Below are 227774 nucleotides of genomic sequence, written 5' to 3'. Positions count from 1 at the left end.
GTTCTCAAATTTCTTCTCGAGAGACGATGCCTTGGTGCTCATTCTTCCTCTCCGTCTCGGCCGGGCGGGGTGTCCGACTTCGCTCGTTTTCCAAGCGACACCACGGTTTTACGCCGAGGTAGAGCCTCCGTGACTCGACCGCTTAATTTCTGAAGCTCGTCCTCGTAGTGCCTTTTTTGACGGACTTGCAGGGCTCGCGTTTCTTTCAGCTCTTCGTTGGCAACCCGTGCTTGTTCCCGGTATTTCACAATCTCTCGTTCCAGCGCGTCGATGTAGCTCTGCTTCTGGTCTCCGTCTGCTTGTGCGTCCGCGAGGTCCTGTTTCGACTTAGTCTTGCGCAGCTGAGCGGACGCAGCTTGCTCGAGTGCATCAAACAGCGAGCGTATGTCGTCCTTCAACGTACTGTTGTGCGGCGCGTCTAACGTGCCACGACTAAAAGACCGAAAAGTTAGGATGGCGGGGTACTTTTGAAGGGTGTAGCGGCATTGAGATTCGTGCATCCATTGCGAAAGACCCTGCATATCTTTCGGGAAGTAGTCTAGTTGGAGCTCATCCTTTTCGTCGCAGACGCAACGGCCCTCATCATTTCTGACCCACGGAATGCCGGTCTCAATCCATAGCCTCAGGACGGCGAGCTTCGCTTCGATGGCTTCACGGGCCTGCAACGCAAGTGGTGACTTGGTTTCCTTACGCTCGGTCATGTCTTGAGCTCCTCTCGAATCGTGTTCCAGGTGTTGGCGAAATTCTGGAACCGGACACGAGTGCCTTCGGCCAGCTCCTTCTCGGACGCAATCACTTGCTTGAGCGTCTCAATCAGTGCTTGCGCCTCTTTGCGTAGCGCAAGCGGCAGGCGCTTGTCGTTCGCAGTCTTCATGGCGGATTCCATTTCTTCTTCGTAGATGGAAAGGTTGTTCTCGGTCGGAATGGCGTGGACACACCCAGAGCACATACTCGGGGAAGCCTGGTCGACCCTCAGGTGCTCGCCGTCAAAGCAGTTGGAGTTCTCCTTGGTCTTGCCGGCGCTTCCAGCCATGCAGGGAGTGTTGCCTTCGACCATTCGATACCCGCGTTGCTCAAGCTCGTCTGCAACCCACTCAGCTTTCTCGGAGAGGGGCGCGTCCTTGAAGTTCTCCGGCAGAGACAATCGCTTCAGGAGCGCGTGTACCACCCGAGGGAACGCTCCTCCGAAGCGGCGTTGGCCGGAGAGAAGGTCGGTGAGAATTTCGATTAGATAATTCTTCCGTGCCTCTTGCAGCATGCTTGCGATGTTGAGGGCTTCCCTTTCAAACTTGTCAAAGTGTGCCTGGATGCTGTCCTCGGGAAGGCAATTCGCTTTGTCTCGATAGTAAGCGAGCAGACTTTCGATGGAGAAATCGCGCATATACTGCTGCAACGCTAGCAGTTCAGGACAGTCGTATCGGTGTACATAGAGCGTCATGAACGTGCGCCTGAAAGGCATCTGCCGCCCAAAAAACATTTTGGGGTCGATGCCGGCCAGCCGAAAGAAAATGTTCGAGGCTTGTCGAGCATCGAAAATGGGGCGCTCTGACTTGAACCCCCGCTCAGTGAAGTGAGGAAAACCAAAGAGCTTTTCTGTACGAGCGACCTCTAAATTGGCTTCGGCAGGCAATTGAGATGTGAACAGCGGTCGAGCAATCTGAAAAATTTCTTCGAGAAAGCTTACTGCATCAGCAACCAACTGATTGCACCAAGAAGTGGCGTAATCCCCAATGGATTTTTGGATGTACGTTTCAATTCGATAAAATGGAATCTTGTCCGAGACCCTAACGCAGCAACCTCGATAGAGTCCGTAGGATTTCTTGGAATTCCCCCCTCCATGAATTTCTGCTGGCCGACGGCCGAGATTCGTCGCAATGTTGAAGAACAGAGCGAACAGTGTGGTATTGATTAGTGCGGCGGCAGTGTTGTCGTTGTCGGGGTCGTCGCCAAACCTGCTCGCTCGATTAACCTGAATGGGAACGCCAGCCGCAGCCAGAATGCCGTTAACTTGGTTGACTACTTTTTCGGTAAAAGGCCTAGGGAGAACTCTCCCGTTAGTAATTTCTGTCTCCAAAGAATCGCGTAGAATTCCGAGTACCTCAAGGATTGCAGCCTTGTAATCATATTGCCAGCGCAACGCTTCTTTGAAGCCAGCGACTGCGACGCTAAGGGGCATGTTCGGCGTTGCATGTTGACTAGGTGCTTCCGCGTTCTGTTGTAAATTCTCTTCCACCGTTAACGCATCAACTTCCAATCCCAGAGCTTCCAGTGGAGAGAGCTCGTCGTTCTGTTGGGTAGTGGCAGCGGGCCGCTGTTGTGAAGAGTTTTGGGGGGCGGCTTCGGCAACCTCAGCTTGATGGCCGGAGGAGGCGGAAAGGTGGCTCTTCAATGTATTCGCGCGACGCTTGTCACCAGCGCTTAGTTCTCCGCCAAAGCGTCGAAACGGGTTGAAGCGAATGCGGTCGAATCCTTCCCCCAGCGATGCAAGCCTGTTAATGGCCGTTAGCGTCGACTGATGCTCTCCTCTGGAAGGGCCAGCTTTTTCAGGCCTGTCGAAGGATTCGAGGGGCGGGATTTCCTTTGTGACGGTGGCCGTTCGAAACCAATTTGGAATATCGTTCCCGTTAATTGGTAAGCCTATTTTGAAAGATAGCGCCTCGGGACTGAACACCCATCTTCCGTCGCGTTTGGTGGCAATATGAAAAAGACGTTCGGAATCTTTCAGGATATTTTTCGCCTCCTGAAGAAGTGCCTTCTGATACTGTAACAAGTCCCACCACCCAAGTTCGGATACTTCCGCAGATAGCTGGTTGATGTCCTCGCGCTTGAGTTCTGCCAGGTGGGTGAATCCTTGTCGAAAAATATAGGAGTAGATTCGCGTTGTGAGTCTTATGCTGTTGGAGAAAGCTTGTGCGGGCGCTCTGTCGCTACTTCTTAGAGCGGAGTTCAGTGCATTTAACATCGGGGCGCGCAAATGGTCATATTGCGATAATTTGTAGATGCCCGGCCCGAGGCCCTCTCTGTCGGTGCCCGGCTCAATAGCCTCTCTGTCGTTGCCCGGGTTAAGGCCCTTTCCGCCGCATGTGTTTATTAGAACTGAGTCTGTATCAAATTCGCGAATTCGGGAGCCCCTAACCTTGATGCTTTCAGATATGTCAATATCTATAGTTGAATTATTGAAGTCGCTGAGAATCCGCCAGCTTTTTCCTTCGGATAGCAGTTTTGTCGTCAGATTGGTTGCGGCGTGCTTAGCTGTATTTTGCATATTCTTCCTCGAATCGCTTAAGTTCTTGAGAGAAGGGGCCGGCGGCAACGGTTTGATATAGGGCGCAGCAGAACACAATGCGAGGTAGGTGTATCGAGACAAATCGCTCGTGTCCCGCGTGCATGAGGGTCGTCAGGTTTTTGGTGTAAAGTCGATATTGCAATGCGATGTGTGCTATCTCTGGCTTTCCGATGCGGAAGGGCATCTTGCCGAAGGAATCTACCCATCGGTCTGCAATACAATCGACTCCCTTGTCCTCAAGGGTACTTGGTGGGAAAAGGAGGAGATTATTTTTCTCCACTCTTGCCAGTTGTTTCTCATCTAGCTTGTTTTTACGGCCCGTTGCATAAAGCACGCAGTCGGAGAGCAATGTCACGTACTTCAGCAAGTTAGCTTCGCCGAGCATACGGATGATTGTGCTATTTAGGTAGACTGTAGTTACGTCTGAAGCGGCATGCCCCAAGAAGAGCTGTGTCTGAATAATGTCTCTGCCAGTTGCTAAATACCGGATGTGCGCAGCGCGACGCCGCAAATCTTGAAATGTGAATTCTTCAAGTCCAGTTAACTGGCAAAGTATTTTTAAATTTCCGGGGAGATTGCCGATAGAAAACTTGAAGGTTCCCGAGTCGCGTCGATTGAATCTCATCGATACAAAAATAGACTTCGACTTGGGTTTGAAGTGCTTGTCGATGTTGTCTCGGTGTTGCATCAAGAGGTCGAGGGCGTGTATGCACAACCGGTCTGTAATCTTCTTCGATGGTAGTTCTGGGATTTCTTCATCCAGTTCAACGTCATCAAAATCGGTATCATCGGCTTCTGGTAAATCAGTTAATTTGGTTTTTTGAATTTGGCCAGTCTTGTGTTTGATGCCCTGAATTATGTATCCCGAGTCGCCCTTTATTATGTTTTCTGGGCTAACTGTCATTAAGGTTGGCCAATTCCATCCGATGTTATCTAGGAGTAGGATGATGCAAGCGATTACGACTGTCCTAGGTAGGTAATGCCTGGAAAGCAGCATTGGGAAGGTTTCAAGCGGGAGGCAGTTCTGCAGGGACAAAAACTGAGAGAGTTTTTCGGGGAAATATATCCATACTCGAGTTCCTTTGTGAGCTTCGGCTTTGTCGATGGCATGTGTGTAGAGGTGCAGCAAATCCTCCGGAGAATTTTTTCCCAAATAATTTCTGTAGAGCTGGCGTCCTCCTTCAACCGAGTTTCGAATGCCCTTGGAGATGGACTCGGATAATTTCGTGTTGCTGAGTCGATGGAGATGCTCGACCAGGGCGTCGTGTCGTGTGATTATTTGTTCGCAAACGGCTCGTGTTTCGGCTGCTGATTTATATAAAATTTCTTTTGCTTTCTCATCGCGCTCGGCCAAGTCTTCGAAATCAATCGAACTTATTTCTTTTGCTAGGAAATTCTCGTCGAAAATGTCGTTGGCGTAGACATTATGTTCCGGGGTCTTCGTTCTGTGACGGTTTTTGTGTCTGCTTGTGAGTTTGACCCGTTCTATAAGCTCGCCGTCCGCGAGTGGCGTACGACACTGCACGAGGAAGTGCCGCATGCAGAAAATATAGTGCGCTTGAGAAGTGCCGCCGTAGCCGGCTACAACATCGTCGAGATGAGAGATGAGCGCTGAAATGTCATGTGGGTACAGTTCGGCGACCGAGGTGTTAAAGATTCGTTTTACCTCTGGTGTACCGGCGGCGCTCTTAAATATACGTATCAGTGCCTCAGCCCGGGTGTCCATTATCGGGCACTCTGCACTGTCAATCATTGCTTCAAGTAGCCCACCTTGTCGGTAACCGGTGCTCACCAAATCTAAGGTTTTGACTACTGCTGTCTCGCCATCGACATTCCTCCGGACGCATAACAGCTTCAGCGTTCGTTTGGACCAGACATGTGTGGTCTGTTCGACAGCTTCCACGGCGCGGCCTCTCCTTGAATTGAGGTGTGGCGGGCGTAGGAGGGCGATGGTCGCGGACTTGCCTCGTCGTTCTGTGCCCTACCTGCAAGATGCAGCGTAGGAAACGAAGAAGCTTTATTAAATAAGGGTTTACGAATGGTCGGTCAGTCAGTCGGGGTCCGGGCCCGACATAAGAAGGCATATTCGCCGTACGAGTGGCCTTTCAGATAAACCGGCGCGGCCGCCGCGAGCTTGTCCGTGCGCGGATCGGTCAGCGTGACAAATTGCGGCGCCCAGCCGGTATCGGCGACCGCGCAGCGGGTCGCATGCAGCGCGCTCAGGAACTCGTGCCGCAAAAATGGCGTGGGCTGCGGCTGCTGAGCGAGAAGGGCGTTCCATTCGGCCGCGTCCACCTCCGAGGGCGACGCCAGAATGCCCGTGCGATAATCAAAGCGTTCCTGATTCAATCTGTGACTGTTCTCAATGAGCGGCGCGGTGCGTGTTTTACAGCAATCGGCACTGCGTCGTTCGTTTATCCAAACTGCCCGTTTTGTCGAGCCAATAACAAGCCGCGTGACTCGCAAGTCCATTGCTTGCCTGTCGATCCTGCCATGAAGACACGAATCGCTCTTGCTCAAATCAATGTCACCGTCGGCGATTTCGCCGGCAACGTCGCGAAGATCGTTGCTGCCGCGCGTGACGCGCACAGCGCCGGCGCGAAGCTGCTGATCGCGCCCGAACTCGCGCTGTCCGGCTATCCGCCCGAAGATCTGCTGCTGCGTCCCGCGTTCTACACCGCGAGCGCCGCGGCGTTGGCGGACCTCGCGGCGCAACTCAAGGCGTTTGCCGGCTTGCATGTGATCGTCGGCCATCCGCAGCGGGACGCAGCGAACGGTCATGGTAATGCAAACGCGCCGATCGAGCGCGGCGTGCCGCCCATCGACACGTTCAATGCGGCTTCGCTGCTGGTCGACGGCAAGGTGGCCGGCGCGTATCGCAAGCAGGATCTGCCCAATACCGAGGTGTTCGACGAAAAGCGCTACTTCGCGTCCGACCCGCAGCCGTTCGTCTTCGAACTCGATGGCGTGAAGTACGGCGTGGTGATCTGCGAAGACGCGTGGCATGCGTCGGCGGCGCAAATGGCGAAGGCGGCGGGCGCGCAAGTGCTGCTGATACCGAACGGTTCGCCGTTCCATCTGAACAAGGAAGCGGTGCGCTTTGACATTCTGCGCGCGCGGATTCGCGAAACCGGGCTGCCCATGGTCTACGTGAACATGGTCGGCGCGCAAGACGAGCTGGTGTTCGACGGCGGCTCGTTCGTGCTCGATGGAAAGGGCGAGCTGATCGCGAAGATGCCGCAATTCGAGGAAGCGACCGCGATCGTCGAATTCGAAAACGGCGTGCCGTCGGCCGAACAGGCAAAGCGCGGCGTCGCGCCGGAACTTTCGCTCGAAGGGCAGGTTTATGCCGCGCTCGTGATGGGCGTGCGCGACTACGTGAACAAGAACGGCTTTCCGGGCGCGCTGATCGGCCTGTCCGGCGGCGTGGATTCGGCGCTGGTGCTGGCGGTGGCGTGCGACGCGCTCGGCGCGGACCGCGTGCGCGCGGTCATGATGCCGTCGCGCTACACGGCGGATATTTCGACGACCGACGCCGCCGACATGGCGCGCCGCGTCGGCGTGCGTTACGACGAGATCGCGATTGCGCCGATGTTCGACGCGTTCCGCGGCTCGCTCGCGCTGGAGTTTGCGGGCCGCGCGGAAGACGCCACCGAGGAGAACATCCAGGCCCGCATTCGCGGCACATTGTTGATGGCGCTCTCCAACAAGTTTGGTTCGATCGTGCTGACCACCGGCAACAAGAGCGAGATGGCCGTGGGGTACTGCACGCTGTACGGCGACATGGCCGGCGGCTTCGCGGTGATCAAGGACATCGCCAAGACGCTTGTTTACCGGCTGTGTCATTACCGCAATCAGTCCACGGCATTCAGCAGGCAGGACGTGATTCCCGAGCGGATTCTCACGCGCGCGCCGTCGGCGGAATTGCGCGAGAACCAGACCGACCAGGACAGCTTGCCGCCGTACGACGTGCTCGACGCGATCATGCGCATGTACATGGAAGAGGACCGCTCGCTCGCGGAAATCATCGCCGCGGGCTATGCGGCCGAAGACGTGAAGCGCGTCACGCGGCTCATCAAGATCAACGAGTACAAACGCCGCCAGGCGCCGATCGGCATTCGCGTCACGCATCGCGCGTTCGGCCGCGACTGGCGCTATCCGATCACCTCGCGCTACACCGAGCCGGTGGAGTAAGCGGCGCCGTTCGACTCGCCATTATCGAAGCACGCGCGTAGCGCAAATCGCAGCAGGCGCCGGAGTGCCGCAATGCATCCGGCGCAGCGTAGAATAAAAATCATCCATTTTCCTTTCACTCTTCCGATCACGAGACGAGGTTCGCCATGAAGCGCATCACCGCAGTCATCAAACCGTTCAAACTCGACGAAGTGCGCGAGGCGCTCGCAGAAGTCGGCCTCACGGGCCTGACCGTTACTGAAGTCAAGGGCTTCGGCCGGCAGAAAGGCCATACCGAGCTTTATCGTGGTGCGGAGTATGTGGTCGACTTCCTGCCGAAGGTGAAGATCGAAGTCGTGGTGGCGGACGCGCAGTGCGATCAGGTGATCGACGCGATCATCGGCGCGGCGCGCACGGGGAAGATTGGCGACGGCAAGATTTTCGTGGCTGACGTGGAGCGCGTCATTCGCATTCGCACCGGCGAGGAAAACGAAGCGGCAGTCTGAAGCCGCTCGCGCACCGAAGCAGTGCGCCAGTCACAATAAAAAACGGTGCGATACCCTTTCGGACATCGCACCGATACGCGCCTCTCGCAGCAGCGTGAAAAAGATTCTCTTGAAGAACTTCGAACTCACCCCGAAGGGAAGTCCCTTCGGGGTGCACCGTTCGATTAGAACGTGTGCTGAATACCTGCGTACACGCCGGTCTGGCTGTGGCCCGGCAGCGGGTTCTCGTTGTACGAGACCGTACCGTCCGAAGCGGTGATATTGCCGCCATTGCCTGCGTTATTGGCATCGAGGCCGAAGTTGGCCGTCTTGCTGTTGCGCACGGTTGCGATCTGGATGTCGAGCAGCGTGCGCTTGGACAGGTTGTACGAACCGCCAACCGTGTAGATCGTTGCGTTGCCGCCGCCCTTGTTCGCGTTGACGTGGTACACCGCAGCGATCAATGCGGCAGCCGGCGTGGCTTGCCACGTCACACCACCCCATTCGTGATCGAGCGAGGTCGGCGAGGTGCCTGCCGCGCTAGCCGCCGACGACGTGCGAACTGCCTGGTACGCGCCCTGAACCTTGAACTGGCCGAGGAACACATTGACTGCCGCCGTGTATTCACGCGATGCGGTGAACGGGTTCGTGAAGTTGCCGTTTGCGCTGTTGCGGATTTCGTCGTAGAGACCGCGCACCTGGAACAGCGACGAGGTGTACGTGAGCTGCAGACCCGCTTCGCGGCCTTGCGGCGTCGTGCCGTTACCGTTCCAGTTCGTCGCGTTCGACAGCGCGTACTGGCCGTACACGTCAAAGCCGGCGAACTTGGGCGACTGATAAGCGATGTTGTTGCTCGATTGCGGCCAGTTGCGGCCACGCACCAGCGATGCCGACGACCAGTTCGACTGACCGAACGGGTCGAAGTCCCACACGCCGTTCGAGATGAAGAGCATGCGGCCCATGGTCAGCGTACCGTACGCGCTGTTCGACAGACCGACCGTTGCCCAACGATTGAAGAGGCCGCCGTTGCCAGGACCCGTGCCGTTCATCGTATTGAACGAGCCTTCCAACTGGAACAGAACCTTGTTGCCGCCGCCGATGTCTTCGACGCCCTTCATACCCCACAGGCTCGTGCCCCAGTCACCGCTTTCCGCGCGCCAGCGCGAGGTTGAACCGGTATAGTTGGCGTTCGGCAGACCGCTGATGTATTCGAGACCCGCATCCAGACGGCCATACAGTGTCACGCTGCTTTGAGCATGCGCAACAACGCCGGCCGACATCAGCGCAGCGGCGAGCAAAGCTTTCTTCATCTTCTCCTCCATACCCTGTCAAAAAGTGAAACCCAGTACTGCGAATGGTGTTCGGACGCAAGCCGTGCCGAACAGAAATCGGTACCAGGGAGATTAGCGGGCGGATTAGGTCTCCTGTCCTGACGTGCAGTCTTGGGACTGTCTCGTCGTCACGCCGATCCCACGCCGACCGGTTCTCCTCTGTGCTTTGAAGTCAAACTACTTTTAATGAACTTTGTTTTGCTACTTTGGTTACTAATTTATCAAAAATAGACTTGAGTGGGAGAAGAAATTAGTACCGGCGTTGAGCTGTGTCGCCAAATTGCAATACGGAGGTGTGAGAGGCCTCCTTGAAATGGTGTAAAAAAGGATGAAAACCCTTACGTGATAAGGGAATCACGGATTGGTGAGAAGGAGATCAAGGATTGCCACTATTGACGCTTACAAAACGGCAGGGTAGGGCGAAAAGGCTCGGCGACAGGACAGGCGACGAGGTTTTCGCTGCCGAAAAGGTAAGAATAGGCAGGTGACCGAAACAAAAAAGGCGCTCGTAAGCGCCTTGTAAAACTACATTGACTACAGCCGCGATTAACAACCTGGCTTAAATCTCAAATACCAGGTTGTGCGACATGTTCGCTATTTGAGACTGCCGGAAAGGAATTGCTTCAGGCGCTCGCTGCGCGTGTTTTTGAACACCTCGTCGGGATGGCCTTCTTCTTCGACGCGGCCCTGGTGCAGAAACATCACGTGGTTCGATACGTTGCGCGCGAACGCCATTTCATGCGTGACGACGATCATCGTGCGGCCTTCCTCGGCGAGCGTCTGCATGACTTTCAACACTTCGCCGACCAGTTCGGGATCGAGCGCGGAAGTCGGTTCATCGAACAGCATCACGTCCGGATGCATGGCGAGCGCACGCGCGATCGCGACACGTTGCTGCTGGCCGCCCGACAAATGCGACGGATATTGCTTTTCGAGGCGCGGCGCGAGGCCGACCTTTTCCAGATATTCGCGCGCGCGGTCTTCCGCTTCCTTGCGCTTCAGGCCGAGCACATTGATCGGCGCCTCGACGATGTTCTCGAGCACGTTCATGTGCGACCACAGGTTGAAGTGCTGGAACACCATCGAGAGCTTGGTGCGCACGCGCTGCAACTGCTTCGGGTCGGACACGCGCAGCGCGCCGTTCTTGGCGACCTGCGTGCGGACTTCTTCGCCATCCACGAAGATGCGCCCGGCGTTCGGCTGTTCGAGGAAGTTGATGCAGCGGAGCATCGTGCTCTTGCCCGAACCGGACGAGCCGATCACGCTGATCACGTCGCCGGCATTGGCTTTCAGCGACACGCCCTTCAGGACTTCGTTATCGCCGTACTGTTTGTGAAGCTCATCGACGAAGAGCTTTTGCTTCCTGGTGTTCATCAGAATCCTTGAGCTTGCTTGCATGCTCGGGCGCGGTGCCCCGGTTTATTTGCCTTGCGGCCGCAGGTAAGCGAGCCAGCGGCGCTCGGCGCGGCGGAACAGCCACACGAGCGCGAAAGAAATGCACAAATAGAGCAGTGCGGCGATGCCGAACGCATTGAACGATTGATACGTCGCCGAGTTCACGTCGCGCGCGATCTTGAGAATGTCCGGCACGGTCGCGGTGAAAGCGACGGTCGTGGCGTGCAGCATCAGGATCACTTCGTTGCTGTAGTAGGGCAGCGCGCGGCGCAGCGCCGACGGCAGAATCACGCGCCGGTACAGCGTGAACGACGACATGCCGTACGCGCGCGCCGCTTCGATCTCGCCATACGGCGTGGCCTTGATCGCGCCGGCGAAAATTTCGGTGGTGTATGCACAGGTGTTCAGCGTGAAGGCGAGCAGCGTGCAGTGCATGCCGTCGCGGAAAAACGCATTGGTCAGCTCGTGATTGCGCACGATCTCGAGGCTGTACAGGCCCGTATAGCACAGCAGCAACTGCACATACAGCGGCGTGCCGCGGAAGATGTACGTATAGAGCCACACGAGACCGGCGAGCCATTTCTTCTTCGACACGCGCGCCACCGCGAGCGGAATCGACAGGCAAAAGCCGAGTCCGATCGACACCACCAGCAGCCACAGCGTGATCGCGAGGCCCGTGAAGCGGTAGCCGTCGGTAAAAAGATAGTTGCGCCAGTATTCCTGAATGATCTCGATCATAGATCCGCCTTTCGCACGCCGGTCGAGTAACGCTTTTCGAGGTACATCAGCACGAAGTTGGACACAGTGGTGATGACGAGATAGATGGCGCCCGCGAACAGCGTGAAGAAGAAGAACCGCAGCGTGCCTTTGCCCGCGTCCTGCGACGCCTTGACGACATCCGCGAGACCGATGATCGACACCAGCGCCGTGGCCTTGACCATCACCTGCCAGTTATTGCCGATGCCCGGCAGCGCAAAGCGCATCATTTGCGGAAACATGATGCGCGTGAACACCTGCCAGTTCGTCATGCCGTAGGCCGCGCCGGCTTCGAGCTGGCCGCGCGGCACCGCGAGAAACGCGCCGCGGAAAGTCTCGGTGAAGTACGCGCCGTAAATGAAGCCGAGCACCGCGACACCGGCCACGAACGGGTCGATGTCGATCTGGTCCCAGCCGAGCATATCGGTCAGGTTGTTCAGCCAGATCTGGATGCTGTAGAAGAGCAGCAGCATCAGCACGAGATCGGGCACGCCGCGCACGAGCGTGGTGTAGACCGTGCCCGCGCCGTATGAGAGGCGGTTCTTCGACAGTTTCGCCGCCGCGCCGAGAAGGCCCAGCAAGAAAGCGAGCACCAGCGACAACACCGCCAGCTTGACGGTTTGCCAGGTGCCGCTGAGAAGCAGCGGGCCGTAGCCTTGAAGGAACATATGGGGTCCTTGACGATGCGTTTCTCGACGCACCGCGAAAGACGCGGCCGGCTCTGCGCGGTGGATCGCCGCGAGCGTGGCTCGCCGTGATCCGCCGCGCACAGCGCACCGCTGTGCAAATCATGACTGCATGACCGTTGCCAGCCTTGCAGCGCGCTTTTCGACTCTCTTTGAAACTAGACCGACTGTATTACGAAGCCCGGGGGAAGCCCATGCGGGCGAGCCCCGAGTTTCGCGGATGCTGCTTTTGACGAGGCAAGCCGGATGTCAGTGACAGCGTGTCCGGGCACGCTGCGCCCGGCGCGCTGCCCGGTGTCTTGCCTAGTGCCCCGGATAAATCTCGAAGTCGAAGTACTGCTTCTCGAGCTTCGCGAACGTGCCGTCCTGATGAATCTGCGCGAGCGCCCGATCGAACATGACTTTGAGATCGGCGTCGTCCTTGCGCAGACCGATGGCCGTGCCTTCGCCAATGGTCTTCGGGTCTTTCACTTCCGGACCGGCCCACGCGAAGCCTTTGCCGCGCGGCGTCTTCAGAAAACCGGCGTCGGCCTGGATCTCGTCCTGCAGCGCCGAGTCGAGGCGGCCGGAGGTGAGGTCCGCATAGACCTGATCCTGATTCTGATAGGGCACCACGGTCACGCCCTTCGGCTCCCAATAGGCCTTGGCATAGGCTTCTTGGGTCGTGCCCTGCTCGACGCCGACGCGCTTGCCCTTCAACGATTCAGCGGTAGGCAAAAGCGGCGAGCCCGCTTTGGCGATCATGCGCGCCGGGGCGTCGAACAGCTTGTCGGAGAAGCCGATCTGCTCGCGGCGCTTGTCCGTGACGGTCAGCGACGAGACGATCGCGTCGAATTTCTTGCCCTTCAGTGCCGGGATGATGCCGTCGAAATCCTGCTCGATCCACACGCACTTGACGTTCATTCTCGCGCAGAGCGCCTTCGTCAGATCGACGTCGAACCCGACGATCTGGCCGCTGGCCGCCTTCGATTCGAACGGCGGGTAGCTGGCGTCCACCCCGATGCGGACGGTTTTCCATTCTTTTGCCATGGCGCCGGTGGCCATGACGGCGAGCGCTACGCACAGTGCGAGCTTCTTCATGTTTCTCCTGGGTCAAACGGATCGTCGTGGTGTCCGATCTCGACGAGCGCCGGCTTATGGCCGGCCGCCGCTATTCTAGGCGGTCAAAATTGCTGCGCCGATACGGCGCGCCTTTGACCACCTGTGCGCTGAAAAGCGCGGTATTTTACCCGAACAGGGCCAGGGCGCCAGTGCGCGATGCCCGCGGCGGCGGTGCCGGCGCGTGGGCGTTGCGTATGCGCGACGGGTGCGGCCGATTCGCCCGATTGCTCCCTTTTCGCGTGGGAGCCGCCCGCCGCCTGTTCGATTAAGCGGATTTGCGAAACGATCCGGTGCGTTTCCACCCGATTGTCCAGCGCGCGCCGAGCCCATACATTCTGAACATCGCCACTTACCGGGAGTACCTCATGATCGAACTTCGCCGCTCCGACGAACGCGGCCATGCCAACCACGGCTGGCTCGACTCGTATCACAGCTTCTCGTTTGCGGACTATCGCGACCCGGCGCATGTCCATTTCGGGCCGCTGCGCGTGATCAACGAAGACCGTATCGCGGGCGGCCAGGGCTTCGGCACGCACGGGCACCGCGACATGGAAATCGTCACGTATGTGCTGGAAGGCGCGCTCGCGCATCGCGACAGCATGGGCAACGGCTCGACCATCCGACCGGGTGACGTGCAGCGCATGAGCGCCGGCACGGGCGTGATGCACAGCGAGTTCAACGCATCCGAGAACGAAGAGGCGCATCTGCTGCAAATCTGGGTGATTCCGCGACGCGCCGGCGACCAGCCGGGCTACGAGGAAAAGCGCTTCGACGCCGCCGACAAGCGCGGCCGGCTGCGCGTGGTTGCGTCGCCCGACGGCCGCGACGGCTCGGTGACGATTCACGCGGACGCGTCTATCTACGCATCGCTGATCGACGGCACGGAAGAAGCGACCCTCGCGTTGCCCAAGGGCCGGCTCGCCTATGTGCACGTGGCGCGCGGCGCGCTGACGGTGAACGGCGAGGCGCTTCGCGCGGGCGACGCAATCAAGCTGAGCGACGAGGATACCGTCACGCTGACACAGGGCGATCAGGCTGAAGTGCTGCTGTTCGACCTCGGCCGTCTGGATGGCTAAGCTGCACTTTTAGCGCGTGGCCCGCCAGCCGTTGGTTGAAGATGCAACGATCTCACCGCTTTGAATGGCCGAGGCAATAGCGAGCGCGCAAGGAAAAAACGCCACGGAGAAATCTCCGTGGCGTTTTTGCTTTTGCATCTGCTTCGGCGTCAGGACGGCGGCCGCTCGGACCGCCGTTGTTCAAGATGCGTCGCTTACTGAGTCGCTGCCGGCGCCGAGGCTGCGCCCTGATGATGCTGCCAGCGCTCGCGCATCTTCTCGTGACGCGACTCCATCTTCGCGAAGCGCTGCTTGAGCGCGGTGCTGACGGTGGTCTTCTGCTGATCGTTCAGGCCGTTATAGAACTTGAGCCAGGCGTCGGTGGTCTGCTGGCGCAACTGCGCGTCTTTCTGTTCGATCTGCTGATGCGCCGAGGCCATGGCGTTCAGATCCAGGATCGGCTGTTGCTGCGCGGCCTTGAACTGGTCTTTCATCTGTTCGTGATTCGCGCGCATCGCCTCATGGCTTTGCTTCATGGTGTCGAGCGCGGCTTGCCACTGCTTTTCCTGATCGGCGTTCAGCTTCAACTGGTCGTGCAGTTGCGTCAGCTCTTTCATGAAGTGGCCGTGCCATCCGCCGGGGCCGCCGTGGGCCTCGTGAGCGGGTTGGGCGGCATAGGTTGCGCCCGCGCCGATGGCGAGGGCGGTGGCGGCAACGGCGAGAGCGCGCGAGATTTTTCTGGTGGACATGTAAGGCTCCTTGTAATGGAATAGCCGACGATACGACCGCTCAGCTTGACGGCCTGCATTCGGTAAGGCACAGCGTAGAGAACTGCATCCGGCGCTGTGTTACGCGCCTTCGCGCCGTCGTTACGGGCCATTACGCGGAGCTTTCACCGTAACACCCGGTAACCCTTGAGGCCGCTCTGAAATTCAAAACCGTTCCTGCCCCGCGTTAAACTTCATTCCATGGCTACTCAAATACTTGTCGTCGACGACGACGTCGAATTGCGCGATCTTCTGCGCGACTATCTGGCCCGCCAGGGCATCGAAGTTTCGGTGCTGCACGACGCGGGTTCGCTCGAGCGCAGGCTCGAACGCGAGCGCCCCGATCTGATCGTGCTCGACCTGATGATGCCGGGCGTGGACGGGCTCACTGCATTGCGCAAGCTGCGCGCGTCGGGCGACGACATTCCGGTCATCATGCTGACCGCGCGCGCGGACGACGTCGACCGGATCGTCGGGCTCGAACTCGGCGCAGACGACTATCTCGGCAAGCCGTTCAATCCGCGCGAGTTGCTGGCGCGAGTCCAGGCGGTCTTGCGGCGCCGCCGCACGCTGCCTTCGGCAGCCGCACCCGAGCAGCGCGAGCCGTTCAACTTCGGCCGCTTCACGCTCGATTTCCAGGCGCGCACGCTGCACCTCGAAGACAAGCCGCTCACGCTGTCGGGCAGCGAATTTGCGCTACTCAAGATCTTCGTCAATCACCCGATGCGCACGCTGACACGCGAGCGTCTGCTGGAGTTGCTGCACGGTCCGGAATACGACGGCACCGACCGCGGCATCGACGTTCAGGTGTGGCGTCTGCGGCGCATTCTCGAAACGGACCCGTCCACGCCGCGCTTCATTCAGACCGTGCGCGGGCGCGGCTACGTGTTCGTGCCGGACGGCGAGCAGCATGCGCCGGCCCATTGATTCGCTCTTCGGGCGGCTCGCGCTGCTGGTCGTCGCGGTATTGCTGCTGTCGCATTTCGCGTGGTATGCGCTCATGCGGCTCGAGCGCAGCCAGCTGCAAACGCGTTACGCGGTAGAAGAAGCCACGTTCCTCGTCGACGCGGTGCGTCAGCACGTGGTGCGCAATCCGGATCAGCCGTTGCCGTCGCGCGTGAAACTCATCGATCCGGCGAGCCCCGAGGTGCCGCAGGAAGCGCCGAAGTTGCCGCCGCCGCTTCAACGGTTTATCGAAGACGTGCGCGATCGCATGCCGGCCGGCACGCAGGTACGCGTCGGCGTGCCGGGCCGGCCGCCCATGCTGTGGGTGCGCGGCCCGGCGGACCCCAGCTGGATCGTCGTGCCGGTGCAGCCGCTGCGGCCGCCGCACTCGCTCGACCGCACGCTCATGTGGCTCGCCACCATTTTTACGTTCGCGGTCATGGCCGCGCTGTTTGCCGCGTGGGCGCTGCAGCGGCCGTTGCGCTCGCTCGCCCAGGCGGTCGCGCGGTTCGGCCGCGGCTTGCCGGTGCCGCCGGTGCCGGAGCGCGGACCGCGTGAGCTGAGGCAACTCACACACGGTTTCAATCAGATGGTGCAGGAAGTCGCGCGCACGGAAAACGACCGCGCGGTGATGCTCGCGGGCGTTGCGCACGATCTGAAAACGCCGCTCGCGCGTTTGCGGCTGCGCGCCGAAATGATGGAAGAAGTGAAGATGCGCGACGGCGTCGTGCGCGACGTCGATTCCATGACGCACATCGTCGAACAGTTTCTGGTGTTCGCGCACGACGGCGCGGATCGCAGCGAAGCCGTCGAAGTCGACGCGCAATGCGAGCGCGTCGTGCGCAGCTATCGCGCGGTGGCCTCGGGCGCGCCCGCCGTGCAAACCGACCTGCGCGCGGGCCCGGCATTCCGGCTGCCTGCCGCCACCCTCGACCGGGTTCTGTCGAATCTGCTCGACAACGCGCACGCGTACGGCGCGCCGCCCATCGTCGTCGCGACCGCGCGCACCGTGGAAGGCTTCACGCTGTCTGTGAGCGACAGTGGCAAGGGCATCGCCGCCCAGGATCTCGTCAACGCCAGCCGGCCGTTCGTGCGGCTCGATCCGGCGCGCGGTGGCAATGGGCATAGCGGCCTCGGGCTCGCCATCGTCGAGCGGTTGGTGCGGCGCGCGGGCGGAGAATGGGAAATCGGCAACCACGGCGGCCGTGGCTTGCGGGTTTCGATGAGCTTTTCGCTCTCCTCGATGCCCCAAATCAGAGCGGCGTCGGAAAGCGTCTGGTGATCGGCTGAGCGCGGGTTGGGCCGCGCCTGCTCGATATGCTTGATCTACCTATTCGCTTTGTCGGCCGGTTCGGCGCCTCGATGCACGCCGGGGCCAACACCGGGGCCAACACCGGGGCCAAAGAATGAGCCGACCAAAACGCGCGGTGGAACGCATCGGTCTAGTCGGAAAACAGCGTGTTCAGCGCATTCGCCGCTTCGCTATCCACGGTATTCCACGTCACGGTCTCGGCCTCGAAAATATAGTGCGTCGTGTATTTGCCAAGACGCGCGAGTATCTCTTCCTGAATCACCTCGGGCGCGACATCCAGCTTCAGATACCACGCGGTGGACGACAGGCGCGTCTGGAACGCGCCGTATTCAGCCAGCAGATGGTCGAATGCGTCAGCATCCTGATCGCGACAAACAATAAGCAGATTTCCCTTCATGCGAATCTCCCGTGAAAGCGCTAGCGACAACTCGACAGCAATGTCGATCATACCTGCTTGCTTGCGGGAAACCCGACGCGCCGGCCTGCGTTGCGTGAGGTAGCGCGCGCGCCGTCACCAGACATTCGCGACGGCGCGCGCGGGCGGCGCGGTGTCGTCGGGCGGCAGCGCTTCGGTGCGATCGCGGCCGCCGCTCTTGGCCGCATAGAGGGCGGTGTCGGCGCGGCTCATGATGCGCTCGGGCAGGTCGTCCAGCGAGAGTTCCGTAATGCCGATGCTGACGCTCAGCGTGACGGAGGCGGGCAGTTTCGGCGACGGTATCGCCTTCAGGCGCAGGCGTAATCGCTCGACGACTTCGCGGCCGCCGGCCAGATCGGTGGCGGGCAGCAGCAGCCCGAATTCCTCGCCGCCCAGACGGCCGATCGCATCGCCGCCGCGCAGTTCGGCGCGGCACGTCTCCACGAAATGTTCGAGCGCGCGGTCGCCGGTGGCGTGGCCGAAGCGGTCGTTGATCTGCTTGAAATGATCGAGGTCGGCAATCGCCATGCAAAGCGGCTGGTTGCCCAAGTGCGCGCGGTCGATTTCGTGACGCAGCAGATCGAGGAAATAGCGGCGCGACAGGGCGCCCGTCAGCACGTCGTGGCGCGCCTCCGCCGACAGCAGCGTATTGGCCGATTGCAGTTGTTCGGCGAGATCGCGCGTGGCCCGATGGTGACGCCGTTCCCGCACATAAGACACGGTGATCACCCACGCGAGCGCGACGGTGCCGGCCAGCGTCAGAAACACCAGCATGTGATCGCGCTTATGGTTGCGCAGCAACTCGGGCCACGCGGAGAGCGGATCGACGAGATGCGCCGACAGTCCCGAGTTCAGGCCGCCGCGCGTCTGGTACACCGACGGCCCGGCGCCGCCGGCCATGCCGAAGAGCTGACCCGCGACGGCTGCGGGCACCCACGGCGCCTGCTCGCGCACCTGGGCGTCGACGTCAATCTGGATGGTCGGGAACGTCGCGCGGAAATAGGTCAGCTTGCGCTCTGCCACGCTCATCCGCGCGATTCCCGCGTTCGGCAGCGCGCGGCCTTCCAGCTTGCTGTCGTGCGCCATGATGATGACGCCGTTCCCGTCGGCCACGAAGGTGCCGGCATGCGCGACCCAGTGGCGCAACCGCGCAATGCCCACTTTGGCGACGACCGCGCCCGCAAGCTGGCCGTCCGAGTAGACCGGCGCCGCGATATAAATGCCGGGTTCGCCGCTCCTGCGGCCCACGCCATAGGCTTCCGAGAACGCGCCGAGCAGCGTGTTCGTCAGATACGCGCGCACGCGCATGTCCACGCCGACGAAGGAGTCGCGCTGCTTCCGCGCACCGTTGATGACGTCGCTCGAGGCCACGCAGACGCCGTTCGCATTGACGAGCCACACCTTGTCCAGCCCGGAGAAGCCCTGTGCGCGTTGCAGGAAGGTGGTCACCGCGGCCATCCGCGGGTCTTTTAGCAGCGCGGCGCGCAAGGCGGGTTCCGTCGATTCGCCGTTCGCGGCATAATTCCGGGATTGCACCAGCGCGCTCTGGACCACGTCCAGTTCGGCCATGGTTGCGGGGATGGCCCGAGACATTGCGAGGTCGCTGGCGATCACCTCCGCCATGTTGTCGGCGATCGACGCGGACATCTGCCGCTGCGCGTGCAAGGCCGCGTCGAGTTCTTGCTGTACCATCCGGTCCGCGACCATGCCGGCCACGAACCAGCAAGCCAGCACGATCAGCATGAAGCCGATCGGGCCGGTTGCCTGGCGCAAGGTTGTCCTGTTCATCGACCCTCTGATCCGTCTGGCTGAGTCATGCAACTAGCTTGTTCGTGGCCGCGCCGCGGCGCTCGTTCGCTCCGCGTCTCGGCCAGCGTTATGCCCCGTGTTTGGCCCCGTGTCATGCGCCGCGTCAGTGGCCCGGGATAAATCCACTCGAGCGGCGCATCCTTAAGGATTCTAACCGTCGCGGGCCGTGACGCCACCGTTATTACGGCACTGAACACGGCATGCAACACGAGGTGCGATGCACCCATCAGGTTTTTAACGGCAGCGTCGCCGGATTCTTGATACCCGCGCGGCACGACATGACGTTCACCGGAAGGTCTCTGTCAGGTCAATGCCACGTTGTTGTCAGGCGAGTGCTGCAAGTTGTCGTGAATTGCCGTCAGAGGTTGTGCCTGAAACATAGGATGGTGTAGTGTCGTGCCGTCCAAAACATAGGAAAGCTCGCCAGCCTACGGGCGGCGCCTGCGGCGACAGGATTCTGGCTTGATGGTTGAGGTTCCGGGGCAGCTTGTCCGTGACACTTCCGTCGCCGGTTCACGTGTCTCCAACGCTAACGATTTACCGCGCACACGCGTTTTGCCATGCCTGATTTCCGCTTTCCGGACCGATCGTCAGACCGCCGCGCAGAAGTCGCGGCCTCGTTCGCTCGTTTCTTCGCCTGTATGAATGAGGAGTGGGTCTGATGGATTTCAGCTTTGACCTGAAGCGAACCGCCAATGCTTCGGCATGGCGCGTGCTGCCCAACCGCTGGGACTTTGTCGCGTTCCCGCTGATCATCTGCGTCATCGCGATGGCGGCGATCGGCTTTCACGAGACGCTCGCGCCGATGTCCACGTTGAAGACCCAGGCCATCTCGCTTGATCCGGCGAATCTGCCCGAGTACGCGATGCGCACGACCTTGCGCATGCTCGCGGCGATGGTCGCGTCGCTGATTTTCACGCTGGTCTACGGCACGCTGGCCGCCAAGAGCCGGCGGGCCGGCCTCGTGCTGGTGCCGATTCTGGACATTCTGCAGTCGGTGCCGGTGCTCGGCTACATCTCGTTCACGGTCACGTTCTTCCTGGCAATGTTTCCGGGCCGCGTGCTCGGCGCCGAGCTTGCGGCGATCTTCGCCATCTTCACGAGCCAGGCGTGGAACATGACGTTCAGCTTCTATCAGTCGCTGCGCACGGTGCCGCGCGACCTCGACGAGGTGTCGCGCGGCTTCCACCTCACTTCGTGGCAGCGTTTCTGGAAGCTCGAAGTGCCGTTTTCGATGCCTGGTCTCATCTGGAACATGATGATGTCGATGTCGGGCGGCTGGTTCTTCGTGGTGGCTTCGGAGGCGATCACCGTCGGCAACAACACGATCACGCTGCCGGGCATCGGCGCGTATCTGGCCCAGGCGATCTCCGATAAGAACCTGCACGCGATCGGCTGGGTCATTCTGGCCATGACCGTCGTGATTCTCGCGTACGACCAGTTGCTGTTCCGTCCGCTTGTCGCGTGGGCCGACAAGTTCCGCATGGAAAACACGAGTTCCGGCGACGCGCCGGAATCGTGGCTGCTCGACCTGATCCGTCGCACGCGCCTGATTCACCGCCTGCTGGTGCCGCTTGGCTGGATGTTCGCGAAGGCCGCGCGGGTGCCGTTGCGCATGCCGGTGTTGCAGGGGCCGCGCTTCCAGATTCCGCAGATGCAGAAAAGCTCGCGCCTCGGCGACATCGTGTGGGCCGCGCTGGTGCTGATCGGCACCGTCTACGTGGTGTACCGCGTGTTCGTCTATGTGCGCACGGGCGTGTCGCTCGACGAAGTCGGCCACGTGTTCGTGCTCGGCCTGATCACGCTGCTGCGCGTGGTGCTGCTGATCGCGATCGCATCGGTGATCTGGGTGCCGGTCGGCGTGCTGATCGGCTTGCGCCCGGCGCTCTCCGAAAAGATCCAGCCGCTCGCGCAGTTTCTGGCCGCGTTCCCGGCCAATCTGCTGTTCCCGGTGTTCGTGATCGTGATCGTGCGCTTTCACCTGAACCCGGACGTCTGGCTGTCGCCGCTGATCGTGCTCGGCACCCAGTGGTATATCCTGTTCAACGTGATTGCCGGCGCGACGTCGTATCCGAACGACTATCGCGAGGCGGCCAAGAATTTCCACATCCGTGGCTGGCAATGGTGGCGTCAGGCGATGCTGCCGGGCATTTTCCCCTACTACGTGACGGGCGCGATCACCGCGTCAGGCGGCGCGTGGAACGCGAGCATCGTCGCCGAGTTCGTGCAGTGGGGCGACACGAAGGTCGCCGCGCACGGGCTGGGCGCGTACATCGCCCAGTCCACTGCCGCGGGCGACTATCCCAAGATCATTGTGGGCATCGCCGTGATGTCCCTGTTTGTGACGCTGTTCAACCGCCTGCTGTGGCGTCCGATGTACGCCTACGCCGAAGCCAAGCTTCGGCTGGACTAAGCGCTAGAGCCCTGTCGCCTCACGCCACGCGCTTCCTTGGGGCACGAAGACTTGAGGCGGCCCGGCGTTTTCCTGAGAATTGAAGGCTTAACGCGATGCAAAATCCTAAAGCTGCTATGACCGCCGCGCCGATCCAGACGCCGCCGAAGCCGCCGCGCCTCGGCGAAGAGATCCTGCGCGTCAAGGACGTGTGCCGCGGTTTCAACAAGACGCAGGGCGAACTGCTTGTCCTCGACGACGCCAATCTCTCGCTTCGCGAAGGCGAGATCGTCGGTCTGCTCGGCCGCTCGGGCTCGGGCAAGTCGACATTGCTGCGCATCATCGCCGGTCTGATCGAGCCGACCGACGGCGAAGTCACCTACATGGGCAAGCCGCTCGACGGCCCCGCGAAGGGCGTCGCGATGGTGTTCCAGACGTTCGCGCTGTTCCCGTGGCTCACCGTGTTGCAAAACGTGGAAGCCGGCCTCGAAGCGCAAGGTGTCGGCGCAACCGAGCGGCGCACGCGCGCGCTCGCCGCGATCGACCTGATCGGTCTGGACGGTTTTGAAAACGCGTATCCGCGCGAGCTGTCGGGCGGCATGCGCCAGCGCGTCGGCTTTGCGCGCGCGCTGGTGGTCGATCCGACGCTCCTGCTCATGGACGAGCCGTTCTCCGCGCTCGACGTGCTGACCGCCGAAACGCTGCGTACCGACCTGCTCGATCTGTGGACGCAAGGCCGCATGCCGATCAAGGCGGTGCTGATCGTCACGCACAACATCGAGGAAGCCGTGTTCATGTGCGACCGGATTCTCGTGCTGTCGTCGAATCCGGGCCGCGTGATCGCCGAAATCAAGGTGCCGTTCAAGCATCCGCGCAATCGTCTGGACCCGGCGTTCCGGCGTCTCGTCGACGAAATTTACGCGAAGATGACCGCGCGTCAGACCGACGAGAAGACCAAGAAGGGGCTCGAGCTGCATAGCTGGCTGCCGCATGTGTCGACCAACCTGATGGCCGGTCTCATCGAAACGCTGGCCGCCGCGCCGTACCACGGCCGCGCGGACATGCCGGAAATCGCGCGCTCGCTGCATCTGGAAGTGGACGATCTGTTCCCGGTGGCGGAAGTGCTTCAGCACCTCGGTTTTGCCGACGTGCGCGAAGGCGACATTTTCCTGACGCCGCCCGCGCGCGTGTTCGCCGAGTTCGGCACCCAGGAACGCAAGATGATGTTCGCCGAGCATCTGCTGCGGCACGTGCCGCTCGCCGCGCGAATCAAGAAGGTGCTGAACGAGCGGCCGGGACACCGCGCGCCGCGCGTTCGCTTCGAGCAGGAACTGGAGGACTTTCTGTCCGACAGCGCCGCGGAAGAAACGCTCGACGCGGTCATCAACTGGGGACGTTACGGCGAGATTTTCTCCTACAACGACCAGACCGAAATCTTCAGCCTGGAAGACGTGGAAGCCTGAGCGCGCCGGCGTTGCCGCACACCATGCAATAAAAAACGGCAGGGGAGACCCTGCCGTTTCTGTTTTGCGCCGCGTGGTTTTCACGGCGATTTTCGCGACGTTTATTGCAGGTTGCCCCAGCGTTCCACCGCCGGTTCCGCCGACGCCCACTTCCAGCCTTTGTCCTGCTGACACGCGCTCGCGGTGTACCAGGTTTCGTGCGCGTTCTGGCCGTCGCCTTCTTGCACTGAGAACACGAACTCCTTGCACAGCGCAAGCGCCGAGCCGAACGCGCGGGTCACGCGCACCACGCCGCGGCCATTCTCAATGGGCAGCGTATGTTTGATGGACCAGGGCCGCGTTTCGCCGACCGGCATCGCGCCGGCCAATGCCGCGATCAGATTTTGCTGGTCGCTGTGCATGCTGCGCATGTAGCGGGCAACGGCTTCGTCTGTTGCAGCCTGCACGGCGATGCCGACGCCGATGCCGACCGCGGGGTTGGACGTGACGAGGCCGGACGCGACGCCGGCAGCCGCGCCGCTCGCCGCGCCGACCGAGGCGCAGCCGCTCGTCAGCAGAGTCGCGCTGATGCACAGCGCGCCGGCGAGCGCACTCAAACTCGCGCGATGAAGCGGCTTGCCGGCGGGTAGCGCACGCGCGGTCATTGCAGGGCACCCCAGCGTTCGGTGGCGGGTTCAGCCGAAGCCCATTTCCAGTTGTCGCCGTCACGGCAGATGGACGCGACGTAAAAGGCGCTGCTCGCGGGCACGTTCTGCGTGGCGATGTGGTCGACGGAGAACACGATTTCCTTGCAGTCGAGCGCGCCGGTGCTGATTGTGCGGCTCACGGTGACGCGGCCGTGTTCGTCGTCTTCGATCGGGACGGAGTGCGTCACGCTCCACGGCGCGACCGCGCCGACTTCGAGCGGCCCGGCAATTTTCGCGATGCCGTCCTGCGTGTTCGTGTGGACCACGCGCTCGGAGTACTGCACGCCGGCTCGCGCCGCGGCTACCGCGCCGAGACCGATGCCGGTGGCGACGGCGGCATTGCTCGTGACCTTGGCCGCGACCGCCGCGCCGGCGATACCCGCGCCGGCAGTGGCGCCTTCCGTGTAGAGCGAGCTGCAGCCGCTCAGCGCGGACGACACCGCCACGGTCAATGCAGCGAGCGCCGTTGCATGCGGACGTCCATACGCGGCAGTTTGTTTCAGCCAGCCGGCCCACACTGTTTTCTTTTGCATTCCCTGTCTCTGCTCTTGCAAGTGCTGCCGCTCGCGTGCGCAATGCAGCCGGCGAACGAGCGGCACGTGTTCCTATCGTTACAAAATAGGCTGCTGCATTTTGCAGGATGCGTTTTGTAATTGGCAGTGGGAAAGTGCAAGAAATTGCAAAAGATGATGCGCATCAAACCGGTTTCTGTTGGACGGAAGACCGGTTTTGCCTGGTGGTACGAAACGATTGGAGAGGAATCGGCAGGAAATTTCTGCGGGCGCGAACTTATGATTCGGTATCTTCTTCCGCGCCTTCGTCGCCGTACGCGCTCAAGCGGTTGTAGAGCGTTTTCAGGCTCACCCCGAGCGCTTTGGCCGCGCGCCGTTTGTCGCCGCCGCAGTATTTCAGCGTGCCGAGAATGATCTGCTTTTGCGCGTCCGCGAGCGGCGTGCCGATCCACACGCTCATCGCGTCGCCTTGCGTCACGGGCCGCTTCACCTTCGACGCGAGATGCGGATGCGGCAACTCCACCGTTTTTTCCGCGAGGATAAACGCGCGGTACACCGCGTTCTTCAGCTCGCGCACGTTGCCCGGCCACGACCAGGTGCGCAGCGTTTCGAGGGACCGTTTGCTGAAACTCTTGTGCGTGCCTTCCTGCTGGTTGAGTTGCGCGAGGAAGTGCTGCGCGAGCAGTTCGCGATCGTTCTCGCGCTCGCGCAGCGGCGGCGCGCGCAACGGAAACACCGCGAGCCGGTACATCAGGTCTTCGCGCAAGCCGTTTTCCTTCACCGCGACCGCGGGGTCGCGATTGGTCGCGGCGATCACGCGGACATTGCCGCTGATCAGTTCGTTGCCGCCGACGCGGTAAAACGCGCCGGTTTCGAGCGCGCGCAGCAGTTTCACCTGACGCACGGGCGCCATTTCGGTGACTTCGTCGAGGAACAGCGTGCCGCCGTTCGCGTGCTCGAAATAACCGATGCGCCCTTGAACCGCGCCGGTGAAGCTGCCTTTTTCATGACCGAAGAGTTCGGCCTCGATGAGTTCGTCGGGGATCGCGCCGCAATTCACGGCGACAAAAGGCGCCTCCTTGCGGCTGCTCTGGTCGTGGATCGTGCGGGCGATCAGCTCCTTGCCGGTGCCCGATTCGCCGATGATCAGCGCGGTCGCATCGGTATTCGCGACGCGCTCGATCTGCTCGTACAGATCGAGCATCACCGGCGACGAACCGTACAGCAGCCCGTACGATTTCAGTCCCGCGATGCCGTCCGCGACGCGCTGCTTCGCCTGAGCGGAAGTGCTGCCGCCGGCTGACACAGTGGGCGAGTCCAGATCGATTGACGCCATAAACGGGGAAGTCCTGTGCAAATGGGGTTCGTTGGTGCGGCGCGTGAGGCCTGGGAACGAGACAGGTCGTGAAGTTCTATCTCACAAAAGACAATTTAACCACTTCGACGGCGCTTCCTGCAATCTATGTGACAGCGCCAGATCAGCTCGCGCGGAAAACCGGTCGAAAGCGCGAGCGCAAAGCGCGAAGCCAAGCGGCAAACGACGAAAACTTACCGGGCATGTGGCTTGCGCCTCCTACCCGACACGCGCGCTTCGGCTGCGAATGCCGCCGCCCGCGCGTGCGCTGAACCCAGACGAGGAGCTAATGATGACTGACACGACGCAACAGCTTGCACTCGGCGGCCAGAAGATCGTCGAGGATTTGCGGGTGCTGTTGAGGGATTCGGAAGAAATGCTGCGGCTCGCCGCAAACGTACCGGGCGAGGGCGTCGGCGCCCTGCGCCAGAAATTGGGCACGCACGTGGAGACGCTGCAATCGGCGCTCGGCGATGCGCAGGAAAGCGCGCAGCGGCGCTATCGATCAGCGACGCTCAACACCGAGCGCTATGTGCGGCACAACCCGTGGAGCTCGGTCGCTATTGCGGCGGGCGTCGGCTTCGTGCTCGGCGTGCTGACCGCGCGTTGATCGCGGGTTGGCCGCGCGTCGAACGCGCGTTGCTTGCATGTTGCCGGTGCGTTGATCGCGCGGCCTGTTCGACTTTCCGTTTTCACGACCACAAGGAGTTCACGATGGCTCGACCCAACATTGGCATCTTCGGTGCGCTCATGGCGCTCGGCGGTTTTCTCGCGGTGCGCTACGTGCAGCGCAACCGCGCCACTCAATTGACGACTGGGCGCGAGTTGAATCGCTGGGAAGACGAGGGCGGCGCGGTGGCGCCGGCGGCGTCTTCGACGGCCGCCACGCAACCGGGCGCGGCGTCGGCGGCGAGCGCCGGTGCGGGTGCGCAGCGCGCCAACGGTTCTGCGCATCCCGATGCGTGGCCGTTCCCGCACAGCAGGTAAAGCAGCCAAGCCGGCTCGTCGGCGGAGCGCCGCGAACCAGGCTGCCGGGCGTGCAGCGTTCCGCCAGGACTGTTAAATTGTCTCAGTAAAGCCTTATAATAGGTAAATACACAACAATAGTGCCGGCCACGTCGCGGTTTTTGCGTGGATTGTTGCAATATTGACCGGAATCGACGGTCGCGTGCCTTGCGGAAGTTGGCGTGCGCTCACATTGAGACGCACATGCCGGCCGCTGGCGCGAGGTCGTCGCCGCTTTTTTCAGCATGCGCCGCCGCATGCTGCTCCTCCCACGCTTGCAGGCTTTCGAAACGCGATGCCACATGTACTGATTGTCGATGACGACGCAGGTACCCGCGAGGCGCTTTCCGCCATCATCGGGGAAGACGGCCTGACCACCGCCACCGCGGGCGATTTGCGCGAAGCGCGTATCCAGCTGGTCCGGCAGATGCCGGACGTTGTGTTCACCGACCTGAAGCTGCCGGACGGCAGCGGGGTCGAACTGTTCGAAGATCTCGATCCGCGCTCCGGCGTGGAAGTGATCGTGATTACCGGCCATGCCACGGTCGAGTCGGCGGTCAACGCGCTCAAAATGGGCGCCACCGACTATCTGGTGAAGCCGATCAACATGCAGCGCGTGAAGGCGATTCTGTCGCGCCTGCCGCGCGCCGGCGACCTGAAGGCCGAAATCGGCACCTTGCGGGGCGAACTGCGCCGCATGGGCCGCTTCGGTCTGATGCTCGGCAATTCGCCGGCCATGCAGGAGGTCTACGACCAGATCGGCCGCGTCGCGCCGACGGCGGCCTCGGTGATGCTGGTCGGCGAATCGGGCACCGGCAAGGAAGTCGCCGCCCAGACGCTGCACGAACTCAGTTTGCGTCGCAAGCACGCGTTTCTCGCGGTGAACTGCGGCGCGATTTCGCCGAATCTGATCGAGTCCGAAATGTTCGGCCACGAGCGCGGTTCGTTCACCGGCGCGGACCGTCAGCACAAGGGCTATTTCGAGCGCGCGAACGGCGGCACGCTGTTCCTCGACGAAATTACCGAAATGCCGATCGAGTTGCAGGTCAAGCTGCTGCGCGTGCTGGAAACCGGCATGTTCATGCGCGTCGGCACGACGAAGGAAATCGAAACCGACGTGCGCCTGATCGCGGCGACCAACCGCGATCCGGAGCAGGCCGTGCTGGAAGGCAAGCTGCGGCTCGACCTTTACCATCGGCTGAACGTGTTTCCGATCAGCCTGCCGCCGCTGCGCGAGCGCGGCAAGGACGTCGAACTGCTCGCCCAGGCGTTTCTCGACGAACTCAACGAGCGCCACGGCACGAAAAAACATTTCCCCGCCGCCGTGAAGGAAATGCTGCTGTCGTACCCGTGGCCGGGCAACGTGCGTGAACTGAAGAACTACGTGCAGCGCGCGCACATCATGTCGGGCACGGATTCGGACAGCACGGCGACGGTGCCGCTGCAGATCACGCTGTCGAAGCCGGCGGCCGGCACCGCGATCACGATTGCGTTCGGCACGTCGCTCGCCGAGGCGGATCGTCAGCTGATTCTGGCGACGCTCGAACAATGCGGCGGCGTGAAGACGCGCGCCGCCGAGATTCTCGGCATCAGTCTGAAAACGCTGTACAACCGCCTCGTGGAATACGGCAACGACGCGCGCGAAGACGGCGACCCCGCCGACGAATCGCGCGCGCTGGGCGGCGCGGACGCCTGAGGGCGGCGCCGCTGCGCTTGGCTACCGCGTGTTGTGCCACGCCGCTGTGCTTGGCAGCGGCGCTGCGCTTTGCTGTCGTGCGCGGTGTGGCCGCCGCACTTTGCCGCTCCGCTCCGACCGGAAGCGCGCCAATAACGGCACAGGCCTTGCTGTGTTCCGACTGAACGCATAACGAGGATCACTGACATGCCGGAATACGCTGCCGCTCCCGCGTCGCCCCTTCCGAAGCACGCTCATCGCCCCGAGCCGATCGAGCCGCCCACGCCCGGCGAGCCGGATACGGTGCCCGATCCGAGTCCTCAACCGGTCGAACCCGTCGAGCCGCCGATCGGCGATCCGCCGCCGCAGCCGACTCAGACGCCGCAGGCCAGTCAGCGCCCGCCAATCTCTCTGCGCCTCTGACATCGGCGGGGTGCCGCGCCCTAGGCGGGCGAAGCAAATTTGTGTACATGTTACAAATCCGGCGCACCTTTTACCGGCAATTTACCGTCGCCGCTTTGGTTTCGTGTCGACGCGGCATATGCACGGCGGCGCGGCTTTGGCTCGGAGGGATCGATCATGAGACACCCAGCACTGCGGCGTTCGGCGCGCCACGCGAAGCGCGATTCCCGGCCCGCCGCAAACAAGAACAGCCCGCCGCCACTTTCGCCGGATGCGGCCGCCACGCCGGCCGCTCCCGAACATCACGATCCGTCCGCGCAGAATCGCGTCGCGCCCGATGCGCCGCCTGACGGGGAATACAACCAGGGCGGCGCGCGTTCCGAAGGCATCGAGTATCAGCGCGACCTGGGCTCCGAACAGGACGCATGAGGCGGCCCTTCAGCCGGCGAGCAAAACGTTCGCCGGTTGATCATATGAAACAGCATGAACTTCTTCGCTGCGCCTTCGCACGGCGGGTTTTTGCTCGCTCGTCACATTTGCATACATTTTTATTTTCAGCCTCCGCCGAAAACGGCACGCGACTTGCATGCACCTTTCTGGCACTTGTCCGTATGCAACGAAACAACTGAACTTAGGTGGAGCGCCAATGAGCAGACTGATCGTGGTATCGAATCGTGTTGCGCCGACCCAGGAAGGCCGGCCCGCAGCGGGTGGCCTGGCGATCGGCGTGCTGGACGCGTTGAAGGAAACCGGCGGGGTGTGGTTCGGCTGGAGCGGCGAGACCGTGAGCGAGCCGTCCGCGCCGCTGATCGAGAAGCAGGGCAACGTGACCTACGCGACCGTCGGCCTCACCAAGCGCGACTACGACCAGTATTACCGCGGCTTTTCGAACGCGACCTTGTGGCCCACGTTCCACTATCGCAATGACCTGTCGCGCTACGACCGGCAGGAATACGCGGGCTATCAGCGCGTCAATGCGACGCTTGCCAGGCAGCTCAAGGAGCTGCTGCGGCCCGACGACATCATCTGGGTGCACGACTATCATCTGCTGCCGTTTGCGCGCTGCCTGCGCGAGCTGGGCGTGAAAAATCCGATCGGCTTCTTCCTGCACATTCCGTTTCCGGTGCCCGAAGTGCTGCGAACCATTCCGCCGCACGAGGAACTGGTGAAGGCAATGTGCAGCTACGACGTGATCGGTTTCCAGACGGAAGCGGATCGCCAGTCGTTCGTCGATTTCATCGAACGCGGTCATCACGGCACGTCGAGCGAAGACGGCATGGTGCACGCGTATAACCGCTTCCTCAAAGTGGCCGCGTATCCGATCGGCATCTATCCGGACGCGATCGCGAAGGCCGCCGAGCAGTTCACCGACCGCAAGCCGGTGCGCAGCCTGCGCGACGGCATGCGCGGCCGCAAGCTGATCATGAGCGTGGATCGGCTGGACTATTCGAAAGGTCTGGTGGAGCGCTTCCAGGCGTTCGAGCGCCTGCTGCTGAACGCGCCCGGATGGCACGGACGTGTGTCGCTCGTGCAGATCGCGCCGCCGACGCGCGCCGACGTGCAGACCTATCAGCGGATTCGTCAGACGCTCGAAGGCGAGGCCGGGCGCATCAACGGCCGCTTCGCCCAGCTCGACTGGACGCCAATCCAGTATCTGAACCGCAAATACGAGCGCAATCTGCTGATGGCGCTGTTCCGTCAATCGCAGGTGGGTTATGTGACGCCGCTGCGTGACGGCATGAATCTGGTGGCGAAGGAATATGTCGCGTCGCAGGACCCCGCCGATCCGGGCGTGCTGGTGCTGTCGCAATTCGCCGGCGCGGCCGAGCAACTGCCGGGCGCGCTGGTTGTCAATCCGTTCGACCTTTCGCAGATGGCCGAGGCGCTCGAACGCGCGCTGTCCATGCCGCTCGCCGAGCGCCAGGCGCGTCACGCCGACATGATGGCGCCGATGCGCGAGAACAACCTGTCCGTGTGGCGCGATACCTTCCTCGGCGACCTGCGCAACGTCGCGACGGCTTCTTCCGTGACGGCCAAAGCGGTAAAGCTCGCTGACGTGACGGCATCGTCGTAGGCGGGATCTACGGCCGCGCGGTTTTGCCGAGGCTGCGCGCGCTCGTCACGTCTGACTCGTATCGATTGCAGTGAAGAAGTAGGAAGGGCGCGGATCGCACGATGCGATCCGCGCTTTTTTATATGCGTTGTCGCTGCGGCCCTGCGCGGGTCTCAGGCCGGCCGCGCGTTTGCCCGCTGCGTCACGCGCATCATGCTGACCACTGCGGCCAGCGCGGAAAATCCGGCGGCCACATAGAGCGCAATGACCGGTCCGTTCTGCGGTGCGATCCCGAAGATCAATGCGACGAGCGCCGCGCCGAGCGTCTGCCCGCTCAGACGCGCGGTGCCCAGCATGCCGCTCGCGCCGCCGCTACGCTCGCGCGGCGCCGAGGACAGCATCGTGCGATTGTTCGGCGACTGAAAGATGCCGAAGCCCGCGCCGCACAACGCCATGCGCCACGCGATCTGCACCGCGTCGGGATGCGCGCCGAGCGTGGCGAGCAGCAGCAGGCCGGCGGTCATCGCGGCGAGGCCGATGCCGCCGAGCCAGCCCGACGACACCTTGTCCGCCAGCACGCCGGCAACCGGCGCGGCAATGATGATGATCGCCGGCCACGGCGTCATCAGCAGGCCGGTTTCGACCTGGCTCAAACCGAGCGTGTCCTGCAACATGAAGGGCAATGACACGAAGGCGAGCATCTGCGCGCAGAACGAACAGACCGAGGTTCCGATCGACAGCGCGAAGATCGGAATGCTCAACAAGTCCACCGGCAGCAGCGGCGCAGGGCGGCTCAACTGACGGCGCACGAAGAAGTAGCCGATCACCACCGCGCCGAACACTTCGGCGGCGATATAGGGGAGATGTTCGCCCTGGCCGAGTCCGTCGACTGCGAAAATCAGCAGGCCGAACACGAACGCGTTCATCACCGCGCTCAACAGGTCGTACGGCGAATCGTGGCCGCGGTTCATGGGCAACGCCTTGATGGCGCCGACAATCGCCGCGATGCCGATCGGCACATTGATCGCGAAGAGCCACGGCCACGAAGCGACGGCGAGCACGCCCGAGGCGACCGTGGGTCCGACCGCCGACGACACCGCGACGACCATCGCGTTGATGGCGACGCCGCGTCCCAGTTGCGTGGGCGGATAGATCATGCGAACCAGCGCCGTGTTCACGCTCATCACGCCCGCCGCGCCGAAACCCTGCGCCACACGCGCAAGGGCGAGCGTCGGCAGCGAGTTGGACAGCGCGCAACCGAACGATGCCAGCGTGAACAGGATCAGCCCGGCGAGATAGATGCGCCGGTAGCCGATGCGATCGCCAAGCGATGCGAGCGGCAGCAGCGAAATGGTAATGGCGAGCTGATAGGCGTTGATGACCCAGATCGAGCCGGCCGCGCTCGCATGAAGATTTCGCGCGATGGTCGGCAGCGCTACGTTGGCAATCGCGCTGTCGAGCACCGCTAGCGTGAGGGCGAGCGCGATGACGAGCATCGCCCAATAGCGTTGCGGCGTCGGCAGCCCGAGTTCGGGGTTGGGCGCGCTGCGGGGACTGGGCGTGCCGGCGGCTTCGGCCGCTTCGCTCAGTGAGGCGCCGCCATTGCGCGATGGTTGTGCGTGCATCGATTATTCGATTGTGCTTTCGACGGCTCGCTGGCCGCGCGGCGAGCGAGCCGCCGGTGGCGACCGCCGTTCGACAAAGGTCTGCGCGAGCCGCGCCGATGCCGGCGTTCGCGCCGCAGACCGGGTGCGACGCGACGCGGTATCGCGGGTTCGGCGTTACTTGAGTTCGTACAGGCCGGTATGCGTGGTCGAGTCGATCTCGTTCATATGCGTCATGAAACGCGCGACCGCATTGGTGGTTTCCGCATTGATCGGCAGATGCGGCACGCGCAGCGCATGCAGGCGAAAGATGTAGCGATGCGTCTTGTCGCCGCGCGGCGGCGCCGCGCCGCCGAAGCCGACCGTGCCGTAATCGTTGCGCACCTGCAGCGCGCCTTGCGGCAGCAGCGAGCCGTCCGGCTTGCCCGCGTTGCGCGGCAGCGAACGCGCGTCGGCGGGAATGTTCACCACCACCCAGTGCCAGAAGCCGCTGCCGGTCGGGGCGTCGGGATCGTGCACGGTCAGCGCGAAGCTTTGTGTGTCGGCCGGCGCACCTTCCCACTGCAGCACGGGCGAGATGTTTTCGCCATCGACGCCGAAGGCTTTGTCGTCGTATTCGTGGGCTTTCGGCATGAAGCCGTTGGTGGGGAAATCGTCGGACCAGAGACGGAAATCAGCCATAGTGTGCCTCCCTTCTTGGTGGGTTTTCGAGGGCGCGAAGCGTGCGGTTGCGGCGCTGCGCCGGCGTGATGCACGACGCGCCGGCGCGCTTCGGATCAGCCAGTCGAGTGTATCACCGCGAGCTTGCGGTTCGCTCGCGGCGCGCCAGGCTTCGCACAGCTTTCACGCGCGCTCCTCGAAACCCGGCGCCTCGCTTTGCAACCATTCGACGAGCCGCGCGAGCACACCTTCGATATCGCGATTCGCGCCCCGCAAAGCGCATTCCCACACGATGCCGACGCGCCAGCCGCTGGCGAGCAACGCGGCGCGGACCTTCTCATCATTGCTGCGATTGCGGCCTATCTTCTCGCGCCAGAATTCGGGGCGCGTCTGCGGCCACTTGAACAGATGACAGTCGTGGCCATGCCAGAAACAGCCGTGCACGAACACGACGGCGCGGTAGCGGGGCAGCACGATATCGGGACGTCCCGGCAGATCGCGCGCATCGAGACGAAAGCGGAATCCCCGCCGATGCAGCAGGCTGCGGATCAACACTTCCGGCTTCGTGTTGCGTCCCCGGATGCCGGACATCATCCGGCTGCGCGTGGCGCTGTCGACGATATCGACCATGTCTAGCGCGGGTTGCGTCGCGCGCCCGGCTTGAGCGCGCGGCGATGGGACGTGTTGCGAATCATGCGATGGCTCCTCGGTATGGCAACGCGGCAAGCAGCGATTGCATACGCGGGAGCACGATGCGCGCCACTTCGACATAAGCGAGTTTACGCAAAAGTCTGTCTGGCGCGCTGACCGGAAAAAGACCGGGCCTCGGGTCAGGATCGACGTACGAGCATGCAAAGAGTCTGGATTTTGCGCAATTCCGAGTCGTAACCTTCGAGCGTGTGGCTAAGCGGCTTGCCGCGGTCGCGCCGTGTGCGCCCGAGTTCGCTTTTCTCTTCCTGTGTGGGAATCCAGTAGATGCCGGTGCGCGACTCCTGCACGTAACGAATCACGCCGGTGTCCACGAGCAGGGTCAATGAGGCGCGAACTTGCCGCTTGTTGCTGTTCAGCCGGTTCGCGAGCGCGACGCATGTGTATCGCACGCCGGGTGTCATGAAAGTGCCGATGTTCGACGCGGTCAGCCTCTTGCGCTTGTCCGAGGTTGTTTTATTCGAAGCCACGACTGCGCGCCCGACGGCGTTTGCGTTTTCATTGTGCGACTTCGCCTGCGATGTGTGATCCGTTTTCATGTTCGACGCCTCTTTGCTTGCTGTGGTTTTCAGTGCGGATTCGTCTTCACATCACGGGCCGGAAAGGAGTGGTCCGGCCGCGCCTACGTGATCGTTATTGCGTTTCAGCCGAGGGAACACCGTCGCGCGCGGCCGCGACCGAGGCGTCGCGCTCTTTCGCCGCGGCTGCCTTTTGTCGCTGATAGACCCGCTTCGCAGCAGCGACCTTTGCGTCGTAAGTGTGATTCGCCGCGGAAATCCGCTGATGCATCTGCACGATCTGGTCATTGCTCGCCGTCGAGGTTTTGTCGGCCTCCGTCTGCGCCCAACATGCGGATGCCGCGGCACCCATGCAGAGCACCAGAGTGGAAACGATTTTCTTCATGGACCTTCCTGTTGAGAAAAAAAAGGCGGCCGCGTCAAGCGGCCGCAAAGTCCACCACTGAGACCTTACAAGTGGCGGCTCCGGGGTTCGTTACTCGCTGCAACGTGGATAAAAGTTAATCCACGTCACGCCGTCCGGGAAGACCAGCAATGCCATACACGTAAAGCAAAACCGAACGCGAGGCATCGTGAAATCACAGCGCGGCTGCCGACGTCATGCACCGATCCCGTGCATTCCGCGCGACTGTTCGCCGGCGATTAACGCGTTCACAAGCGCATTGCTTCACAAGCGCCAATGGCTCGCGATACGTTTGCGCCTGACATAGGCCCGCAAGTTTCATGAAGTGCTGTCGTCCACATCAATCAACTTCAATCACACACGAAGAGAGAGTCATATGCGTGCACTTACGCTGCGATCGTCGAATTTGCTGAAACTCGCTTTTGCCGGAGCAATATTGCTGGGTCATCCGCCATTCGTTCATGCTGCAAAGGCGCGCGCGCCTTCATCCGCGAGTGCGCCAGGCGGAGAAGTTATCGCGCGACTCACGAGCCGCATCGTCAATGTCGATACGCAAACGAGCCGCGTGACGGTTCAAGGATCGCGTGGAGAGACAGTGATTATCGCGGTGGACCCCGAAGTGGCCGACGTGCGAAAGCTCAAGGTAGGCGACGAAGTTCACGTCGAATACAAAGGGGCGCTGCTGTTGTCGGCGGAAAAGGTGCAGGCGAAGGGCATCCGCTCGCGCATCGAAAACGAAGCCACCACGCCGGTCAATCACGGTCTGTCCGTCACGCTTCGCAACGTCGATATTGTGGCAACCGTACAGAGCCTCGACCGCAAGAGGCATCAGATCGTCTTGCGCGGGCCCGAGCGCAGCGTGCTGTTGCAAATTGCACCGGACGTCCCGCTCGATAATGTTGCAGTGGGCGACAGCGTGCACGCGAAGTACCGCGCCGAAACAGCAGTGCTGATTACTCGCGACGGCGAACCGATTCGCTGACCGATTCGCTGACACCACGCCGGCGCGCACATGCCGCCGGCGCGACATGTTGTGCGTGCAACTAGAAGAGCAATTCCGTTGATTGCAGAACGCGCTTCGCTTCCGCCGTTCCCGCCTGGTCGCTGTTGCGGATCGTCTCCAGAAGTATGTCGATGAGGCAATTCGCCGCCGCGCTCAAAGGATGTCCGCTGCGTGAGACGATACCCGCCGAGGTCTCGGCAAGTTCTTCTCTTAGAGGAAAGGCGCAGAACTTGTAGCGCGACACGCAAAGCTCTGCCAATGGCCACGGAAAGATACTGACTGCATCGGTTCTTTGCAGTACCGACGCGGCCATCATCAAAGAGTGAGTGAAATGAACATTACGTGGTTCGGTCAGGCCATTGCGATAGAACATTTTCTTGGAGAACCGGCATTCCATGTCGGAATCTAGAGAAACGAGCCAGTCCGCGTCCATCAGATCCGCGAGCGAGCGGGATTGCGCGAGCGGATGTCCCTGCCGGGCGACCACGGTCACGCCGGAAGAAAAAAGCGGGCGGAAATTGAACTCCGTGGTGGCGGCATCGGGGGCTTCCTGGCCAATGAATATTTCGACGCTGCCATCACGCAAGCGCGGATTCGCAATGGACAGGGTGCCCTCGAACATCTCAAGCTGCACATTCGGCATTCTCTTGCGAAACTGAACGAATATTTCCGGCAAAAAACACAGGGCGATCCACGGCGTAATGGCCACCGACAGCTTGCCGCCGGGCTGTCCGCGCATTTCGTTCAGCGCGCCATGAGCGCGTTCCACCTGGGACACGATAAGTCTGGCATGCGTGAGAAGCGTATTGCCGGAATCCGTCAACGTCGCGCCAGACGAGGTACGCTGCATCAGGGAAATATTCAGGGAGTCTTCGAGATCTTTGAGCGCCTGTGTGATCGCCGATGGCGACAAGCCCAGGACCCGGGCTGCTCCGCGGACACTCCCGGCGTCCGCAATGGCGACGAGCGCGCGAAGTTGATGATTCTTCATCGTGTCCTCACCGTGTGAAGATATGCGTTTCTGCTGGAAATAGCCTTGTTTCGATTGACGCGTCTTTTGAATAAGGTCTTCCAGTTTGTCTGCCGCTGGCGAGGGCATGAACCGGAATATCGACCACGCGTAAATACGATGCAATTATGAGGATCGCCCGATGGCGGCGCCATGGTCCCAGAAATAACTCTGAATTAACCTGTCGTTATTGTTCCGCGGGTGTGCGCCGAGCGACTTCAATGGCCGCATCCAGTACGACCGACTTGCTGTTCTGAGCACGCCAGAATGCGACCAGCCTACGTGGCGGGATGTCCGCCAGAATTACGCGCTTCAGTTCACAGCTTTCTATCAGATCCCGCGGCACATGTTCGGGCAATATCGCAATCGCGCCACTAATAGCGGACATTCGCAACGACAGTTCGAGCGAATTGCATTCGATAAACGGCTGTATCTGAGAGCCCAGCACGCGTTCTACATAACGACGCACGCCGAAGTGACGGGGCGGCAGGATCAGTTTCAGATCGGATAAGCGCGATATCGCCGCGCGGTTCACATCGCTTCTTGTGTGGTGATAAAGCGCGAGGTGTTCGCTGTAAAGATCGACGCATTCCAGTTCGGCGGCATTGACATCCGTGGAATAGGTCAGCCCGAGATCGGCTATGCCGCGCAAAACTGTTTCCACCACCTGACTCGAACTCTCGCATTGCAACGACAGGCGAACTTGCGGATAGAGTCGCAGCAGTTCCTTGCTGAGCGTCGGCACGAAATGGCCGACCAGTGTCTGCACCGTGGCGATGCGCAGCGAAAGCCCCCAACCCGGACCATTCACGCACGCATGCGAGACGGATTCATCGAGTGCATCGAAGAGCGGTTCGATCGTGCGAAAGAGCGCTTCGCCGTCGGGCGTGAGCTGCATGCCGCGTCCATGCCGCCTGAAGAGCGGATGGCCCAGCTTCAGTTCGAGCGACTGAATGTGTTTGCTCAGGGCAGGCTGCGTGATGCCGACGCTGTCCGCCGCCGCCCGCAGCGAACGCGATTTCGCAACTGCGACGAACATCCGCAGTTGCGTGTCATGACTTGCGCTGAATGTCATCTGGCGTGCTTCGAGCTACGCACAATGTTCAATGCAGAATCTTGGCGAGGAATTCTCTTGCACGCTCGCTGCTCGGCGCGCCGAAGAAATCTTCCTTGCGCGCATCTTCGACAATGCGTCCGCGATCCATGAACACGACCCGGTGCGCGACTTTTTTCGCGAAGCCCATCTCGTGAGTGACACACATCATCGTCATGCCTTCTTGCGCCAGTTCGACCATCACTTCGAGCACTTCGTTGATCATCTCCGGATCGAGCGCGGAGGTCGGCTCGTCGAAGAGCATCGCGATGGGGTCCATGGAGAGAGCGCGCGCTATCGCCACGCGCTGCTGCTGACCTCCGGATAGCTGGCCAGGGAATTTGTCGGCGTGCGCGCGAAGGCCGACGCGATCGAGTAGCGTGAGTCCTCGCGCCGCGGCTTCGTCGCGGCTTCGACCCAGCACCTTGATCTGCGCGAGCGCGAGGTTATGGGTGATCGACAGGTGCGGAAACAGTTCGAAGTGCTGAAAGACCATGCCGACCTTCGCGCGCAACTTCGAGAGATTGGTGCCGCGGCCATTGAGCGAGACGCCGTCGATGGCGATCTCGCCTTGCTGGATCGGCTCAAGCCCGTTGACCGTCTTGATCAAGGTCGATTTGCCGGAACCGGACGGTCCGCAGATGACCACGACTTCGGCTTTTCGCACGCCGATCGAACAGCTGTCCAGCACGCGAAACTGCCCGTACCACTTCGAAACGTCTTTCAGTTCAATCATTTTGCTAACCTCATCCGAACGCAATTAGTGACCGCGATCAGCGTGGTGGTGACCGCCCAGTAAGCCGCGCCCGCAACGAGCAGCATGGGCACGATGGTGCCGTCGCGTTCGCCGATTGCAGTGACGCGCCGAAAGAAGTCGCCCAGTGCAATGACGTACACGAGCGACGTGTCCTGAAAGATGACGATGCACTGCGTGAGAGCGAGTGGCACCATCGCGCGAAATGCCTGTGGCAGGATCACATAGCGCAGCGTCTGGGCTGATGTCATGCCGAGCGCGTGTCCCGCGTGAAGCTGTCCGCGCGGCAGGCTCGCGATGCCCGCGCGAATGATCTCGCAGAAGAACGCGGCTTCGAGCAGCGAGTACGCCGTGAGCGCCGAGGCGAGCCGCAAGTCGACCGTCGAAGGAAGATTGAAGAGTGTCTTGAGTAGCTGCGGCACGATCAGAAAGAACCACAACAGCAGCATGACGAGCGGAATGGAGCGGAACAGCGATACGTAGGCATGCGTAAAAACACGCAGTGCGCAATACGAAGACAAACTCAGTACCGCGAGAACCGTGCCCCACGCGAGACCGCACAGAATGGCCACAACGGTGATCTCAAACGTGATTCGCATGCCCGAGAGCAGAACATCTCGTGAGTCGATCAGTGCTTGCCAGTCGAATTCGAACATGCTCAGGCTCCCATCATGCCGGGCAGCGCGGTGCGCCGGCGAATCCAGCCCATGCCGCGCAGAATCACGAAGTTCAGCGCCATATAGGCCAGCGTCACGCAGACAAAGGATTCATACGGCTGAGCCGTGTAATCGACGAGTTGCCGCGCCTGGCCCGACAGTTCGAGCAGGCCGATGGTGGAAGCCACGGCCGAGTTCTTGGAGATGATAAGGAACTCCGAAGTCAATGGCCCGAGGATCGTGCGAAACGTGACGGGAAGCAGTACATGACGATAGGCCTGCGCACGCGTGAGCCCGAGTGCGAACGCCGCGTTGATCTGTCCGGCCGGCCGCGCCATGATGCCCGCGCGTACCTGCTCGCAGATTCGCGAGCCCGTGTAGACGCCGAGCGAGAGCACCGATGCAATCAGAAACTGCGGATGCGAAGGCAGACTCTTGAGCCAGTCGCCCATCGGCGTGGGCAACAGTTCGGGCACGACGAAGAACCAGATGAAGAACTGCACGATCAGCGGGACGCCGCGAAAAATCGACACATAGACCGCGCCTGCGGTACTCGCTGCGCGGTTCGGCAATGTGCGCATCACGCCGAAAACGGTGCCGATTGCAAGCGCGAGCGCGAAAGCCAGTAGCGTTAGTTCAACCGTGTTGCCGAGTCCGGACACGAGCCAGCCGATATACGTATGCGGCTCGCCGGTTGCAACGGGCTGCAGCAGCACGCCCCAATGCCACGTGTAATCCATGGAATACCTCTAGCCTGCGCGTGCCGCCGCGTTTTTTTGCGCATGCGGGCACGCTGGTCCAATGTGATTAGGAGAGCGGCTTATCGCCGGGATTCGCGAAGAGCGTCTGCATACGCGGCGACAGCGGCAAATCGAGGTTCACGCGTTTCGGTGGGATCGGCTGCTGGAACCAGTGCCGGTACAGGGTTGCCGCGAGCCCCGATTTCTGGGCGTCGGCGATGGCTGCGTCCATGACGGCTTTCATCGGCGCATCGTTCTTGCGCAGCATGCAGCCGTAAGCCTCGAAGGTTTGCGGCGTGCCGACTATTTCATAGTCGTCGGCATTGCGTGCCTTCGCGCGTTCCCCGGCGAGCAGCGCGTCGTCCATCATCATGGCTTTCGCGCGGCCCGTGGAGAGCATGAGGAACGATTCCGTGTGATCCTTCGCGCTGATGATGTCCATGCCCATCGAATTCTCGACGTTCATCTTGCGCAGGATTTTCTCCGAGGTCGTGCCGGCGCCGACCACCAGGGTCTTGCCCTTCAGATCCGCGAAATCCTTGATGCCCGATTTTTTGTTGACGAGCAGCCGGGTGCCGATCACAAAGAAGCTGTTGGAGAACGACACTTGCTGCGCGCGCTCGGCGTTATTCGTCGTGCTCGTGCATTCGAAGTCGATCGTGCCGTTTTGCAGCAGCGAAATGCGGTTCTGCGAAGTGATCGGAATCATGCGCACCTTCAGATCAGGAAGCTTGAGGTTCGTCCTGATGCGCTCGACGATGAGATTCGCGACGTCGATTGAATAGCCGATCGGCTTCTGGTCCGCATCGTAATAGGAGAACGGCACCGACGCGTCGCGATAGCCGATGGTGATCACGCGTTCGTCGTGTACTTTGAGAAGCGTGCCGGTGAGTGTGGGCTCGGCCGCGCCCGCGTCGCTCAGCGCGCTGAAGGCCAGCAACGTGGCAGCGGCAATCGCGCCGCGCAAGCCATGGTGTCGTTTCATGGTTGTCTCCGGAAGATCAGTCTTGTATGCGCGCCAACGTTCAGTGCGCGCCGGTGATGGGCGAAACGTCGATCACATACATCTGCCGCGCGCCCTCGTGTATGGAATCGATGCAGACGGCGAGGCCATCGCGCCGCCAGCGTGGATGCAGATCGCAGCGGTTCTCTTTCTTCAGGTCGGACGGTGTATAGAATTCGCCTATGTCGTAACGCACGCCTTCCTGCATGTCGTAGAGAAACAGAATGCGTGTGTTGGTGCGCGAGTCCGGATACGTGTCGGACAACATCCAGCGCGTCGAGACCGGCGAAAAGCTCATATGTCCATTTTCGGTGAGCACGTCGGGGCCGATCGCTTCCACGCGGCCGCGATCGCTGTCTTCATACAGGTGATAGTGAATGCTGCCGGCGTGCGGGCCCCACACCACAATGTGCGAATCGTCTTGCCATAACGGGTGCGAGATCTGGTACTCGGACTTTTCATAGTCGAACGTGCCGACCGCGGACGGATCGAAATCGTCGGCCAATTGCGGCAGGGGATGATCCGAACATTCGAGCAGGCGCAGGTCCGAGCCATCCGGGTTCATCGTGATGAGCCGGTGCAGGAAACACGTTTCGTCGGCCGTGCGCTCTGTCCAGCGATGCAGGAACAGCACGCGCGAAGAGACGGGATTGATCTCGATGTGGCTCACCCAGTGAATCGCGCGCTTCATCGACGCCGTGTAATGGAAGCGGCGCAGATCGTCGTAGCTGAGAAGCAGGCTCGCCTGGCCGGTGACGAGATCGAGTCGATGTATGCCGTCGTCGGACGGTGCCAGCGGCAGCGCGAACGGACCGCCGTGTTCGCTATAGCCGATGGTCTCGTGCGTCACGTAAAGACGCCGGTAATCCACGCAAAGCGCGTAGCGGCTATTGGGCGCGGTGACATAAACCGGCATGCCAAGCGCTGTCTTTTCTCCACTGTCGATGTCGAGAATGACGGCGCCGAAACCCGGATAGCGCGCGGACAGATCGTTCGTGCGCGTGTTGTAGATCACCTTGCGGCCGGGTTCGCCGTCGAGCCATTGCAACTGACATCCCATTTGCCAGTTCCATGCGGTGGTCGTATCGAGAGTGCGAAAAGATTCGCCATCCTGATTATCGAAGTAGCCGACCTCTGCCTGAAGTTCCGGTGTCAGAGGCGCATCCATCATCGCCACCTGGTTGCCGAGCACGTAGCGTCCGGTGCAGTCCCAGGCGCTCTTGTTGTAATACCCGAAGAAATGATGCCGCTCGCCGGTGCCGAGGCGCCGGACAGGGCACGGCCGGTTGACGGATTGCGCATTGCGCGGGAAGTCAGCGGTGCAACTGGACGAAACAGTCATGAGCGGACAAAGGTCGGATTGGAAAAAGTGCCGTCGAAGGGCACGTCGGCGAAAACGTTGAGGAAAGCATAAGCGCCGGAAGTCCATGCGGGATAATTCATTTTTGTCGCATCGCTATTCATGATTGATATACTCGCGCCGTCATAGCCGTTCTCGTCGTTGTGCTTCTCTGGCTTATCCCGATCGGACTTTCCGCCATGACCCGGCCACTCAATTTCCAGCAGATCCAGGCATTTCGCGCCGTCATGCAAATGGGCACGACGACTGGCGCGGCAGCCGCGCTGAACACGACACAGCCATCCATTAGCCGGCGGCTCGCGGAGTTGCAAAGCTCTTCCGGGCTGACGCTCTTCGAGATGCACCATGGGCGGCTGCGGCCGACGAGCGAAGGCAAGCTGCTATACAAGACCGTGCAGCAGCATTTCAACGGGCTGGAAAATATCGAGTCGGTGGTTTCGATCCTGCGCAAGTCGGGCACGGGTGCATTGCGCATCGGCTGCACGCCCACGCTCGGCATCGGCTTGTTGCCCGAGGTCATCCGGGAATTCCGCAGCCGTTTCCCGCAGACGTATCTGAACGTGCAGACGGGCGGCACACCGCAGTTGACCGATCTGCTGCGCCAGGATCTCTTCGACCTGATACTGACCACCGGCAAGCTCGACGAACTCGACTTCGAGACCGAGATCGTCAAGACCTTGCCGGCGGTGTGCGTGTTGCCGTTCGGCCATCGGCTGGAGAATGAATCCGCGGTCCGGGTGCAGTCTCTTCGCGACGAATGTCTGCTCTCGCTCGGCGAGATGGACGACCTGACCATCGCGATCAAGGCCGTGCTCGACGCGCACGACATGTCCGCGGACTTTGCGATCCAGACCACGTCGTCCATCACGATCTGCGCGCTGGTGAGCGCGGGCAATGGCGTCGGCATCGTCAATCCGTATGTGGCGAGTACCTTTGCCGGGCAGTTGCTGGTGAAGCCGCTCGAACCGGCGATCGACGTGCCGGTCCGCATGGCGATGCCGGCGCACACCGCGCCGTCGCTGCTCGCGCGGCACTTCATTGAGATTCTCCGGTCGCATCTGGATGCCATCCGTCTGTCCTCGACAAAAGCGGCCGGTGCGGCATAGGCATTCGCCGACATACGACTGCCGGCGCGCGGCTAGGCAATGATCCGGTAAATCGCCGGCGGTACTATGCCCATAGCGTCCGACAGTCGATAAGCCTGTTGAACGGCATGGATGGCGCGCTGCGCGTGTGCTTCGTTGCGCGCGTGCACCAGTCCAAGCGGCTGGTGGTTGCCGACTGGCTGGCCAATTTCAGCCAGGCCGGAAAGACCCACGGAATAGTCGATCTTGTCATCGGCCTGCAAGCGGCCGCCACCCAGGCCGATGATCGCGATGCCGAGCGCGCGCGCGTCGATGCTCGACACGAAGCCTTCGGACGGAGCAGGAATGGGCGCCACGATGGCCGCGCGCGCCAGATACTCGTGGGGCCGCTCAAGAAGATCCACTGGGCCGCCGAGTTCGCTAACCATCCGCGCGAAGCGGACCGCGGCCTCGCCGGAATCGAGCGCCTTCGTGAGCATCGCGTGCGCGGCATTCTCAGTGTCGGCAAGCTTGACGAGCATCAATAGCTGGCTTGCGAGCGTCATGACCACTTCGTGCAGCCGGTCGGGGCGATGCTTGCCGGTCAGATAATCGATCGCCCACGCGATTTCGAGCGCATTCCCGGCGCACGAGACGAGAGGCTGGCTCATATCCGTCAACACGGTGGTGGTTTGCAGGCCCGCACCGTTGCCGATGTGGGCAATGCTTTTGGCGAGCGCGACGGAGTCCTCGTAAGTGGGCATGAACGCGCCCGAACCGACCTTCACATCCATGACAAAGCCGCTCGCGCCGGCCGCGAGCTTCTTCGACACAATGGCCGCCGTGATGAGCGGGATGGACTCCACTGTCGCGGTGATGTCGCGGATCTCATAGAACTTCTTTTCGACCGGCGTCAGTTTTGCCGTCTGGCCGACGATCGCGACGCCGGCGTTCTTGACGACGCGGCGCAACGCCTGCGGCTCCTGAGAAATGTTGTAGCCGGGAATCGACTCGAGCTTGTCGAGCGTGCCGCCCGTGTGGCCGAGTCCGCGTCCGGAGATCATCGGGACGTAGGCGCCGCAGGCGGCCACCATCGGCCCGAGGAGCAGGGACGTTAGATCGCCGATGCCGCCCGTGGAATGCTTGTCGGCGGTAGGGCCGTCGAGATTCGCCGCGCTCCAGTCGAGCACGTCGCCCGAGTCGCGAAACGCCTTGGTCAGCGCAACGCATTCATCGACGGACAAACCGTTGAAATAGACCGCCATGGCGAAAGCGGCGACCTGACTGTCGGCCACTTTACCGGCACGAATGCCTTGCGCGAATTCCTGCACCTCTTCGTCGCGAAGAGCAATGCGATCACGAACCTTGCGGATGATTTCCTGAGGCAAAAACATAACGCGATTCCTTAGTTTTACTAACCGGCTGCTGCCGTGAGCTTTCGAAGTCGGCCCTGCGCCGGGCACCCTCGGCCCTGCGTCGCCGCGCTTTGATAGAAACGTATCATGAAATGTGAAATATAAGACAGATTTTTTCATGCGGCTATGCTGAGATTCAGCTGTTTATTCCTGCTACCCCTTCACTGACAGCGATCTGTGCGTCGAGCCGGAATTTGGCTCGTTTGCGAGAATGTTGCAAAACTAACATCTACTGTTACCATTCGTTCAACGCTCGTTTAACGTTCGTTCAACACCAGACCGCGTGGCGCGCCCGGCGCGGGCGGTCGAAATGAATAACGGCACGGAAGACAGCAGACGCCGCGCAACAGCGGCGACTACAGGGGAGGAGACACCATGAAATCGAATCACACGGACAGGCGGACGAGGCCTCGCGGCACCGGTCGCCGCCGCCATTGCCTTGCGATGAAAATCGGCCTCACGTTCATATTCGGCGCGACGTGCATGTCGGCCGCGCAGGCCGATGCCGCGGATCCCGCAGCGGACCTGCCAGGCAAGCCGGCGCACAGATCGCCGTATCTGTCCGACTGGTTCAATCAGTCCATTGGCGTCGTCGGGTCGGCGGACATCCGCTTCGGCCCATATAAGACCAGCGATCTATATGCGGAGTACGAGTTCTACGGCAGAAAAGGGCCGTTCGATCTGTATGGGTACGTCGACATCCCGCGCACCTTCGGCGTCGGCAGCAGTCATGACACGGGCCTCACCAACAAGGGCTCTCCGCTTTTCACCGAGCAGGAACCGCGCATTTCCATCGACGATGTACTGGGCCGGCGGCTCGGCTTCGGCCCGTTCAAGGCGTGGTATCTCGCCTTCGACTGGATTTACGACCAGGGGCACAACACGGCGAGCCGCTCGAACACCCTCTACATGGGGATCGGCACGGACATCGAGGCACCGGGCCCAGGGCTTCTCTCGGCGAATCTGTATGTGCGCAGGCAGTGGGAGAACTATGGCGCGCCCAACGCCAATTCATGGGACGGCTATCGCGCGCAGATGAAGTACGTGTATCCGATCGGCACGTTCGGTGGCGGATTCCTCACGTATGTCGGCTATTTCAACTACGACTTCGGCTCGCGCCTCGCGGAACAGACCGGCGGCAATGCGCGCACCGACAACGCATTCGTCGCGACCAACGTGTTGATCTATTCCTACCAGCACTGGCGCTTCTGGACGGCGGCGCGCTATTTCCACAACGGCGGGCAGTGGGCGGGCGGCGAACTCAACTTCGGAGATGGACCGTTCCAGAATCGTTCGACCGGTTGGGGCTACTACGCCAGCGTCGGATATCGCTTCTGAATTTTCTCATTAGGAATTGCCATGAATATCGTGCGTGGCCTCTTGGGCATGCTCCTGTTGTTGCTGGTCGGTTACTGTCTGTCGATGAACCGGCGCGAGATCAAACCGCGCACCGTGTTGGCGGCGCTTGCGGCGCAGGTCGGGATCGGCGCGCTCGTGCTGTTCGTGCCCGCGGGGCGCATGTTGCTCGCTGCGGTTGCGCGAGGCGCCAACGCGGTGCTGGAAATGGGCCAGCAAGGTCTGATGTTTCTGTTCGGCGGCCTGGTTGGCGACAAGATGTTCGTGCTGTTCGGCGCGCAAGGTTTTGCGTTCGGCTTGCGCGTCTTGCCCATGATCATCTTCGTCACGTCGCTGATCGCGGTGCTGTACTACTTCGGCATCATGACGTGGCTGATCCGAGGCGTGGGCACGGTGTTTTCGAAGTGCCTCGGCGTGAGCCGCATCGAGGGATGCGCGGCGAGCGCAACCGTCTTCATCGGTCACACCGAGTTGCCCGCGTTCACGAGGCCTTTCATCCGGCAGCTCAGCAAGACCGAGCTCTTCGCGGTCATGTCGAGCGGCATGGCGTCGGTGTCCGGTGCGGCCGTGGCCGGCTATGCGGGGCTCGGCGTGAATCTCCAGTATCTGCTTGCAGCCTCTTTCATGGCGATTCCCGGCGGGCTGGTGTTCGGCAAGCTGATCTGCCCTTCGTCGCAGGCTCAGGAATTCGACATGAAGAAATTCACCTTCGACGACAAACCCGCGGCGAATGTGATCGAGGCGGCGGCTTCCGGTGCGGCGGTCGGCCTGAAGATCGCCGTCAGTATCGGCGCGATGCTGGTCGCTTTCATCGGGTTGATCGCGCTCGCCAACATGCTCGTCGGTGTGGTGGCCGGCTGGTTCGGCTTCGAACACCTGACGCTGCAGTCGATGCTCGGCACGGCATTCGCACCGCTCGCGTGGGCGATCGGCGTGCCGTGGCAAGACGCGGCGGTCGCCGGGAATTTCATCGGCGAAAAGCTGATTCTCAATGAGTTCATCGCATACGGAAATCTCGCGCCTTATCTCCAGGACGCGCACAAGGTCGCCGCAGCCGGGCTGCAGGTGCTCGATCCGACCACCATCGCGATCCTCTCGTTTGCGTTGTGCGGCTTCGCGAACTTCTCGTCGATTGCGATGCTGACGGGCGGTTTCGGCGCCGTCGTTCCGGAGCTTCGTGGCGACGTCGCCCGTTTCGGCTTGCGTGCGCTCGCTGCGGGCACGCTGTCGAACCTGATGAGCGCGACGATCGCCGGCATCTTTTTGTCAATGACCTGAGCTTGCGTCACCTATGAAACACAAACCTACGCGTAACGAGACCGCTGAAGCCGCGCTGACGGCGCTTCATCTGATCGACCTGACTTCGCTGAACGACAGCGATACGGACGAGACCATCGAAGCGCTCGTGAGATCGGCGGATACCCCGGTCGGCACGCCGGCCGCCTTGTGCATCTATCCGCGCTTCATCGGGCTCGCGCGGGAAGCCATGGAAGCGCGCAGCCTGAATCTGCCGATCGCGACAGTGGTCAACTTTCCGGATGGCGCGGCCGACCCCGAGGCTGCTGCACGCGAGACCGCCGACGCGGTCGCGCTCGGCGCGCAGGAGATCGACGTCGTGTTTCCGTACCGCGCGCTGATGGCGGGCGACGCCGTGGCCGGCTTCGAGCTCGTCGAGCAATGCCGCGCGGCGGCCCGCTCCAAATGCCTGAAGGTCATTCTCGAAACAGGCGAGCTGAAGGATGGCTCCTTGATCCGTCGCGCGAGCGAGATCGCGATTCACGCGGGCGCCGATTTCATCAAGACCTCGACGGGCAAAGTGCCGGTGAACGCGACCCTCGCGGCCACCGTGGATATTCTCGCCACGATCCGCGAGGCCGGCCGCACCGTCGGGTTCAAGGCGGCGGGCGGCGTGCGCACCGTGGAAGACGCCGCCGCCTATCTCAATCTCGTGCGATGGCACATGGGCGCGAGCTATGCAGTTCCCGCGACGTGCAGATTCGGCGCGTCGGGCCTGCTCGCCAATCTGCTCGGCGTGCTCGGACATGGCGCGAGCGAGACCCGCTCCGGCGGCTACTGACCCCATCGCAACCCCTGAAGGAGGTGTGGAATGCGCGCGATCGTACTGGTTCTCGACTCGCTGGGTATTGGCGCGACACCGGATGCGCAGCGCTTCGGCGACGCGGGCGCCAACACGCTCGGACATATCGCCGCTGCGTGCGCGGCCGGAGCCTGCGATACGGAGCGGCGCCGCGGTCCCTTGCGCATACCGCATCTGGAGAGGCTCGGGCTGGGGCTCGCATGCGAGAGCGCGAGCGGAGCGTTGCCGCTCGGGATGGCTGCCGCGCCAGCGCTGATCGGCGCTTACGCGGCGGCGCGCGAGTCGTCGTCAGGTAAGGACACGCCCTCGGGGCATTGGGAGCTGGCGGGCGTGCCCGTGCTCGAAGATTGGGGCTATTTTCCCGAGCCGGCCGGCTCGTTCCCGCCGGAACTTCTCGACAGGCTGGTCGAACGCGCCGCGCTGCCCGGATACCTCGGCAATTGTCACGCTTCGGGCACGACGATTCTCGCCGGTCATGGGGGCGAACACATCGCTTCTGGCAAACCGATTTTCTACACGTCGGCCGACTCGGTTTTTCAGATTGCCTGTCACGAAACGACGTTCGGCCTGGAGAGGCTGTACCGTTTGTGCGAGATCGCGCGCGAGGAGGTCGATCGCTACAGAATCTGCCGCGTGATAGCGCGGCCCTTTACCGGTTCGACGCCGGACAATTTCCGTAGAACGGGCAACCGGCGCGACCTCGCCGTGCCTCCTCCGGCGCCCACCGTTCTGGAGAAGCTGGCGAAAGCCAATGGAAACGTCGTGGCGATCGGCAAGATATCGGACATTTACGCAGGCGTCGGCGTGACACGCAAGATCAAGGCCGACGGGCTCGATGACCTGTGGGCGGCGACGCTCGACGCTGTCCGTGAAGCGCCCGACCACAGCCTCGTGATGACCAATTTTGTCGACTTCGATCAGCTTTACGGGCATCGGCGCAATGTGGCCGGTTACGCGGAAGAACTCGAACGCTTCGATGCGCGGCTACCCGAACTCGATTCGCTCATGAAGCGCGACGATCTTCTCGTCATCACGGCGGATCACGGTTGCGATCCGACCTGGCCGGGCTCGGATCACACCAGGGAACATGTGCCCATGTTGATCCACGGCGCGCGACTGGCAAGCGGCAGTCTCGGCGTGCGTGAGACCTTCGCTGACCTTGGACAGAGTCTCGCCACGTGGTTTGAACTCGAACCGTTTCCCGACGGGACGTCGTTTATCCGGTGATCACGCGAGCGCCGCTCGCTTCGTTGCCGAAGGCTTGCGGTCCTTCGCGAGCAGCGCCTCGATATGCGGCGTCATGATCCGCGCCACTTCCTGCATGACCGGCGCCACGACGCTGTTGCCGAACTGGCGATAAGCCTGAGTGTCGCTGACGGGAATCACGAAGTCGTCGGGAAAACCCATCAGACGCGCGCATTCGCGCGGCGTCAAACGGCGCGGGCGCTCGCCGCCGCCTTGCGCAAGCAGGATCTCCGAGCCGTCCTTGTGATAGCGCGCCGACAGCGTGCGCGTGACGCTCTCCGGCGTCACGAGCCCGAAGCCGAAGCCGTTGCCGGCCGCGCGATGTTTCTCGGCATAGGCCTGCAAGTATGCCCACAGGTTCGGCGTGAGCGTGTATTTGGGCTGCACCTTGCGGCGGACGTGGTCGAAGAAACGCTCGCCGTCGTGCGGCAGCATCGGCTCCGTGCCGTCGGTCCTGTGCAGAATCGATGCGAGGCGCGGCCCTTTTGCGGGCAGGCGCAGATCGTCGAATGAAAACCCGGTCGGCTCGCGAAACCCGACAATCACGATCCGCTCGCGATGCTGCGGCGTGAAGTGCTGACCGTCGATCACCTTGTAGTGCACGTCGTATTGGAGTTCATCGCGCAGCACGTCGAGAATGGTCTTGAACGTGTTGCCCCGATCGTGCGACACGAGATTCTTCACGTTCTCGAGCAGGAACGCGACCGGCCGCTGTGCATCGATAATGCGTGCGACGTCGTAAAAGAGCGTGCCTTGCGTCGTGCATTCGAAACCATGCGGACGGCCGAGCGAATTTTTCTTGCTCACGCCCGCGATGCTGAAGGGCTGGCAGGGAAAGCCCGCGAGCAGCACGTCGTGCGGCGGAACGTCATCTTCCGCGAAGGAAACGATGTCCCCGACAAACTGGTGCGTGTCGTCCGCGTCCCGATGATTCTGCTGATAGGTCTTCTTCGAAAACTCGTTCCATTCGCTCGTGAACACGCACTGTCCGCCGTGCGCTTCAAAGCCGCGGCGAATGCCGCCAATGCCGGCAAAGAGATCGATGAAACGGAAAGCGGGGCGGCTTCCCGCGAACGCTCGACGGGTGTTGGACTGCAACATCTCGCGCAAGGCCGCTTCGGCAATCCGCGGACAACTTTGATCGGTCTTCCAGCGGCGAATGGTTCTGACATTTTTTCCGCAGCGTGCCGCGATTTCCCCTTGGCTATAGACCTGCAAGGCTTGCATGAGCAGGTCGTGGCGGGGCGCTGGTGTCGTGTCGCGTGTCATGTCGCTTTTTTCGCTGGGAATTTTGGCGGACATTTTGACCGTTGGGCGCACACCTGTCCAGGAATTTTGGGGAGCGATGCAGGCGAAATGCGGGTGAGAACGCGGCGCGATGATGCCGCGCAGGCTCCGCGCGCCGCGAAATGCCTCTGTCACGGTTGCACGCGTACGCTTGCAGCGTGACGCGACCTCCCTGCGTTGCGACGTGTTCAAGCCGCGAAGCTCCGCGGCTTTTTTTGGCGCTGGTGATGGCGCGAGCGCGCGCGGATTGCCGCTTTGCGCGCTTTCGTTCTGGTTTTCGTTGTGCCGCGCTATCCGCGACGCGCCTTGCCTCGCCCTACGCGCGATGTTCCGCGCCCGCCTCGTGCGTCGGCGGCAAGAGTGCGGCGGTGGCGGGCGCGAGTTCATCCCACGCGAGCGGCGGTTGCGCCTCGAACTGGTCGAGCTGCAACAGCAGACTGTCCACCGCGCACAGTTGCGGATGCGTCAGGCTGTCCGTGTCGAGTAGTTTGTACAGACGCTCGCGCCAGTAGGCCGGAGGCAGAATGGGTCCGGCCAGATCGCCTTGCAGGGACAACCGCATCGCGCGCGCAATGTGCGTGATGTCGCGGTCGATCAAGGCCGTTTTCGATGATGCCGACAAAATGGTGAATGTGCGGTCCATGGCGCCTCCATGGGCCGCTATTACGGCAGGCTCGAAGGAAACTTTAGGCTTCCCACGAAAATATTTTCGACGATGTGCGGCAGGTCGCGTAAGCGAATTGAAATGTCAGGCATGCCCGTTGCTGGGTCTTGTTACGGCGCAATGTCGCGCCGGCATTCCACATAAGCGGAGCCGAACATGAACAAGGACCAGGTAAAAGGTGTGGGCGAGCAGGTGAAAGGGAAGGTCAACGAAGCCGTGGGCAAGGCCACCGACAACCCCGGCAAGGAACTGAAGGGCGATCTCCAGCAGGGCGCGGGCAAAGCGCAGAAAGCCTACGGCGACGCCAAGGAAGACGCGAAGGACAACGCTAAACGCAACACGCCGTAATCTGGCTTGATAGGTGCAAGGAAAAAGGCGCTGCGGCGCCTTTTTCTATTGACGTTGCCAATGCGGAGCGCAATCGCAAAAAAACGCGGGCGCTGCCTGGGAGTAACCCGCGTTCGGCGCGCCGAAACCGCCGCGTGCGGTCCGGCACCTTTAGACTGAGACATCCAGCAAGGAGACCGCGCCAATGACACCGGAAAAAGTGCTTTCGATGTTCGAACGTCAGTATCTGGAGGGCAAAGCGCCCGTCGATCTCGACGAGGCCTGCGCGAATTTCGCGGCCTGGTTGGCGTCGACGTGGGAACAGCTCGACGGCGAGCATCGGGCGCTTCTGTTGACGGTCGGCGCCGCCTTGTGGCGCGAAGGCTATGACGTGCGCGCCGGCAGCGCGACCAAAGACTTATGGTGAGCCTCGGCTGAGTGCGGACGCGCGGCGCCGCACGCGCTGCGCAAACTCGGTTTATATTTGGCGGTCCGACCGGCGGCTCGCGCTTTCCGACGCCGTTGCTGTCCGCTAATTCCTAACCTCCATTCCGCACAGGGCTACACCATCACATGACAGAACTGTCCGCTTTCCCGATCACGAACAAATGGCCTGCCGCGCATCCCGACCGGATTCAGCTTTATTCGCTGCCCACACCGAACGGCGTGAAAGTGTCGATCATGCTCGAGGAAACAGGCTTGCCGTATGAGCCGCATCTGGTGCGCTTCGACACGAACGATCAGATGACACCCGAGTTCCTGTCGCTCAATCCGAACAACAAGATTCCGGCGATCGTCGATCCGAACGGTCCTGACGGCAAACCGCTGCCGCTGTTCGAATCCGGCGCGATTCTGATCTATCTCGCGGAGAAGACCGGCCAGTTGATGCCGCGGGACGCGGCCGGCCGCTACGAAGCGATTCAGTGGGTGATGTTCCAGATGGGCGGCATCGGCCCGATGTTCGGCCAGGTGGGCTTTTTCCATAAATTCGCGGGCAAGGAGTATGAGGACAAGCGCCCGCGCGATCGCTACGTCGCCGAATCGAAACGGCTGCTCGGCGTGCTGGAAGAGCGGCTCGAAGGACGCGAGTGGATTCTCGGCGACCAGTATTCGATCGTGGACATCGCGACGTTTCCGTGGGTGAGAAATCTGGTCGGCTTTTATGAAGCCGGCGAGCTTGTCGGCATTCAGGACTTTCCGAATGTGAGACGGGCGCTCGCGGCGTTTCTTGCGCGTCCGGCGGTGATTCGGGGACTCGATAGCCCGAAGCGGGGGTAAGGGCGGCGGGCGGTGCGCGGTGGCTTCGCACGCGTGCGATGCGTTGAACGGCTTTGGAGCCTCGCATCGCATTGCATCGTTTTTTGAAGGTTCGGCGAACGCCGGCAAACTGGCTGGTCCCCCTGGCAGGAATCGAACCTGCATCTAGCGCTTAGGAGGCACTTGTTCTATCCATTGAACTACAGGGAGAGGATAGGTTTAACGGGGCGGACCGGACCCCTGATCTCTGATCGCCGCGCCGCGATTCCGGCGCAGCCGCTCACAAATCGCGCCATGCGCGAGCCATGCGAGCGAGGGCAAGAGTATAGCAAAAACGTTCGACGCGAAACGTCATGCTACCTCGGCGCGGCAGAGGAAGCGCCGCGATGCGGCGTCAGGCGGGAGGAATAAAAAAGCCAGCGCGAAGGCTGGCTTTTTTATGTCGCTATCCGTGCTCGGCGCAACGATGGCCGCGCGTCATTCCGGCCTCAGCCGACGCCCCTCGCGCCAGCCGTGCAAACGGTAATGCAGAACCGGATCTTCGCCGGCTTCAAATACATCGGGATTGGCGAGCAGATACTGCTGGGGATCGAAGTCGGCCGGGACAATCGCTCGCTGGGCGCTACAGTTGTTATACGACGATTCGATAAAGCTTTTAGGTATATCAAACCCGGAGTATTGATGTTCGACCGCCGCGCCCGTGATCATGTCGTTCATCTTCGAAAAATAAATTGCGCCGTAGAACGGATCGGATCTGAAGGGGCGATAGTAAGCACAGCCTTCGAAATAATAATGAGTGACCTGCGACCAGCGGGTTTTCTGTTTATTCACGTGTTCGAGGCCGCCGTGCAGCAGATTGGCCAGCCAGATGACGGCTTCGCCTTTCTTCGGCGTGAAGATGGCGGGCTTGGCGTCGTGTACCTCGATCAGCGCGTCCCACATCGTCTCGTAGTCCATGCGGTTGGTGTCCGAGACGGGTTCCGTCGCGCAATAGCCAATATGTTCATTGGTGTACACCGGCCATTTGTGCGAGCCGGGATAGTACATAAGCGGGCCGGCGTCCTCGCTAATATCCTCGAGGGCTGTCCACACGCCGCACATGAAACGTTCGGGGACCGAGCTGAAGTGAATCGAATCCGAGTGCACGTGCTGTTGCGTGCCGACCGGGAAGTTCAAAGTCTGGAAGGGCCACGCCTGGCGTCCGAAGAGCTTCGAGAGCAATTCGATCACCTTTGCGTTAGTGGCGATCCGGCGGACGTTTTCGTCTGTTTGCCACGCATCCAGAATTCTCAGCCCGACCTTGGCGTCGTACCACTTGTTGCGCCAGGTATCCCAGTCATACTGATCGTGCAGGCTCGCCTTAATGCCCGCGGCAATCGAGTCAAAGTCTTCGTCTGGAAACTTGATAACCGCGTACCCGTCCCGATTGAGATCGGTGGCGACCCTGCGCGTTTCATCGTCAATGGATGGGTCGGAGAAGATCTGCTTGAAAAAAGGATTCTCGATGCTAGGTACACCGGGAAGCAAGTTATTGAATTTGCCAGACATTTTTAGACCTTAATGGACTCCGGGCACGGCGTGGGATAAATTTTGGCGATTTTACAATAAAGGCAATCGCCCGATTCAAGGAAAAGAAGAGGCGGTGAAACCGAAGCAGAGCAGGATGCGAGAACCCGGCCTCACAACGCAAACGGCCCAACAGGTTTGACCTGCCGGGCCGCACAAAACACCCCCGCGCGGTTCCTCTCGCGCGCCAAGGCTCGTCACGTTGAATGCCGAAGCGTCAGAACTCGACCACCGCGAATTCCGCTTTGCCGACGTCGCACAGCGGGCAGCGCCACTCTTCGGGAATGGCGGCGAAGCGCGTGCCCGGCGCGATGCCTTCTTCCGGCAGGCCTTCTTCCTCGTTATAGATCCAGCCGCAAATCAGGCAGACCCAGCTTTTGTATTCAGTGACTTCCGTTACTTCGCTCACGACGCACTCTTCTCTCTTCATTGCAATGATCCGCGCAGTCTGCCCCTTTTTTGGGCGCGCGGCGACTCGCAATATTACCGGAATTCCCGATCCGCGCCCGGGATCGTCGTGCGACCGGCACGCCAGTTCTGTCACGCATAGCGTGTATGCTTGAATGCTCAACGGCGTTGCGTTTCGTGCGTGGTTCGCGTTTCTAACCCGGAGAAAAACGATGGTCAAAACGAAATGGTTGGCCGGCGCGGCACTGGCTGGATGTCTGGCGGTATCGGGCGCGGCGCAAGCGGCGAGCGTCTCTTTCGTGCAACCGAAAGACGGCGCGACCGTCAGCAATCCTGTTCACGTCGTATTCGGTCTCGACGGCATGAAGGTCGCGCCCGCCGGCACGACCACGGAAGGCACGGGGCATCATCATTTGCTGGTCGACGGCAAGCCGCTTCCGAAAGGCGAGGTGATTCCCGCCAACGACAAGTCCCTGCACTTCGGCAAAGGCCAGACCGAAACGGACGTGACGCTGCCGCCGGGCGACCACACGCTGACGCTGCAATTCGGCGACGGCGCGCATCGTTCGTATGGTCCCGAACTCAGCAAAACGATTACGGTGCACGTGAAGTAAGCGCGCCGCGCGCGAGCAGGGCGGCCGGGCGCGCATCGCCGGCGCCCGGCTGTGCGTCCTATATCTTCGGGCTTACAGGCAGCGCAACGCGCGCCCGGTACAATGGGCAGTTCCGACTCATCGCTGCCTTCTCCAATTTTCCATGTCGCTTTACACCATTACCGGGGCGCAACTGGCGTTCGGTCACGTCGCGTTGCTCGATCACGCGGATTTCTCTCTCGAAACGGGCGAGCGCGTCGGGCTGATCGGCCGTAACGGCGCGGGCAAGTCGTCGCTGCTGAAAATCGTCGCCGATCTGGCGAAGCCCGACGACGGCCTCGTCACGCGCCAGCAAAATCTGACCACGGTGTACGTGCCGCAGGAGCCGGAGTTCGATGCCGACGACACGGTGTTCGACGCCGTCGCCGCCGGCCTCACGCACGCACGCGCGCTGCTGGAGGAATACGACGCGGTCGCCAACCAGCTCGCGGACGAACCGGACGGCGCGCAGCACGACGCGCTAATGGCGCGCATGAACACGCTGCAATCGTCACTGGACGCGGCGGACGCGTGGAACTGGAGCACCCGCGTGGCCACCACGTTGCAGCAGATCGGTCTGAACGGCGAGGCGCGCGTCGGTTCGCTGTCGGGCGGCATGCAAAAGCGCGTCGCGCTGGCTCGCGCTCTGGTCGTGCAACCCGACATCCTGCTGCTCGACGAGCCGACCAACCACCTGGATTTCGACGGCATCCGCTGGCTCGAAGACCTGCTGGTGTCGCAGCGCGCGGCGCTCTTTTTCATCACGCACGACCGGGCGTTTCTCGACCGTGTCGCCACGCGCATTGTCGAACTGGATCGCGGGCGTCTCCTGTCGTATCCCGGCAATTTCTCGGCTTACCAGACGCGCAAGGCACAGCAACTGGAAATCGAGCGGGTGGAAAACGAGAAGGCCGACAAGCTGCTCGCGCAGGAAGAAGTGTGGATTCGCAAGGGCGTCGAAGCGCGCCGCACGCGCAGCGTCGGCCGGATCGCGCGGCTCGTGGACATGCGCAAACAGCGCGAGGAACGCCGCAATGTGCAGGGCAACGTCAAGCTCGACGTGGGTCAGGGCGAGAAGTCGGGCAAGATCGTCGCCGAACTGACGGACGTCACGAAGCGCTACGGCTCGCGCACGGTGGTCGACCGCTTCACGGCGACCGTCATGCGCGGCGACAAGATCGGCTTCGTCGGTCCGAATGGCGCGGGCAAGACCACGCTGCTCAAGATGATCCTCGGTGAGTTGAAGCCGGACGAAGGCACGGTGCGCGTCGGCACCAATCTGCAGGTTGCGTATTTCGACCAGATGCGCGCGCAGCTCGACCTCGACAAGAGTCTCGCCGACACCATCAGTCCGGGCAGCGAGTGGGTCGAGGTGAACGGCCAGAAGAAGCACGTCATGAGCTATCTCGGCGACTTCCTGTTCGCGCCGGAGCGCGCCCGTTCGCCGGTCAAGTCGCTGTCCGGCGGCGAGCGCAACCGTCTGCTGCTCGCCCGTCTGTTCGCGCGGCCGGCCAACGTGCTGGTGCTCGACGAGCCCACCAACGACCTCGACATTCCCACGCTGGAACTGCTGGAGGAATTGCTCACCGACTACGACGGCACCGTGCTGCTCGTGAGCCACGACCGCGCGTTTCTGGACAATGTCGCGACATCCGTGATCGCGTCGGAAGGCGCGGGCAAATGGCGCGAGTACGTCGGCGGCTTCACCGACTGGCAGATTCAGAGCGAGCGCTCGCAGCAACTGGCCCAGGAAGCGCAAAAAGAGGCCAGCCGGGACGCGGTGAAAGAAGCCGCGTCGGCCAAGGACGGTTCGGCGGCCCGCAACACGCAGCGCGCCGCCAAACTGTCGTTCAAGGAGCAGCGCGAACTGGACGCCTTGCCCGAGCGGATCGCCGCTCTCGAGGCCGAGCAGAAGGCCATTGGCGCGCAACTGGAAGACGGCTCGGTCTTCGCCAGAGATCCGGCTGAAGGCACGCGTCTTTCCGGACGCTACGCCGCCATCGACGAAGAACTGCTGGTCGCGCTCGAGCGCTGGGACGAACTGGAACAACGTCGCAAATGAAGCGGCGTGCGCCGGCGGTTCGTCTCGTGGCGTTCAGTGGCGTCGCGCCGGCGCATTCGCTCGCGCGCCGGGCGCACGCTGTCCGTGCCTTGTCCGCGCCTTGTCCAGATGGCCCATCGCGCGCATCGTGAATTGCCGCCAGGTTCGAAATCAGTAAAATACCCCGCGAACAGGCTTCGCCGGCGTGACGCCGTCGAGCGCGAAGAACAGGCACTGCGCCATGAGCACGTGTGGGCCGCGCGCGAGCCATGCGGCAAAACAGCTTGCCCGCCTTGCGGGCACCCCACCTAACCACGTTGTTTCGTTTCGCTTTTTTTGAAAACTCAACGCATTGTCCACGGACTTATGAACAGGACCTGTGGACAACGATGAACCGACGCACCCGAGTCAACCATGTCCACGAAAAAGCCAAACGCCGCGTATAGCGAAGCGTCGATCAAGGTGTTGAAGGGTCTCGAGCCGGTCAAGCAACGGCCCGGCATGTACACCCGCACCGAGAATCCGCTGCACATCATTCAGGAAGTTATCGACAACGCGTCGGACGAGGCCCTCGGCGGCCACGGCCGGCAGATCACGGTCACGCTGCACGCGGACCATTCGGTGTCGGTCGAAGACGACGGCCGCGGCATCCCGTTCGGCTTGCATCCGGAAGAAGGCGTGCCGGTCGTCGAAATCGTGTTCACGCGTCTGCACGCGGGCGGCAAATTCGATAAAGCCGCCGGCGGCGCCTACACGTTTTCGGGCGGCCTGCACGGCGTCGGCGTGTCGGTCACCAACGCGCTGTCCACGCGGCTTGACGTCACCGTGTGGCGCGACGGCAAGATCGCCGCACTGAGTTTCGCCAACGGCGACGTGGCCAAACCGCTCGAAGTGCGGGCCGCCGCGAAAGGCGAAAAGAAGTCCGGCACGCGCGTGACCGCATGGGCCGATCCCAGGTATTTCGATTCGCCGAATCTGCCGCTCGGCGAACTGCAACGTCTGTTGCGCTCGAAAGCAGTGTTGCTGCCGGGCGTCGAAGTCACGCTCGTCAACGAGAAAACCGGCGAGCAGCAAAGCTGGAAATACGAAGACGGTCTGCGTGGCTATCTGCTCGAAGGCATGAACGGCAGCGACCTGCTGATCCCGCTCTTCGAAGGCCAGCGTTACGCCGAAAACTCGCGCGCGAGCGAAGAGACGTTTGCCGAAGGCGAGGGCGCGGCGTGGGTCGTCGCGTGGAGCGAGGAAGGTCCGCTCACGCGCGAGTCGTACGTCAATCTGATTCCCACGCCCGCGGGCGGCACGCACGAATCGGGCTTGCGCGACGGCTTGTACCAGGCGGTCAAGAGCTTTGTCGAGTTGCACAATCTGCAGCCGAAGGGCGTGAAGCTCCTCGCCGAAGACGTGTTCGCGCGCGTGTCGTTCGTGCTCTCGGCGAAGGTGCTCGATCCGCAGTTTCAAGGGCAGATCAAGGAGCGTCTGAATAGCCGCGACGCGGTCAAGCTGGTGTCGTCGTTCGCGCGGCCGGCGCTGGAACTGTGGCTCAATCAGCACGTCGAGCACGGCAAGAAACTCGCGGACCTCGTCATCAAGCAGGCACAGGCGCGCACGCGCGCCGGGCAAAAAGTCGAGAAGCGCAAAAGCTCGGGCGTGGCCGTGCTGCCAGGCAAGCTGACCGATTGCGAATCGACGGAAATCGGACGCAACGAATTGTTCCTCGTGGAGGGCGATTCGGCCGGCGGCTCCGCGAAAATGGGCCGCGACAAGGAATATCAGGCGATTCTGCCGCTGCGCGGCAAGGTGCTGAACACGTGGGAAACCGAGCGCGATCGCCTCTTTGCCAATAACGAGGTGCACGACATTTCGGTGGCGATCGGCGTCGATCCGCATAGCCCGGACGACAAGGTCGATCTGTCGAATCTGCGCTACGGCAAGATCTGCATTTTGTCTGACGCGGACGTGGACGGCTCGCACATTCAGGTATTGCTGCTCACGCTGTTCTTCAAGCATTTCCCGCAACTGATCGAGCGCGGGCATGTGTGCGTCGCGCGTCCGCCGCTCTTTCGCGTCGATGCGCCCGCACGCGGCAAAAAGCCGGCGCAGAAACTTTACGCGCTCGACGAAGGCGAACTCGAAGCCATCCTCGACAAGCTGCGCAAGGACGGCGTGCGCGAAACGCAATGGTCGATCAGCCGCTTCAAAGGCCTGGGCGAAATGAGCGCCGAGCAGTTATGGGACACCACGATGAACCCGGACACGCGGCGTCTGACGCCGGTGGCGCTCGGCGAACTCGACTACGACGCCACGGTCGCGCGCATGACCATGCTGATGGGCAAGGGCGAGGCAGCCTCGCGGCGCAGCTGGCTGGAAGAAAAGGGCAACGAAGTGGAAGCGGATATCTGAGCGAAGCCGATGCCCGCGCTTTCGTGACGAAAGCACCGAACTTCACGCCAAACACGATACGGAATCTAGATGGACGACGATAACACTCTCGACCTTTTCACCGAGCCGCCGCCGCCCGAAGGCGATTTTCTGACGCTCGGCAATTACGCGGAACGCGCGTATCTCGACTATGCGGTGAGCGTGGTGAAGGGCCGCGCGCTGCCGGATGTGTGCGACGGCCAGAAGCCGGTGCAGCGCCGCATCCTGTTCGCGATGAACGACATGGGGCTGTCCGACAACGCGAAGCCGGTCAAGTCGGCACGCGTGGTCGGCGACGTGCTGGGTAAATATCACCCGCACGGCGACCAGTCGGCGTACGACGCGCTGGTGCGTCTCGCGCAAGACTTTTCGATGCGCTACCCGCTGATCGACGGCCAGGGCAACTTCGGCTCGCGCGACGGCGACGGCGCGGCGGCCATGCGGTACACCGAAGCGCGCCTCACGCCGATCGCAAAGCTGCTGCTCGACGAGATCGACCAGGGCACGGTTGACTTCATGAAGAACTACGACGGCGAATTCGACGAGCCGCGCCTTCTGCCCGCGCGTCTGCCGTTCGTCTTGCTGAACGGCGCGTCGGGCATCGCGGTCGGCCTCGCCACCGAAATCCCGTCGCACAATCTGCGTGAAGTGGCTGCCGCCACGGTCGCCATGATCCGCAATCCGAAGATCACGCACGCGGAGTTGATGCAGCACATTCCGGGGCCGGACTTCCCGGGCGGCGGCCAGATCATTTCGAGCGAAGCGGAAATCTCGGCGGCGTACGAGACCGGCCGAGGCAGCCTGAAGGTGCGCGCGCGCTGGAAGATCGAAGACCTCGCGCGCGGCCAGTGGCAACTGGTCATCACCGAATTGCCGCCGAACACGGCCGCGCAGAAGGTGCTCGAAGAGATCGAGGAGCAAACCAACCCGAAGATCAAGCTCGGCAAGAAGGCGCTCACGCCGGAACAGATGCAGAGCAAGCAGACCATGCTCGGGCTGCTCGACGCCGTGCGCGACGAGTCCGGCAAGGACGCGCCGGTGCGTCTCGTGTTCGAACCCAAGTCGAGCCGCATCGACCAGACGGAGTTCGTCACCACGCTGCTCGCGCATACGAGCCTCGAATCGAATGCGTCGCTGAATCTGGTGATGGTGGGCGGCGACGGCCGGCCGCGTCAGAAGGGCGTGAGCGAAATCCTGCACGAGTGGATCGCGTTCCGCTTCGCCACGGTCACGCGGCGCACGCGTCATCGTTTGTCGAAGGTCGACGACCGGATTCATATCCTCGAAGGCCGGATGATCGTCTTTTTGAATATCGACGAAGTCATCCGCATCATTCGCGAGTCCGACGAACCGAAGGTCGCGCTGATGGCTGCGTTCGGCTTGTCGGATCGTCAGGCCGAAGACATCCTGGAAATCCGGCTGCGTCAGTTGGCGCGGCTCGAAAAGATCAAGATCGAGAAGGAACTCGCGGAACTGCGCGACGAAAAGGCCAAACTCGAAGAGCTGCTTGGCAGCGAATCGGCGATGAAGCGCCTGCTCATCAAGGAAATCGAAGGCGATGCGAAGCAATACGGCGACGAGCGCCGCACGCTGATCCAGCAGGAAAAGCGCGCGACGTACGAAGCGCGCGTGATTGACGAACCGGTCACGGTGGTCGTGTCGCAGAAGGGCTGGGTGCGCGCGCTGAAGGGCCACGGTCTGGATGCGGCCGGCTTCACGTTCAAGGCCGGCGACAGTCTCTACGCCGCGTTCCAGTGCCGCACGCCGGACACGCTCGTCGCGTGGGGCAGCAATGGGCGCGTCTACTCGGTCGCGGTGGCGTCGTTGCCGGGTGGCCGTGGCGACGGCGTGCCGGTCACGTCGCTGATCGAACTGGAATCGGGCAGCCATCTGATGCATTACTACGCGGCTTCCGCGGACCAGGCGTTGTTGCTCGCGTCGAGCAACGGCTTCGGCTTCATCGCGAAGGTCGGCGACATGGTGAGCCGCGTGAAGGCGGGCAAGTCGTTCATGACGATCGACGCCGGCGCCGCGCCGCTCGCGCCCATGCCCATGCTGCCGGATGCGGCGCAGGTCGCGTGCCTGTCGTCGGGCGGGCGCGTGCTGGTCTTCGGCCTCGACGAAATGAAGACGCTCTCGGGCGGCGGACGCGGCGTCACGCTGATGGCGCTCGACGACAAGGAAACGCTGGTGCAGGCGCTCGCGATCAACGCGGCGGGTGTCATGCTGATCGGCTCGCGTCGCGGCGGCCGTCTGGACGAAGAGAAGCTGAGCGGCGCGGCGCTGGGCGCGCATGTCGGCAAACGGGCACGCAAAGGCCGCGCGCCCGAAAGCAAGCTTAAGCTCGAAGGGATGCGTCCGGTGCTGGCCGTCTGACAAAGATTGACGCTGAAGCACGGCACGCGTCTGCTAGCATTCGAGGCGCAGGCCGTGCGCAGTAGTCGCAGTAGTGCGTGGTCGGTTGCAGCAACAGTGCGGAAAATTCGGGGGCGGCGTTGCCGGATCAAAGCAGGATCAAGCCGGATCAAGCAAGAGTACCGAGGCATGGTATCCGGCAGAGGCACGAGGCACGCTGCAATAACAACTAGAAAAACGACGGGAAAGCCACGGGCGTTTCGGAACTGCCTGCATAGTGTGCGGTCGAATGCGCTCAATAGCCGCTGTTCTTATTGTTCGTCATTAGCGGTGTGGTGTCGTCGAGAGAGGAATACAACATGAACAAGGCTATCGAAGTCGCGCTCTTTCTTCATCTGCTCGCGGTCGCGGTGTGGGTGGGCGGCATGGTCTTCGCGCATTTCTGCTTGCGTCCGGCCATGGCCGATCTTTCGCCGCAATTGCGTTTGCCGTTGTGGGAATCGGTGTTCGGGCGCTTCTTCAATTGGGTCGCCGCCTCGGTGCTGGTGATTCTGCTGACCGGCGGCTTCCTGCTCATGCAATTCGGCGGCGGTCACGCCACCTGGCCGCTGCATGCAATGGCCGGCCTCGGCATCGTCATGATGCTGATCTTTGGGCATATCCGCTTTGCCGTTTTTCCGCGCATTCGCCGCGCGGTGCAAGCGCAGAAATGGCCCGACGGCGCGCAGGCGGTCGGCACGATCCGGCGTCTGGTGCTGGTCAATATCGTGCTCGGCGTGGTGACGGTCGGCGTCGCGGCGCTTTCGCGCGGGTTCTGATCGCGGATTGAGTTCAAGATCGCGCGCGTGATTGTGTGCGCGCGACGAGTGCGCGGGTGTGCGTGCGCGAATCGCCACGCGTGGCTAGGGCAACGCGCCATACGCAAGCCACAGTCCGCACACTAGCGCCACTGTGCCGTACACCGCGTACACCGGCACTTTGAGCTTCGCGAAACACATCGCGGAAAAGAGCGCGGTAATCAGATAAACCGGCTGCAGCGGCACACGTCCGGCCACACGCAGCACGGCCACCGCGAGAAACGCGGTCGTGACCGCGCGCAGAATGCGCATGCCGTGTTCGAACCGCGGATTCATCTTCAACTGATGCAGATGCCGTTGCGCGAGCACGACGAGGCAGCCCGACGGCACGAACAGCGCGAGTGTGGCGATCAGCGCGCCGGACCAGCCGTCGATCAGATAACCGAAGAACGGCACCACGTTCAGAAGCGGTCCGGGCGATAACGGCGACAACGAAAAAGCCAGCGTGAAGTCGTTGTCCGATACGCCTATCGTCGGCGTGACGAAGAGTGTCTTGAGCACCGGCAACGCGGAGAAGCCGCCGCCGAACAGCGTCATGCCCGCGCCCGCGAGCCGCGGCCACAGCAGCGCGAGATCGTAGCGATGCGGCAGCGGCAGCGCGAACAGCAGCAGGAATAGGCACAACATCGCGAGTATCTGCCAGTCGCCGCGCCCGAACGACACGACAACGCGCGTGTTGCGCACGGGGCTGATCGCCCATCCCGCGCCGAAGGCCGCGCTCAGCATCAGCACATAGGCAGCGGGGCTGTGCGCGAAGAAGAGCGCGATGCAACCCATTGCCGCCGCGGTCCATTCGAGCTTGCCGCGCACGAGCGCGCGGGTCTGCTTATACCAGGTGATGCCGATCAGCGTGGCGAGCACGACGCTGAAGTGATTGAGCAGCGCGGGCGACGCGGCGGCGCGCACGATCGGCGTGCGATAGAAGATCGCGAAGAGCGTCATCAGCATGAAGAAGGGCAGCACACTCGCAATGCCCGCCACCCATGCGCCGGCGCGTCCGCGCAGCGCGTGCCCGAGCTGCACGGCGACATTGCAGCCGACCGGCCCCGGCACCATCCACGCAAGCGCGATCAGATCCGAGAACGCAACGCGCGAAAGCCTTTCTTCACGTTCGACGTAGTGATTTTCGAGCTGCGCCATTAACGCGAGGCCGCCCCATGACAACGCCGAGAGGCCGAACACGACCCGAAACAGCGTCCAGAGCGGCTCCCGTTCTCCTCGTCTTGCAGCATCGTGCTTTGTTATCGTCTGCATGGTGCCACGGGCGTCCGGTCAAGGGGGCGCCCGTCCTGTGGATCATCGTGGTGTCGCGCGCGGCCGACCGGCCTGCCGCGTCGCGCGGTATGCGATACAGCGAGAATGTAGCCTCTTTTGGCGGGCTGCGGTTTTGAGCGGCTTCACTAAGCGGCGTCACTAAGCGGCTTCATTGAGCGGCTTCATTGAGCCGCGGCAATGACCGGAAGACCTCGGCGGCGGCAGCCCTCAGCCATTCGTGCTGGTGCTCGCGCTCGTGTTGTCCGCTTCATGCGCGGCGTGCCGGACCTTCATCCCGCATACGCCGAAGCGTTCGAGCAGTGCCGGAATCGCGTCGACCGGAACCGGACGCGAGAACAGGAAGCCTTGCGCCTCGATATGGCCGAGCGCGGCGAGCCACGCAATCTGCTCCTCGGTTTCCGTGCCTTCGACCACGACGGTCAGCCCGAGCGAGCGCGCCAGATTGACGATCGCCGTGACCATCACGCAGACGCTGCGGTCGCCCGGAATGGCCTGCACGAACGAGCGATCCACCTTCAGCGTATCGACGGAAAAACGGTTCAGGTAGGACAACGACGAATAGCCGGTGCCGAAATCGTCCAGCGCGATCCGCACGCCGAGGCGCTTGAGCGCAAAGATCTTTTCGGAGACGAGTTCGGGATACTCCATCATCGCCGTTTCGGTGATTTCGAGTTCGAGGCGCCGTGCGGAAATGCCGCTTTCCTCGATGGCGTGCGAAATCGTTTCGTACAGGTCGCCGCGCCAGAACTGCACGGCCGAAATGTTCACCGCGAGCGACAGCGTGTCGTAACCCTGCTGCTGCCACAGCGCCAGTTGACGGCAGGCGGTCTCGATCACGAAGTCGCCGATCGGTACGATGAGCCCCGTGGATTCCGCGACCGGAATGAATTCGTTGGCCGGAATCAGACCGTGCTGCGGATGGTTCCAGCGCACCAGCGCCTCGAAACCGGTGATGCAGCGGCGCGTGAGATCGATCTTCGGCTGATAGGCGAGAAAGAGTTGACCTTCGGCGAGCGCCACGCGCAACTGCTGCTCCCACTTCATCAGATGGTCCGCGCGATGCGACAGTTGCGGCGAATAGAACTGGTAGCAGTTCTTGCCCGCGTCTTTCGCGCTGTACATCGCGAGGTCGGCCTTTTTCAGCAGGTCGATTTCGCTTTCGTTGGCCACCGAGTAAAGCGCGATGCCGATGCTCGCGTGCAGCACGAACGAACTGCCGCGCACCTCGAACGGTTTCGAGAACGCCTCGGCGGCCGCTTCGGCGAGCGCCACCGCGCGCTTCTCGACGTCGTCGCCCTTGATGACGACCACGAACTCGTCGCCGCCGATGCGGCTCAACGCGCCGCCGTCGGCGATTGCGGTGGCCAGCCGCGAAGCCGTCATTTGCAGCACGATGTCGCCCGCGTTGTGACCGAGCGTGTCGTTGACCGTCTTGAAGTTGTCGAGGTCGATAAAGAGAATCGCGAGCCGGCCGAGGTTCGCCTGCTGCGCCACGTCGTGCCGCAGCGTTCGCAGCGTCGCGTAACGGTTGCGCAGTCCGGTCAGCAGATCGTATTCGACCAGATGCGTCATTTCACGCTCGCGGCCGAGCAGCTTGCCGATCAGACCCGTCGCCACCGCGAAGAAGCTCAGCATGGCGAGCGAGATGAAACCCGCCATCAGCAGATAGACATTGCGCGTATGGTTGTAGTCGGCGAATTCCTCGGCTTGCGAGAGACCCACCAGCACGCCGAGCGGATAGCCGTCGATATGCCGGTACGACACGATGCGCGTGACGCTGTCGATCGAATCGACATAGGTGCCCGACACGTGCTCGGAAGTCGGATAGGTGCCGCTTGCCGAAAACGCGCCGTCGGCGTTGACCGTGTTGCCGGTGCGCCGCGCGAGCACCGCGCCGTTGTCGGAGATGACCGCGATCACGCCTTCCCGGCCGATGGCCGCGTTGTTGTAGAAGTCGCTCGTGAAATAGCTCGGGTCTTCCGAGACCACCACGACGCCCGCGAACGAGCCGTCCGGATGGTTCAGGCGCCGCGTCATCTGCAGCGTCCAGTGACCTGACACGCGGCCGAGCACCGGCTTGCTGATATACAACTGGTCGTCGTTTTCGTGCTCGTGAACCTTGAAGTGCTCGCGATCCGACAGGTCGATGCGTTTCGGATTGAGTTCGGCCGTGTTGGCGATCAAGGTGCCGTGCTCGTCGATCAACGACACCTGCACGAGCGTCTCGCTTTGCACGACGCCTTTTTCAACCGTGCTGGCAAGATCGAAATGCCCTGGCGTTTTCTCGAACTCATATTTAACAAACCGGGTGATCTGATCGACCTGGTGAATCGCCTTGATCGTGTGCTGTTCGAGCGCCGCGGAGAGAATCGCGGAAGACGCCATGGCTTCGCGATAGGTCGCTTCTCTTTCGACCGAAAGACGCGCGAAGATCACAGTCCACAGCAGAATCAGAACGAGTACGCCGAGTGCCGGAATGGCGAGCAGCGCGCGCCGCCTTGACGCGGCGGGGTCGCGGCGGCTCCTGCCTTCGCGCTGATCGGAAAAGCGGGTTAGGCTCATCAGGCGGCCCGTACCCAGCGGCGGGCCGGTTGCGAACGCGCGAGCGTCGACTGCGCTGTTTTCATGAGTGGATGCATGGTGACCAAGTTGCCGGAACTGCTGCGCAAGAAGAGAGGGCGTGGCTTGGCGCCTGATCGTTCGCACTTTGGGTACGTTTCGATATTACTTAATGCCACCGGATTAAGGAAGAGTCCGGGCATCGGGTATACGCGGGCGCGTGCGACGGCCGTATCGGCACGGCTTTGTCGCGTGCCGGGCGGCATGTGCGGCGGCGCGCTGTCCTGCGAGTCGGCATGGCAGGCGTGGGATCGTGCGCGGGCAGTCATCGTTTTCGAACATTTCATCGGGCGTCGGCGCTCCGGCATGACGGCTTTAACGTGCGTGATCTTGAACGGGCTGTTCGTTATGCAAAATGCATGGCGTCCGCTAACGAAGCGGCATTGGGCGGCGAGGCATGGCTCTAGCTGACAATCTGCGTCGGGCTTTTACCATGACCGCCTTCCAACGGCCTTGCTGCCGCTTTCTCGTCAACGCCGCTTCGGGGCAAGCAAATGGCGGGCCTTAAGGCATTCTGAAGCTGCCGTCGACAACCGTCACCGACGCTCCGCCGATCCACGTCTTGCCGCGCGCGTCGTCGTAATGCACGGCGACCTGGCCGGCGCGCCCCAAGGCCGTGCCCTGGCGCGCGGTATAGCGGGCAGCGGGACGCCGCTGCTGCGCGCTCAACAGGCCCGCGAGCGCCGCATTGGCGCTGCCCGTGACGGGATCTTCGCCGACGCCGAATTTGCCGCCCATCATCAGGCAGCGCACTTCGAAGGTGGCGGGGCCGCCGGCGTCGTGCGGACCGTAGACGGCGACGCCGTGCGTGCCGGTCGCCTGCACGATTTCCGTGAGCGCCGGGGCGTCGGGTTCGAGCGACAGACAGTCGCGCGCCGAATTGACCCGCACGACGAGCCACGGCGCGCCATTGTCGACGGCACACGGCTCGGCGCTAAAGTCGATCGCGTCGCTGCGCAAGGCACTGGACAGTGCCGCGTAGTGCTGTTGCGGCAGCGGCGTGAACCGCGCGGGCGGCGCGGCAAAAGCCCACGCGCCGCGCGCATCGCCGGAGTCTTCGTGAAGGGATTGCAATTCGACGAGCCCGACGCCGCACTGCTGCACAAGCTTGCCCACGTGCTTCGGCTGATAGCCGCTTTCAAGCAGCGCGTGCGCGGTGCCGAGCGTCGGATGACCCGCAAACGGCAATTCGCCGTGAGTCGTGAAAATGCGCACGCGATAGTCGGCGGCCGGGTCGGTCGGTTTCAACAGGAAGGTGGTTTCTGACAGATTGGTCCAGTGCGCGATCGCCTGCATCTGATCGGCGCTGAGCGCGTCGGCGTCGAATACGACGGCGAGCGGATTGCCTTTGAACGGCACCGACGTGAACACGTCGACCTGTTTGAAACGAACTGTGTTGGCGGGCATCGGGCGTGGTCCGGCGATTCCTGCGGTTGAGAGGGTTGGCGGATTCTATCCGCTGCCGCCGGAACGATCCACCTCGCCACAAATGCAAAACGCGCCGCGGGTGGCTGGCACCTCGCGACGCGTTCCGTCGGGCCGCCCGGACGAGCCGGGCTTGCTGTCGTGATGGCTTGTTTTGCGTTACTCGACTTCCGCGATCATTTCGATTTCGACGCAGGCGCCCAGCGGAATCTGCGCGACGCCGAACGCTGAGCGCGCATGTTTGCCGCGCTCGCCGAAGACGTCGGCGATCAGCTCGGACGCGCCGTTCGTGACCAGATGCTGTTCGGTGAATTCGAGCGTGGAGTTGACGAGGCTCATCAGCTTCACGATGCGCTTGACGCGGTTCAGGTCGCCCACGTGCGCGTGCAGGGTGGCGAGCAGGTCGACGGCGATGGAGCGCGCCGCGGCCTTGCCTTCCTCGGTGCCGAGGTTGGCGCCCAGCTTGCCTGCCCACACCTTGCCGTCTTTCTTCGCGATGTGGCCCGACAGGTACACCGTATTGCCGCTTTGCGCGCTCATCACATACGCGGCCGCGGGCGCGCTGGCGCTCGGCAATTCGATGCCCAGTTCCTTGAGCTTGTCGTAAACATTCGTTTGAGACATGGTGTGTCCTCGGTCAGTAGTGGAGTTGGGTAGCGGCGAGCGCGCCGGTTGCGTTTAAAGCTTCGCGCGGATCAGTGCTGCGAGACGCGACACGCCTTCGTCGATTTTGGCCGGCGGCACCGTGACGAACGACAGACGCAGCGTGTTGTGCTGCGCCTCGTTCGCGAAGAACGGCCCGCCCGGCACGAAGGCGACATTCTGCGCGACCGCTTCTTCGAGCAGCTTCATGCTGTCGATCTGCGCGGGCAGATTCACCCAGATGAACATGCCGCCTTCCGGACGATTCCACTTCACGCCTTCCGGCATGTAGCGCCCGAGCGCGGCCAGCATGGCCTCGCACTGGTCGCGATACAGCTCGCGGATGGTCGGCACGTGCGTGTCCAGAAAGCCGTCCTTGATCACTTCATGCACGATGCGCTGCGTGAAGCTCGGCGTGTGAAGATCGGTGGCCTGCTTGGCCTGCACGAGTTTGAAGATCAGTTCCTCGGGCGCGATGATGTAGCCGACCCGCAGGCCCGGAGCCAGTACCTTCGAGAACGAACCGAGGTGCACGATGTGATCGGGCGCCATCGACAGCATGGTGGGCAGCGGCTCGCCCGCGTAATCGAGCGCGCCGTAGGGGTCGTCTTCGATCACGGGGAACGGCGCGGTTTTCGCGAACTCGGCGAGCGCGCGGCGGCGCTCGATCGGCAGGCGGCGGCCCGTCGGATTCTGGAAATTCGGTTGCGCGTACAACAGGCGCGCGCCGGCGGTCAGCTCCGGCGTGAGTCCTTCGGGAATCAGGCCGTGCTCGTCGGTCGGCACCTGGATGTAATGCGGCTCGTACATCGAGAACGATTGCAGCGCGCCGAGGTAGGTCGGCGTCTCGACCAGCACGGGGCTTTGCGGGCAGACCAGCACTTTGCCGAGCAGATCGAGCGCCTGCTGCGAGCCGGTCGTGATCAGAACCTGCGTGGGACGAATCTGCACGCCATTCACCGAATAGCGCCGCGCGACCCATTCACGCAACGGCAAATAACCTTCGGTCGCGCTGTATTGGAGCGCCGCGGCGGGCGTGTCGCGCAGAATGCGGTCGGCGGCTTCGCGCATGCGCTCGGCCGGGAAGGTCGCGGGCGAAGGCAGGCCGCCCGCAAACGAAATGACTTCGGGCCGTTCCGTGACCTTCAGGATCTCGCGGATCGCCGAGCTGGTGAGCTTGCGTGCGCGTTCGGACAATTGCCACGTGGGGGCTTTCAGGTCGCTTTGGTCCATGGTCTCCTCTGCTGGTGTTTCTGGAACCGGTCAAAACTTCGATTATCGCGCGAGTCGGCGACCCGCGCGCGCTGCTTATTTAAGGGTCCGTAGACCGTTGGGTGTTTCAAGCTCGGCGACGAGCGCCGCGGGGCCGTCCGTCGACTGCAATTCGATCAGATGCGCGGCGCCGAGCCACTGCAATTGCGCTGCCACCGTATCCACTCGCGGATGCGCGGCTTTCAAGGCTTTCAGCGCAATGCCCGTGTCCGGCAATACCGTCGACGGATGCCGCGCCGTGTCCCACTGGATCAGCGAGGGCAGCACGCCTTCGCCGGCGCCTTCCCAGGCGGGGAACGCGCCGTTTTCCGTCACCGACAGGCTCCATGTGAAGTCGCCGCGCGTCATCGGCACGATCGGCGCAATGCGCTGCGGATACTGTGCCTGCCACGTCGGCAGATGGGTCGGCCGCTCGACCCGCACGACCCAGTGCGACAGATACGGTCCGTTTTCGAGCCGCGCGTGCGTGGCCGGGTCGTCGAGCGCGAAAAGGCGCGGGCGCGGGCGCGGCGCGGCTTCGGCGCACGCGTGGGCGGGCCCGGCGCGCGGGTCGAGCGCGATCACTTCCAGATAGGCGCCGCCCCACAGGTTCAGCAGCCGGTTGTGCGTGCGCATCAGCGGATGCGCGCCGCCGCCGGCCGGCGCGACGCCCAGCGTGTCGGCGACGTACTGGGTGCCCTCGTCGAGCGTGCGGGCGGAAATCACGAGGTGATCGAGACGAAGCGGATGTGCGGTCATGGCGAATCGGGAAACGGTTGCTGCGCTAAGCCGGATCTGGCGCCACGTGCCAGATTGCGGGCGCCGGGGCCGTAAGCATAACCGCTCGCGAAGCGGTTCGCGCCGCCGGGCCGCCCACACCGCGACCGGCGCGCTTTTTCTGTCTCAAATGTAGCGGCGGCGACCAGCACAGTAACGGTACAATCGACTCGATACCGTTCGGTACAGTTGGAGTCCGTCCATGTCCATCCCGCTTACGCAGATTCCCGCCCCGCACGACACCGCGTCGCTGACGCTGGTCGAGCAGCTCGTGCAGTGGGCGCGCCGCCGCATCGAGGAACGCGTGTTCCGTCCCGGCATGCGCATGCCGTCGATCCGCAAGCTCGCTCTCGACAAAGGCGTGTCGCGTTTCACCGTGGTCGAGGCGTACGAGCGCCTGGTCGCGCAGGGTTATCTCGAATCGCGGCGCGGCTCGGGTTTCTTCGTGCGCGAGCGGCTGGCGGGCGCGGCGGTCGCGGAAATCCGTCCGCTCGCGCAGTCGGCGCCCGCGCCGACCACCATCGACGTGGTCTGGCTGCTGCGCAATATGCTGCACACCGGCGCGCGCCCGGAGCGCAGCCCGGGGCTCGGCTATCTGCCGGCGCGCTGGCTCGACGGCGAACTGATCACCAACGCGTTGCGCACGCTCGGCCGGCAAAGCGGCGCGCAGCTGCTCGGCATCGGCACGCCGCTGGGTTTTCTGCCGCTGCGTCAGCAACTGCAGACGCGGCTGGAGGAACTGGAGATCGGCGCGTCGCCCGATCAGATCGTGATGGTCTCCGGCATCACGCAGGCAATCGACCTGATTTCCCGCATTTACGTGAAACCGGGCGATGCGGTGATCGTCGGCGATCCGGCATGGTTCCAGATGTTCGGGCGCTTCGCGTCGCAGGGCGCGCGGCTCGTCGGCATGCCGTACACGCCGGACGGCCCCGACCTCGACGCACTCGAATCCCTCGTGCAAACGTGGCGGCCGAGGATGCTCGTGATCAACTCGGTCCTGCAGAATCCGACCGGCACGTCGCTCACGCCCGCGCAGGCATTCCGCATTCTGCGGCTTGCCGAGGCGTACGACTTCATCGTCGTGGAAGACGACATTTACGGCGACCTGTGCCCGCCGGGCTATGCCGGCACGCGGCTCGCGAGCTTGGATCAGCTCAGGCGCGTAATCTACCTCGGCAGCTTTTCGAAGACGCTCGCGCCGAATCTGCGCGTCGGTTTTATCGCGTGCGCGCTGGAGGTCGCGAAGGCGGTCAGCGATCAGAAAATGCTGGTCGGCATGACGAGCCCCGAGCTGAACGAGCGCGTGTTGTACAAGATTCTGACCGAAGGCCATTACCGGCGGCATGTCGAGCGGCTGCGCGCGCGGCTCGACGGCGTGCGCGAAAAGGCCGCGCGGATGCTGGAAAAGACCGGTATGAAGCTGTTTCTGACGCCCACGGCCGGCATGTTCGTGTGGGCCGACACCGGAGTCGACGCCGACGCGCTGGCCGCGGCCGGTCACGAAGACGGCTTTCTGCTGACGCCCGGCAGCCTTTTTTCGCCGCAGCAGTCGTCCACCACGTGGATGCGCTTTAACGTGGCCAATTGCGGCGATCCCGAACTGGCCACGTTTTTGTGCCGCTATCTCGACGGCGTTGCGCGCCGCGCCTCTTGAAACCGCGCCGCCGCGACCTCATTTACACGCACAATCCCGAACCCCGGTTCTGAACGCGGTATTGAACCCCGGTATTGACCCCGATTCGCAACAGAGAGGAAGTCCGACCATGGCACAAGAAACCATGAGCTTTCAGGCAGAAGTGAAACAGCTTCTGCACCTGATGATCCATTCGCTGTACAGCAACAAGGAAATCTTTTTGCGCGAGCTGATTTCCAATGCGTCCGACGCGGCCGACAAGCTGCGCTTCGAAGCCATTGAAAACAGCGGGTTGTACGAAAACGACCCGAATCTGCGCATTCGCGTGTCGTACGACCAAGCCGCGCGCACCGTCACGATCGAGGACAACGGCATCGGCATGAGCCGCGACGAAGCGATCGCGAACCTCGGCACGATCGCGCGCTCGGGCACGAAGGAATTCTTCGGCAAGCTCTCGGGCGATCAGCAGAAAGACGCGGCATTGATCGGCCAGTTCGGCGTAGGCTTTTATTCGGGCTTTATCGTCGCGGACAAGATCACGGTGGAAACGCGCCGCGCCGGTGTGCCGGCGTCGGAAGGCGTGCGCTGGCAAAGCGCGGGCGAGGGCGACTTCGCCGTCGAGCAGATCGAGCGCGCCGCGCGCGGCACCTCCATCACGCTGCATCTGCGCGCCGATGAAGACGAGCTGCTGTCGTCGCACCGTCTGAAGTCGATCATTCAGCGGTACTCGGATCACGTCGCGTTGCCGATCCTGATGCAAAAGGAAGAGTGGGACGCGGAAAAGAGCGAGATGATCGCGAAAGACGAAGACGAGACCGTCAATCAGGCCAGCGCGCTGTGGACCCGCGCGAAGAACGACATCACCGAAGAACAGTACAAGCAGTTCTATCAGCACCTGTCGCACGATCATCAGGACCCGCTCACGTGGACGCATAACCGCGTCGAGGGCCGCAGCGAGTACACGCAACTGCTGTACGTGCCGGCCCATGCGCCGTTCGACCTGTGGAACCGCGATCATCGCGGCGGGCTGAAGCTGTACGTGAAGCGCGTGTTCATCATGGACGACGCCGAGCAACTGCTGCCCACGTATCTGCGTTTCGTGAAGGGCGTGGTCGATTCGAGCGATCTGCCGCTTAACGTGTCGCGCGAAATTCTGCAGGAAAGCCGCGACGTCAAGGCGATTCGCGAGGGTGTGACGAAGCGCGCGCTGTCGATGCTGGAAGAGCTGGCCAACTCGGATAACGAGGCCGACCGCGAAAAGTACGCCGGTTTCTGGAAGGAATTTGGCCAGGTGCTGAAGGAAGGCATGGGCGAAGACTTCGGCAACCGCGAGCGGATCGCGAAGCTCGTGCGCTTTGCTTCCTCGCACACGGAAACGCCGGAACAGACGGTGTCGCTCGCCGACTACGTCGCGCGCATGAAGCCCGAGCAATCCAGAATTTACTATGTGACCGCCGACACCTGGCAGGCCGCGACCCACAGCCCGCACCTCGAAGTGTTCCGCAAGAAGGGCGTGGAAGTGCTGCTGCTGACCGATCGCGTGGATGAGTGGATGCTGTCGTTCCTGAACGAATTCGACGGCAAGCCGCTGCAAAGCGTAGCGCGCGGCGACCTCGATCTCGGCGCGTTGAACGACGAGGAAAAAGAGGCGCAGGACAAGGTTGGCGAAGAGTTCAAGCCGCTGGTCGAGAAGATGAAGGAAGCGCTGAAGGACAAGGCGAAGGACGTGCGTCTCACGTTCCGCCTGACCGATTCGCCGTCGTGCCTCGTTGCCGACGACGGTGAAATGAGCGGCTATCTGCAACGCATGCTGAAGGCCGCGGGTCAGCAGGCGCCGTCGTTCCATCCGATTCTCGAAGTGAATCCGGAACACGCGCTGGTGAAGGGCTTGCACCCCGACAGCACCAGTTTTGACGACTGGTGCCACCTGTTGTTCGACCAGGCGTTGCTGGCCGAAGGCGGCGCGCTGGAAGATCCGGCGAGCTTCGTGAAGCGCACCAACGCGTTGTTGCTCGCGAGGGCGAATCAGGCTTGACCGCCTAGCGTCGTCATGACGCTTGCCATGCTGTGAATGGAAATGCGCTGCTTCGGCAGCGCATTTTTTTTGCTTCTTTTGTCTCGCGTCAGGTCATGCCCATGCGAAAGAAAGCAGTACGCCGCGCATCAACGCTCGCAGGTCTGCCCATGCAAACGACGCACCTGCGCCAGCACGCTGCCGGCCAGTTCCTTGGCCTCAAAACTTGACGCGTGATCGCCAAGCACTTTCGCCGCGACACTGCCGGTTGCCGCGCTGGTTTGTTTTGAAGTGTGATGCTGCGCGAGTGCGGAGCCGGCGAGTTCTTTCTCCAGATGCGTGGCGCTCTGGCGATGCAAAACGACCGATGCCAGATGTGCGATGCGGTCAGACGTTTCCTTCACGTTTGTAGTATTCAATCGTGACTCCCTGTCGCTAGTTGTCAATGGACTCAGCGCGTACGAGGGTTCGAGCGCCGAGAGAAATTAATTATGGGTAACTAACTAAAACTAATCAACGACCATAAATTGAGATTGGTTTATGAGACGAAAAGCACGGCATTATCCTAGTTCTCGCGCTTCAAACCTTGAGCTTAAAGAAGCAAGCCGGTTCGGCGGGTTCTTTGAGCCGTTTCCCGAATAAGCCGTCGGCGTCGAAATTTTTTGAGCGAAGCGCTAGCGCGTTGCGGCAATTTTCCAATTTTCATGTCTGATTTCGCTTTGGCCGATCCGGCCGTCCTGGTGACTGGCGCAACACCCGTCGAGTTAGTTCGCCTTCTGTGGTCCGTGCTGCGAGAGGAGGGCTTTGAAGCCGCCATGCTGCGTGCCGCCGAGTTCGCCGCCGCGGGCGTCACGCCGCAGTTGCAAGCTGACCTGCTGGCGAGCGCTGGGCGCTTTGAAGAGGCCTATCACAGCGCATCGCAGGCGCACGCGCATGCGGAGGCCAACGGCGCGCGCCATGCCCGCGTTGCTCTGTTCGCGGACGCGCTCGGCCGCAGCGAAGACGCGCGCCATCACAGTGAAATGGCGGCGGCCGCGCAGCCGCCCGTCGCCACGCTCGAATGGACCGCGTGGCTGATCAATGAGTGCGGCGCGCATTCCGCGGCAGCTCACATGCTGCGCGCGTATCAGCAACATGTGCCGCACGACGCACGCGCGCCATGGTGGCTGGCCATTTCGCTCGGCGCGCAGACCGGTCCCGGCACGCAAGAGGAACGGCGCGCGGCGCTGACGCGCGCGTATGCGCTCGATCCGGCCGTCGATCCGGCGTTGCCCTTGCAACTTGCGTTGGCGTTACGTGAGATTGGCGACTGGTCCGCCGTGGAGCATGTGTGCCGCGAAGCGCTTGCGCGCAATCCCGCCGACGCCGAAATGGCCTGGCAGCTCAGTCATGCGCAATGGCAGTGCAATGACGCGGCGGCCGCCGAGGCGACCATGCGTGCCGCGAACGCGGCGTCGCCGGGTAACGCGGACGTGCTGGCCGCCATCGGACTGTATCTGTGCGAGCAGGCGCGCTACGAGGAAAGCGCTGCGATGCTGGGTGCCGCGCTCGCGGTCAATCCCAGCGCGGTGACGCCCGCAGTAGATCTTGCCGATCTGGATTTGCGGCGTGGCGCCTGGTCGAGCGGCTGGAAGCGCTTCGAGGCACGGCTTGCGCGCGACGACCGCGACACGAACAACATCGTCTGTGTCATGGCTCGCCTGTGTCCCCGCTGGCAAGGCGAGCCGCTTGCCGGCAAGACGCTTGCCGTGCATAGCGAGTTGGGTAACGGCGACGACATCCACATGGCGCGCTACGTGCCGCAACTCGCCGCGCGGGTGCGCGAGGAAGGCGGCCGGCTCGTGCTCTGTGTGCGCAAATCGCTGCAACCGCTGCTGGCGCGCCTTTACGCGGACTGCGTTTCGATCGAAGACGGGCCGCTCGGCGGGCCGGATTACAGCCTGCCCATGATGAGCCTGCCGCTTGTGCTCCATCTGCAGCCGGTGCAGGTGCGAGGCAATGCGTATCTTCACGCCAACGCAAACAAAGTGGCCGTCTGGCACGAACGCTTGCGCAAAGAGGCGCCGCACACAAAGCTGCATGTCGGCCTGGTGTGGTCGGGAAGTCCCACGCATCGCCGCGACGAGAAGCGCTCCATTGCCCGTGCCGAGCTTGCGCCGTTGCTGTCGCTGGCGGGCGTCGCGTTTTATTCGCTCACGCCAGGACGCTCCGCCGATGTCGCGGTGCTGAACGCACAGGGCTATCGCGTGTACGACATGACGGCTGACTATCACGCCGGTTTTGACGACGTCGCGGCCCATCTCGGCGCGCTCGATGCGCTCGTCACGATCGACAGCGCGCCGCTGCATCTTGGCGGCGCACTCGGGCGGCCGGTTTTCGCGATGCTCGATCATGTGTCTCATTGGGCGTGGGGCAATGAGGAGGCGCAGCCTTGGTACGACTCGCTCGAACTCTTCAGGCAACCACAGCCGGGGCAATGGGCGCCGGTGGTCGAGCGCGTCACGGCGCGTCTGAACGCCATGATGCGGGCTGACGCGAGCGCCGTGATCCCCGCGGCGAAGACTTGAGTGCGGCGTCATGCGCGATACGGATGTGTTGCCCGGCCAGCTTTCGTCGAACGATGCGAACACGCTGCATCAACTCGGCCTCGCTTATTTTCGCAATGGAGAGGTCGATCAGGCGTGTGAACAGCTCGATCGCGCGTTGAATCTCGCGCCCGGTCGCGCAGACATCTGGGAGCATCGCGGGCTGCTGGCCGCGTTGCGCGGCGAACGGATCGCGGCTGAGGCGTTTTACTATCGGGCGCTGAACCTGAGCGGCGGCAGCGCCAGCCTGCATCGAAATCTGGCGGATTGTCTAAAGCTTTCCGCCCGACTCACTGAAGCGCGGCAGCACTATATAGAAGCGCTTCACATCGAGCCGACGCTGCATCATGCGGCTCGCGCGCTCGCGCAGATCAGCGCGGAGCTGGGGCACGACAGCGACGCCGCGGACTATTGGCTGCGCGCCTGGTCGCTCGACTCCACCAATGTGGCGGACGCGTTCATGCTGATCGCGGCTTTATCGAAAGCTCGGCGCGAGGAGGAGATCGGCAGCTTGTTGCCGTCTTTGCGCACGCGCTGCGCTGCCGACACTGCCGCGCTCCAGCAACTTGCGTTTGCTCTGAACGGCGCCCAGCGCTTCGCCGACGCGCTCAGCGTCGCGAAACAGGGAATCGCCATCAACCCGCATAACCCGGATAACGCCTGGCTACATCACAACGCGTCGTTCGCGTTCAACATGCTCGGCGACTTCGAGCACATGCACGCCCACACCGCAGAAGCCGCGAGGCTAATGCCCGGGCACGCGCTCATGCAGTTCAACCTTGCCGCGGCGCAGCTTCGTTCGGGCGATTTCGAGCGCGGCTGGAAGCAATACCGCTGGCATGACGCATTGCCTGAGAATCACGATCTCGTTCGCCCGAGTTTTCCGGAGTGGCAAGGCGAGAGCGTGCAAGGTCGCCGGTTCCTGCTGATCGGAGAACAGGGACTCGGCGATCAGATCCAGTTTTTGCGCATGGCCGATTGGCTGCATCGGCAGGGCGCGCAAGTCGACGTCTGGGTCGAGGAACCGCTTGGCGAGGTGGCGCGCCAGGCAGCGGGCGTGCACGCGGCGTGGACCACCGTGCCGCCCGATCCCTACGACTACTGGTGTCGCATGCTTCGCATGCCGGCGCAAATGAACCTCGACATGTCGATGTTGCCGCTAGCCACGTCGTATCTCAATGCAGATTCCGCCAGGGTGCAGCGTTGGCGCAACCGCGTGGAGGCGCTCGGCACGGCGGGTGCGCGCGGCCCGTTCCGAAAGCGCGCCGGCATTCACGGCGGCATTCGGGTCGGCATCGTATGGGCCGGCAATCCGGCTTACGGGCTCGACCGTTACCGGTCCATTGCGCTTCAGCAATGGCAGCCGCTTTTCGAGCAGCCGGGCGTGCGGTGGTTTTCGCTGCAGAAGGGCGATGCCGGGAGCGAAGCGGCAGCGTGGTCAGAGCGCATCGACATGCATGTTCTCGGACCGGAGATTCAGAGCTTTTCCGATACACTTGCGATCATTCAATCGCTCGATCTCGTGATTACCGTGGACACGGCGGTCGCGCATCTGGCAGGTGCATGCGGTACGCCTGTGTGGGTGCTGGTGCCCACGTTCACCGACTGGCGCTGGATGATCGCGCGCGCCGACAGTCCGTGGTATCCGTCAATGCGTCTCTTCAGGCAGCGCGAACTGAACCGGTGGGAAGCCGTGCTGGCTGACGTTGCAGAAGCGCTGCGGCAATACGTGGACGGGTGAGCCGGATGCGCGCTGCGCACCCGGTCACTTTGAGCAGAGCCTCAGGCGGTCTGAAGAGGCCGCCGCTTACTTCTTGCCCATCAACGTTTCCATGGTCTCGCCGCGCACCACGATCTCGGTGCGGCGATTGAGCGCGCGTCCTTCCGGCGTGTCGTTGCTTGCCACCGGATTGTTGTAGGCATTGCCCTTCGTGCGAATGCGGTCCGTCGCCACGCCGCGTGCCACGAGCGCGTAACCCACGGCGGTCGCGCGTGCTTCGGAAAGTTGCTGGTTGTATTCAAGCGTGCCGATATTGTCCGTATATCCCTCGACGATGATCGGCTTCTGGGTGCGCTTGAGCAGCACGGCGGAACGATCGACAACCGCGCTCGCGTCGGTGCGCACGTCGGATTTATTGAAATCGAACAGCGCTTTTTCGGGTAGCTTGACGGCGACGCCGCCCGCGACCGGGGCGACCTCGATACCCACCGCCTTGTTCAACGAAGTCTCGGTGTCGCGGTTCAGCGGGGCCGCGCAGCCCGCTACCAGCAGCACCGCGATGGCACAGGCGCTTGCGCGCATCAGCTTGTTCATGTTCGTTCTCCCATTCGTTTGCAGATCAGATGGCGCGTCCATCGACAACGGACGAATCGCCGGTTCGTAAAGCACGGAGGTTTTATCGTGCGTCGCGACCGACGGAGAATCGGACCTTTCCGAAATGAAGGGCTTCTTGAAGGTTTAGCCACTGATTAAGGCGGTCACGCGAAGCTCGCGGAAAAGGCGTCTGCGGGCTGAGAAATAGTCCGACATTCGCGCCGTTATAATCCGAACCCATGTCCATCCGATTCAATGCCGCCGACGCGCACTGGCGCGTCGCTCCGTTGCCTCGCTTCAGCGCCGCGCAGAAAGACTGGTTGACCCGCGGCGGTTCGTTGACCGCGCATCTGCGCGCGCTCGGCGCGGTCGCCGTGCGCGTCACGCGCGAAGGCGTGGCGTTGCCCTGGGCCGACGAACACGCCGCGCTCGGGCTTCATGTGCGTGCGCCGGTGTGGGTGCGCGAGGTCGTGCTATCCGTCGACGGCGTACCGTTTGTGGCCGCGCACAGTGTCGCGCCGCTCGCCGCGAGTGTCGGCGTGTGGCAGGCCACGCGGCGCTTGCGCACGCGGCCGCTCGCCGAATTGCTGTATAGCGACAGCAGCGTGGCACGTTCCGCGCTGGTGAGCCGCAGCGTGACCGGACGGCATCCGCTATACCGGCTGGCCGCGCGCGAGATCAGCGGAGTGCGGCCCAGCGGAGTGCCGCCGCATGCGCTTGTAGCGCGCCGCTCGGTGTTCGAGCGGCATGGCGCGCCGCTGATGGTCACCGAATGTTTTTTGCCGGCGCTGTGGGCGTATCTCGCGTCTGTGTCGAAAGCGCACGGCGGCCCGCCGGCGGACGCCGACGATGCCACGCACGCCGTCCACCCGCGCGCGCGCGAACATCGCGGGCCGGTCGAGCATACGGCATCGCGCGCGCATCCCGCGACGCGTCCCGTCGACGAGCGGCACCGCTGATGCTGCGCGGCTTTCCTCCCGTTATCGCCGCCGGCACCCATACGCTGATTCTCGGCAGCTTTCCCGGCGAAGCGTCGCTGGCCGCGACGCAGTACTACGCGCATCCGCGCAACCAGTTCTGGCGCCTGCTCGGCGCTGTGCTCGGCGAGCGGGCGCTGCACGAGCTGCCTTACGAAGAGCGGCTTGCGCGCGTGCTGTCTCACGGCATCGGCATCTGGGACGTGCTCGATGCGTGCCATCGTCAGGGCAGTCTCGATTCGGCGATCCGCAATGCGCAGCCGAACGACTTCGCGTCTTTAAGAGAACACGCGCCGTTGCTGAAGAAGGTCTGCTTCAACGGCAAGACGGCGGGGCGCTTCGCGCCGGTGATCGGCGCGGCCGGTTACGCGACGCTTGTCCTGCCGTCGTCGAGTCCGGCGAATGCTATGCTCTCGTTCGATCAAAAATTGCGCATGTGGCGCGACATCCTGACATGACCAAACTCATCAAGCGCGCTTCGGCTGAAGCGCGCGCATTCCGCAACCGCGACGCCGACGGCGCGAGCAAACACCAGGCAGTGCGCAGCAAAAAACGCGTCTCGCACGAAGACGATCTGCACGACGCGCCGCAAATCGAAACCCCGCGCAAGCCGCGTTTCGCGCCCGTCACGTTCTCGGAAGAGGGTGGCGTGCGCTACCTGCACTTCGGCACCGAATGGGTGCAAGGCGCGATGCGTCTGCGCAAGCCCGATCACATCGAACTCGAATACGCGCAGCAAATGATGGCGTGGCTGCTGTTCATCGAAACGCCGAAGCGTATCGTGCAACTCGGTCTCGGCGCCGCGGCGCTGACCAAGTTCGCGCACCGCTTCCTGAAGCGCGCGAAGGTCGAGGCGGTCGAAGTGAACCCGGCGGTGGTCGTCGCCGCGCGCACGATGTTCGACTTGCCGCACGACGACGCGCGCCTCACGGTGCACGAAACCGATGCGTGGGACTTCGTGAACGACCGCGCGAACCACGGCACGATCGGCGCGCTGCAAATCGACATCTATGACGCGACCGCGCGCGGCCCCGTGCTCGACAGCGTCGGCTTCTACCGTGCGGCGCGCGCGTGTCTGACGGACGCGGGTGTGGTCACGGTGAATCTGTTCGGCGATCATCCGAGTTTCGTGCGCAACATGAAGCGTCTGAATGAAGCATTCGACGGCCGCGTGATCGCGCTGCCCGAAGTGCACGACGGCAACCGCATCGCCATCGCGTTCTCCGGCCCGGCGCTCGACGTGCCGTTCAAGGCGCTGCAAGCGCGTGCCAAACTGATCGAGGCCGAGCTTGGCCTGCCGGCGCGCAAGTGGATCAAGGGCCTGCAGGAATCGACGGGACAGACGGGCGACTCGTTCACCATCTGATTTCCTGGCCACTGAAACTGAAGAGACCGGGCCGCCGCGCTCCGGTCTCGCTACAAGCAACAAGCAACAAGCAACAAGCAACAAGCAACAAGCAACAAGCAACAAGCACCACGCCACCGTCGCATCCACGCGACGGCGCGCGAAGCCACTATCCACCCTGCATCGAAGCGGCACCGCGCCATTCTCCCGGCTTGTCCGCAAGCGCGAGAACCGCGTCGCGCAGCACTCTTCGCCGCGCCGCTCGAACCCCGTCCGCCTTCGCTGAAACACCGTCCCGCCGGCTCTGACAGCATGGCCGTGCCTCGGGTCCGCCCTGCTTGACCGCACGTTCGCGGCTCCTATACTCTTTCGAGGCTTTCGGGGCACTCGTGTCCTATGCGGGGCGATCCTCCGCGGCTCAGCTACCGCAAGGCGGCGCTCCGCTTTGGGGGTTCACCACCCGTCGAACACGGGCCAACAATTCAATAATAGGGAAGAGGAGACGTCATGGCTCACGACGCCGACGCGAACAAAGCCAGCAAGCACTGGCTCTGGCTGCTGCTGTTGCCCTGGATCGCCATGATCTGGGTGCCGTCGTACAACAAGGTCGAACCGGTGCTGTTCGACTTTCCGTTCTTCTACTGGTATCAGCTCCTGTGGGTGCTGATCAGCGCGGTCATCACGGCGCTCGTGTACTTCAAGACCAAGGCGCGCTCGGCGGGTCGCTCGCAAGGGGGCGCACGATAATGAACGCCATCGCAACTTTCGTCTTCGTTCTGTTTTTCATCGGCGTCACGATTCTCGGCTTCATTGCGGCTCACTGGCGACGCGGCGATCTCGCCCATCTTGAAGAGTGGGGCCTCGGCGGCCGGCGTTTCGGCACCGTCGTCACGTGGTTCCTGCTGGGCGGCGACCTGTACACCGCCTACACCTTCGTCGCGGTGCCGGCGCTGGTATTCGGTGCGGGCGCAACGGGTTTCTTCGCGCTGCCGTACACGATCCTGATTTATCCGTTCGCGTTCGTCGTGTTCCCGAAACTGTGGAGCATCGCGAAACGCCAGGGCTACGTGACGTCGGCGGACTTCGTGTCGGCGCGCTACGGCAGCCGCATGCTCGCACTCGCGGTCGCCGTGACCGGCATCGTGGCGACCATGCCGTACATCGCGCTGCAACTGGTCGGCATCGAAGTGGTGATCGGCGCGCTTGGCTTCGACACGAACGGCTTCGTCGGCGATCTGCCGCTCATCATCGCGTTCGCGATTCTGGCTGCGTACACGTACACGTCGGGCCTGCGCGCGCCGGCCATGATCGCGGTGGTCAAGGACGTCCTGATCTACATCACGATCTTCGCCGCGGTCATTGTGATTCCGCCGCAACTGGGCGGCTTCGGCCACATCTTCAGCGCGGTGCCGCCGGCCAAGCTGCTGTTGAAGGCGCCGGACGTGTCGAGTCTGAACGGCTATAGCGCGTACGCGACGCTCGCGGTGGGTTCGGCGCTCGCGCTGTTCCTGTATCCGCACTCGATCACGGCGGTGCTGTCGTCGAACTCGGGCAACACGATCCGCCGCAACATGGCAATGCTGCCGGCTTACTCGCTGGTGCTCGGCCTGCTCGCGCTGCTCGGCTTCATGGCGCTCGCCTCGGGCGTGAAGGACATGCCGGAATTCGCGCCGTACTTCAAGGCATTCGGCCCGAACTTCGCGGTGCCGGCGCTGTTCCTGCACTTCTTCCCGTCGTGGTTCGTCGGCCTCGCGTTCGCGGCAATCGGCATCGGCGCGCTGGTGCCGGCGGCGATCATGTCGATCGCGGCAGCGAACCTGTACACGCGCAACATCCACCGGGAGTTCGTGAACCGCAACATGTCGCACGAGCAGGAGACCAATGTCGCGAAGCTGGTCTCGCTGATCGTCAAGGTCGGCGCGGTGGCCTTCATTCTGGGGCTGCCGCTCACGTATGCGATCCAGTTGCAGCTGCTCGGCGGAATCTGGATCATCCAGACGCTGCCCGCCATCGTGCTCGGTCTGTACACGCGTGTGCTCGACTATCGCGGCTTGCTGCTCGGCTGGGCCGCGGGTATCGCGACCGGCACGTGGATGGCGATTTCGCTGAAGCTCGCGGGTTCGATCTTCACGATCCACCTGTTCGGCATGGCGATTCCGGGCTACGCGGCGGTGTGGTCGCTGATCGTGAACCTGGTGGTGTCGATCGTGGTGAGTCTGCTGGTGCGCGCGTTCGGCATGCAGCGCGGCGAAGACCGCACGCGTCCTGAAGACTATCTGGACGTGGTCGAAAGCTGAGCCTGGGAAACTGGCACGGCGGACCGTGAGGCCCGCGCAACCCGGCGCCCGCGGACGAAAGTTCGCGGGCGTTTGTGTTTCCGGCGCACTCCAGGGCACGATAGCGGGACTCCTGTCCAAAAGTGTCGTGCGCCCGCCATGGCTTCTGCCGATTCCAATACCGTGATTGCGCGCCGCTCGGCGGTGAGCCGCATGGTTCGCGCGATCACGTCGCCGTATTACCGCTATCGGCACGCGAAGGTCCTGCACAGTCTGCGCGTCGGGCTAGCGATGCTGTTCTCGATTCTCGCCACCACGGGCATCAACATTCCGCACGGCATCTGGTCGTCGGTGACGCTGCTCGTGGTGATCGGCGGTTTGCAGCATCACGGCAATATCCGCAAGAAGGCCGCGGACCGCGCGGCGGGCACGCTGCTCGGGGCGACGCTCGGGCTCGCGCTGATCGTTCAGCAGAACCTGATCGGCTCGCTGCCGCTCACCTACGTGCTGATGTCGATCGTCGCGGCGATCTGCGCATGGTTCGCGATCGGCTCGTCCGGCTATATCGGGCTGCTGACGGCCATCACGATGTGCATCGTCGCGGGACACGGCGACAATCTGATCGACGTCGGCCTCTGGCGCACGCTGAACGTGCTGATCGGCATTGTGATCGCGCTGGCATTTTCATTCGCGCTACCGCTGCACGCCACGTATTCGTGGCGCTATGGGCTCGCGGCCAATCTGCGCGAATGCGCGCAGATTTATACGCGCCTGCTGGAAGGCGAGACGATCGCCGAGGACGAGCAGGTCAAACGGTTCCTTCAGATCAACCGGCGCCTCGTGCAGTTGCGCTCGCTGATGCCTTCCGTGGCGAAGGAAATCGACGTGCCGCAAACGAAGCTCGAAGAGATTCAGCGTCTGCATCGCTCGGTATTGAGTTCGCTCGAATTGCTGGCCACCGGTCCGCTGATGCAGGTCGACGCCCTGGCGCGTTCCTCCTACGCCGCGCAGTGTGGCGCCGAGGTGCACGCGGTGCGAGCCATTCTGCTCGCGATGGCGCGCGGCCTGCGGTTTGGGCGCGCGACCCACTTCGGCATTCCGGACGCAGCGCCGCTCGCGCAAACCTCCGGCGACGCGGCGCTCAGGCTACCGCCGGATTTGCAAGGACCGTATTGGCTGGGACAGCGGCTCGCCGAACAGGTTGACGGCTTGCGCGCGGCGTTGCTGGAGACCGAGCCGAACTGGAACATCGAGCGGCATTCGCGGGTCTTGCAAAAGATCTAGCGCCTGCGGCGTTTGCATTGGCCGCCGGAGTGGCGGCCGCGCGCTTAGCCTTGATGCGGAATCGTCACCATCCACATCAGACCGAAGCGGTCCACCGCCATCCCGAAGCCTTTGCTCCAGAAGGTCTCGCCCCACGGCATCACAACCTGTCCGCCGTCGGCGAGCGCGTTGAAGTATTTCTGGCCCGATGCGGCGTCGTCCGCGGTCAGCGAGAGGCTGAAGCCGCTCATGGGCTTCGCGTCCTGATCGCAATTGCCGTCGGACGCCATCCACTGAGTCGAGCCGAGCTGGATGCTCGCGTGCATGATCTTGTTTTCGAGGCCGGCGCGCGGCGGGTTGTTCGGGTCGGGCGGCGCGTCCTTGAAGCGCATCATGAGGGTCACTTCCGCGCCGAGGTGCTGGCGATAGTAGTCGAGCGCTTCTTCGCAACGACCGTTGAAAAATACGTAAGGTTGGACTTCCATCATCGTCTCCCGAAATAGGTTGAAGCGTGACGCCTCGCTGCCGAAGCCAAACCGGGCAAATTCGAAGCAGGCGTGCAGACCATTTTAGGCAACGGATTTCGCGCGATTGTGACTTTACGTCGTGACGAAGAGACGCTGGGGCAGCGTTCGGGTGGGAAGCCGGACGCCGCCGTAAACGGCGCGCGGCCCCGAACCGTGAGGTCCGGGGCCGCGTGTCGTTGCCCGGAGCGTGGCCGCCGCTTCGTACCGCGTGCGTTGTGCGGCAAGCCGCCGGAGGCGCTTAACGCAGCGTGTCGATCAGCTTTTCGAGCTTGATCGCGTCCGCGTCGAACGTGCGGATGCCTTCCGACAGCTTTTCGGTCGCCATAGCTTCGTCGTTGAGGAGGAAACGGAACGACGCCTCGTCGACGGGCACGCGCTCGATGTCCGCGCCCTTCGAGCTGTCCGGCGAAAGCTTGCGCTCGACCTTGTCGGTGCTGTCGTGCAGCTTTTGCAGCAGATCCGGGCTGATGGTCAGCAGATCGCAGCCGGCCAGTTCCAGAATCTGACCCGGAGTGCGGAAGCTCGCGCCCATCACCTCGGTCTTGTAGCCGAACTTCTTGTAATACGCGTAAATGCGGCGCACGGATTGCACGCCCGGATCGTTTGCGCCGCCGTCTTTCGCTTCATCCCACGCGCTGCCGGCATTTTTCTTATACCAGTCGTAAATACGGCCGACGAACGGCGAGATCAGCTTCGCACCCGCCTCGGCACAGGCCGCAGCCTGCGCGAGCGAAAACAGCAGCGTCATGTTGCAGTTGATGCCTTCCTTTTGCAGCACTTCCGCCGCGCGCACGCCTTCCCACGTGGAAGCCAGTTTGATCAGCACGCGTTCGCGCTCGATGCCGTGTTCCTTGTACAGCGCGATCAGCTCGCGGCCCTTGGCGATCGAGGCTTGCACGTCGAACGACAGGCGCGCATCCACTTCGGTCGACACGCGGCCCGGGATTATCTTCAGGATTTCGGTGCCGAACGCAATCAGCAACTGGTCGATGATCGCGCCCAGCGGCTTCGATGCATGAGCTTTCACCGTTTTTTCGAGCAGCGGCCGGTAGTCGTCTTTCTGCACGGCCTTGAGAATCAGTGACGGATTCGTGGTGGCGTCCTGCGGCTTGTATTGCGCGAGCTGCTGGAAGTCGCCGGTATCGGCCACGACGGTGGTGTATTGCTTGAGTTGATCGAGTGCGGTTGTCATATTCGTGCCTTCAGGGCGCATGCGCCATGGTTCAGGAGAATGAGTTGCCGCCGGATTGAAAGACCGCTTCAGGTCCGGCGGCCGCGAATCACGCTGCAGCGCAGCCCGATGTTGCCGGGAAATTGCCGGGAAACGCTGCCGGATACCTCTATTTTATGGCGGATCGCCTGACGCCGTATTGACAGTCGAGCCCGGCGATCCGTTCAGACAGATTTTTTCGGCGTCATGCGCGCCGCACGTTCAGCACGGCTTGCGTCAGCACGCCCGCCACCAGCCCCCAGAAAGCCGAGCCGATGGACAGCAGCGTCAGCCCCGACGCCGTCACCATGAACGTGACGAGCGCCGCTTCGCGCTGCCTCACGTCCTGCATCGCGTTGGCAAGACCGCCCATGATCGAGCCGAACAGCGCGAGCGCCGCGACTGAGACAACCAGCTCGCGCGGAAACGCCGCGAACAGCGCCGCAATTGTCGCGCCGAACGTGCCGGCGATCAGGTAGAAGATGCCGCACCAGACCGCCGCCGTGTAGCGCTTGTCGCGGTTTTCGTGCGCTTCCGGGCCGGTGCAGATCGCGGCCGTGATCGCGGCGAGATTCACGCCGTGGGAGCCGAACGGCGCGAGCAGGAGCGACGCGATACCGGTTGTCGAAATCAGCGGCGCGGAGGGCGTGGCGTAGCCGTCTGCGCGCAGCACGGCCATGCCGGGCACGTTCTGCGACGCCATCGCGACCACGAAAAGCGGAACGCCGATGCTGATGCAGGCGGCGAGCGAGAACGCCGGCATCGTGAACACGGGGTGCGCCATCGCCACCCGAAAATGGCTGAAATCGAGCAGCCCGAGTTCGCCTGCGGCGAGGGTGCCGGCGATCAGCGTCAACGGAATCGCGTAACGCGGCGCGGCGCGTTTGACGACGAGGTACGTGAGGAACATCGTCAGGACGAGCGCCGTCTGGAACTGCGCCGCGCGGAATATCTCGATGCCGATCTCGAACAGGATGCCCGCCAGCAGCGCCGCCGCAATGCCGGCCGGGATTTTCTTCATCAGCGTGTCGAACCAGCCTGTCAGGCCGATCACGGTCAACAGCAGCGCGCAGACGATAAACGCGCCGATCGCCTGCGCATAAGCCACATGCGGCAACGACGACACCAGCAGCGCCGCGCCGGGCGTCGACCACGCCACCACGATGGGCGCGCGAAAACGCAGCGAGAGCCCGATCGTGCACAGCGCCATGCCGACCGACAAGGCCCAGATCCACGACGAAATCTGCGCGTTCGTGAGATGCGCGGCCTGGCCGGCCTGGAACATCAGCACGAGCGAGCTGGTATAGCCCGTCATCATCGCGACGAAGCCCGCGACGACGGCGGCGAGCGAGGAGTCGGCAAACGGATTGAAGCGGGCGGGCGGAAGACCGGCGGAAGACAGATCAGGCGAAGACGAACGGCTCATGCAAAAACTTTCTTATCGTTGAGGGGGCGGCGCGATTTAGCCAGGTGCGGCGATTGACGGCTATTTGCTCAGCATGCGCATGGCGGCTTCCAGGCCGGCGAGCGTGAGCGGATACATGCGGTGCCCGAGCACTTCGCGGATCGCGCTAACGGACTGCCGGTACGCCCACAAGCCCTCCGGCTCGGGATTGAGCCACGCGTGATGCGGAAAGTGGTCGGCGAGGCGGCGCAGCCACACGGCGCCCGCTTCCGCGTTGTTGTATTCGACGGAGCCGCCCGGCTGCAGCACTTCGTACGGGTTCATGGTCGCGTCGCCGACGAAGATCAGCTTGTAGTCGGGCGTGAATTTGTGCAGCACGTCCCACGTCGGCATGCGCTCGGTGTGCCGGCGGCGGTTGTTTTTCCACAGGAAGTCGTAGACGCAGTTGTGGAAATAGTAGAACTCCAGGTGCTTGAATTCGGCCTTCGCGGCGGAAAACAGCTCTTCGGTGCGCTTGATGTGGTCGTCCATCGAGCCGCCCACGTCGAGCAGCATCAGCACCTTCACCTTGTTGTGCCGCTCCGGCACCATCTTCAGGTCGAGCCAGCCGGCGTTTGCGGCGGTGCTGCGGATCGTGTCGGGCAGATCGAGTTCTTCGGCCGCGCCTTCGCGCGCGAAGCGGCGCAGGCGGCGCAACGCCACCTTGATGTTGCGCGTGCCGATTTCCACCTGGTCGTCGTAGTCGCGATAGGCGCGCGCTTCCCACACCTTCACGGCGGTGCGATTGCCCGCCGAGTCGCCGCCGATGCGCACGCCTTCCGGGTTGTAGCCGCCATTGCCGAACGGCGACGTGCCGCCCGTGCCGATCCACTTGTTGCCGCCTTCGTGGCGCTCTTTCTGCTCGTCGAACAGTTGCTTCAGGCGTTCCATGAGCTTGTCGATGCCGCCCAGCGCTTCGATTTGCGCTTTTTCTTCCGGCGACAGGTCGCGTTGCAGCTTCTTTTTCAGCCAGTCGAGCGGGACGTCGAATGCAAGCTCCGAGACCTTGGCGACGCCGTTGAAATACGCGCCGAACGCCTGGTCGAACTTGTCGAAATACTGCTCGTCTTTCACGAGCGTCATGCGCGCGAGGTAGTAGAACTCGTCGAGCGACGGCGCGATCACGTTCGCTTTGAGCGCTTCGAGCAGCGTCAGATATTCCTTCACCGAGACGGGCAGCTTCGCGGCGCGCAGCGAGTAGAAGAAGTCGATCAGCATGCTGGGTTCCCGGCGTCGGCTGCGGGCGAGGTGTGTGAGGCGCTCACCCGCGCTCGCCCGATAATGAGTTCAACGGTTATTTCGATTCATGAAAATCAGCCGCTCGAAAAGGCTCACGTCCTGTTCGTTTTTCAGCAGCGCGCCGTGCAGCGGCGGAATGATCTGCTTCTGATCCGATGAGCGCAGCGCCTCCGGCGGAATGTCTTCGGCGAGCAGCAGCTTGAGCCAGTCGAGCAGTTCCGACGTGGACGGCTTCTTCTTCAACCCGGCCACATTGCGCAGTTCGAAAAAGCTCTGCATGGCCGCGGCCAGCAGTTCCTTCCGGATGCCGGGGTAATGCACCTCGACGATCTGCTGCATCGTGGCCGGATCGGGAAACTTGATGTAGTGGAAAAAGCAGCGGCGCAAAAACGCGTCGGGCAGTTCCTTCTCGTTGTTCGACGTGATGATGACGAGCGGCCGCTGCTTCGCGCGGATCAGCTCGTGCGTCTCGTACACGTAGAACTCCATGCGGTCGAGTTCGCGCAGCAGGTCGTTCGGAAATTCGATGTCGGCCTTGTCGATCTCGTCGATCAGCAGCACCGTTTGCTGGTCCGACTCGAACGCCTGCCACAGCACGCCCTTGACGATGTAGTTGCGGATGTCCTTCACGCGCTCGTCGCCGAGTTGCGAATCGCGCAGGCGCGACACGGCGTCGTATTCGTACAGGCCTTGCTGAGCCTTGGTGGTCGACTTGATGTGCCATTGCAGCAGCGGCATGCCGAGCGCGGCGGCGACTTCCTCGGCCAGCATGGTTTTGCCGGTGCCGGGCTCGCCCTTGATGAGCAGCGGGCGCTTGAGCGTCATCGCGGCGTTGACCGCGAGTTTGAGGTCGTCGGTGGCGACGTACTGCGATGAGCCTTCGAAACGCATGGCGAGATGCTCTTTGGCGGGAAAAAACCCAGTATAAGTCAGAAGCCCTGTTGGCCTGAAACCGCCTCGCGTATGGTTGCAGCCGCGCTGTCACGACGCTCGCCATGCGGCAAAGCGCCGCGCCCCGGGCAGGCTCCTTGCGCGCCTCGCCCGTGCGGTGGACGTTCGGCGCGGCGTCGCGGTACAATTAGCGCGATTTTTTTGGCCTGCGTGGCTCCCTATAAGAATAACGGCGCGGGCCGTTGCCTTTTTGGGCGCTCGTTTCCCCTCAAGCCAGGTTACATGCTATGAATAAATTCGTCGGCAAACACGTCGTGATCGCAGCGCTGTCGGTGCTCGCGGGCTACGCGGCCAGTGCGCAGGCAGCGGATGTCGTCGGCAACGCGAAAGCGGGCCAGGGCAAGGTCGCGATGTGTATTGGCTGCCACGGCATCCCCGAATATCGCACGGCTTACCCCGAGGTCTACCGCGTGCCCATGCTCGGCGGCCAGAATCAGGCGTACCTCGAAAACGCCCTGCACGGCTACAAGAAGGGCGACCGCCATTTCGAAACGATGCACGCGATCACCGTGTCGCTGTCGGATCAGGACATCGCCGACATCGCTGCTTACTACGCAGCGCAAAATTCCTCATCGAAGAGCAATCCCGACAAGTGACCGGCGGCGGTTGTCCATACGGTCACTCGGTTATTAAATTCGCGGGATAGGAGAATTCATGAATAAGCCCCAACAGGCACTCCACACGGTGTTCAAGGCTGCATGCGCGTCGGCGGCAGTATTCGGTCTGGTTGCAGCGAGCGCCGCGCACGCGGCCGACGCCGGCAACGGCAAGGTGCTGGCTGAAAGCCACAACTGCGCGGCCTGTCACGGCCCGAACCTGAACAAGCCGGTGAGCCCGGAATATCCGAAGCTCGCCGGTCAGCACGCCGATTATGTTTACTGGGCGCTGCGTCAATATCAGATGGGCAATGGCAACCCGCACCTCGGTCGCAACAACGCGATCATGCAGGCGCAGGTGCAAAGCCTGTCGCAGTCGGACATGAAAGACATCGCGGCTTATGTCGAATCGCTGAACGGCGATCTCGTGCAGAAAAAGTAAGCGCGCTGCCTGGCCTGAATGAACAACACCCCGCTTCGGCGGGGTGTTGTGCTTTTGGGGCTTGCTGGGGGCGTTGAACTCGCGTTCGGTTCGCGCCGTTAGTCCCGTGTTGCGCGTCGTTCGATTCGCTGCAAGTACGCGTCGGTGTCCGGCGGCGTGCCGGTGCGCTGCGCTTCCCAGATGGTTTCGCCGAGGCAATCCATGATCGCGTGCTGCGCGTCGTGTGTCGAACCGAGCCGCGCGGCGAGGCGCTCATGCGCGGCGCGAATGCCGGGCGGCTGATCGATCGACAGTTGCTCGCTGATGGCCAGATGCATCGACAGATGAAGGAACGGATTGGTCTGTCCGCGCTCCGGGGAATAGTCCTGGGCCTGCGCGGCTTGCGCGTCGGTCAATTCAGCCTGGTATTCGGGGTGCTCGGTGATCCAGTCGGCGGCCATCGCTTCGAGCGGCGTCAGGATCTCGCCCTGACGTTGCTTGCGCCAGGTCTCGGTGAAAAATTGACGGACTTCGTCGCGGCTGGGATTGAACATCGTGGAACCGGTGTGTTGGATGGTGCAAGGGAAGAAGCGTTGGCGCGGCGGCTGCAATCGGGCGGCTGTCAAGAAACGGCCGCGAGTCGCCGCGCGCAACCTGTTATTTTACGCGCCGGTGGCTCGGTTCGCTGACCACGCATTGATTCAAAGATCGGGCGGCGGGGTCTTCGGACGAAACTCGCAAAGCGGCTCGATTACGCAATGCCAGCACTCGGGCCGGCGCGCCTTGCACACATAGCGCCCATGCAGGATCAGCCAGTGATGTGCGTCCTGCTTAAACTCGGCGGGCGTGAATTTTTCGAGCGCCGTTTCGACCGCGCGCGCATCCTTGCCGGGCGCGAGGCCGGTTCGATTCGCAACCCGAAAGATGTGCGTATCGACGGCGATGGTCGGATGGCCGAACGCCGTGTTCAGGATCACGTTGGCGGTTTTGCGTCCCACGCCGGGCAGGCTTTCCAGCGCCTCGCGATCTTCGGGCACCTGGCCGCCGTACTGGTCGAGCAGGATGCGGCAGGTCGCTATCACGTTCTTGGCCTTGTTGCGGTACAGGCCGATCGTCCTGATGTAGTTCGCCACGCCTTCCTCGCCCAGGTCGAACACCGTCTGCGGCGTGTTCGCGATCGGGAACATCTTGCGCATAGCCTTGTTGACCGACACGTCCGTCGCCTGCGCCGACAGCAGCACGGCAATCAGAAGTTCGAACGGACTGGTGTACTCCAGTTCGGTCGTGGGATGCGGGTCGATGCTCTGAAACGTTTCGTAGATGGCGCGGCGTTTGTTCGCATTCATGCTGAGCGGGGCGGATGCTGTTAGCGCGGGTTGCGGGTGCCCGCCGGTGACGGCGGCGTGTCGGGATCGGCGCTGTCTTCGGCAAGTCCGAGACGGCGGCGGCGCGATTCTGCTGCGTCGATCTGGGCCTGCACGTCCGCGCTCACGTGCTCGGTGTTGAGCGGACCCTGGCCTTTGGCAGCGAGTTCTTCCTTCTTCTTGCGAGCGCGTTCGAGCGCCGCCTGGATGATCGCGCGTTTTTTCGACGCTGCCTCGGAAGCCTCGGTGGGCGCGACGCTCGCGGAGACGGGCGCTGCCGTGGACGTCTCCGCTTCGGCAGCCGCGGCGGCGCTGCTCGTTCGCCGCGCTGCAGCACGCGCCTCCGCAGCTTCGCGCTCACGGGCGAGACGCGCCTCGCGCCGCTCGTGGCGCTCGCGCGCGGCGTCGGCCTGCCGCTGGCTCCATGCGTCCCAGCCGGTCGATTCGCCGGTGACGGGCGGCATCGAAATGCAATCGACGGGGCAGGGCGGCACGCACAGATCGCAGCCCGTGCAGAGTTCGGCGATCACTGTGTGCATGTGTTTCGGTGCCCCAACTATTGCGTCCACCGGACAGGCCTGCATGCACAACGTACAGCCGATGCAGATGTTTTCGTCGATAACCGCCAGTGGGCGCGGCCGTTCGACGCCATTGGCGGAATTGAGTGGAATCACCGGCTGGCCGAGCAATGCGGCGAGGCGCGCGACGCCTTCGGCGCCGCCCGGCGGGCACTGGTTGTAGCCGGCTTCGCCGCGCGCGACGGCCTCGGCATACGGGCGGCAGGCCGGATAACCGCACTTGGTGCATTGCGTCTGGGGAAGCAGATCTTCGATGCGATCTGCAAGTGTTCTGATGTCTGTCACGGTCACGATGTGGGGCCAAGCGGGGCTCGGCGGGCGGCCGCACAGCTTGAACTAAATAGCACATTATCGCCGATTTCCCCAATTGCCATTGGCAACCCATGTGCCATAATCAAAGCGCTTTTTTCGAAAGACCGCACAAGGGTGTTCCCCAACAATGGCGCGCCCGTTCAACGCTGTCGGCAAGGCCCGAGGAGAGGCCGGCGGCGCGATCCGGATAACGCGGCTCACGAAGACAATGCCACCATGAATCAGCCGAAAATCAAAAGAGATCCTGAAGGCACCCGGCGCCGCATTCTGCTTGCGGCCGCCGAAGAGTTTGCAAATGGTGGGCTATTCGGCGCGCGCGTCGATCAGATCGCCCGCCGCGCGGAGACGAACGAACGCATGCTCTACTACTACTTCGGTAGCAAGGAGCAGCTTTTCACGGCGGTGCTGGAGCACGCGTTCAGCGCGCTCAACGAAGCGGAACGCACGCTCGAGCTGAACGGTGTCGCGCCGGTCGAGGCTGTCACACGTCTCGCGCATTTCGTTTGGGATTACTACCGCGATCATCCCGAGTTGCTGCGTCTCGTCAATAACGAAAATCTGCATGAGGCGCGTTATATGCAGAAGTCGACGCGCATCCGCGAAATGATTTCGCCGATTGTCGCCACGCTCGGCGGCATTCTCGAACGCGGTCAGCGCGCGGGGCTGTTCCGCAATAATGTCGATCCGCTGCGCTTCTACGTCACGCTGTCGGGCATGGGGTATTACATCGTGTCGAATCGCTTCACACTCGAAGCCACGCTCGGCCGTGATTTCAGCAGCGCGAGCGAACGCAGCGAGGTGATTCAGATGAACACCGAACTCCTGCTTGCTTATCTGTTGCGAAAGTAGGCTTCGGAATAGCGTAAAAGCAGTGGACAAAAAAACGGCCTCCGAATGGAGGCCGTTCGCGTTGGCTTCACGTTCTGCATGAAGCGCCGATCAGACTTCGGCTTTTTCCTTCGCGACGTTCGGCGCCTTGTTGTGCTCGAGGATGAAGTCGCGCAACTGCGGATAAATAATCGTGCGCCAGCGGCGGCCCGAGAAAATGCCGTAGTGCCCGCACTTTTCGGCCGTGAAGTGGCGCTTGTCCGTCTCCGGAATGCTGGTGCACAACTCGTGCGCGGCGTAGGTCTGGCCGTCGCCGGAAATATCGTCCAGCTCGCCTTCAATGGTGAGCAGGGCGGTCTTCGTGATGTCTTGCGGCCGCACGCGTTCGCCGGCCACGTCCCACGTGCCCTCGGCGAGACTGAACTCCTGGAACACGACGCGGATCGTGTCGAGGTAGTAATCGGCGTCCATGTCGAGCACCGCGTTGTACTCGTCGTAGAAGCGACGATGCGCTTCGGCGTCGTCTTCGTCGCCGCGCAGAAGGCTCTGGTAGAAGTCCCAATGCGAGGCCGCGTGACGTTCCGGATTCATCGCGACGAAACCGGTGTGCTGCAAGAAGCCCGGGTAAACCTTGCGGCCCACGCCCGGATAGTTCGGCGGCACCGTGAAGATCACGTTGTTTTCGAACCACTCGTACGAGTGCTGCGTGGCGAGCGAATTCACCGACGTCGGGCTCTTACGCGCGTCGATCGGGCCGCCCATCATGGTCATGGTACGCGGCGTATCTTCGCCGCGGCTCGCCAGCAGCGAGATGGCGGCCAGTACCGGCACCGTCGGCTGGCACACCGAAATGACGTGCAGATTTTTCGCACCAATGTGGCGGATGAATTCCTGAATGTAGGCGATGTAGTCGTCGAGACGAAACTCGCCTTCCTCCAGCGGCACCATCCGCGCGTCGATCCAGTCGGTCAGATAGACCTTGTGGTCTTGCAACAACGTGCGAACTGTGTCGCGCAGCAGCGTGGCATGGTGGCCCGACAACGGCGCGCACACCAGCACCACGGGCTCGTCTTTCAGTTGCGTGACGGCGTCGCTGTCGTCCGCGAAACGCTTGAAGCGCAAAAGACGGCAAAACGGTTTCTCGATAATCGTTTGCTCGATGATCGGAATGTTGTGACCGTCTTTAACAATCTGGTGAAGGTTGAACTCAGGCTTTTCGTAATCCTTGCCAAGCCGGTAGAGCAGTTCGTAACCGGCGGAGAGGCGCGTGGCGCCCGGCACGTAGGCCAGCGGGCTGGCGGGATTCGCGAACGATTTCGACGCGGCCTGGGCCCAGGCGGTAAGCGGGCTCAGCATAGCCCGCTGGAATTCGTGCAGTTGGTAGAGCATAGGTGCTCCGTTTTAAGCGGTTCGCATGGGGCTTCGCAAACACGCGTGTGGCGTTGCGGCAGGCCATATTGGTTGTGGGCACAGGGGTCGTGGGCCGACAGACGGCTCGATCATATCGAAACAAGTGTGTTTGTGCAATGCAGCAATCGGGCTGGAACCTTCCGTAAAAATGTCATCGAATCATGCTACTGGCGATGCTGTGGTGCCGCTATACGGACTTGCCGCAGCCTTCAGCTCAGCATTTCCCGTGCCGTTATGCGACGGCTGACCCGTCGCCTGCGCCATCGCCTGTTCGTGCTTCATCAGGTTCAGGCCCGTATTCACCAGCGCCACGTGTGAAAACGCCTGCGGGAAATTGCCGACAAGCCGCTTTTCGGCCGGATCGTATTCCTCCGCAAGCAGCCCCACGTCGTTGCACAACGAGAGCAGTCGTTCGTACATCGCGACCGCTTCGTCGAGGCGCCCTTGCAACGCCAGGTTGTCCACCATCCAGAACGAACAAGCCAGAAACGTGCCTTCCCCCGGCGGCAGGCCGTCGTCGAATTCTGTGGTGCGGTAGCGCATCACGAGGCCGTCGTGCATCAGGTCGCGCTCGATCGCCTCCACGGTGCTCTTCACGCGCGGATCGTTCGGCGGCAGGAAACCGACGAGCGGCAACAGCAACAGGCTCGCGTCGAGCTGGTCGCTGCCGTACGACTGCGAGAAGGCATTGCGCTCGGGATTCCACGCCTTCTCGCAGACTTCGGCGTGAATCTTCGCGCGGGTGGTGCGCCATTCGTCGAGCGGGCCTTCCAGCTTGAACATTTCCGCCGATGCCAGCGCGCGGTCGAATGCCACCCATGCCATCACCTTCGAGAAGGTGAAATGCCGACGGCCGCCGCGCGTTTCCCAGATGCCCTCGTCGGGCTCCTGCCAGATCGTGTCGAGGTGTTTAAGCAGCGCGCGTTGCACGTTCCATGCGGTGTCGTCAGCCTGCAGGCCGCCCACGCGCGCCAGATGCAGCGCGTTCATCACTTCGCCATAGACGTCGAGCTGGCGCTGACCGACCGCGTTGTTGCCGACCCGCACGGGTTTCGCGCCGTGATAGCCGGGTAGCCAGTCGACTTCGGATTCGGGCAGGCGCCGCTCGCCGGCGAGGCCGTACATGATCTGCAACTGGTCGGGCGCGCCGGCCGTCACGCGGCCGAGCCAGCTGCGCCAGGCGCGCGCTTCGTCGTAGTAACCGCCGCGCATCAGCGCGAGCAGCGTGATCGTGGCGTCGCGCAGCCAGCAGTAGCGGTAATCCCAGTTGCGCGTGCCGCCGAGCTGTTCCGGCAGCGAAGTGGTGGGCGCGGCGACGATTCCGCCGGTCGGCTCGTAGGCGAGCGCCCGGAGCGTGATCAGGGAACGGCGGATCGGCTCGGCCCATTTTCCTTCGATGGTGCTGCGCGCCGACCATTCGAGCCAGTGATTCTCGGTGCGCGCGAGGGCGGTGTGCGGATCGCGCGCGGGCGGCAGCCGCAAATGCGAGGCCGCATACGCGAGCGAGAACGGCACGCGCTCGCCTTCGCTGACGGTGAATTCGGCGACGGTCTTCATATCCTCGCCTCGCAGTTCGACGGGCGTGCGCAGCACCGCGTTATCCGGACCGACGATCGCCCGGATGCCGCTGGCGTTTTTCAGACGATCCACCCACGGCACCGAAAAGCCGTAGTCGAAACGCAGCACCAGTTCCATCTTCATCCGCACGGTGCCGCGTTTGCCGACCACCACTCGTACCATTTCCGACCAGCCGTTGCCCGGTGGCATGAAGTCGACGAGCGTGACGGCGCCTTCGGGCGTTTCGAAGTCGGTTTCGAGAATCAACGTTTCGCCGCGATAACGGCGCGTGATGGTCGCGGGCGTGTCGGTGTCGGGGCAGATCAGCCAGCGGCCGTTGTCCGGCGTGCCGAGCAGCGCGGCGAAGCAGGCCCCGGAGTCGAAGCGCGGCCAGCAGAGCCAGTCGACGGAACCTTCACGGGACACGAGGGCGGCCGTGTGGCCGTCGCCGATGAGCGCATAGTCTTCGATGAGTGCGGGCATGAAGTGGTCGAGTGCCTTTCAGTGGCAGGCGCGGCGAGGCGTGCCGCGCCTTATTGGTTCTTCTGTCGGGACTCGCGCGCCGCAGTTTGGTTCATCACACAATGCGACAAAACGCGGGTTGGTAATTGTCAAATCCCTGCATACAATCAGAAATCCCAGCGGCCGAAAAACTTTCAGATTTGCGAAGTTGGCCCGCTCATCGCGTATGCACAAGCCGTGTTCGAGGACGAAAGCCATGCTGAATCCGTCAAAATCCGACTGCATCACGATTCTCTCCGCCGCGAGCCAGCTCGCTGGCGATTCCATGTTGCCTCTCGACCACGGCAGCCTCGGTCTGTCGCGCAACGGCATGCAGACTGCCGCGAGCTTTCTGATCGAGCGCGCCTGCTTCCGGCGCTACCGGGACGGTGATGGCCATTATGCCGTCGGCGCCTTGTCGTTGCAGGGGCGTTGGCGTCTGGAGCAGCTTTCGAACGGCTAACGCCGGGCGTCTCGCGAGTCCATCCGGCGTCCGGGCGGTGAACCGCCGCGGACGCGTCCCGTTGTGCTCTATCGCGCTGCATGCGCTTGGTCCGTTCGGGCGAAGCCGGGCCGTGTTGCGCCCGGCTGCCGTCTTCAGAAGTGCGACGATCCCACGCCGAAAATCCCAATGACCCCGATGATGATCAGATAGAGCGCGACGATGTAGTTCAGCAGGCGCGGCATCACGAGAATCAGAATGCCGGCGATCAACGAAACCAGCGGGCCCAGGCTGAGTGTGACGTTCATGAAGACTCCCTAGTGTTGTGAGACTGCTGAGATGCAAATGGAGCGGCGTCCCGCCACACGGAACCATTGGCACTGATGCATTGCAAGCCGCGCGACGGACCGCCGTCTGACCTATCGCCGCCCGGCCGTTTCGCTGCCTGATCCGACGCAACACTTCTATACTTGCTCGACAAGAACTGGATAAGAACAACGCTCGACCACCGCGCGGCAGACCAGCGACACCTTTACAACCGGTTCACGCCAATAACCGATGCCCAGGAGGTCATATGCTTCGTCGTTACCCGGTTGCCGTGCGCGCCGCGCAAGGCCTCAATCTGCGTTCTTCGCGTTCTGCTGCTGACTCCGCTTCACGGCGCGCGCGAGCATCGACGTCTCTTTGCTCCGCCCGCTCGATCATAAAAGGTTTCGCGCTCATGGTCTCGATTGTTGCTTCGCACGCGTTCGCGCAAGAAACCGGCCCGGCCCCCGCCGACGGCGTCTATGACATGCTGATCGGCACCTACACCGGCGGCAGGAGCGAGGGCTTGTACGTCTATCGTTTCGATACGAAAACCGGCGACGCGACGCGCGTCTCGGTCGCGCAGACGGTGAACCCGTCGTATCTGGTGGTGAGCCGCGACCGCCGTTTTGTCTACGCCGTGAACGAACAGCCCGGCGACAACGGGCCTGCCACGCAGCGCGGCGGCATCAGCGCGTTCAGCTTCGACGCCGCGACCGGCCAGTTGCGCTTTCTCAACAAGGTTTCCTCCGACGGCAACGATCCGTGCTACCTGAGCCTGTCGCCCGACGGCAAATATCTGCTGACGGCGAACTACTCGGTGGCCGCCGATCCCGGCGGCAGCTTCGCGGTGTTTCCGGTGCAGGCGGACGGCCAGCTCGGCGAGTCTGTGCTGACCGTGCATCATGAAGGCGGCGGTCCTGTGAAAGGGCGTCAGGACAACTCCCATGTGCATTCCACCGTGTTTTCGCCGGACGGACACTATCTATTCGCGCAGGATCTCGGCGCCGACAAGCTCTACTCGTACCGCTACACGCCCGACGGCAGCCGCGGCCTCTTCGGCCCGACCGATTGGCGCTACACCCAGGAGAAGGCGGGCAGCGGCCCGCGGCATCTGGTGTTCGGCGCCGACGGCAAGCACGCGTACCTGACGAGCGAACTCGCCGCGACCGTCAGTACGTTCGATTACGACGACGGCAAGCTCAGGCAGGTGCAGACCATTCCGTTGACCGAGCCGGGCTTCAAGGGCGCGGTCGGCGCGGCGGCGATCCATCTGTCGCCGGACGGGCGCTTCCTGTACGCGACCAACCGCGGCGACGCGAACGAGATCGTGATCTTCTCCGTCGATCCCACGAATGGGCGCCTGAAGAAGATCGGCCATCAGTCGAGCCTCGGCAAGTCGCCGCGCGAGTTCGCGATCGACCCGACGGGCAACTGGCTGATCGTCGGCAATCAGAACAGCGATACCGTCTACGTGTTCAGGCGCGACCGGCAGAGCGGCCTGCTCGAAGCGAACCCGAAGCGGATCGAGATCGGCTCGCCGGTCGACTTCAAGCTCGTGTCGCCGTCGTGAGCGTGTGAGAGCGGGCTGAAATGAAACAACGGGCCGCTTCGAGCGGCCCGTGTTTTCTGACGGAGCGTTTTTGGCCAGGCGATGGTGGCTGTGGCTGTCTGTGCGTGGCCTTGCGCCGTCTATTCCGCCGGGCCGGGCGCGAGCACTTCACGGCTGCCGTTGATGCCCATCGCCGACACGAGCCCGGCGGTTTCCATCTGCTCGACGAGGCGCGCCGCGCGGTTATAGCCGATGCGCAACTGCCGCTGCACCGACGAGATCGACGCGCGCCGCGTGCGCACCACGAACGCGACGGCTTCGTCGTAGAGCGGATCGGCTTCCGCCTCCGGCGATTCGCCGAACAGATCCTGCGCCGCGCCGCCATCCGTTGCCGGGCCGTCGAGAATGCCTTCCTCGTATTGCGGCTCGCCGAACTGCTTCAGATATTCGACGATCGCATGCACTTCCTCGTCGGCGACGAACGCGCCGTGCACCCGCTGCGGATAGCCGGTGCCTGGCGGCAGGAACAGCATGTCGCCCTGGCCGAGCAGCGACTCGGCGCCCATCTGATCGAGAATCGTGCGCGAGTCGATTTTCGACGACACCTGGAACGCGACGCGCGTCGGAATGTTCGCCTTGATGAGTCCGGTGATCACGTCGACCGAGGGCCGCTGTGTCGCCAGAATCAGGTGGATGCCGGCCGCGCGCGCCTTCTGCGCGAGCCGCGCGATCAGCTCTTCGATCTTCTTGCCGGCGACCATCATCAGGTCGGCGAGTTCGTCGATCACGACCACGATCAGCGGCAGCGGCGCGAGCGGCTCGGGCGCGTCCGGCGTCAGCGAAAACGGATTGCCAAGCTTCTTGCCCTTGGCTTCGGTGTCGCGAATTTTCTGATTGAAGCCGGCGAGATTGCGCACGCCGACCGCGGACATCAGCCGGTAGCGCTTTTCCATTTCGCCCACGCACCAGTTGAGCGCGTTCGCGGCGAGCTTCATGTCGGTGACAACCGGCGCGAGCAGATGCGGAATGCCTTCGTAGACCGACAGTTCCAGCATCTTCGGATCGATCATGATGAGGCGCACTTCCTCGGGCGTCGCCTTATAGAGCAGCGAGCAGATCATTGCGTTGATCGCGACCGACTTGCCCGAGCCGGTCGTGCCAGCGACCAGCATGTGCGGCGCCTTCGCGAGATCGGCCACGACCGGATGGCCGGTGATGTCCTTGCCCATCGCGAGCGTCAGTTGCGAATGCGAGTTCTGATAGACGCTCGCTTCAAGAATCTCGGACAGGCGGATCGTCTGGCGCCTCGCGTTCGGCAATTCGAGACCCATGCAGGTCTTGCCGGGAATCGTTTCGACGACGCGAATGGACGTGAGGCCGAGACCGCGCGACAGGTCCTTCATCAGGCCGACGATCTGACTGCCGCGCACGCCGAGCGCCGGTTCCACCTCGAAGCGCGTGATGACCGGACCCGCCGACGCGCCGACCACCGTGACCGGCACCTTGAATTCCTGCAGACGCTGTTCGATCAGCAGGCCCGTTTCGATGAGCTTTTCTTCTGAGACGGGCTCGACGTCCGTATCCGCGCGCGCCAGCAGATCGAGCGTGGGCAATTCCACCATCGACGCGGCCGGCGCGTGGAATTCGAAGCCGTTCGCGGGGCTGTGGCCGCGTAGTGGCGCGCGCTGGACGGGCTCGGCGGGTGGTTGCGCGGCTGATTGCGCGCCCGGCTGAGCTGCCGACTGAGCTGCTGACTGCGCGGCCGACTGCGCGGCCGACGAGAGCGGCGGCGCGGAAGGGACAGCGGGGCTTCCGAGCGCTGTCCGGAGGGTAGGTGCGGGGGCGTCGCTTTGGTGTTGCTCGTCGGGGCGCGGTTCGTGCGCATACGCGTGCGATTGCATCTGCGGCGTCTGCTGCGTCTGCGCTGCCAGACCGGGGAAACGAACGACGTTGGATGCCGCAAACGGCGCGCTGCCTTGCTCCGGCGCGGGCGACATGCCTGCCGCGTGCATTTCGCCGGCGTCCGCGAGGGTAGGGCGGGCGTCCGGTTCGACAGTAGCCGGAGGCGTCGCTTCGCTTGCGGTTGTGCCCGTGGCCGTGTTCATGGCCGTGTCGGCGAAATCCGGCTGCTGGGGCGGCGCGACGTGCGGCATCGATCCAGCATCGGACGGCGCGGTGAATGGCGGACGATCTGTGCGCGGCGTGACGGGTTCTGCGACGTGATTGCCGTGGTCCGGGCTGACGTGCGTGGCCGCGCTGACATTGGCGTCCGAATTTTCCTCAGAAGAAGACGAGTCTTCTTCCCATGGCGATGTAGGCGGCGTCGCGTCGGTTTCAGCGAATCGGCTCGCGAAGATCGAGAAGGGTGTGCGAGCGAGGGACTGCGCGGCGATGTGTGCCGTTGCTGCTGGTGCTGCAGGTGCTGCAGGTGCTGCAGGTGCTGCTGGTGCTGCTGGTGCTGCAGGTGTTGCCGTCGTTGCGGGCGTTACAGGCGCCGTTGGCGTAGCCGATCCCGCCGCCGGTTCCTCCGACGCAGGCGCGGACGCAGACGCCGATGCCGATGCCGATGCCGATGACCACTCAGGTCCAGCGCCGCACGCCGGCTCCGATTCCGGCGCTTGTGCTGTCGACGCAGCGATCTGCTCCACCGGTTCCGTCGACGGAATTTCCACTTTCGACGCTGACGCCGACGTCGATACCCATGACGGCCCAGACGCAGACGCAGACGCCGGCTCCGGCTCCGGCTCCGGCTCCGCTGCCGTAGCAGGTCCATCCACCGGCTCTTGCGCCGACGAGCCATCCGCTTCCGCTGCCGACGCAATTCCCGCCAGCGGTTCGTGCGCTCCGCCCCAAGCTGCCTGAACGACCGGCGGCTCGGTGCTGAGCGTATCAGCCGTCTCGACATTCACGCCGCCAAACTTCGCGCCGTGATCGCCCGTGCTTCGCGCGAGACTGACACCGGCGATGTCGGTCCAGCGCGCGGCATTTTCGGCGATGCTGCGCAGCGTCTCCTGGACGCTGTCGGGCGGCGTGACTTTTTCCGCTGCCGCCATGGGTCGGGTATAGCTTGGCGCCGGCGAGACCGGACGGCGCGCGCCGGGCGTCGCGTTAGCCGGATTCCCGCGCAATGCAGCCGGAAACGCCCGACCCGCCGACGTCGCGCGATTCAACGGCGCGGACGGGCGTGCCACCGGCGAGCGCGCATCGCCGGATGCGCCCGGAGATCGGCGAGGCGTCGCCAACGGCGCGCGCACGCTCGAACCGGCAGCCAGCATCACCGGTGCCGCCTTCGCGCCGATCGCCGACGCTGCGGCGCCCACACCCGCGCCAATCCCCGCGCCGGCTCCCGCGCCGATTTTCGCGCCAGTCCCCGCGCCAGTCCCCGCGCCAGTCCCCGCCAACCCGCCCGTGCGCGGCTCAGGCGCCGGGCGGTTCATGCCGGGCGACGCGATGCCTCGACCGGAGACCTCGCTCGCGCCATTTCTGTCAGCCGGGCCCGCAGCGGAAGCGCCCGTTCGAGGCGCGGTCTCGCGCAGCCATCCTGCCGGCGCGACCGGCTCCGCGGGCGCCCAGGCTGCTTTGCCGGTTGCCGGACTGCGCATCTGTGTTCGCGCTGGTGTGATAGCGGGCCGCCCAGCAACCGCGCTGCCCGTGCGCAACACCGGCTCGGCCTGCGAAAGCGGACTGCGCGACGCAGCTCGCCCGGCTCGCCAGCTTTCTCCAGCGGCCCGCGTGGCCGCGTCTCTAGTCGCGGCGGACCCAGCCGCGCTTGCCCCAGCGGCCCCCGCTCCGGCTGCAGCGCGTGATTTGACAGGCGGACGCCAGACGGTCGGCCGCGAATAGCGTCCCTTGGTTCTGGGCGCCATCGTGTTGACGGAATGAGCGATGTGCGACGGCGCGCCATCGTCGATAGAGCGGTGGCGGCGCGCCTCGTCGTCGCGTTTGGCGAGGCCGCGCGAGGCAAGGCCGAGGCCGAATGCGCCGTCGGCCCACGCGAGAAACTCGCGCCAGTGAAAGCCGATGAGCCAGGGCAAGCTGATGACGAAAAGCGCGAGCGCCGCGAGCGGCGTGCCGATATGCCCCAGGAGATGCCCGAAGCCCGCGGCCAGCGCATGACCCAGCGCGTTCACGCCGGTCACGCCGATCAGCGACGCCTCCAGCGTGCAGCTCGCGAGCATCACGCAGACAAAGCCGAGCCATAGCCGGATCGTGCCGGGACCGCGCAGACCGGCGCCGCCCGGCAACATCGACTTGACGAGCCGCCAGAAGAGAGGAGTGAACCAGACGGCCGACCCGCCGAACCAGCCGAAAACTACCGTGTGCATACTAGACATCAACGAATGACGGATGGGCGAAAAACGCAATCCGTCGAGTTTAAACCGGCGAAGCCTGGGCTTCGAAGGCGGCCGCAAGTATGCCTGCGGCCACCGGCCAGTCACGAAGCTCGCCAGGCTCGCCAGGCGTTCCGCGCGCGGGACCGTCCACGCGCCGCCACGCTTCAGCTCGCCTTCAGCTCGCCTTCTATTTCGCGCTGCGCTCGAACACCAGCGTGTCGCCGTTGTCGAGCACGAGCTGCATCTGCTGCGGCGCGCGCATCTGCACGCCAGTCCGCTCGATATGCGTCAGCGCGTTCAGATACGCGCTCTCGATCGCTCCGCCCGCCGTCGCGCACGCCATGCGCGTGCCGCCGAGCGTGTCGAAACTGAGCTTGCCGTCCTTCAGCGCGTACGAGCCCATGTAGCGGTTGCAGCCGGAAAAGCCGCTCGCGTGGCGCTGGCCCGTCGCCGTGGAAAGCGTGAGCGTGATCGGCGCGCCGAGATTCGCGAACGGAACCGTGCGCGCCGTGCCGTCCGCCTGCTTCCATGCGGTGAGGGTCCAGCTCGTGTCGTCGAGCAATTGCGTGGCGGCCGGGTTGAACGGATCGGGCGCGGCCGCTTCAGCATCAGGATGCTTCGGGATCGCGCAGGCGCACAGCAGCGCGGTGACGCTCAATGCGGCCAGCGCCGTGCGCGCGTAGGGAGCGATGCGCGCGAGACGTCGCGTGGAGAAGCTGGGGTGCATAGGCGTCGTTCCTCTTCAAACTGGCGAAGGCGTAAGGGTAACGCACTAAGCGCGCGGCGCGCGAGCGCGGCGGCGTGCGGCGAAGGGCCCGCATGTTAACATCGTGCTCTACCCAATCCCACCCTCATCCGACTTTTATCTGGAGACCCCATGCAGATCGGCCAACGGATCGGCACGCCCCTTTCTGAATCCGCCACGCGCGTCATGCTGCTCGGCGCCGGCGAACTCGGCAAGGAAGTGATCATCGCGCTGCAACGGCTGGGTGTGGAGGTGATCGCCGTCGACCGTTATCCGAATGCGCCGGGCCACCAGGTCGCGCATCGCTCGCATGTGATCGACATGACCGATCACGCCGCGTTGCGCGCACTCGTCGAACAGGAGCGTCCGCATCTGATCGTGCCGGAGATCGAGGCGATCGCGACCGACGCGCTGGCCGAAATAGAACGCGCCCGTCTCGCCGAAGTGATTCCGACCGCGCGCGCCACGCAGCTCACCATGAATCGCGAAGGCATCCGCCGTCTCGCCGCCGAGGAACTCGGTTTGCCCACCTCGCCGTATGCCTTCGCCGATTCGCTCGACGAACTGCGCGCGGGCATCGCCAAGGTCGGTTATCCGTGCGTGGTGAAGCCGGTGATGTCGTCCTCGGGCAAGGGGCAATCGGTGCTGCGAAGCGACGCCGACGTCGAACCGGCCTGGCGCTATGCCATGGCCGGCGGCCGCGTGAATCATGGCCGCGTGATCGTGGAAGGCTTTATCGACTTCGAGTACGAAATCACGCAACTGACGGTGCGCGCGGTCGATCCGGCGAGCGGCCAGGTCGCGACGTACTTCTGCGATCCGATCGGTCACGTGCAGGTGGCCGGAGACTATGTCGAATCGTGGCAGCCGCAGCCCATGAGCCCGCTCGCGCTCGAACGGTCGCGCGAGGTGGCGCACAAGGTCACGGCCGCGCTCGGCGGCCGGGGCCTGTTCGGCGTGGAGCTTTTCGTGCGCGGCGACGAGGTGTGGTTCTCGGAAGTCAGCCCGCGTCCGCACGACACAGGTCTCGTCACGCTGTGCTCGCAACGCTTTTCCGAGTTCGAGCTGCATGCGCGCGCGATCCTCGGTTTGCCGGTCGATACGTCGCTGCGTGCGGCGGGGGCGTCGGCGGTGATTTACGGCGGGCTGGACGAGGCGGGCATCGCGTTCGAAGGCGTCGCCGCCGCGCTGGCGGTGCCGAATGCGGACTTGCGCCTGTTCGGCAAGCCGGAGAGTTTCACGAAGCGCCGCATGGGCGTCGCGCTCGCCACGGGCGAGAACATCGGCGAGGCGCTCTCGCGCGCGAAAGAGGCCGCGGCGGCGGTGCGTCCGGTGTCGGCGAAATAAGCTCGGTATGAAGTCGGCGCGTGAAATGGAAGACGGGCTCATCGAAGTCGAGGTACTTATGTTGCAAGAATCGTCGCAAGCGTCGCGTCACGGCGTGTCGCGTGGGCCGGCACGGCGCCGCACGGCCGCCCGCCTGGGCGCGCTCGGCGTGCTGCTCGCGCTGTCGGCCGGACTGACGGGATGCGGGCTCGCGGCCGCGCCCTGCCGCATCGCGTCGGCCGGGTTGAAGATCGTGCCGCTGGTCGGACACGTGGCGGCCGCGCCGACCGACGCGTGCGCCGACGTGATCGACCCCTGATCCGCCACAACTGAGGCTCCAATGAAAAAACGGCTGGTTGCAATGACTCTGGCGGCGGCATGCGGCAGCGCGTTTGCCGCTCCCTTGCATCTCGACGACGTTCAGACCAGAAACCGTCAAACGCATAAGTACACGTGCGCGACCGGCAAGATCCTGCACGTCACGTACTGGAACACCGCCAACGGCCAGAGCTTTGCGCTCGTGCCGGTGAAGGGCAAGCAACTGCTGTTCGTCAACACGATCGCGGCGTCGGGCGCGAAATATCAGGCAGGCAGCTACACGTGGTGGACCAAAGGGCCGCGCGCCGATCTCTACGACGCCATGGCCGGCGACAATGCGCCGCCGTTGTTGTCCGACTGCGTCACCATCAATCGCTGAGCGTCGTGCGGCGGCTTCCAGCTGGGCCGCCGCCCATCTCCTGCACATTTTCCGCTTCCGCTTCGCAGCATGCTCTGTCGGCGTACATCGATCGCTCCCGAGTAGTAAGCTGTCCGGCGTGACATCCGTCATGCCGCTGTTGTTTTTCTGATTGCCGTCTTCCTAGTCTCCGATCGTCCGTTTCCGCTCACCCACGGCCAGGCTTGCCGCCTGCGTCCGTACCATCAAGCGAGATCGCCATGAAAGCATCGGACCTGTTCGTCAAATCGCTGGAAGCCGAGGGTGTCGAGTACGTGTTCGGCATTCCCGGCGAAGAAAATCTCGATCTTCTCGAATCGCTGCGCCGCTCGAAAATCCGCCTGATTCTCACGCGCCACGAACAGGCGGCGGGCTTCATGGCCGCGACTTACGGGCGTCTCACGGGCCGCAGCGGCGTGTGTCTCGCGACGCTCGGCCCTGGCGCCACCAACTTCGTGACGGCCGCCGCCTACGCGCAGCTAGGCGGCATGCCGATGCTGATGGTCACCGGGCAGAAGCCGATCAAGTCGAGCAAGCAGGGGCATTTCCAGATCGTCGATGTCGTGCGGATGATGGAGCCGCTCACCAAATACACGCGCCAGATCGTGTCGATCGCCAATATTCCGGCGGCGGTGCGCGAGGCCGTGCGGCAAGCCGAAGAAGAGCGCCCCGGCGCCACGCATCTCGAACTGCCCGAAGACGTCGCGCATGAGGAAGGCGACGGCAAGCCGATTCCGAAGAGCTACAGCCGCCGCCCCGTCGCGGAGGAAAAAGCGGTGGCGCGCGCGGTCGAGGCGATCACGAACGCGAAACATCCGCTCCTCATGATCGGCGCGGGCGGCAATCGCAAGACCACGACGAAGATGCTGCGCGAGTTCGTCGACCAGATCGGCATTCCGTTTTTCACGACGCAAATGGGCAAGGGCGTGATCGACGAATCGCATCCGATGTGGCTCGGCAACGCGACCTTGTCCGACGGCGACTTCGTGCACCGCGCCATCGAACACGCCGACTGCATCATCAATGTCGGGCACGACGTGATCGAGAAGCCGCCGTTTTTCATGCGCAGCGGCGAAGCTGGCGAGAAAACGGTGATTCACGTGAACTTCCTCGGCGCGGAAGTCGATACGGTCTATTTTCCGCAGATCGAAGTGGTCGGCGACATCGCCAACGCCGTCTGGCAGCTGAAGGAGAGTCTGAAGGCGCGCCAGGAGCATTGGGACTTCACGCGCTTCAAGGAAATCAAGGCGCACTTCGAGGCGCATCTCGTGAAAGGCCAGCATGACGACCGCTTTCCGATGTATCCGGTACGGCTCGTGAACGACGTCTACGAGACCACGCCGGTGGACGGCATCGTGTGTCTGGACAACGGCATGTACAAGATCTGGTTCGCGCGCTACTACCGCGCGCACGAGCCGAATTCGCTGCTGCTCGACAATGCGCTTGCTTCGATGGGCGCGGGTTTGCCGTCGGCGATCGCGACAAAAATCGTGCACCCGGACCGCCAGGTCATGGCCGTGTGCGGCGACGGCGGCTTCATGATGAATTCGCAGGAACTGGAAACGGCGGTGCGTCTGAAGCTCGATCTGGTGATCCTGATCTTGCGCGACGACGCCTTTGGCATGATCCGCTGGAAGCAGGAGAACATGAATTTCCCCGATTACGGCATGACGCTCGCCAATCCGGATTTCGTCGCCTATGCGCAGAGTTACGGCGCGAAGGGGTATCGGATCGAAGCGGCGGCGCAATTCGCGCCGCTCCTGCGCGAATGTTTCGCGACGCCGGGCGTGCATGTGATCGACCTGCCCATCGACTATTCGGATAACGAGCGCGTGCTGAACCGCGAGATCAAGCGGCTCTCCGCGCAACTGTGAGCGGCGCGGCTGTTGCGCGCGCGCTGCCGCTGTCATCTATCGGAAGGAGAACGCGTCATGTTGAACAAAACCTATCCGTACTACCTCGCGAACGAAGCGGTCGCGGCCAACACGGACCTCGAAGTCACCGACAAATTCAGCGGCGAAGTCGCGACCCGTGTCGCCATGGCCGACGCGGCCGCGATCGACAAGGCCATCGGCTTCGCGGTCGGCGCCATGCCCGCGTTGCGCGCGTTCCCGCCGTTCAAGCGCCAGGCGGTGCTCGAACATTGCGTGAAGCGCTTTCGCGAGCGTTATGACGAACTGGCGCTCGCGCTGTGCATCGAGGCGGGCAAGCCGATCAACGACTCGAAGGGCGAGGTCACGCGCCTCATCGACACGTTCAAGGTCGCCGCCGAGGAAGCCGTGCGGATCGACGGCGAGATCGTCAATCTGCAGATTTCGCCGCGCGCAAAGGGCTATCACGCGTATGTGAAGCGCGTGCCGATCGGCCCGTGCTCGTTTATTTCGCCGTTCAACTTTCCGCTGAATCTGACCGCGCACAAGGTCGCGCCCGCGATTGCGGCGGGCGTGCCGTTCGTGTTGAAACCGGCGAGCCGCACGCCGGTCGGCGCGCTGATCATGGGCGAAATTCTCGCGGAAACCGACTTGCCGAAGGGCGCGTTCTCCATTTTGCCTGCGCATCGCGACGGCGCGGACCTCTTCACCACCGACGAGCGCTTCAAGCTGCTCTCGTTCACGGGCTCGCCCGCGGTCGGCTGGGAACTGAAGAAGAAGGCGGGCAAGAAGAAGGTGATTCTCGAACTCGGCGGCAATGCGGCGGCGATCGTCGACGGCGATCAGGCCGGCAAGCTCGACTACGTGATCGAGCGGCTCGCGTTCGGCGCGTTCTATCAGTCGGGGCAAAGCTGCATCGGCGTGCAGCGGATTCTTGCGCACACGAGCCTCTACGACGCGCTGCGCGAGAAGCTGATCGCCAAAACGAAGTCGCTTGTGATGGGCGATCCGAAAGACGAAAAGACCTTCGTCGGGCCGATGATTTCCGAGTCGGAATCCAGACGCCTCGCTGGCTGGATGGACAGCGCGGTGCAGGCGGGCGCGAAAATCGTCGCGGGCGGCAAGGTGGACGGCGCGATGTTCGAGGCCACGCTCGTCGAAAACGTGAAGCGCGACAGCGACCTGTATCGCAAGGAAGCGTTTGGGCCGGTTGCGATTCTGGAGCGTTTCGACGATTTCGACGCCGCGCTCGCGACCGTCAACGACAGCGACTTCGGGTTGCAGGCCGGCGTGTTCACCGATTCGCTAGCGCATGCGCACCGCGCCTGGGACGAACTCGAAGTGGGCGGCGTGGTGATCAACGACGTGCCGTCGTTTCGCGTCGACAACATGCCGTATGGCGGCGTGAAGGACTCGGGGCTTGGCCGCGAGGGCGTGCGCTACGCGATCGAAGACATGACCGAAATCCGTCTGATGGTGATGCGCGAGACGTGGTGACGCTTGGGGCGCAGGTTTGCGCGCGTGGGCGGATTAGTCTGCGCAAACGGGCGCGTGGATGCGCTCGCGCTTTGTCACGCGGCTGTCGCACGCGCTCACTACGCTCGCAGCGAGCCGCGAGGGCGTTCGTGCGGGCGTCCGCTTGGGCGTTTGTCCGGGTGTCGCACGGCGCCTCGGCTGTCGGCGTCCGGCGAGCGTCGGCGGAGCTTTCACCGTGCAAGCAGAAAGCCCACGCATGCGCCATGAGTGTTTTTGCTGAAGTGCTACAATACCGCCCTTTCCGGTGGGTGTTTCCGCCGGCCGGAGCCGGCCGCATTCTTTCCCGCAATACCGACGGGTCCCGTGCGGAACGCCGTGGCTCCGCCTTCATCCTGATGCCTTCTGCGGTTCCGACCGCTGCCGCGCGCACGCGCCAAGCGCATTTTTAGCGAAAGCCACCATGTCCGACACAGCCGTCACGCCCAGCACTGCGACTTTTGATCAATTCGGTCTCGCGCCCGACATTCTGAAAGCAGTCAAGGAATCGGGCTACACCACGCCCACGCCGATCCAGGCGCAGGCCATTCCTGTCGTGCTGGCAGGCCGCGACGTCATGGGCGCCGCGCAGACCGGCACCGGCAAGACCGCGAGCTTCTCGCTGCCGATCATCCAGCGCCTGTTGCCGCAGGCGAACACGAGCGCTTCGCCGGCCCGCCATCCGGTCCGCGCGCTGATTCTCACGCCGACTCGCGAACTGGCCGATCAGGTCGCCGCGAATGTGCAGTCGTATGCCAAACACACCGCGCTGCGCAGCGCCGTGGTGTTCGGCGGCGTGGACATGAACCCGCAGTCCGAGCAATTGCGCCGCGGCGTGGAAATTCTGATCGCCACGCCGGGCCGCCTGCTCGATCACGTGCAACAAAAAACCGCCAACCTCGGCCAGGTGCAGATTCTCGTGCTTGACGAAGCCGACCGGATGCTCGACATGGGCTTCCTGCCGGATTTGCAGCGCATTCTGAACCTGCTGCCGAAAGAGCGTCAGACGCTGCTGTTTTCGGCCACGTTCTCGGGCGAAATCAAGAAGCTGGCCGCCACGTATCTGCGCAATCCGCAAACTATCGAAGTCGCGCGCAGCAACTCGACGGCGACCAATGTCACGCAGATCGTCTACGAAGTCGCCGAGGGCGACAAGACAGGCGCCGTCGTTCAACTGATTCGTGAGCGCAGCCTGAAGCAGGTGATCGTGTTCTGCAACAGCAAGATCGGCGCGAGCCGTCTCGCGCGCAGTCTGGAGCGCGACGGCGTGGTCGCGACGGCGATTCACGGCGACCGCTCGCAGAACGAGCGCATGCAGGCGCTGGACGCGTTCAAGCGCGGCGAGATCGAGGCGCTGGTGGCAACCGACGTGGCCGCCCGTGGTCTCGACATCGCCGAACTGCCGGCCGTTATCAACTTCGATCTGCCCTTCAACGCGGAAGACTACGTGCACCGCATCGGGCGTACCGGCCGTGCCGGTGCTTCGGGCGACGCGCTCTCGCTGTGCAGCCCGAACGAGCGCAAGCAACTGGCCGATATCGAAAAGCTGATCAAGCGTCCGCTGGACGTGCAGCGTCTGACCGTGGATGCACCCGTGCGTCACCATCACGAAGACCGCGCGCCGCGGCGCGAACGCAGCGAGAGCCGTGAGGGCCGCGAGGAGCGGGGCGGTCGCCGCCGCGTGGGCGCGTCGTCGGGTTCGTTCGACCGGCCGCATCATCACCGTGCGCAGCCTGTGGACGATTTCTTCCTGAAGCCTTATGAGCCGTCGCCTGCTTCGATTCGCAAGGTGGAAGAGGCCGAGGCGGCGGGTTCCGCGCCGCAGAAGTCGTCTTCGAAGCAGCCGCTCGCGGCGTTGCTGGGCGGCTTTGGTATGCCGCGGAAGTCGTCGTCGTAAATTTGCGGGTTTGGGCTTCGCGTGTAGCGGCCGGATTTACCCGCTCACGCTCATGCGCGTTGACCATGCCGCGGTGGCCGCGGCATAAAAATCTTCCAGTGTGGCGCGCGCGCCGCCCTCCAGATCCAGTCCCAGATGACGTGCCGCGGCGTTCAGCGCGTCAAGCGGCTTGTCGCAGTCGAGCGCGGTCGCGCCGTTCTGTTTGCTGAGCTTCTCGCCGTGCTCGTTCGTCACCACCGGCACGTGCAAATACTCGGGCGTCGGCACGCCGAGACACTGCTGCAGATAAATCTGCCTCGCCGTTGAATCCATCAGATCCGCGCCTCGCACGATGTGCGTGATGCCCGCGTCCGCGTCGTCCACCACGACCGCGAGTTGATACGCCCATTGGTCGTCCGCCCGTCTGAGCACGAAATCCCCGACCTCGGTGGCGAGGTTTTGCATTTGCTTGCCCTGCCAGCGATCCATAAACGTGACGACCGCCGCGTCGCCGTCCGGCACGCGCAGGCGCCACGCGCGCGCCGGCTTGCCGTGCAGTCCGCTGCGGCAAGTGCCCGGATAGGCGAGCGTGGTATTGCGGGCGTGCGCGTGCAGCAGCGAATCGGCGATTTCCTTGCGCGTGCAGCCGCACGGGTAGACGAGACCCGCCGCCTTCAATTGTTCGAGCGCCTGCTGATAGCGCGCGAGGCGCGTGCTTTGCCAGACGGGCGGCTCGTCGGCGCGCATGCCGAAGCGTTCGAGCGTCGCGAGGATGTCGTGCGCGGCGCCCCGCACCGTGCGCGGGCCGTCGATATCTTCCACGCGAACGAGCCATGCGCCCCGATGCGCGCGGGCATCGAGCCAGCTTGCCAGGGCGCTCACCAGCGAACCGAAATGCAGCGGCCCGGTAGGCGACGGCGCGAAGCGTCCGCGATAGTTCATGAATCGATGCGTTGGCGGTTGTGATTCCGTTGTTGCGCTGGGGCGCACGGCGCGGTCAGCTACAAATTCAGCGCGCTGGATGAAACCGGCGCGCCGCGCGCCGCAGCCAAATCACGCGTGTGGCCGGCATGACGTCCTGTTTGCATCAACCGCGCTGCCGCTGTCAGGCGGCGCGCGCCGCCTTGCTGTCCGGATGGCATTCCGGACACGTCTTGCCCGCGACATACATGGGCGACTTTTGCGCCTCAGGCGTGACCACCGCCCGGCAGCCGAAGCATTGCGCGGTCGCGGTCGGCTCGAGCTGCGGATTCAGCGCGGTGCGATAGTCGAACACGAAGCAATCACCGTGGTAATGCGCGCCGCCCACTTCCTCGAAATATTTGAGGATGCCGCCCTCGAGCTGATACACGTTCTCGATGCCCACTTCTTTCATATGGATCGCGGCCTTCTCGCAGCGAATGCCGCCGGTGCAAAACGACACGACCGTTTTGCCTTCGAGATCCGCGCGATTCTGTTCGATCACTTCCGGAAACTCGCTGAATTTCGCGATGCGATAGTCGAGCGCGTTGTCGAACGTGCCGACGTCCACTTCGAACGCATTGCGCGTGTCGAGCATGACGACCGGGCGTCCCGCGTCGTCATGACCGCGGTCGAGCCACGCTTTCAGCGTGGGCGCGTCGACGAATGGCGCGCGGCCCAGTTCCGGCCGAATGGCCGGCTTCTTCATGGTGATGATTTCGCGCTTGAGCTTGACGAGCATGCGCGTAAACGGCTGCTTTTCCGACACGCTTTCCTTGAATTGCAGATTCGCGAACTTGCCCTCGAAAAGCGGGTCGTGACGGATGTAGTCGATAAACGCGTCTGTGTTGTCGCGCGTGCCCGCGACGAACAGGTTGATGCCTTCGGGCGCGAGCAGAACGGTGCCGCGCAAGCCGAGCGCGTTGCAGCGCTCCGTGACGTGCGGGCGCCAGGCGGCGGTGTCTTCGATGGTCGCGAAATGATACGCGGCGAGATTGACGATACTCATGTGTGTCCAGCGGTAATAGTGGCGACGGCGTCGGAAATAAATTGGGGCGGGTAAATTCCGGCCCTGGCGGGCGCGAATGGAAAACCCTCTGATGCCCCGTGCCGCGGCCACGTCGAATAGGGCGAAACCCATATTATCCCTCAACCCGGCACTTTCCCCGACTCGGCCGAATGGCCAATTGGTTGCGATAGCGCAAATGGCGCGCGAACTCGCGCGGATTTTGTCCGTACGCGGCCAGGGAAATCCTCAAAAAAACGTGGAAGCGCCAATGCGCGGGACTTGCGCGGGCGCGTCTTAAGCCGGACGGCTAACACGCGGTTTGGCGCTGAAAACTCCGGATGGGTGGAGTTACAATGTCGGCCATGTCAGATCCCCGCTTCGTACATCTTCGCGTCCACTCCGAATTCTCGATTGCCGACGGCATCGTGCGCCTTGACGACGTCGTCAAGGCGGCGGCCAAAGACGGTCAGGGCGCGCTCGCTCTCACCGACCTCGGCAACGCGTTCGGCCTCGTCCGTTTTTATAAAGAAGCGCGCGGCAAAGGGGTCAAACCCATTGCCGGCTGCGACGTCTGGATCACGAATCCGGACGACCGCGACAAGCCTTCGCGTTTGCTGCTGCTGGTCAAGGACCGGCGCGGCTATCTGAACCTGTGCGAACTGCTTAGCAAGGCCTCGCTCACGAATCAGTATCGCGGTCGCGCGGAAGTGGAAGCCGGCTGGCTCGAATCCGGTCTGGGCGAAGGTTTGCTCGCGTTGTCGGGCGCGCAACAGGGCGACGTCGGCCTCGCGCTTGCCGCGGGCAATGAGGAAGCGGCGAGGCGCAACGCGCTGCATTGGGCGAAGGTTTTTCCGGGCGGCTTCTATATCGAATTGCAGCGTTGCGCTCAGCCGGGCGGCGAGCAATACGTGCAGCAGGCGGTCGCGCTGGCGGCTTCGTTGAAATTGCCGGTGGTCGCCACGCACGCCATGCAGTTCATGACGCCGGACGACTTTACCGCGCACGAAGCGCGCGTGTGCATTTCCGAAGGCGACATACTCGCCAATCCGCGGCGCCAGAAGCGCTTCACGGCCGAGCAATATTTCCGCACGCAAGCAGACATGACCGCGCTGTTCGCGGACATTCCGTCGGCGCTTGCGAACACGGTGGAAATCGCCAGGCGTTGCAATCTCACGCTCGAACTCGGCAAGCCGAAGCTGCCGCTCTTTCCCACGCCCGACGGCATGTCGCTCGACGACTACCTCGTGCAGCTGTCGAAAGAGGGACTGGAAAAGCGGCTCGAGCAGTTGTATCCGGATGAAGCCGAGCGCGCCGCGCAGCGCGACACGTATTACCAGCGCCTCGAATTCGAGTGCGGCACGATCATCAAAATGGGCTTTCCTGGCTACTTCCTGATCGTTGCGGACTTCATCAACTGGGCGAAGAACAACGGCGTGCCGGTCGGTCCCGGCCGGGGTTCCGGCGCGGGTTCGCTCGTCGCGTACGCGCTTGGCGTTACCGACCTCGATCCGCTGCGCTACAACCTGCTGTTCGAACGTTTTCTGAATCCGGAACGCGTGTCGATGCCTGACTTCGACATCGACTTCTGTCAGCACGGCCGCGACCGCGTGATCCAGTACGTGAAGGAGAAGTACGGCGCGGACGCCGTGTCGCAGATCGCGACCTTCGGCACGATGGCGGCGAAGGCGGCGGTGCGCGACATCGGCCGCGTGCTCGACCTCGGCTATATGTTCACCGACGGCATCGCCAAGCTGATTCCGTTCAAGCCGGGCAAGCACGTCACGATTGCCGACGCAATGAAGGAAGAGCCGCTCCTGCAGGAGCGCTTCGACAACGAAGACGAAGTCCATCAGCTGCTCGAACTCGCGCAGCGCGTGGAAGGCCTGACGCGCAACGTCGGCATGCACGCGGGCGGCGTGCTTATCGCGCCCGGCAAGCTGACCGATTTCTGCCCGCTCTACACGCAGGGCGACGAAAGCGGCGTCGTGAGCCAGTACGACAAGGACGACGTCGAAGCCGTCGGCCTCGTGAAGTTCGACTTTCTGGGCCTCACCACGCTGACCATTCTCGACTGGGCCGAGCGCTATATCCGCCGTCTCGATCCGTCGAAGAAAGACTGGTCGCTCGGGCAAGTGCCGCTCGACGATCCGGCGTCGTTCTCGATTCTCAAGAAAGCGAATACGGTCGCCGTGTTCCAGCTGGAAAGCCGCGGCATGCAGGGCATGCTGAAAGACGCGCAGCCCGACCGCTTCGAGGACATCATCGCGCTCGTCGCGTTGTACCGTCCGGGCCCGATGGACCTGATCCCGAGCTTCTGCGCGCGTAAGCACGGCCGCGAAGTGGTGGAGTATCCGGACCCGCGCGTCGAACCTGTTCTGAAAGAGACCTACGGCATCATGGTCTACCAGGAGCAGGTGATGCAGATGGCGCAGATCATCGGCGGCTACTCGCTCGGCGGCGCGGACTTGCTGCGCCGCGCGATGGGTAAGAAGAAGGCCGAGGAAATGGCCCAGCACCGCGAGATTTTTGCGGAAGGCGCGGCCAAAAACGGCCTCGCGCGCGAGAAGTCGGACGAAATCTTCGACTTGATGGAGAAGTTCGCGGGCTACGGCTTCAACAAATCCCACGCGGCCGCGTATGCGCTGCTCGCCTATTACACCGCGTGGCTGAAGGCGCATCATCCGGCGGAATTCATGGCGGCGAATATGTCGCTCGCCATGGACGACACGGACAAGGTCAAGATTCTTTTCGAAGACTGCCTTGTCAACAAGATGGCCGTGCTGCCGCCGGACATCAATCTGTCGGCGTATCGCTTCGAGCCGGTCGCGGAAGCGGACGGCAAGCGTTCGAAAACCATCCGCTACGGCCTTGGCGCGATTAAGGGCAGCGGTCAGAATGCGATCGAAGAAATCCTGCGCGCGCGCGAAGAAGGTCCGTTCATCGACATCTTCGACTTCTGCAACCGGATCGACCGCCGCATCGTCAATCGCCGCACGGTTGAAGCGCTGATCCGCTCGGGCGCGTTCGACACCTTGCATCAGAACCGGGCTCAACTGATCGCGTCCGTTTCGCTCGCCATGGAAGCCGCCGAGCAGGCGAGCGCGAATGCGCTGCAAGCCGGCCTCTTCGATATGGGCGACGCGCCGTCGCAAGGTCACGAACTGCTCGACGAGCCGGAGTGGCCGGAAAAGAAAAAGCTGCAGGAAGAGAAGGCCGCGCTCGGCTTCTATCTGTCGGGCCATCTGTTCGACGCATACAAGGACGAAGTGCGCCGCTTCGTGCGCCAGAAAATCGGCGAACTGAAGGAAGGGCGCGACAAACTGGTCGCGGGCATCATCGCATCGCTGCGCACGCAGATGACCCAGCGCGGCAAGATGCTGATCGCGCTTCTTGACGACGGCACGGGTCAATGCGAGGTGACGGTCTTTAACGAAACCTTCGAAGCGAACAAGCAATTGTTCAAGGAAGACGAACTGCTCGTCGTGCAAGGCCAGGCGCGTAACGACGCGTTCACGGGCGGTATCCGCTTCACGGTCGAGACGGTCATGGATCTTGGCCGCGCGCGCTGCCGCTATGCGGAGGCCGTCAAGGTGCAAATGAACGGCAACGCGGATGCGCTGGCGTTGCGGCGCGTGCTCGAAGCGCATAGCGCGGGCAAGGACGAGCCGCAAGCCACGCCGGCGCCGGTGGCGTCATCGCGCGCGGGCAATGGCGGCGGGCGCAATGGCGGCTACGGTGGCTTCGGCGGCGATAGTGGCCGTCAGCGTCAGGCCGTGCAGATTCCTAACGGGCTCGCCGTTCAGGTGGTGTACCGCAGCGAGAACGCCGAAGGCGAAATGCGTCTTGGCGACGCATGGCGCGTGAAACCGACCGACGAACTGCTCGCCGACCTGCGCGGCCAGTTTGCGGGCAGCGCGATCGAGATCGTCTATTGAGGCGGGTGCAAGTGCGGGCGCGGCTGCGAGCGTGATTCCTCGCCAAGCCGCGCGAGTTTCAGAAAGCGGTAGTACACCGTTTCCGCGTTGAAGAGCGCGATCATGAAGCCGGCGCGGCCGTCGAGAAAACCTCGCCGCAGTACATAGGTTCGCACGAACGCCCAGGCGCCGCGGCCCAGCGCCTTGCCGAAACTGCCGCGTTGACCTGCCGCATGGCGCTGCTGCGCGCCGGCGCTCGAATACGCGTCGAGCTTGCGCAACACGCCCTCGAAATTTTCGTACGAGTAGTGCATCAGCTTGCCGGTGAGGCGTTGCGCCGGCGTGTCGAACACGAGACGTTCATGCACGAGGTCGTCGGAGAAACGCGCGGCGCCGCGTTTGAAAAGGCGCGGAATCCAGTCCGGATACCAGCCGCTGTGATGAATCCAGTGGCCGCAAAAACTCGACAGACGGTCTACCGCGTAGACGTCGGCGGCAGGCGCGGCGAGCGCCGCACGAATCGCGGCGGCGAGTTCGGGCGAGACGATTTCGTCGGCGTCGAGCGAGAGAATCCACGTGGTGGCGAGTGCGTCCACCGCGCGGTTTTTTTGCGGACCGAAGCCCGGCCAGTCGGTTTGCTCAATCACGCGGGCGCCGTGTGCGCGCGCGATGTCGGCGGTGCCGTCGGTGCTGCCGCCGTCGATCACCACGATCTGGTCGGCGAACGCCACGGATTGCAGGCATTCGGCCAGCCGCGCCGCCGCGTTTTTGGTGATGAGGGCAACGCCGAGGGTGGTTTCTTGCATACCTGAATGGCCTGATTGCGGAAAGGCGTGGAGGCGGAACGAGGAATGAACGGTGCTACACCGAGCAACGACTCGCGCAACGAGTCGCGCAAGTATACCCAGGCCGCCCGATCCTTCCCTGTTCACCAGATTTCGCACCGGATGCACACTGAACGTCGCGCCAAAACGTCAGCCGGGCGTCGACGTCAACCGTTTACAATGCAGCTTTTCGATCTTCGCGCAACGGGCAACGGCTTGCCGGCGCGAACTTCGTCCCGCATTCCCAGAGGATTCCTTGAGCGCGAAGCCAACTTTAAGCAAACCCATCGGTTCAGGTGAGGCGTCGTCGCCTTCCGTCGTCTTCCGGCGACTGTGGCCGTTCATCAAGCCGCTGCTTTGGGTCGTCATCGGGGCGATCGTGGCGATGGGCGTGAGCGCTGCCACCGACGCCGCCATTCCCGCGCTGCTCAAACCGCTGCTCGACAAAGGGTTCGGCGCGCACGCGAGCAACAAGGCCGCCTGGTTCGTGCCGGTCGCGGTGATCGGCCTCGCGCTGGTGCGCGGCGTGTCGCAATACGCGTCCGCCTATCTGCTTGCGTACGTGTCCAACAAGATTCTGCTGGAACTGCGCCTGAAGATGTTCAACCGCATGATCCATACGAGCGTCGCGTTTTTTCAGCGCGAAACCGCGAGTACCGTGATCAATGCGATCGTCTTCGAGGTCAACCAGATTCTCAACGTGCTGTTGAGCGTGATGGTGACGCTGGTGCGCGACTCGCTCACTGTGATCTTCCTGCTCGGCTATCTGTTCTATCTGAACTGGCGTTTGACGCTGATCGTCGCGGTGTTGCTGCCGGGCATCGGCTGGCTGGTCGGCAAGATCAACCGGCGTCTGCGGCGCCTGAACCGCGAGCATCAACTGCTGACCAACGAGCTGTCCTATATCGTCGAGGAAACGGTGGGCGGCTACAAGGTCGTCAAGGTGCACAACGGCGAGCAGTATGAGATCGACCGCTTTACGTCGATGAGCCGGCGCCTGCGCGGCTACGCCATGCGCATGACGGTTTCCGGCGGCCTGGCGCAGCCGCTGACGCAGTTTCTCGCGTCGATCGCGCTCGCCGTGGTGATCACGATCGCGGTGGTGCAGTCGTCGTCGGATCAGACCACCGTGGGCGGCTTTGTCGCCTTCGTCACGTCCATGCTGCTGATCATTTCGCCGCTCAAGCACCTCATGGACGTCAACCAGCCGCTGCAGCGCGGCATGACGGCGGCCGAGCTGATCTTCGGTCTCATCGACGAACCGGCGGAGCCGGCGGGCGGCGGCAAACCGCTCGAACGCGCGCGCGGCGAAGTGGAGTTTCGCAACGTCTCGTTCGTGTACGCCACTAATGCCACGCACAACCGCCATACGCTGGACCAGGTGTCGTTCAAGGTCGCGCCGGGCGAAATGGTCGCGCTCGCGGGCCCGTCGGGCAGCGGCAAGACCACACTTGTGAATCTGCTGCCGCGCTTTTTCGATCCGAGCGGCGGCGAGATTCTCGTGGACGGCGTGCCGCTCGCCGACTATGACCTGCACGCGCTGCGCAGCCAGATCGCGATGGTGAGCCAGGACGTCGTGCTTTTTAACGACACCGTGGCCAACAACGTCGCGTACGGCCAGACCGCCGAGCGCGACAAGGTCGAAGCCGCGTTGCGGGCGGCCAATCTGTGGGACACGGTCGAGGCCATGCCCAACGGCATCGACACGCTCGTGGGCGATAACGGCATGATGCTGTCGGGCGGCCAGCGGCAGCGTCTCGCGATTGCGCGCGCCATCTACAAGGACGCGCCCATTTTGATTCTCGACGAAGCCACGTCGGCGCTGGATTCGGAGTCCGAGCGCCATGTCCAGGCCGCGCTCGAAACGCTGATGAAGGGCCGCACGACGCTCGTCATCGCCCACCGTTTGTCGACCATCGAGCGCGCGAACCGGATTCTCGTGATGGAAGCAGGGCACATCGCCGAGAGCGGCAGCCATCGCGAACTGCTGACGCACAACGGGCTGTACGCGCATCTGCATCGCATTCAGTTTCAGCAGAACGCGGCCTGAGGTGGCGAGAAGCCGGGTCGTGGTTTGATCGGAAGGGGCGGCGCGGACCGCCCCGGCCGCTTGTGTTCCAGCCGCATCCGACACCAACTCCGGCATTCGGCATGTCCCGGCCTCGCCTCACAACACGACCCCTCGGTAACACAAGGCCGCGCTGGTCCGTCCCCGCTCCGCGACGCTCCCTTACAGATCCTTCACAACGGCCCGTTTAGTCGGTTTTGCCGGGCAGTGTTGTGTTTTCGACGCATTTTGTTTGCGCTTTTCCTACATTGACAGCATTCTGACGGCCGTCACCATTCCGCGCGACGGAAATTCCTCAATACATGCACCCCGACGACATCTCCAGCGAACCGCTCGTTTCCATCGCACTGGCGACATATAACGGCCGAACCTATCTGCCGGAGTTGCTGGCTTCGCTGGAGGCGCAAAGCTGGGCGAATCTCGAAGTGGTGGTTTCCGACGACGCTTCCACCGACGGCACGCCCGAGCTGCTCGCCGCCTACACCGGCCGCGTTCCGGTGCGGCTCGTGGCAAGCGGCGAGCGCGTGGGCATCGTGCGCAACTTCGAGCGCGCGCTCGCGGGCTGTCGTGGCGAGTACATCGCGCTCGCCGATCAGGACGACGTGTGGGCGCCGGAAAAGGTGACGGATCTGATGCGCGAGCTGCGGCAAGTCGAAGCGAGGCGGGGTCAAACCACATCCGCCCTGGCGTTCTGCGATATCGAACTGGTGGACGCGTCACTGTGCTGCCTGTCGAAGTCGCTCTTCGACATCACCGCGAAGTCGCGCCGCGCCGAGCGTCTGCGGGATTTTCTGCTGAGCAACCACGTGCCGGGCTGCGCGATGCTGGTGAATCGCGCGACGCTCGACCGCGCGTTGCCGTTTCCGGCGGGCATCGTCATGCATGACTGGTGGCTCGCGATGGTCGTCGCGTCGTTCGGCGAGATTCGTCACGTGGCCGCGCCGCATCTGAAATATCGGCAACACGAGCGCAACGCGGTCGGCGCGAGCGCGACCAACCAGCGGCCAACGAGCGCCGCGCGCGGCGAATGCGGCGCGGCCGCGGCCGAGCGGCGGGGCGCGAGCCGGCGCCGTCAGATCGACGGCATCGCCGATCAGATCCGCCTGTTCGCGCGCCGCTTCGGCGCGGAACTGCCGGCCGACGCCCGCGAAGACATGCACGCGTTTTCGCGCGGCATCGAAAATTGGCGCGGCGCAATCGAATTCGTCATGATCAGCCACACCGGCGAGACCTTCGTGCGCGCATTGAAGATGATGCGGCGGCTGCGCAAAAGCGTGCTCAGCTTCGGCGTGGACGGTCATTGCCCGTCATTCGGTCAGCGGCTGCGCCGTCGGCGTCGCGCGCCGCGCAGCGCTTCTTGAGACTTGCTGAGACTTTCTCAGGCTTTCCTTACCGGCGGTTCTTCCGCAACGCCCGCTTCAGCCACAGCCCCGGCGCATAAACCGCTGGACAGCTCGCATACAGAAACATGCGGATGCGCAGCCCCACCTTGACTTCGGCACTGCGCGCGAGCAATCCCGCGCGTTCGCCGAGGCTGCGGGCCTCGAACATCGCGTGAATGAACTGTTCGCGGGCGAGCTTGGGCGCCATCGCCGCGCGCATCCGTTCGCCGACGCCGGCAATCTCCGCGTCGCGCTGCAATTGCGCGAGTTCCACGAGTCCGTAACGGTTGCTTTGCCGCATGCGGGCGATGAGTTCATCGACCGATGCATAACGGCGCTTGCGCGACAGGCCGCCGCGCCGGTAGCGCACGAGCGGCTCGCGCAGGCTCGCCGCGCCGCCTGAGAGAATCGCGCGCAGCACCATGATCTGATCTTCGGCGGCGGCGCCCGGCAGCATCGGCCCGAAGCGCTCGACAAGCCGCCGCGACCACGTATGCGCCGCGCCGACCAGCCACGGGCGCGTGTTCAGCCAGTCGTCGAAGCTGCGATAGCGGTCCAGTTCGGTCGGGCTCACGCGTTCGTGGATTTCACCGGCTTCGTCCATGTCGGCGAGATCCGTGGCGATCAGGTCCGGCTGCCGGTCGCGCGCGAGCCAGAAATCGACCACGCGCTCACAGCGGGTCGGCAGCGAAATATCGTCGCCGGCGGCAACGAACAGCAGCTCGCCGTTCGCCATCTGCGCGAGTTGTGACAGGTGGGCGCTGATGCCCTGATTGGCCGCGTTGCGGCGCACGATCACGCGATGCGGGCCGTCGTAGCCCTGGACGGCTTTTTCAATGGCGGCGAAGGTGGCGTCGCGGGAGGCGTCGTCGGAAATGATGATTTCGAGCGGCTGATAGGTCTGCGCGAGCGCGCCGTGCACGGCGTCGGCGATCTGCTGCTGCTGGTTGTATGCGATCAGCAGAATCGACACCAGCGGGCGTTCCGCGGCCGGCGCTGCAAAGGAAGAGGGGGACGACGGGCTGGCGGTCATGAAGTCGGCAAAGGTGCGGTTGGGCTCGATTCTAATCGGTGACAGGACAACCGCGACGAAACGGCAACGCATCGGCAACGCATCGCAACACAACGGTGGCGCATCGGTGGTGCATCGGTGGCGTAGCGGCGTCCCGCGGATCGCCCACACGCATCCTTTACAATTGCCGCTGCCCCGAAAACTGGCGCGCGCGACGCTTTTTGCCGCCGCTGCGCCTCACCGAGACCCGATCCTTGTCCGAGCCGATTCACCCAACCCTCACCGACATCGCGCTGACCGCGCAGGCGCTGAAAAACAGTGGCGGCGCCGAACGCTACACGCGCGACGTGATCGCCGGTTTGCATCGGATGGGCGTGCGGCCCACGCTTTATGCACGCGAAATCGACCGCGCGCTGCCCGAGGCCGCCTGGGTCGACGCGAGGCCGCTGAGCGTGCGCTGGGCGCCGCGCAAGCTGCGCAATCTCGCATTCGACTGGCGTCTGAAGCAGCGCCTGAAACGCCGCCGTCCCGCGTGCGTTTTTTCGATCAATCACTCGACGCATGCCGACGTCGCGTTGTGCGGGGGCACGCATCCGGGCTCGCTGGAAGCGGCGGGCCGCGCGGCGCGCCGCAGCGACGTATGGCAGATCGAGCTGGAGCGGCGCGTCTACACGCAGGCGCGTTCGATCGTCGCGCATTCGCAATTGATGAGCCGCGAGTTGCAGCGTTTTTACGGCGTGCTGGCCGAGCGCATCGACGTGATTTATCCGCCGGTCGACACGGAACGCTTCCAGCCGCTCTCCGAGGACGCGCGCGTGGCCGTGCGCCGGCACTTTCACCTGCCCGAAGACCGCGTGATTTTCGTGTTTTCGTCGACCAGCCATGAACGCAAAGGCTATCCGCTGCTGGAGGCCTTCTTCTCGCAGACCACGCTGCCGGTGTGTCTCGCGGTCGCTGGCCGGCCGGTGCCGAAAACCAGCGACACGATTCGCTACGTCGGTTACTGCAACGAGATCGGGAAGCTCTTCGCGGCGGCGGATTTCACCGTGGTCGCGTCGGCGTACGAGCCGTTCGGGCTCGTCGGCGTGGAATCGGTCATGTGCGGCACGCCGCTTGTGATCGCCGACAACGTCGGCTCGGCGGAAACCGTGACGGGCGCCGCGAAGATCGAGTTCTCGCGGCAGTCGGCGGGAAGTTTCGAGCGCGCCATTCAGGAAGCGGTCGAGCGGGTGCGGCAAGGCCGCGCGAGGATTGCCGATCCGCTGGCGAATCTCGTCTACGACCCGGGCGTCGATGCCCACGTCGCCGCGCTTTACGCGCTATTCATGCGCAGCGGCACGCGCTCCGTCTGACGTGCCGGGCGCCAAGGCTTCGGCCTCGCGCAATTCGCGCTTGCGCGCGTCGATCACGGCGAGAAAGGTCGCACTCAGCAGCGCGAGCAGCACGGTCACCATGATTGGCACGAGCACGTCGATGGTCAGCCCGAAGATCACCGTGCTCGACGCTACCGCCAGCCCCGCATAGGAGGCGGCGCGAATCGCCGCATCGGCCGAGCGCCGGTGGCGCCAGAAGTACACCGAGCTTCCATAGTAGAAAAGCAGCAGGCACGCCACGCCGACCGCGCCCATTTCGGCGAGCGTCGAGAAAAAGTCGCTATGCGCGCGCTCGTTGACGATCTCGCTTTTCACTTCGCCGTGTTTGGCCATCGTGCCGAGTTCGTTCGCGAGGTGGCCTTTGCCGACACCGTAAATCGGATGATGCGTAAAGATCATGCGCGAAGCGTCCCACAACTGTAAGCGCAAGCCCACGGAGGTGTAGTCCTTGCCTTGGTGCAGCATCGAGAAATCGGTGGTTACCTGGCTTATACGTTTCTGAATACGTTCCGTGGAAAGCAGCGCGCCGCCCGCAATCACGATCGCGAGCGTGGCGACGAGGAGTCGCTTGCGATGCGCGAACCATTGATACTGCATGCCGAGCAGCACCACGAACACGGGCAGCGCCAGCCAGCCTCCGCGCGTGCCCGACAGATACGACGCGTAGCCGCCCGCTGCCAGCGCGACGAGGCGCGCGCCGGCGACGAGCCAGTCGCGTGGACCATCCCAGCCAAGCGTGAACACCGACAAAAACGCCAGCAGCAAAGCCGTATCGCCAAATGGAATGGCATTCGTGTAGGAATTATTCAGACGATTCGCATCGGTCCAGCCGCCGACGGGCTGGTCGATCACCGCCCAGATGCCCACGGCAAGCGCGCCGGCCGCACAGCCCCAGCCAATTATCCGAAGCTGCCGTGAGGGCAACTGCCGCAACAGCAGAAAGATGGGCAGCGCTAGCACGAAGCGCGACAGCGCGTCGAATTGACGAGGCAGCCAGTAGCCGAACAGCAGTTGCTGAATGCCGATGCCGACGATAAACGCCAGCATCCCGGCAGTGAACCACGGGTAACTGCGCAAGCCCGAAAAATAGCCCGGCACACGTCGGTTCGCGACGGCAGCGCCCAGCGCCAGAGCGAGAATTGCGAAGAAACAATAACCGGTGCCGCCGCGCCACACGAGATTGACCGCGGGCGCCAGAAACAGCAGAGCGGTGGTGAGCCAGAGCAGACTGGGTGCAAAAATCATAGGGCGACAAGTTGTATTAACACTACCGTTCCGGATGGAACTGCGAAGGGCCGGTTCCATCATTGCGTTGTTTTTAAGACGGCAGGGCGATCGGAATTATAACCGTGCGCCGCCTTGCAAAATGCTTGCTGGCACACTCGGTAAGAACCTCGTGTTGGGCCGCGTCTGCACCTGGCCGCCGCTTGCGCGAACGCGCGCGGCGCAACGCCGCCTAAAGTCCCTTATCGCCGCATTTGCCGGGCGGACGGGCGCGGACGGTACAATCCCCGCCAAACTCATGGCCGGCGCGCGGACAGAACCGCGCCCGCACCCAGCCCAACGGACCGACTCGATGTTCTCAATCATCATCCCGACCTGGAACAATCTGCCTTACCTGCGCCTCGTGATCGAAAGCTTGCGGCGCCATTCGACGCACTCGCATCAGATCATCGTGCACGTCAACGACGGCTCGGACGGTACCTTGGCCTGGGTCCGCGACGAGGGGCTCGAACACACGGCGTCGCCGGGCAATATCGGCATCTGTCACGCGGTGAATATCGCGGCGGCGCGCGCCACGCGCGACTACATCGTCTACATGAACGACGACATGTACTGCTGCCCCGGCTGGGACGACGCGCTTGTGAAACGCCTCGCGCAGATGCCGGCGGACAACCTGTTCATGCTGTCAGGCACGATGATCGAACCGGTCGACTCCGGCAATCCCTGCGTGGTCGTGCAGAACTACGGCCGCGACGTCGAGAATTTCCGGGCCGACGAACTGGTTGCCGCGACGCCGAAGCTCGTGCGCGCCGACTGGCGCGGCGCCACGTGGCCGCCCACGCTCGTGCATCGCGACTGGTGGCACAAGGTGGGCGGCTATAGCAGTGAGCTGAGCCCCGGCATGAGCAGCGACAACGATTTTTCGATGAAGCTCTGGGACGCCGGCTGCCGCGTGTTCCTCGGCGTCGGCGACAGTCTCGTTTATCACTTCCAGCAAAAGAGCACGGGCAAGATCGTGAAAAACGACGGCCGCCGTCAGTTCCTCAACAAATGGGGCATGACGCAAGCCACCTTCGACCGCTACTTCCTGCGGCGCGGCACGGCGGTGGTGGGTGGCCCCGCGGTGAGCGATCCCGAGCGCACCGGCGCTCTGCGGCGCGCGCTGCTCAAATCGCGTATCAAGCGGGCGCTGGGCTGAGGCGGCTAGACCGTCTGCGCCGATGCGCGAGTGCCGACTCGCAACGTCTCGCGCGTCCGCGCGCGTCAAACCCCGCCTGTGACCAGTGGCAGCACCGTCAAATCTGGATGCGTGCCCTCGACGATGCTGCGGCCCACATGCACGCCTTCGTACAGCGCGTCGTCTCTCGTCGCGAAACTTTCCTCGCCGTCCGCGTGGAAGGGCACCACATGCCCGGGAATCGACGGGTCGGCGCCCGGATGACAGACGTAGCCCACGTACGTGTAGCGCATATCCGCCGCGCTTGGCGCATGTGCGTCGTCTGATGCGTTTATTTGCGTGGGCGCTACGTGAATCTCGAAGCCCTCGTATTCGACCATTTGCCAGGGTGCGGTTTCGTCGGCCATAGCCGCCTCCGTCTTCGTCGCGTATATCGAAAAGTCTAGGTGATTTCATCGGGTATCGCGCTCGCACGCGGATACGGCAAAACCACTACGCTTGCCATCCAATGTTCCGACAAGCGCTAGCGGACATCGGCCAATCGGCATAGGCCGTCGCGCGGTTCGCGCTGTCATATAAAATGACGCGCTTTGCCCGTTAGACACCTCGCCCATGTGGTTCAAAAACCTACAGCTTCACCGTCTTCCCGCCCCGTGGTCCGTCACCGCGGAACAAATGGAAAAGTGGCTTGCGCCGCACGCCTTCGCACCTGGCAATACGATCGAGATGAAAAGCCACGGCTGGGCGTCGCCGCGCGATAACGATTCGCTCGTCTACGCGCTGAACGGCCAGATGCTGCTCACGTTTCGCGCGGAAAAGAAGCTGCTGCCGGCATCGGTCGTCACGCAGGTGACGAAGGCGCGCGCCGCCGACCTGGAAGAGCAGCAGGGTTTCAAACCCGGCCGCAAGCAGATGCGCGAACTCAAGGAGCAGGTCACCGACGAACTGCTGCCGCGCGCCTTCAGCATTCGCCGCGATACGCGCGTGTGGATCGACTGCCGCCACGGTTGGCTCGTGATCGACGCGGGCTCGCAAGCGGTTGCCGACGAAGTGCGCGGCCTGCTGGTGAAGTCGATCGATCAGTTGCCGCTCGGCACGGTGCGCGTCACGCAATCGCCGGTCGCGGCCATGACCGATTGGCTGCTTTCCGGGGAAGGGCCCGCCGGTTTCACCGTCGATCAGGACACGGAACTGCGCTCGCCGACGGAAGGCAACGCGACGGTGCGTTACGTCGGACATGCTTTGGATGCCGAAGATATGCGCCGTCATATCGAGGGCGGCAAGCAATGCATGCGGCTCGCCATGACGTGGAACGACCGCGTGTCGTTCGTGCTCACGCCTTCGTTGACGATCAAGCGCATCGCGCCGCTCGACGTGCTGAAAGAAGCCAGCGATCCGAGCGCGCAGAACGACGACGAACGCTTCGACTCCGACGTCACGCTGATGACCGCGGAACTCGACCGCATGCTGGGCGATCTGCTCGATGCATTGGGCGGCGAACAGTCCGACGCGATGCCGCAAGCGGCAGCGGCTTGAACGTGCCCAACTGCGGCGTCTTCGCGAAAAGCGGTTAGTGCGTCAATGACTTGCGGAGATTGCGGGATAGTTATGCACAGATTTATGAACGGATTCTGTGGGTAACTTTCCCGCCGCCAGGCGACCAGACTATATGGCTACTCCCCGCGATACGCCCGCTCCAACTCCGCAAGATCGAGTTTCACCATCTTCATCATGGCCTGCATCACGCGGCTCGCTTTCGCGCTGTCGGGATCGCGCAGCATCGTCATGAGCGCATCGGGCGCGATCTGCCACGACACGCCGAACCGGTCCTGCAGCCAGCCGCATTGCCACGGCGTGCCGCCGTCGCAGAGCTTCGCCCAATAGCTGTCGATTTCTTCCTGCGAACGGCAATGCACGAAGAGCGAGATCGCCGGAGTGAACGGATATTGCGGGCCACCGTTGAGCGCCATGAATTCCTGGCCTTCGATTTCGAACGTGATAGCCAGCACGTCGCCCTTCGGGCCGGGGCCCGCGTCGGCGTAATGCAGCGTGGTGGCAATCCGCGAATCGGAAAACACGGACGTATAGAAGCGTGCCGCTTCTTCCGCATCGCCGTCGAACCACAGGCACGGCGCAATCTTTTGCATGACGATCTCCTCCGTTTTTCGCGGACGGCCAGCGTTACTTCATCGCGGCCATGGCTTGCTGGATCTGCTCGACGCTCAGATCGCGCTTGTGCGTGGCCAATGACCAGCTATGGCCGAACGGGTCCTTCAACTGGCCGTAGCGGTCGCCCCAGAACATATCGGCGACAGGCATCTTGACGGTCGCGCCGGCCTTCACGGCCTGCTCGAAACTGGCGTCGACATCTTCGACGTAGTGATGGATCGTCACCGGCGTGCCTTGCAGGTGATTCGGGCCGAACACCTGGTGATCGGGCCATTCGTCGGTGAGCATCAGCATCGAATCGCCGATTTTCAGGCACGCGTGCATGATCTTGCCGCCGGGCCCAGGCAGGCGGAATTGTTCGACGGCGTTGAAGGCTTTCGTATAGAACGCGATGGCTTCCGCGGCGTTCACGCAGATCAGGTACGGCGTGAGCGAGTGCATCCCGTCCGGGATCGGTTTGACAGCGGGGCTCGTCATGACGGCGACTCCTTGAAGTAACAGGTTCGTGGATAGAAGGTCCGGCTGTTTCAGCCGGGCCTTCAACGTTACGACGAGTACGTGGCCGCCGGATCGACACTCCGAAAAAAATATTTTCGAGCCCGCGCGCGCCTGCTGTTGGCGCTCAGCCCGCGGGATTGTCTTCGTCGGCGGGGGCGGCGGGCGTGGAACCCGGCGACGGCGCCGCCGCGCCGGCCGTGGCGCCCAGAATGCTGATCTGGAAAGTCGGCGTGCCCGCAAGGGATTGCAGCGTCGCGTCTTCGGGAATGTGCTCGAAGAGCGGCAGAATCACCGAGCCGCCGATCACCGCGCGCCGGCTGTTGTCGGCCGGGCGCAGCCCCCACACATCCTGATAGACGACCGGCACCGCGACGCCGTTGCGCGTCGTATTGCCGATGTAAAGCATCACATGTCCGCCGATGTAGATCAGCGTGCGCAGCGGCTCGCCGTGCTGAGCCAGATAGTCGAGCCGTTGCGGGGGCGTGGAGCCGGACAGATCGATCATGCGCCCGGCGTTCATCTGCGTGGACGAATGGCGCGGCAGCCATACGCCGAAAGCCGCGAAGATGCTCTGCAACTCCGACGAACAGTCGTTGTACAAGCCGCTGTTGCCCCAGCCGTAAGGCCGGCCGATCAGCATTTTCATCAGCATCGCGAGATGGCGCGGTGTGGCGGCGAGCGGCATCGGCGCGATTTGCGCGTCGCCGAGTTCGGCTGGGCGGACGAGCGCCTGACCTTCCGCATCGCGTGCGGGTACGAGGACTTCGCGCGGCGTAGAGGCGTCGGCCGCCACGCCGGGGTCGCTTGCGTTGGCTTGGGCGTTGGCGTTTGCGTTTGCGTTTGCGTGCGCCGCGTGCGTGGCGTTGGCAGCGTGCGCCGCCGTGCCCGCCACCGCCGATCCCCCCGACACCAGCGGCAGCAACGTCCCCGCCGGCGCGTCGAAGCGAAACACGCCGCGGCTGTCGCGCACCGGCGCCGAGGCCACGATCACCGCGCCGAGCGACTTCGCGCTCGCGGCTCGCCATGTATCGACAAAACGCTCGCTCGCCATGCCGACGCCGTCGCTGCGCACCCAGCCCTGCACATCCGGCGTCTGCACGTAACGCCACGCGCCGTCCGCGCTCTCGCCCAGCACATACAGCGGCGTGCCGGGGCGCGCGGCCGAGATCTGCAGGTTGTCGAACGGATAGCCCTCGCCGGCGAGACGGTGGTCGTAGAACGACGGGTCGATGGTCGGCAGTTCGCGCACCATCAGATTGGTCGTGGCAATCGCGCGTCGCGCCGGCTGATAGACGGGCGCCACGGTAAATTGCGCGACGTTCATGTTGCGCGCGATGGCGTCGATCCACGCCTTGTCGTGCGGACGGAAATTCTCGCCATAACCGACGGCCGCGCCGCTCTTGTCAGAATTGTCGAACCGCGCGATGCGCCGCTGTTGCAGCGCGGCGATGTCCGCGCCTTGCTGACGATAGACGCGCGTCTGCACATACGCGGAATTCCATGGCGAGGGCGCGCTCGCGCCGGTGCCGAAGTAACGCGCGTACAGCGCGGTGAAGTGCGCCTGCTGGTCGGCGGGATTCAGGAACGGCCGGTCATAGCCGGGGCTGTCGGGTTTCAGCCAGTGATCGACGTTCTGGTCATAGGCGCCGAGCGGAAAGAGCGCGATCGTGTCGGCGGCCGCGCGCGCGCCGTGTGTCTGCGACAGGCTGCTGCACGCGGCGAGCGCCGCGCAGGCCGCGAACAGAGCGCAGAGCGCCGAGGCGCGCCATGCGGTGGGCCACGCGCGGGCAAAGCGGGAAGGGACGGCTACAGGCATGAGTTCGGCAAAGAAAGTCCAAGGCCACGATGATACGGCGTCGCACGGAAATGGGCAGCACGCGTCGCGCGCTGCATTAAACTTGAGCGATTCGCCACGCCCATGCTTCGAGCATTTTTAAACCGACTACGAAGGAGCACGACATGCAAACGAGCGCACGCAATCAATTCGCCGGCGAAGTGGTTCAGGTCAAGCCGGGCGCCGTCAACGACGAGGTCACGCTGCGCACGGCGGACGGCCTCGAGATCGTCGCGATCATCACGCACGGCAGCGCCACGACACTCGGCCTTGCGGCGAGCAAGAAGGCCTTTGCGCTGGTCAAGGCTTCGTCGATCATCGTGATGCTCGACGTATCGAAGAACCAGGTGTCGGCGCGCAACTGCATCGCGGGCACGGTGTCGGCGGTCACGAAAGGCGCGGTGAATTCCGAAGTCGTGATCGGCGCGGGCAGCGCGCAGATCGCGGCCATCGTGACCAACGAAAGCGCCGAGCGTCTGGGTCTCGCAGCAGGCAAGGCGGCCACGGCGATCTTCAAGGCGTCGAGCGTGATCGTCGGCGTGGAGTGATGGTCGCGCTACAGGCGCGTCCTAGGCGCGTCTTAGCGGCGGCGCCAGGCTGAAGCGGACAACCGCTTGCTTTACACTGGCCACTTTGTCGCTCCACTTTCCGCTTTCATCACGGACCCCTCATGTTCGAAGTTTCCTCCGCCTCGCATTTGCCCAAGGGCGCGCATTACGAAGAACTCGTCGCGCAAGCCCGCGCGCTTCTCGCCGACGAAACCGACTGGATCGCCAACGCGGCGAATTTCTCGTCGTTCGTTTTTCATTCGCTGAGCGATCTGAACTGGGCCGGCTTCTACTTTCACGACGGCCACGAACTCGTGGTCGGGCCTTTCCAGGGCAAACCGGCGTGCGTGCGGATCGCGCTCGGCAAAGGCGTGTGCGGCACGGCGGCGCAAACGCGTCAGACCCAGGTCGTGCGCGACGTGCACGAGTTTCCCGGTCATATCGCGTGCGATTCGGCGTCGCAATCCGAAATCGTGGTGCCGCTCGTCGCGCCCGACGGCACGCTGATCGGCGTGTGGGATGTCGATAGCCCGATCCCCGCGCGCTTCGACGAAGAAGACGCGAAGGGCATGGAAGCGCTGTGCGCGGTGTTCATCGAAGCAGCGCTGCCGCGCGCGCCGCTGTAGTCGCCCACCCAATCGCCGGCACAGTCGCCGACAACTCCGAAAAACAAGGCCGGCGCGATGCAAGATCCTGCCTCTGCCGCGATGCCGCCGCGCGACGCCGTTCTCGCGGCGGCGCCCTTCGGCATGTTCGTTTGCGACGGCAACGGCACGTTCGAGTCCGTCAATGCCGCGCTCGAAAAACTCACGGGATTGACGGCCGAAGAAATGATCGGCCGGCGCAGCTTCGAGTCGCTGCACGATCCGGCCGAGCTGGCGAAACGCCGCGCCGAATGGCCGGCATTGGCGGCGATAGGCGCTCGCTACGAGGGCGAATGGACTTATCTGCGACGCAGCGGCACGCCGCTGCGCGTGCTGCTGGCGCTGTCGCCGCTGCCGGCGTTGTTGGCGTTACCCACCGCATCCGGGCATCGCGCGAGCGCGGCGCGTTACGTCGGCACGGTCGTGGACATGACGCGTTATGCGCAATCCGAAGCGCGCCTCTGGTATGTCTCGCATCATGACGGCGTGACGCGTCTGCCGAATCAGACGCTTTTCACCGAACGTCTGGAACTCACCATCGCGCGCTGCCAGCGCAATCGCAGCGCATTTACCGTGCTGATCGCCGAACTCGATCACTTGCGCAAACTGCGCGACGCGCTCGGCCTGAACGCGGCCGAGCTGGTGTTGCAGATTGTCGGCGAGCGGCTGCGCGGCCTGTTTCCGAACGACGGCACGATCGCGTCGATCGGCGGCGCGCAGTTCGCGTTGCTGATCAACGAAACCGGCTCCGCAGCCGATGCATTCGCCGCCGAGGCGCTCGGCCGCATCGCCGAATCGATCGACTACGCGGGCACGGCGCTGAACATCACCGCGAGCATCGGCATCGTCGCGTATCCCGACGACGGCGGCGACACGCCCACGCTGATGCGCCGTGCGGGCGTGGCGCTTTCGGCGGCCGCGGCGGTGAGCGGCAATGCGGTGCGGCGTTTTTCGACCGCGCTCGAAGGACAGGCGGCGCGCCGCTTCCAGATCGAGACGATGCTGCGCGAAGCGCTGGAGCGTCAGCAGTTGCATCTCGTGTATCAGCCGCAGGTGACGCTCGCGAATGGGCGCATTGCGCAAGTGGAAACGCTGCTGCGCTGGAATCATCCGCTGCGCGGCATGATCAGTCCGGCGGAGTTCGTGCCGGTCGCCGAGGAATCGGGGCTGATCGAACAGATCGGCGAGTGGGTGATTCGCACCGCGTGCCGCGAGGCGGGCAAACTGTTGCGGCTCGCAGGCAGCCTGCCGCGCGTCGCGATCAATGTGTCGCCACAGCAGTTCCAGCGGCCCGATCTGTTCGAGACGATCCGCGAGGCGCTTGAGCATGCCGCGCTCGATCCGTCCTACCTCGAAGTGGAAATTACCGAAGGCGTGCTGCTAGGCGACACCGAACAGGCGCTGCAAACGCTGCACGCGCTGCGCGAACTAGGCGTGGAAGTGGCCGTCGACGACTTTGGCACCGGCTATTCGAGCCTCGCGTATCTGACGCGTTTTCCGTTGAACCGGCTGAAGATCGACCGCTCGTTCGTGACGCGCATGGGGAGCGATCCGCAGTGCATGGCGCTGGTCGGCGCGATCATCGCGATGGCGCATGCGCTGAAGCTGCGCGTGACCGCCGAGGGCGTCGAAACGCCGGAACAGGCCGCGCAACTGCTGGCGCTCGGCTGCGACGAGGCGCAGGGGTTCTGGTTTTCGCGGCCGGTGACGGCCTCGGGGCTGCGCAATCTGTTGGGGCCGTTGAGTCAGGTGTGAGCCTACATCAGCACAATGTCGTATTGCTCCTGACTCAAATTCGATTCCACCTGCAACGACACCGGCTTGCCAATGAAGTCGATCAGCATCGCCAGATGCTGCGACTCTTCTTCCAGAAACAGATCGATCACCTGCTGCGACGCGACCACGCGAAACTCGCGCGGATTGAACTGCCGCGACTCGCGCAGAATTTCGCGCAGCACGTCGTAGCACACGGTACGGGGCGTCTTCACTTGTCCCTTGCCCTGGCAAACCGGGCACGGCTCGCACAACACATGCGCAAGCGATTCGCGCGTGCGTTTGCGCGTCATTTCCACGAGCCCGAGTTGCGAGAAACCATTCACGGTCACGCGCGTGCGGTCGCGCGAGAGCGCCTTCTTCAATTCGCCGAGCACCTGGTCGCGATGCTCGGCGTTTTCCATATCGATGAAGTCGATGATGATCACGCCGCCCAGATTCCGCAGCCGCAGTTGACGCGCAATGGTGTGCGCCGCTTCGAGGTTCGTCTTGAAGATGGTGTCGTCGAAATTGCGCGCGCCGACGTAGCCGCCCGTATTCACGTCGATGGTGGTCATCGCTTCGGTCTGGTCGATCACGAGATAGCCGCCCGACTTGAGATCGACGCGCCGCGACAGCGCGCGCTGAATCTCCGACTCGATGTTGTACAGATCGAAAAGCGGCCGCTCGCCCGTGTAGTGATGCAATTTCGCCGAGACGGCCGGCGTGAATTCGGCCGCGAAATCGGCGAGCATCTGATAGGTCTCGCGCGAGTCGACCTGAATGCGCGACGTTTCGTCGTTGACGAAATCGCGCAGCACGCGTTGCGCGAGATTCAGATCCTGATACAGCAGGCTCGTGGGCGGCATGCGCTGGCCTTGCGACAGAATTGTTGCCCACGTCTTGCGCAGATAGGCGACGTCGGCGGCCAGTTCCTCGCTCGTTGCATCTTCGGCAATGGTGCGCACGATGTAGCCGCCTTTTTCATCGGCGGGCAGCACGGCGGTCAGACGCGCGCGCACCGCTTCGCGTTCGGCTTCGCTTTCGATTTTCTGCGAAATGCCGATATGCGGTTCCTGCGGCAGATACACGAGCGTGCGCCCGGCAATGCTCACTTGCGTGGACAGCCGCGCGCCCTTGGTGCCGATCGGATCTTTCACGACCTGCACCATCAGCGTCTGACCTTCGAACACGATTTTTTCGATCGGCTGATGCGGCGTTTGATGCTGCGGCTCGCCGGCAAGGCGCGGGTGCCAGATGTCGGCTACGTGCAAAAACGCGGCGCGTTCGAGACCGATGTCGATAAACGCCGACTGCATGCCCGGCAGCACGCGCACGACCTTGCCGAGATACACATTGCCGACGCGCCCGCGCGACAGCGTTCTTTCGACGTGAAGTTCCTGGACGGCGCCTTGCTGGACGAGCGCGACGCGCGTTTCCTGCGGCGTGACATTGATCAGGATTTCTTCATTCATGGTGTTGTTCTAGAAGTCGATGCGCGCTGCACGCAGGAGAGCCGCGGTTTCAAAAAGCGGCAAACCCATGATACCTGAATAGGACCCGTCGATATGTTCGATAAACTCCGCGGCGCGCCCCTGCACGCCGTAGGCGCCTGCCTTGCCGAGCGGCTCGCCGCTCGCGGCATAGCGGCGGATCGCGTCTGCGTGCAGCGCAGCAAAGCGCACCTTCGACACGGACAGCGCGGCCGGCAATAACTCGCCGTTCGCATCGACCACGGCAACGGCGGTCAGCACTTCGTGCGCGCGGCCCGCGAGCCGCGTGAGCATCGCGACGGCGTCGTCGGCGTCGAGCGGCTTGCCGAGAATCGCGTCGTCGACGGTGACGGTTGTATCCGCAACCAGAATCGGCCGCGCAATATGATCGCCGGCGACGAGGCGTGCGCGCGCCGCGCGCGCTTTGGCCACGCAGACGCGTTGCACATAGTCGCGCGCGCGCTCGCCGGGCAATTCGGCTTCGAGCGCTTCGGCGTCTTCATCGGGGCGCGGCAACAGCAGTTCGAAGCGCGCGCCGATCTGTTGCAACAACTCCTGACGGCGTGGACTTTGCGACGCCAGATAGACGAACGGATGCAGCGAGGCGGCGGACGTGGACATGAAGAGGTCTCGTTGAAACGGATGGCATGAGCGCGCGGCGAACCGGCGAGGCGTCGGGCGGCGCGTCAGGAATCGCGCGCAAAAGCAGTCTGGACGACGAGTCGAACGCGCGCCACGAAAGCGCGGCAAGAAAGCGCCCGGCGCTGAGCGCGCCGTGCCTCCGCCCGCGCTCGCTCACGCGCGATGATACGGATGATTCTGCGTAATGGTCCACGCGCGGTAAAGCTGTTCGGCCAGCAGCACGCGCACCATGGCGTGCGGCAAGGTGAGGCTCGACACGCGCAGCAGCATGTCGGCGCGCGCCTTCAGTTCGGGATCGAGACCGTCGGCGCCGCCAATCAGAAACGCGACGTCGCGGCTGTCCTGCTGCCAGCCGGGCAGGGCACCGGCAAGCTGCATCGTGGTCCAGTCCTTGCCGCGTTCGTCGAGCGCGACGATGCGCGCGTTCTTCGGCAACGCGGCTTCGATTTTCAGACGCTCGGCGGCCATCACGCTTTCCGCCGGACGGCCCGACGAACGTTGTTCCGGCTTGATCTCGCGCAACTCGATGCGCAGCTCGGGCGGCATGCGCTTCGCGTATTCGTCGAAGCCCGTCGCGATCCAGTCGGGCATCTTGTGACCGACGGCGAGAATATGCAGTTTCATGGACGCTTCTACCGATCCGCTCGCGAACTTCTAACGCGCAACGCCGCTCACTTGCGGCGCGCGGCCGTCTTGCGCGCCGGCTTCTTGGCGGCGGGCGCGTCTTCGTCCTCGTCTTCCTCGTCGGGTTCGCTCGAACGGGCGCCGCCGAACGGATCGGGCGTGGACAGCTTCAGGCGCACCGGCTTGTCGCCCCAGATTTCCTCGAGGTTGTAGTACTGGCGCAGCGCCGGTTGCAAGATATGGACGATCGCGTCGCCGCAATCCACCAGCACCCATTCGCCGATGTCCTCGCCCTCGGTGCTGACGATGTCGCCGCCGGCTTCCTTCACGCCTTCGCGCACGCTGGAGGCCAGCGCCTTGGTTTGCCGGTTCGACGTGCCGCTCGCGACGATCACGCGATCGAACAGCGCGGTCAGGTGGCTGGTGTTGAAAACCTTGATGTCTTGCGCCTTGACGTCTTCGAGAGCGTCGACGATCACGCGTTGCAGTTTGCGAATATCCATGGGGTTACCGGTGGTACAGATGATGTTGAAGAATGTAGTCCCACACCGCGGTGGGGACATGGCTTGCGGCCTGATCCTGAAGTTCGCCACCCACGTGGGCGAGCCGCTGGCTCACCTGTTCGCGCAGATGCGCGCGAATGTCGGTGGCCGAGACGTTGAACGCGAGCGTGGTGTCGATCAGCAAGTGGCCGCACGGCGTGGCTTGCAGAACGTCCGCGCCGGCGCGGCGCGCGTCGATTTCCCGCGCGAGTTCGGCCGGAATCGACGCGAGATCGAAACCGGGCCGCGTGGCCGCGCAGATGTGCGCGAAGTCGAACAGGCGCCGCCAGTCGCGCCATGTGTCGAGATGCACCAGCTGATCCGCGCCGATCAGCAATGCAATGGAAGCGTCGTTGCCTTCGCGTTCGCGCCAGCGCTGCAGCGTATCGACAGTGTACGTCGGACCTTCGTGGTGGATTTCGTCGGTCGCGACGCGCACCGTGACGCCCGGCAGCTTCAGTTCGCTCGCCGCCGCGCGCGTCATGGCGAGACGATGCACGGCCGGCGACACGTCGGCTTTCTGCCAGGGCTGGCCGGCCGGCAGCAGCACCAGTTCGGTCAGGTGCAGCACGTGGGCGAAACGCCGCGCGAGCGCGAGGTGGCCGTCGTGGATCGGGTCGAAAGTGCCGCCGAGCAAACCGATCCGGCGAGGCAGCGCAACGGGATGAGCGTTCGGCTTCAGGTGAAGTTCCTTTGTCGTCGCCACGTGTGCGGCGGTGCGGCCCTGACGGCTGTCACGGCCCGTCACACCCACTCGCGCGGCACGAGAAAATCGCTATAGAGGCGCGCTTCCGGCGTGCCCGGTTCGGGATGCCAGTCATAGCGCCAGTTCACCACAGGCGGCATCGACATCAGGATCGATTCGGTGCGTCCGCCGCTCTGCAGCCCAAACAGTGTGCCACGGTCGAAGACGAGATTGAACTCGACGTAGCGCCCGCGCCGGTACGCCTGGAAATCGCGCTCGGCCTGGCCGTACGGAATGTTGCGGCGCTTTTCGATGATCGGCAGGTACGCTTTGAGGAATCCCTCGCCCACGCTTTTCAGCATCGCGAACGATTGATCGAAGCCCGGCGCCGAGAAATCGTCGAAAAAAATCCCGCCGATGCCGCGCGGCTCGTTCCTGTGCTTCAGGAAAAAATACTCGTCGCACCAGCGCTTGAAACTCGGGTACAGCTCCGCGCCGTAAGGCTGGAGCGCGTCGCGGCAGGTGCGGTGAAAATGCTGCGCGTCTTCCTCGTAGCCGTAGTACGGCGTCAGATCCATGCCGCCGCCGAACCAGAACACCGGCGCTTCGCCCGCCTTGGTCGCGACGAGCAGACGCACATTCATGTGCACGGTCGGGCAGTGCGGATTGTGCGGATGCAGCACGAGCGACACGCCCATCGCTTCGAAACCGCGTCCGGCCAATTGCGGCCGCGCGGCGCTCGCGGAGCCCGGCAGCGCTTCGCCGGCGACATCCGAAAAGCCGATGCCCGCGCGCTCGAAGAACCGGCCGCCTTCCAGAATCCGCGTGCAGCCGCCGCCGCGCAGCTTTTCGCCGGGCGCGCGCTGCCAGGTGTCCGTGGCGAAGGGCGTGCCGTCGAATGCGCCCAACGTGTCGGCGATATGCGTTTGCAGGCCTTGCAGCCAGGTGCGCACGGCTTGTGCGTCGTAGCTCGATTCGGTCATCAATGCGGGTGCTGGGAGCGGCAGGTGAGTGCCGCAGGTTCGTCGTGAAGATTCGCGCCGGATTTCGGGGATGCTGCTGCTCAAATCACGGCCGCGTGGCCGGTTGCGGTTGCCCGCTGCGGTTGCCCGCTGGGGTTGCCGACTGCGGCTACCGGCTGCGGTTGCGGTTGCCAACTACGGCTACCAGCCGCCCGGCGGCTTGCGCCGAGGCTCGACGGCGCCGCGCGACGGCACCCTGGCGCGAATTTCGAAGCCGCTCCGGGCGCCGCCTGCAGCGGCACGCGTGCGCCGGAAGCGCCGCTGCCAACCCGAAACCCGCAGTGTAGCGCCGTTGGCGCCGCGCATACGGACCAGAGCAGGCCAGCACGGGCCGGCGCTGGCCCGTGCGCGGCTAGCCAGGCCTTAGTGCTTGCCTTCCGTCTTGGCGTCGTGCTTGCGGTTCAGCGCGCGATACCCGATGTCACGCCGGTACTGCATGCCGTCGAACGAAATCTGGTTGATCGTTTCATACGCGACCGACTGCGCGCTGCGCACCGAATCGGCCAGACCGACCACGCACAGCACGCGGCCGCCCGAGCTGACGAGCTTGCCGTTCGTGATCGTGGTGCCCGCGTGGAACGTGACCGAATCCGCGGTTTCGGCGGGAATGTCATTGATGCGGTCGCCCTTGCGCGGCGTGTCCGGATAGTTGTGCGCGGCGAGCACCACGCCGAGCGCGGTGCGGCGATCCCACTCCAGTTCGACCGTATCGAGCGTGCCGGCGATGGCCTGCTCGACCACCTTCGAATAGTCGCCCTTCAGACGCGCCATGATCGGCTGCGTCTCGGGGTCGCCCATGCGGCAGTTGAATTCGAGCGTTTTCGGGTTGCCTTGCGCGTCGATCATCAGGCCCGCGTACAGGAAGCCGGTGTAGCGGATGCCTTCCTTCTCCATGCCGCGCACGGTGGGCAGGATGATTTCGCGCATCACGCGCGCATGCAATTGCGGCGTGACGATCGGCGCGGGCGAGTAGGCGCCCATGCCGCCGGTGTTCGGGCCCAGGTCGTCGTCGAGCAGACGCTTGTGATCCTGGCTCGACGCGAGCGGCAGCACGTGCTTGCCGTCGACCATCACGATGAAGCTCGCTTCCTCGCCCGCGAGGAATTCCTCGATCACGACCCGCGCCCCGGCGTCGCCGAGCTTGTTGTCCGACAGCATCATGTCGACGGCGGCGTGTGCTTCTTCCAGCGTTTGCGCGACCACCACGCCCTTGCCGGCGGCGAGGCCGTCGGCCTTGATCACGATCGGCGCGCCCTTTGCATCGAGATAGGCGTGCGCGGCGGCGACGTCGGCGAAGGTTTCGTATTCGGCGGTCGGAATGGCATGGCGCTTCATGAACGCCTTCGCGAAATCTTTCGAGCTTTCGAGCTGGGCGGCTTCTCTGGTCGGCCCGAAAATCTTCAGACCGCGCGAGCGGAACAGATTGACGATGCCCGCCGCGAGCGGCGCTTCCGGCCCGACCAGCGTGAAGGCGATCTGTTCTTTCTCGACGAAATCGGCGAGCGCTGACGGCTCGGAAATGTCGACGTTGCGCAGACGCTCGTCCTGAGCGGTGCCGCCGTTGCCGGGAGCCACGTAGACGAGCTGGACCCGCGGCGATTGCGCGAGCTTCCATGCGAGCGCATGTTCGCGACCGCCGGAACCGACGACGAGTAACTTCATGTGAATCCCCGAGACTTTAAAAACCAAAAACGGCGCACACGCGATTGGGCGGCGAGCCGTGCAATAACGGTGGGTTTCGCCGTGCTCGCCGCCCGGTGGGCGGGCGCGGCGCACGGCGAACCCGGTTGAAAGCGGCGGGCAACGACGCCAACGCGTCATGCCGGCTACGCCCGTTCAGCAGCAACGTGAAGCGGCCGGCAGCGTGATGCGCCGGCTTGCGGCTTCATTCGTCGGCGATCGCGGCGTTTGTATAGACTTCCTGCACGTCGTCCAGATTCTCCAGCGCGTCGAGCAGCTTCTGCATTTTCACGGCGTCTTCGCCCGTGAATTCGACTTCCGTCTGAGGTTTCATCGTGACCTCGGCCAGTTCGGCCTTGAAGCCCGCGGCTTCCAGCGCGGCCTTCACCTTCGGGAAATCGTTCGGCGGGCACAGCACTTCAGTGCTGCCGTCTTCGTTCGTGACGACGTCGTCGGCGCCGGCTTCGAGCGCGGCTTCCATCAGCTTGTCTTCCGGCGTGCCGGGCGCGAACAGGAACTGGCCGACGTGATCGAACATGAACGACACCGAGCCGTCCGTGCCCATGTTGCCGCCGTTCTTCGAGAACGCGTGACGCACTTCCGCGACGGTGCGCGTGCGGTTGTCGGTCATGGTGTCGACGATCACCGCCGCACCGCCGATGCCGTAGCCTTCGTAGCGGATTTCTTCGTAGTTTGCGCCGTCGACGCCGCCCACGCCGCGCTGGATCGCGCGGTTGACGTTATCTTTCGGCATGTTGGCGTCGTACGCCTTTTCGACGGCGAGCCGCAGACGCGGGTTCGAGTCGATGTCGCCGCCGCCCATGCGCGCCGCGACCTGGATTTCCTTGATGAGCCGCGTCCAGACCTTGCCGCGCTTGGCGTCGGCCGCTGCTTTCTTATGCTTGATGTTGGCCCATTTCGAATGACCCGCCATACCTTTCTCCGTCGCGCGCGCCAGCGGGGCGCACGCATAGTGCAATTGTCGTTGCGTTTCCCGGGCGCTCATGAAGGCGCGCCTCGACGTCAAATCCGTGCTCAGTTGTGCCGCCTGGCCGTGCCTTGCCGGGACTGGCCGGAGGCCGCGCCGGACTCCGGCCAGCGCGGCGGTGCGTTCGACCCCAAGGCGGCGCGGCTCGCGCGCCGCATTCCACACCGGCTTGCCCGGCTGGCGCGCATGACGCGCCGGAACCCGCGCTGCGCCCGGCGTTGTGCGCTGAGCCGCTCTTTGAGCGGATTCGAATTTTATCACGCCGCCGGGTGACGGCAGCGCCCGGCGTGTCCTGAAACTGCACGAAAAGTGTGCCTTCGCGGCATCGATTCGAGGTTATCGGAACCCGGCGCCGATTTTTTCGACAGACGTCAGTTCTTGGTGCCGAACAAGCGGTCGCCGGCGTCGCCGAGGCCCGGCACGATATACGCATGCTCGTTCAGATGCGAATCGAGCGACGCCACGTACAGCTTGACGTCCGGATGCGCGTCCTGGAACACCTGCACGCCTTCCGGCGCGGCAACCAGCGCGAGAAACAGGATGTTCTCGGCGGCCACGTTGCGGCGCTTGAGCACGTCGACGGCGTGCACGGCGGAATAGCCGGTCGCGACCATCGGGTCGCACAGAATGAACACGCGGTCTTCCAGATCGGGCAGGCGCACCAGGTATTCGACCGGCCGGTGGTCGTCGGCGCGATACACGCCGATGTGGCCGACGCGCGCCGACGGCACGAGTTCCAGCAATCCGTCGGACATGCCGATGCCCGCGCGCAGCACGGGCACGATCGCGAGCTTCTTGCCGGCGATCACCGGCGCGTCGATCTCGACAAGCGGCGTGGTCAGACGCCGCGTGGTCATCGGCAGATTGCGGGTGATTTCGTAGCCCATCAGCAGCGTGATCTCGCGCAGCAATTCGCGGAACGTGCGCGTGGACGTGTCCCGGTCGCGCATGTGCGAGAGCTTGTGCTGGATCAGCGGGTGATCGAGGATGAAAAGATTGGGAAAACGGCTGTCCTGGGTCATGGCGGGGGCACAAGCGGCGGCTAGGGTCGGTTCGGGGCCGATTCGAAAGATCGGTTCGGCGCTTTGCACGGCGGGCGAAAACAAACTGCGACGGCCGGCGAACGCGCCACCGCGCAAGTTTACCGAAAGAGTGCCACTCGAAGATACCGGAGATTGCAGCGGCTTCCCGCAGTCGGGCACCGATTCTTCTAGAATCGGGGGTCTGGCTCGCCGGTCGCCAGCCCGCCAACAGGACGTCAACGAGGAGAATCGACACATGGACATGGGAATTGCAGGACGCACCGCGCTTGTCTGCGCGGCGAGCAAGGGTCTCGGGCGCGGTTGCGCCGAAGCGCTCGCGGCCGAGGGCGTGAACCTGACGATCGTCGCGCGCACCGCCGAAACGCTGGAGGCGACCGCCGCGGAAATCCGCAAGCAGAGCGGCGTGCAAGTGAAGACGGTCGCGTGCGACATCACCACGCCGGAAGGCCGGGCCGCGGCGCTCGCCGCCTGCCCGCAACCTGACATTCTCGTCAACAACGCGGGCGGTCCGCCGCCGGGCGACTTCCGCGACTTCACGCACGACGACTGGATTCGCGCGCTGGAAAGCAACATGCTCACGCCGATCGAGCTGATCCGCGCGACCATCGACTCGATGAGCGCGCGCGGCTACGGGCGCATCGTCAACATCACGAGTTCGGCGGTGAAGGCGCCGATCGACGTGCTCGGCCTGTCGAACGGCGCGCGCTCGGGCCTCACCGGTTTCGTCGCGGGCCTCGCGCGCAAGGTGGCGCCCACCGGCGTCACGATCAACAATCTGCTGCCGGGCCTGTTCGACACGGACCGGATCGCGGTCACGTTCGAGGCGCAGGCAAAGTCGCAAAACATTTCCATCGAGGAAGCCCGCGAGCGGCGCACAAGGACGATTCCGGCCGGGCGCTTCGGCAACCGCGACGAATTCGGCCGCGCGTGCGCGTTCCTGTGCAGCGTGCATGCGGGCTATATCACCGGGCAGAACTGGCTGATCGACGGCGGCGCCTATCCGGGCACATTCTGAACGAACGCATTCTGAACGGGCGCGGTCCGCAGCAGGGTGCCGTCTCACGCAGCACGCCGGGCAACATCACAACAACGAACAATCACAACGGTTTCAGGAGTCTTACGTCATGACCACCCGCATTGCGCTGATCGCGCACGACCACAAGAAGGACGACATCGTCAAACTGGCCGGCGAATATGTCGATACGCTCCGGCGCTGCGACATCATCGCGACCGGCACGACCGGCGGACGCATTGCCGAGGCGCACGGCCTCACGGTCGAGCGGATGCTGTCGGGGCCGCATGGCGGCGACCTTCAGATCGGCGCGCAACTCGCGGAAGGGCGGGTGGACATGGTGATCTTCCTGCGCGATCCGATGACGCCGCAGCCGCACGAGCCGGACATCAACGCGCTCGTGCGTGCGTGCGACGTGCACAACATTCCGTGCGCGACCAACATTTCCACGGCGCGCATGGTTCTCGACGTGCTCACGTTGCGCCTCGCGCAGCAGGCGTGACGCGGCGTGCGAAGCATGCATCGGTCGCGCAATCAGCCAGCTTTTCCCATCAAGGAGACATGAATGGTCAAGGCAATCCGATTCGATAAAACCGGCGGCCCCGAAGTCATGAAATGGGTCGACGTGGACGTCGGCGAGCCGGGCGCGGATGAAATCCGCATCCGGCAGACGGCGGTCGGTCTCAACTATATCGACGTGTACTTCCGCACCGGTCTGTACCCGCTGCCACTGCCCGGCGGTCTCGGCATGGAGGCGGCCGGCGAAGTGACCGCGCTCGGCGCGGGCGTGAGCGGTTTGAAGACGGGCGACCGCGTCGCCTATGTCGGGCGGCCGCCCGGCGCGTATGCTGAGGAGCGCGTGCTGCCGGCGGCGCAGGTCATCAGGCTGCCGGACGCGGTGAGCGACGAGCAGGCCGCTTCGGTGATGCTGCAAGGTCTCACCGCGCAGTATCTGCTGCGCCGCACGTATCCGGTGAAGGCCGGCGACACGATCCTGATTCAGGCCGCGGCGGGCGGCGTCGGCCTGCTCGTGTGCCAGTGGGCGAAGGCGCTCGGGGCGACGGTGATCGGCACGGTCGGCTCGGACGAAAAAGCGGAGATCGCGAAGGCGCACGGCTGCGATCACGCGATCGTCTATACGCGCGAGAACTTCACGAAGCGCGTGCGCGAGATCACCAACGGCGCGGGCGTGCCGGTGGTGTACGACTCCATCGGTAAAGACACGTTTACGGGCTCGCTCGATTGCCTCGCGCCGCTCGGCATGTTCGTGAGCTTCGGCAATGCGTCGGGACCGCTGCCGCCGATCGACTCGTCGGAATTCGCCGGCCGCGGCTCGCTCTTCTTCACGCGTCCGACGTTGTTCACCTATATAGGCAAGCGCAGCGACTACGAGGCCATGTCCGCCGAGCTGTTCGACGTGCTGGTCACGGGCAAGGTCAAGACGAGCATCAATCAGCGCTACGCGCTCGCCGACGTCGCTCAGGCGCACGCCGATCTCGAAGCGCGCAAGACCACGGGTTCGACGATCCTGCTGCCGTAGTTCCAGCCAGCGCATCGGCGCTCATCCCGAAGGGCCGTTCCATCTCGCGATGGAGCGGCCCTTTTCCGTTTACGCGATTTTTATACGCCGCACGCGAGCTTTGATCGGGCCTTTATGTGCTTCGACCTATCGTTGCATCTATCCGAAATCCGTCAATGGGGAATAAAAATGGATGTGCTGTACGTCGGGGCCATCGCGCTTTTTGCCGCGCTGAGCTTTGCACTGGTTGCCGGCTGCGAGAAGTTGATGGCGTTGCGGCGCGGTCAGGGAGCGCGCTCATGAACTGGATCTTGTGGATGTCCGGCGCCGCGACCGCGCTGCTGTTCGCCTACCTCGTCTATGCGCTGTTGCGCGCGGAGGACATCGAATGAATTCGAACAATGTCTTGCAGGCCGTGCTTTTCATTGTCGTGCTGCTGGCCGCCGCCGTGCCGGTGTCGCGCTATCTCGGCGCCGTGATGGACGGCAGCTCGCGCGTGTTGCGCATCGGCGCACCGGTCGAGCGGCTGCTGTATCGCATCGCCGGCGTCGATCCCTCGGCGGAAATGGGCTGGAAGCATTACGCGATCGCCACGCTTTCGTTCAACGTGCTGGGCGCCGTGTTTCTGTATGCGCTGTTGCGCGTGCAGGGCTGGCTGCCCGGCAATCCGCAGCATCTGGGCGCGATGACGGTCGACGGCGCGTTCAACACCGCCGTCAGCTTCGTGACCAACACGAACTGGCAGGACTACACGCCGGAACAAACGGTCGGCTATCTCACGCAGATGCTCGGCTTCACCGTGCAGAACTTCTTGTCGGCGGCCACCGGCATCGTGGTGGTGATCGCGCTGATTCGCGGCTTCGCGCGCCATACCGCGCTGACTATCGGCAACTTCTGGGTCGATCTGACGCGCGTCACGCTCTACGTGTTGCTGCCGATGTCGATCGTCGTCGCGACGCTGTTGATGAGCCAGGGCGTGATCCAGAACTTCAAGGCCTACGAAGATGTGCCGACCTTGCAGGCCACGAGCTACGCCGCGCCGAAGCTCGACGCGCAAGGCAATCCGTTGAAGGACGCGAAGGGCAACGCGCTCACCGTCGATACGCCGGTGACAACGCAGACCATCGCGATGGGTCCGGTTGCCTCGCAGGAAGCCATCAAGATGCTCGGCACCAACGGCGGCGGCTTCTTCAACGGCAATTCGGCGCATCCGTATGAAAATCCGACGCCGTTCGCCAACTTCCTCGCGATCTTCTCGATTCTGATCATTCCGGCGTCGCTCGCGCTCGTGTTCGGCCGCATGATCGCGGACCGCCGCCAGGGCGTGGCCGTGCTCGCGGCGATGACGATTGCGTTCGGCGTCTGCGTGTTCGGCGAGATCGGCGCGGAGCAGGGCGGCAATCCGGCCATCGCGGCGTTGCACGTCGATCAGTCGGCGAACGCGCTGCAATCGGGCGGCAATGCGGAAGGCAAGGAAACGCGCTTCGGCATCGCGCAGTCCGGCATCTTCACGGTCGCGACGACGGCGGCTTCGTGCGGCGCGGTCGCGAACACGCACGATTCGCTGACGCCGATCGGCGGGCTCTATCCGCTTCTCCTGATGCAGCTCGGCGAAGTGATTTTCGGCGGCGTCGGTTCGGGTCTCTACGGCATGCTGGTGTTCGCGCTGCTCGCCGTGTTCGTGGCCGGTCTGATGATCGGCCGCACGCCGGAATATGTCGGCAAGAAGATCGAGGCGTACGAGATGAAGATGGTGTCGATCGTCGTGTTGCTCACGCCGCTGCTCGTGCTGGTCGGCACGTCGATCGCGGTGCTCAGCGACGCGGGCAAGGCGGGCATCGCGAATCCCGGCGCGCACGGCTTCTCCGAAATTCTCTACGCGTTCAGCTCGGCCGCGAACAACAACGGCAGCGCGTTCGCGGGCCTCACCGTGGGGACGCCGTTCTACAACTGGCTGACCGCGATCGCGATGTGGTTCGGCCGCTTCGGCACGATCATTCCGGTGCTGGCCATCGCGGGCTCGCTTGCCGCGAAAAAGCGCATCGGCGCGACGGGCGGAACCTTGCCGACGCACGGACCGCTGTTCGTCGTGCTGTTGCTCGGCACGGTGCTGCTGGTCGGCGCGCTCACCTACGTGCCCGCGCTCGCGCTCGGCCCCGGCGTCGAACATCTGATGATGATGGGCGCGCATTGACGCGGCCCATGCAAAGCGAAATTCGAGGATTCAATGACTGAACATCATGCAACGAGGTCCATGTTCGATCCGGCGCTCTTGCGCCCGGCGATTCTGGACTCCTTCAAGAAGCTCACGCCGCGCACGCAGTTCCGCAATCCGGTGATGTTCTGCGTGTACGTCGGCAGCATTCTGACGACCGTGCTGTGGATCGCCGCCCTCGGCGGCCAGGCCGAGGCACCCGCCGGTTTCATTCTCGCGGTCACGTTGTGGCTGTGGTTCACGGTGCTGTTCGCGAACTTCGCCGAAGCGCTCGCCGAAGGCCGCTCGAAAGCGCAGGCGGCGTCGCTGCGCAGCGCGAAAAAGGACGTGATGGCGAAGAAGCTCAACGAGCCGCATCCGAAGTCGCCGATCCGCATTCTCACCGCATCGGATCTGCGCAAGGGCGACGTGGTGCTGGTCGAAACCGGCGACGTGATTCCAGCCGACGGCGAAGTGCTCGACGGCGTCGCGTCCGTCGACGAATCTGCGATTACCGGCGAATCCGCGCCAGTAATCCGCGAGTCGGGCGGCGACTTTTCGTCGGTGACGGGCGGCACGCGCGTGCTGTCCGACTGGATCGTCGTGCGCGTCACGGCGAATCCTGGCGAGGCGTTTCTCGACCGCATGATCGCGATGGTCGAAGGCGCGAAGCGTCAGAAGACGCCGAACGAAATCGCGCTGACCATTCTGCTCGTCGCGTTGACGATCGTGATGCTGCTCGCCACCGCGACGCTGTTGCCGTTTTCCATGTTCTCCGTGGACGCCGCGAAAGCCGGACATGTCGTCACGATTACCGCTCTGGTCGCGCTGCTCGTGTGCCTGATTCCGACCACCATCGGCGGATTGTTGTCGGCCATCGGCGTGGCGGGCATGAGCCGCATGATGCAGGCGAACGTGATCGCCACGTCGGGCCGCGCGGTGGAAGCGGCGGGCGACGTCGACGTGCTGCTGCTCGACAAGACCGGCACGATCACGCTCGGCAACCGGCAGGCGTCGCAGTTCATGCCTGCGCCCGGCTTTTCCGAGGAAGCGCTCGCGGACGCGGCGCAGCTTTCGTCGCTCGCCGACGAAACGCCCGAAGGCCGCAGCATCGTCGTGCTCGCGAAGCAGCGCTTCAATATCCGCCAACGCGACATGGCCTCGCTGCACGCGGTGTTCCTCGCGTTCAGCGCGCAAACGCGCATGAGCGGCGTCGATCTGTCGCCCACGGGGACGTCTTCCGGCGCGCCGGACCGCGAAATCCGCAAGGGCGCAGCCGACGCCGTGAAGCATTACGTCGAGGCGAACGGCGGCCGCTTTCCGGGCGAGGTGAACAACGCGGTGACCGAGGTCGCGCGGCGCGGCAGCACGCCGCTCGTGGTCGCGGAGAAAGGCGAACAGGGCGCGCGCGTGCTCGGCGTGATCGAGTTGAAGGACGTGGTGAAGGGCGGCATCAAGGAGCGCTTTGCCGAGTTGCGCAAGATGGGTATCAAGACGGTGATGGTGACGGGCGACAACCGCCTGACCGCGGCGGCCATCGCGGCGGAAGCGGGCGTCGACGACTTTCTCGCCGAAGCCACGCCCGAGGCCAAGCTCGCGACCATCCGCGCGCATCAGGCCGAAGGCCGGCTCGTCGCGATGACCGGCGATGGCACCAACGACGCGCCCGCGCTCGCGCAGGCCGACGTCGCGGTGGCGATGAACACCGGCACGCAGGCCGCGAAAGAGGCGGGCAATATGGTGGACCTCGACTCGAATCCGACCAAGCTGATCGAGATCGTGGAAATCGGCAAACAGATGCTGATGACGCGCGGCTCGCTCACCACCTTCTCGATTGCCAACGACGTCGCCAAATACTTCGCGATCATTCCGGCGGCGTTCGCGACCACTTATCCGGCGCTCAACGCATTGAACGTGATGCATCTCGCCACGCCTGCGTCCGCGATCATGTCGGCGGTGATTTTCAACGCGCTGATCATCGTGCTGCTGATTCCGCTCGCGCTCAAAGGCGTGCGCTATCGCGCGCTCGGCGCGGCGATCCTGCTGCGGCGCAATCTGCTGGTGTATGGACTGGGTGGAATCGTGGTGCCGTTCTTCGGCATCAAGCTGATCGATATGGTGCTGGCCGCGCTCGGCTGGGTGTGAGTCGCGGCAGCCTACGAGGAAATAATCATCATGAAAAAACTGTTGCGTCCGTTGATCGTGCTTTTCGCGGTGCTTACCGTCGTCACGGGCCTCGCCTATCCCGCGCTGATGACGGCGGTGGGGCAGACCGTGTTTCGCCACCAGGCGAATGGCAGTCTGATCGAGCATGACGGCAAAGTGGCCGGCTCGAAGCTGATCGGCCAGCAGTTCGATGCGCCGCGCTACTTCTGGGGACGTCTTTCGGCCACGAGCCCGATGCCGTACAACGCGCAGGGCTCCGGCGGCTCGAACCTCGGGCCGACCAATCCGGCGCTCGTCGATGAAGTGAAAGGCCGCATCGACGCGTTGAAAGCCGCCGGCACCGATATGTCGGAGCCGGTGCCGGTCGATCTCGTCACGTCGTCGGGCAGCGGCCTCGACCCGGAAATCAGCCCGGCCGCCGCCGCTTATCAGATCCAGCGCGTGGCCAGGGCGCGCGGGCTCGCGCCGAGCGACGTCCAGTTGCTGGTGGACCGCTACACGAGCGGGCGTCAGTTCGGCGTGCTCGGCGAGCCGCGCGTGAACGTGCTGCAACTGAACCTCGCGCTCGACGAGATGAAGCGCGGTTGACCCCATGGCCTCGTCCTCGACCATTTGCGGCCGAACGGCCACCGTGCCACCATGCACACACCGCCGCTCGCCCGACGATGAAAATCTCCTGGCATGAACCGCCCCGACCCCGACGAACTGCTCGACAAGCTGCAGCGTGACGAAGAACGACGTCAGCGCGGCAAGCTGAAGATTTTTTTCGGCGCGTCGGCGGGCGTCGGCAAGACGTATGCGATGTTGCAGGCGGCGCGCCGCCGTCACGACGAAGGTGCGGACGTGGTGGTCGGCGTCGTGGAAACGCATGGGCGCGGCGAAACCGCGGCGCTGCTCGAAGGCCTCGACGCGGTGCCGCTCGCGCAGATCGACTATCGCGGCCGCAAGCTCGGCGAGTTCGACCTCGACGCGGCGCTTGCCCGCAAGCCGCAACTGATTCTCGTCGACGAACTCGCGCATTCGAACGTGCAGGGCGCGCGGCATCTGAAGCGCTGGCAGGACGTGTATGAACTGCTCGACGCCGGCATCGACGTGTACACGACAGTCAACGTTCAGCACCTCGAAAGTCTGAATGACGTGGTTGGGCAGATCACCGGCATTCGCGTATGGGAGACGGTGCCCGACCGCGTGTTCGATCGCGCCGACGAAGTCACGCTGGTCGATCTGCCCGCCGAGGAACTGCTCGACCGGATGCGCGACGGCAAAGTGTATTTGCCGCAGCAGGCCGAGCGCGCGGTGCGCAACTTCTTTCGCAAGGGCAATCTGATCGCGCTGCGCGAACTCGCGTTGCGGCGCACCGCGGATCGCGTCGACGCGCAGATGCGCGAGTATCGTGCGGACCGTTCCATCGAGCGCATCTGGCAGGCGCGCGAGCGCTTGCTGGTGTGCGTCGGGCCGGGCCCGGAAGCGCCGATGCTGGTGCGCGCGGCGGCGCGTCTTGCCGCGGGCCTGAAGGCCGACTGGCTCGCCGTCTACGTCGAGACGCCCGCGTTGCAGCGTTTGCCCGACGCGCGCCGCGAACGCACGCTCAACGCGTTGAAGCTCGCCGCCGAACTGGGCGCCGAAACAGCGACGCTCGCTGCCGCCGACGCGGCGCTCGCGCTGATCGGCTATGCGCAGGCGCGCAATGTGTCGAAGCTGGTGGCGGGCGTGTCGGCGCGCACGGGCATCGCGCGCCGGCTGCGCCGGCCGCTGGGCGAGCGCATCGCGGAGCGCGCGGGTCATATCGATCTCACGTTGATCCGTGCGTCGTCCGAACACGACAGCGCCGCGCAGCGCCGTCTGCTCAGCACGACGGCCAACTCGTGGCGCGACGCGCTCAGCGCCGCGCGCGAACGGCGCTCGCCGCCGCGCGCGTACGCGTTTGCGCTGGCGATCTGCGCGGGCATCACGGCGTTGTCGAGCCAACTGATTGACCGCATCGATCTGACGAACCTCGTCATGCTGTATCTGCTCGGCGTGGTCTTCGCCGCGGTCAAGTTGGGGCGCGGGCCGGGTGTGCTGCTGTCGTTCCTGAGCGTGGCCGCGTTCGACTTTTTCTTCGTGCCGCCGCGCTTGTCGCTGTCGGTGTCGGATACGCAATATCTGCTGACCTTTCTCGGCATGTTGCTGACCTCGCTCGTGATCAGCCATCTCACGTCGAGCTTGCGGCGCGAGGCGCGCGTGGCGCGGCGCCGCGAGCAGCGCACCGGCGCGATGTACGCGATGGCGCGCGAACTGGCGGCGGCGCTGACCACGGAGCAGATCGTCGGCATCGGCAGCCGGCATGTGAGCGAGGTGTTCGGCGCGCGCGTCGCGATTCTGCTGCCGGACAGCGCCGATCAGGTCAGGCAGAAGATCGAGGACCCCGACGCGGCCGTCACACTCGAAGGCGAGTTGCTCGATCTCGACGTCGGTCAATGGGTCTATGACCAGCAGAAGCCCGCCGGACACGGCACCGACACGCTGCCGGCCGCCGCCGCGCTGTATCTGCCGCTCAAGGCGCCGATGCGCACGCGCGGCGTGCTGGCCGTCGTGCTGCGCGGCGAACGCGGCGAGCGCGAGCTGAACGTGCCCGAGCAGCAACGCATGCTCGACGCGTTCGCCGCCCAGATCGCGCTTGCGCTGGAGCGCGTGCATTACGTCGATATTGCACGCGACGCGCTCGTCAGTATGGAATCCGAACGTTTGCGCAACTCGCTTTTATCCGCGATTTCGCACGATTTGCGGACGCCGCTGACGACCATCGTCGGATTTTCGTCGATGCTCGCGCAATCGCGTGGGCGCGAAGGCGCGGGCGACGCCGTGCACGAGGGCGACAGGCAGCGCGATGACGAACTGGTCGACGCTATCCACGAAGAAGCGCTGCGCATGACCGGCATCGTCACGAATCTGCTGGACATGGCGCGCCTGCAGGCCGGCAGTCTGCAACTGAACCGGCAATGGACGCTGCTCGAAGAAACCGTCGGCGCCGCGCTGCGCGCATGCCGGCGCGTGCTGACGGGGCATCCGGTGCAGGTCAATCTCGCCGCGGACCTGCCTCTGCTGCATCTGGATGCGGTGCTGATGGAGCGGCTTTTCTCGAACCTCTTCGAGAACGCGGCGAAATATACTGTGCCCGCCACGCCGCTTGCGATCGGCGCGCAGCGTGTCGAAGCGGACGGCAGGCCGTTCGTGCGCGTCACCGTCGACGATAACGGGCCGGGGCTGCCGGCCGGCATGGAAGCGCGCGTGTTCGAGAAGTTCACGCGCGGCGAGAAGGAGTCGGCGAAGCCCGGCATCGGTCTCGGCCTCGCCATTTGCCGCGCGATCGTGCAAGCGCATGGCGGCGGTGTGGGCGCGCTGAATCGCGTGTCGGCGGACGGACGCGTCGAAGGCGCGCGTTTCTGGTTCACACTGCCGGTGGAAACGCCGCCCGAGGTGCCCGAAGGCCTCGAAGGTTTTGAAGCCGAGGCCGCGCCCACTTTAATCCCGCTTTCCAAACCTACCCATGAGTGAACTGAGCATCACCGTCGTGCTGATCGAAGATGAAAAGCAGATCCGCCGGTTCGTGCGGGCGGCGCTGGAAGGCGAGGGCATCGCCGTGCACGACGCCGAGACCGGCAAGCAGGGTCTCGTGGAGGCGGCGACGCGCAAGCCCGATCTCGTGATCGTCGATCTCGGTCTGCCCGACACCGACGGACTCGACGTGATCCGCGAATTGCGCGGCTGGAGCGAGTTGCCGGTGATCGTGCTGTCGGCGCGCACGCAGGAGAGCGAGAAGGTTGCCGCGCTCGATGCCGGCGCCGACGACTATCTGACCAAGCCGTTCGGCGTGTCGGAACTGCTCGCGCGGATTCGCGCGCATCTGCGGCGGCGCAATCAGGGCGGCGCGAACGAAACGCCGCTGGTGCGCTTCGGCACGGTGAGCGTCGATCTGGCGTTGCGGCAGGTGACGCGCGACGGCGCGGCGGTTCATCTGACGCCGATCGAATACCGGCTGCTCGCCACGCTGGTGCGCCATGCCGGCCGCGTGCTGACGCACCGGCAATTGCTGCGCGACGTATGGGGGCCGTCGCATGTGGAGAGCTATCACTACTTGCGCATCTATATGGCGCATTTGCGCGGCAAGCTCGAGCGCGATCCGGCGCAGCCCGAGCATATCGTCACGGAGACGGGCGTCGGTTACCGGCTCGTCGGCCTCGCGTGAAGAGGGCGGCGGGCGCGCCGCGCGGCATGAAGCCGGGTGGATTGTTATAATTACAGCTTCGTAAGGACGACCTTGCGTTCATTTCACACACGGGGACGGCCCCATCTGATCATGGAGCTGTCTCATGTCCTGGGTTCTTCTGTTTATCGCCGGTCTGCTTGAAGTCGCGTGGGCGGCCGGTCTCAAGAGTTCCGAAGGGTTCACCCGCCTGTGGCCCTCTGTCTTTACCCTCGTCACCGCCATCGGCAGCTTTGTGCTGCTGGCCATGGCCATGCGCCAGTTGCCGCTCGGCACCGCCTACGCGGTCTGGACGGGCATCGGCGCGGTCGGCGCGTTCATCTTCGGCATCGTGATGATGGGCGAGGCGGTGAGCGCCGCGCGGCTCGCCAGCGCGGCGCTGATCGTGGTCGGTCTGATCGGGTTGAAGCTGTCGTCGGGACATTGAACGACGCGTGGCCGCGCGCCGGCTCGCGCCGCGCGCGGCCCACTTTTTGCGCGTTGTCATTTTGAGAGCCACTCTGCGTTCTGCGAATTAACGTGGCTATAATGGGATAGAAACGTACCTGAAATTGCCCGCGGCCTGCTCGGCGCGGCCGGCTTGGCGCGGGTCTGACGACTTCGGTGTGGCGACTCGTGCTGATTGCCTCGTCGAAGCGCCCGGCACGCCCAGCGCGCCTGGGAGGCGGCCATGCTTGAATCACTTTCGCTTGCTGCGGGGCTCTCGTGGGGCAGCGGCCTGCGCCTCTACCTGACAGTTCTGCTCGCCGGCGTGTTCGGGCGCCTCGGTCTCATCCATCTTCCCGATACGTTGTCCGCGCTGTCGTCGCCGTGGGTGATCGGTGTGGCGGGCGTGCTGACCGTCACTGAATTCCTCGCCGACAAGATCCCCGCGTTCGATTCGCTGTGGGACGCGATTCACACTTTCATTCGCATTCCGGCCGGCGCGGTTCTGGCGGCCGGCGCGCTCGGCCATGCCGACCCGGCGCTGCTGACGGTCGCGGCGCTCGCGGGCGGCACGCTCGCGGGCACCGCGCATCTCACGAAGGCGGGCACGCGCGCGCTGATCAATCTGTCGCCGGAACCGGTATCGAATGTCGTCACGTCCACGGCCGAAGACGGTCTCGTGTTCGGCGGCATCCTGCTCGCGCTCTTCGTGCCCTTGCTGTTTCTGGTGCTGATCGTCGGCTTTCTGGTGCTCGCCGGCTGGGTGTTGCCGCGTTTGTGGCGCGGCGTGCAGGGCGGCTTTCGCGGCATGGCGATGCATATGGTGTCGCGCTTCGCGAGGAGCCGGCACGATTGAACGATTCGGCCAGACGTACCACGGCGCGCGTCGCCGTCCCTGAGGCGCGGCGCTTTGGCTTCGGCGATCTGTTGCATCAGGCGTGGCGCATGACGGCGCGCGACTGGCGCGCCGGCGAACTGACCATGTTGCTGCTCGCGCTGGTGCTGGCCGTCGCGGCGCTGTCCAGTGTCGGCTTTCTCGCTGACCGTTTGCATCAGGGACTCGAGCGCGACGCGCGGCGCATGATCGCGTCGGACTTCATCGTGCGCGCCGATCATCCGGTCGATCCGCAATTCGCACAGCAGGCCAAGGCGCTCGGGCTCAACACGGCGACCACGGCGATCTTTCCCAGCATGATCAATTCGACGGGCGCGCAGCCGGTGTCGCGCCTCGCCGCGATCAAGGCGGTGTCGCCGGGTTATCCGCTGCGCGGCGCGGTGCGGATCGCGCCGGCGCCCGGCGCGGCGGATCGTCCCGCGCAATCCATTCCGGCGCCGGGCACGGTGTGGGTCGACGAGCAGTTGCTCGACGCGCTCAAGCTGCGCGTCGGCGACACGGTGAAGGTCGGCAACCGCAGTTTCGCGATCGGCGCGATGATCACGCGCGAGCTGGACCGCGGCTTCTCGTTCGTCAACTTTTCGCCGCGTCTGATGCTGCGCGCCGACGAAGTCCAGTCCACCGGCCTCGTCACGTTCGGCAGCCGCGTGACGTACCGGCTGCTGGTGGCGGGCGCGGATGCGTCGGTGGCGCGCTTCGCGCAATTCGCGCATGACAGGGTAGACGGCGGCAAGATGCGCGGCGTCGCGCTCGAATCGCTGGAAGACGGCCAGCCGCAAGTGCGCCAGACGCTCGACCGCGCGAGTCACTTCCTTACGCTCGTCTCGCTGCTGACCGCGCTGCTCGCGGCCGTGGCGATCGCCATGGCCGCGCACCGGTATATGCGCCGCCATCTGGACGGCTGCGCGGCCATGCGATGTCTCGGTGTGAGTCAGGCCACGCTGCGCGCGCTGTTCACACTCGAATTCGTGGGCGTCGGCGTGATGGGCGGCGCGCTCGGCCTCGCGCTCGGCTATCTCGGCCATCTCGCGTTGCTGACGTGGCTCGGCAGTCTGATCGACGTCGCATTGCCGTATCCCACGGCCTGGCCCGCGCTCGAAGGCCTCGCTGCCGGTCTCATTCTGCTGCTCGGTTTCGCGCTGCCGCCGCTGTTGCCGCTCACGCGCGTGCCGCCGGTGCGCGTGCTGCGCCGCGAGTGGGGCGAAGCAGGACGCACGGCGTGGGCTGCCTACGCGCTTGGCATCGTGCTGTTCGCGGGGCTGCTGATCGTCGCGGCGGGCGAGTTGAAACTCGGCGGCATTGTCGCGGGCGGATTTGCGGGCGGTCTGCTCGTGTTCGCGTGCATCGCGCGGCTCGCGCTGTGGGGCGCGGCGCGCTTCGTGCGCAGCGAGCGCGTGAATGCGGGAATCGGTTGGCGTTATGCGCTCGCGTCGCTGGAGCGGCGCAGCAGCGCGAGCGCGTTGCAGATCACGGCGCTCGGCATCGGCCTCATGTGCCTTCTGCTGATCGCGATGACGCGCAACGACCTCGTGGCCGGCTGGCGCAAATCGACGCCGCCCGACGCGCCGAACGAGTTCATCATCGACATCCAGCCGGATCAGCGCGACGCCGTCACGCATTATCTCGACACGCACGGCGTGCCCGGCGCGGCGCTTTCGCCGATGGTGCGCGGCCGGCTCACGGCGATCAACGGCAAGGCCGTCAATCCCGATTCGTTCAAGGGCGACGACGCGAAGCGGCTCGTCGACCGCGAATTCAATCTGTCGTACACGACCGACTTGCCCGACGACAACCGCATTTCCGCCGGCTCGTGGTACGGCGACGCGAAGACGCCGCAGATTTCGATTGAAGAAGGCCTCGCGAAGCTGATCAACGTGAAACCCGGCGACGTGCTGCGCTTCGACGTGACCGGCTTGCAGATCGACGCGCCGGTCACGAGCGTGCGCAAGCTCGACTGGGGTTCGTTCAAGGTCAACTTCTTCGTGCTGATGCCGCCCGTCGCGTTGCGGGATTTCCCGGCTACGTTCATCACGAGCTTTCATCTGGCGCCGGAAAAACGCGCGAGCATCGACGGACTGATCGCCGCCTATCCGAACCTCACGGCGATCGACACGGGTCCGATTCTCGCGCAGGTGCAGCGCGTGTTGCAGCAGGTGATCGGCGCGGTGCAGTTCCTGTTCGCGTTCACGCTCGCGGCGGGCGTGCTGGTGCTGTACGCGGCGCTCGCCGGCACGCGCGACGAGCGTATGCGAGAATCCGCGCTGCTGCGGGCGCTCGGCGCGTCGCACCGGCAGGTGCGCGCGGTGCAGATCGCCGAGTTCGTCGCGGTCGGCGCGCTTGCCGGATTGATGGCAGCGGCCGGCGCGCAGATCATCGGCTGGGTGCTCGCGACTCGCGTGTTCCAGTTCTATCTGGACTTCGATCCGTGGTTGCTGCCGGCTGGCGTCGCGGCGGGCGTCGCCTGTGCCGCGCTCGGCGGCTGGCTGAGCTTGCGGCATGTGTTGTCGCGTCCCGCGTTGCAGTCGTTGCGGGATGCCTGACTATTTTTCTGTTGGTGAGTGGGTATGAGCGAGCTTGATGACGAAGTGTCCGCGGCGCAGCCGACGGCCTTCGAACTGGTCGGCGGTGAAGCGCGCGTGCGCGAACTGGTCGATCGTTTTTACGACCTGATGGATCTTGAAGCGGACTTCGCGGGCATTCGCGCGTTGCATCCGCAGTCGCTCGACGGTTCGCGCGACAAGCTGTTCTGGTTTCTGTGCGGATGGCTGGGCGGCCCGGATCATTACATCAGCCGGTTCGGACATCCACGCTTGCGAGCGCGCCATCTGCCGTTCGCGATCGCGTCGGGCGAACGCGATCAGTGGCTGCGCTGCATGGCCTGGGCGATGGAAGACATCGGGCTTGCCGAGCCGCTCCGCGAGCGTCTGCTCGGCTCGTTCTTCGAAACCGCCGACTGGATGCGCAACCGCAATGGTTGACGAAGCCGCCGCCGCCGCGGATCGCGCCGGCTACGCCGTGCTCGACCCGCAAGCGCGCGCGGTGCTCGACTGCTGGTTCGGCGCGCCGGATTCGCCGGACTTCGGCGAGCCGCGCAAACGCTGGTTTTCCGCCGACAACTCGTTCGACGCCATGCTGCGCGAACGTTTCGGAAACCTGATCGATGCGGCCGTCGACTCGCGGCTCGACAGTTGGACCGCGACGCCGCTCGGCGCGCTCGCGCTCGTCATCGTGCTGGATCAGTTTTCGCGCAACTGTCACCGGGACACGGCGCGCGCGTTCGCGGCCGACCGGAAGGCGCTGCAAATCGCGCAGCGGATGATCGCGAGCGGCGCGGATCGACGGTTGCCGCACGCGCATCATCGGGCGTTCGCGTATTTGCCGTTCGAACACGACGAAACGCTCGCGAGCCAGCAGGCGTCGCTGCGGCTTTTCAAGGCGCTCGCTGCGGAGCCGGGCGGCGAGTCGTATTACTCGTTCGCGGTGAGGCACGCGGAAATCATCGAGCGTTTTGGGCGCTTTCCGCATCGCAATGCGCTGCTCGCGCGCGAATCGACGGCGGAAGAAACTGCCTTTTTGCGGGAACCCGGCTCGTCGTTCCAGTCGCGCGCGAAGAAGCGGGCCGCGCGGCCCTGATGCACCGCGCCTGGCTTGCCGGCCGCTTATTCGTCCGCGTGTCGGTCGGTTTATTTGCCGGGCGTTGCCGTGCGCACGAAAACGCGCAACAACTCGTCGTTATCGCCGGGGCGCGCGCCCGTCCAGAAAAGACGCCAGCCGCCCGCGGGCATGCGTGCGTTGTCGCGACGGCTCTCGGCGATCAGCCACGTGCACTCGGTCGTGCGCGGGTCGGCTGTCGGCCGATGCTCGATGCCTGCGTAGTAGTCGAGCATCGGCGCCTCGGATTCGCCCAGCCCGACGCTTGCCATGCAATCGCCGTCGTTCCATTGCACATTCAGCGCCGTGGCCAGATTCTCGAATACCGAGCGGTAGCTTTTCGCGTAATCGAGCCACGGCAACAGCAGCGTGCTCACGAGGCCCCACGCGACGATTGCGCCCGCGCACCAGCTCAGCGCGCCGCGCCATTTGCCCGTGTGCTTGAAGATGGGCAGCAGCCACAACCAGCCGAAGGTCATCAGCAAGGCGGCGGCAATCAGGCCGGGCTTGACCGGCAACACCCAGTCGAGCGGCAGCCAGCGGCCGAGCCGATGCAGCGACGCGTGCGTATTCGCCGGACTGCACATGATCGCCCAGATGATCCACGCGAGCGCCGCCGTGCTGCCGAACAGCACGCGGCTCAGGATGTCCCAGGCGGCGTGCAGACGCTGCGGCAGCCGCTCGACGCCTTGCATCGCCAGCAAGGCGAGCGGCGCGAGGAAAGGCAGAATGTACAGTTCGCGGATCGTCGCCGAGTTTTGCAGCACGGCGAAACCGATGCACGCGAACAGCGCCGGCAACGCGACGCGCGGATCGCGCCAGCGCCGCCACGCGCCGCCCGCGAGCGCGGCGAGCGCGAGCGGCACGACCGGAAAGCCGACGGTCAGCACGGTGCGCAGCACGAACAGGCGGCTCTCGCTTTCGGAGCCGAGTTCGGCGACCGAAAAGCCGAAAAAGCGGCCGACGTTGTTATCCCACAGCCAGACCTTGAAGAGCGTTTCCGAGCGCAGATAGAAGCAGATCGGCCAGATCAGCGCGAACGGCGCGAAGGCGAGCCCCGCGACGCCGAGCGCGCCCATGAAGCTGCGGCTGCGGCACGCGGGATACAGCACGAGCGCCGCGCAGGTGGTCGCGCCGAACACGAGCGGCACGAACAGGCCCTTGGCGAGCAGCGAGACGCCGACGCCCGCGCCGAACATCGCCGCGCCGCTCAGAATCGCGTGACGGCGCTGACGGACTTCGGCGGAAGACAGCGGGCTTTGCCGGCTTCTGTTCCGCGCCTCGTCGCGCATGTGCGCGAGCACGAGTTCGAACAGTCCGCAGAAGCCGACGGCGGCGCCGGCCATCAGCGCGACGTCGGTCATCATGTCGTGCACATGCTTGACGACCACGAGCGTGCCGCCGAAGAGCGCCAGCGAGCCGATCACACGCACGTCGAACCAGCTCGGCGCGTCCACTGCGCGGCGCGCGACGCGGGCCGTGTAGTAGACGGTCAAGCCGGCGAACAGCGCGCTCGCGAGGCGCGCGGCGTCGTGCAACGGCATGAAGCGGCCGAACATCCATGCAAAGCCGGCGGCCACCCAGTCGTAGATAGGCGGCTTTTCGACGAACGGCTGGCCGGCGTTGGTCGGCACGACCAGATCGCCGGTGTCGAGCATGTGCTGGACGATGCCGAACGTGTAGGTCTCGTCCTGCTTCCACGGATCGTGGCCCAACGTGCCCGGCAATAGCCACGCGCACAGGATGGCGAGCGCGACGAGCCACATCAGCGGACGCACGGCGCTCAGCGCGCGCAGGCGCTCGCGGCCGCGGCTGTTTCGATTGCCGGTAATCGTTTGCGGGGCGGATGTATCGGCGGCCCGCGTGTCGGGTGCGACGGCCCCGAGGGCTTCGGGCTCGTTTGCGGCAGCGCCGGACGCCGCCTGCCGCGCGCTGTCGAAGAGACCGGCCGGCGTCGGCGTCGGCGCCGCGACCGCGGCATTCCCCGTGCGCCAAGGCTCGGTTGACTTTTCTTGCATGAGAATCGGATGTTCTGGCTTGCGTCGCGCGCGACGGCGCGCAATCGTCAGCGATTGTAATCTTTCAACATTACGGTCGATTACAGAAATAGCGGCCAATAGCGGCGGCAATTGCCCATTTCATCGCGAATGCCGGTGCAAACGCATGGAATTCGAAGGGCAAGGGCAAGGGCAACGGAAACGCAGCGCGAGATCACGCGCCGCATGAGAAAGCGCGCTGTGCGCTAGCGGCCGCCGGAGACGTCGAGCAGCGCCCCCGTCACGTAAGAGGCGGCGTCGCTCAGCAGCCAGACGATGGTTTCGGCCACCTCGTCGGCGCGGCCTGGACGGCCGAGCGGTGTCGACGCGCCCAGTTGCGCGGCGCGGTCGGGCTTGCCGCCGCTCGCGTGGATGTCCGTGTCGATGAGACCCGGACGCACCGCGTTCACACGCACGCCACGCGGGCCGAGTTCCTTCGCGAGACCGAGCGTCAGCGTATCCACCGCGCCTTTGGAGCCCGCGTAATCCACGTATTCGTTCGGCGACCCAAGGCGCGCCGCCGCCGACGAAACATTGACGATCGCACCGCCCGCGCCGCCGCGATCCGTCGACATGCGCCGCGCGGCTTCGCGCGCGCACAGATACGCGCCGAGCACGTTCACGTCGAAGATGCGCGTGAGGCGCGCGAGATCCATGTCCGCGAGTGGCATCGACGGCGCGACGATACCCGCGTTGTTGACGAGCGCATCGAGCCGGCCGAACCGCTGCTCGACGGCGTCGAACATGGCGATCACGTCGGCTTCGCTGGCGACGTCGCCGGGAATGGCCAGCGCGCGCCCGCCGGCGCGCTCGACTTCCGCGACGGTCTCATTGGCGGCCGCGAGATCGTGCGCATAGTTCACGCCGACCGAAGCACGGCGCGCGCCCAGCAAACGCGCCGTCGCGCGGCCGATGCCGCGGCTGCCGCCGGTGATCAGAACGGTTCGGCTCATTGCAACCTCACTGTGTAAGGGAGTTGGCGCGCAATCTGGCGGCGGGCGCGCGCATCGAATGCGTACCCGACATGCACCCGACATGCATCAATCAGGCGCCAATCGGGCATCAATCAGGCATCAAACATGTATCAAACGGCGTCGCGATTCACGGCCCATTTGTCCGCGAGGGGCGGCTGATACCGCTGCAGCTTGCCGATCAGCGCCGCCGGATCGGCGTCGATTTGCAGGATGTTCAGATACGTTGGCCGCATGAAGCCTTCTTCCACCGTGTGATCCAGCAGCTTGAACAGAGGATCGTAGAAGCCGTCGATATTGAGCAGGGCGACCGGCTTCTGGTGATAGCCGAGCTGCGCCCACGTGTAGACCTCGAAGAACTCTTCAAGCGTGCCCGCGCCGCCCGGCATCGCGACGAACGCATCGGACAGGTCGGCCATCATCTTCTTGCGATGATGCATGTCGGGCACCACATGCAACTCGGTCAGGCCGTTATGGCCGACTTCCTTGTTGACGAGCAATTCGGGAATCACGCCGATCGCGCGGCCGCCTTCGGCCATGACCGTGTCGGCGATCACGCCCATCAGGCCCACTTTGCCGCCGCCGTACACGAGCGCGAGATCGGCTTGCACGAGCGCGCGGCCGAACGCGCGCGCGGCCTCGGCATATAACGGTTTGGCTCCATTGGAGGAGCCGCAGTACACACACACCGACTTCATGGAAAAACGTCCTTATTCGTTGCGAGGCGCGGCGCCTTCCTTGGGCGGCAGATAGTCGTAGAACTCGCGCTTTTCCAGCTTGCCGGACACGAGGTCGTCGAAAATCTGGCGCGAGCGGCCGCGCAGGTAAGGCGCCATCAGCGACACGATCTGCACGCTCACCTGATGCAGTTCCGCGCGAATCGTTTCCTGCTCGTTGTATTTGCGCGGGTTCATCACGAACTGGTACGACAGCCAGTAGGTTGCGATCACGCCGATGTTGGTCGCGATGACCTGCAGTTCATCGGTCGTGGCGACCATTTCGCCGTCCGCCACGAGCTGGTCGCAGAACTGGCTCGCAAAGCGCACCTTGTGGCTGATGATCTGCTTGAAGTGGGTTTCCAGTGTGCGATTGCGCGCGAGCAGATCGTTCAGGTCGCGATACAGGAAACGATAGCGCCAGGTGAAATCGACCATGTACTGCAGATATGACCACATTTCGTCGATGGTCGCGCGATGGTCGTCGGGAAAACGCAGACGCTTTTCGATCTCCTGCTCGAACTGGCTGAAGATGCTGTTGATGATGTCGTCTTTGTTGCGGAAGTGGTAGTACAGGTTGCCTGGACTGATTTCCATTTCCTCGGCGATGGTCGTCGTCGTGACGTTCGGCTCGCCGATTTCGTTGAACAGCTTCAACGAGAGTTCGAGTATCCGTTCGCGCGTGCGGCGGGGAGGTTTGGCTTCCATGTCGTCCGGCCCTGGTTACGCCGGGTTGGGCGCGCGGCGGCGTGCCGCAGCTAAGGGTCCACCCGGACGCGGTTGCTATTTTTAAGACTGCCGGACGATTATAAACCGAGCGTTCTAAAACCCGACGGGTACTCAGGGTTTTCATTTTTCGGGCGATGCAGCGCGCGACGCCGCGCATTGCGGAAGTCGCGCTGCGAGCGCCCGGCATTGATCGCGGCGTTCATCGCAAGGTTTATTGCAACGATTATCGCAACGTTTATCGCGGCGTTTTCAAAGCCACGCTTTCACCCAGTGCACGACGAGCGGCCCGACGATCAACGCCCACGTCATCACGCACATGCCGAGCGCGACCATCACCGCCGCGCTGCCCAGGTCTTTGGCGCGGCGCGACAGTTCGTGCCGTTCGAGCGAGATGCGGTCGATGGCCGCTTCCAGGCTCGAATTCAGCAACTCGACGATCAGCACCAGCAGCACCGAGCCCAGCAGCAACACGCGCGAAACTGGCTCGACCGGAACCAGCACGCCGCACGGAAGCAGAATCGCCGCGAGCGTCAGTTCCTGGCGAAACGCACTTTCCTCGCGGATCGCGACGCGAAAGCCCGCGAGCGAGTTTTTCATCGCGTGCCAGGCCCGCGTGAGGCCGCGATTGCCCTTGTACGGATTAAAGGGCAGCGGCGCGAGCGGATCGTCGGGGCCGAGCGGTTCGTGGTGCGCTTCGTGACGAGCTTCCTGGTCGGTTTCCTGAAGCGGCTGGCGCTGCGGCGCAGATTGAGACTTGCTCGCGACGTGCGCGCCGCCATGGCCGTTCATGCCATGCGCCTGGGCATCGTACGGCGCGCCGCCGGACTCGCTGACGTCCTCGAACGGCTCGACGCGCGCGCCGGTTTCGTCGTCCGGTTGATCGTCGCCGGCGCGCACGGCGCGCAACGCGCCGTTCGACGCGCGGCTCGCGTGGGGGGATCTGGCTCGCATGGACAATCCGGCGCGCCGCGTCACGCGGCTGCGCTTTCCTCGCGATAGGCCGCGTGCGGCAATGGCTTCAGATGCGCGGCGAATTGCTCGGAAGCCGCCGCCCACGAAAAGCGCTCGGCCCACGCGCGGGCATGCGCGCGCTCGATTTTCAGCGCTTCGAGACATGCTTCCTGGAGATCTTCGTGCATCGCGCCGGCGCCGCCGTCGCCGAGCACGTCGATCGGACCGGTCACCGGATACGCCGCGACCGGCGTGCCGCAGGCGAGCGCTTCGAGCAGCACGAGCCCGAACGTATCGGTGCGGCTCGGGAACACGAAGACGTCCGCCGCGGCATAGACCTTCGCGAGTTCAGCCTGCGTGAGCACGCCCAGGTAATTCGCTTGCGGATAGCGCGACTTCAGTTCGGCGAGCGCGGGGCCTTCGCCGGCCACCCATTTCGAGCCCGGCAAATCGAGCTTCAGAAACGCCTCGACGTTTTTTTCGACGGCCACGCGCCCCACATACAGGAAGATCGGCCGCGCGGTGTTGAGCACCTTCGAGTCCATCGGGTGAAAGATGTCGAGATCGACGCCGCGCGTCCACAGCACGACGTTCGTGAAGCCGAATTTTTCGAGGTCGCTCTTCACGACCGGCGTCGGCGCCATCACGGCCAGCGACGGCTTGTGGAACCAGTGCAGGAACTTGTACGTGGCCGCGAGCGGAATGCCGAAGCGCGCCTGCACGTACTCCGGAAAGCGCGTGTGATAGGCGGTCGTGAACGGCAGCTTGTGGCGGATCGCATAGGCGCGCGCGGCCATGCCGAGCGGGCCTTCGGTCGCGATGTGCAGGGCGTCGGGCTGGAACGCGTCGATGCGCGCGTGCAGCCTGCGGCGCGGCAGCAACGACAGGCGGATCTCAGGATAAGTCGGGCAGGGGATCGTCCGGAATTCGAGCGGCGTCAGCAGATCGACGCGGTGGCCGAGTTCGGTAAGCTCGCGCGTGGTGTTCTTCAGCGTGCGCACGACGCCATTGACCTGCGGTTCCCACGCGTCGGTGACGATCATGATCTTCATCGATTTGGTTCCTCGATTCGGCCCAACAGAAGTTAAAGGGATTACGCGGTTGCCCGGGCCTTCTGCACGCCGGCTTGCGGCGAGCGCATCACGGTCCAGTAAATCACCTTGAGTTCGCCTTCGTACGTCTCGACGAGCGCCGACAGACTTTCCACCCAGTCGCCGTCGTTGCAATACAGCACGCCGTCGATGTCGCGTATTTCGGCTTTGTGGATGTGCCCGCAGACCACGCCGTCACAGCCTCGGCGGCGCGCCTCGTCGGTCATCACGCGTTCGAACGACGAGATGAAGTTCACCGCGTTCTTCACCTGGTGCTTCAGGTATTGCGACAGCGACCAGTACGGAAAGCCGAGTCGGCTGCGGATGCGGTTGAACCAGCGGTTCAGGATCAGGATCATCGTGTAGAGCGTGTCGCCGAGATAGGCGAGCCACTTCGCGTGCTGGATCACGCCGTCGAACAGATCGCCGTGCACGATCCACAGGCGCTTGCCGGCGAGCGTCGTGTGAAACGCCTCGCCGCGCACGTGGATGTCGCCGAACGCGAGGTCGCAGAACTGGCGCGCGGCTTCGTCGTGATTGCCGGGCACGTAGACGACCTGGGTGCCTTTGCGCGCCTTGCGCAGCACCTTCTGCACGACGTCGTTGTGCGCCTGCGGCCAGTACCAGCCTTTCTTCAACTGCCACCCGTCGATGATGTCGCCGACGAGATACAGATACTCCGACTCGTTGTGGCGCAGGAAGTCCAGCAGATACGGCGCCTGGCAGCCGCTCGAACCGAGGTGGATGTCGGAGAGCCAGATCGTGCGGTAGCGATGCGGATCGGCATGATCGTCGTCGTGCCGCGACGTCTCGGCGTCGAGCGGCGGCACGGCCACGGCCAGCGGCAAGCCGGTGCTCTGACTGGGTTCGGGGCGCAACGCGACGGGGTCGACGCTCGGGCCGGTCTGGCGGAACAGGGAAGTCGCGGACGTATTCGAGTCCATGGCTCACGCGTCGAGTTGCAGTGCCCGTATTGGGCCTACGGCGCGTGACTGTGCCGTGACAGTCATGAGAAGTTCTTATTACTGCGACGGCTTGCGGACGATGAAGCGGGAGGAAGGTGGGCCGTGCCTGAGCGCTTGCCCTAGCGCGTGCCTTAGCGCGTGACGTCGATCACGCGTGTGCCGGCGAGACGGTCGTGCAGAAACTGGCGGCTCGCGCCGAAGCAGCCGGTCGCCGCCCAGAGAACGAACCAGACCGCGGCGGCAATGAGCGTGCGCGGAACGCTGAGGCCGAGGATCGGATGCAGCGCGAGCGGCGGCAGGAACCATAGCCACGCGAGCAGGTAGCGCGCGATCGCGCGCCATGCGCAGAGCGGAGCGCCGTTGGCCGCGACGACGCGCAGGCGCCAGGTTTTCATCGGCAGTGTCTGGCCGCTGTGGGTCCAGAACCACACGAAATACAACCCGACGACGAGACCGATCCACGTCGCGAGCAGGTTGTGGTGCGTGAGTCCGTTGCGTTGCTGCGTGAGCGTGCCGAACAGATAGCCGGCGACGAACACGACGCCGAACAGCAGCAGCGCTTCGTAGAGCAGCGCGGCGAGGCGGCGGCGCACGGTTGGCGGCTGGCTGGACGGAACGGCAGCCGTAACGGGCGAGGCCGGACCTTGATCCGAATGGGCGTGGGCGGTCACGTTCGGTTCGGACACGGCGCGGCGGCTCATGAACCGTTGAAGATCGACGGCGCCTCGGCCGGCGAAACCGGCACCGGCGTGGCGGGGACGAAGCTGCCCGCGGCCGGCGCACCCGGCACCGACGCCGGGCTCGGCAACGACGCCGGGACCGCCGCGCTCGCCGACGCCGCGCCGCTCGCGCCGTGCTCGCGCGCATTGACGAGCCGGTCGAGCCCCTTGATCTCGCTGCGGCCCGACGGCGGCGCGCTGACCACGCTCGGGCGGCGCTTGTGCTCGCTCGCGGCGAGGCGCTGCTTCAGCTCCTCGGGCAATTGCTGATAGGCCTTCCACGCGTTCTGACGTGTCTCACGCGGCAACTGCTTCGAGACCTGATAGTTTTCGCGCGCGACGCGCCGCTGATCGGGCGTCATGCGCACCCATTCGGTCATGCGGTCATGCAGCCGTTTTTGCGCCTCAGGCGACAATTTCGAGTAACGGGATGCAATTTTCAGCCATTTACGCTGACGCTCTTCGCTGAAGGAATCCCACTCGGACTGGAACGGGGCAAGCGCGACGTGTTCGGCGGCGCTCAGGCGCGACCAGGCCAGTGGACTTTTGCTGCCGGGCAAGCTCGGCAATTCGACGGCGAGCGTGGGCGCCGGCGCGGGCGCGGCGCCATTGCCGGCGGCGGGCGCGCCGGCAGGCTGGGAACTCGGATAAAAGCGCGGATACGTCGCGGCAAACGACACCAGGGCCGCAATCGTGCATCCGAAAACTACGGCCAGGCCGCGCTTGTAACTCACCCGAAAAATCTCCCGCTCAGTGGGCGCGTGAAAGGTACGCGTTGAAGCCGTGGTCGAGATAGGCATTGAGCGGCAGGTCGTCGCTTAACATGGCGGCATCGATATCGGCGAGTTCGGCGGTGCGCTGCTGGTCTTCCCAGTAGGCAATGCCCACGAGGCTCACGACCAGCGCGGCGAGCGGCCACGCAAGCGCGAAGCGGCGCAGCGGCGAGCGGCGGCGTTGCGGCAATGGCGCATTGCGCAGTTCTCCCTGCGACAGGCCGGACGGCATGCCGACGCCGGCCAGAGCGGGCGCGAACACCGGCGCGGTCACGATTTCGGGCTTCTTGCGGGCGAGCGCGGCGCGGCGCACCGCGGCGAGTCGGTCGACGGTGGCGGGGGCAAGGCTGGCGGCATTTTCGTCGAGCGCGCGGCGCACCTGGCGCGCGAACTCGAGTTCTTTTGTTTCGAGGGAGCTCATAGCGTGATTCCTTTGGCCTTGAGCGCTTGTGCGAGCGTGTGGGTGGCCCGCGAACAGTGCGTCTTCACACTGCCTTCGGAGCAGCCCATCGCGGCGGCAGTCTCGGCGACATCCATATCTTCCCAATAACGCATGAGAAACGCCTCCCGTTGACGTGCCGGCAACTTTTGGATCTCGTCGTCGATTTGCTGCAAGACCTGTTCGCGTTCGAGTTTGCGCTCGTTGCTCTCGGCGCCCGCGGAGCCTTCCTCGGCTTCGAACGTTTCGAGGGGATCGAATTCGTCGTCGTCGGAATTGCCGAGCGACGAGAACAGGCTCACCCAGGTATTGCGCACTTTGGCACGACGGAAATAGTCGTGCGTCGCATTCTGCAGAATACGCTGAAACAGCAGGGGAAGTTCGGCCGCGGGGCGATCGCCGTATTTTTCGGCGAGCTTGATCATCGCGTCCTGCACGATGTCCAGCGAGGCGTCGTCGTCCCGCACGGCGTAGACCGTCTGCTTGAATGCGCGCCTTTCGACGCCCGCCAGAAAATCGGCGAGTTCCTTGTCTGATGCCATCCGTTTGGGGGTCGGCGCAGCGAGCGTGCGCGTAATCGATCGAAAAATGTCGTAAAACTCGCGGATGCTAACAAATTTTTGCGTAAGCAGGGGTAAAACGTGGACCGGCTTGCAGCGTCATGAGGCGGCGCGCCGGTCAGGCGTCGGTCAGAAGCGGGCGTGGCGACAAGGGGTTGGGGCAATATTTGCTTGACCGCACGGGCGTCTGCGGCTATCGTCGCTGGTTCGCAACATAAGTGACTTGTCTCATTGAGGTGTGGCCCAAGAAGCTCACCTGTCAACTGGACGCGCCGCTTGAACCCGAGCCACAAGCCCGGCAGAGAGCACCCGATCAATTTTTTGCCGAAAATTCGAAAGGTGAATTGAATGAATATGCCCAGCGCGGAATTCTCCACGTCGGATACCACTCCCCAACACGAAGCTGACTCTATCGGCGCCACCGTGCTCATGAAGGCACTGGCCGACGAAGACGTCGAGTTCATCTGGGGTTATCCCGGCGGCTCGGTACTCTACATTTACGACGAGCTGTACAAGCAGGACAAGTTCGAGCACGTCCTCGTGCGCCACGAGCAGGCCGCGGTTCACGCCGCCGACGCGTACGCGCGTTCCACCGGCAAGGTCGGCGTGTGTCTCGTGACCTCCGGCCCCGGCGTCACCAATGCGGTGACCGGCATTGCCACCGCCTACATGGATTCGATCCCGATGGTCGTGATCAGCGGCCAGGTGCCGACTGCCGCGATCGGCCAGGACGCGTTCCAGGAGTGCGACACGGTCGGCATCACGCGTCCCTGCGTGAAGCACAACTTCCTCGTGAAGGACGTGCGCGATCTCGCCGCCACCGTCAAAAAAGCCTTTTACATTGCCCGTACCGGCCGTCCCGGCCCGGTCCTGATCGACATTCCGAAAGACGTGTCGAAGGCGCCGTGCCAATACGAGCCGGTCAGGAGCGTCACGCTGCGCTCGTACAATCCGGTCACGAAGGGCCACTCGGGCCAGATCCGCAAGGCGGTGTCGCTGCTGCTGTCGGCGAAGCGTCCGTACATCTACACCGGCGGCGGCATCATTCTCGCGGACGCATCGCGTGAGCTGAACCAGTTTGCCGATCTGCTCGGCTATCCCATCACCAACACGCTGATGGGGCTGGGCGGGTATCGCGCGAGCGACAAGAAATTCCTCGGCATGCTCGGCATGCACGGCACGTACGAAGCCAACATGGCGATGCAGCACTGTGACGTGCTGATCGCGATTGGCGCGCGTTTCGACGACCGCGTGATCGGTGATCCGGGTCACTTCGCTTCGCGCCCGCGCAAGATCATTCACATCGACATCGATCCTTCCTCCATTTCCAAGCGCGTCAAGGTCGACATTCCTATTGTCGGCGACGTGAAGGAAGTGCTGAAGGAGCTGATCGAGCAGTTGCAAACGGCCGAGCATGGCCCGGACACCGCGGCGCTCGCCGACTGGTGGAAAGACATCGAAGCCTGGCGCGCGAAAGACTGCCTGAAATTCGACCGCAAGAGCGACATCATCAAGCCGCAGTACGTGGTGGAAAAGGCGTGGGAACTGACCGACGGCAATGCCTTCGTGTGTTCCGACGTCGGCCAGCACCAGATGTGGGCGGCGCAGTTCTATCGCTTCAACAAGCCGCGCCGCTGGATCAACTCCGGTGGCCTCGGCACGATGGGCTTCGGTCTGCCGGCGGCGATGGGCGTGAAGATGGCGCACCCGGACGACGACGTGCTGTGCATCACGGGCGAAGGCTCGATCCAGATGTGCATCCAGGAGTTGTCGACCTGCAAGCAGTACGACACGCCGGTGAAGATCATTTCGCTCAACAACCGCTATCTGGGCATGGTGCGCCAGTGGCAGCAGATCGAATACAGCAAGCGCTATTCGCATTCGTACATGGATGCGCTGCCCGATTTCGTGAAGCTCGCCGAAGCGTACGGCCACGTGGGCATGCGTATCGAACGCACCGCCGATGTCGAGCCGGCGTTGAAGGAAGCGCTGCGCCTGAAAGATCGCACCGTGTTTCTCGATTTCCAGACCGATCCGACCGAAAACGTCTGGCCGATGGTTCAGGCCGGCAAGGGCATCACCGAGATGCTCATGGGTTCGGAAGATCTATAACGGCGGTGCGTTGGGGTTCATTTGCGTGAACCCAGCGTCGGCTTCGCCTTGCACGCCTTCAAAAAAGGCGCGGGCAAACGAAGCGGCGCCGCACCGCTCGCGGACATCGACAAAACATCTGGAAAAGCGAAACATGAGACACATCATTTCAGTCCTGCTGGAAAACGAACCGGGCGCGTTATCACGCGTGGTCGGTCTCTTCTCGGCACGCGGCTATAACATTGAAACCTTGACGGTGGCTCCGACCGAAGACCGTTCGCTGTCGCGCATGACCATCGTCTCCATTGGCTCGGACGACGTGATCGAACAGATCACGAAGCATCTGAACCGCCTGATCGAGGTGGTAAAAGTGGTCGACCTTACCGAGGGCGCCCACATCGAGCGCGAGCTGATGTTGATCAAGGTGAGGGCGGTCGGCAAGGAACGTGAGGAGATGAAGCGGATGTCGGATATTTTCCGCGGCCGCATCATCGACGTCACCGAAAAGACCTACACGATCGAACTGACGGGCGCGGCCGACAAGCTGGACGCCTTCATCGAAGGGCTCGATTCCACGGCCATTCTCGAAACGGTCCGCACGGGCAGTTCGGGCATCGGCCGCGGCGAGCGCATTCTGAAGGTGTAGCGCGCAGCGTTTCGATCGGGCCGGGTAGCGCCTCACGCACTTCGTTATCCGGTCTTGCAACACAGCATTCGCAGTATCTGAATCTCTCTGAATCATTCGAAATTAGCCAAGGAACCGACATGAAAGTTTTCTACGACAAGGACGCCGATCTCTCCCTCATCAAGGGCAAGCAGGTCACCATCATCGGCTATGGCTCGCAAGGTCATGCGCACGCGCTGAACCTCAGCGAAAGCGGCGTGAAGGTCACGGTCGGTCTGCGCAAGGGCGGCGCATCGTGGAGCAAGGCTGAGAACGCCGGCCTGCAGGTCAAGGAAGTGGCGGAAGCCGTGAAGGGCGCGGACGTCGTCATGATGCTGCTGCCGGACGAGCAGATCGCTGAGGTGTACGCAAAGGAAGTGCACGCCAACGCGAAGCAGGGCGCGGCGCTCGCCTTCGCGCACGGCTTCAACGTGCACTACGGCCAGGTGATCCCGCGCGCGGATCTGGACGTCATCATGATCGCGCCGAAGGCGCCGGGCCACACGGTTCGCGGCACCTACTCGCAAGGTGGCGGCGTGCCGCATCTGATCGCGGTTGCGCAGGACAAGTCGGGCGCGGCGCGTGACATCGCTCTGTCGTACGCTGCGGCGAACGGCGGCGGCCGTGCCGGCATCATCGAAACGAACTTCCGCGAAGAAACGGAAACCGACCTGTTCGGCGAACAGGCTGTTCTGTGCGGCGGCACCGTCGACCTGATCAAGGCCGGCTTCGAAACGCTGGTGGAAGCGGGCTACGCGCCGGAAATGGCGTACTTCGAATGCCTGCACGAACTGAAGCTGATCGTCGACCTGATCTACGAAGGCGGCATCGCGAACATGAACTACTCGATCTCGAACAACGCCGAATACGGCGAATACGTGACGGGTCCGCGTATCGTGACGGCCGAGACGAAGAAGGCGATGAAGGCCGTGCTGACCGACATTCAGACGGGCGAGTACGCAAAGAGCTTCATCATCGAAAACAAGGCTGGCGCGCCGACGCTCCAGTCGCGCCGCCGCCTGACGGCCGAGCACCAGATCGAACAGGTCGGTGCGAAGCTGCGCGCCATGATGCCGTGGATCGCGAAGAACAAGCTCGTCGACCAGTCGAAGAACTAAGAAGTCCGTTTGATCCGTTCTCTTCGCATTGTTCGTTTTAGCTTTTGACCGGCGAGGCGCATCGACGTGTGCGCCGGTCATGCAAAAAGCCGCCCGAGGGTGCTGAACCCCGGGCGGCTTTTGCTATCCTACGGTTTTACGTGCGACACGCGTCGCATCGACTGGACGGCGAAAGCCGTCCCATTTGGTGGCACCTTGTGGCCACCCCTGTGTAGCGAAGCGAGACTGGGTGAAGTTGCCTGGAATCGCTGCCGTAGGCGGGTCCGATACTCGTATCGACGCCCGCATTTGCATTGACCTGATTACCGTCAGGTTCCGCCGAGTTAGCGGCTTCAATTCCGCTAACAAAGCGGATTGTTGTATGTATCTCCCGAGCCTCAGGGCGCGGATCGCTGCAAGTACGAGCGCAAGCTCGGTGTGTCATTGTTCGGGCACGTCCGCGGTATGGCGTGTGAAGTGAACCTGCTGTACGACCAGCAGTAGCCTACGAAGACATGCGTCACTGGCAACGGTGGGGTGTGAAGCTCTTCTGACAATGTAGCCTCCAGAAGTAATGGGTGCGTGAATGCCGCGAGGTATTCATTCAGAGACTCCGAGCAGCAAAAGGGGTTGAGGCGCTAGGCTGGCTGATACGGTTAATGCAAGTGAACTGCTGATAAACCTCGTAAGTAGGACGGTGCCAAAGCTGCTGACAGGCATCAACCAAATAGGTGTGCGGTCGGATAACCCGCTGTAAATTCGGGTTACGTCGTCTTCGGACCGCCGGGGAATAGGCAGAACCTAAGTCAGTCGTGTGACATGCCGGGAACGTGGTAAGCCTGTATGGTTGCCGGTTGTAGTTTGACTGGCAGGCGAACCGTGAGGGACGCTGTTGATTGTGCAGGTATGGGATGACGGAGAACGCGAATGCCGGTCTGTAATGGATCGGATAGGGGTTGAGACATTACCTCACGCGAAAGCGAGCAGACTTCCGTCTGGTCTACCGTCGCAAGATGGCTGACTAACCCTTTAGCTGGAAGATGATTGCTGTTGGGCTTCTGGACCATCAGCATATGTTTTTACCCCCTTGCGGGAGCAGATCGCTCCCGCAAGGGGCGATCTGTTCTCTGCTCGGGATTCACTTCTTCGAGTAGGAGAGCAGCATGAGAGTATCTGTCCGAAAGGATGGATCTGCGCTTTCCCACGCGCCGGACAATTGGTACGCCGTAGATTGGCGTCGGGTTGAACGGAACGTGAGAGGGATGCAGATTCGAATTGCGAAGGCGACGCGGGAAGGCAATTGGCGCAGAGGGAGAGCTCTGCAAAGGATGCTGACCCGCACGTTGTCCGCGAAGCTGTATGCGGTACGACGTGTTACGCAGAATCAGGGTGCGCGAACGGCTGGAGTCGATCGCGAACTTTGGGACTCGCCTGAGAGCCGATGGCTTGCTGTCGGCAGGTTGAAGCGGCGTGGTTATAAGCCTCTGCCTTTACGGAGAGTCTTTATCCCCAAAGCCAATGGAAAGGAGCGCCCGCTGGGCATTCCGACCATGCGGGACAGGGCGATGCAAGCCTTGTATCTGCTGGCTCTGGAGCCGGTGTCAGAATCGACGAGTGACCCGAACTCTTATGGGTTCCGGACAAACCGCTCGACGGCTGATGCTATGTCGCAGATATTCGTCGCCATGTCCCAGAAGGGCTCAGCCCGCTGGGTGCTGGAGGCGGACATCAAGGGATGCTTCGATCACATTAGACACGACTGGTTGGAGACTCATGTTCTGATGGACAGGGAAATCCTCCGGAAATGGCTGAAAGCTGGCCTGATTTACAAAGGGCAGCTTCAGGCGACAGAGGCCGGTACGCCGCAAGGAGGGATCATTTCTCCGACGCTGGCGAATGTGACGTTGAACGGGCTGGAGCGAGAACTGCTGGCGCACCTCAGTGCGAAGTATGGGATCGCAAAAGCCAACAAGCTTAAGGTCAATGTAGTGCGGTACGCGGACGACTTCGTGATCACCGGTGACTCGCAAGAGTTGCTGGAGCAGGAAGTTCGGCCTTGGGTGGAAGCATTCCTTGCCGTTCGAGGTCTGCAACTGTCCGAAGAGAAAACGCGCATCACGCACATCGACTCGGGCTTCGATTTCCTTGGGTGGAATTTCCGCAAGTATTCGGGGATTTTGCTCATCAAGCCGAGCAAGAAAAACGTGCAAACGTTCTATCGCAAGGTGGCGGATACGATCAGCGGTCACAAGACGGTGAAGCAGGAGAATCTGATTCGACTGCTGAACCCTATGCTACGAGGCTGGGCGCAATATCACAGCCCCGTGGTCGCCAAAGAGGCATACAGCCGCATGGAGTCTTTAATTTTCCGAAGACTCTGGCGGTGGTCGAAGAGGCGACACCTGAACAAGAATGCTGACTGGGTGAAAAAGAAATATTTCCACTCGGAGGGTAATCGAAACTGGGTGTTTGCTGTTCCTGTAGCTCGTGACGACGGGAGTAAGGGGTTGCTTAGCCTGTACCAGCTCAGCGGTACGGAGATTAAGCGACACAGAAAGGTCAAGGGCGCATTCAATCCCTTTGATCCTGAGTGGGAGCAGTACGGCGAACAGTTGCGACAGGCGCGCATGGAACACTCGATGCGTTATCGGAAGCAATGGGTCTCGCTGTATATGTCGCAAGACGGGCTTTGCTCGCATTGTGGCTGTGCCCTGACAAAGGAGACCGGCTGGCATGACCATCATCTGGAATATCGGATGCATGGTGGTACGGACGCTCTATCGAACAGGGTTCTGCTTCACCCGCACTGCCATCAGCAGGTGCACGCAGGTAAAATTGCGGTAACTAAGCCGGCTCGGTCCTAAGACTGGGCTTTGTTTGTAGATTTGAGCCGTATGCGGGGAAACTCGCACGTACGGTTCTTAGGGGGCCCTTCTTCCGCAAGGAAGGGGGGCTACCCTCCAAAAACACTGAAGCCATCCATGAATTACCCACATCCGATCATCGCGCGAGAAGGCTGGCCGTTCATCGCCATCGCGGCCGTCATTGCACTTCTGGTTCACGCCTTCGCGGGGTTCGGCTTTGCTTGGATCTTCTGGCTGATCCTGATCTTCGTCGTGCAGTTCTTCCGCGATCCGGCGCGCCCGATTCCGACGCAGGCGAACGCCGTGCTGTGCCCGGCCGACGGCCGCATCGTCGCCGTGGAAACCGCGCACGATCCGTACGCGAATCGTGAAGCGCTGAAAATCAGCGTGTTCATGAACGTCTTCAACGTCCACTCGCAACGCTCGCCTGTGGATGGCGCGATCTCCAAGGTCGAATACTTCCCCGGCGCGTATCTGAATGCCGCGGTGGACAAGGCTTCGCTCGAAAACGAACGCAATGCGGTGGTGATCGAAATGGCCGGCGGCCAGACGGTGACCTCCGTGCAGATCGCCGGTTTGATCGCGCGGCGCATTCTTTGCTATGTGCGTGCAGGCGAGCCGCTTACGCGTGGTCAGCGCTATGGCTTTATCCGCTTCGGTTCGCGCGTCGACGTGTATCTCCCGGTGGGCAGCCGCCCCCGCGTGTCGATCGGCGAGAAGGTGTCGGCGTCGTCCACGATCCTCGCTGAACTGTAAAGCAGCGGCACCAAGGAGGTTGTCCGAATGGCCGCATTCAAACCGCGCCGACCGCGCACCAGTGGACCGCTGCCGCGGCCGTTTCGCCGCAACAAGCCGATCGTGGCGGAGTCACCGGCCGTGGACAGCCGGCGCGCCCAGCGTCAGCAATTCCTGAGAAAGCGCGGCATTTATCTGCTGCCGAACTCTTTCACCACGGCGGCGCTGTTCTGCGGCTTTTTTGCCGTCGTGCAGGCAATGAACGTGCGCTTCGAAATCGCGGCCATCGCGATCTTCGTGGCGATGGTGCTCGACGGCATGGACGGCCGCGTCGCCCGTATGACGCATACCCAAAGCGCATTCGGCGAGCAGTTCGACAGTCTTTCCGACATGGTGTCGTTCGGCGTCGCGCCGGCGCTTGTCATGTACGAGTGGATTCTGAAGGACCTCGGCCGCTGGGGCTGGCTCGCGGCGTTCGTCTACTGTTCGGGCGCGGCGTTGCGCCTCGCGCGTTTCAACACGAACATCGGCGTGGTCGATAAGCGTTTTTTCCAGGGCATGCCGAGTCCGGCGGCCGCGGCGCTGATCGCCGGCTTCGTGTGGCTCGCCACCGACAACCGTGTGCCGCTCAAGCTCGTCTGGCTGCCGTGGGTCGCTTTCGTGCTGACTATCTACGCGGGCGTGACCATGGTGTCGAACGCGCCGTTCTACAGCGGCAAGGCGCTCGACGTGCGGCATCGCGTGCCGTTCGGCGTGATTCTGCTCGTCGTGGTGGCGTTCGTGCTGGTGTCGTCCGATCCGCCGCTCATGCTGTTTGGTCTGTTCGTGCTGTACGGTTTGTCCGGCTATGTGTTCTGGGGTTACCAGGCCGTGCGGGGCAGGGCGAATCCGGCTCGCTCGGTGGCGCACGACAGGTAAATGGGCAAGCGAGTGCGCGCGCCGCGCATTCGCCACGGCACACCTTGTATTGGATGAAATCGGCGGCCTTCGGGCCGCCGATTTTCGTTGTGCGATGCCGGTTGCCAGGTCGTCGCGACAGGGCTGCACGGCAGGCTGGATGCAGGTCTGGCGCTAATTGCACGGCGGCGGGAATGCCGCTATAGTCGTTGGATGACTGGCTCCGCGTTGCTTTTTTCAGCCGCTATGGCGACTGTCAGCGGGGCGGCGAGCTGGAGCGGACACGAACATCGGCACCCACATCGGCACGAAGTAAAAACGCGCGAGCCGAAACACGAATCTCGCCCAGGCGGGCGCCTCGGTCGCGCCCAGCGGCGCGCTTACCGGTTGTGTCCCAGTCCGCATTGTCTGCGCTTGTCCGTGCTTGTCTGCGCTTGTCCGCGCGCCGGGCCGCTATCTGTTGTACATGCGGTTAAGCATGCGGTTGTACATGCGGCGCCCAGCGCGGCGGCACATTCATTCCAATATCCGATTTCCCATCATTGAACGACTCTGCAGGAGCCCCGACATGTCCGACAAACTGATCATATTCGACACCACGCTGCGTGACGGCGAGCAATCGCCCGGCGCGTCGATGACGAAGGAAGAGAAAATCCGCATCGCCAAGCAACTCGAGCGGATGAAAGTCGACGTGATCGAAGCGGGCTTCGCGGCAAGCTCGAACGGCGACTTCGATGCGATTCACACGATCGCGGGGCTGATCAAGGACAGCACGATCTGTTCGCTTGCCCGCGCGAACGACAAGGATATTCAGCGCGCGGCCGACGCGCTCAAGCCCGCCGGGCGTTTCCGCATTCACACCTTCATCGCGACGTCGCCGCTGCACATGGAGAAGAAGTTGCGCATGACGCCGGACCAGGTGTTCGAGCAAGCAAAGCTCGCGGTGCGTTTCGCGCGCAAATTCACCGACGACGTCGAATTCTCGCCGGAAGACGGCAGCCGCTCGGACATGGACTTCCTGTGTCGCGTGCTCGAAGCGGTGATCGCCGAGGGCGCGACCACCATCAATATCGCGGACACGGTCGGCTACGGCGTGCCGGAACTCTATGGCAATCTGGTCAAGACGCTGCGGGAGCGCGTGCCCAACTCGCATAAGGCGGTGTTCTCCGTGCATTGCCATAACGACCTCGGCATGGCGGTGGCGAACTCGCTCGCGGGCGTGCAGATCGGCGGCGCGCGCCAGGTCGAGTGCACGATCAACGGGCTCGGTGAGCGTGCGGGCAATACGTCGCTCGAAGAAATCGTGATGGCCGTGAAGACCCGCAAGGATTATTTCGGCCTCGAAGTGGGGCTCGACACCACGCAGATCGTGCCGGCTTCCAAGCTCGTGTCGCAAATCACCGGCTTCGTCGTGCAGCCGAATAAAGCCGTGGTCGGCGCAAACGCCTTCGCGCACGCGTCCGGCATTCACCAGGACGGCGTGCTGAAGGCGCGCGACACGTACGAGATCATGCGTGCCGAAGACGTGGGCTGGAGCGCGAACAAGATCGTGCTCGGCAAACTGTCGGGCCGCAATGCGTTCAAGCAGCGTCTGCAGGAATTGGGTATTGCGCTCGACAGCGAGGCGGAACTGAACACCGCGTTCGCGCGCTTCAAGGAACTGGCCGACCGCAAGGCGGAAATTTTCGACGAGGACATCATCGCGATCGTCACCGAGGAATCGGCGGAAGCGCAGGAAAAGGAGCACTACAAATTCCTGTCGCTGTCGCAGCATTCGGAGACGGGCGAGCAGCCGCACGCGAAAATCGTCTTCTCGGTGGAAGGCAAGGAAATCACCGGCGAAGCGCGTGGCAACGGTCCCGTGGATGCCACCCTCAACGCCATCGAAACGGAAGTGGGCAGCGGCTCGGAGTTGCTGCTGTACTCGGTGAACGCGATCACCACCGGCACGCAGGCGCAAGGCGAAGTGACGGTGCGGCTCTCGAAGAGCGGGCGCATCGTGAATGGCGTGGGCACCGATCCGGATATCGTCGCGGCGTCGGCGAAGGCGTATATCTCCGCGCTCAACAAGCTGTATTCGAACGCCGACAAGCTGAATCCACAGCGTTCGGAGTAAGTCTCATGTGACGAAGCCCCGCGCCTTGAACGGCGCGGGGCTTTTTTATTGCGACGCTTCTTTTCCGCGCGCCGCAGTTTCCAGCGCCTTATTCAGGCGCGGCGCAGCGCATCGAGCAGCCGCTCGTGTGCGAAATAAAATTCGTCGTCACGCGCAATAAATAAAAAAGCCGCCTCGAAAGGCGGCTTTCTGGATTGATGCGTATTAAATGCCAGTGTTGCCTAGAACATGTCCCGGCGATCGGGATCGTGCAGCGGGTCCGGCGTTTTCTGCGTGAGGCGCAACACGCCCTGATCGTCGAAATAAAAGCTGTACATCATGTACCAGACGTTGTCTTCGAGGTAGCGATAGGTCCACACCTCGCGCTTCATCAACGGAAAATAGGACGTCTCGACGGGCCGGCCGAAGTTCACCAGCACATCGCCCTTCACCCACTTGCCGATTTCCGCGCGATAAAACTCGTTCGGCTGCAACACTTGGCGCACGTTGACGATCTTGCCGGAAGCGTCGATGTCGGCGGCGGTCGTGGTTTCGCCCATCGGCTGCGTGGGCCACATCAGCCGCTTGCCGCCGTTCGGCAAATCGTAGCTTTCGCGCGGCGGCCCGAGGCGCGCGACGATGGTCGATTCGTCCGCGCCCGCCTGATATTGCTGCCAGGGCTGCACGCAGCCCGCGAGCGCGAGCACGCTCAGGCAGGTCAGCGCGGCGCGGCGCAGGCGCGCGGCGGCCGGCGCACCGGCCAAGGCCGCCTTGAAGTGATGGCGGTTCAGCATGAATTCCTCCGATGGCTCTTGAGTAGCGGTTTTTATGATCGAGACTGATTATTTTGACACGTGCCGGGGTAAAAGATTTGCGCCGTGCGCGGCCGGGCCACCCAACACGATAACGGTTTTCGCGGCTTGCCTATTCCGTCTCGCAAGCCCTATGATCCGCGCTTTCACGACTCACGCAGGTACGGACGATGGCAAAGTGGCAAAGCATGGCGAGCGCGGTTCTGGCGGCCCTTTCTACGACGCTGGCGGCGCTGGCGTCCGTAGCGCCCGACCTCGCCGACGCCGCTGAAACGGCGGCGAAACCGGCCGGCGCGCCGATCCAGTTGGCGCTGATCGAAGGCATGTCGGGTCCGTTCGCGAACGCGGGCGCGGCGGTGGAGCGCAATCTGCGCTTCGGGTTGGAGCAGGTCAACGCGCGCGGCGGCGTGAAGCTCGCCGACGGCGCGCATCCGCTGGAACTCGTCGTGCTCGACAGCAAGGGCGGCACCGAAGAAGCACTCACGCAGTTGCGCGCGGCCGCCGACCGCCACATCGGCTACATCTTGCAAGGTAACGGCTCGGCCGTCGCGGCGGCGCTCATCGGCGCGATCGAGAAGCAGAACAGCCGCGAGCCGGGCAACCGCGAACTGTTCCTCAACTATTCCGCCGACGACCCCGCGCTGACGAACGCCAACTGCAGCTTCTGGCACTTCCGCTTCGACGCGCATGCCGGCATGCGCATGGACGCGCTCGCCGACGTCATCGAACGCGACAAGGCGGTCAAGAAGGTCTATCTGCTGAATCAGGACTACAGCTTCGGACATGACGTCAGCAGCCTCGCGCGCTCGGCGCTTGCCGCGAAGCGGCCGGATATCGCGGTGGTCGGCGACGAGTTTCATCCGATTGGCCGCGTGAAGGACTTTGCGCCGTACATCGCCAAAATTCGCGCGAGCGGCGCCGATGCCGTGATCACCGGCAACTGGGGCAACGACCTCACGCTGCTCGTGAAGGCGGCGCGCGAGCAGGGCCTCGACACCAAGTTCTACACGTTTTACGGCAACAGTCTCGGCGCGCCGGCTGCGCTGGGCGAAGCCGGCGTCGGGCACGTGATCGCCGTGGCCGACTGGCATCCGAACGCGGGCGGCGCGGCTTCCGACGCCTGGTACCAGGCCTTTCGCGCCCGTTTCCCGGCTGCCCAGGACGACTATCCGGTCCTGCGCATGTCGCTGATGATCGAGACGCTCGCCGCGGCGATGAACCGCGCGAGGAGCGCCGATCCGACGACGGTGGCCCGGGCGCTGGAAGGCATCCGCTTCGACAACGGCTTTCATGCGTCGTGGATGCGGGCGGACGACCATCAATTGATCCAGCCTCTATACGTGATGGAAATGGACAAGGCCGACACGCGCGGCGTGCGTTTCGATAACGAGGGCTCGGGCTTCGGCTTTCGGACGGTGCTGGCGTTGCCGGCGGAGCGCACGCTCCCGCCGACCGTCTGCAAGATGAAGCGGCCCTGATGGGCCGTCGCGGGTGCGCGTGCGGACGCAGCGGGCCCGCGCCGGTTCTTGCCGGGCCGCTTTCGTGCCCGGCACGGCGGGCCTCGCGGCACAGTCGCGCTGTGCTACAATACGCGTCCCGTTGCGGTGCTGGCTGTCTGTAAGAGCTATCTGGCGCTGTTTCGCACGGGTAATCCACGGCACGGCCTTTCTTCCGTGACCGCCTGTCTAGTTCTCAAGGAAATCGACATGTCCGCAGTTGATACAAGCAAGAAGTCTGAAGTCGTCGCGCAATTCGCACGCGCAGCCAACGACACCGGCTCCCCCGAAGTTCAGGTCGCGCTGCTTACGACCCGCATCAACGAACTGACCGTTCACTTCAAGGCACACGCGAAAGACCACCACAGCCGCCGCGGCCTGCTGCGCATGGTGAGCCGCCGCCGTAAGCTGCTCGACTACCTGAAGGGTAAGGACGCGGATCGTTACCGTGCACTGATCGAGAAGCTGGGTCTGCGTAAGTAATCGGCCAGTCGTTCAGCAAGATGCCTGTGTCAGTTCCGCTGATACAGGCATTTTGTTTTTGCACGGTGTGCTTCATGTGAGGCACATCAGCTGGACTCCGCAGCGGCGTGCCGGTTCATGCGGCGGAGCAGGAAGCAGTAAAGGCAGTAGAAAAAAGCAGCAAAAACAGAAACATGGCCGGGCTTCAGGGCGGAGCTTTGTGTCATTCCAGCGGTTCGCGCGCCGGGTCGATCCGGGCGATGTAAAGCGTGGTTCGCTGGAATGGCATAACACTACTCTTCCCATGCGGCGCCGGTCCCGGCGTTGCCGCGCCGCTTCTGGTCCGCGCGGCATTACGATGAGGAAAAGCAATGACTATGTTCAATAAGATCGTCAAAGAGTTTAAGTGGGGACAACACAACGTTCGCCTCGAGACCGGCGAAATCGCCCGTCAGGCGAGCGGCGCGGTGATCGTCGACGTCGAAGATACCGTTGTTCTCGCGACCGTGGTCGGCGCCAAGACGGCCAAGCCGGGTCAGGATTTCTTCCCGCTGACCGTCGACTACCTCGAAAAGACCTACGCCGCCGGCAAGATTCCCGGCGGTTTCTTCCGCCGCGAAGGCCGTCCGTCGGAAGGCGAAACGCTGATCTCGCGTCTGATCGACCGCCCGCTGCGTCCGCTGTTCCCGGAAGGCTTCTACAACGAAGTCCAGGTCGTGATCCACGTCCTGTCGCTGAATCCGGAAATCCCCGCCGACATTCCCGCGCTGATCGGCGCGTCGGCGGCGCTCGCCGTGTCCGGTCTGCCGTTTAACGGCCCAGTCGGCGCAGCGCGCGTGGCCTACATCAACAACGAATACGTGTTGAACCCGACGCGTCCGCAAATGAAGGAATCGGCGCTCGACCTGATCGTCGCCGGTACGGAACGCGCGGTGCTGATGGTGGAGTCGGAAGCGCAGCAACTGAGCGAAGAAGTGATGCTCGGCGGCGTGGTGTTCGGCCACGAGCAGATGCAAATCGCGATCGACGCGATCCATGATCTGGTCCGCGAAGGCGGCAAGCCGGAATGGGACTGGAAGCCGGCCGCGAAGAATGAGCCGCTGATCGCGCGCGTGACGGAACTGGCGCAAGCCGAACTGCTCGCCGCTTACCAGATCCGCGACAAGCAGGCGCGTTCGACCAAGCTGAAGGAAGTCTACGCAGCGGTTTCGGCGAAGCTGGAAGAAGAAGCCGCGGCAAGCGGCGCGGTGGCGGCCGACAAGGCGACCGTCGGCAACGTGCTGTTCGACATCGAAGCGAAGATCGTCCGTACGCAGATTTTGAACGGCGAGCCGCGTATCGACGGCCGCGACACGCGCACCGTGCGCCCGATCGAAATCCGTACCGGCGTGCTGCCGCGTACTCACGGTTCGGCACTCTTCACGCGCGGCGAAACGCAGGCGCTGGTGGTGGCCACGCTGGGCACGAAGGGCGACGAACAGAACATCGACGCGCTCGAAGGCGAATACCGCGAACGCTTCATGCTTCACTACAACATGCCGCCGTTCGCGACCGGCGAAACGGGTCGCGTCGGTTCGCCGAAGCGCCGTGAAATCGGTCACGGCCGTCTGGCCAAGCGCGCGCTGGCCGCTTGCCTGCCGAGCGCCGACGAATTCGGCTACTCGATTCGCGTCGTGTCGGAAATCACGGAATCGAACGGCTCCTCGTCGATGGCTTCGGTGTGCGGCGGCTGCCTCGCGCTGATGGACGCCGGCGTGCCGATGAAGGCGCACGTCGCCGGCATCGCCATGGGCCTGATTCTCGAAGGCAACAAGTTCGCCGTGCTGACCGACATCCTCGGCGACGAAGATCACCTCGGCGACATGGACTTCAAGGTTGCGGGCACGGAACAAGGCGTGACCGCGCTTCAGATGGACATCAAGATCCAGGGCATCACGAAGGAAATCATGCAGGTCGCCCTCGCGCAAGCGAAGGAAGGCCGTATGCACATCCTCGGCAAGATGACCTCGGCCGTGTCGGGCGCGAACACGCAATTGTCGGAGTTCGCACCGCGCATGATCACCATCAAGATCAATCCGGAAAAGATCCGCGACGTGATCGGCAAGGGCGGTTCGGTGATCCGCGCGCTGACGGAAGAAACCGGCACGACCATCGATATTTCCGACGACGGCGTCGTCACCATCGCAAGCACGAGCAGCGAAGGGATGGCCGAGGCGAAGAAGCGTATCGAGAACATCACGCTGGAAGTCGAAGTGGGCCAGGTGTACGAAGGCACCGTGCTCAAGTTGCTCGATTTCGGCGCGATCGTGAACATCCTGCCGGGCAAGGACGGTCTGCTGCACATCTCTGAGATCGCCAATGAGCGCATCAAGGACATCAACGACTACCTGAAGGACGGCCAGCAAGTGAAGGTCAAGGTCATCCAGACGGACGAGAAGGGTCGCGTGCGTTTGTCCGCCAAGGCGTTGCTGAACGACGCCGCGTCGGGCGCGCCGCAAGGTGAGCCGACGCCGCAGTAAAGCGGTAGAAGCACAACGGCCGGCAGCGCGAATGCGCTCCGGCCGTTTTTCATGATGGATGCAGGGTGGATCGCGTTGCAGACAAATGAGCCGCGCGCTCATTGACCGGATGCGGCGACAATGCAGGTGAACGCGGACGAACGCGGGTGTGCAACGCAATCCAATCTTGGAGTTGACGCAGATGAAAGCGATCGAAATCACCGAATTCGGAGCCCCTGAAGTTCTCAAGCTCGCGGAGCGGCCCACGCCGCAGCCGAAAGCGGGCGAGGTGCTGATCAAGGTGGCGGCTTCCGGCATCAACCGCCCCGACGTATTTCAGCGCAAGGGCGGTTATGCGCCACCGCCGGGCGCGTCGGATCTGCCGGGGCTGGAAGTGGCGGGCGAGATCGTCGGCGGCGAGATCGACGGGAAGAACAATCCGTTCGGTCTGAAAATCGGCGATCGCGTGTGCGCGTTGCTGGCGGGCGGCGGCTATGCGGAATACGCGGCCGCGCCGCTGCTGCAATGCCTGCCGGTGCCGGCGCGCCTGACGGACGTCGAGGCGGCGTCATTGCCGGAAACGTTCTTCACCGTGTGGAGCAATGTTTTCGACCGCGCGCAACTCGGCAAGGGCGAAGGCGGCCCGAACGAAACCTTGCTGGTGCAGGGTGGGTCGAGCGGCATCGGCGTCACGGCGATCCAGATTGCGCACGCGCTCGGTTTTCGCGTATTCGCCACGGCAGGCTCGGACGAAAAGTGCCGCGCTTGCGAGGCCCTCGGCGCAGAACGGGCGATCAATTACAAAACGGAAGACTTTGTCGAGGTCATCAAATCGCTGACCAACGACCGCGGCGTCGATGTGGTCCTCGACATGGTGGCGGGCAGTTACGTCTCGCGTGAGCTGACGGCGCTGGCAGACGGCGGGCGCATCGTGCTGATCGCGTTGCTCGGCGGCGCGAAGGCGGAGCTGAATCTGAACGAAGTGCTGCGCCGCCGGCTGACCGTGACAGGCTCGACACTGCGTCCGCGGCCGATCGAATTCAAGGCGAAAATCGCCGCGCAGCTCAAGGAACAGGTGTGGCCGCATTTGCAGGACGGGCGGATCAAGCCCGTGGTGCATCGCGTGTTCCCTGCCGCGCAGGCTGCCGACGCGCACACGCTGATGGAAACGAGCACGCACGTCGGCAAGATCGTGCTGACTTGGGGTCAGGACGCTTGATAGCCGTGCTTCGGCGGGAGTCGGGAGCAGACGCGCTCGTTTGACCCGATGTCCCCCACGCAGTAAAATTGCGCGTTTTGCGCCCGCCGCACGAATCCGTGACGCGGACCCGAAACGCAAACATAGCCCGCCGCCAAGGCAAGACGAGACGGACGAGACGATGTCGAAACAACGAGCCAAACTGGTAGTTGGTAACTGGAAAATGCACGGGCGCCTCGCCGAAAACGCGGCGCTGTTGCAGGCTGTGGCCAAGGGCGCGGGCGATCTGCCTGCCGACGTGCGCGTAGGCGTGTGCGTGCCGAGCCTTTATCTCGCCCAAGCGCAGTCTTTGCTGGACAGCAGCCGGGTCCTATGGGGCGCGCAGGATGTTTCCGCCTTTACGCATGGCGCCTATACCGGCGAGGTGGCTGCGCCCATGGTGGCGGATTTTGGCGCTACGTTCGCAATCGTCGGACACTCGGAGCGTCGCGCCTATCATCGCGAGAGCGCCGAGCTGGTCGCGGTTAAGACGCAGCGTGTGTTGGAAGCGGGTTTGACGCCTATCGTGTGCGTGGGCGAAACGCTCGAGGAGCGCGAAGCCGGTTCGACCGAGCAGGTGGTCGGCACGCAACTGGACGAAGTGCTGGCGAAATTGTCGGCGGATGAAGCGGCTCGCATCGTTGTCGCCTATGAACCGGTCTGGGCGATCGGCACCGGCAAGAGCGCAAGCTCGGAGCAGGCGCAGGCGGTGCATGCGTTCTTGCGTTCGCGTCTCGTGGCTAAGGGCGCAAGCGTCGCGGATGTGCCGCTCCTGTATGGCGGCAGTGTCAAGCCGGACAACGCGGAGGAATTATTCCGTCAGCCGGACATCGACGGCGGCCTGATCGGCGGCGCGTCGTTGAAGGACCAGGATTTTCTGGCGATCTGCAAGGCGGCGGCTGCAACAGCGGTTGTCGGTTAAGCAGGGCGCCTTGTCGGGGATGACCCATCCCGGTTCTCGCAATCTGCGAGAACCGGTTAAATAAAGACTCAGGTGAGTGTAATGCTGTATTTGAAAACATTGATTATCGTCGTTCAGTTGTTGTCGGCGCTCGGGGTCATTGGCCTCGTTTTGCTGCAGCACGGCAAAGGCGCGGATATGGGCGCGGCTTTTGGCAGTGGCGCATCGGGCAGCCTGTTCGGCGCCACTGGCTCGGCGAACTTTTTGTCGCGCACAACGGCAGTGCTCGCGGCGGTGTTTTTTGTAACAACTCTGGCGCTCACCTACCTGGGTGCGTATCGTGCGAAGCCTTCTGCTGGCGTGCTCGGCGCGGCGGTGACGGCACCTGTGGCAGCTTCCGCTGCGTCGGCGCCGGCTGGCGGTTCGGCCGCATTGGCTGCCTCGGCCGCGTCCGTTCCGGTCACAGACGTGCCGAAATAAATTTTCGTAGAAAGTGCGTTTGTGCGTTGAACAATCTGTTTAAAGCAGTTACAATCTAAGTCTTGAAGCGATTCGCGGGATTTATAAGTTGTTTTCCCGGATTGCATATAGTGCCGACGTGGTGAAATTGGTAGACACGCTATCTTGAGGGGGTAGTGGCGAAAGCTGTGCGAGTTCGAGTCTCGCCGTCGGCACCAAATGTTATCTAAATGCCAGCCGCTTGCTTCAGCTTCGGTTGGCATTTTTCACTTCTGGCGTGCGGTTTGCGTTGGGTCTGCGGCATGTGCGTCTCAGAAGTGATTTCGCGTCAGGGGTGCTATGCTCCTGACGGCACTCAGAACCAACCGATTGAGGATAGTCTTGAACCTCGCAGCCTATTTCCCCGTCTTGTTGTTCCTCGTTGTGGGCACCGGTTTAGGCGTAGCACTGGTCAGTATCGGCAAGATCCTCGGTCCCAACAAGCCCGATACCGAGAAAAACGCACCGTACGAGTGCGGCTTCGAAGCATTCGAAGATGCGCGCATGAAATTTGACGTGCGCTATTACCTCGTCGCCATTCTCTTCATCATTTTCGATCTTGAAACCGCATTCCTGTTCCCGTGGGGCGTCGCCCTTCGCGATATCGGCTGGCCTGGCTTCATGGCAATGATGATTTTCCTGCTCGAATTCCTGCTGGGCTTCGCCTATATCTGGAAGAAGGGTGGCCTCGACTGGGAATGATGATTTAATCGCCGGTTTGCGTGGGTGGCCAAGGCTTGCCGCCCCGTCTGGAGTGGAAAGCAAATGAGTATCGAAGGGGTCTTGAAGGAAGGGTTTGTCACCACCACGGCTGACAAGCTGATTAACTGGACGCGCACCGGCTCCCTGTGGCCGATGACGTTCGGCCTTGCGTGCTGTGCGGTCGAGATGATGCATGCGGGCGCCGCTCGTTACGACCTCGACCGTTTTGGCGTGGTGTTTCGTCCAAGTCCGCGCCAGTCGGACGTCATGATCGTCGCCGGCACGCTGTGTAACAAGATGGCGCCGGCGCTGCGCAAGGTCTACGACCAGATGGCAGAGCCGCGTTGGGTGATTTCGATGGGTTCGTGCGCGAACGGCGGCGGCTATTACCACTACTCGTACTCAGTAGTGCGTGGCTGCGACCGCATCGTGCCGGTCGACGTCTATGTGCCGGGTTGCCCGCCGACAGCGGAAGCGCTGGTCTACGGCGTGATTCAGTTGCAGGCCAAGATTCGTCGCACCAACACAATCGCCCGTCAATAAGGCAACGCCTCCCCACAATATGGCAAGCAAACTCGAGACCCTGAAAGCGAACCTCGAGGCGGCCTTTGGCGGCCTCCTGCTGAGTACTACCGAGGCAATCGGTGAGTTGACGATCGTCGTGAAGGCTGGCGACTACCTCAACGTGGCAACGCGTCTGCGCGACGACCGCTCGCTCGGTTTCGAGCAAATGGTCGACCTTTGCGGCGTCGACTATCAAACGTATGCCGACGGCGCTTACGACGGTCCGCGTTTTGCGGCCGTCCTGCATTTGTTGTCGGTGCAGAACAACTGGCGTCTGCGTCTTCGTGTGTTCGCTCCGGACGACGAAGTACCGATCTTGCCGTCAGTCGTCGAAATCTGGAATTCGGCCAACTGGTACGAGCGCGAGGCGTTCGACCTGTACGGCATCGTCTTCGAAGGCCATCCGGACCTGCGCCGCATTCTGACCGATTACGGTTTCATTGGTCACCCGTTCCGTAAGGATTTCCCTGTCTCCGGCTACGTCGAAATGCGTTACGACCCGGAAGAGAAGCGCGTCGTCTATCAGCCTGTGACGATCGAGCCGCGGGAAATCACGCCGCGCGTGATCCGCGAGGATCGCTATGGCGGTCTGAAACACTAAGAGAACGCCATGGCAGAGATCAAGAATTACACGCTCAACTTCGGCCCTCAGCATCCGGCAGCGCACGGCGTGCTGCGTCTTGTGCTGGAGCTCGACGGCGAAGTCATTCAGCGCGCCGATCCGCACATCGGCCTGCTGCATCGCGCGACTGAAAAGCTCGCCGAAACGAAAACGTTCATCCAATCCGTGCCGTATATGGACCGTCTCGACTATGTGTCGATGATGGTCAACGAGCACGGGTATGTGCTCGCAATCGAGAAGCTGCTCGGCATCGAAGTGCCGGTTCGCGCGCAGTACATCCGCGTGATGTTCGACGAAATCACGCGCGTGCTGAACCACCTGATGTGGATCGGCGCGCACGCGCTCGACGTCGGCGCAATGGCGGTGTTCCTGTACGCGTTCCGCGAGCGCGAAGACCTGATGGACGTGTACGAGGCGGTGTCCGGCGCGCGGATGCACGCCGCTTACTATCGTCCGGGCGGCGTCTATCGCGATCTGCCGGACGCCATGCCGCAATACAAGGCGTCGAAGATTCGCAATGCGAAGGCATTGTCGAGAATGAACGAGAACCGTCAGGGTTCGCTGCTTGATTTCATCGACGATTTCTTTACGCGCTTCCCGAAGTGTGTCGACGAATACGAAACGCTGCTTACCGACAACCGGATCTGGAAACAGCGTCTGGTCGGCATTGGCGTGGTCAGCCCGGAGCGCGCTCTGCAACTCGGCATGACCGGGCCGATGCTGCGCGGGTCGGGCGTCGAATGGGATCTGCGCAAGAAGCAGCCGTACGAAGTGTACGAGAAGCTCGATTTCGACATTCCCGTGGGCGTCAACGGCGATTGCTACGACCGCTATCTGGTTCGCGTCGAAGAAATGCGCCAGTCCACGCGCATCGTGAAACAGTGCATTGAGTGGCTGCGCAAGAATCCCGGCCCTGTGATGATCGACAATCACAAGGTTGCGCCGCCGTCGCGCGTCGGCATGAAGTCGAACATGGAAGAACTGATTCACCACTTCAAGCTGTTCACAGAAGGCTTCCATGTGCCGGAAGGCGAATCGTACGCCGCCGTCGAGCATCCGAAGGGCGAGTTTGGCATCTATCTGATCTCGGACGGTGCGAACAAGCCATATCGTCTCAAGATCCGCGCGCCGGGTTATGCGCATCTGTCCGCGCTGGACGAAATGGCGCGCGGTCACATGATCGCCGACGCCGTGACGATCATCGGCACGCAGGACATCGTGTTCGGCGAAGTGGATCGCTAGGACGTAATCATCGGCGCGCGTCTTCTGGCTGGACCGGAGCGCGCGTCAAGCAAAGGGACGCCGGGTCTGTCGCAGCACAAAGTGAGCGACAGGTTTTCGTTCGGTAGGAATTGAAAGAGTCGTGTCTGAAAATGATCTCAGCTGAAGGCCTGAAAGAAATCGATCGCGCGATCGCGAAGTATCCCGCCGATCAGAAACAGTCCGCCGTGATGTCGGCGTTGGCCACTGCTCAGGAAGAGCATGGCTGGCTGTCGCCCGAACTCATGCAGTTCGTCGCAGACTATCTCGGCATGCCGGCAGTCGCCGTGCAGGAGGTGGCAACCTTCTACACGATGTACGAGACCTCGCCGGTCGGCAAACACAAGATCACGCTCTGTACGAACCTGCCGTGCCAGCTCGGCCCGGACGGCGGCTCCGAGAGCGCCGCTGAATACCTGAAGCAGAAGCTCGGCATCGACTTCGGCGAAACCACGGCCGACGGCAAGTTCACCTTGAAAGAAGGTGAGTGCATGGGTTCGTGCGGCGACGCGCCGGTGATGCTGGTGAACAACCATCGCATGTGCAGCTTCATGAGCCGCGAGAAGATCGACCAGCTGCTCGAGGAACTTTCGAAATGACGTCTTTACACGATCGTCACATCAAACCGCTGATTCTCGCCGGCCTGAACGGCGACAACTGGCATCTCGAAGACTACGTGGCGCGCGGCGGTTACGCCCAGCTGCGCCGCATTCTGGAAGAAAAAATTCCGCCCGAGCAGGTGATCGCCGACGTCAAGGCGTCGGGTCTGCGCGGCCGTGGCGGCGCCGGCTTCCCGACCGGCCTGAAGTGGAGCTTCATGCCGCGCCAGTTCCCGGGCCAGAAGTACCTCGTCTGCAATTCGGACGAAGGCGAGCCGGGCACGTTCAAAGACCGCGACATTCTGCGCTTCAATCCGCATTCGCTGATTGAAGGCATGGCCATCGGCGCTTACGCGATGGGCATCACGGTTGGCTACAACTACATTCACGGCGAAATTTTCGAAGTCTACCGACGCTTTGAAGAAGCGTTGGAAGAAGCTCGCCGCGCCGGGTTCCTCGGCGAGAACATCATGGGTTCGGGCTTCTCGTTCGAACTGCATGCGCACCACGGTTACGGCGCCTACATTTGCGGCGAGGAAACCGCGCTGCTTGAGTCGCTGGAAGGCAAGAAAGGCCAGCCGCGCTTCAAGCCGCCATTCCCGGCAAGCTTCGGCGTGTATGGCAAGCCGACCACGATCAACAACACCGAGACGTTCGCGGCAGTGCCGTTCCTGCTCGCCATCGGTCCGCAGAATTACCTCGAAATCGGCAAGCCGAACAATGGCGGCACGAAGATTTTCTCGGTTTCGGGCGACGTCGAGCGTCCGGGCAACTACGAGGTTCCGCTCGGCACGCCGTTCGCAAAGTTGATGGAACTCGCCGGCGGCATGCGCGGCGGCAGGAAGATCAAGGCCGTCATTCCGGGTGGGTCGTCGGCCCCGGTCGTTCCGGGTGACATGATGATGCAAACCGACCTGGACTACGATTCGATCGCGAAGGCCGGATCGATGCTCGGCTCGGGCGCGGTCATCGTGATGGATGAGACGCGTTGCATGGTGCGCTCGCTGCTTCGGCTGTCGTACTTTTATTACGAAGAATCGTGCGGGCAATGCACGCCTTGCCGCGAAGGCACGGGCTGGCTGTACCGCGTCGTGCATCGTATCGAGCATGGCCTTGGCCGTCCGGAAGATCTGGATCTGCTGAATTCGGTCGCGGAAAACATCATGGGCCGCACGATCTGCGCGCTTGGCGATGCAGCCGCCATGCCGGTTCGCGGCATGCTCAAGCATTACTGGAACGAATTCGAGTATCACGTCGCTCATAAGCATTGCCTTGTCGGCGGTCATGCTGGCGCTGCGGCGGCGACGGAAACAGTGGCTGCCTGACAGGTGATTCGGCGTGACCCGGCGAGCGGCGGTACAGCGCTCAAACGGGGTGCCGGGACAAGCGCTAGGACAAGTACACCGAACGGGTGCGCACCAGAAGACGTCAACCACGGGATTCATTGTCTGAAACGGGCAATGAACGGGGCGAACGATTGAGCGGTAACAGGTTAAGGAAGATTGACCATCATGGTTGAACTTGAAATAGACGGCAAGAAGGTAGAGGTGCCCGAAGGCAGCATGGTGATCCAGGCTGCGCATAAGGTCGACACGTACATTCCTCACTTCTGCTATCACAAGAAGCTGTCGATTGCGGCCAACTGCCGGATGTGTCTGGTCGATGTCGAAAAGATGCCGAAGGCCGTCCCCGCATGCGCGACGCCGGTTTCGGCCGGCATGATCGTGCGGACCAAGTCGGAAAAGGCGGTGAAGGGCCAGCAATCCGTGATGGAGTTCCTGCTGATCAACCACCCGCTGGATTGCCCGATTTGCGATCAGGGCGGCGAGTGCCAGTTGCAGGATCTGGCGGTGGGTTACGGCAAGTCGTCGTCGCGGTATAGCGAAGAGAAGCGCGTGGTGTTCCATAAGAACGTCGGCCCGCTTATCTCGATGGAAGAAATGTCGCGTTGCATTCACTGCACGCGGTGCGTGCGCTTCGGCCAGGAAGTGGCCGGCGTGATGGAACTCGGCATGCTGGGTCGCGGCGAGCATTCGGAAATTACGTCGTTCGTCGGCAAGACGGTGGACTCCGAACTGTCGGGCAACATGATCGACCTGTGCCCGGTCGGCGCGCTGACCAGCAAGCCGTTCCGCTACAGCGCGCGTACGTGGGAATTGTCGCGCCGCAAGTCGGTGAGCCCGCACGATTCCGTCGGCGCAAACCTGGTCGTGCAAGTGAAGAACAACCGCGTGATGCGTGTTCTGCCGTTCGAAAACGAAGCCATCAACGAGTGCTGGATTTCGGACAAGGACCGCTTCTCGTACGAAGGCCTGAATAGCCCGGAGCGTCTGTCGCAGCCTATGCTGAAGCAAGACGGCAAGTGGATCGAAACCGACTGGCAAACCGCACTCGAGTATGTGGTCAAGGGCCTGAAGGGCATCAAGGGCGACCATGGCGCGAATGCGCTCGCCGCGCTCGGCAGCGCCCACAGCACGGTTGAAGAACTATTCCTGTTGAAGCAACTGGCACAAGCGGTCGGCACGCCGAACGTCGACTTCCGTCTGCGTCAGTCGGATTTCTCGGCGCCGGTCAACGGCGCGCAGTGGCTCGGCACCTCGATCGCAGACTTGTCGAACATCGACTCGGCGCTGGTCATCGGCTCGGACCTGCGCCGCGATCATCCGCTGTTGGCCGCGCGTCTGCGCCAGGCTGCAAAGGGCGGCGCCCAGCTCACGCTGGTGCAAGCCACGAGCGACGACGCGCTGATCCCGCAAGCGCGGCGCATCGCCGCCGCGCCGTCGGCATGGCTCGAAGCACTGGCTGGCATTGCGTCCGCGGTCTCGCAAGCAAGCGGCGCGGCGTTGCCCGAAGCTTTCGCGGGCGCTGAAGCGACCGACGCGAGCAAACAGGTCGCAAAGTCGCTCGCCACCGGCGAACGCCGTCTGATCCTGTTGGGCAATGGCGCTATGCGTCATCCGGATTTCGCTGTCATTCACGCCGCGGCCCAATGGATCGCGGACGCCACCGGCGCAACACTCGGTTTCCTGCCCGAAGCGGCCAACACGGTCGGCGCGCATCTCGTGAACGCATTGCCGGGAGAGGGCGGCCTGAACGCCCGCGAAGCCTTCGAGCAACCGCGCAAGGGCTACGTGCTGCTGAACCTCGAGCCGGAGTTCGATACGGCCAACCCGGCGCAGGCTCTGGCGGCGCTGAAGCAGGCTGAAATGGTCGTCGTGATGTCGCCGTTCCAGACCGGCGCCGAATACGCCGACGTTCTGCTGCCGATCGCGCCGTTCACCGAAACGGCTGGCACGTTCGTCAACGCGGAAGGCACGGTCCAGACGTTCAACGGCGTCGTGCGTCCGCTCGGCGACACGCGTCCGGCATGGAAGGTGTTGCGCGTGCTGGGTAGCCTGCTGGGCGCGCCGGGCTTCGAATACGACACGTCCGACGAAGTGCGCAACGCCGCGCTCGGCGACGGTGAACTGCAAACTCGCCTGTCGAACAGGACGGGCGTGGCGGTTGCGCGCGGTAAGGCGGCGAAGGCCGGCGAAGGCAAGTTCGAGCGTATCGCCGACGTGCCTATCTATCACGCCGACGCGCTGGTCCGTCGCGCGGCATCGCTGCATCTGACGGCAGCGGCGCGTGCCGCGAACAAGGTCGGCCTGCCGGCCGCGCTGTTCGACAAACTGGGTTTGAAGGAAGGCGACGCGGTTCGCGTGCGCCAGGGCGAGCAATCGGTGCAGTTGCCGGCCGTGCGCGACGCGAATCTTGCGGAGACGGTCGTCCGCGTATCGGCGGCTACGCCTGCCGGTGCAGCGCTGGGCAGCCTGTTCGGTGAACTGGTGGTGGAGAAGGCGTAAATGAGCTTGTTCGATACGATCAACTCGGGCGGCACCCAGCTTCTCGGTGTGGCATGGCCCACGGTGTGGGCGCTGGTGCGCATCCTGGTGGTGTCCGTCGTGATCCTGCTGTGCGTGGCTTACCTGATCCTGTGGGAGCGTAAGCTGATCGGCTGGATGCACGTGCGTCTCGGTCCGAACCGCGTCGGCCCCGCAGGTCTGCTGCAGCCGATCGCCGACGTGCTGAAGCTGTTGCTGAAAGAAGTGATTCAGCCGGCTCAGGCTAGCCGCTGGATCTACCTGATTGCGCCGATCATGGTGGTGGTGCCGGCCTTCGCAGTCTGGGCGGTGATTCCGTTTCAGGCTGGCGCGGTGCTCGGCGACATTAACGCGGGTCTGCTGTATGCGATCGCGATTTCGTCGATCGGCGTGTACGGCGTGATTCTGGCCGGCTGGGCGTCGAACTCGAAATACGCGTTCCTCGGCGCCATGCGCGCCGCGGCCCAGATGGTCTCATACGAAATTTCGATGGGCTTCGCGCTCGTCGTCGTGCTGATGACGGCCGGCACGCTGAATCTGTCGGACATCGTCGGTTCGCAGGAGCGCGGCTTCTTCGCGGCTCACGGCCTGACCTTCCTGTCGTGGAACTGGCTGCCGCTGTTGCCCATGTTCGTCGTGTACTTCATCTCGGGCATCGCCGAAACGAACCGTCACCCGTTCGACGTGGTGGAAGGCGAATCGGAAATCGTCGCGGGCCACATGATCGATTACTCGGGTATGGCGTTCGCGCTGTTCTTCCTTGCCGAGTACATCAACATGATCGTGATCTCGGCATTGGCATCGACGCTGTTCCTCGGCGGCTGGAGCGCGCCATTCGGCTTCCTGTCGTTCATTCCGGGCGTCTTCTGGCTCGTACTGAAAGTTTTTGCGCTGCTGTCGGTGTTCATCTGGGCGCGTGCCACGTTCCCGCGCTATCGCTACGACCAGATCATGCGTCTCGGCTGGAAGATTTTCATTCCGGTTTGCGTGGTGTGGCTGGTGGTGGTCGGCTTCTGGATCATGTCGCCGTGGAATATCTGGAAATAAAGGGCGGATGAACTCATGACCGCAATCCAAAACTTTTTTAAGACCTTCTTCCTGACGGAGCTCGTCAAGGGCCTCGCGCTGACCGGACGTTATGCGTTCCAGCGCAAGGTGACCGTGCAGTTCCCGGAAGAGAAGACTCCGATTTCGCCGCGTTTCCGCGGGCTGCATGCGCTGCGCCGTTATGAGAACGGCGAGGAACGATGCATCGCGTGCAAGCTGTGTGAGGCGGTGTGTCCCGCGCTCGCTATCACGATCGAGTCGGAAACGCGCGAAGACAACACGCGCCGTACGACGCGTTACGACATCGACCTGACCAAGTGCATTTTCTGCGGCTTCTGCGAAGAGAGCTGCCCGGTCGATTCGATCGTCGAGACGCATATTCTCGAATATCACGGCGAAAAGCGCGGCGACCTGTACTTCACGAAGGACATGCTGCTGGCAGTGGGCGATCGCTACGAAGCGGAGATCGCCGCGAACAAGGCTGCTGACGCTCCTTATCGTTAAAGCGTTGCAGTCGAAGCAGCCGATGCGGCGATCGCGCATCAGCAAATTGCATCAGTAATTGCAGCAGTAACACGGCCTGTTGTCGGGCCGAGCGCCGCGGCCTGACACCGCGGCACGGCGCACCTGTGCGGCGGTTCTGGCGGTTTTACGCTGTTGCCAGACGCACGTGCCAAAGAAAATGCCTGACGATGGCCTAACGATGAACCGGTAATCATGGAATTCACGACCGTACTGTTCTACATCTTCGCGCTGCTCCTGGTTGTTTCAGGGCTGAAGGTGATCACCTCGCGCAACCCGGTGTCGTCCGCACTGTTTCTCGTGCTGGCGTTTTTCAACGCAGCGGCGATCTGGATGCTGCTGCAGGCCGAGTTTCTCGCCATCCTGCTGGTGCTGGTCTACGTGGGCGCCGTGATGGTGCTGTTCCTGTTCGTGGTGATGATGCTGGACATCAACATCGACGTGCTGCGTAAAGACTTCAAACGCTTCGTACCGATGGCGACGGTAGTCGGCGCGATCATCGTGCTCGAAACCGCGCTGATTTTGTGGCACGGCTATGGCGCGACCAGCACGGTGGTGCGCGACACGACCGCAGCCGCGAACGGCATGGGCGACTGGTCGAACACCCGCCTGATCGGCAAGGTGATCTACACCGACTACATCTTCGCCTTTGAAATTGCCGGCCTCGTGCTGCTGGTGGCGATTATCGCGGCTATCGCGTTGACCACGAGCCACAAGAAGGACAGCAAGCGCCAGAACGTCAGCCAGCAGGTGAAGGTGCGTGCCCAGGACCGCGTGCGCGTCGTGAAGATGCCGTCGGAGAAAAGCGCGGCAACCGTCGCCGCGGAAGAAGCCGCAGCAGCAGCGGCAGCGGCCGAATCGGCATCTGCCAAGAACAGCTGAGCGGACAGGAGATAGAAACCATGTTGACCCTTGCTCATTACCTTGTGCTCGGCGCGATTCTGTTTGCGATCAGCGTCGTCGGCATTTTCCTGAACCGCCGTAACGTCATCATCATCCTGATGGCGATCGAACTGATGCTGCTCGCGGTGAACACCAATTTCGTCGCCTTCTCGCATTACCTCGGCGACGTGCATGGCCAGATTTTCGTGTTCTTCGTGCTGACCGTTGCGGCAGCGGAAGCGGCGATCGGCCTCGCAATTCTGGTGACCCTGTTCCGTAGCCTCGACACGATCAATGTCGAGGATCTCGATCAGCTCAAAGGTTAATCTCAGGAAAAGCGGTTATGTCCACGATACTCAATGAAAACCTGCTGCTGGCGATTCCGCTGGCACCGCTGGCCGGTTCCCTGATTGCGGGGCTGTTCGGGAAGGCGGTAGGGCGCGCGGGCGCGCACTCGGTCACGATCCTCGGCGTTGCCGTCTCGTTCGTCCTTTCGGCCATGGTGTTCTTCCAGGTGCTGAACGGCGCGAGCTTCAACGCGACCGTCTACGAATGGATGATGATCGGCAAGACCAAGTTCGAAATCGGCTTCCTCGTCGATTCGCTGACGGCCATGATGATGTGCGTCGTCACCTTCGTCTCGCTGATGGTGCACATCTACACGATCGGCTACATGGCCGACGACGACGGTTATCAGCGCTTCTTCTCGTACATCTCGCTGTTCACGTTCTCGATGCTGATGCTCGTGATGAGCAACAACTTCCTGCAACTGTTCTTCGGCTGGGAAGCAGTGGGTCTGGTGTCGTATCTGCTGATCGGTTTCTACTTCACGCGCGAGTCGGCGATCTACGCGAACATGAAGGCGTTCCTCGTGAACCGCGTCGGCGACTTCGGCTTTTTGCTGGGTATCGGCCTGCTGTTCGCGTTCGCCGGTTCGATGAATTACGGCGACGTGTTTGCCCGGCGCACAGAACTCGCGGCCTTGAGTTTTCCGGGTACGGACTGGGGCCTGCTGACGGTGGCCTGTATTTGCCTCTTCATCGGCGCAATGGGTAAGTCGGCGCAATTCCCGCTGCACGTGTGGCTGCCGGATTCGATGGAAGGCCCGACGCCGATTTCCGCACTGATCCACGCGGCAACCATGGTGACGGCCGGTATCTTCATGGTCACGCGCATGTCGCCGCTTTTCGAACTGTCGGACACCGCGCTGTCGTTCGTCATGGTCATTGGCGCGATAACCGCGCTGTTCATGGGTTTCCTCGGCATCGTCCAGAACGACATCAAGCGTGTGGTGGCTTATTCCACGCTGTCGCAGCTCGGTTACATGACGGTCGCGCTCGGCGCATCGGCTTACTCGGTCGCCGTGTTTCACCTCATGACACACGCGTTCTTCAAGGCGCTGCTGTTCCTCGGCGCGGGTTCGGTGATCATCGGCATGCACCACGATCAGGACATGCGCAACATGGGCGGCCTGCGCAAGTACATGCCGATCACGTGGATCACGTCGCTGATCGGTTCGCTCGCGCTGATCGGCACGCCGTTCTTCTCGGGCTTCTATTCGAAAGACTCGATCATCGACGCAGTGAAGCTGTCGCATCTGCCGGGTTCGGGCTTCGCGTACTTCGCGGTCGTGGCGAGCGTGTTTGTCACCGCGCTGTATTCGTTCCGTATGTACTTCATGGTGTTCCACGGCGAAGAGCGCTTCCGCCATCCGAAGCATCCTGACTCGCCGATGGGCGCGGAAGCCGCGGCACACAGCCACGGTCACGACTCGCACGGTCACGGTCACGACGACCACGGTCATGCTCACGAACCTCACGAAACGCCTTGGGTGGTGTGGGTGCCGCTGGTGCTGCTGGCCATTCCGTCGGTGGTGATCGGCGCGATCGCCGTCGGCCCGATGCTGTTCGGCGACTTCTTCCAGCACGGCGTGGCGTTCGACAAGGTGATCTTCATCGGCGAAAACCATCCGGCACTGCACGAAATGGCTGAAGAGTTCCAGGGCTGGGCGTCGATGGGCCTGCACTCCGTGACGGGTCTGCCGGTGTGGCTCGCACTGGCGGGTGTCGTCGTCGCGTGGTTCCTGTATCTGGTTCGTCCTGAATTGCCGGCCACCGTCAAGCGCGCGTTCGGTCCGATCTACACGCTGCTCGACAACAAGTACTACATGGACAAGATCAACGAGGTCGTGTTTGCGCGGGGCGCCGTGGCAATTGGCCGTGGTCTCTGGAAGGAAGGCGACGTCGTCGTGATCGACGGTATCGTCAATGGCAGCGCACGCTTTATCGGCTGGTTCGCCGGCGTGATCCGCTTCCTCCAATCCGGCTACATCTACCACTACGCGTTCGCCATGATTATCGGCATGTTGGGGCTCCTGACCCTGTTTGTAACGCTCGGCGGCAAATAAGGCGAGGGACACTAATGCACGCTTATCCGATTCTCAGTATTGCCATCTGGTTACCGATTCTTTTCGGCCTGCTGGTTCTGGCCATCGGTTCCGACCGGAACCCGGGCCCCGCGCGCTGGGTCGCGCTGATCGGCTCGATTCTCAGCTTCATCGTGACGATCCCGCTGATCACCGGTTTCGATTCGAGTTCCGCCGATCTGCAGTTCGTCGAACAGGCGAGCTGGATCGAACGATTCAACATTACGTATCACCTGGGCGTCGACGGCATTTCCATGTGGTTCGTGGTGCTGACTGCGTTGATCACGGTGATCGTGGTGATCGCCGCGTGGGAAGTGATCACGAAGAACGTCGGCCAGTATCTCGCCTCGTTCCTGATTCTGTCGGGCATCATGGTCGGCGTATTCAGCGCGGCCGACGGCATGCTGTTCTACGTGTTCTTCGAAGCGACGCTGATTCCGATGTACATCATCATCGGCGTGTGGGGTGGGGCGAACCGCGTGTACGCGGCCTTCAAGTTCTTCCTGTACACGCTGATGGGCTCGCTTCTGATGCTGGTCGCGCTGCTTTATCTGTACATCCAGACCGGCACGTTCGACCTCGCCACGTGGCAGCACGCGCAGATCGCCATGACGCCGCAGATCTTGCTGTTCATAGCGTTCTTCCTGGCGTTCGCCGTGAAGGTGCCGATGTGGCCGGTTCACACGTGGTTGCCTGACGCTCACGTGGAAGCGCCCACTGGCGGCTCGGTCGTGCTGGCCGCGATCATGCTGAAGCTCGGCGCCTACGGTTTCCTGCGCTTCTCGATGCCCATCGCGCCGGACGCAAGCCACTTCCTCGCACCGGTCGTGATCACGCTGTCGCTGATCGCGGTGATCTACATCGGCCTCGTCGCCATGGTGCAGGCCGACATGAAGAAGCTGGTCGCGTATTCGTCGATCGCGCACATGGGCTTTGTGACGCTCGGCTTCTTCATCTTCAATCAGCTCGGCGTGGAAGGCGCGATCGTTCAGATGATCTCGCACGGTTTCGTGTCGGGCGCCATGTTCCTGTGCATCGGTGTGTTGTATGACCGTATGCACTCGCGTCAGATCGCGGATTACGGCGGCGTTGTCAACGTCATGCCGAAATTCGCGGCCTTCGTGATGCTGTTCTCGATGGCGAATTGCGGCTTGCCGGGCACCTCTGGTTTCGTCGGCGAATTCATGGTGATTCTGGCTTCGGTCCAGTACAACTTCTGGATCGCGGGCGGCGCCGCCGTGACGCTGATTCTCGGCGCGGCTTACACCTTGTGGATGTACAAGCGCGTGTACTTCGGCGCGGTCGCCAACGACCACGTGAAGAGCCTGATCGACATCAACCGCCGCGAGTTTTTCATCCTGGCAGTGCTCGCCGCACTGACACTGTTCATGGGCCTGTATCCGAAGCCCTTCACCGATGTGATGCACGTATCCGTGGAAAACCTCCTCTCCCACGTTGCGCAGTCCAAGCTGCCGTTGTCTCAGTAACGCAGAGCGGAGGAATTAAAGACCATGCAAAACGCCCCTATGACTGCTCTGTTGCCTGACGCGCTGGTGATGCTCGCCGTTGTCGTCGCGTGGCTCAACGACACATTCGTCGGCCAGGCCGGTCGCCGTACCACGTATTTCATCTCGGTCCTGTCGACGCTCGTCGCCGGCATCTGGTTCGCGGTCAATGCGTTCGACCCGTCGGTGCACTACTTCTTCAGCCGCATGTATGTGGTGGATTCGTTCGCGAATCTGATGAAGGCGGTGGTGACGCTCGGCTACACCGTGACGATCATCTATTCGCGCCGTTACCTCGAAGATCGCGGCCTGTTCCGCGGCGAGTTCTTTCTGCTGGGCATGTTCTCGTTGCTCGGTCAGCTCGTCATGATCTCCGGCAACAACTTCCTGACGCTGTACCTCGGTCTGGAACTGATGTCGCTGTCGTTGTACGGCGTGATTGCGCTGCGCCGCGACGCTGCGCCGTCGAACGAAGCCGCGATGAAGTACTACGTGCTCGGAGCGCTCGCTTCCGGCTTCCTGCTGTACGGCATCTCGATGCTGTACGGTGCCACCGGCTCGCTCGAATTGGGCGAGGTGTTCCGGGCGATTGGTCAGAGCCACTACGATCCGGGCGTGCTGCTGTTCGGCGTGATCTTCATCGTCGCGGGCGTCGCTTTCAAGATGGGCGCGGTGCCGTTCCATATGTGGGTGCCTGACGTCTATCAGGGCGCACCGACGGCAATGACGCTGCTGGTCGGCGGCGGTCCGAAGGTCGCGGCATTTGCGTGGGGTTTGCGTTTCCTCGTGATGGGCCTGCTGCCCCTCGCGGTCGAATGGCAGGAAATGCTGGTGATCCTGGCGGCGCTGTCGCTGATCGTCGGCAACATCACCGGTATCGTGCAGCGCAACGTCAAGCGCATGCTCGCGTACTCGGCGATCTCGAACATGGGCTTCGTGCTGCTCGGCCTGCTGGCCGGCGTGGTCGATCATAAGACCACGGGCGCTGCCAGCGCCTACGGTTCGGCCATGTACTACAGCATCGTCTACCTCATCACGACGATGGGCACGTTCGGCGTCATCATGCTGCTCGCTCGCCGCGAATTCGAAGCGGACACGCTCGAAGACTTCAAGGGCCTGAATCAACGCAGCCCGGTGTTCGCCTTCGTCATGATGGTGATGATGTTCTCGCTCGCCGGCATTCCGCCCGCAGTCGGTTTCTACGCGAAACTCGCGGTGCTGCAGGCCACGATGAACGCGGGCCTGACATGGTTGACGGTGCTGGCCGTGATCACGTCGCTGTTCGGCGCGTTCTACTACCTGCGTATCGTCAAACTGATGTATTTCGACGAGCCGCAAGACAAGTCTGCCATCACCGCCGACACGAGCACGCGCGCGTTGCTCGCACTGAATGGCGTGGCCGTGCTGGTGCTCGGCATCGTGCCCGATCCGCTGTTGAAGGCTTGCCTGCAGGCTATCCAGCACACGCTGTCGTTTTGATGTCGGCAGCAGGCTGGTTTATCGTGCTGTTGGCGCTGGTTGGCGCCAACCTGCCGTTCCTGAATCAGCGACTCTTCGCCGCCGTGCCCCTGAAGGCGGCGAAGAAGAGTGCCTGGGTTCGGATTGCCGAATTGATCGTGCTGTACTTCGTGGTTGGCGCGCTCGGTTTTCTGCTCGAAGCGCGCGCTGGGAATCGCTTCGAACAGGGGTGGCAGTTCTACGCGATCACGTTCGCGCTGTTCGTTGTCTTCGCCTTCCCCGGCTTCACTTTCCAATATCTCCTCAAACGCCGCTGACGGCGCCTCGCCGTCGCGCACCATGCTGTCCCGAGGTCCGCATATGGCTGAACTTCCCGATCACGACGCGGTTCTTACCGAGACCTGTCTCGAGAGCAAAACGGTTCATCAAGGGCCGTTTCTGACGCTCAAGTGCGACACCGTTCGCCTGCCTGACGGCAAGCAGGCCACCCGCGAATATGTGCAGCATCCGGGCGCCGTCATGGTGATTCCCTTGTTCGACGACGGGCGCGTGCTGCTGGAAAGCCAGTATCGCTATCCGATGGGTAAGGTCATGGTCGAATACCCGGCCGGCAAGCTTGATCCGAATGAAGGCGCGCTCGCGTGCGCGATCCGTGAGTTGCGCGAAGAGACCGGCTATACGGCACGTGAGTATGTCTATCTGACGCGCATTCACCCGATCATCTCGTATTCGACGGAGTTCATCGACGTCTATCTCGCGCGCGGACTCACGGCGGGCGAGCGCAATCTCGACGACGGCGAGTTCCTCGAACTGTTCACCGCAACGGTTCCCGAAGTCTCGGAGTGGGTGCGGACCGGCAAGATCACCGATGTGAAAACGGTGATCGGTACGTTCTGGCTGGAGAAGGTGTTGTCGGGCGCATGGCCACTGGCGCAACCGCAATAGTTCTTCGCCCTTGCTGATACACGCGACGGTTGTGTCGGTTGCGATAAGCCCCTGCCAGTCAATGACCGGCAGGGGCTTTTGTCATTATGGTGCGCAATAGGACTAAGCGGCTTCCTGGGATTTCTGAAGAAACGAGTCATTGTCTTATGTCATCCGACAGAGTCGCTTCTTAACCGTCGTCCCTCTAATATGAATCTCCCGCCGGTGCATGTGTCGCTCAGTTGTTTCGGATACCGAAATATATGAGGTTGGCGGATTTCGTGAATGCGGATGTGAGGTTGTCACTTGACAACCTCACATCCGCGCACTAAATTGGAGGGGAAATATGGTTCGTGGAATCCACGCCAAGAAAGAGATCGAAGCCGCGTTGGCTTATGCCGAGCGGCGCGGCTGGCGCGTACAGAGCGGTGGCAAAGGGCATGCATGGGGAAAATTGTATTGCCCCTACAAAGACGCCGACTGCCGTTGCGGAGAGTTCTGCATATCAAGCGTATGGAGTACACCGAACAATGCCTTCAATCACGCCAGGCACTTGCGGCGCATCGTCGACAACTGCACGGCGCACCGCGAACGCGGCGCTTGAGTGGCAAAGATCATGGCGATAAAACTGGAGTTGGAAATGGAATATGTGTTCACGTTGAAGTACAAGCTTGCCGCGGAAGACTGCGATCTCGATGCGATCGTCGAGCGCCTGGGCGAAGCCGGGTGTGACGATGCAACCATCGGGGTGGGGCAACCTGGGCGGCTTGCGCTGGTCTTTTCGCGCGAAGACGCGTCCGCGTTCGAGGCGCTGGTCAGCGCGCTCGGCGACGTCAAGAAGGCGGTGCCGTCGGCGCGGCTTGTCGAGGCCGGTCCTGATTTCGTGGGCTTGACCGACGTAGCGGAAATTGCCGGCGTGTCGCGCCAAAACATGCGCAAGCTGATGTTGAGCCACGCCGTTGAGTTTCCGGCGCCGGTGCATGAGGGGAGTGCGTCTGTGTGGCATCTCTCGGACGTGCTGGACTGGTTGATTGTGCGCGGTGGATACGAGATCAAGTCAGACATCTCCGAGGTCGCGAGGTCGGCCAAGCAGATCAACCTCGCCAAGGAAGTGCGCGAACTTGAGCCGCGGCTCAATCGCCGACTAGAGTGCCTTGTGGCATGAGGGCCATCGAGCGCTCGGCACGAAGGGAGTGCGCGGTTCGTCAGTCGTGCACGGCGATAATGCAGTGCCGGTTCACTGCGCACGTCGCGCGCGATAGCGCGAGGCAGCGCTCGGCGGCGTTCGGCGCAAAGCGTTAAAATCGCGCACACGTCCGTTCTATGAGCAGCGCCTGATCTCGAGCCATCGTCCGAATTTTTTTCGAACGATCGTTCACAAATTTTTGTTTTACGCTAAACTGGCACGCAAGCCCTGATCCCAAATGAAGGTCCTCGATTTACAGTGTTCGCATGGCCATCGGTTCGAAGGCTGGTTTTCTTCGGCTGATGACTTCGAATCGCAGCAGTCCCGCAAGCTGGTCGAATGCCCGATTTGCGGAGTGAACGAAGTGAGCCGGTTGCCGTCGGCGCCTCGCCTGAATCTCTCAGGTGCGGCCGAGACGAACGTGCCGGCGGCGGCGCAAAGTGATTTGCAGGCGCGCGTCATGCGAGCGCTGCGCGAGGTACTGGAAAAGACTGAGAACGTGGGCGACCGCTTCGCCGAGGAAGCGCGGCGCATTCACTATAACGAGGCGCCCGCACGCAATATTCGCGGTGTCACGACACCAGAAGACGCGCGAGCTTTGGTCGAAGAAGGCATCGAAGTGATGCCGCTGCCGGTCCCGGCTGCCTTGAAGAAACCGCTGCAATAATGCAGTGGCTCGCTGGCGGCGGGTGGTTGCGGCCAGGAGACACTACGCATGAATCTGGACTATTCCGCTGCGGACAAGGCGTTTCGCGCCGAGATCCGCGCCTGGCTCGAAGCCAATCTGCCTCGCGGTCTGAGCGAGAAAGTACTCAACCACAAGCGTCTGAACCGCAAAGACTTCGCAAGCTGGCACAAGCTGCTGGGCACGCGGGCTTGGTCGGTAGTCACGTGGCCGAAAGAATATGGAGGCCCGGGTTGGGACGCGACCCAGCGGCATATCTGGGACGAAGAGTGCGCGCGTGTCGGCGCGCCTACCGTGCTGCCGTTCGGTGTGTCGATGGTAGCGCCCGTGCTCATGAAATACGGCAACGAGGCGCAAAAGCGTCACTACTTGCCGCGTATTCTCGACGGGACTGACTGGTGGTGCCAAGGCTATTCCGAACCGGGCTCGGGTTCTGATCTCGCGTCGTTGCGCACACGCGCCGAACGCGTCGGCGACCATTATGTGGTCAACGGGCAGAAAACGTGGACCACGCTCGGGCAGCACGCGGACATGATGTTCTGCCTCGTGCGCACGGACAGCGGCGCGAAGAAGCAGGAAGGCATCTCGTTCCTGCTCATCGACATGAAGACGCCCGGCATCACCGTTCGGCCGATCATCACACTCGACGAAGACCACGAAGTCAACGAAGTCTTTTTTGAAGACGTGAAGGTACCCGTCGAGAATCTCGTTGGCGAAGAAAATCGCGGCTGGACTTACGCGAAATATCTGCTCGGGCATGAGCGCACTGGCATTGCACGGGTTGGTCAGTCGAAGCGCGAACTTGTGTTTCTAAAACAGCTCGCGCTGGATCAGAAAAAGGGCGGCAAGCCGCTGCTGCACGATCCTGTCTTCGCGGCAAAAGTCGCGAGCCTGGAAATTGAATTGATGGCGCTGGAGGTCACCGTGCAACGCGTGGTCGCCAACGAAACAGGCGGACGCGGCCCCGGACCCGAGGCGTCGATGCTGAAAATCAAAGGCACCGAAGTGCAGCAAGCGTTGACCGAACTCATGTTCGAAGCCGTCGGTCCGCTCGCGGCACCGTTTGACGTACCGTTCCTTGAAGGGGAGCGCGAACACAGCGTCGCGGGAGACGACGACGCCGCGCCGCTGGCCGCGTATTACTTCAACTACCGCAAGACGTCGATCTATGGCGGCTCGAACGAAATTCAAAAGAACATCATCGCGCAGATGATTCTCGGCCTTTGAGGAGCGGCGCATGGACTTCACTTTTAACGACGAGCAACAGCAATTCGCCGACGCGCTGCGCCGCTATCTCGACAAGAGCTACGGCTTCGAAGCGCGCCAGGCCATCGTGCGATCGGAAGCCGGCGTGTCGGACGCGCATTGGTCGGCGTTCACGGAGTTGGGCTTGACGGCGTTGCCGGTGCCGCAAGGGCAAGGCGGCTTCGACGGCGGCCCGGTCGACATGCTGGTGGTCATGCAGGAGCTGGGTCGCGCGTTGGTGGTCGAGCCCTATTGGGCGACCGCGGTGGGCATCGAAGCATTGCGCGTTGCCGGCACGGGGCAGGGCGAAGACGCCTCGCTGCTTGAGGGCGCCGCGCAAGGCCAGATCAAACTCGCGGTCGCGTTTCACGAACCGCACGCGCGCTACGATCTGTTCGAGGTGGCAACAACCGCGACAGGGAGCGCCGAGCGGCAGACGCTGATCGGCGCGAAGTCCGTCGTGCTCCACGGCGCGCAGGCTCACCACTGGATCGTGCCCGCACGGTCCGAAGGCGAGATCGCTCTTTTCGTCGTGGCGCGCGATGCCGCAGGTGTAAAAGTCACCGACTACCGCACGATCGACGGACAACGCGCCGCAACGCTCGAATTCGAGGGTACGCCTGCTCGCCGGTTGGCTGGCGCGCACTCGGGCGCCGCGGCGCTGGAACATATCGCGGACTACGGCACGCTGCTGCTATGCGCGGAAGCGGTCGGCGCGCTCGACGCGTTGAACATCGCCACCGTCGAGTACACCAGAACGCGTCAGCAGTTCGGTCAGCCCATTGCGCGCTTTCAGGCATTGCAGCACCGCATGGCCGAAATGCTGATTCACGCTGAGCAGGCGCGCTCGGTCACTTACCTGGCCGCCGTGCGCTGTTCGAGCGAAGACGCGGATGAACGCCGCCGGGCAGTCTCCGCAGCAAAGGTGCGCGTGGGGCAAGCCGCGCGTTTCGTCGGGCAGCAGGCGGTTCAGTTGCACGGCGGTATGGGCGTGACCAACGAGGTCGCGGCCGCGCATCTGTTCAAACGTCTCGCTATTATCGAAACCACATTGGGCGACGTCGATCATCACCTCGCGCGCTTTGCCGCGTTGCCCGGTTTCGTCCGCACCGAAAGCTGACCGGCCGGTTGAATCGGCCAGCAAGGAGATCAAGCGATGGTCTGGAGTTATGAAGACATGACGGTCGGCTCAGTGACCGAAATCGGCAAGCACACTTTCACGCGTGAGGAGATCGTCGAATTCGCGGAAAAATTCGACCCTCAGCCGTTTCATCTCGACGAAGCCGCCGCGGCCGCCTCACCGTTCCGCGGGTTGGTGGCAAGCGGCTGGCACACGTGCTCGGTCATGATGGGCATGCTCGTGCGTAACATGCCGGCGGGCTCCACGTCGATGGGCTCGCCCGGCATCGACGAAGTGCGCTGGCTCAAACCCGTGCGCGTCGGCGATACGATCACCATGATGAATTCCGTGCTCGACAAGCGCGTGTCCGCGAGCAAACCGGATCGCGGCATTGTGTCCACGCAATGGGAAGGCATTAATCAGCATGGCGAAACGGTGATTATCGTGCGGTCCAAAAGTTTGTTCGGACTGCGCGATCCGGGTGTTTCGTCATGACGCCGGAACACGCGGCGGCTCCTGCAATGTTGCGCGATGCTGCGGGCTTGCGCGCGCTCGTCGGCGGTGAGGCGCTGGTGAGCGACTGGGTGACTATCGATCAGCCGAGCGTCAATCGTTTCGCCGAAGCCACCGGCGACCATCAATGGATTCACGTCGACCCGGAGCGCGCACGGCGCGAATCGCCGTTCGGCGGTCCGATCGCGCACGGCTTCCTGACGCTTTCCCTGATTCCCACGCTGCTCGAAAAAACCGTGCGGCTCGTGCAGCGCATGGGCGTGAACTACGGGCTCAATCGCGTGCGGTTCACGTCGCCTGTCCCGGTGGGCGCGCAATTGCGCGCGAGATTCGCCGTGGCATCCGTTACCGATGTGGATCAAGCCGGGCTGCAAGTGGTGTGGAACGTCACGCTGGAGCAACACGGCAATGAACGGCCTGTCTGCATCGCCGAGTTCATCACGCGCCATTATTTCTGACGCTCAAGCAGCAGCAAAGCGAGTGCAGGCTGCGGCTCGCGTTAGTGTTTCGCGTATTGCGTCGCGCCGAACAGCATTTCCTTGGCCTTGTCGTCCATGAGCGGCTTACGGGCCGATGCGAGCACGTCGACGCCACGCACCACGGCCGGTCGCGCGGCGATTGCCTCGTGCCATCGCTTTACGTTCGGAAACGCATCGAGTTCGATGCCCTGGTTTTGCCACGAGCGCGTCCAGGGAAATGACGCAATGTCGGCAATCGTATAGTCGTTGCCGGCAAGATAGGGCGTCTTGCCAAGTTGCTTGTCCATCACGCCGTACAGGCGCCGCGTTTCGTTCGTGTAGCGGTTGATTGCGTACTCGATCGGCTCGGGCGCGTAGTTGCGGAAGTGGTGCGTCTGTCCGAGCATCGGCCCCAGGCCGCCCATCTGAAACATCAGCCATTGCAGCACCGCATAGCGTGCAGCCGGATCGGTCGGCAGGAAGCGCCCGGTTTTCTCGGCGAGATAAATCAGGATCGCGCCCGACTCGAACAGGGAGAACGGTTTGCCGTCCGCGCTTTTCGGGCCCTCGGAATCCACAATGGCAGGAATCTTGTTGTTCGGACTGATGTCGAGAAAGGCGGCTTCGAACTGATCGCCGGCGCCGATATTCACGGCGTGGACCGTGTAGTCGAGCCCGGTCTCTTCGAGCATGATATGAATCTTGTGGCCGTTCGGGGTCGCCCAGCTATAGACGTCGATCATCCTTGCTCCTTCAGTTCGTTGAAGCGGCGCTCCGAAGGGCGCCGCGCTTGACGAAAATTAGAGCATAGATTGAGCGATGCTGCTGGCGGCGGCGCGCGGCTCTTATCGCCGCTTCTCAGCGCGACAAGGCGGGCTCTGTCGCCAACATCAACGCAACGCCAACGCCCCAGCGCCAACAATCCCCAACACCAACATCAAACGCGCGTGACCGGCGGCTCCGCCCGAGCCGCCGCGCCTGCTTCCATGTAGCGTGCGAGTTCCAGCTTGGCGATGGCATTGCGATGCACTTCGTCCGGGCCATCGGCGAAGCGCAGCGTGCGGGCCGACGCGTAAGCGTACGCGAGCGGGAAGTCGTCGCTGACGCCGCCGCCGCCATGTGCCTGAATCGCCCAGTCGATCACCTGACACGCCATGTTCGGCGCCACGACCTTGATCATGGCGATCTCGCCGCGCGCGCCCTTGTTGCCGACGGTGTCCATCATGTACGCCGTTTTCAGCGTGAGGAGCCGCGCCTGTTCGATCATGCAGCGCGCCTCGGCAATGCGTTCCTGCGTGACGCCTTGCGCGGCAACGGGCTTGCCGAACGCGACACGTTGCATGGACCGCTTGCACATCAATTCGAGCGCGCGCTCGGCGAGACCGATCAGGCGCATGCAGTGGTGAATGCGCCCCGGTCCGAGCCGGCCCTGCGCAATCTCGAAACCTCGGCCTTCGCCGAGCAGCATGTTGGCCGCAGGCACGCGCACGTTGTCGAGCGTGATTTCCATATGACCGTGCGGCGCGTCGTCGTAGCCGAAAACTGAAAGCGGGCGATGCACCGTGATGCCGGTGGCGTCGGCGGGAACCAGAATCATCGACTGTTGTTGATGGCGCTGCGCCTCGGGATCGGTCTTGCCCATCACGATATAAATCTTGCAGCGCGGATCGCCCGCGCCCGACGACCACCACTTGTGCCCGTTGATCACGTAGTAATCGCCATCGCGCACGATGCTGGTCTGGATATTGGTGGCATCCGACGACGCCACTTCCGGCTCTGTCATCAGAAACGCGGAACGAATGTGCCCTTGCAGAAGCGGTTCGAGCCATTCGCGTTTGTTGTCGTCGCTGCCGTAGCGCTCGATCGTTTCCATGTTGCCGGTGTCGGGCGCATTGCAGTTGAACACTTCGGGCGCCCAGGGCACGCGGCCCATGATTTCACAAAGCGGCGCGTATTCGAGGTTGGACAATCCGGCGCCGCGCACCGAGTCGGGCAAAAAGAGATTCCAGAGGCCCGCGTCGCGCGCGTTCTGCTTGAGCTGCTCGATCAGTTGGGTCGGCTGCCAGGCATTGCCGTTCTGCCGGTTCTGCGCAATTTCGGCATAGAACGCGTGCTCGCTCGGATAAATGTGCTCGTCGAAAAACGCGAGCAGCTTGTCGCGCAGCGCCTGAACCTTCGGGGTGTAATCGAAATTCATCTATGACCTCGCGGATAACGGATGACATTGAATGTAGGGCACGACGTGTCGAGTCCGCGCGAAAGGTCAACGCACTTTCTGCGCATAACGCCACGCAAGCTCGGCCATCGGCTTCGCGCGCCGGCCGGCGTCGAGTGCTTGCGCGCTGGCCGCGGTGCCGTCGACGACACGCTTCATGATTCCTTGCAGAATCGCGGCGATGCGGAACATGTTGTACGCCAGATAAAAGTTCCAGTCACCGTCGATCTGAAAGCCCGTGCGTTGGCAATAACGTTCGACGTAGTGCTGCTCGCCGGGAATGCCGAGCGCCGCCCAGTCGAGACCCGCAATGCCGCGAAACTGCGCGGGGTCGACGTGCCACGCCATGCAGTGATACGCGAAGTCGGCGAGCGGATCGCCGAGCGTCGACAGTTCCCAGTCGAGCACCGCCAGCACTTTCGGCTCCTCCCGGTGGAAGACGAGATTGTCGAGCCGGTAGTCGCCATGCACGATCGACACGCGCTCGCGAGTTTGCGCCGGCATATGCTGTGGCAGCCATTCGATCAGGCGCTGCATCGCCTCGATCGGCTCCGTTTCGGACGCGACGTACTGTTTGCTCCAGCGGCCGATCTGGCGAGCGAAATAATTGCCCGGTTTGCCGTAGTCGGAGAGACCTACGCTGGCCGGATCGACGCTGTGCAGCGCGGCGATCACGCGATTCATTTCGTCGTAGATCGCGCTTCGCTCGCGCGCGGTCGTGCCGGGCAGCGACGGGTCCCACAGCACGCGGCCTTCCACGAACTCCATCACGTAGAACGCGCGGCCGATCACGCGCTCGTCCTCGCACAGCGCGAGCATTTTCGCGACGGGCACGCCGGTGTCGGCGAGCGCATGCATCACGCGGTATTCGCGCTCGACGGCGTGCGCGGACGGCAGCAGCTTCGCGGCCGGTCCGGGCTTCGCGCGCATGACATAGGCACGCGAGGGTGTGACGAGTTTGAAGGTCGGATTCGACTGGCCGCCCGCGAACTGTTCGAGCGCGAGCGGCCCTGCAAATCCATCGACATGTTGCGTCAGCCATGCGGCGAGCGCGTCGCTGTCAAAGCGCTGGCGCTCGTTGACGGGACGCGTGCCCTCGAAGGCTGAATAATCCGCTTGCTGTTCCGGCTTGCCGCTTTGTGGGCCTTGCGCCATATGTCTCCTCCGATTCGGCTTCAGCTACGCGAGAACTGGATGAATTGTGCGTACAGGATTTCCATCGTGGTATTGCGGATGTCGTGATGCAGCGGCGACGGCGGCGAATGATTGATTGCGCGCAGCACCCAGTCGCGCGCTGCGGCGCCGACGTCGAGTGCATTGATGCAACCGGTGGCCTGCGCCAGATGACCGAAGAACGTGCGCCCGCCGGCCGTGAGCGCGTGGGACAGAATCGCGCGGTTCACACCGCCGTGCAGCACGAGCAGCACCGTGTCCCACGACGTGTCCTCGCGCAATGCGACAAGCGCGGGCAGCACGCGATCGAACAGCTCGCCGATCGTTTCGCCATCTAGAAAACGCGTGCTTTCCGGCACGATGCCGTCGAACACGCCGAGAAAAGCGGCTTCGAGATCCTGCAGCGGAATCTGGCGCAGCTTGCCGCCGCGAATCTCCTGCCATGCAGGTTCGATGTCGAGTTCGATCTGCTGACCCGTTTCGGCCAGCACGCGCTGCGCGGTTTCGACGGTGCGCGGCAAACCGCTGACGATCACGCGATCAAAGCGAACCTGCTGCACGGCGAACGCACGTCCGGCCGCGCTTGCCTGCTCGCGGCCGTTGGCGTTCAAAGGCACGGTTTCAGGATCGATCGAGCGGCCGGAGTCGTCGAAATACGTCACGTCGCCGTGACGCATCAGAAAAATGCGGCGGCGTTTGGGCAGTTGATAAGCGGACATGGTCTTCTTTCACTTGTAGACGGGCGCGCGCTTTTCGAGGAACGCGGAGATGCCTTCCAGTCCATCGCGATGATGCAGCGACGCGACGAAGCTGTCGCGCTCCGCCACCAGATGATCGGACAGCGGCTGAGTGCCGGCGGCGCAGATCAAGGTCTTGATGCGCGCCACGGAATTCGGCGAAATCTTGCCGAGTTCGTCGGCCCATGCCACAGCGGCGTCGCGCGCGGTGCCGGGCTTGGTCAGCCTGTTGACGACGCCCAGTTCGTGCAAGCGCGCGGCACCAATCGGCTTGCCTTCGATCAGCACTTCCGTGGCGAGCTGGCGCGGCAGCGCCTGCGTGAGAAACCACGAGCCGCCGCCATCGGGCGTGAGGCCGACGCGCGCATACGACATGACGAACTTCGCGTCGTCGGCGGCCACGATCAGGTCGCACGCAAGCGCCAGCGAGAATCCGGCGCCTGCCGCCGCGCCGTCGACTGCCGCAATCACCGGCTTGGACGACAGCCGCAGCGCCGAGATCCATTCCGCCAGCAGGTCGATGCTTTGCGCCTGCACGGACGGGTCTTTGGCGCGATTTTCGAGCAGGCGGTTCAGGTTGCCGCCCGCGCAAAAGAAGTTGTCGGCGCCCGCGATCACGACCGCGCGAATCGACGGATCGCGCTCCGCCGAATCGAGCGCTTCGATGCCGGCCGCGTACATGTCCGGGTGCAACGCGTTGCGCGCGCCGGGGTTGGACAGCGTGAGGACCAGTGTCGATTCGCTTTCGGGAGGGCGCGAGGCGAGCAGTTCGGCGCTCATTGTTGTGTCTCCGTTGATGTGTCGGCGGCGTCGCGTTGAGTCAGCGACATGCCAAGTTGTGCGCGACGCGCGAGCCACGGCGACGGACGGTAGCGCGGGTCGGCGAGTACGTCGAACATGTTGCGCAGAATGGTGAGGATGGTCTTTGCGCCGAGCGCATCGCCAAGCGCGAGCGGCCCGCGCGGATAGCCAAGGCCGAGCGTGACGGCGAGGTCGATGTCTTCGGGCGTCGCGATCTGCTTCTGCGCGATGTCGCAGCCGATGTTGACGATCGTCGCCACCACGCGTTGCGCAACGAAGCCGGTCGAGTCGCGGATCACGGTAACGGGCACGCCGTCGGCGGCAAGGAGCGCATGCCCGGCGTCGCGCGCGGCGCGGGTGGTGGCGGGCGTGGTCATCAACGTGCGGCGTTGCGCGCCGACGAGCGGAAAGAGCGCGTCGATAGCGACAACGCGGCTTGCGTCGAGCGCTTCGTCCATGGCGGCGGCGGTCGCATCGTGACCAAACGGCGTGACGACGATCAGCGAGTCCGCGGCGGGCGCGGCGCCATCGTCGAGCTTGACGCCGGCTTTGCCGACAAGCTCCACCACGGCTTCATGCGCTTGCGGATAGCGTTTGCTGACCCACACGCTTGCCGGCAGCGCGCCCGGCGCGGCAGCTTCGGCGCTCGCCTGCTGCTTGCCGTCTTCATAGCGATAAAAGCCTTCGCCCGTTTTGCGGCCGAGCAGTCCGCCCGCGAGCCGCGTGCCGGTGATCGGCGAGGGCGTGAAGCGCGGCTCTTCGTAGAACTGGTGGTAGATCGACTCCATGACCGGATGCGACACGTCGAGCGCGGTCAGGTCGAGCAGCTCGAACGGGCCAAGACGAAAGCCCGCTTGCTCGCGCATGATCCGGTCGATGTCGGCAAAGCTCGCCACGCCTTCGCCCGCCACGCGCAGACCCTCGGTATTCATGCCGCGGCCCGCGTGATTGACGATGAAGCCCGGCATGTCTTTCGCGCGCACCGGCGTGTGACCCATGCGGCGCGCGAGGTCCATCAAGGCGTCGCCGGCATGGCGGTCGCTGCGCAAGCCGTCGATCACTTCGACAACTTTCATGAGCGGAACCGGATTGAAGAAGTGATACCCGACCACACGCGACGGGTCGCTGCAGCCGGCCGCAATCGCCGTGATGGACAACGACGAGGTGTTCGACGCGAGCACGCAACGGCCGCTCACCACGGTTTCGAGTTCGCGAAAGAGCGCCTGTTTCACTTCCAGTTTTTCGACGATCGCCTCGACGATCAGATCGCAGTCCACCAGTTCGCTGGTTGCATGCGCGGCCGTGACATTGGCGAGCGCGGCCAGCGAACGCGCCTGATCGAGCTTGCCTTTGGCTGTCAGTTTGGCGAAGGTTTCGGCGAGGTAGTCGCGCGCGGCGCCGATAGCTGCCGGGTTCGCGTCGTAGAGACGCACCGTGAGGCCCGCGAGCGCCGCGATCTGCGCAATGCCGCGGCCCATTGCTCCGGTTCCGACAATGCCGATAGTCTCGATGCTGAAATTGCGAGAGGTCATTGTGTTGCTCGACTCCATGGTTATTTTAAAATAGCACAATCGTGCAATTCACCGAATGCAGGATGATTGCCAGACGGCTGTCATATCGAACCGGATCTGGAATTCAATCAGCGGTTTCACACACCCCGAAAGGAAGGAGACAACGATGATCAAGCTGTGCGGTTTCGCGCTCTCTAACTACTACAACAAGGTGAAGTTCGTGTTGCTCGAACACGGTATCGAGTTCGAGGAAGTGTCGGTGATGCCGAGTCAGGACGAGGCCGTGCTCGAACACTCGCCGCTTGGCAAGGTGCCTTATCTGCGGACCGAACACGGCGATCTGTGCGAATCGCAATGCATTGTCGAATACCTCGCGGCGCGCTTTCCCGACAAGCCGATTTTTTCCGCCGATCCGTGGGAGGCCGCGAAGGAGCGCGAGCTGATCACCTTCGTCGACGTGCATCTCGAACTGACGGCGCGCAATCTCTACAAGGAGGCGTTTTTCGGCGGCACGGTGAGCGACGCGACCAAGGGCCGTGTCGAGAAACTGCTCGCGCATCACATTGCCGGCTTCAGGCGGATCGCGAAGTTCGCGCCGTATCTGCGCGGCGAGCAGTTCAGTGTCGCCGACGCGGCGGGCTATGTGAGCTTGCCGCTCGTCGGCATGGCGACGCAGACCATCTACGGTCGCGATTTTCTGCTCGACGCGGGGCTCGACTGGAAGAGCTATGTGAAGGCGATCAGTGCCCGGCCGGCGGCGCAGCGCGTGACCGAAGACCGCAAGGCGTACATCGCGGCGTCGCGTTCCTCGTGACAGGTTGCGCCGCCGCGCGGAAAGCGGCCGGCGGCGCGCGACGCAAACATCGACGCACGCGTGAGCCGCTGCGCGCGATGGCGAGGAACGTGGGTTCGATCGCGGCATCGCGCGTGACATTCTAGAGCCGCGTCAGTCGTTCGAGCGCGGTGGCGAGCGTGCTTTCCTGCTTGGCAAAACAGAAGCGCACCACGCCCGACTCGTGCGCCTCGTGATAGAACGCCGAGACTGGAATGGCCGCGACGCCGATCTCGCCCGTCAGCCATTGCGCGAATTCGGCTTCGGGAAGGTCGCTGATTGCCGAGTAATCGACGCACTGAAAATACGTGCCGGTGCACGGCAGCAGCCTGAAGCGCGAATTCGCGAGGCCGGCGCGGAAATAGTCGCGTTTCTTCTGATAGAAAGACGGCAGTTCCAGATACGGCGCCGGGTTATTCATATACTCGGCCAGACCGATCTGCATCGGCGTGTTCACCGTGAACACGTTGAACTGGTGAACCTTGCGGAACTCGGCGGTGAGCGCGGCGGGCGCCGCCACGTAACCGACCTTCCAACCCGTGACGTGATACGTCTTGCCGAAGCTCGACACGACGAAACTGCGCTGCGCCAGTTCCGGATAACGCGCCACGCTCTCATGCGGCGCGCCGTCGTAGACCATGTGTTCGTACACTTCGTCCGACAGAATCAGCACGTTGGTGCCGCGCACGATGTCTTCCAGCTTGCGCATGTCTTCCGCACGCCAGACAGTGCCTGTCGGATTGTGCGGCGTATTGATCAGAATGAGCCGCGTTTTCGGCGTGATCGCGGCGGCGAGCTTGTCGAATGGGATCGCGTAGTCGGGTGCGTCGAGCGTGACGAAGACGGGCTTGCCGCCCGCCAGTTCGATTGACGGAAGATAGCTGTCGTACGTCGGCTCGATCACGATCACTTCGTCGCCCGGATGGACCGCGCACAGAATGGCGGTGAGCAGCGCCTGGGTAGCGCCCGCGGTGACCGTGATTTCCGTGGTGGCGTCATAGCGGCGGCCGTACAGATTCGCGATCTTGTTCGAGATCGCTTCTCGCAGCGGCGCGGCGCCTGCCATCGGCGGATACTGGTTGTGGCCGTCGCGCATGGCGTTCGCGACCGCGTCCACGATTCGCGGATCGCAGCCGAAGTCGGGAAAGCCCTGGCCGAGATTCACCGCGTTTTTCTCGGCGGCGAGCGCGCTCATCACAGTGAAGATCGTTGTGCCGACGTTCGGCAGACGTGAAGGAAACGAGGGGCTCATGGGGGTGTCGTGCGGTGCATTCATGGCGCTGTTCGGCGTGACGAGTGAGTGGGCGAAGGCATCGTTTTCAAACCGGCGAAGCCTGATTGTAGGGAATCGCGGCGCTGCGTGCGCACTTGCGGTGTGCCGTTGGCCATCTGGCCAGGTCCGGCCAGGCCAGGCCCCGGCTCAACCGGCGTCAGGCTGTGCCTGCCACAGGCTCGGTGTCCGCGTCCGAAGTAGCGCTGATCGCAGCGGCGAACGGCGCCGGCTGCGCAATCTGAAAGCCGAAATCGCGCGCAATTCGCTTCGCGAGCTTCAACACCGCGCGATCTTTCGAAATGAGCCAGTCTGCCTCGGCGGCGTGTGCAAGCTCCAGAAACTTCTGGTCGTCGCGGTCTTTGCATTTCGGCAAGGGTTTCGCGTCTTCGGGCGGCGCGGCTGGCTCGACCAGTTCCGCGAGCCGCGCGACGATGGCGAGTGCGGCGGACTTGTCCACGTTCCGCCCGACGAATTGCGGATAGTCGAGCACGTAAGTCAGTTCGGCGAGGCAGCGGGCGTCGATCAGCGCGGCGAGCGCGCCGTTTTCGAGCGCGGCTCGAATGGGCCGCGTGTGCGGATCGTCGAACACGAGGATGTCGATCCACACATTGGAATCGAGAACGACGCGCAAAGCGCCGCGTGAGGCATGGGAACCGGGCATTCGTTACAATCTGGCTTTCGTCTTTGACCGCCAGGCACGGCGTGCCTGCAAGCCTCTATGATAATCGTTCTGTCGCCGGCGAAATCGCTCGACTACGAAACCCCGCCACACGTCAAGAAACACACCATCCCCGATTTTATCGACGACGCCGCCGAATTGATCGGCGGCCTGCGCCGTTTGTCGCCGCAGCAGATCGCCTCGCTCATGAGCATTTCCGACCAGTTGGCGCACCTCAACTTCGAGCGCTATGCGCAGTGGTCGCCGCGCTTTGGCACGGACAACGCGAAGCAGGCGGTGCTGGCATTCAATGGCGACGTGTACGAGGGCTTCGACGCGAGGACTTTATCGTCGGCGGATCTGGACTTTGCGCAGAGTCACGTGCGCGTATTGTCGGGGCTGTATGGCTTGCTGCGTCCGCTCGATCTGCTGCAGCCGTACCGGCTGGAAATGGGCACGCGCTTCGCTAACCCGCGCGGCAAGGATCTTTACGCGTTCTGGGGCGAGCGGATCACGCAGGCGTTGAACGCGCAATTGAAAAAGCGCGCCGCAGGCTCGCGCGTGCTCGTGAACTGCGCGTCGGGCGAATATTTCAAGTCGGTCAAGCCGAAGCTGCTGGAGGCGCCTGTCGTTACGCCCGTTTTCGAAGACTGGAAGGGCGGCCGCTACAAGATCATCAGTTTTCATGCGAAACGCGCGCGCGGTTTGATGGCGCGCTATGCGGTTGAAAACCGTCTCGACAAGCCCGAGCAACTGAAAGAGTTTGACTCCGAAGGCTATGCGTTCGACGCCGAAGCGTCGAATGATTCCACGTACGTATTTCGCCGCCGCGTCGCTGAATAAGAGGGGCGCCCCAAACACATGCAGGAAACCACATCATGAGTTTATCGATTACGAGCAATTTCGACGCGGGCGCGATCGAGGTGCTGTCCTGCGACGAAGCCAGCAATATCCGCTTGCGCGTGCGGTCCGACAGCCACGCGGAGTTTGCGCAGTGGTTCTACTTCCGGTTGTCGGGCGCGGCGGGCCAGCGCTGCGTGATGACGTTCGAAAACGCGGCGGCGTGCGCGTTCGCGGAAGGCTGGCGGGACTACCAGGCCGTCGCGAGTTACGACCGCGTGAACTGGTTCCGCGTACCCACGTCTTATGACGGCCGTATGCTGACGATCGACCACACGCCTGACTTCGATCGCATTTATTACGCGTACTTCGAGCCGTATAGCGAGGAGCGCCACGCGGAGTTTCTCGGCGCCGTGCAACAGATGCCGCAAGCCGCGCTCACCGAACTGGGCACGACAGTGGAAGGCCGGCCGGTGTCGCTGCTGACACTCGCCACGCCGCAAACCGGCGACGCGGCGAAAAAAAAGATCTGGCTGATCGCGCGTCAGCATCCCGGCGAGACCATGGCCGAATGGTTTATCGAGGGGCTCGTGAAGCGTCTCGTGGGCTGGGGCGATTGGGCCGGCGATCCGGTCGCGCGCAAACTGTACGATCACGCCGTGTTCTACATCGTGCCGAACATGAATCCGGACGGCAGCGTGCGCGGCAATCTGCGCACCAACGCGACGGGGGCCAACCTGAACCGCGAGTGGATGGAGCCGGACGCCGCGCGCAGCCCCGAGGTGCTCGCGGTGCGCAACGCGATTCACGCGACCGGTTGCGATCTTTTCTTCGATATTCACGGCGACGAGGCGCTGCCCTATGTGTTCGTGGCCGGCTCCGAAATGCTGCCGGGTTTCACCGAGCGGCAGGGCGAGGAGCAGAAGGCGTTCATCGAGGCATTCAAACACGCAAGCCCGGATTTCCAGGACAAGCACGGCTACGCTGCGAGCAAGTATCGCGAAGACGCGCTCAAGCTCGCGTCGAAATATATCGGCAACGAATTCGGCTGCCTGTCATTGACGCTTGAAATGCCATTCAAGGACAACGCCAATTTGCCGGACGAACGAGTGGGCTGGAATGGCGAGCGCAGTGCGTCGCTGGGCGCGGCGATGTTGCAAGCGATTTTGCGGCACGTGGAGACGTTTGCCTGATGCTGGTTTGATGATGCTCCATGCGTTGCTCGATGTGTTGCTCGAGCGGCGACGCAAAAAAGAGGCACACACGGTTTGCGTGTGTGCCTCTTTTTATTGACCGACTAATCGCGCGGCTAGTGCGCTTTCTTTGCCGACTTCTTGCCGGACGATTTACCCGATGCTGCTTTCGACGATTTACCCGAAGTGGATTTCGCGGACTTCGCCGTGCCTTTCCTCGCGCCTTTACCGCTCACCGCCTGCTTGCCCTTCACGCCGCGATGCTTGCCCGACGTGGCGTGCGATTGCGATGGTTCGGAGCTGCGCGCTCGCGCGGGCGGCACCGGATCGTTCCAGCTGAAAGCCAGCATTTGCGTGCCGACGTAGCCGCAGCGGAACTTGAGGTCGGCAGCATCGCTTCCGCCGTTCGGACGGATGCCGAGCCCTTCGACGGTGACGATGTTGTCTACCTTGACGCGTTGCTTGCCCTCGTCGAACGAATCGTTCCACGGTGTGATCGACGCGTGCGCGCTGTCGAACGAGCTGGGTGGAAATTCCACATGGTCGAAGGCGGTTGAAGTGCTGGCGACGAAATCGCCATGAGCGGCGCAGTCCGCAACGAGCGGATCGGCGTGCATTTCGTTTACGAATCTGTTGACGAGATCGTTGTGCTGTTCGAGTTGGTCGGCGAATGCGGGAGCAGCGCACGCGAGCGAGAGACTCGCGGCGAATGTTGCCAACCGGCCGACCAACCGCAGCAATCGGCGCGGTACGTTGGTGCAATCCATCTAGTTCGTTAGGCGCTAGTGAGACGTGAGGCACGTAAGATGCCTGGCGACAGGGTTGAGTTCAATCGTGCGGCAACTATATTTTTTGCCGCATTTTTCACCGACGTTTTTCGGTAGGAAATTCGCGTTAAAACGTATGAAGCAGGTATGAATGCGACCAAGGCCACGGTCAGATGAATGGGGCGCTGGAAGTTGCGCTCCTGTCACGTGCGCGGGCCGCCCAATCGGTATCGCCGCACATCATAAGTGGTGACCCATGCGGGGCGGTAGACCGCGATCAACGCCGTGGACATTCCCGTGAACCACGCCTCGCCGGTGGCGAGCAGAAGCACGCTGAGCGCATAGCCGACGGGTATAACCTTCATGGAGCCGTCGGCAAGCGCAATGTGAACGCCGAGCGCGGCGGCCGCGGTGAGCGACACGGCGATTGCCGGCGACACGAAACCTTGGCCGAAGATGAACATGAAGAGATTACGTGGCAGCCAGGCAACACTTGCACGTTGAAGCAATGTCGAGATGCCCACTGGCACCGCGCCAAACACGAGGAAAGTAAGTGCGATGCCTTGCCACGGCGCGTCGAAAATCAGGCCGGCCAAACCGGTGACCACCGCCATGGCGATCAACGCCAGCGCCCAGTCGAACAGCGTGACGACCAGTGTCGCGCCGAGCAGATGCATGACGGTGCCGTCGTCGAGCCACGCGTTGCTTGCCCACAGCACCGAGACGGCGGCGATGATGGCCAGCCAGACATGCTGCAACGTGCCGTCCTGAAGTCGTTTGAAAGGATTTTTCCATAGCGCGAGCGCAACCACCATGGCGGTGGCGATCCAGCCACCGACAGCGATCCAGAACGGAAGCGGTGTATAGAGGAAACCCATGAGTTCCATATTACTCGTTGGACGAGAAAAGGTGTGAGCGGATTCCATGCCAGCCACTGAAGGCGCTGGCTGGAATCACGCGTCACGCCTCGCGCGCGCTACGTCGCTTCAGGTCGAACCTTCCGCGTTCGGCTCGGGCGCGACCTCGTCGGCTGGCGCGTCGTCATAGGACGTTGCGGGTTCGGCTGCCATCGGCAAAGGGGCGGTGGCGTCGGTGGCCGGCAACGAATACTTGAAGCGCCGTTTAGGGGTGGGCTGCAACGGCGCAACGTCGGGTTGACTCATCACCGGATGCGGCCGGGCTTCTCCTTTATTGCTCAGGACTTGCAAATGGTTCGTCAGCCAGCCGTTGTAAAGCGCGACGGCGGCGGCGCGATTGGGCGCGCCCAACGTCTGGAATATGCTCGTCAGATGGATTTTGACCGTGCCCTCGCTGATGCCCAGCGTGCGCGCGATCATCTTGTTGGTGCTGCCCATGTGAACGCAGCGCATGATCTGCTCCTGCCGGGGCGAGAGGCCGCTCGTGAGCCTCGCGCGGCGTGGCGGCGGATTCTTTTCGTCGAACGCGCGAATGGTGGTGTCGGCCGGCAGCGGCGGATTGAGCGCCAGCGCGCCGGACGGCACGTAGTGGCCGCCGAGCAGCACCATTTCAAAGGCGCGCACGATCAGGCATGGATCGGTTTCGCGCGGCACCACGCCGAGTACGCCTTCGTCCATGAGATCGCTCACGGCCTTCGGCGAGATCGTGTCGGTCAGTACGGCAATGCGCAGGTCCGGGTAGTGGCTGAGCATGTGCCGGACGTCGGCAACCGACATCCACGCCTGCCAGTCGATCACGAGCAGATCGGGCCGCTGACGCTTGAGCGCGCGCTCCACCTGACGCCAGTCTTGTGCTTCATTGAAACGCGCCAGCCGGTTGATTTGCCGTAACAGCGCTTTGAGCCCATCGCGTCGTTCCGCGTCTGAGTTGAGTATCGAGAATCGCATGCATGTCTCCAGAGGAATCGGGCGAAGTGGCGCGATGCATTCGCCAGCCGTTTGTGGCCTAAGCGTGCTGCGATGCGTCGCCATGCCTATGATGACAAATTCCCTTCGTTTTGACGGCCTGTCCAAAAGGCATAGGAGGAACGACGCATAAAAAAAGCCCCGCGCATGGCGGGGCATCTGATGCGACCGACGGCGCGCCAGGCGCGCGTGGCCTAGTGAAAATGCGGTTGCGCGGGTTCTGCGTCTTCCGGCATCTCCGCGTGAACGATTTCGCCGAGCGGGTCGGCATACAGCGGCACGCCACAGTCATCGCAATATTCCGGCTCGAACCGGCCCGCGTGGCGGCGCACGTCTGTCACGCCGGTTTCCTTGAGCAGCGCGACGATCTCCTCGAGCGGGGCGTCCGTCTCGATAGCTTCCTGCGGTTCTTCGTCGATGCCTGCGTCGCCATTCTCCCGGCCGTAAAGCGGCCACACGACGCCGTAGATCACGTCGTTGCTGCCACGGCGCGTAAACCCGACGCGGTATTCGTCGATGCGCCGTTCGCCGAAGCCAGCGACCACTGCGCGCAGTTCCTGCGGCGCCGCGCCAATTGTGTCGAATAGATAACGCACGGCGGTACGGACGGTGTGAGGGCGGACACGTTCGTCTGCGTCGCGGCAGGCCGAATAGTAGGCGTCCGGCAACAAGCACTCGAACTCGCAGCCGGGGAGCACCAGCGACAGGTTGGCGCCGCCTTGCGTTGCCCATTGTTCGAGGCATTGCCCGCGCTCGATCCGGTTGCCGTGTTCCTCTTCCTGCCAACGGAAGGTCGGCTCGCCGACCGGTGCCGCGACCACGGCGAGCAGGAAACGCGGGTCGGCCAGAATCGGCGAGGTTTCCGGCAGTTCGCCGAAATTGAGCTTGAGGTTGCCGCCGGCCATGGCTGCGTGCGCCAACTGCTGCGCAATGCGCCACGTTTCGACGTGATGGCGCGGCAGTTGGTCGATGCTATAAAGGAACGGAGCCATCGCGACGCGCGTATTCGCGGCGAGTACGTGCGCCTGGAGGTGCGCGCGCAAAGCGTCGGCGGCGTCGGCTTTGAGCGGGCCGGACGGAATCATGTAGCGAGTCCAGGCCAGCACGGGCGCGGCAATCAGCAGGGCCTCATGGGGCACGCCTTCGTGCTCGATCACGAACGATTCGCTATGCGTTTCGGCCATGTCGGCGAGCGCGCCATAAGCGTCGGGATGATTCTGCTGCAGGTGATCGAGCGCGGCGTCGAGCGTAGTCTGGTTGGCGTTACGCACGATCTTGGCCAGCAGCGCGTCGAGTTTCGCTTCCCAGAAGCGGTCTTCGGTGCGGCTGCCCGACGCGAAAAGCGCGAGCGAAAGACCGACGAGCTTGTCGGCATCAGGGGGGAGACGTTTGGCGATTCGCGAGCGCATAAATCCGGAAATTGGGGTGCACAGAACCTTATATTCTAGTCGTTTCCGTGGCGCCATATGGTTTGACGCGCAGGGCGGAATGGATTCGGACTTTTCTGCGCGAAAAAGCAGACGTTCGGTGGATGTCCGATGAGCCACGCGCTGCCAACTTCGTCAAATAATGTAAGACCGTCGACGAACGCAAGGAGCTGCTGGTCGCTTCTATATACTGCCCGTTTTCGGCGGGCGCCCACACGCGTTCGTCGGCGGGCGCCCGCACGCGTTCGTATTTGCCGCCGTGGTCTGGCGTAAGAGGAGATACATGGTGAAATCGGACCAACTGATCGAGCGTCTGGCCGCGGTGTTTGCTTTGATCATCCTGGTGGGCGGATCGCTACTGGTGCTCGCGCCTTTCACGACCGCTCTGCTGTGGGGTGCGATCCTCAGCTACAGCTCGTGGGGACTCTACCGGAGGCTGACCGCCGTTCTTGGCGGAAGACGTCGGTGGGCTGCCACTTTGATTGTTTTCATCATCCTGATTGTTGTGCTCGGACCGTTTGTGTACGCGGGCTTTGCATTTGGCGCACGCGTTCACGACATAGTTGCGCTGGTGCAAAGATTGTTCGAAGCGGGGTTGCCGGATTTGCCGCCGGGGGTGGCGCGGATTCCCGTGGTCGGCTCGAGCATCGAGGCTTTCTGGGAGCATCTGACCAGCAGCAACTCTGAGCTGATCGCGCAATTGCGTACGTTCGCGGCGCCGGCCGGCAAGTGGATTCTGGCGGCAGCAATTGCCGTCACGCACGGTCTTGGGCTGCTGGCGCTGAGCATTGTGCTGGCTTTCTTCTTCTATACCGGAGGTGAGGGCGCCGGCGCGTGGCTCACTGCTGGCATGCGGCGTATCGCCGGTGAGCGCGCCGACTATCTGTTGGCGCTGGCGGGCAGCACGATCAAGGGCGTTGTCTACGGAATTCTCGGCACGGCGCTGGTTCAGGGAATTCTCGCCGGGTTCGGCTGCTGGGTCGCGGGCGTGCCCGCGCCGGCTTTGCTCGGGCTGGCGACATTTTTCCTCTCGGTGGTTCCAGGCGGCCCGGTGATCGTATGGCTTCCTGCGGCGATCTGGCTCTATCACAGCGGAGCAACGGGCTGGGCCATTTTTCTCGTGGTGTGGGGTGTACTGGTTGTCGGCATGTCTGACAATGTCATCAAGCCGATTCTTATTGGTAAGAACAGCGATATGCCGCTGATTCTGGTCATGCTGGGCATTCTGGGCGGTGCATTCGCGTTCGGCTTCCTCGGCGTTTTTATCGGCCCAACTTTGCTAGCGGTTGCATACACGGTGCTGCACGACTGGACTATTGGCGCCCCGGCTGCAGGTGCGTTGGAGCGCGACGCCAAACCCCAAGTTGCCGAAGACATCGGCCGGATCGAAAAAACGCCTTGAATAAATACCGATAACGTACAGATAACGCTTGCAAGGTGCGGATTGGCTCGCTAGAATCTCGCTCTTTCGTGCTCCGGACGCCGGGGCACGGGAAGCGGGAGAGCCAGCAGTGGCAAGGCTTCCAGCGGTGGTGACAGGTTCAGTCAGTAACAAAAACCTGTTGACGCCGCAGCGAAAGTTCTTCATAATCTCGTTTCTCTGCTGCTGATGCAGCGACGCAGAACGAAGCGGTGCCGGGTGGTTGAAGCGGGCGGCGCGACGTGAGCGGATCGATCTTTAAAAACTAACAGCCGATAAGTGTGGGCGCTTGATGCGTGACGCGGCGGCGGGTTCTTCGGAATCTGCTGCCAGGCGAAAGTATCAAGTCTCACACAGTAATGAAAGGAAGGTTTGG

General features: G+C 63.1%; 212 protein-coding genes, 2 tRNA genes and 1 pseudogene (1 of these 215 running past the window's edge). 115 read left to right on the top strand and 100 right to left on the bottom strand.

Annotation, left to right across the window (positions count from 1 at the left end; all coding sequences use genetic code 11):
• The 5 genes and pseudogenes from VOM14_RS16190 to VOM14_RS16170 all read right to left on the bottom strand — a co-directional run.
• Positions 1-42 carry the 5' portion of a hypothetical protein gene (locus VOM14_RS16190; RefSeq protein WP_327629728.1) on the bottom strand. It extends 354 nt beyond the left edge of the window, so only the first 42 of its 396 coding nucleotides appear in the window; it begins with the start codon at positions 40-42; its stop codon lies beyond the left edge, outside the window.
• Positions 39-701 (bottom strand): hypothetical protein, encoded by a 663-nt coding sequence (locus tag VOM14_RS16185; protein WP_327629727.1) that lies wholly within the window; start codon positions 699-701, stop codon positions 39-41. The genes VOM14_RS16190 and VOM14_RS16185 overlap by 4 nt, the downstream gene beginning before the upstream one ends.
• On the bottom strand, positions 698-3265 hold the full coding sequence (locus VOM14_RS16180; RefSeq protein ID WP_327629726.1) for a hypothetical protein: 2568 nt from the start codon (positions 3263-3265) through the stop codon (positions 698-700). Before VOM14_RS16180 ends, VOM14_RS16185 begins: the two co-directional genes overlap by 4 nt.
• Complete coding sequence (locus tag VOM14_RS16175; RefSeq protein WP_327629725.1) at positions 3249-5189, bottom strand: hypothetical protein; 1941 nt, start codon at positions 5187-5189, stop codon at positions 3249-3251. The genes VOM14_RS16180 and VOM14_RS16175 overlap by 17 nt, the downstream gene beginning before the upstream one ends.
• 173 nt (positions 5190-5362) lie before the next feature.
• Positions 5363-5635 (bottom strand): annotated as a pseudogene (locus tag VOM14_RS16170) (peptidogalycan biosysnthesis protein); the annotation flags it as partial.
• Between the two features lie 144 nt (positions 5636-5779).
• Between VOM14_RS16170 and VOM14_RS16165 the strand changes: the two are divergent.
• Positions 5780-7480 (top strand): NAD+ synthase, encoded by a 1701-nt coding sequence (locus tag VOM14_RS16165; protein ID WP_327629724.1) that lies wholly within the window; start codon positions 5780-5782, stop codon positions 7478-7480.
• A 146-nt stretch (positions 7481-7626) separates the two neighbouring features.
• Positions 7627-7965, top strand: a complete 339-nt coding sequence (gene glnK / locus VOM14_RS16160; RefSeq protein WP_327629723.1) for a P-II family nitrogen regulator — start codon at positions 7627-7629, stop codon at positions 7963-7965.
• Positions 7966-8129: 164 nt separating this feature from the next.
• Here glnK and VOM14_RS16155 read toward each other — a convergent pair whose 3' ends face one another.
• The 5 genes from VOM14_RS16155 to VOM14_RS16135 all read right to left on the bottom strand — a co-directional run bounded on the left by VOM14_RS16155 (position 8130) and on the right by VOM14_RS16135 (position 13192).
• Positions 8130-9254, bottom strand: coding sequence for a porin (locus VOM14_RS16155; protein ID WP_327629722.1), 1125 nt, complete (start codon positions 9252-9254; stop codon positions 8130-8132).
• A 615-nt stretch (positions 9255-9869) separates the two neighbouring features.
• Entirely contained in the window at positions 9870-10649 is a 780-nt protein-coding gene (locus VOM14_RS16150; protein ID WP_327629721.1) for an ABC transporter ATP-binding protein, read from the bottom strand.
• A gap of 45 nt (positions 10650-10694) precedes the next feature.
• Positions 10695-11408 carry an ABC transporter permease gene (locus VOM14_RS16145; protein WP_327629720.1) on the bottom strand — a complete coding sequence of 238 codons (714 nt, stop codon included), beginning with the start codon at positions 11406-11408 and terminating at the stop codon, positions 10695-10697.
• Positions 11405-12094, bottom strand: coding sequence for an ABC transporter permease (locus tag VOM14_RS16140; protein ID WP_327629719.1), 690 nt, complete (start codon positions 12092-12094; stop codon positions 11405-11407). Before VOM14_RS16140 ends, VOM14_RS16145 begins: the two co-directional genes overlap by 4 nt.
• 321 nt (positions 12095-12415) lie before the next feature.
• Positions 12416-13192 carry an ABC transporter substrate-binding protein gene (locus tag VOM14_RS16135; protein ID WP_327629718.1) on the bottom strand — a complete coding sequence of 259 codons (777 nt, stop codon included), beginning with the start codon at positions 13190-13192 and terminating at the stop codon, positions 12416-12418.
• Between the two features lie 386 nt (positions 13193-13578).
• Between VOM14_RS16135 and VOM14_RS16130 the strand changes: the two genes are divergently transcribed.
• Positions 13579-14289, top strand: a complete 711-nt coding sequence (locus VOM14_RS16130; protein ID WP_327629717.1) for a pirin family protein — start codon at positions 13579-13581, stop codon at positions 14287-14289.
• Between the two features lie 194 nt (positions 14290-14483).
• On the opposite strand, the gene VOM14_RS16125 is transcribed toward VOM14_RS16130, so the two are convergent.
• Positions 14484-15017: a periplasmic heavy metal sensor gene (locus VOM14_RS16125; protein ID WP_327629716.1), complete on the bottom strand. Its 534-nt coding sequence runs from the start codon at positions 15015-15017 to the stop codon at positions 14484-14486.
• 219 nt (positions 15018-15236) lie between these two features.
• On the opposite strand from VOM14_RS16125, the gene VOM14_RS16120 reads away from it, so the two are divergent.
• Together VOM14_RS16120 and VOM14_RS16115 are read left to right on the top strand one after the other, a co-directional pair.
• Positions 15237-15962, top strand: a complete 726-nt coding sequence (locus VOM14_RS16120; protein ID WP_327629715.1) for a response regulator — start codon at positions 15237-15239, stop codon at positions 15960-15962.
• Entirely contained in the window at positions 15946-17262 is a 1317-nt protein-coding gene (locus VOM14_RS16115; RefSeq protein WP_327629714.1) for an ATP-binding protein, read from the top strand. The genes VOM14_RS16120 and VOM14_RS16115 overlap by 17 nt, the downstream gene beginning before the upstream one ends.
• Before the next feature lie 160 nt (positions 17263-17422).
• Here VOM14_RS16115 and VOM14_RS16110 read toward each other — a convergent pair whose 3' ends face one another.
• Together VOM14_RS16110 and VOM14_RS16105 are read right to left on the bottom strand one after the other, a co-directional pair.
• The gene (locus VOM14_RS16110; RefSeq protein WP_327629941.1) at positions 17423-17689 is read right to left on the bottom strand and encodes a hypothetical protein; all 267 of its coding nucleotides are present in this window, start codon (positions 17687-17689) and stop codon (positions 17423-17425) included.
• Positions 17690-17803: 114 nt separating this feature from the next.
• Positions 17804-19495, bottom strand: coding sequence for a sensor domain-containing diguanylate cyclase (locus VOM14_RS16105; protein ID WP_327629713.1), 1692 nt, complete (start codon positions 19493-19495; stop codon positions 17804-17806).
• 682 nt (positions 19496-20177) lie between these two features.
• On the opposite strand from VOM14_RS16105, the gene VOM14_RS16100 reads away from it, so the two are divergent.
• Both VOM14_RS16100 and VOM14_RS16095 read left to right on the top strand, forming a co-directional pair.
• Entirely contained in the window at positions 20178-21929 is a 1752-nt protein-coding gene (locus VOM14_RS16100; protein WP_327629712.1) for an ABC transporter permease, read from the top strand.
• 95 nt (positions 21930-22024) lie between these two features.
• Entirely contained in the window at positions 22025-23371 is a 1347-nt protein-coding gene (locus VOM14_RS16095) for an ABC transporter ATP-binding protein (protein WP_327629711.1), read from the top strand.
• A 101-nt stretch (positions 23372-23472) separates the two neighbouring features.
• Here the strand turns inward: VOM14_RS16095 and VOM14_RS16090 are convergent, their stop codons facing one another.
• The 3 genes from VOM14_RS16090 to VOM14_RS16080 all read right to left on the bottom strand — a co-directional run bounded on the left by VOM14_RS16090 (position 23473) and on the right by VOM14_RS16080 (position 25905).
• Positions 23473-24015, bottom strand: a complete 543-nt coding sequence (locus tag VOM14_RS16090) for a hypothetical protein (RefSeq protein WP_327629710.1) — start codon at positions 24013-24015, stop codon at positions 23473-23475.
• On the bottom strand, positions 24012-24590 hold the full coding sequence (locus tag VOM14_RS16085) for a hypothetical protein (protein ID WP_327629709.1): 579 nt from the start codon (positions 24588-24590) through the stop codon (positions 24012-24014). Before VOM14_RS16085 ends, VOM14_RS16090 begins: the two co-directional genes overlap by 4 nt.
• 256 nt (positions 24591-24846) lie before the next feature.
• Positions 24847-25905, bottom strand: a complete 1059-nt coding sequence (locus tag VOM14_RS16080) for a sigma-54 interaction domain-containing protein (RefSeq protein WP_327629708.1) — start codon at positions 25903-25905, stop codon at positions 24847-24849.
• 68 nt (positions 25906-25973) lie between these two features.
• Between VOM14_RS16080 and VOM14_RS16075 the strand changes: the two genes are divergently transcribed.
• The 7 genes from VOM14_RS16075 (at position 25974) to otsA (ending at position 31079) form a co-directional block, all read left to right on the top strand.
• Complete coding sequence (locus VOM14_RS16075; protein ID WP_327629707.1) at positions 25974-26195, top strand: hypothetical protein; 222 nt, start codon at positions 25974-25976, stop codon at positions 26193-26195.
• A 20-nt stretch (positions 26196-26215) separates the two neighbouring features.
• A complete protein-coding gene (locus VOM14_RS16070) occupies positions 26216-26533 on the top strand; it encodes a DUF883 family protein (RefSeq protein WP_327629706.1) in 318 nt (105 codons plus the stop codon).
• Positions 26534-26637: 104 nt separating this feature from the next.
• A complete protein-coding gene (locus VOM14_RS16065; RefSeq protein ID WP_327629705.1) occupies positions 26638-26910 on the top strand; it encodes a hypothetical protein in 273 nt (90 codons plus the stop codon).
• 313 nt (positions 26911-27223) lie between these two features.
• Positions 27224-28624 (top strand): sigma-54-dependent transcriptional regulator, encoded by a 1401-nt coding sequence (locus VOM14_RS16060; protein ID WP_327629704.1) that lies wholly within the window; start codon positions 27224-27226, stop codon positions 28622-28624.
• Between the two features lie 186 nt (positions 28625-28810).
• Positions 28811-29026, top strand: coding sequence for a hypothetical protein (locus tag VOM14_RS16055; RefSeq protein ID WP_327629703.1), 216 nt, complete (start codon positions 28811-28813; stop codon positions 29024-29026).
• Positions 29027-29182: 156 nt separating this feature from the next.
• Positions 29183-29434 (top strand): hypothetical protein, encoded by a 252-nt coding sequence (locus VOM14_RS16050; RefSeq protein WP_327629702.1) that lies wholly within the window; start codon positions 29183-29185, stop codon positions 29432-29434.
• 217 nt (positions 29435-29651) lie between these two features.
• On the top strand, positions 29652-31079 hold the full coding sequence (gene otsA / locus VOM14_RS16045) for an alpha,alpha-trehalose-phosphate synthase (UDP-forming) (RefSeq protein ID WP_327629701.1): 1428 nt from the start codon (positions 29652-29654) through the stop codon (positions 31077-31079).
• Positions 31080-31231: 152 nt separating this feature from the next.
• Here the strand turns inward: otsA and VOM14_RS16040 are convergent, their stop codons facing one another.
• From VOM14_RS16040 to VOM14_RS16020, 5 genes are all read right to left on the bottom strand, one after another.
• A complete protein-coding gene (locus VOM14_RS16040; protein WP_327629700.1) occupies positions 31232-32683 on the bottom strand; it encodes an MFS transporter in 1452 nt (483 codons plus the stop codon).
• Positions 32684-32839: 156 nt separating this feature from the next.
• On the bottom strand, positions 32840-33343 hold the full coding sequence (locus VOM14_RS16035; protein ID WP_327629699.1) for a YbhB/YbcL family Raf kinase inhibitor-like protein: 504 nt from the start codon (positions 33341-33343) through the stop codon (positions 32840-32842).
• 162 nt (positions 33344-33505) lie between these two features.
• Entirely contained in the window at positions 33506-33952 is a 447-nt protein-coding gene (locus VOM14_RS16030; RefSeq protein WP_327629698.1) for a very short patch repair endonuclease, read from the bottom strand.
• A gap of 200 nt (positions 33953-34152) precedes the next feature.
• Positions 34153-34569, bottom strand: a complete 417-nt coding sequence (locus VOM14_RS16025) for a hypothetical protein (protein WP_327629697.1) — start codon at positions 34567-34569, stop codon at positions 34153-34155.
• Between the two features lie 94 nt (positions 34570-34663).
• Positions 34664-34933 (bottom strand): hypothetical protein, encoded by a 270-nt coding sequence (locus VOM14_RS16020; protein ID WP_327629696.1) that lies wholly within the window; start codon positions 34931-34933, stop codon positions 34664-34666.
• Between the two features lie 394 nt (positions 34934-35327).
• Here VOM14_RS16020 and VOM14_RS16015 point away from each other — a divergent pair, with 394 nt between their 5' ends.
• Positions 35328-35933 carry a hypothetical protein gene (locus VOM14_RS16015; RefSeq protein WP_327629695.1) on the top strand — a complete coding sequence of 202 codons (606 nt, stop codon included), beginning with the start codon at positions 35328-35330 and terminating at the stop codon, positions 35931-35933.
• 61 nt (positions 35934-35994) lie between these two features.
• Here the strand turns inward: VOM14_RS16015 and VOM14_RS16010 are convergent, their stop codons facing one another.
• The 8 genes from VOM14_RS16010 to VOM14_RS15975 form a co-directional block, all read right to left on the bottom strand.
• Positions 35995-36945, bottom strand: coding sequence for a LysR family transcriptional regulator (locus VOM14_RS16010; protein ID WP_327629940.1), 951 nt, complete (start codon positions 36943-36945; stop codon positions 35995-35997).
• Between the two features lie 205 nt (positions 36946-37150).
• Positions 37151-38038, bottom strand: a complete 888-nt coding sequence (locus VOM14_RS16005) for a LysR family transcriptional regulator (RefSeq protein WP_327629694.1) — start codon at positions 38036-38038, stop codon at positions 37151-37153.
• A gap of 28 nt (positions 38039-38066) precedes the next feature.
• Complete coding sequence (locus VOM14_RS16000) at positions 38067-38792, bottom strand: amino acid ABC transporter ATP-binding protein (protein WP_327629693.1); 726 nt, start codon at positions 38790-38792, stop codon at positions 38067-38069.
• On the bottom strand, positions 38789-39466 hold the full coding sequence (locus VOM14_RS15995; RefSeq protein ID WP_327629692.1) for an ABC transporter permease subunit: 678 nt from the start codon (positions 39464-39466) through the stop codon (positions 38789-38791). The genes VOM14_RS16000 and VOM14_RS15995 overlap by 4 nt, the downstream gene beginning before the upstream one ends.
• Positions 39467-39468: 2 nt before the next feature.
• The gene (locus VOM14_RS15990; protein ID WP_327629691.1) at positions 39469-40206 is read right to left on the bottom strand and encodes an amino acid ABC transporter permease; all 738 of its coding nucleotides are present in this window, start codon (positions 40204-40206) and stop codon (positions 39469-39471) included.
• Between the two features lie 67 nt (positions 40207-40273).
• Positions 40274-41191, bottom strand: a complete 918-nt coding sequence (locus VOM14_RS15985) for a glutamate/aspartate ABC transporter substrate-binding protein (RefSeq protein ID WP_327629690.1) — start codon at positions 41189-41191, stop codon at positions 40274-40276.
• A 40-nt stretch (positions 41192-41231) separates the two neighbouring features.
• Entirely contained in the window at positions 41232-42551 is a 1320-nt protein-coding gene (locus tag VOM14_RS15980; protein ID WP_327629689.1) for a hypothetical protein, read from the bottom strand.
• Positions 42548-42673, bottom strand: coding sequence for a hypothetical protein (locus tag VOM14_RS15975; protein WP_327629688.1), 126 nt, complete (start codon positions 42671-42673; stop codon positions 42548-42550). The genes VOM14_RS15980 and VOM14_RS15975 overlap by 4 nt, the downstream gene beginning before the upstream one ends.
• Positions 42674-42748: 75 nt before the next feature.
• Between VOM14_RS15975 and VOM14_RS15970 the strand changes: the two genes are divergently transcribed.
• On the top strand, positions 42749-43675 hold the full coding sequence (locus VOM14_RS15970) for a LysR substrate-binding domain-containing protein (RefSeq protein ID WP_327629687.1): 927 nt from the start codon (positions 42749-42751) through the stop codon (positions 43673-43675).
• Positions 43676-43707: 32 nt separating this feature from the next.
• On the opposite strand, the gene deoA is transcribed toward VOM14_RS15970, so the two are convergent.
• Positions 43708-45027, bottom strand: coding sequence for a thymidine phosphorylase (gene deoA, locus VOM14_RS15965; RefSeq protein WP_327629686.1), 1320 nt, complete (start codon positions 45025-45027; stop codon positions 43708-43710).
• Between the two features lie 396 nt (positions 45028-45423).
• On the opposite strand from deoA, the gene tsx reads away from it, so the two are divergent.
• The 4 genes from tsx to VOM14_RS15945 are packed head-to-tail and all read left to right on the top strand — an operon-like array spanning position 45424 to position 49729.
• Positions 45424-46386, top strand: a complete 963-nt coding sequence (tsx, locus tag VOM14_RS15960; RefSeq protein ID WP_327629685.1) for a nucleoside-specific channel-forming protein Tsx — start codon at positions 45424-45426, stop codon at positions 46384-46386.
• A 21-nt stretch (positions 46387-46407) separates the two neighbouring features.
• Complete coding sequence (locus tag VOM14_RS15955) at positions 46408-47682, top strand: NupC/NupG family nucleoside CNT transporter (protein WP_327629684.1); 1275 nt, start codon at positions 46408-46410, stop codon at positions 47680-47682.
• Between the two features lie 13 nt (positions 47683-47695).
• Positions 47696-48481, top strand: a complete 786-nt coding sequence (deoC, locus tag VOM14_RS15950; protein ID WP_327629683.1) for a deoxyribose-phosphate aldolase — start codon at positions 47696-47698, stop codon at positions 48479-48481.
• 30 nt (positions 48482-48511) lie between these two features.
• A complete protein-coding gene (locus VOM14_RS15945) occupies positions 48512-49729 on the top strand; it encodes a phosphopentomutase (protein WP_327629682.1) in 1218 nt (405 codons plus the stop codon).
• Here the strand turns inward: VOM14_RS15945 and dcm are convergent, their stop codons facing one another.
• Both dcm and VOM14_RS15935 read right to left on the bottom strand, forming a co-directional pair.
• Entirely contained in the window at positions 49730-51016 is a 1287-nt protein-coding gene (gene dcm, locus VOM14_RS15940) for a DNA (cytosine-5-)-methyltransferase (RefSeq protein WP_327629681.1), read from the bottom strand.
• A 334-nt stretch (positions 51017-51350) separates the two neighbouring features.
• Positions 51351-51677 (bottom strand): hypothetical protein, encoded by a 327-nt coding sequence (locus VOM14_RS15935; RefSeq protein ID WP_327629680.1) that lies wholly within the window; start codon positions 51675-51677, stop codon positions 51351-51353.
• 177 nt (positions 51678-51854) lie between these two features.
• Here VOM14_RS15935 and VOM14_RS15930 point away from each other — a divergent pair, with 177 nt between their 5' ends.
• From VOM14_RS15930 to VOM14_RS15920, 3 genes are all read left to right on the top strand, one after another.
• Positions 51855-52046, top strand: a complete 192-nt coding sequence (locus VOM14_RS15930) for a CsbD family protein (protein ID WP_327629679.1) — start codon at positions 51855-51857, stop codon at positions 52044-52046.
• Positions 52047-52230: 184 nt separating this feature from the next.
• The gene (locus VOM14_RS15925; RefSeq protein WP_327629678.1) at positions 52231-52452 is read left to right on the top strand and encodes a hypothetical protein; all 222 of its coding nucleotides are present in this window, start codon (positions 52231-52233) and stop codon (positions 52450-52452) included.
• Positions 52453-52598: 146 nt separating this feature from the next.
• Positions 52599-53303, top strand: a complete 705-nt coding sequence (locus VOM14_RS15920) for a glutathione S-transferase N-terminal domain-containing protein (protein WP_327629677.1) — start codon at positions 52599-52601, stop codon at positions 53301-53303.
• Between the two features lie 114 nt (positions 53304-53417).
• Here VOM14_RS15920 and VOM14_RS15915 read toward each other — a convergent pair.
• The 3 genes from VOM14_RS15915 to VOM14_RS15905 form a co-directional block, all read right to left on the bottom strand.
• Positions 53418-53492: transfer RNA gene (locus VOM14_RS15915), tRNA-Arg, on the bottom strand.
• 267 nt (positions 53493-53759) lie between these two features.
• The gene (locus VOM14_RS15910; protein WP_327629676.1) at positions 53760-54830 is read right to left on the bottom strand and encodes a phytanoyl-CoA dioxygenase family protein; all 1071 of its coding nucleotides are present in this window, start codon (positions 54828-54830) and stop codon (positions 53760-53762) included.
• Between the two features lie 235 nt (positions 54831-55065).
• Entirely contained in the window at positions 55066-55278 is a 213-nt protein-coding gene (locus VOM14_RS15905; protein WP_327629675.1) for a rubredoxin, read from the bottom strand.
• A gap of 190 nt (positions 55279-55468) precedes the next feature.
• Between VOM14_RS15905 and VOM14_RS15900 the strand changes: the two genes are divergently transcribed.
• The 5 genes from VOM14_RS15900 to VOM14_RS15880 all read left to right on the top strand — a co-directional run bounded on the left by VOM14_RS15900 (position 55469) and on the right by VOM14_RS15880 (position 63520).
• A complete protein-coding gene (locus tag VOM14_RS15900; RefSeq protein ID WP_327629674.1) occupies positions 55469-55870 on the top strand; it encodes a DUF4399 domain-containing protein in 402 nt (133 codons plus the stop codon).
• Between the two features lie 142 nt (positions 55871-56012).
• Positions 56013-57950, top strand: a complete 1938-nt coding sequence (locus tag VOM14_RS15895; RefSeq protein WP_327629673.1) for an ATP-binding cassette domain-containing protein — start codon at positions 56013-56015, stop codon at positions 57948-57950.
• Between the two features lie 393 nt (positions 57951-58343).
• The gene (locus VOM14_RS15890; protein ID WP_327629672.1) at positions 58344-60329 is read left to right on the top strand and encodes a DNA topoisomerase IV subunit B; all 1986 of its coding nucleotides are present in this window, start codon (positions 58344-58346) and stop codon (positions 60327-60329) included.
• Positions 60330-60398: 69 nt separating this feature from the next.
• Complete coding sequence (gene parC / locus VOM14_RS15885) at positions 60399-62723, top strand: DNA topoisomerase IV subunit A (RefSeq protein WP_327629671.1); 2325 nt, start codon at positions 60399-60401, stop codon at positions 62721-62723.
• Between the two features lie 338 nt (positions 62724-63061).
• Positions 63062-63520: a CopD family protein gene (locus VOM14_RS15880; RefSeq protein ID WP_327629670.1), complete on the top strand. Its 459-nt coding sequence runs from the start codon at positions 63062-63064 to the stop codon at positions 63518-63520.
• Between the two features lie 84 nt (positions 63521-63604).
• On the opposite strand, the gene VOM14_RS15875 is transcribed toward VOM14_RS15880, so the two are convergent.
• From VOM14_RS15875 to VOM14_RS15850, 6 genes are all read right to left on the bottom strand, one after another.
• On the bottom strand, positions 63605-64813 hold the full coding sequence (locus VOM14_RS15875; protein ID WP_327629669.1) for a chromate transporter: 1209 nt from the start codon (positions 64811-64813) through the stop codon (positions 63605-63607).
• A 228-nt stretch (positions 64814-65041) separates the two neighbouring features.
• Positions 65042-67396, bottom strand: coding sequence for a bifunctional diguanylate cyclase/phosphodiesterase (locus tag VOM14_RS15870; RefSeq protein ID WP_327629668.1), 2355 nt, complete (start codon positions 67394-67396; stop codon positions 65042-65044).
• 561 nt (positions 67397-67957) lie between these two features.
• Complete coding sequence (locus VOM14_RS15865; protein WP_327629667.1) at positions 67958-68860, bottom strand: PhzF family phenazine biosynthesis protein; 903 nt, start codon at positions 68858-68860, stop codon at positions 67958-67960.
• A gap of 177 nt (positions 68861-69037) precedes the next feature.
• Positions 69038-69502: a RidA family protein gene (locus tag VOM14_RS15860; RefSeq protein ID WP_327629666.1), complete on the bottom strand. Its 465-nt coding sequence runs from the start codon at positions 69500-69502 to the stop codon at positions 69038-69040.
• Positions 69503-69556: 54 nt separating this feature from the next.
• Positions 69557-70753, bottom strand: a complete 1197-nt coding sequence (locus VOM14_RS15855; RefSeq protein ID WP_327629665.1) for an aminotransferase-like domain-containing protein — start codon at positions 70751-70753, stop codon at positions 69557-69559.
• Between the two features lie 75 nt (positions 70754-70828).
• On the bottom strand, positions 70829-71530 hold the full coding sequence (locus VOM14_RS15850; RefSeq protein WP_327629664.1) for a VOC family protein: 702 nt from the start codon (positions 71528-71530) through the stop codon (positions 70829-70831).
• Positions 71531-71750: 220 nt separating this feature from the next.
• Here VOM14_RS15850 and VOM14_RS15845 point away from each other — a divergent pair, with 220 nt between their 5' ends.
• Positions 71751-73205 (top strand): aminotransferase-like domain-containing protein, encoded by a 1455-nt coding sequence (locus tag VOM14_RS15845; protein WP_327629663.1) that lies wholly within the window; start codon positions 71751-71753, stop codon positions 73203-73205.
• A gap of 109 nt (positions 73206-73314) precedes the next feature.
• Entirely contained in the window at positions 73315-75219 is a 1905-nt protein-coding gene (gene htpG / locus VOM14_RS15840; RefSeq protein ID WP_327629662.1) for a molecular chaperone HtpG, read from the top strand.
• A 128-nt stretch (positions 75220-75347) separates the two neighbouring features.
• Here htpG and VOM14_RS15835 read toward each other — a convergent pair whose 3' ends face one another.
• Complete coding sequence (locus tag VOM14_RS15835; RefSeq protein WP_327629661.1) at positions 75348-75617, bottom strand: hypothetical protein; 270 nt, start codon at positions 75615-75617, stop codon at positions 75348-75350.
• 285 nt (positions 75618-75902) lie between these two features.
• Here VOM14_RS15835 and VOM14_RS15830 point away from each other — a divergent pair, with 285 nt between their 5' ends.
• Both VOM14_RS15830 and VOM14_RS15825 read left to right on the top strand, forming a co-directional pair.
• Positions 75903-77765: a hypothetical protein gene (locus tag VOM14_RS15830; RefSeq protein ID WP_327629660.1), complete on the top strand. Its 1863-nt coding sequence runs from the start codon at positions 75903-75905 to the stop codon at positions 77763-77765.
• 10 nt (positions 77766-77775) lie between these two features.
• Positions 77776-79524, top strand: a complete 1749-nt coding sequence (locus tag VOM14_RS15825) for a tetratricopeptide repeat protein (protein WP_327629659.1) — start codon at positions 77776-77778, stop codon at positions 79522-79524.
• Positions 79525-79590: 66 nt separating this feature from the next.
• Here VOM14_RS15825 and VOM14_RS15820 read toward each other — a convergent pair whose 3' ends face one another.
• Complete coding sequence (locus VOM14_RS15820; protein WP_327629658.1) at positions 79591-80097, bottom strand: OmpA family protein; 507 nt, start codon at positions 80095-80097, stop codon at positions 79591-79593.
• Positions 80098-80336: 239 nt separating this feature from the next.
• Here VOM14_RS15820 and VOM14_RS15815 point away from each other — a divergent pair, with 239 nt between their 5' ends.
• The 6 genes from VOM14_RS15815 (at position 80337) to VOM14_RS15790 (ending at position 85979) form a co-directional block, all read left to right on the top strand.
• Positions 80337-81056 (top strand): chorismate--pyruvate lyase family protein, encoded by a 720-nt coding sequence (locus tag VOM14_RS15815; protein ID WP_327629657.1) that lies wholly within the window; start codon positions 80337-80339, stop codon positions 81054-81056.
• Complete coding sequence (locus VOM14_RS15810; RefSeq protein ID WP_327629656.1) at positions 81056-81532, top strand: DNA-deoxyinosine glycosylase; 477 nt, start codon at positions 81056-81058, stop codon at positions 81530-81532. Before VOM14_RS15815 ends, VOM14_RS15810 begins: the two co-directional genes overlap by 1 nt.
• Positions 81529-82440, top strand: a complete 912-nt coding sequence (locus VOM14_RS15805; RefSeq protein ID WP_327629655.1) for a spermidine synthase — start codon at positions 81529-81531, stop codon at positions 82438-82440. Before VOM14_RS15810 ends, VOM14_RS15805 begins: the two co-directional genes overlap by 4 nt.
• 486 nt (positions 82441-82926) lie before the next feature.
• Positions 82927-83166, top strand: a complete 240-nt coding sequence (locus tag VOM14_RS15800) for a DUF3311 domain-containing protein (RefSeq protein ID WP_327629654.1) — start codon at positions 82927-82929, stop codon at positions 83164-83166.
• Entirely contained in the window at positions 83166-84716 is a 1551-nt protein-coding gene (gene mctP / locus VOM14_RS15795; RefSeq protein ID WP_327629653.1) for a monocarboxylate uptake permease MctP, read from the top strand. Before VOM14_RS15800 ends, mctP begins: the two co-directional genes overlap by 1 nt.
• A 138-nt stretch (positions 84717-84854) precedes the next feature.
• Positions 84855-85979 carry an FUSC family protein gene (locus VOM14_RS15790; protein WP_327629652.1) on the top strand — a complete coding sequence of 375 codons (1125 nt, stop codon included), beginning with the start codon at positions 84855-84857 and terminating at the stop codon, positions 85977-85979.
• 44 nt (positions 85980-86023) lie between these two features.
• On the opposite strand, the gene VOM14_RS15785 is transcribed toward VOM14_RS15790, so the two are convergent.
• The 5 genes from VOM14_RS15785 to VOM14_RS15765 all read right to left on the bottom strand — a co-directional run bounded on the left by VOM14_RS15785 (position 86024) and on the right by VOM14_RS15765 (position 91269).
• A complete protein-coding gene (locus tag VOM14_RS15785; RefSeq protein ID WP_327629651.1) occupies positions 86024-86443 on the bottom strand; it encodes a VOC family protein in 420 nt (139 codons plus the stop codon).
• 280 nt (positions 86444-86723) lie between these two features.
• Positions 86724-87677 (bottom strand): transaldolase, encoded by a 954-nt coding sequence (gene tal, locus VOM14_RS15780; protein ID WP_327629650.1) that lies wholly within the window; start codon positions 87675-87677, stop codon positions 86724-86726.
• 223 nt (positions 87678-87900) lie between these two features.
• A complete protein-coding gene (locus VOM14_RS15775) occupies positions 87901-89121 on the bottom strand; it encodes a benzoate/H(+) symporter BenE family transporter (protein WP_327629649.1) in 1221 nt (406 codons plus the stop codon).
• Between the two features lie 60 nt (positions 89122-89181).
• Positions 89182-90357, bottom strand: a complete 1176-nt coding sequence (locus VOM14_RS15770; RefSeq protein ID WP_327629648.1) for a vWA domain-containing protein — start codon at positions 90355-90357, stop codon at positions 89182-89184.
• Between the two features lie 69 nt (positions 90358-90426).
• Positions 90427-91269, bottom strand: coding sequence for an AAA family ATPase (locus VOM14_RS15765; RefSeq protein ID WP_327629647.1), 843 nt, complete (start codon positions 91267-91269; stop codon positions 90427-90429).
• A 287-nt stretch (positions 91270-91556) separates the two neighbouring features.
• Between VOM14_RS15765 and VOM14_RS15760 the strand changes: the two genes are divergently transcribed.
• Positions 91557-91925, top strand: a complete 369-nt coding sequence (locus tag VOM14_RS15760; RefSeq protein WP_327629646.1) for a c-type cytochrome — start codon at positions 91557-91559, stop codon at positions 91923-91925.
• 58 nt (positions 91926-91983) lie between these two features.
• Positions 91984-92367 (top strand): c-type cytochrome, encoded by a 384-nt coding sequence (locus VOM14_RS15755; protein WP_327629645.1) that lies wholly within the window; start codon positions 91984-91986, stop codon positions 92365-92367.
• A gap of 98 nt (positions 92368-92465) precedes the next feature.
• Here VOM14_RS15755 and VOM14_RS15750 read toward each other — a convergent pair whose 3' ends face one another.
• The 3 genes from VOM14_RS15750 to rsxB form a co-directional block, all read right to left on the bottom strand.
• Positions 92466-92900, bottom strand: a complete 435-nt coding sequence (locus VOM14_RS15750) for a DUF1841 family protein (RefSeq protein WP_327629644.1) — start codon at positions 92898-92900, stop codon at positions 92466-92468.
• 147 nt (positions 92901-93047) lie between these two features.
• Positions 93048-93692, bottom strand: a complete 645-nt coding sequence (nth, locus tag VOM14_RS15745) for an endonuclease III (protein WP_327629643.1) — start codon at positions 93690-93692, stop codon at positions 93048-93050.
• Between the two features lie 20 nt (positions 93693-93712).
• The gene (gene rsxB, locus VOM14_RS15740; protein ID WP_327629642.1) at positions 93713-94579 is read right to left on the bottom strand and encodes an electron transport complex subunit RsxB; all 867 of its coding nucleotides are present in this window, start codon (positions 94577-94579) and stop codon (positions 93713-93715) included.
• A gap of 237 nt (positions 94580-94816) precedes the next feature.
• Between rsxB and VOM14_RS15735 the strand changes: the two genes are divergently transcribed.
• Complete coding sequence (locus VOM14_RS15735) at positions 94817-95449, top strand: TetR/AcrR family transcriptional regulator (RefSeq protein ID WP_327629641.1); 633 nt, start codon at positions 94817-94819, stop codon at positions 95447-95449.
• Between the two features lie 90 nt (positions 95450-95539).
• Here VOM14_RS15735 and VOM14_RS15730 read toward each other — a convergent pair whose 3' ends face one another.
• Positions 95540-96817, bottom strand: a complete 1278-nt coding sequence (locus VOM14_RS15730; protein WP_327629640.1) for a polyhydroxyalkanoate depolymerase — start codon at positions 96815-96817, stop codon at positions 95540-95542.
• Between the two features lie 180 nt (positions 96818-96997).
• Positions 96998-98878 (bottom strand): glycoside hydrolase family 15 protein, encoded by a 1881-nt coding sequence (locus VOM14_RS15725; RefSeq protein WP_327629639.1) that lies wholly within the window; start codon positions 98876-98878, stop codon positions 96998-97000.
• Between the two features lie 235 nt (positions 98879-99113).
• On the opposite strand from VOM14_RS15725, the gene VOM14_RS15720 reads away from it, so the two are divergent.
• The gene (locus VOM14_RS15720) at positions 99114-99359 is read left to right on the top strand and encodes a hypothetical protein (protein WP_327629638.1); all 246 of its coding nucleotides are present in this window, start codon (positions 99114-99116) and stop codon (positions 99357-99359) included.
• A gap of 134 nt (positions 99360-99493) precedes the next feature.
• Here the strand turns inward: VOM14_RS15720 and VOM14_RS15715 are convergent, their stop codons facing one another.
• Positions 99494-99646: a DUF3096 domain-containing protein gene (locus VOM14_RS15715; protein WP_327629637.1), complete on the bottom strand. Its 153-nt coding sequence runs from the start codon at positions 99644-99646 to the stop codon at positions 99494-99496.
• Between the two features lie 266 nt (positions 99647-99912).
• Here VOM14_RS15715 and VOM14_RS15710 point away from each other — a divergent pair, with 266 nt between their 5' ends.
• Positions 99913-101217 carry a lactonase family protein gene (locus VOM14_RS15710; RefSeq protein WP_327629636.1) on the top strand — a complete coding sequence of 435 codons (1305 nt, stop codon included), beginning with the start codon at positions 99913-99915 and terminating at the stop codon, positions 101215-101217.
• A 119-nt stretch (positions 101218-101336) separates the two neighbouring features.
• Here the strand turns inward: VOM14_RS15710 and VOM14_RS15705 are convergent, their stop codons facing one another.
• Together VOM14_RS15705 and VOM14_RS15700 are read right to left on the bottom strand one after the other, a co-directional pair.
• Positions 101337-105521 carry a DNA translocase FtsK gene (locus VOM14_RS15705; protein WP_327629635.1) on the bottom strand — a complete coding sequence of 1395 codons (4185 nt, stop codon included), beginning with the start codon at positions 105519-105521 and terminating at the stop codon, positions 101337-101339.
• Positions 105522-105717: 196 nt separating this feature from the next.
• Positions 105718-106257, bottom strand: a complete 540-nt coding sequence (locus tag VOM14_RS15700) for an META domain-containing protein (RefSeq protein ID WP_327629634.1) — start codon at positions 106255-106257, stop codon at positions 105718-105720.
• A gap of 150 nt (positions 106258-106407) precedes the next feature.
• Here VOM14_RS15700 and purT point away from each other — a divergent pair, with 150 nt between their 5' ends.
• The 6 genes from purT to VOM14_RS15670 all read left to right on the top strand — a co-directional run bounded on the left by purT (position 106408) and on the right by VOM14_RS15670 (position 113596).
• Positions 106408-107622 carry a formate-dependent phosphoribosylglycinamide formyltransferase gene (purT, locus tag VOM14_RS15695; protein WP_327629633.1) on the top strand — a complete coding sequence of 405 codons (1215 nt, stop codon included), beginning with the start codon at positions 106408-106410 and terminating at the stop codon, positions 107620-107622.
• Between the two features lie 58 nt (positions 107623-107680).
• Positions 107681-107920: a DUF6726 family protein gene (locus tag VOM14_RS15690; protein ID WP_327629939.1), complete on the top strand. Its 240-nt coding sequence runs from the start codon at positions 107681-107683 to the stop codon at positions 107918-107920.
• Positions 107921-107941: 21 nt separating this feature from the next.
• Entirely contained in the window at positions 107942-108298 is a 357-nt protein-coding gene (locus VOM14_RS15685) for an MliC family protein (RefSeq protein ID WP_327629632.1), read from the top strand.
• A gap of 239 nt (positions 108299-108537) precedes the next feature.
• Positions 108538-110190, top strand: coding sequence for an acetolactate synthase large subunit (locus VOM14_RS15680; protein ID WP_327629631.1), 1653 nt, complete (start codon positions 108538-108540; stop codon positions 110188-110190).
• Between the two features lie 57 nt (positions 110191-110247).
• Complete coding sequence (locus VOM14_RS15675; RefSeq protein ID WP_327629630.1) at positions 110248-111684, top strand: aldehyde dehydrogenase family protein; 1437 nt, start codon at positions 110248-110250, stop codon at positions 111682-111684.
• Positions 111685-112123: 439 nt separating this feature from the next.
• The gene (locus VOM14_RS15670; protein WP_327629629.1) at positions 112124-113596 is read left to right on the top strand and encodes a DEAD/DEAH box helicase; all 1473 of its coding nucleotides are present in this window, start codon (positions 112124-112126) and stop codon (positions 113594-113596) included.
• 36 nt (positions 113597-113632) lie between these two features.
• Here VOM14_RS15670 and gluQRS read toward each other — a convergent pair whose 3' ends face one another.
• Positions 113633-114517: a tRNA glutamyl-Q(34) synthetase GluQRS gene (gene gluQRS / locus VOM14_RS15665; protein WP_327629628.1), complete on the bottom strand. Its 885-nt coding sequence runs from the start codon at positions 114515-114517 to the stop codon at positions 113633-113635.
• Between the two features lie 163 nt (positions 114518-114680).
• On the bottom strand, positions 114681-115544 hold the full coding sequence (locus VOM14_RS15660; RefSeq protein WP_327629627.1) for a sulfurtransferase: 864 nt from the start codon (positions 115542-115544) through the stop codon (positions 114681-114683).
• A gap of 353 nt (positions 115545-115897) precedes the next feature.
• Here VOM14_RS15660 and dnaE point away from each other — a divergent pair, with 353 nt between their 5' ends.
• Complete coding sequence (gene dnaE / locus VOM14_RS15655) at positions 115898-119479, top strand: DNA polymerase III subunit alpha (RefSeq protein WP_327629626.1); 3582 nt, start codon at positions 115898-115900, stop codon at positions 119477-119479.
• Here the strand turns inward: dnaE and VOM14_RS15650 are convergent.
• Together VOM14_RS15650 and VOM14_RS15645 are read right to left on the bottom strand one after the other, a co-directional pair.
• Complete coding sequence (locus VOM14_RS15650; RefSeq protein WP_327629625.1) at positions 119473-120264, bottom strand: glycosyltransferase family 2 protein; 792 nt, start codon at positions 120262-120264, stop codon at positions 119473-119475. The genes dnaE and VOM14_RS15650 overlap by 7 nt on opposite strands.
• A 168-nt stretch (positions 120265-120432) precedes the next feature.
• A complete protein-coding gene (locus VOM14_RS15645) occupies positions 120433-120651 on the bottom strand; it encodes a hypothetical protein (RefSeq protein ID WP_327629951.1) in 219 nt (72 codons plus the stop codon).
• On the opposite strand from VOM14_RS15645, the gene msbA reads away from it, so the two are divergent.
• Together msbA and VOM14_RS15635 are read left to right on the top strand one after the other, a co-directional pair.
• Complete coding sequence (gene msbA, locus VOM14_RS15640) at positions 120569-122332, top strand: lipid A export permease/ATP-binding protein MsbA (RefSeq protein WP_327629938.1); 1764 nt, start codon at positions 120569-120571, stop codon at positions 122330-122332. The genes VOM14_RS15645 and msbA overlap by 83 nt on opposite strands.
• Positions 122333-122652: 320 nt before the next feature.
• The gene (locus VOM14_RS15635) at positions 122653-123711 is read left to right on the top strand and encodes a glycosyltransferase family 2 protein (protein ID WP_327629624.1); all 1059 of its coding nucleotides are present in this window, start codon (positions 122653-122655) and stop codon (positions 123709-123711) included.
• 28 nt (positions 123712-123739) lie between these two features.
• Here the strand turns inward: VOM14_RS15635 and VOM14_RS15630 are convergent, their stop codons facing one another.
• A complete protein-coding gene (locus VOM14_RS15630; protein WP_327629623.1) occupies positions 123740-124765 on the bottom strand; it encodes a glycosyltransferase in 1026 nt (341 codons plus the stop codon).
• Between the two features lie 233 nt (positions 124766-124998).
• Between VOM14_RS15630 and VOM14_RS15625 the strand changes: the two genes are divergently transcribed.
• Complete coding sequence (locus VOM14_RS15625; protein WP_327629622.1) at positions 124999-126096, top strand: glycosyltransferase family 4 protein; 1098 nt, start codon at positions 124999-125001, stop codon at positions 126094-126096.
• Here VOM14_RS15625 and VOM14_RS15620 read toward each other — a convergent pair.
• A complete protein-coding gene (locus tag VOM14_RS15620) occupies positions 126064-127362 on the bottom strand; it encodes an O-antigen ligase family protein (protein ID WP_327629621.1) in 1299 nt (432 codons plus the stop codon). The two genes, VOM14_RS15625 and VOM14_RS15620, sit on opposite strands and share 33 nt — an antisense overlap.
• A gap of 331 nt (positions 127363-127693) precedes the next feature.
• Here VOM14_RS15620 and VOM14_RS15615 point away from each other — a divergent pair, with 331 nt between their 5' ends.
• Positions 127694-128539 carry a glycosyltransferase family 2 protein gene (locus tag VOM14_RS15615; protein ID WP_327629620.1) on the top strand — a complete coding sequence of 282 codons (846 nt, stop codon included), beginning with the start codon at positions 127694-127696 and terminating at the stop codon, positions 128537-128539.
• Between the two features lie 65 nt (positions 128540-128604).
• On the opposite strand, the gene VOM14_RS15610 is transcribed toward VOM14_RS15615, so the two are convergent.
• Positions 128605-128925 carry a hypothetical protein gene (locus VOM14_RS15610; protein ID WP_327629619.1) on the bottom strand — a complete coding sequence of 107 codons (321 nt, stop codon included), beginning with the start codon at positions 128923-128925 and terminating at the stop codon, positions 128605-128607.
• Positions 128926-129130: 205 nt separating this feature from the next.
• On the opposite strand from VOM14_RS15610, the gene VOM14_RS15605 reads away from it, so the two are divergent.
• Entirely contained in the window at positions 129131-130054 is a 924-nt protein-coding gene (locus VOM14_RS15605) for a recombination-associated protein RdgC (RefSeq protein ID WP_327629618.1), read from the top strand.
• A 137-nt stretch (positions 130055-130191) separates the two neighbouring features.
• On the opposite strand, the gene VOM14_RS15600 is transcribed toward VOM14_RS15605, so the two are convergent.
• The 3 genes from VOM14_RS15600 to VOM14_RS15590 form a co-directional block, all read right to left on the bottom strand.
• Entirely contained in the window at positions 130192-130665 is a 474-nt protein-coding gene (locus VOM14_RS15600) for a VOC family protein (protein WP_327629617.1), read from the bottom strand.
• Positions 130666-130699: 34 nt separating this feature from the next.
• The gene (locus tag VOM14_RS15595; protein ID WP_327629616.1) at positions 130700-131164 is read right to left on the bottom strand and encodes a VOC family protein; all 465 of its coding nucleotides are present in this window, start codon (positions 131162-131164) and stop codon (positions 130700-130702) included.
• 145 nt (positions 131165-131309) lie between these two features.
• Positions 131310-133001 (bottom strand): SH3 domain-containing C40 family peptidase, encoded by a 1692-nt coding sequence (locus VOM14_RS15590; protein WP_327629615.1) that lies wholly within the window; start codon positions 132999-133001, stop codon positions 131310-131312.
• A 143-nt stretch (positions 133002-133144) separates the two neighbouring features.
• Between VOM14_RS15590 and VOM14_RS15585 the strand changes: the two genes are divergently transcribed.
• The 3 genes from VOM14_RS15585 (at position 133145) to VOM14_RS15575 (ending at position 135966) form a co-directional block, all read left to right on the top strand.
• Complete coding sequence (locus VOM14_RS15585) at positions 133145-133567, top strand: TOBE domain-containing protein (RefSeq protein ID WP_327629614.1); 423 nt, start codon at positions 133145-133147, stop codon at positions 133565-133567.
• A 122-nt stretch (positions 133568-133689) separates the two neighbouring features.
• Positions 133690-134193 (top strand): GAF domain-containing protein, encoded by a 504-nt coding sequence (locus VOM14_RS15580; protein WP_327629613.1) that lies wholly within the window; start codon positions 133690-133692, stop codon positions 134191-134193.
• 57 nt (positions 134194-134250) lie between these two features.
• On the top strand, positions 134251-135966 hold the full coding sequence (locus VOM14_RS15575; protein WP_327629612.1) for an EAL domain-containing protein: 1716 nt from the start codon (positions 134251-134253) through the stop codon (positions 135964-135966).
• A 2-nt stretch (positions 135967-135968) separates the two neighbouring features.
• On the opposite strand, the gene rng is transcribed toward VOM14_RS15575, so the two are convergent.
• From rng to upp, 9 genes are all read right to left on the bottom strand, one after another.
• On the bottom strand, positions 135969-137438 hold the full coding sequence (gene rng, locus VOM14_RS15570) for a ribonuclease G (RefSeq protein WP_327629611.1): 1470 nt from the start codon (positions 137436-137438) through the stop codon (positions 135969-135971).
• Positions 137439-137447: 9 nt separating this feature from the next.
• Positions 137448-138077, bottom strand: coding sequence for a Maf family protein (locus VOM14_RS15565; RefSeq protein WP_327629610.1), 630 nt, complete (start codon positions 138075-138077; stop codon positions 137448-137450).
• Between the two features lie 174 nt (positions 138078-138251).
• Positions 138252-138722, bottom strand: a complete 471-nt coding sequence (gene rlmH, locus VOM14_RS15560; protein ID WP_327629609.1) for a 23S rRNA (pseudouridine(1915)-N(3))-methyltransferase RlmH — start codon at positions 138720-138722, stop codon at positions 138252-138254.
• A gap of 47 nt (positions 138723-138769) precedes the next feature.
• Positions 138770-139225, bottom strand: coding sequence for a ribosome silencing factor (gene rsfS / locus VOM14_RS15555; RefSeq protein ID WP_327629608.1), 456 nt, complete (start codon positions 139223-139225; stop codon positions 138770-138772).
• A 4-nt stretch (positions 139226-139229) separates the two neighbouring features.
• Positions 139230-139970 (bottom strand): nicotinate-nucleotide adenylyltransferase, encoded by a 741-nt coding sequence (locus tag VOM14_RS15550; protein ID WP_327629607.1) that lies wholly within the window; start codon positions 139968-139970, stop codon positions 139230-139232.
• Between the two features lie 38 nt (positions 139971-140008).
• Complete coding sequence (gene hemF, locus VOM14_RS15545; protein WP_327629606.1) at positions 140009-140932, bottom strand: oxygen-dependent coproporphyrinogen oxidase; 924 nt, start codon at positions 140930-140932, stop codon at positions 140009-140011.
• 402 nt (positions 140933-141334) lie between these two features.
• Positions 141335-142633, bottom strand: a complete 1299-nt coding sequence (gene purD / locus VOM14_RS15540) for a phosphoribosylamine--glycine ligase (RefSeq protein WP_327629605.1) — start codon at positions 142631-142633, stop codon at positions 141335-141337.
• 223 nt (positions 142634-142856) lie between these two features.
• On the bottom strand, positions 142857-143585 hold the full coding sequence (locus VOM14_RS15535; RefSeq protein WP_327629937.1) for a YebC/PmpR family DNA-binding transcriptional regulator: 729 nt from the start codon (positions 143583-143585) through the stop codon (positions 142857-142859).
• A gap of 425 nt (positions 143586-144010) precedes the next feature.
• On the bottom strand, positions 144011-144661 hold the full coding sequence (gene upp, locus VOM14_RS15530) for a uracil phosphoribosyltransferase (RefSeq protein WP_327629604.1): 651 nt from the start codon (positions 144659-144661) through the stop codon (positions 144011-144013).
• 256 nt (positions 144662-144917) lie between these two features.
• On the opposite strand from upp, the gene VOM14_RS15525 reads away from it, so the two are divergent.
• The 15 genes from VOM14_RS15525 to VOM14_RS15455 all read left to right on the top strand — a co-directional run bounded on the left by VOM14_RS15525 (position 144918) and on the right by VOM14_RS15455 (position 160773).
• A complete protein-coding gene (locus VOM14_RS15525; RefSeq protein ID WP_327629603.1) occupies positions 144918-145697 on the top strand; it encodes an SDR family oxidoreductase in 780 nt (259 codons plus the stop codon).
• Between the two features lie 109 nt (positions 145698-145806).
• Positions 145807-146196 (top strand): methylglyoxal synthase, encoded by a 390-nt coding sequence (locus tag VOM14_RS15520; protein WP_327629602.1) that lies wholly within the window; start codon positions 145807-145809, stop codon positions 146194-146196.
• Between the two features lie 63 nt (positions 146197-146259).
• On the top strand, positions 146260-147234 hold the full coding sequence (locus VOM14_RS15515) for a quinone oxidoreductase family protein (RefSeq protein ID WP_327629601.1): 975 nt from the start codon (positions 146260-146262) through the stop codon (positions 147232-147234).
• A 168-nt stretch (positions 147235-147402) separates the two neighbouring features.
• Complete coding sequence (locus tag VOM14_RS15510; protein ID WP_327629600.1) at positions 147403-147516, top strand: potassium ABC transporter ATPase; 114 nt, start codon at positions 147403-147405, stop codon at positions 147514-147516.
• Positions 147513-147605, top strand: a complete 93-nt coding sequence (gene kdpF, locus VOM14_RS15505; protein ID WP_025602389.1) for a K(+)-transporting ATPase subunit F — start codon at positions 147513-147515, stop codon at positions 147603-147605. Before VOM14_RS15510 ends, kdpF begins: the two co-directional genes overlap by 4 nt.
• Positions 147602-149407 carry a potassium-transporting ATPase subunit KdpA gene (gene kdpA, locus VOM14_RS15500; RefSeq protein WP_327629599.1) on the top strand — a complete coding sequence of 602 codons (1806 nt, stop codon included), beginning with the start codon at positions 147602-147604 and terminating at the stop codon, positions 149405-149407. Before kdpF ends, kdpA begins: the two co-directional genes overlap by 4 nt.
• A 33-nt stretch (positions 149408-149440) precedes the next feature.
• A complete protein-coding gene (gene kdpB, locus VOM14_RS15495) occupies positions 149441-151552 on the top strand; it encodes a potassium-transporting ATPase subunit KdpB (protein WP_327629598.1) in 2112 nt (703 codons plus the stop codon).
• A 30-nt stretch (positions 151553-151582) separates the two neighbouring features.
• Positions 151583-152161, top strand: coding sequence for a potassium-transporting ATPase subunit KdpC (kdpC, locus tag VOM14_RS15490; protein WP_327629597.1), 579 nt, complete (start codon positions 151583-151585; stop codon positions 152159-152161).
• A 93-nt stretch (positions 152162-152254) separates the two neighbouring features.
• Positions 152255-155110: a sensor histidine kinase KdpD gene (locus VOM14_RS15485; RefSeq protein ID WP_327629596.1), complete on the top strand. Its 2856-nt coding sequence runs from the start codon at positions 152255-152257 to the stop codon at positions 155108-155110.
• Complete coding sequence (gene kdpE / locus VOM14_RS15480) at positions 155103-155801, top strand: two-component system response regulator KdpE (protein WP_327629595.1); 699 nt, start codon at positions 155103-155105, stop codon at positions 155799-155801. The genes VOM14_RS15485 and kdpE overlap by 8 nt, the downstream gene beginning before the upstream one ends.
• Before the next feature lie 124 nt (positions 155802-155925).
• Complete coding sequence (gene sugE / locus VOM14_RS15475) at positions 155926-156246, top strand: quaternary ammonium compound efflux SMR transporter SugE (RefSeq protein ID WP_327629594.1); 321 nt, start codon at positions 155926-155928, stop codon at positions 156244-156246.
• Positions 156247-156489: 243 nt separating this feature from the next.
• Positions 156490-157101: a DUF4126 domain-containing protein gene (locus VOM14_RS15470; RefSeq protein WP_327629593.1), complete on the top strand. Its 612-nt coding sequence runs from the start codon at positions 156490-156492 to the stop codon at positions 157099-157101.
• Positions 157098-159680, top strand: a complete 2583-nt coding sequence (locus VOM14_RS15465) for an ABC transporter permease (RefSeq protein WP_327629592.1) — start codon at positions 157098-157100, stop codon at positions 159678-159680. Before VOM14_RS15470 ends, VOM14_RS15465 begins: the two co-directional genes overlap by 4 nt.
• 24 nt (positions 159681-159704) lie before the next feature.
• Positions 159705-160118, top strand: a complete 414-nt coding sequence (locus tag VOM14_RS15460) for a group II truncated hemoglobin (protein ID WP_327629591.1) — start codon at positions 159705-159707, stop codon at positions 160116-160118.
• On the top strand, positions 160111-160773 hold the full coding sequence (locus tag VOM14_RS15455) for a DUF924 family protein (protein ID WP_327629590.1): 663 nt from the start codon (positions 160111-160113) through the stop codon (positions 160771-160773). Before VOM14_RS15460 ends, VOM14_RS15455 begins: the two co-directional genes overlap by 8 nt.
• A gap of 50 nt (positions 160774-160823) precedes the next feature.
• On the opposite strand, the gene VOM14_RS15450 is transcribed toward VOM14_RS15455, so the two are convergent.
• From VOM14_RS15450 to VOM14_RS15400, 11 genes are all read right to left on the bottom strand, one after another.
• Positions 160824-162809, bottom strand: coding sequence for an ArnT family glycosyltransferase (locus tag VOM14_RS15450; RefSeq protein WP_327629589.1), 1986 nt, complete (start codon positions 162807-162809; stop codon positions 160824-160826).
• Positions 162810-163033: 224 nt separating this feature from the next.
• The gene (locus tag VOM14_RS15445; protein ID WP_327629588.1) at positions 163034-163780 is read right to left on the bottom strand and encodes an SDR family oxidoreductase; all 747 of its coding nucleotides are present in this window, start codon (positions 163778-163780) and stop codon (positions 163034-163036) included.
• 131 nt (positions 163781-163911) lie between these two features.
• Positions 163912-164496 carry a TIGR00730 family Rossman fold protein gene (locus VOM14_RS15440; RefSeq protein ID WP_327629587.1) on the bottom strand — a complete coding sequence of 195 codons (585 nt, stop codon included), beginning with the start codon at positions 164494-164496 and terminating at the stop codon, positions 163912-163914.
• Between the two features lie 12 nt (positions 164497-164508).
• Positions 164509-165222, bottom strand: coding sequence for a TetR/AcrR family transcriptional regulator (locus tag VOM14_RS15435; RefSeq protein WP_327629586.1), 714 nt, complete (start codon positions 165220-165222; stop codon positions 164509-164511).
• 270 nt (positions 165223-165492) lie between these two features.
• Positions 165493-166194 carry a diacylglycerol kinase gene (locus VOM14_RS15430; RefSeq protein ID WP_327629585.1) on the bottom strand — a complete coding sequence of 234 codons (702 nt, stop codon included), beginning with the start codon at positions 166192-166194 and terminating at the stop codon, positions 165493-165495.
• Positions 166195-166214: 20 nt separating this feature from the next.
• The gene (locus VOM14_RS15425) at positions 166215-167246 is read right to left on the bottom strand and encodes a glycosyltransferase family 4 protein (protein ID WP_327629584.1); all 1032 of its coding nucleotides are present in this window, start codon (positions 167244-167246) and stop codon (positions 166215-166217) included.
• Between the two features lie 41 nt (positions 167247-167287).
• Positions 167288-168229, bottom strand: a complete 942-nt coding sequence (locus VOM14_RS15420; protein ID WP_327629583.1) for a UDP-2,3-diacylglucosamine diphosphatase — start codon at positions 168227-168229, stop codon at positions 167288-167290.
• A 152-nt stretch (positions 168230-168381) separates the two neighbouring features.
• A complete protein-coding gene (locus VOM14_RS15415; protein ID WP_442955545.1) occupies positions 168382-168936 on the bottom strand; it encodes an RDD family protein in 555 nt (184 codons plus the stop codon).
• Between the two features lie 11 nt (positions 168937-168947).
• Positions 168948-169703, bottom strand: coding sequence for a DUF3106 domain-containing protein (locus VOM14_RS15410; RefSeq protein ID WP_327629582.1), 756 nt, complete (start codon positions 169701-169703; stop codon positions 168948-168950).
• A gap of 16 nt (positions 169704-169719) precedes the next feature.
• Positions 169720-170163: a DUF3619 family protein gene (locus tag VOM14_RS15405; RefSeq protein WP_327629581.1), complete on the bottom strand. Its 444-nt coding sequence runs from the start codon at positions 170161-170163 to the stop codon at positions 169720-169722.
• The gene (locus VOM14_RS15400; protein ID WP_327629580.1) at positions 170160-170723 is read right to left on the bottom strand and encodes an RNA polymerase sigma factor; all 564 of its coding nucleotides are present in this window, start codon (positions 170721-170723) and stop codon (positions 170160-170162) included. Before VOM14_RS15400 ends, VOM14_RS15405 begins: the two co-directional genes overlap by 4 nt.
• 366 nt (positions 170724-171089) lie before the next feature.
• On the opposite strand from VOM14_RS15400, the gene VOM14_RS15395 reads away from it, so the two are divergent.
• The 7 genes from VOM14_RS15395 to VOM14_RS15365 all read left to right on the top strand — a co-directional run bounded on the left by VOM14_RS15395 (position 171090) and on the right by VOM14_RS15365 (position 181205).
• Positions 171090-172853: an acetolactate synthase 3 catalytic subunit gene (locus VOM14_RS15395; protein WP_327629579.1), complete on the top strand. Its 1764-nt coding sequence runs from the start codon at positions 171090-171092 to the stop codon at positions 172851-172853.
• 133 nt (positions 172854-172986) lie between these two features.
• A complete protein-coding gene (gene ilvN, locus VOM14_RS15390) occupies positions 172987-173478 on the top strand; it encodes an acetolactate synthase small subunit (protein WP_042327505.1) in 492 nt (163 codons plus the stop codon).
• A gap of 119 nt (positions 173479-173597) precedes the next feature.
• A complete protein-coding gene (gene ilvC / locus VOM14_RS15385) occupies positions 173598-174614 on the top strand; it encodes a ketol-acid reductoisomerase (RefSeq protein WP_327629578.1) in 1017 nt (338 codons plus the stop codon).
• A 1142-nt stretch (positions 174615-175756) separates the two neighbouring features.
• Positions 175757-177457: a group II intron reverse transcriptase/maturase gene (gene ltrA / locus VOM14_RS15380; RefSeq protein ID WP_327629577.1), complete on the top strand. Its 1701-nt coding sequence runs from the start codon at positions 175757-175759 to the stop codon at positions 177455-177457.
• Between the two features lie 117 nt (positions 177458-177574).
• A complete protein-coding gene (locus VOM14_RS15375; RefSeq protein WP_327629576.1) occupies positions 177575-178213 on the top strand; it encodes a phosphatidylserine decarboxylase in 639 nt (212 codons plus the stop codon).
• A 27-nt stretch (positions 178214-178240) separates the two neighbouring features.
• Entirely contained in the window at positions 178241-179110 is an 870-nt protein-coding gene (gene pssA / locus VOM14_RS15370) for a CDP-diacylglycerol--serine O-phosphatidyltransferase (protein WP_327629575.1), read from the top strand.
• A gap of 547 nt (positions 179111-179657) precedes the next feature.
• Complete coding sequence (locus VOM14_RS15365; protein WP_327629574.1) at positions 179658-181205, top strand: 2-isopropylmalate synthase; 1548 nt, start codon at positions 179658-179660, stop codon at positions 181203-181205.
• A 221-nt stretch (positions 181206-181426) separates the two neighbouring features.
• Here VOM14_RS15365 and VOM14_RS15360 read toward each other — a convergent pair whose 3' ends face one another.
• Positions 181427-181978, bottom strand: a complete 552-nt coding sequence (locus VOM14_RS15360) for a hypothetical protein (protein ID WP_327629573.1) — start codon at positions 181976-181978, stop codon at positions 181427-181429.
• A 188-nt stretch (positions 181979-182166) separates the two neighbouring features.
• Between VOM14_RS15360 and VOM14_RS15355 the strand changes: the two genes are divergently transcribed.
• The 31 genes from VOM14_RS15355 to VOM14_RS15210 all read left to right on the top strand — a co-directional run bounded on the left by VOM14_RS15355 (position 182167) and on the right by VOM14_RS15210 (position 210668).
• The gene (locus tag VOM14_RS15355) at positions 182167-183474 is read left to right on the top strand and encodes a branched-chain amino acid ABC transporter substrate-binding protein (RefSeq protein ID WP_327629572.1); all 1308 of its coding nucleotides are present in this window, start codon (positions 182167-182169) and stop codon (positions 183472-183474) included.
• 228 nt (positions 183475-183702) lie between these two features.
• Positions 183703-183975, top strand: coding sequence for a 30S ribosomal protein S15 (gene rpsO / locus VOM14_RS15350; protein ID WP_006048211.1), 273 nt, complete (start codon positions 183703-183705; stop codon positions 183973-183975).
• Between the two features lie 350 nt (positions 183976-184325).
• The gene (gene pnp, locus VOM14_RS15345; protein WP_327629571.1) at positions 184326-186473 is read left to right on the top strand and encodes a polyribonucleotide nucleotidyltransferase; all 2148 of its coding nucleotides are present in this window, start codon (positions 184326-184328) and stop codon (positions 186471-186473) included.
• Positions 186474-186654: 181 nt separating this feature from the next.
• The gene (locus tag VOM14_RS15340; protein WP_327629570.1) at positions 186655-187671 is read left to right on the top strand and encodes an NAD(P)H-quinone oxidoreductase; all 1017 of its coding nucleotides are present in this window, start codon (positions 186655-186657) and stop codon (positions 187669-187671) included.
• A gap of 160 nt (positions 187672-187831) precedes the next feature.
• Complete coding sequence (gene tpiA, locus VOM14_RS15335) at positions 187832-188611, top strand: triose-phosphate isomerase (RefSeq protein WP_327629569.1); 780 nt, start codon at positions 187832-187834, stop codon at positions 188609-188611.
• A gap of 81 nt (positions 188612-188692) precedes the next feature.
• Positions 188693-189070 carry a preprotein translocase subunit SecG gene (secG, locus tag VOM14_RS15330; RefSeq protein WP_327629568.1) on the top strand — a complete coding sequence of 126 codons (378 nt, stop codon included), beginning with the start codon at positions 188693-188695 and terminating at the stop codon, positions 189068-189070.
• A 112-nt stretch (positions 189071-189182) separates the two neighbouring features.
• Positions 189183-189267 (top strand) — tRNA-Leu (locus VOM14_RS15325).
• A 163-nt stretch (positions 189268-189430) separates the two neighbouring features.
• Positions 189431-189790, top strand: a complete 360-nt coding sequence (locus VOM14_RS15320) for an NADH-quinone oxidoreductase subunit A (protein WP_013339872.1) — start codon at positions 189431-189433, stop codon at positions 189788-189790.
• A 63-nt stretch (positions 189791-189853) separates the two neighbouring features.
• On the top strand, positions 189854-190333 hold the full coding sequence (locus VOM14_RS15315; RefSeq protein ID WP_006052903.1) for a NuoB/complex I 20 kDa subunit family protein: 480 nt from the start codon (positions 189854-189856) through the stop codon (positions 190331-190333).
• 19 nt (positions 190334-190352) lie between these two features.
• Positions 190353-190955, top strand: a complete 603-nt coding sequence (locus tag VOM14_RS15310; RefSeq protein WP_327629567.1) for an NADH-quinone oxidoreductase subunit C — start codon at positions 190353-190355, stop codon at positions 190953-190955.
• A gap of 9 nt (positions 190956-190964) precedes the next feature.
• A complete protein-coding gene (locus tag VOM14_RS15305) occupies positions 190965-192218 on the top strand; it encodes an NADH-quinone oxidoreductase subunit D (protein ID WP_327629566.1) in 1254 nt (417 codons plus the stop codon).
• Between the two features lie 131 nt (positions 192219-192349).
• Entirely contained in the window at positions 192350-192835 is a 486-nt protein-coding gene (gene nuoE, locus VOM14_RS15300) for an NADH-quinone oxidoreductase subunit NuoE (RefSeq protein WP_327629565.1), read from the top strand.
• Entirely contained in the window at positions 192832-194160 is a 1329-nt protein-coding gene (gene nuoF / locus VOM14_RS15295) for an NADH-quinone oxidoreductase subunit NuoF (protein WP_327629564.1), read from the top strand. The genes nuoE and nuoF overlap by 4 nt, the downstream gene beginning before the upstream one ends.
• Positions 194161-194346: 186 nt before the next feature.
• Complete coding sequence (nuoG, locus tag VOM14_RS15290) at positions 194347-196680, top strand: NADH-quinone oxidoreductase subunit NuoG (protein ID WP_327629563.1); 2334 nt, start codon at positions 194347-194349, stop codon at positions 196678-196680.
• On the top strand, positions 196681-197745 hold the full coding sequence (nuoH, locus tag VOM14_RS15285) for an NADH-quinone oxidoreductase subunit NuoH (RefSeq protein WP_327629562.1): 1065 nt from the start codon (positions 196681-196683) through the stop codon (positions 197743-197745).
• Between the two features lie 15 nt (positions 197746-197760).
• Entirely contained in the window at positions 197761-198249 is a 489-nt protein-coding gene (nuoI, locus tag VOM14_RS15280) for an NADH-quinone oxidoreductase subunit NuoI (RefSeq protein ID WP_327629561.1), read from the top strand.
• 213 nt (positions 198250-198462) lie between these two features.
• Positions 198463-199149 (top strand): NADH-quinone oxidoreductase subunit J, encoded by a 687-nt coding sequence (locus tag VOM14_RS15275; protein WP_327629560.1) that lies wholly within the window; start codon positions 198463-198465, stop codon positions 199147-199149.
• A gap of 20 nt (positions 199150-199169) precedes the next feature.
• Entirely contained in the window at positions 199170-199475 is a 306-nt protein-coding gene (gene nuoK, locus VOM14_RS15270; protein ID WP_013339863.1) for an NADH-quinone oxidoreductase subunit NuoK, read from the top strand.
• Positions 199476-199492: 17 nt separating this feature from the next.
• The gene (gene nuoL, locus VOM14_RS15265) at positions 199493-201556 is read left to right on the top strand and encodes an NADH-quinone oxidoreductase subunit L (RefSeq protein ID WP_327629559.1); all 2064 of its coding nucleotides are present in this window, start codon (positions 199493-199495) and stop codon (positions 201554-201556) included.
• A gap of 14 nt (positions 201557-201570) precedes the next feature.
• Positions 201571-203061: an NADH-quinone oxidoreductase subunit M gene (locus tag VOM14_RS15260; RefSeq protein WP_327629558.1), complete on the top strand. Its 1491-nt coding sequence runs from the start codon at positions 201571-201573 to the stop codon at positions 203059-203061.
• A gap of 24 nt (positions 203062-203085) precedes the next feature.
• The gene (nuoN, locus tag VOM14_RS15255) at positions 203086-204558 is read left to right on the top strand and encodes an NADH-quinone oxidoreductase subunit NuoN (RefSeq protein WP_327629557.1); all 1473 of its coding nucleotides are present in this window, start codon (positions 203086-203088) and stop codon (positions 204556-204558) included.
• Complete coding sequence (locus VOM14_RS15250) at positions 204558-204854, top strand: DUF2818 family protein (protein ID WP_327629556.1); 297 nt, start codon at positions 204558-204560, stop codon at positions 204852-204854. The genes nuoN and VOM14_RS15250 overlap by 1 nt, the downstream gene beginning before the upstream one ends.
• A gap of 43 nt (positions 204855-204897) precedes the next feature.
• Complete coding sequence (locus tag VOM14_RS15245) at positions 204898-205482, top strand: NUDIX hydrolase (RefSeq protein WP_327629554.1); 585 nt, start codon at positions 204898-204900, stop codon at positions 205480-205482.
• 193 nt (positions 205483-205675) lie between these two features.
• Positions 205676-205771, top strand: a complete 96-nt coding sequence (locus tag VOM14_RS31425; RefSeq protein WP_442955551.1) for a hypothetical protein — start codon at positions 205676-205678, stop codon at positions 205769-205771.
• A 36-nt stretch (positions 205772-205807) separates the two neighbouring features.
• Entirely contained in the window at positions 205808-206065 is a 258-nt protein-coding gene (locus VOM14_RS15240; protein ID WP_327629553.1) for a hypothetical protein, read from the top strand.
• A gap of 36 nt (positions 206066-206101) precedes the next feature.
• A complete protein-coding gene (locus tag VOM14_RS15235) occupies positions 206102-206626 on the top strand; it encodes a helix-turn-helix transcriptional regulator (protein WP_327629935.1) in 525 nt (174 codons plus the stop codon).
• Between the two features lie 259 nt (positions 206627-206885).
• Positions 206886-207314 (top strand): DUF1178 family protein, encoded by a 429-nt coding sequence (locus VOM14_RS15230; RefSeq protein WP_327629552.1) that lies wholly within the window; start codon positions 206886-206888, stop codon positions 207312-207314.
• A 48-nt stretch (positions 207315-207362) separates the two neighbouring features.
• The gene (locus VOM14_RS15225) at positions 207363-208559 is read left to right on the top strand and encodes an acyl-CoA dehydrogenase family protein (RefSeq protein WP_327629551.1); all 1197 of its coding nucleotides are present in this window, start codon (positions 207363-207365) and stop codon (positions 208557-208559) included.
• 10 nt (positions 208560-208569) lie between these two features.
• The gene (locus tag VOM14_RS15220) at positions 208570-209697 is read left to right on the top strand and encodes an acyl-CoA dehydrogenase family protein (protein ID WP_327629550.1); all 1128 of its coding nucleotides are present in this window, start codon (positions 208570-208572) and stop codon (positions 209695-209697) included.
• 36 nt (positions 209698-209733) lie between these two features.
• Positions 209734-210192, top strand: a complete 459-nt coding sequence (locus VOM14_RS15215; RefSeq protein ID WP_327629549.1) for a MaoC family dehydratase — start codon at positions 209734-209736, stop codon at positions 210190-210192.
• Positions 210189-210668 (top strand): MaoC family dehydratase, encoded by a 480-nt coding sequence (locus VOM14_RS15210; protein WP_327629548.1) that lies wholly within the window; start codon positions 210189-210191, stop codon positions 210666-210668. The genes VOM14_RS15215 and VOM14_RS15210 overlap by 4 nt, the downstream gene beginning before the upstream one ends.
• A gap of 41 nt (positions 210669-210709) precedes the next feature.
• Here the strand turns inward: VOM14_RS15210 and VOM14_RS15205 are convergent, their stop codons facing one another.
• The 6 genes from VOM14_RS15205 to VOM14_RS15180 all read right to left on the bottom strand — a co-directional run bounded on the left by VOM14_RS15205 (position 210710) and on the right by VOM14_RS15180 (position 217126).
• A complete protein-coding gene (locus VOM14_RS15205; RefSeq protein WP_327629547.1) occupies positions 210710-211411 on the bottom strand; it encodes a glutathione binding-like protein in 702 nt (233 codons plus the stop codon).
• A 194-nt stretch (positions 211412-211605) separates the two neighbouring features.
• Entirely contained in the window at positions 211606-212865 is a 1260-nt protein-coding gene (locus tag VOM14_RS15200; protein WP_327629546.1) for an acyl-CoA dehydrogenase family protein, read from the bottom strand.
• A 66-nt stretch (positions 212866-212931) separates the two neighbouring features.
• Complete coding sequence (locus VOM14_RS15195) at positions 212932-214038, bottom strand: phosphotransferase (protein ID WP_327629545.1); 1107 nt, start codon at positions 214036-214038, stop codon at positions 212932-212934.
• Between the two features lie 20 nt (positions 214039-214058).
• Positions 214059-214775 (bottom strand): histidine phosphatase family protein, encoded by a 717-nt coding sequence (locus VOM14_RS15190; protein ID WP_327629544.1) that lies wholly within the window; start codon positions 214773-214775, stop codon positions 214059-214061.
• Between the two features lie 9 nt (positions 214776-214784).
• A complete protein-coding gene (locus VOM14_RS15185; protein ID WP_327629543.1) occupies positions 214785-215573 on the bottom strand; it encodes an oxepin-CoA hydrolase, alternative type in 789 nt (262 codons plus the stop codon).
• The gene (locus tag VOM14_RS15180) at positions 215570-217126 is read right to left on the bottom strand and encodes a 3-hydroxyacyl-CoA dehydrogenase (protein WP_327629542.1); all 1557 of its coding nucleotides are present in this window, start codon (positions 217124-217126) and stop codon (positions 215570-215572) included. The genes VOM14_RS15185 and VOM14_RS15180 overlap by 4 nt, the downstream gene beginning before the upstream one ends.
• A gap of 145 nt (positions 217127-217271) precedes the next feature.
• Here VOM14_RS15180 and VOM14_RS15175 point away from each other — a divergent pair, with 145 nt between their 5' ends.
• Positions 217272-217919 carry a glutathione S-transferase family protein gene (locus VOM14_RS15175; protein ID WP_327629541.1) on the top strand — a complete coding sequence of 216 codons (648 nt, stop codon included), beginning with the start codon at positions 217272-217274 and terminating at the stop codon, positions 217917-217919.
• Between the two features lie 121 nt (positions 217920-218040).
• Here the strand turns inward: VOM14_RS15175 and VOM14_RS15170 are convergent, their stop codons facing one another.
• The gene (locus VOM14_RS15170; RefSeq protein WP_327629540.1) at positions 218041-219213 is read right to left on the bottom strand and encodes a pyridoxal phosphate-dependent aminotransferase; all 1173 of its coding nucleotides are present in this window, start codon (positions 219211-219213) and stop codon (positions 218041-218043) included.
• Between the two features lie 154 nt (positions 219214-219367).
• On the bottom strand, positions 219368-219871 hold the full coding sequence (locus tag VOM14_RS15165; protein WP_327629539.1) for a putative toxin-antitoxin system toxin component, PIN family: 504 nt from the start codon (positions 219869-219871) through the stop codon (positions 219368-219370).
• Positions 219872-219928: 57 nt separating this feature from the next.
• Between VOM14_RS15165 and yaaA the strand changes: the two genes are divergently transcribed.
• Together yaaA and VOM14_RS15155 are read left to right on the top strand one after the other, a co-directional pair.
• Positions 219929-220711 (top strand): peroxide stress protein YaaA, encoded by a 783-nt coding sequence (yaaA, locus tag VOM14_RS15160; protein ID WP_327629538.1) that lies wholly within the window; start codon positions 219929-219931, stop codon positions 220709-220711.
• Between the two features lie 35 nt (positions 220712-220746).
• Positions 220747-221901, top strand: coding sequence for a M14 family metallopeptidase (locus tag VOM14_RS15155; RefSeq protein ID WP_327629537.1), 1155 nt, complete (start codon positions 220747-220749; stop codon positions 221899-221901).
• Between the two features lie 116 nt (positions 221902-222017).
• Here the strand turns inward: VOM14_RS15155 and VOM14_RS15150 are convergent, their stop codons facing one another.
• The 4 genes from VOM14_RS15150 to VOM14_RS15135 all read right to left on the bottom strand — a co-directional run bounded on the left by VOM14_RS15150 (position 222018) and on the right by VOM14_RS15135 (position 225960).
• Positions 222018-222668, bottom strand: a complete 651-nt coding sequence (locus VOM14_RS15150) for a BspC domain-containing protein (protein WP_327629536.1) — start codon at positions 222666-222668, stop codon at positions 222018-222020.
• Between the two features lie 203 nt (positions 222669-222871).
• Complete coding sequence (locus VOM14_RS15145) at positions 222872-223546, bottom strand: energy-coupling factor ABC transporter permease (protein WP_327629934.1); 675 nt, start codon at positions 223544-223546, stop codon at positions 222872-222874.
• Positions 223547-223654: 108 nt separating this feature from the next.
• Positions 223655-224533, bottom strand: coding sequence for a response regulator transcription factor (locus VOM14_RS15140; protein WP_327629535.1), 879 nt, complete (start codon positions 224531-224533; stop codon positions 223655-223657).
• A 212-nt stretch (positions 224534-224745) separates the two neighbouring features.
• Positions 224746-225960 (bottom strand): DUF2863 family protein, encoded by a 1215-nt coding sequence (locus VOM14_RS15135; protein ID WP_327629534.1) that lies wholly within the window; start codon positions 225958-225960, stop codon positions 224746-224748.
• Positions 225961-226264: 304 nt separating this feature from the next.
• Between VOM14_RS15135 and VOM14_RS15130 the strand changes: the two genes are divergently transcribed.
• A complete protein-coding gene (locus tag VOM14_RS15130; RefSeq protein ID WP_327629933.1) occupies positions 226265-227380 on the top strand; it encodes an AI-2E family transporter in 1116 nt (371 codons plus the stop codon).
• Between the two features lie 182 nt (positions 227381-227562).
• Here VOM14_RS15130 and VOM14_RS15125 read toward each other — a convergent pair.
• Positions 227563-227774 (bottom strand): hypothetical protein (locus VOM14_RS15125; RefSeq protein WP_327629533.1); only part of this gene is annotated, 212 nt, incomplete at its 5' end.

This window comes from Paraburkholderia sp. MPAMCS5 (genome assembly GCF_036016995.1).
Lineage (GTDB): Bacteria > Pseudomonadota > Gammaproteobacteria > Burkholderiales > Burkholderiaceae > Paraburkholderia.
The sequence above is the reverse complement of the archived record's forward strand: the minus strand, read 5'-3'. Positions and strand labels throughout refer to the sequence as shown.

Coding starts and splice junctions, on each gene's coding strand:
- VOM14_RS16185 (WP_327629727.1), bottom strand. CDS start 701: ATGACCGAGCGTAAGGAAACCAAGTCACCACTTGCGTTGCAGGCCCGT.
- VOM14_RS16180 (WP_327629726.1), bottom strand. CDS start 3,265: ATGCAAAATACAGCTAAGCACGCCGCAACCAATCTGACGACAAAACTG.
- VOM14_RS16165 (WP_327629724.1), top strand. CDS start 5,780: ATGAAGACACGAATCGCTCTTGCTCAAATCAATGTCACCGTCGGCGAT.
- glnK (WP_327629723.1), top strand. CDS start 7,627: ATGAAGCGCATCACCGCAGTCATCAAACCGTTCAAACTCGACGAAGTG.
- VOM14_RS16155 (WP_327629722.1), bottom strand. CDS start 9,254: ATGAAGAAAGCTTTGCTCGCCGCTGCGCTGATGTCGGCCGGCGTTGTT.
- VOM14_RS16150 (WP_327629721.1), bottom strand. CDS start 10,649: ATGAACACCAGGAAGCAAAAGCTCTTCGTCGATGAGCTTCACAAACAG.
- VOM14_RS16145 (WP_327629720.1), bottom strand. CDS start 11,408: ATGATCGAGATCATTCAGGAATACTGGCGCAACTATCTTTTTACCGAC.
- VOM14_RS16140 (WP_327629719.1), bottom strand. CDS start 12,094: ATGTTCCTTCAAGGCTACGGCCCGCTGCTTCTCAGCGGCACCTGGCAA.
- VOM14_RS16135 (WP_327629718.1), bottom strand. CDS start 13,192: ATGAAGAAGCTCGCACTGTGCGTAGCGCTCGCCGTCATGGCCACCGGC.
- VOM14_RS16130 (WP_327629717.1), top strand. CDS start 13,579: ATGATCGAACTTCGCCGCTCCGACGAACGCGGCCATGCCAACCACGGC.
- VOM14_RS16125 (WP_327629716.1), bottom strand. CDS start 15,017: ATGTCCACCAGAAAAATCTCGCGCGCTCTCGCCGTTGCCGCCACCGCC.
- VOM14_RS16120 (WP_327629715.1), top strand. CDS start 15,237: ATGGCTACTCAAATACTTGTCGTCGACGACGACGTCGAATTGCGCGAT.
- VOM14_RS16115 (WP_327629714.1), top strand. CDS start 15,946: ATGCGCCGGCCCATTGATTCGCTCTTCGGGCGGCTCGCGCTGCTGGTC.
- VOM14_RS16110 (WP_327629941.1), bottom strand. CDS start 17,689: ATGAAGGGAAATCTGCTTATTGTTTGTCGCGATCAGGATGCTGACGCA.
- VOM14_RS16105 (WP_327629713.1), bottom strand. CDS start 19,495: ATGAACAGGACAACCTTGCGCCAGGCAACCGGCCCGATCGGCTTCATG.
- VOM14_RS16100 (WP_327629712.1), top strand. CDS start 20,178: ATGGATTTCAGCTTTGACCTGAAGCGAACCGCCAATGCTTCGGCATGG.
- VOM14_RS16095 (WP_327629711.1), top strand. CDS start 22,025: ATGCAAAATCCTAAAGCTGCTATGACCGCCGCGCCGATCCAGACGCCG.
- VOM14_RS16090 (WP_327629710.1), bottom strand. CDS start 24,015: ATGACCGCGCGTGCGCTACCCGCCGGCAAGCCGCTTCATCGCGCGAGT.
- VOM14_RS16085 (WP_327629709.1), bottom strand. CDS start 24,590: ATGCAAAAGAAAACAGTGTGGGCCGGCTGGCTGAAACAAACTGCCGCG.
- VOM14_RS16080 (WP_327629708.1), bottom strand. CDS start 25,905: ATGGCGTCAATCGATCTGGACTCGCCCACTGTGTCAGCCGGCGGCAGC.
- VOM14_RS16070 (WP_327629706.1), top strand. CDS start 26,216: ATGACTGACACGACGCAACAGCTTGCACTCGGCGGCCAGAAGATCGTC.
- VOM14_RS16065 (WP_327629705.1), top strand. CDS start 26,638: ATGGCTCGACCCAACATTGGCATCTTCGGTGCGCTCATGGCGCTCGGC.
- VOM14_RS16060 (WP_327629704.1), top strand. CDS start 27,224: ATGCCACATGTACTGATTGTCGATGACGACGCAGGTACCCGCGAGGCG.
- VOM14_RS16055 (WP_327629703.1), top strand. CDS start 28,811: ATGCCGGAATACGCTGCCGCTCCCGCGTCGCCCCTTCCGAAGCACGCT.
- VOM14_RS16050 (WP_327629702.1), top strand. CDS start 29,183: ATGAGACACCCAGCACTGCGGCGTTCGGCGCGCCACGCGAAGCGCGAT.
- otsA (WP_327629701.1), top strand. CDS start 29,652: ATGAGCAGACTGATCGTGGTATCGAATCGTGTTGCGCCGACCCAGGAA.
- VOM14_RS16040 (WP_327629700.1), bottom strand. CDS start 32,683: ATGCACGCACAACCATCGCGCAATGGCGGCGCCTCACTGAGCGAAGCG.
- VOM14_RS16035 (WP_327629699.1), bottom strand. CDS start 33,343: ATGGCTGATTTCCGTCTCTGGTCCGACGATTTCCCCACCAACGGCTTC.
- VOM14_RS16030 (WP_327629698.1), bottom strand. CDS start 33,952: ATGGTCGATATCGTCGACAGCGCCACGCGCAGCCGGATGATGTCCGGC.
- VOM14_RS16025 (WP_327629697.1), bottom strand. CDS start 34,569: ATGAAAACGGATCACACATCGCAGGCGAAGTCGCACAATGAAAACGCA.
- VOM14_RS16020 (WP_327629696.1), bottom strand. CDS start 34,933: ATGAAGAAAATCGTTTCCACTCTGGTGCTCTGCATGGGTGCCGCGGCA.
- VOM14_RS16015 (WP_327629695.1), top strand. CDS start 35,328: ATGCGTGCACTTACGCTGCGATCGTCGAATTTGCTGAAACTCGCTTTT.
- VOM14_RS16010 (WP_327629940.1), bottom strand. CDS start 36,945: ATGAAGAATCATCAACTTCGCGCGCTCGTCGCCATTGCGGACGCCGGG.
- VOM14_RS16005 (WP_327629694.1), bottom strand. CDS start 38,038: ATGACATTCAGCGCAAGTCATGACACGCAACTGCGGATGTTCGTCGCA.
- VOM14_RS16000 (WP_327629693.1), bottom strand. CDS start 38,792: ATGATTGAACTGAAAGACGTTTCGAAGTGGTACGGGCAGTTTCGCGTG.
- VOM14_RS15995 (WP_327629692.1), bottom strand. CDS start 39,466: ATGTTCGAATTCGACTGGCAAGCACTGATCGACTCACGAGATGTTCTG.
- VOM14_RS15990 (WP_327629691.1), bottom strand. CDS start 40,206: ATGGATTACACGTGGCATTGGGGCGTGCTGCTGCAGCCCGTTGCAACC.
- VOM14_RS15985 (WP_327629690.1), bottom strand. CDS start 41,191: ATGAAACGACACCATGGCTTGCGCGGCGCGATTGCCGCTGCCACGTTG.
- VOM14_RS15980 (WP_327629689.1), bottom strand. CDS start 42,551: ATGACTGTTTCGTCCAGTTGCACCGCTGACTTCCCGCGCAATGCGCAA.
- VOM14_RS15975 (WP_327629688.1), bottom strand. CDS start 42,673: ATGAATAGCGATGCGACAAAAATGAATTATCCCGCATGGACTTCCGGC.
- VOM14_RS15970 (WP_327629687.1), top strand. CDS start 42,749: ATGACCCGGCCACTCAATTTCCAGCAGATCCAGGCATTTCGCGCCGTC.
- deoA (WP_327629686.1), bottom strand. CDS start 45,027: ATGTTTTTGCCTCAGGAAATCATCCGCAAGGTTCGTGATCGCATTGCT.
- tsx (WP_327629685.1), top strand. CDS start 45,424: ATGAAATCGAATCACACGGACAGGCGGACGAGGCCTCGCGGCACCGGT.
- VOM14_RS15955 (WP_327629684.1), top strand. CDS start 46,408: ATGAATATCGTGCGTGGCCTCTTGGGCATGCTCCTGTTGTTGCTGGTC.
- deoC (WP_327629683.1), top strand. CDS start 47,696: ATGAAACACAAACCTACGCGTAACGAGACCGCTGAAGCCGCGCTGACG.
- VOM14_RS15945 (WP_327629682.1), top strand. CDS start 48,512: ATGCGCGCGATCGTACTGGTTCTCGACTCGCTGGGTATTGGCGCGACA.
- dcm (WP_327629681.1), bottom strand. CDS start 51,016: ATGACACGCGACACGACACCAGCGCCCCGCCACGACCTGCTCATGCAA.
- VOM14_RS15935 (WP_327629680.1), bottom strand. CDS start 51,677: ATGGACCGCACATTCACCATTTTGTCGGCATCATCGAAAACGGCCTTG.
- VOM14_RS15930 (WP_327629679.1), top strand. CDS start 51,855: ATGAACAAGGACCAGGTAAAAGGTGTGGGCGAGCAGGTGAAAGGGAAG.
- VOM14_RS15925 (WP_327629678.1), top strand. CDS start 52,231: ATGACACCGGAAAAAGTGCTTTCGATGTTCGAACGTCAGTATCTGGAG.
- VOM14_RS15920 (WP_327629677.1), top strand. CDS start 52,599: ATGACAGAACTGTCCGCTTTCCCGATCACGAACAAATGGCCTGCCGCG.
- VOM14_RS15910 (WP_327629676.1), bottom strand. CDS start 54,830: ATGTCTGGCAAATTCAATAACTTGCTTCCCGGTGTACCTAGCATCGAG.
- VOM14_RS15905 (WP_327629675.1), bottom strand. CDS start 55,278: ATGAAGAGAGAAGAGTGCGTCGTGAGCGAAGTAACGGAAGTCACTGAA.
- VOM14_RS15900 (WP_327629674.1), top strand. CDS start 55,469: ATGGTCAAAACGAAATGGTTGGCCGGCGCGGCACTGGCTGGATGTCTG.
- VOM14_RS15895 (WP_327629673.1), top strand. CDS start 56,013: ATGTCGCTTTACACCATTACCGGGGCGCAACTGGCGTTCGGTCACGTC.
- VOM14_RS15890 (WP_327629672.1), top strand. CDS start 58,344: ATGTCCACGAAAAAGCCAAACGCCGCGTATAGCGAAGCGTCGATCAAG.
- parC (WP_327629671.1), top strand. CDS start 60,399: ATGGACGACGATAACACTCTCGACCTTTTCACCGAGCCGCCGCCGCCC.
- VOM14_RS15880 (WP_327629670.1), top strand. CDS start 63,062: ATGAACAAGGCTATCGAAGTCGCGCTCTTTCTTCATCTGCTCGCGGTC.
- VOM14_RS15875 (WP_327629669.1), bottom strand. CDS start 64,813: ATGCAGACGATAACAAAGCACGATGCTGCAAGACGAGGAGAACGGGAG.
- VOM14_RS15870 (WP_327629668.1), bottom strand. CDS start 67,396: ATGAGCCTAACCCGCTTTTCCGATCAGCGCGAAGGCAGGAGCCGCCGC.
- VOM14_RS15865 (WP_327629667.1), bottom strand. CDS start 68,860: ATGCCCGCCAACACAGTTCGTTTCAAACAGGTCGACGTGTTCACGTCG.
- VOM14_RS15860 (WP_327629666.1), bottom strand. CDS start 69,502: ATGTCTCAAACGAATGTTTACGACAAGCTCAAGGAACTGGGCATCGAA.
- VOM14_RS15855 (WP_327629665.1), bottom strand. CDS start 70,753: ATGGACCAAAGCGACCTGAAAGCCCCCACGTGGCAATTGTCCGAACGC.
- VOM14_RS15850 (WP_327629664.1), bottom strand. CDS start 71,530: ATGACCGCACATCCGCTTCGTCTCGATCACCTCGTGATTTCCGCCCGC.
- VOM14_RS15845 (WP_327629663.1), top strand. CDS start 71,751: ATGTCCATCCCGCTTACGCAGATTCCCGCCCCGCACGACACCGCGTCG.
- htpG (WP_327629662.1), top strand. CDS start 73,315: ATGGCACAAGAAACCATGAGCTTTCAGGCAGAAGTGAAACAGCTTCTG.
- VOM14_RS15830 (WP_327629660.1), top strand. CDS start 75,903: ATGTCTGATTTCGCTTTGGCCGATCCGGCCGTCCTGGTGACTGGCGCA.
- VOM14_RS15825 (WP_327629659.1), top strand. CDS start 77,776: ATGCGCGATACGGATGTGTTGCCCGGCCAGCTTTCGTCGAACGATGCG.
- VOM14_RS15820 (WP_327629658.1), bottom strand. CDS start 80,097: ATGAACAAGCTGATGCGCGCAAGCGCCTGTGCCATCGCGGTGCTGCTG.
- VOM14_RS15815 (WP_327629657.1), top strand. CDS start 80,337: ATGTCCATCCGATTCAATGCCGCCGACGCGCACTGGCGCGTCGCTCCG.
- VOM14_RS15810 (WP_327629656.1), top strand. CDS start 81,056: ATGCTGCGCGGCTTTCCTCCCGTTATCGCCGCCGGCACCCATACGCTG.
- VOM14_RS15805 (WP_327629655.1), top strand. CDS start 81,529: ATGACCAAACTCATCAAGCGCGCTTCGGCTGAAGCGCGCGCATTCCGC.
- VOM14_RS15800 (WP_327629654.1), top strand. CDS start 82,927: ATGGCTCACGACGCCGACGCGAACAAAGCCAGCAAGCACTGGCTCTGG.
- mctP (WP_327629653.1), top strand. CDS start 83,166: ATGAACGCCATCGCAACTTTCGTCTTCGTTCTGTTTTTCATCGGCGTC.
- VOM14_RS15790 (WP_327629652.1), top strand. CDS start 84,855: ATGGCTTCTGCCGATTCCAATACCGTGATTGCGCGCCGCTCGGCGGTG.
- VOM14_RS15785 (WP_327629651.1), bottom strand. CDS start 86,443: ATGGAAGTCCAACCTTACGTATTTTTCAACGGTCGTTGCGAAGAAGCG.
- tal (WP_327629650.1), bottom strand. CDS start 87,677: ATGACAACCGCACTCGATCAACTCAAGCAATACACCACCGTCGTGGCC.
- VOM14_RS15775 (WP_327629649.1), bottom strand. CDS start 89,121: ATGAGCCGTTCGTCTTCGCCTGATCTGTCTTCCGCCGGTCTTCCGCCC.
- VOM14_RS15770 (WP_327629648.1), bottom strand. CDS start 90,357: ATGCTGATCGACTTCTTCTACTCGCTGCGCGCCGCGAAGCTGCCCGTC.
- VOM14_RS15765 (WP_327629647.1), bottom strand. CDS start 91,269: ATGCGTTTCGAAGGCTCATCGCAGTACGTCGCCACCGACGACCTCAAA.
- VOM14_RS15760 (WP_327629646.1), top strand. CDS start 91,557: ATGAATAAATTCGTCGGCAAACACGTCGTGATCGCAGCGCTGTCGGTG.
- VOM14_RS15755 (WP_327629645.1), top strand. CDS start 91,984: ATGAATAAGCCCCAACAGGCACTCCACACGGTGTTCAAGGCTGCATGC.
- VOM14_RS15750 (WP_327629644.1), bottom strand. CDS start 92,900: ATGTTCAATCCCAGCCGCGACGAAGTCCGTCAATTTTTCACCGAGACC.
- nth (WP_327629643.1), bottom strand. CDS start 93,692: ATGAATGCGAACAAACGCCGCGCCATCTACGAAACGTTTCAGAGCATC.
- VOM14_RS15735 (WP_327629641.1), top strand. CDS start 94,817: ATGAATCAGCCGAAAATCAAAAGAGATCCTGAAGGCACCCGGCGCCGC.
- VOM14_RS15730 (WP_327629640.1), bottom strand. CDS start 96,817: ATGCTCTACCAACTGCACGAATTCCAGCGGGCTATGCTGAGCCCGCTT.
- VOM14_RS15725 (WP_327629639.1), bottom strand. CDS start 98,878: ATGCCCGCACTCATCGAAGACTATGCGCTCATCGGCGACGGCCACACG.
- VOM14_RS15720 (WP_327629638.1), top strand. CDS start 99,114: ATGCTGAATCCGTCAAAATCCGACTGCATCACGATTCTCTCCGCCGCG.
- VOM14_RS15715 (WP_327629637.1), bottom strand. CDS start 99,646: ATGAACGTCACACTCAGCCTGGGCCCGCTGGTTTCGTTGATCGCCGGC.
- VOM14_RS15710 (WP_327629636.1), top strand. CDS start 99,913: ATGCTTCGTCGTTACCCGGTTGCCGTGCGCGCCGCGCAAGGCCTCAAT.
- VOM14_RS15705 (WP_327629635.1), bottom strand. CDS start 105,521: ATGCACACGGTAGTTTTCGGCTGGTTCGGCGGGTCGGCCGTCTGGTTC.
- VOM14_RS15700 (WP_327629634.1), bottom strand. CDS start 106,257: ATGCACCCCAGCTTCTCCACGCGACGTCTCGCGCGCATCGCTCCCTAC.
- purT (WP_327629633.1), top strand. CDS start 106,408: ATGCAGATCGGCCAACGGATCGGCACGCCCCTTTCTGAATCCGCCACG.
- VOM14_RS15690 (WP_327629939.1), top strand. CDS start 107,681: ATGTTGCAAGAATCGTCGCAAGCGTCGCGTCACGGCGTGTCGCGTGGG.
- VOM14_RS15685 (WP_327629632.1), top strand. CDS start 107,942: ATGAAAAAACGGCTGGTTGCAATGACTCTGGCGGCGGCATGCGGCAGC.
- VOM14_RS15680 (WP_327629631.1), top strand. CDS start 108,538: ATGAAAGCATCGGACCTGTTCGTCAAATCGCTGGAAGCCGAGGGTGTC.
- VOM14_RS15675 (WP_327629630.1), top strand. CDS start 110,248: ATGTTGAACAAAACCTATCCGTACTACCTCGCGAACGAAGCGGTCGCG.
- VOM14_RS15670 (WP_327629629.1), top strand. CDS start 112,124: ATGTCCGACACAGCCGTCACGCCCAGCACTGCGACTTTTGATCAATTC.
- gluQRS (WP_327629628.1), bottom strand. CDS start 114,517: ATGAACTATCGCGGACGCTTCGCGCCGTCGCCTACCGGGCCGCTGCAT.
- VOM14_RS15660 (WP_327629627.1), bottom strand. CDS start 115,544: ATGAGTATCGTCAATCTCGCCGCGTATCATTTCGCGACCATCGAAGAC.
- dnaE (WP_327629626.1), top strand. CDS start 115,898: ATGTCGGCCATGTCAGATCCCCGCTTCGTACATCTTCGCGTCCACTCC.
- VOM14_RS15650 (WP_327629625.1), bottom strand. CDS start 120,264: ATGCAAGAAACCACCCTCGGCGTTGCCCTCATCACCAAAAACGCGGCG.
- VOM14_RS15645 (WP_327629951.1), bottom strand. CDS start 120,651: ATGACGACCCAAAGCAGCGGCTTGATGAACGGCCACAGTCGCCGGAAG.
- VOM14_RS15635 (WP_327629624.1), top strand. CDS start 122,653: ATGCACCCCGACGACATCTCCAGCGAACCGCTCGTTTCCATCGCACTG.
- VOM14_RS15630 (WP_327629623.1), bottom strand. CDS start 124,765: ATGACCGCCAGCCCGTCGTCCCCCTCTTCCTTTGCAGCGCCGGCCGCG.
- VOM14_RS15620 (WP_327629621.1), bottom strand. CDS start 127,362: ATGATTTTTGCACCCAGTCTGCTCTGGCTCACCACCGCTCTGCTGTTT.
- VOM14_RS15615 (WP_327629620.1), top strand. CDS start 127,694: ATGTTCTCAATCATCATCCCGACCTGGAACAATCTGCCTTACCTGCGC.
- VOM14_RS15610 (WP_327629619.1), bottom strand. CDS start 128,925: ATGGCCGACGAAACCGCACCCTGGCAAATGGTCGAATACGAGGGCTTC.
- VOM14_RS15605 (WP_327629618.1), top strand. CDS start 129,131: ATGTGGTTCAAAAACCTACAGCTTCACCGTCTTCCCGCCCCGTGGTCC.
- VOM14_RS15600 (WP_327629617.1), bottom strand. CDS start 130,665: ATGCAAAAGATTGCGCCGTGCCTGTGGTTCGACGGCGATGCGGAAGAA.
- VOM14_RS15595 (WP_327629616.1), bottom strand. CDS start 131,164: ATGACGAGCCCCGCTGTCAAACCGATCCCGGACGGGATGCACTCGCTC.
- VOM14_RS15590 (WP_327629615.1), bottom strand. CDS start 133,001: ATGCCTGTAGCCGTCCCTTCCCGCTTTGCCCGCGCGTGGCCCACCGCA.
- VOM14_RS15585 (WP_327629614.1), top strand. CDS start 133,145: ATGCAAACGAGCGCACGCAATCAATTCGCCGGCGAAGTGGTTCAGGTC.
- VOM14_RS15580 (WP_327629613.1), top strand. CDS start 133,690: ATGTTCGAAGTTTCCTCCGCCTCGCATTTGCCCAAGGGCGCGCATTAC.
- VOM14_RS15575 (WP_327629612.1), top strand. CDS start 134,251: ATGCAAGATCCTGCCTCTGCCGCGATGCCGCCGCGCGACGCCGTTCTC.
- rng (WP_327629611.1), bottom strand. CDS start 137,438: ATGAATGAAGAAATCCTGATCAATGTCACGCCGCAGGAAACGCGCGTC.
- VOM14_RS15565 (WP_327629610.1), bottom strand. CDS start 138,077: ATGTCCACGTCCGCCGCCTCGCTGCATCCGTTCGTCTATCTGGCGTCG.
- rlmH (WP_327629609.1), bottom strand. CDS start 138,722: ATGAAACTGCATATTCTCGCCGTCGGTCACAAGATGCCCGACTGGATC.
- rsfS (WP_327629608.1), bottom strand. CDS start 139,225: ATGGATATTCGCAAACTGCAACGCGTGATCGTCGACGCTCTCGAAGAC.
- hemF (WP_327629606.1), bottom strand. CDS start 140,932: ATGACCGAATCGAGCTACGACGCACAAGCCGTGCGCACCTGGCTGCAA.
- purD (WP_327629605.1), bottom strand. CDS start 142,633: ATGAAGTTACTCGTCGTCGGTTCCGGCGGTCGCGAACATGCGCTCGCA.
- VOM14_RS15535 (WP_327629937.1), bottom strand. CDS start 143,585: ATGGCGGGTCATTCGAAATGGGCCAACATCAAGCATAAGAAAGCAGCG.
- upp (WP_327629604.1), bottom strand. CDS start 144,661: ATGACCCAGGACAGCCGTTTTCCCAATCTTTTCATCCTCGATCACCCG.
- VOM14_RS15525 (WP_327629603.1), top strand. CDS start 144,918: ATGGACATGGGAATTGCAGGACGCACCGCGCTTGTCTGCGCGGCGAGC.
- VOM14_RS15520 (WP_327629602.1), top strand. CDS start 145,807: ATGACCACCCGCATTGCGCTGATCGCGCACGACCACAAGAAGGACGAC.
- VOM14_RS15515 (WP_327629601.1), top strand. CDS start 146,260: ATGGTCAAGGCAATCCGATTCGATAAAACCGGCGGCCCCGAAGTCATG.
- VOM14_RS15510 (WP_327629600.1), top strand. CDS start 147,403: ATGGATGTGCTGTACGTCGGGGCCATCGCGCTTTTTGCCGCGCTGAGC.
- kdpF (WP_025602389.1), top strand. CDS start 147,513: ATGAACTGGATCTTGTGGATGTCCGGCGCCGCGACCGCGCTGCTGTTC.
- kdpA (WP_327629599.1), top strand. CDS start 147,602: ATGAATTCGAACAATGTCTTGCAGGCCGTGCTTTTCATTGTCGTGCTG.
- kdpB (WP_327629598.1), top strand. CDS start 149,441: ATGACTGAACATCATGCAACGAGGTCCATGTTCGATCCGGCGCTCTTG.
- kdpC (WP_327629597.1), top strand. CDS start 151,583: ATGAAAAAACTGTTGCGTCCGTTGATCGTGCTTTTCGCGGTGCTTACC.
- VOM14_RS15485 (WP_327629596.1), top strand. CDS start 152,255: ATGAACCGCCCCGACCCCGACGAACTGCTCGACAAGCTGCAGCGTGAC.
- kdpE (WP_327629595.1), top strand. CDS start 155,103: ATGAGTGAACTGAGCATCACCGTCGTGCTGATCGAAGATGAAAAGCAG.
- sugE (WP_327629594.1), top strand. CDS start 155,926: ATGTCCTGGGTTCTTCTGTTTATCGCCGGTCTGCTTGAAGTCGCGTGG.
- VOM14_RS15470 (WP_327629593.1), top strand. CDS start 156,490: ATGCTTGAATCACTTTCGCTTGCTGCGGGGCTCTCGTGGGGCAGCGGC.
- VOM14_RS15460 (WP_327629591.1), top strand. CDS start 159,705: ATGAGCGAGCTTGATGACGAAGTGTCCGCGGCGCAGCCGACGGCCTTC.
- VOM14_RS15455 (WP_327629590.1), top strand. CDS start 160,111: ATGGTTGACGAAGCCGCCGCCGCCGCGGATCGCGCCGGCTACGCCGTG.
- VOM14_RS15450 (WP_327629589.1), bottom strand. CDS start 162,809: ATGCAAGAAAAGTCAACCGAGCCTTGGCGCACGGGGAATGCCGCGGTC.
- VOM14_RS15445 (WP_327629588.1), bottom strand. CDS start 163,780: ATGAGCCGAACCGTTCTGATCACCGGCGGCAGCCGCGGCATCGGCCGC.
- VOM14_RS15440 (WP_327629587.1), bottom strand. CDS start 164,496: ATGAAGTCGGTGTGTGTGTACTGCGGCTCCTCCAATGGAGCCAAACCG.
- VOM14_RS15435 (WP_327629586.1), bottom strand. CDS start 165,222: ATGGAAGCCAAACCTCCCCGCCGCACGCGCGAACGGATACTCGAACTC.
- VOM14_RS15430 (WP_327629585.1), bottom strand. CDS start 166,194: ATGCGAGCCAGATCCCCCCACGCGAGCCGCGCGTCGAACGGCGCGTTG.
- VOM14_RS15425 (WP_327629584.1), bottom strand. CDS start 167,246: ATGAAGATCATGATCGTCACCGACGCGTGGGAACCGCAGGTCAATGGC.
- VOM14_RS15420 (WP_327629583.1), bottom strand. CDS start 168,229: ATGGACTCGAATACGTCCGCGACTTCCCTGTTCCGCCAGACCGGCCCG.
- VOM14_RS15405 (WP_327629581.1), bottom strand. CDS start 170,163: ATGAGCTCCCTCGAAACAAAAGAACTCGAGTTCGCGCGCCAGGTGCGC.
- VOM14_RS15400 (WP_327629580.1), bottom strand. CDS start 170,723: ATGGCATCAGACAAGGAACTCGCCGATTTTCTGGCGGGCGTCGAAAGG.
- VOM14_RS15395 (WP_327629579.1), top strand. CDS start 171,090: ATGAATATGCCCAGCGCGGAATTCTCCACGTCGGATACCACTCCCCAA.
- ilvN (WP_042327505.1), top strand. CDS start 172,987: ATGAGACACATCATTTCAGTCCTGCTGGAAAACGAACCGGGCGCGTTA.
- ilvC (WP_327629578.1), top strand. CDS start 173,598: ATGAAAGTTTTCTACGACAAGGACGCCGATCTCTCCCTCATCAAGGGC.
- ltrA (WP_327629577.1), top strand. CDS start 175,757: ATGAGAGTATCTGTCCGAAAGGATGGATCTGCGCTTTCCCACGCGCCG.
- VOM14_RS15375 (WP_327629576.1), top strand. CDS start 177,575: ATGAATTACCCACATCCGATCATCGCGCGAGAAGGCTGGCCGTTCATC.
- pssA (WP_327629575.1), top strand. CDS start 178,241: ATGGCCGCATTCAAACCGCGCCGACCGCGCACCAGTGGACCGCTGCCG.
- VOM14_RS15365 (WP_327629574.1), top strand. CDS start 179,658: ATGTCCGACAAACTGATCATATTCGACACCACGCTGCGTGACGGCGAG.
- VOM14_RS15360 (WP_327629573.1), bottom strand. CDS start 181,978: ATGCTGAACCGCCATCACTTCAAGGCGGCCTTGGCCGGTGCGCCGGCC.
- VOM14_RS15355 (WP_327629572.1), top strand. CDS start 182,167: ATGGCAAAGTGGCAAAGCATGGCGAGCGCGGTTCTGGCGGCCCTTTCT.
- rpsO (WP_006048211.1), top strand. CDS start 183,703: ATGTCCGCAGTTGATACAAGCAAGAAGTCTGAAGTCGTCGCGCAATTC.
- pnp (WP_327629571.1), top strand. CDS start 184,326: ATGACTATGTTCAATAAGATCGTCAAAGAGTTTAAGTGGGGACAACAC.
- VOM14_RS15340 (WP_327629570.1), top strand. CDS start 186,655: ATGAAAGCGATCGAAATCACCGAATTCGGAGCCCCTGAAGTTCTCAAG.
- tpiA (WP_327629569.1), top strand. CDS start 187,832: ATGTCGAAACAACGAGCCAAACTGGTAGTTGGTAACTGGAAAATGCAC.
- secG (WP_327629568.1), top strand. CDS start 188,693: ATGCTGTATTTGAAAACATTGATTATCGTCGTTCAGTTGTTGTCGGCG.
- VOM14_RS15315 (WP_006052903.1), top strand. CDS start 189,854: ATGAGTATCGAAGGGGTCTTGAAGGAAGGGTTTGTCACCACCACGGCT.
- VOM14_RS15310 (WP_327629567.1), top strand. CDS start 190,353: ATGGCAAGCAAACTCGAGACCCTGAAAGCGAACCTCGAGGCGGCCTTT.
- VOM14_RS15305 (WP_327629566.1), top strand. CDS start 190,965: ATGGCAGAGATCAAGAATTACACGCTCAACTTCGGCCCTCAGCATCCG.
- nuoE (WP_327629565.1), top strand. CDS start 192,350: ATGATCTCAGCTGAAGGCCTGAAAGAAATCGATCGCGCGATCGCGAAG.
- nuoF (WP_327629564.1), top strand. CDS start 192,832: ATGACGTCTTTACACGATCGTCACATCAAACCGCTGATTCTCGCCGGC.
- nuoG (WP_327629563.1), top strand. CDS start 194,347: ATGGTTGAACTTGAAATAGACGGCAAGAAGGTAGAGGTGCCCGAAGGC.
- nuoH (WP_327629562.1), top strand. CDS start 196,681: ATGAGCTTGTTCGATACGATCAACTCGGGCGGCACCCAGCTTCTCGGT.
- nuoI (WP_327629561.1), top strand. CDS start 197,761: ATGACCGCAATCCAAAACTTTTTTAAGACCTTCTTCCTGACGGAGCTC.
- VOM14_RS15275 (WP_327629560.1), top strand. CDS start 198,463: ATGGAATTCACGACCGTACTGTTCTACATCTTCGCGCTGCTCCTGGTT.
- nuoK (WP_013339863.1), top strand. CDS start 199,170: ATGTTGACCCTTGCTCATTACCTTGTGCTCGGCGCGATTCTGTTTGCG.
- nuoL (WP_327629559.1), top strand. CDS start 199,493: ATGTCCACGATACTCAATGAAAACCTGCTGCTGGCGATTCCGCTGGCA.
- VOM14_RS15260 (WP_327629558.1), top strand. CDS start 201,571: ATGCACGCTTATCCGATTCTCAGTATTGCCATCTGGTTACCGATTCTT.
- nuoN (WP_327629557.1), top strand. CDS start 203,086: ATGCAAAACGCCCCTATGACTGCTCTGTTGCCTGACGCGCTGGTGATG.
- VOM14_RS15250 (WP_327629556.1), top strand. CDS start 204,558: ATGTCGGCAGCAGGCTGGTTTATCGTGCTGTTGGCGCTGGTTGGCGCC.
- VOM14_RS15245 (WP_327629554.1), top strand. CDS start 204,898: ATGGCTGAACTTCCCGATCACGACGCGGTTCTTACCGAGACCTGTCTC.
- VOM14_RS15240 (WP_327629553.1), top strand. CDS start 205,808: ATGGTTCGTGGAATCCACGCCAAGAAAGAGATCGAAGCCGCGTTGGCT.
- VOM14_RS15235 (WP_327629935.1), top strand. CDS start 206,102: ATGGAATATGTGTTCACGTTGAAGTACAAGCTTGCCGCGGAAGACTGC.
- VOM14_RS15230 (WP_327629552.1), top strand. CDS start 206,886: ATGAAGGTCCTCGATTTACAGTGTTCGCATGGCCATCGGTTCGAAGGC.
- VOM14_RS15225 (WP_327629551.1), top strand. CDS start 207,363: ATGAATCTGGACTATTCCGCTGCGGACAAGGCGTTTCGCGCCGAGATC.
- VOM14_RS15220 (WP_327629550.1), top strand. CDS start 208,570: ATGGACTTCACTTTTAACGACGAGCAACAGCAATTCGCCGACGCGCTG.
- VOM14_RS15215 (WP_327629549.1), top strand. CDS start 209,734: ATGGTCTGGAGTTATGAAGACATGACGGTCGGCTCAGTGACCGAAATC.
- VOM14_RS15210 (WP_327629548.1), top strand. CDS start 210,189: ATGACGCCGGAACACGCGGCGGCTCCTGCAATGTTGCGCGATGCTGCG.
- VOM14_RS15205 (WP_327629547.1), bottom strand. CDS start 211,411: ATGATCGACGTCTATAGCTGGGCGACCCCGAACGGCCACAAGATTCAT.
- VOM14_RS15200 (WP_327629546.1), bottom strand. CDS start 212,865: ATGAATTTCGATTACACCCCGAAGGTTCAGGCGCTGCGCGACAAGCTG.
- VOM14_RS15195 (WP_327629545.1), bottom strand. CDS start 214,038: ATGGCGCAAGGCCCACAAAGCGGCAAGCCGGAACAGCAAGCGGATTAT.
- VOM14_RS15190 (WP_327629544.1), bottom strand. CDS start 214,775: ATGTCCGCTTATCAACTGCCCAAACGCCGCCGCATTTTTCTGATGCGT.
- VOM14_RS15185 (WP_327629543.1), bottom strand. CDS start 215,573: ATGAGCGCCGAACTGCTCGCCTCGCGCCCTCCCGAAAGCGAATCGACA.
- VOM14_RS15180 (WP_327629542.1), bottom strand. CDS start 217,126: ATGACCTCTCGCAATTTCAGCATCGAGACTATCGGCATTGTCGGAACC.
- VOM14_RS15175 (WP_327629541.1), top strand. CDS start 217,272: ATGATCAAGCTGTGCGGTTTCGCGCTCTCTAACTACTACAACAAGGTG.
- VOM14_RS15170 (WP_327629540.1), bottom strand. CDS start 219,213: ATGAATGCACCGCACGACACCCCCATGAGCCCCTCGTTTCCTTCACGT.
- VOM14_RS15165 (WP_327629539.1), bottom strand. CDS start 219,871: ATGCCCGGTTCCCATGCCTCACGCGGCGCTTTGCGCGTCGTTCTCGAT.
- yaaA (WP_327629538.1), top strand. CDS start 219,929: ATGATAATCGTTCTGTCGCCGGCGAAATCGCTCGACTACGAAACCCCG.
- VOM14_RS15155 (WP_327629537.1), top strand. CDS start 220,747: ATGAGTTTATCGATTACGAGCAATTTCGACGCGGGCGCGATCGAGGTG.
- VOM14_RS15150 (WP_327629536.1), bottom strand. CDS start 222,668: ATGGATTGCACCAACGTACCGCGCCGATTGCTGCGGTTGGTCGGCCGG.
- VOM14_RS15145 (WP_327629934.1), bottom strand. CDS start 223,546: ATGGGTTTCCTCTATACACCGCTTCCGTTCTGGATCGCTGTCGGTGGC.
- VOM14_RS15140 (WP_327629535.1), bottom strand. CDS start 224,533: ATGCGATTCTCGATACTCAACTCAGACGCGGAACGACGCGATGGGCTC.
- VOM14_RS15135 (WP_327629534.1), bottom strand. CDS start 225,960: ATGCGCTCGCGAATCGCCAAACGTCTCCCCCCTGATGCCGACAAGCTC.